This window comes from Minwuia sp., assembly GCF_048007105.1.
Lineage (GTDB): Bacteria > Pseudomonadota > Alphaproteobacteria > Minwuiales > Minwuiaceae > Minwuia.
In genome coordinates this window covers 1,855,120-2,083,368 of the sequence record NZ_CP180352.1, presented here as the reverse complement: position 1 = coordinate 2,083,368, position 228,249 = coordinate 1,855,120, and the positions used below count along the sequence as shown (strand labels likewise).

The window sequence follows — 228,249 nt, the reverse complement described above, 5'->3', positions numbered from 1 at the left end:
AGGCGCGGAAATGAACACGCTCCCGCCGCCGAAAGCGGTCAGGCCAGTTCCACCAGCAGATCCTTGGCGTCCACCTGTGTCCCCGCACCAGCGACGACCCGTGCGACCTCGCCATCCGATTCCGCCCGGATCGCAGTTTCCATCTTCATCGCCTCGATGGTGAGCAGCAGATCGCCCGACTTGACCTTCTGACCCGCCTCCACGGCGACGGTCGCGACCAGGCCCGGCATGGGCGCGGCGACGTGCTTCGGGTTGCCCGGTTCGGCCTTGGGATGACGGTCGACCGCGCTGTCGACGCTGCGGTTGCGGATCCGCGCCCGCCGTGGCTGGCCGTTGAGCTCGAAGAAGATACGGACGATGCCTTCCTCGTCCGGATCCGAGATCGCATTGCAGCGGATCACCAGCGCCTTGCCGCGCTCGATCTCGACCGTGATCTCGTCGCCCGGTGCCATGCCGTAGAAGAAATTCATGGTCGGCAGCTTGTCGACCGGGCCGAAGTCGGCCTGGAAGGCGGCGAAGTCCTTGAACACCTTCGGATACATCAGCCAGGACTGGAACTCCTCGTCCGTGACCGCGCGGCCGGCGTCCTTCTCGGCCTCCTTGCGCTTCTCGGCCAGATCCGCCGGCGGCAGCGAGGCGCCCGGCCGGTCGGTCAGCGGCTTCGTCTCGCCCAGCACCTTCTTCTGCAGCTTCTCGGGGAAGCCGTTGGGCGGCTGACCCAGATCGCCGTGGAAGAAGGAGACGACGGAGTCGGGGAAGCTGAAGGGCTTGTCCGGATCCTCGATGTCCTCCGGCGTCAGGCCGGCCGAGACCATGGCCAGCGCCATGTCGCCTACCACCTTCGATGACGGCGTTACCTTGACGATGTCGCCAAACATCCGGTTGACGTCGGCATAGGCCTTGGCGACCTCGTGCCAGCGGTCTTCCAGACCCAGCGAGCGGGCCTGTTCGCGCAGGTTTGTGAACTGCCCGCCGGGCATCTCGTGGAGATAGACCTCGGAGGCGCCGAAGCGGAGATCGCTCTCGAAGGCCCGATACTCGCGGCGCACGGCTTCCCAGTAGTCGGAGAACTGCCGGATGGTCGCCGGATCGAGCCCCGTCTCCCGGTCGCCGTGACGCAGCGCCTCGACGATCGAGCCGAGATTGGGCTGGCTGGTCAGGCCGGAGAAACTGTCCATCGCCGCATCGGCGGCATCGACGCCCGCATCGGCCGCCGACAGCACGCTGGCCGCCGAGATGCCCGAGGTGTCATGGGTGTGGAAGTGGACCGGCAGGCCGGTCTCCTCCTTCAGCGCCTTGACGAGGATCTTCGCCTGGGCAGGCTTCAGCAGGCCGGCCATGTCCTTGATGCCCAGGATGTTGGTGCCGGCCGCCTTCAGGTCGCGCGCCATCTCGACATAGTATTTCAGGTCGTAGCGCGGCCGGGCCGGATCGAAGATGTCGCCGGTGTAGCAGACCACCGCCTCGCAGAGCTTGCCGGTCTCGCGGACCGCATCGATGGCGACCCGCATGTTCTCGACCCAGTTCAGGCTGTCGAAGACGCGGAAGACGTCGACGCCGCTCTCGGCCGCCTGGTGCACGAAGGCCTTCACGACATTGTCCGGATAGACCGTGTAACCGACGCCGTTGGCGCCGCGCAGCAGCATCTGGAACAGGATGTTGGGAATCTTCTCCCGCAGGTCGCCGAGCCGGTCCCAGGGGCATTCCTTCAGGAAGCGCATGGAAACGTCGAAGGTCGCGCCGCCCCAGCATTCCAGACTGAACAGCCCCGACATGTTGCGGGCATAGGCGTCGGCCACCTGAACCATGTCGAAGGAACGCATCCGGGTCGCGAGCAGTGACTGGTGCGCATCGCGCATGGTCGTGTCGGTGACCAGCAGGCGCTTCTGGTCCAGCATCCAGTCGGCGAACTTCTCCGCGCCCAGCTCGTCGAGCAGGTTGCGCGTGCCCTTCGGCGGTTCCTTGTTCTGCCAGGCGGGGATCTTTGGATCCGGCCCTTCCGGCGCGCGGATGCGGCCCTCGACCTCCGGATTGCCGTTGACCATCACCTCGCCGATGAAGTTCAGCAGCTTCGTCGCCCGGTCCTTGCGGACGGGGAATTCGAACAGCTCAGGCGTCTCGTCGATGAACTTGGTGGTGTAGTTGTTCGAGACGAATTTCGGATGGTTGATCAGGTTCTCGACGAAAGCGAGATTGGTCGCGACGCCGCGGATGCGGAATTCGCGCAGCGCCCGGTCGAGACGGCGGATCGCTTCCTCGGGCGTCGGCGCCCAGGCGGTCACCTTCTCCAGCAGGCTGTCATAGTAGCGGGTGATGACCGCGCCGGTGTAGGCCGTGCCGCCGTCGAGACGGATGCCGAAGCCGGTCGCGCCGCGATAGGCGAGGATGCGGCCATAGTCGGGGATGAAGTTCGCTTCCGGGTCCTCGGTGGTGATCCGGCACTGCAGGGCGTGGCCGTGCAGCACGATCTCGTCCTGCGGCGGGACGCCGGTCTCCTCGACCTTGCCGACATGACCGCCTTCGGCAATGCGGATCTGCGCCTTCACGATGTCGATGCCGGTGACCTCTTCGGACACCGTGTGCTCGACCTGGATACGCGGATTGACCTCGATGAAGTAGTAGTCGCCGGTGTCGAAATCCATCAGGAACTCGGCGGTGCCGGCGTTCACGTAGCCGGCGGAACGGGCGAGCTTCAGAGCGCTTTCGCATAGCCCGGTACGCTCTGCATCGTTGAGATACGGCGCGGGCGCGCGTTCGACGACCTTCTGGTTGCGCCGCTGGACCGAGCAGTCGCGCTCCCAGAGGTGCACGACATTCCCATGGTGGTCGCCGAGCAACTGCACTTCCACGTGCCGGGCGCGGCGGACCAGCTTCTCCAGATAGACCTCGTCATTGCCGAAGGCGTTGCCGGCCTCGCGTCGGCCCGCATTGACCTCTTCCTCAAGCTGATCCGGCCCCTCGATCACCCGCATGCCGCGGCCGCCGCCGCCCCAGGAGGCCTTCAGCATCAGCGGATAGCCGACTTCCTCGGCCATCTTCGCGACTTCCGCGATGTCGGTCGGCAGCGGCCCGGTGGCCGGAACCACCGGCGTGCCGGCGGCAATGGCTGCCTCGCGGGCGGCCACCTTGTTCCCCAGCGCGCGCATGATGTCGGGCGGCGGGCCGATGAAGGTGATGCCGTTCTCGGCGCAGGCTTCGGCGAAGTCCGGATTTTCGGAGAGCAGGCCATAGCCGGGATGCACGGCGTCGGCGCCGGACAGCTTCGCAACCCGGATCATTTCATCTATCGAGAGGTAGGCCGCGACCGGCCCCATGCCTTCGCCAATCAGATAGCTCTCGTCGGCCTTGAAGCGGTGCAGCGCCAGCTTGTCCTCGGCGGCGTAGACCGCGACGGTGCCGATGCCCAGTTCGTTCGCCGCACGCATGACGCGAATGGCGATCTCCGAGCGGTTGGCGATCAGGATCTTTGTGATCTTCCGGAACTCGGGCATCGCGGATCCCCCCTGCTTTGCATATGACCCCGGCAGCATGTTCCGTGATTGGACCGGGCTTGGCAAAGCCAACCTTGGCGCGAATGCCCGAAAACGCGGCAGCCATCACGCCGTGACCGGCCGCCATCCTCTGTTAACCGCGAATTTACCCTGTCCGGTCAGGCTCCCGCATGACGGACAAGAGACCTGGAGCGCACGAAATGCCGGCCATCGACAAGATCGACTTCTTCATCATGGGATCCGAGCGCAGCGGTACCACGGTGACCGGTGCGACGATGGACTCGATGCCGGACGTCTGCGCGGTGCAGGCCACCATGGTCATGACCCGGCTCTTCAACCTGTTCTCGTTGGTCCAGCGGGTGCTGGCACAGGGCGGCGAGTTCGAAGGTGTGGACAAGCGCCATTGCGACGACTTCGAGACCTTCCTCGCGAAGGTTCCGGTCACGCCCTTCCTACACAAGTCGTTCTATCAGTTCTGCTTCTACGAGAACCTGGTGTTCTCCTCGCGTTCGGATGTCACCAAGGACGTCCTGTCCCAGAAGACCTACGTCGAGGCGTTCGACTACGATCGCTACATGGCCGCTTACGACCCGGCCAATCCGACCTGGGCCCGGACGGTGGCGGCGATGTATGCCGAGTTCGCGGCCTTCGTGGGCGCCGACGCCACCGTGTTCGGCGAACAGACGCCGGACAACGCGCTGCGGGCCAGGGCCATCATGACGATCTTCCCGGACGCGAAATTCATCTTCATGGTGCGTCATCCGGTGACGGCCATCGCCTCGCTGATGGACCGCTACAGCAACATGGACTACGCGACCAAGCTGTACCGGAACCCGTTCGCGCATTTCCCCTTCGACGATCAGGAGATCATGGACGCCACGCTGTTCGTGAAATTCGAGGACATGCTGCTGAACCGCGACCTGATCCTGAAGCAGGTCCGGGATCATCTCGGTCTGCCGGAGATCGACCTCGCTGGCGAGGGAGAAGGCCACGAGTCCAAGGTCTTCTCGAAATATGTCGGCAGCTCTCTCTCGATGGATCGATATTATCGGTCGGTGTCCAAATATCCGATCGCGCTGCGCGCCGAGATTCTGCAGAAGAACCAGGACATCGCGAAGGTGTTCTACACCGAAGACGACAACCGCATCATCGTCGGCCACCAGGCCGCCGCCTGACCCTCACGCCTCGACGGATTTGACAGGACGGACGCCTTCGGATCAATTCCGGGGGCGTCCGTTTCCGTTCCGCGAGGTCCGTCCATGAAAGTCGCCATCTGCCCCGTCACGCCGTTCCGTCAGAACGCCTGCGTCATCTGGAATCCGGAGACGATGGTCGGCGCGCTGACCGATCCGGGCGGCGACAAGGAACAGTTGCTGGCTGTCGCGGAGAAGCACGGGGTCAAGCTGGAGAAGATCCTGGTCACCCATGGCCACATGGATCATGCCGGCGCCGTCGCCGAACTGTCTGAGGAACTCGGCATTCCGGTCGAGGGACCGCAGAAGGAAGAGACCTTCTGGATCGACCGGCTGGACGAGCAGGGGTCGCGCTACGGCATCACCGCCCGCTCCTTCACCCCCGACCGCTGGCTGGAGGACGGCGACACCGTGACGGTCGGCGGCATGACGCTGGACGTCCGCCACTGCCCCGGCCACACGCCGGGCCACGTCATCTTCTTCCACGAGCCCTCGAAGATCGCCATCGTCGGCGACGTGCTGTTCCGCGGCTCCGTCGGCCGGCACGGATTTTCCGAAGGGCAACCACAAGCAGCTGATCACCTCGATCCGCGAGAAGCTCTGGCCGCTGGGCGACCACGTGACCTTCGTGCCGGGTCACGGCGACACCTCGACCTTCGGAAACGAGCGCAAGATGAACCCGTACTGCTCGGATTTCGTCGAGATCTGACGCACCAACTGGGGGAGGAAACGTCATGGCCGAAGGACTGCTTCTGGTCGGATGCGGCAAGATGGGCGGCGCCATGCTGCAGGGCTGGATCGCCGAGGGCACCGACCCCGAAAGCGTCGTGGTCATCGAGCCGGAAGAGACGCTGCGCGGCAAGCTGAACGAGACCGGCGTCTGCGCAGTCAACACGGCCGACGGCATCCCCGAGGATTTCGCGCCCGATTGCGTGATCTTCGCCGTCAAGCCGCAGCAGATGGCCAAGGTCATACCCGCCTACAAGCGCTTCAAGTCGCCCGAGACCCAGTTCCTGTCGATCGCCGCCGGCACTACCATCGATTTCTTCGAGGACGAACTGGGCCACGATGCGGCCATTGTCCGGACCATGCCCAACACGCCCGCAGCGGTGGCGAAGGGCATGGTGGTGGCCTGCCCGAACGGCAATGTCACGGACGCCATGCGGGAGCGCGCCACGGCGCTGCTGTCGGCGGTCGGCGAGGTCGCCTGGATCGAGGACGAGGCGCTGATGGATGCGGTGACCGCCGTCTCCGGCTCCGGTCCGGCCTATGTCTTCCACCTGATCGAGACGCTGGGCAAGGCCGGCGTCGAGGCCGGCCTGCCCGAAGAGCTGGCGAAACAGCTGGCGCTGCAGACGGTCTACGGCGCTGGAGCGCTGGCGCGCGACGCCGACGACGATCCGGCGCAGCTGCGCGTCAATGTCACCAGCCCCGGCGGCACGACCGCCGCCGCGCTGGAGGTGCTGATGGGCGCCGACGGTCTGCAGCAACTGATGACGCGCGCCGTCGCCGCCGCTGCGGAACGCGGTCGCGAACTCGGCAAATCCTAGAAGGGGACGGCACATGGGTGCACTGGACGGCCTGAAGGTCATCGATCTGACGCGGGTGCTGGGCGGCCCCTACTGCGCACAGATCCTCGCCGACCACGGCGCCGACGTGGTCAAGCTGGAACCGCCGCAGGGCGACGAGACCCGCGACTGGGGTCCGCCCTTCAAGGACGGCCTGTCGGCCTACTTCTCGGGCGTGAACCGCAACAAGCGCTCCCTCGGCCTGGATCTCGGCGTCCAGGAGGGCCGCGAGGTCCTGATGACCCTGCTGGAAGGCGCCGACGTTCTGATGGAGAACTTCAAGCCGGGCAGCCTCGAGAAATGGGGCATCGGCTATCACGACGTGCTGTCGAAGCGGTTCCCGAAGCTGGTCCACTGCCAGATCTCCGGCTTCGGTGGCAACGGCCCCTTCGGCGGCCAGCCCGGCTACGACGCCGCAATCCAGGCCTGGAACGGCCTGCTGTCGGTCAACGGCTCAGATGAGTCGGGCGCCATCCGGCTCGGCATTCCGCTGGTCGATCTCGGCACCGGCCTCTACGCGGCCATCGGCATCCTCGCCGCACTCCACGAACGGCAGCGTTCCGGCCTGGGCCAGTTCATCGAGGCGACGCTGTTCGACTGCGGCTGGGCGCTGCAGCATCCGCACGCCCCGAACTTCTTCCAGTCCGGCAATGCGCCCAAGCTGACCGGCAACAAGCACCCGAACGTCTATCCCTACGACCTGTTTCCGACGAAGGGCCGGGAGGTGTTTCTGGCCATCGGCAACGACCGGCAGTTCCGGCGCCTGATGGAAATTCTCGGCAAGCCCGAGGTCGCCGACGATCCACGCTTCACCCACAATGCCGACCGCTCGGTGAACCGCAACGAGCTGGGCGACATCCTGGGTCCGCTCTGCGCCGAATGGGACGGCATGGAACTGGCCACGAAGCTGCTGAAATCGGGCGTGCCCGCAGGCGCGGCGCTGACCGTGCCCGATGTGGCGAAGCATCCGCACACGATCGCCCGCGAGATGGTCGTGGAGAAGGACGGCTATACCGGTACCGGCATCCCCGTGAAGCTGTCGCGGACGCCGGGCGAGGTCCGTTCCATCCCGCCGGGCTTCGGCGCACAGGGCCGCCAGATCCTGAAGGAAGCGGGGCTGGACGACGACGCCATCGAGAAGCTCTACGCCGCAGGGATCGCACTGGAGCAGCGCCGGGGCTGAACCGCGGGCTCAGCCCCTGGCGTCGCGGGCCCGCTGGATCAGGTCGCGGAACTGCTGCGCGCTGATCGCGCCCGGCACAAGCTCGTCGCCGATGACGAAGCCCGGCGTGCCGCGGATGTTCAGGATCTGCGCCAGTTCGTAGTTGCGGGCGAGTTCTTCCTCGACTTCCGGCGCACGCATGTCGTCCTTCAGCTTCGCCGTGTCGAGTCCCAGATCGCCGGCGATCGACATGATCTTCTGCTCCGAGAGATCGCCGCGCGTCTGCATCAGGGCCAGGTGCATGTCGTAGTAGCGGTCCTGACGCGCCGCGGCGATGGCCGCGCGGGCGGCACGCACCGAATCCTCGCCCAGAACGGGGAACTCCTTGAACACCAGCTTCACGCCGCCATCCTTCGCCACCTCGTCGAACAGGGACGGCATCACGCGCTTGCAGTAGCCACAGCGGTAGTCGAAGAACTCGACGATGGTGACGTCGCCGTCCGGATTGCCGGCGGTGAAGCGGCCGGTGGGATCGTCCAGGCGGTCGCGGTGCGCCGCCAGCATGGCCTTTGCGCGCTCGGCCTCTGCCATGTCCTGGCGCTCCTGAAAGCGCTGCAGCGACTCGACGATAACCTCAGGGTGCTTCATCAGGTACTCATGCACGATCTTCTCGACTTCGGCCGGGGTGAGCCCCTTGGCGGCGGCCGTGTCGTCGGCAAGAACGCCGCGCGCCAGACCGGCGGCCAGTACTGCCGTCAGCAGAAGGCGGAAAATCAGCTGCATGAGATCGGTTCTCCTGAATGACTTCCGGTTCAATGCCTTGCGCAACGGACCGGTGCAACCCACGACGGCGTGAAACCGTCAGTCGGCCCTGCGTTCCAGATCGTCCAGGGCGAACTCGATGTCCTGTGCGCGGAAATAGTCCGGCGAGCCGGGATCGAGAAGCCCCTTTGCCCGCACCACCTGTTCGCGCGCGAACTTGACCTGGCCGGACCGGTAGTAGAGTTCCGCGCTGGCGAGAGCCGACTTGCCGAGATTGCCGTTCCGGCCGTAGCCGACCGCAAGCTGCTGCCACGCGGCGGGCATGTCCGGATCGGTGCGGACCGCCTGCTCCAGTATCCCGACGGCTTCCCTGTTGGCCTCGTCGGTCTGCAGCCCGATCAGCGCCTGCGCCAGCAACACCGCGATGGTTTCATGTCGTGAGATCTCCAGCGCCCGGCGGAGCGGCGGCAGGCTGTCCTGCACCCGCCCCCCTTCAAGCAGGATCTGACCCTCGAGTTCGTGGAAATAGGGGTTCTCCGGTTCCTTCTCGATCAGCGGACGCAGTTCCGCCAGCGCCTGGTCGGTGCGCGCCTGCTGCATGTAGGCCACCGACCGCGCATAGAGTGCGGCATCCGATCTGTCGCTCTCCGGCCATTTCTGGAACGTCGCTGACGGCGACCGCGTGAAGCCGAACAGCTTCGCCTGCATCATCTCGTGCGCACGGACCAGTTCCGGCGGGACCGGCGTATCGCGCATCGGCGACTGGTCGATCAGATGCTCCAGCGCCTGTATGCGCTCATAGCCGACAGGGTGGCTGCGCAGGTAGGGGTTGCCGCGCTGCCCCAACATCAGCTCCTGGGCATCCAGCACGCGCAGGAAATCGACCATGCCCCGGGGTGACCAGCCGGTCCGCTCCATCAGCTTGATCGCCGCCTGGTCCGCAGCCGACTCCTGGGTCCGCGAGTATTCGAGGAAGAACTGCGTGCCGAAGGCCGATCCACCCAGCACGCCGGCGCCGGCGGCGTCGCCACGGCCGCTTGCCGCCGCCGCGAGGCCGCCGAGCAGGGCCGCGACGATCGAGATAGCCTGGGCATTGGAGATGGCGTCGCGGGTCCGCGACAGATGGCCGCCGCGGATGTGGCCGGTCTCGTGCGCGAGTACGCCGACGAGCTCGCCGGGCGAGCGTGTCGCGAGGATCAGACCGGTGAAAACGAAGATGCGCTGCCCCCCGGCAACGAAGGCATTCAGCGTGTCATCCTGGACCAGATAGACCTTCACTGCGCCGGGATGGAGCCCGGCCGCTTCGAACAGCGGCTTGGCGTAGACGGACAGAATATGCTCTATTTCTGCATCTCGAACGATGGACAGATCCTTCTGCTGGGCGCGCGACGCAGTTGCGCCCACCCCCATCAGCACGATCAGGATCAGTGGCAGGATACGGTGTTTGATACGCAAGGCTTGCTACTCTCCAGCTGGGCCCTGGTCCGGGCTCGTCACAGACTATGGAAGCTGATCAAGGCATGAAAGTGTCAAGGCGCGGCGCGATTTCGCCGTTCTACGTGATGGAAGTGATGAAGGCCGCGGCTGCGCGTGAGGCGTCGGGGCAGGATATCGTGCATCTGGAAGTCGGCCAGCCCTCGACGGGCGCGCCCGGCGCCGTCCGGGAGGCGGCGGCGCATGCGATCGGCATCGATCATCTGGGCTATACGGATTCCTGCGGCATCCCGGAACTCCGGACCGCCATTGCACGGCATTACCGGGACTATTACGGCGTCCGCATTCCGGCGGAACGGATCGTCGTGACCACAGGGTCTTCCGGGGCCTTTCTGCTCTCCTTCCTCGCCTGCATGGATGCCGGAGACCGAATTGCGATCGCCGAACCCGGCTATCCGGCCTACCGGAACATCCTCGCATCCCTGGATATCGAGGCGGTGGGCGTCCCGACCGGTGAGGAGACGGCCTTTCAGCCCACTCCGGAACTGCTCGAGAAGGTCGAAGGGCCGCTCGCAGCGCTGCTTGTCGCGACACCGGCAAACCCGACAGGCACGATGATCGACACCGAAGCGATGCGGGACCTGATCAGCTACTGCGACGGTCGGAACATGCGGCTGATCGTCGACGAGATCTATCACGGCATCACCTACAATGGCCCGGCGGTCACCGCGGCGTCGCTGTCGGACCGCGTCATCGTCATCAACAGCTTCTCGAAATACTTCTGCATGACCGGCTGGCGGCTGGGATGGATGGTCGTTCCCGAGGATCTGCACAACTCCATCGAATGCCTGGCCCAGAACCACTTCATTTCCGCGCCGACGCATTCGCAGTTGGGGGCCATCGCCGCCTTCGACTGCATCGACGAACTGGAAGAAAATGTGGAGCGCTACCGGAAAAACCGGGAGATCCTTCTCCGGGAGTTGCCGAAGGCCGGGCTCGACCGGATGGCGCCGGCGGACGGGGCCTTCTACATCTACGCTGACGTCAGCCGGCTGACGAACGACTCCATCGAGTTCTGCAAGCGGATGCTGGCGGAAACCGGGATCGCCGCGACCCCAGGCACCGATTTCGACCCTGTCCGCGGCCACCAGCATGTCCGCTTCTCCTTTGCCGGGATGCCGGAGGAGATGGAAGAAGCCGCCCGCCGCCTGAAGGAGTGGCTGGCCTAGGGAGGCCTACTCGGCCGCCAGATCGAGATCCGGCGCCTCGCTGCCCGCGAAATAAAGGGTAAAGGTCGAGCCGGAGTTTTCCTGGCTGACGACCGTGACACGGCCGCCCTGCTGCTCGATCATGGTCCGGACCAGCGCCAGCCCCAGCCCGGAGCCGGTCTTCCGGCGCGTCAGGGAGTTGTCGACCTGGCTGAAGGGCTCGAAAATGCTGTCGAGATCGGACTCAGGGATGCCGATGCCCGTGTCGGCGACGCGGACATAGGCGTTTCCGTCCTTGACGCCCGCAGTGATGCGGACCTCGCCCCCCTCCGGCGTGAACTTCACGGCATTCGAGACCAGGTTCAGCAGCATCTGGCGCAGCGCCCGGTCGTCGGTCATCGCCGTCAGGGACCCGGCCTCGTCGTCGGTCAGAAGCCGGACTCCGGCCTCGTCGGCCTGGGTCCGCATGATGCGGACGACCTCCTCGATCTTCTCCGGCAGGGATACGGCTTCCGTGGTGAACTCCCGGCTGCCGCGTTCGATGCGGGCCAGTTCCAGCAGGTCGTTGACCAGCGCCAGCAGATGCCGTCCGCTGATGTTGATGTCGGCAGCGTACTGGTGAAGCTGCTCCCGGCTCAGCCGGTCGACATTGTCGCCCTGGAAGATATCCGAGAACCCGATGATGGCGTTCAGCGGCGTCCTCAGTTCGTGGCTCATGTTCGCCAGCAACGACGACTTGGCCCGGCTCGCCGTCTCCGCCGCTTCCTTCTGGCGCTCTGCCTCGGTGGCGAGTTCCGCGAGCCGGCGGCGCTGGATCTCGTTCACCGCCTCACGCTCGATCACCCCTGCCGCGAGGCGATGAATGATGTAGGTCGTCGGAAAGGCGGTGAGGATCGGCAGCACGATCGGCATGACGATGGCCACCGGGTGGTTCACATAATCCAGGCCGATGATCTCGTAGACCACCAGACTGACCGCAAACGAGACGACGGTGATGACGGCGGTCGTGAATACCGAGGCGCGCATCTCGCCGTAGCGTTCGACCAGTCCGCGCTTGAAGCGGATGATGGCCGGATCCGGCCGGAGGCGGGATCGCGCCTCGTCGAGTTCCCTGTCCCGGATGTCCAACCGTCAGGCCGTCAGCATGTCGACCGCGTCCCCCAGCGGCACCGGATTGTCGGAAAGCAGCGCGGCGGCTGCCCGTCGGTCGAAGCTCGTATCCTCGATATCGAGCGGATCGCGCGGCGTGAGCCGGTGATCGAGCACCATCCGGGCCAGCAACAGGCGGCGGGCATCGCCGCCCCGCGCACCCAGCGTCGCCCCTTCCCAGGCCATCAGGGCCGCCGTCGTCGCGTGATAGAGCGCGGTCGAGACCTTGCGGGCCTGGGTCTCGTCGCCGCGCCGCGCGACCTCGTCCGCCAGCGCGACCGCGCGGCCGACCGCAGCGCCCACGCAGTCGCGCAACGACGCCGGAAGCGCGTTGGTGGACTGCAGCCGTTCATCGAGATCCGCCTTCAGCGCCTCATGCGCGCCGACCTTGGCGACGGCGCGGTTCAGCACGTCCAGCCCGTTGATGTTGCTGGTGCCTTCCCAGAGCAGTCCGATCTGTGCGTCGCGGATCAGGCGTGGTCCGATGAAGTCCTCGATGTACCCGTTGCCGCCACGCATCTCCATCGAGCCGGTGGCGACCGGCGGGTTGTCGCGGCAGGCGCGGAACTTGAAGAGGCCCGTCGCGAGGCGGACGCGGGTGCGGGCCTCGGCGTCGCCAGCCTGCGCATCGCCGAGATTGCGCGCGACATAGGCATACATCGACAGCGCCTGTTCGGTGGGCACCAGCAGCTTCATCAGTTGCCGCTGAGCCAGCGGCATGTCGGCGACGGCCTGCCCGAAGGCCTGCCGCTCCCGCGAGGCGACAAGCGCCTCGTTGTAGCAGCGCCGCATCATCGCCGCGGCGCGCACGCCGTGGGACAGGCGGGAGAGATTCACCTGCTCCATCATCTGCTTGATGCCGTTGTTCACGTCACCCAGGACAAACGCGGTGGCCCCGTCCAGCAGGATCTCGCCCGACGCCATCGACTTGGTGCCCAGCTTGTCCTTCAGCCGCGCGATCCGGTAGCGGTTGCGGCTGCCGTCGGGCAGGATCTTCGGCATCACGAACATGCCGAGACCCTTTGTGCCCCGCGCAGCTCCTTCCGGTCGCGCCAGCAGCAGCGCCACATCGGCATGCGGGTTCGAACAGAACCACTTCTCGCCCGACAGCTCCCAGTGATCGCCGCAATCCCGCGCCACCGTCTCCACGCGTCCGACGTCGGATCCGCCCGGTTTCTCGGTCATGAACTGCGCCGCCCGGAACAGGCCGCTCAGATCTGTCGTCAGCATCCGGTTGACGTAGTTCTGCTGGATGAAGTCGTCGCCGAAGCGCTTCATCATGGCCAGACCCGTATCCGACAGGCTGATCGGGCACATCAGCCCGAACTCGGCCTGCACATAGAGATAGGTGAAGGCATACTTGGCGATCGGCGGCACCGGCGCCGGCCAGTCGAGGACACCGGGCATGTGGCTCATCGCATGCAGGCCGAACTGGCCGAGCGCGATCTCCTCCATCTCGGCATAGGCCGGATGATGTTCGATCCAGCCCTCGTCGCGGCCGAAGCGGTCCCGCGGATGCAGCACCGGCGGATGCTTGTCCGCTGTCATCGCGAGGTCGTTCAGCCGGTTGCCCGCGATCTCGCCGAGCCGCTGCCAGTGCGGCCACATGTGCTCACGCAGATCATCCGGGCAGTAGAGGGTGAGCAGGTCCCTCAGGCTGTGATCGAACTCGAAGAAATTCCGCCCGTGCATGTCGCCTGCGACATTGCCCGGATTGGCCGCGCCGGAACCCGTCGGCGCAGCTTTCATGTCTGACTGGATGTTCATGACCGGAAGAATGGCCCCGCCTCGGTCCCGGATCAAGAAACTCGGCGGATGCAGCGGCTCCGCCGGATGTTTATATTGACGTGGCCCATGCGGACGGATTCGACATGACAGACACCGCCGGTCGCGCCGCGCCGGAGCAACGCACGTCCACGAGAGACCGCCTTCTTCGGGTCGAGTTCGGCCGCGGCGGCATTTTCGCGCTTGCCGCCATGGCGCTGCTTGCCGGCGCCCTGACCTACGGCGCTCTGTTCGGATCCGAAACGCCGCCCAAGTCCATTTCCGACATCCCGTCCGGGATCATCCTGTTCGACCTCGCCGTGCTGGCGCTTCTGGCGGTGGCGATCACTCGGCGTGTTTGGTCGATCTGGACAGCGCACCGCGATGGCCGCGCCGGCGCCGGGCTGCACATGCGGCTGGCGTCGCTGTTCGCGGGCGCGGCGATCATCCCCGCCGTGCTGGTGGCCGGCTTCTCGATGCTGTTCTTCGATCTGCGAATCGAGGGCTTCTTCTCCGACCGGGCGCAGAAGGCCGTCTCGGAATCCGTCGCCATCGCCGAAAAGCTGATCCAGGAGCACCGCGCAACCGTGCGGGCGGACGTGCTGGCGATGGCCCAGGACCTGAACCGCGTCGCCTCGCAGGTCCAGGGCGATCCGGCGCTGCTGACGCGCCTGATCACCACCCAGGCCGGCGCGCGCGGCCTCAGCGAGGCCATGGTCTTCGACCGCACCGGCACCGTGCTGGCCCGGACCAGCCTGACCTTCGACACGCTGGCAGAACAGCTACCCATTTCGGCCATCGAGGAAGCGGACGAGGGCAACGTGGTCTCATTCCCGAGGGTCGAGGACACGCTCTCGGCCGGCGGCGAACTGACCTCGACCGGCAAGTCCGGGGCGCTGGTGCAGCTGGACGGCTTCCTGGGCGCCTATCGGGTCTATCTCTACATCGCCCGTTTCGTGGAGCCGAGCGTCGCCGCCCAGGTCGAGCGCGCCCAGCAGGCTGCCGGTGAGTACGAACGCCTGGCCGCACAGCGGTTCAGCTACGAGTTCACCTTCGTCGTCCTGTTCATCGTCGTCGCAGTCCTGCTGATGCTCGCGGCCGTCTGGCTGGCGCTCAACTTCTCGACCCGGATTTCTGTGCGTCTCGGCGGCGTCGTCGAGGCGGCTGAAACGATCCGGGACGGCGACCTCCGCGCACGGGTGATCACATCCGGCGAGGACGACGAGATCGACATGCTGGGGCGCACCTTCAACCGCATGGCCCGGCAGCTGGAAAGCCAGCAGGGCGAACTGGTCCGCGCCAACCGGGCGCTGGAGGAACGGCGCCGGTTCATGGAAACGGTGCTCTCCGGCGTCAGCGCCGGGGTCATCGGCACGGACGAGGCGGGCATCGTCGACGTGCCGAACCGCTCGGCCAGCCGCTTGCTCGGGCTGCAGATCACCGATCTCGTCGGCCGCCCGCTGGTGGAGGCCGTGCCGGAAATGGCCGATCTGGTCCGTCAGGCCGAGGCGCGCCCCCACCGGGTCGCCGAAGGCGAGATCACGATCCAGGTCGAGGACGAACGGCGGATCTTCTTCACGCGCGTCAGCACGGAACGGCGCGACAAGGAGGTTCTGGGCTTCGTCGTCACCTTCGACGACATATCCGCGCTGGTCGCGGCGCAGCGCACAGCCGTCTGGGCAGATGTGGCCCGGCGCATCGCGCACGAGATCCGGAACCCGCTGACCCCGATCCAGCTGTCGGCAGAGCGCCTGAAGCGGCGATATCTGAAGCGGATCGAGGAGGAAGAGGACCGCGAGATCTTCCAGCAATGCACGGACACCATCGTCCGGCAGGTCGGCGATATCGGGCGGATGATCGAGGAGTTCTCAGCCTTCGCCCGGATGCCGGCGCCCAGCATGAAGCTGGAAAACCTGTCGGAACTGATCAAGCAGAGCGTTTTCCCGGTCCAGGTCGCCCATGCGGAGGTCGAGATCGCCACCGACCTGCCGCCGGAACCGGCCATGCTGACCTGCGACGCCCGGCAGTTCGGACAGGTCATGACCAATGTGCTCAACAACGCCTGCGAGTCCATCGAACGGCGGCCCGACGATGCCGCGCCGGGCCGGATCGAGGTGAAACTGATATGCAACACCGATGCTGCGGTGATCACAGTCACGGACAATGGTGTTGGCCTGCCGGCCGAAGAACGCGACCGCTTGACCGAACCCTACGTCACCACCAGAGATAAGGGGACAGGTCTGGGCCTGGCGATCGTCCGCAAGATTGTCGAGGATCATGCGGGAACGTTGCATCTGGGAGACAGGCGCGAAGGCGCCGGCGCCCGGGTAACCCTGACCTTCCCGTTCGCCGAGACCCGGACGGGAGAAGCCGCGGCGGAATGATTACGGGATCCTGGGCAGCAAATGGCGCTTGACGTACTCATCGTCGATGACGAAGCCGACATCCGGACGATGGTTTCCGGCATTCTCTCGGACGAGGGCTACGAGACACGCACGGCCGGCGATTCAGACAGTGCCCTGGCCGCCGTCGCGGACCGCGCACCGGCGCTGCTGATCCTCGACATCTGGCTGCAGGGCAGCCGCCTTGACGGCCTCGAACTGCTCGACGTGATGAGCGAGCGCCTGCCGGATATCCCGATTGTCATGATCAGCGGCCATGGCACCATCGAGACCGCCGTCGCGGCCATCCAGCGCGGCGCCTACGATTTCATCGAGAAGCCCTTCCAGACCGACCGGCTGGTGTTGATCGTCCAGCGGGCGCTGGAGACCGCGAGGCTGCGCCGGGAGAACGCCGAGCTGCGCCTGCGCGCCGGCGGCGAAGCGGCGCTGATCGGTGCCTCCAATGCCATCGGCAATCTGCGCTCCCAGATCGAGAAGGTGGCCCCGACCAACAGCCGCGTACTGATCTCCGGCCCGCCTGGCTCCGGCAAGGAGGTCGTCGCCCGCCGCATCCATGCGCTGTCCAAACGCTCTGGCGGCCCTTTCGTCGTGGTCAACTCGGCGACCATCGAACCGGCGCGCATGGAACTGGAGCTATTCGGCGAGGAGCCGCCCTCGGAGGGCCATATCCAGTCCCGCAAGATCGGGCTGCTGGAACAGGCCCATGGCGGCACGCTCTATCTGGACGAGGTTGCCGACATGCCCGTCCAGACTCAGAACAAGATCCTGCGCGTGCTGCTCGACCAGACCTTCGAGCGCGTCGGCGGCGCCCGGCCGGTCCATGTCGATGTGCGGGTACTGTCCTCGAGCAGCAGCGAACTCCAGACCGAGGTGGCGGAGGGGCGGTTCCGCAGCGACCTCTATCACCGGCTGAACGTCGTGCCGATCGAGACGCCGCCGCTCAGGGCGATGCGCGAGGACATTCCGGCGCTGGTCCGCTACTTCATCCAGCGGTCTGCCGACGCCGCCGGTCTGCCGGCCCGCATCATCGACGAGGCTGCGCTGACCACGCTGCAGACCCATGACTGGCCCGGCAATGCGCGGCAGCTCAAGAACGTGATCGAGCAGCTGCTGATCATGGCGCCCGGCGATTCGAAGACGCCGATCTCCATCGAGATGCTGCCGTCCGAACTGACGGGCGCGGGCCCGGCCTCGCTGCGTCCGGAAACCGGTCAGGAGATCATGTCGCTGCCGCTCCGCGAGGCGCGCGAAATTTTCGAGCGTGAGTACCTGCTGTCGCAGATCGAGCGTTTCGGCGGCAACGTCACAAAGACTGCGGCATTCGTGGGGATGGAGCGCTCTGCGCTGCACCGGAAGCTCAAGCTGCTGGGCGTGGGCCCCGAACGCTCCCGCTGAGTCCCGCCTCGACGCAGGTTCCCCGCCCCGCGAAATCGCTGTAGTTTCGCCGCCATGAAAGTCATCGTCTGCGGCGCAGGTCAGGTCGGTTCGAACATCGCCCGCCATCTGGCGGAAGAACAGAACGACGTGACGATCATCGACCAGTCCCCCGAGCTGATCCGGCGGATCAGCGAGGCCTACGACGTACAGGGCCTGGTCGGCTTCGCCTCCCATCCCGACATGCTGGACCGCGCCGGCGCGCCCGACGCGGACATGCTGATCGCCGTGACCTTCGCCGACGAGGTGAACATGGTCGCCTGCCAGGTCGCGCATTCGATCTTCAACGTGCCGACCAAGATCGCGCGCATCCGGGCCCAGAACTATCTGCGACCCTCCTTCTCGCATCTGTTCACCCGCGACCACATGCCGATCGACGCAATCATCTCGCCGGAAGTCGAGGTCGCACACGCCGTGAACCGCGCGCTGCACATGCCAGGCGCCTTCGACATGCTGCCCTTCGCCGACGACAAGGTCCGCATGATCGGCGTCCGCATCGAGGACGACTGCCCGATCGCGCACCAGCCGCTGCGGCAGCTGACCGAGCTGTTTCCGAACCTCAACATCATCGTCACCGGGATCGTGCGTGCGGGAAAGCTGTTCGTGCCTGCGCCCGACGACCAGATGTTCCCGGGCGACGACGTCTATTTCGTGGTCGATACGCGCCATGCCCGCCGCGCCATGCCCCTGTTCGGTCACGAGGAGGAGGACGCCCACCGCATCGTCATCATCGGCGGCGGCAATGTCGGGCTGGTCCTCGGCCGCGACCTGGAACAGGAGAAGGACAGGGTCAATCTGAAGGTCATCGAGACCGACCGCCGGCGCGCCGAGTTCGTCGCAGACCGCCTGTCGAGCGCGGTCGTGCTCTGCGGCAGTGCGCTGGACAACGAGATCCTGGAAGAGGCGAACATCGCCAGCGCACACGCCGTGGTGGCCCTGACCAATGACGACGAGACCAACATCCTTGCCTCGCTGATGGCCAAGCAGCACGGCTGCGAGAAGGCGATCACCCTGGTCAACAACCGGGCCTACGAGCCGCTGATCGGATCGCTGGGCATCGACGTCGCCGTGAACCCGCGCGCAACGACGGTCTCGTCCATTCTGCAGCATGTGCGCCGCGGCCGGATCCGGCGGATCTATTCCCTGCGCGACGGCGCCGCCGAGATCATGGAGGCGGAAGCGCTGGAGACCTCGGGACTGATCGGCAAGCCGCTTGGCGAGATCGAGTTCCCGCCGGACGTCATCGTCGGGGCCGTGGTCCGCGGCAACGAGGTGCTGAAGCCGCGCGGGTCGCTGCTGATCCAGCGCAAGGACCGGGTGATCATCTTCGCCCTGCGCGACAGCGTGAAGAAGCTCGAGTCCATGCTGTCGGTCGGCCTCCGCTTCTTCTGATGCATCCCGGGCCCTGAGATGGCGGTCACGGCAGTCCTGAGGGTACTGGGCTGGGCATGCATCATGTTCGCCTTCTGCATGCTGGTTCCCGCCGGCATCGCCATCATCTTCGGCGAGGAAGACACGCCGGCGATCTTCCTGATCTCGTCGCTGCTCGTGCTGACTGTCGGCGGTGCGCTGACACTGGCGCGGATCGGCAACCACAACATGTCGCCCGGCCGCCGGGAGGCGTTCCTGCTCGCCGTCCTGCTCTGGACCCTGATGCCGGTCTTCGCCGCCATCCCGTTCGAGGCGTCCGTCGGCCCGCTGGACGCCTATTTCGAGGCGATGTCCGGACTGACGACGACCGGCTACTCGGTCTTCGCGACGCCTGAAGACCTGCCCCGCTCGATCCTGTTCTGGCGGGCCGAACTGCAGTGGATCGGCGGCCTGGCGACCATCATGCTGGCCGTCGTCCTGCTTGGCCTGTTCGGCCTCGGTGGCCTCGCCGTCTACCGCAGCGCCATACCGTCCGGCGATTCGTCGGCACTGATCTCGCGGCTCAAGGACACGCTCTCGGCGGTCTGGTGGGTCTATCTGATCCTGACCATGGTCTGCGCGGTGATGCTCTGGCTGACGGGTGTCAAACCCTTCCACGCCGTCTGCTACGCCATGAGCACCATCTCGACCGGCGGCTTCGTGACCAGCACCAACGGCATCGCCGAGATGCCATCCGCCGCGCGCTGGGTCCTGGTCGTCTTCATGCTGGGCAGCGCGCTGAACTTCACCCTGCACTGGGCCGCCTTCCACGGACGCTTCGCGGTCTACCGCCACGATCCCGAGATCAGGGCCTTCGGCCGCATGTGCGGGATCTCGGCCCTGCTCGCGGTCCTCATCGTCTGGAGCGCGACCGATCTCGGCCTGGGCGAAGGAATGGAGCGGGCGATCTTCGCCGTGGCCTCCGTGGCCTCGACCACCGGCTATCTGGGGCTGCCCACCGAAGGCGGCATCATTGTCGGTATGTGGCCGACGGGCATCTCGGTGCTGTTGCTGACGCTGATGATGATCGGCGGCGCGGCCGGATCGACCGCGGGCGGCTTCAAGCTGATGCGGTTCGCTCTGCTGATCCGGCAGGGCGGCGCGGAACTGACCCGCCTCGCCTTTCCCAACGCCATCACGACGGTGACCTATGGCGGCTACCGCGTCGAACCGTCGGTGCTGCGCTCCGCCTGGAACTTCCTGATGCTCTTCATGCTGTCGGTCGCGATCCTTGCGGTCGTCATCGATCTCGCCGGATACGACCTGCAGACGGCGCTGGCGCTGGCGACCGGCGCGCTGTCCAACGCCGGAGCAGCGGCCTACTACGTCACCGTCGAGTCGATCGCCATTGCCGATCTCGCACCTGCGCCCAAAATCGGTATCATCATCGGCATGCTGGCGGGCCGGCTGGAACTGCTGGCCCTGCTCGGCCTGTTTTCCCCGTCCTTCTGGGGCCGCTGAACGGAGACAGCTTCACGTGAACCGCATTGCCTACGTCAACGGTCAGTACACCGCGCATCATGCCGCCGCCGTGCATGTGGAGGACCGCGGCTATCAGTTCTCCGACGGCGTCTACGAGGTTATCCCCGTCGTCGCCGGCAAGCAGATCGACAGCGTCGGCCACATGGAACGGCTGGCGCGCAGCCTCTCGGAACTGCGGATTCCCGCGCCGATGAGCGAGCGCGCGATGAACCTGGTGATCAACGAAGTGATCCGCCGCAACCGAGTCCGGAATGGCTACGTCTATCTGCAGGTCACGCGAGGGGTGGCCCCGCGGGACCATGCGTTCCCGACCGATCCGGACTCCGCGCTGGTCATCTACGCGCGCCCGAAATCATCGGCGGCGCGGAAATCCAACGCCGAAACCGGGGTCGCTGTCATCACGGTGCCCGACCAGCGCTGGGCGCGGCGCGACATCAAGACGGTCTCGCTGCTGCCGAACTGCCTGGCCAAGCAGGCGGCAAAGGAAGCCGGCGCCTACGAGGCATTCATGTACGACCGCGAAGGCATGATCACAGAAGGCAGCTCCACGAATGCCTGGATCGTCGATCAGGAGGGGCGGCTGATCACCCGGCCGGCCAGCAACGATATCCTTAACGGGGTGACCCGGCTTGCCCTGATGGCGCTGGTCGAGGAGGCCGGGCTGGAGATCGTCGAACGCCCCTTCTCGGTCGAGGAACTGCGATCGGCTCGCGAGGTGTTCCTTACGAGTTCGAGCGGCATGGCGACGCCGGTGGTGAAGGTGGACGACCGCGTGATCGGCAATGGCCGGCCGGGCAGCGTCACCTGTGGTATCATGGAACGCTTCGAAAGCTATGTGTCTGGCGACGAAACGGAAATCGCTGCCGGCCGCATCAGCGCGTGATCGAAGTATTTCCGCGAGGAAGCATCACGGACGCCTTGCGATTTGCCTCCGCTGCACCATCTTGGCTACATAGATAACCCGCGACCAACGATCACCCGGCGTAAGATGCAGCGGATCCACAACGGACAACCGCCCGTATATGCATCAGGGTGCAATAACAATAGGAACGACGCAGATGGCAAGCGAACGTCCACAAAACGTGCAAGACGTTTTCCTGAACCACGTCCGCAAGAACAAGGTTCCGCTGACCATTTTCCTGGTCAACGGGGTCAAGCTGCAGGGCATCATCACCTGGTTCGACAATTTCTGCGTGCTGCTGCGGCGCGACGCGCATGTCCAGCTGGTCTACAAGCACGCGATTTCGACCGTCATGCCGGCTCACCCGATCGACCTGTTCGAGGGCGGAGAGGCGGATTGAGGCCTGACTGCGGTCAGGGTACCGAATGAGTATGGATCATCGGGCGCGGCGCGTCCGAACCGCATTGCTTGCGCCTTACTTCCCCGAGACCGCACGCCGCTCGCCGGCGGCCATGCTGAGCGAAGCCGAGGGGCTGTGCCTCGCCATCGATCTGGAGATCGTGGTCAGCGAACAGGTGCGCATGAACGCACCGCGTCCGGCGACCCTGATCGGCGCAGGCAAGATCGACGAGATCGCCACGGCTGCGGAAGAGCTCGAGCTCGAACTGCTGGTCGTGGACGCCGCGCTGTCGCCGACCCAGCAGCGCAACCTGGAACGGGCGACGAAGCTGAAGGTCATCGACCGCACCGGCCTGATCCTGGAGATCTTCGGCGAGCGGGCGCGCACGCGTGAGGGCCGCCTGCAGGTGGAACTGGCCCACCTGACCTACCAGCGCAGCCGCCTGGTGCGGTCCTGGACCCACCTGGAACGGCAGCGCGGCGGCGCCGGCTTCATGGGCGGTCCGGGCGAATCCCAGATCGAGATCGACCGCCGCCTGATCGACGACCGCATCGTGCAACTGGAGAAGGCGCTGGAGAAGGTGCGCCGGACCCGCGAACTGCACCGCAAGCCGCGCCGGGACGTGCCCTACCCCATCGTCGCGCTGGTCGGCTACACCAACGCCGGCAAGTCAACGCTGTTCAACCGCCTCAGCGGCGCAGACGTCTTCGCCAAGGACCTGCTGTTCGCGACCCTGGACCCGACCATGCGGGCCGTCGAGCTGGCCGACGGGCGGCCGGTGATCATGTCGGACACGGTGGGCTTCGTCGCCGACCTGCCCACGCAGCTGGTCGCCGCCTTCCGCGCCACGCTGGAGGAGGTGATGGAAGCGGACATCATCCTGCATGTCCGCGACGCCTCGGACCCGGAAATGGCGGCGCAGGCGGACGACGTCTACGCCATCCTGTCCGACATGGGCATCGAGACCGAGGACAACCCGCATCTGGTCGAGGTGTTCAACAAGGCGGACCTGCTGCCGCCGCCCTTTCTGGAAATTCGCCGTCAGGAAGCAGCCGGCCTGCCGTATCCCGGCGTGCTGATCTCGGCGCTGACCGGCGAGGGTCTGGACCGGCTGGCGGCCGAGGTTGCGGATCGTCTGGCACGCGACCGCGTCGAGCTCTGCGCCATCGTCGATCCCGGCGACGGGGCCTCCATCGCCTGGCTGCACCGCAATGGCGAGGTGCTGGAACGGACGGACCTGGAGGACGGCGTGCACATGAAGGTCCGCCTCTCCCAGGCCGATGCCGGACGCTGGGAGAAGCGTCTGGTCTGATCGCCGGCCCCGCCCGTATGACCTGCCGTCAACGTGACTAGGCATTGTCATGCGCGCGCGGCATGATAGTGCGCCTGTGGCTTATTGATGGAGGGTCGATCATGATCTCGAAACTGTTGAAATTCGCGGCGGTGATGTCCACCACCGCATTGCTGGCCACCGCTGCGGCGGCCGAGGGCGCGATGGTGCACTGGTACGGCCAGGCCGCGTTCAAGATCACGACGCCGGGCGGCAAGGTGATCCTGATCGATCCGTTCATCTCCAAGAACCCGAAGACCCCGGACGACCAGAAGGATCTCGCCAAGATCGGCAATGTCGATCTGATCCTGGTCACCCACGGCCACGGCGACCATGTCGGCGACACCTTCGAGATCGCCAAGATGACCGGCGCCAAGGTGGCGATGAACGCCGATATGGGCTCGACCTACGAGTTGCTGGGCGTGATGGACAACAAGAACCTGATCCGGTTCAACAAGTCCGGCCCGATCCGCCCCATCGGCAACGACATCACCATCACCATGGTCCGCGCCGAGCATTCGTCGTCGGTCAAGGCGAAGGATCCGATCTCCGGCAAGGACGTCATCCTGCCCGGCGGCGAGCCGGCCGGCTACATCATCCGGCTGGAGAATGGCTACAAGATCTATCATGCCGGCGACACGGGCGTGTTCCGCGACATGCTGTTCATCAACAACTACTACAAGCCCAAGCTGGCCCTGCTGCCGATCGGCGGCCACTTCACCATGGGCCCGGCCCACGCGGCCTACGCCATCCGCAACTTCCTGAAGGATGTGGAAACCGTGATGCCGATGCATTACGGCACGTTCCCGCCGCTGAAAGGCACGCCGGAGGCGCTGATCACGCAGCTGAAGGATCACAAGGTCGACGTCGTCGTCATGCAGCCGGGTGAGACCCGCGAGTTCTGATCGGCAGACACTTTTTCGAGTTCACCGGACGCCGGTCCCTTTTCAGGGGCCGGCGTTCGCCGTTTCAGGCCTTGCCGGAATCCGTGCCATCGGCGCGGGCGGGCGGCGCGCCCGACGAGCGCATGCTGGCGACGCGCCTGAGAATGTCGAACCAGAAGGGTGCGCCCAGCGAGACAGCGAGCGCCGTCATCAGCAGCCCGGCGATCCGCGTGATCCAGCTTTTCCCCTCCTCCGCCGACGCCGCTGGCTCCGTGTCCCAGCCGAGCGGGAACGCGCTGAGCTGCGCACGGAGCCCTGAAAGCGCCTTCGAGGTTTCCGCGTCCGGATCGGCCGTCACCGACAGGTCGGCGATCTGGGCTCTCAGCGCCTCGTCGGCCCACAGCGCCTCCCCGATCCGGATGCTGTCGGCGTTCAGCGCCAGGGTCACGGCCAGCGCGACGCCAAGCGACCAGTATTTCATCCATCGTTTGTAGACACCGCCGGCGCGCTCCATCATGTCGTCAAACCAGCCCGCCACGTTCTCGCGGAAGGCCTGGATGTCCTCCCCGGCGTCGGCGGCGAGTTCGCCCAGCGCGCTCTTGAACTTGCTGTCAGGCAGGGCTTCGATCGCGCCGCGCACCTTTTTCAGCTTCTCGTCGATGACGGTTTCCGTGTCCGGGTCGAGCGCGCCGACAATGCTGAGCGCCATGGTTCGGGATGGGATGTAGGACGGCCCGATACGCCCGCCCGACGCCTTCGCCAGACCGGCGATCAACCCGGATCCCTCGATGCGTTTCCTGAGATCGGGATCGTCGATGATCTCCTCGAGGCGGCTGCGCAGGTTCCGCGCCCTGAGCTTCCAGAACGAGGCGATGGCCTCGTTGATGACGGTGCAGACCAGCCCGAGCAGCAGGTAAAGCAGCACGAGCCCGAGCACGATGTCGATGAGAGCGCCGAAGTTCACCGTCCGATCCCCCAATCCACGGTCCACGCCCGACGCAAAGCCTGAGTTGATCGGCCACGTCAGTCAAGCCGGGGCACGGATGGAACCGCAACGGTCCCGAGCAGAAAGGGGCGTCCGAGGACGAAATGGCCTCAGACGACGCTCGCGTCGATCTTCTGCGGCGCCGGCCGCGTGTCCCTGAACGACGGGCGCTCCAGAAGGCGTTCGAGGCGGTCGGCAAGGCCCGGGTGACGGCAACGCCAGTCGAGATCCGGCATGCGTGTGGTGAGATAGTCGAGCAGGGTCCCCACGGCGATATCGCCGAGCCCGAACCGCCCACCGGCACACCATTCCCTGTCAGCTGGCAGCAACCGGTCGATTTCGGCTAGGCCACCGGTGATCTTGCGATGTTGCCGTTCCATCCAGGCCGCGCTTCGGTGATCTTCGGGGCGGAAGGTCTCGAAGAACCAGAGCACAAAGGCATCGCACACGCCGTCCGCCAGCACTTCCAGCTTGCGCGCGAAAAGCCGCTCCAGTGGATCGGCGGGCAGCATGGAAGGCTCGGGATGATGAAACTCCAGCCATTCCAGAATGTAGTCGGACTCGTAGACGGTCTCGCCGCTGTCCAGGATCAGCACCGGCAGCTTGCCAAGCGGATTGTAGTCGGGTGTCCGGGCATCGGCGTTCCACGGCACTTCCGTCACCAGTTCGAAGGGAATGTCCTTCTCGGCCAGCGCGATCCGGACCTTCCGGGCGTAGGGGCTGGGCGTGGCGCTGATCAAACGCATCATGTCCGGACCTCCACTCTCAGAGGTGCATGCCGCCGTCGATCACCATGGGCTGGCCGGTGATGTAGCGGCTCTCGTCGCAGGCCAGATAGAGCGCCAGGTCGGCGATCTCCTCGGCCGTCGCCAGCCGCCCCATCTTCTGGCGCGCGATGAAGTCCTTGCGGGCCTGCACCGGATCGTCGAAGGCGTTGATACGGCCGTCCAGCGAAGGCGTCTGCACCGTTGCGGGGCAGATCGCGTTGCAGCGGATGCCCTGGCCGATGTAGTCCGCGGCAACCGATTTGGTGAAACCGATGACCGCGCCCTTGCTGGCGCCGTAGGCGCAGCGGTTCACCACACCCATCTCCGAGCTCACCACCGACGCCACATTGACGACCGAGCCGCCGCCGTTCTTCAGCATGGCCGGCAGGAAGGCCTTCGTGACCACGAACAGCGAGCGGCAGTTCAGCTCGAAGCTGAAGTCCCACTTGTCCAGTTCGGTCTCCAGCAGCGCGCCGTGATCCACATAGCCAGCGCAATTGAACAGGACGTCCACGGCGCCGACCTCGGCCGCCATGGCGCGGACCGCGTCATGATCCATCACGTCCAGCCGGTGTGTCGTGATGTTGCCCTTGCCCTGGAGCTCGGCGACCAGATCGCCGTTCAGATCGGTGGCGATGACCTCCGCGCCCTCCTCGGCAAACCGCAGCGCCGTCGCCCGGCCGATGCCTTGCGCCGCCGCCGTCAGGAAGCACTTCTTCCCCTCGAGCCGTCCCGCCATGTCGTTTCCTCCCTCAGAAAATGCCCTGCATCTGGTTGTCCAGATCGTCTTCGATGAAATGCCGCACGATCTCGTCGATCGAGGCGTCGGTGCCGATGCCCAACGCCTCGGCCCGTGCGCCGCGGGCGCCGCCGGGCCAGCCATTGACGATCTTCTGGATCGCCGGATCGGGCTGGAAGCGGATCGCCCCGACCTTCCTGTTGCCCCGGTTGCGCTCGACCGCTTCGGCGATCTCGCCGGCCGAAACCGTGATCCCGGACAGCAGCAGGGAGCGCCAGTCGCCGACCTTGTCCGCCGGCGCCTCATGGGCGGCGATGAAGGCCTCGACGACCCGTCGCGGGCTGAGCACCGACATCTTCGATTCCGGCGAGACCGGCACCACCATGTCCTCACCGCAGAGCGGTTCCCGGATCATCGAACTGACCCAGGTCGAAGCGGCCCGGTTCGGCTTGCCCGTACGTACGCAGATGGTCGGAAGCCGCAGCGAGCGGCCGTCGATGAACCCCTTGCGCGACATGTCGCTGACCAGCTGCTCGCCGCAGGCCTTGGCCGCGCCGTAGCTTGTCAGCGGCGTGACCGGCGTTCCGTCGGTCACCGTCTCCGGCAGGTCGCCGCCGCCATAGACGGCGATGGAACTGGCAAAGACGAGACGGGGCGTGTGCGCCATGGCCCGCGCGGCTTCGAGCACGTGGCGCGTCCCGTCCAGATTGATCCGCATGCCGAGGTCATAGTCCTCCTCGGCCTGGGCGGAAACGATGGCGGCGAGATGAAAGATGCTGCCGGTGTCGTGCCCGATCAGCCCATCGATCTGCGTCCAGTCGGCGACATCGCCGGCCACGGCCTCGACGCGCGGATCGTCGAACCCTTCCGCCTCGACGATGTCGAACAGTACCAGCTTCGACACGTCCTGCTGCGCGCCGTCCGGCCCCGCCAGCGTCCCCTTCTCCAGAATCCGCCGCGCCAGCCGCCGTCCGATGAATCCGGCGCCGCCGGTGATCACCACCTTCATCTCAGACCTCCCTGAACGGCCCCTCGTTCACGACGTTGCGCCGAACGCCATCGACGAACAGGGCTCTTATGTTCTCCGCCGCTTCCCGGCGGATATCGTTGAATGTTTCCGGCGAGTACCACGTCGCGTGCGGAATGACGATCATCCGCCCGTCCAGCCAGTCCTCCCGCCCGTTATAGGCCTTCAGCAGCGGGTGCGCCGGATCCGGCGGCTCCAGCGTGAAGGCGTCGATGCCGCAGCCGGCGATCCGGCCCGACTTCAGTCCCTCGTGCAGGGCGTCGGTGTCGACAAGCCCGCCGCGCGCGGCGTTGACCAGGATCATGCCGGGCTTCATCGCGGCAACGGCGCCGCTGTCGATCAGGCCCCAGGTTTCCTCGTTCAGCGGCGTATGCAGCGTCACCACATCGGCCCAGCCGAGCAGCGCCTCCAGGCTGGGGAACCGCTGCATCTCCATGGTGATGTCGTGGCCGACGGGCAGGTAGGGATCGAAGTAGCCGACCTCCATCCCGAAGGCGCGGGCGCGGAGCGCGGCCATGGTCCCGATCCGCCCGCAGCCGACGATCCCGAACTTCTGCCCGCGGACGCGGCGCAGGATCGGCGGCCCGTCCCACGACCAGCCGCCGGTGATGTCGGTCCGGACCCGGTCATTGTAGGTCACCACGCCGCGCAGCAGGTTCAGCGCCAGCGTCACCGCCGTCGTGGCCACGTCGGACATGTCATAGGCCGGCACGTTGGAAACCTGGATACCCGCGGCGCCGCAGGCCGGCGCATCGATGCGGTCGTAGCCGATGCCGATGCGGCTGATGATGCGGCAGTTCTCAAGCTTCGCCGCCTCCGCCGCACCGAGATCCATCACATGCCAGAGCATCACCGCGTCGGCGGCGGCCCACGCCTCGTCGGGCACCTCCGCCGGTGTCCGCGCATAGTGCAGATCGAAGTTGGCCAGATCGCCGAGCGCCTCGCGCTCGGCCGGCCGGTTCGCCCTCGAACTGGGTGTCAGGAACGAGGACGCGCATCAGGCCTTCGCCGCGACGCACTCGATCTCCACCTTCATCGCCGGGTGCACCAGCGCCGAGATCATCACCAGCGTCGAGGCCGTCAGCACGCCATCCATGATCTCGTCGCGGATCGCGCGGAAGACGCCGACATCATTGGCATCCGTCAGATAGGTGTTCAGGCGCACGACGTCGGACAACGTCATGTCGGCGGCCTGCAGGACAGCCTGCACATTGTCGAAGGCGTTGCGGATCTGGGTCTCGATGTCATCGCCCAGCTTGCCATGCGCATCGACGCCGACCTGACCGGAAACGAAGACCTGCCGGGCGCCCGGAGGAACCTCGATGGCATGGGCGAACTTGCTGAGCGGTTCGGGAATGGTCCCGGGCCGGATGACCTTGTTCATGATCGCGTCTCCTCCAGAAATCGCGTGACGATGCGGCCGACCGGCTGGTCGATGTCCAGGCGCACCACATCGGATTCATCCTCGCCGGGCATCTCGAGCGTGGCAAGCTGGCTGGGCAGCAGCGTCACCGGCATGAAGTGTCCGCGTCGGCCTTCCATCCGCCGCCGCAGCAACGCTTCCGGACCGTGCAGGAACAGGAAGCGGACGGAGGGCGCATGGCTGCGAAGGCGTTCGCGGTAGGCCCGTTTCAACGCGGAACAGGTGACGATCAGGGCTTCGCCGCGCGAGGCGCTGCCCGCCAGTTCGCCGCCAATCAGGTCCAGCCAGGGCCAGCGGTCGTCGTCCGAAAGCGGTGTGCCCGCCGCCATCTTCTCCCTGTTGGATGGCGGGTGCAGGCTGTCGCCTTCCAGAAAGCGCCACCCGGTCCGTTGTTTCAGGGCGCGGGCGATGCGGGACTTGCCTGCCGACGACACGCCCATCACGACGACGATCATGCGCCGTCGAGCCGCCAGGGCCCGTGATGGACGCCGTCCCGGTCCGTCCGGCCGAAACCGTGATCGCCGAACCGGTCCCGCTGCGCCTGCACCATCCGCGTCGGCAGCGGGCTCAGACGGCGCGTGTCGACCCACGTCACCGACGACGCGAGCACGGCGACGGGTTGCGCGGCCAGCATCGACGCCGCCGTGAAGGACCGTAGCGACCCGAGATTCCGCTGGATGGCTCGGTCCACCGCCTCGCCGTCTCCGCCAGCAAGTTCGTCCAGCAGCGGCATGCGGAGGATGCTGCCCGCCTGCCAGGCGCGCGCCAGCCCATCCGGGGTAATCGCCCAGCCATGCACCGCGGCGGCCGCCTTCGCGAGCTCCAGGCCCTGCGCGACGGCAATGGCGGCCGTCGCGTCGGCCGCCCCCGATGCCAGCGCCAGCGCCGCCGGGTCGAGGCCACCCCGCTTCGGGGCCGCTGTCCGGGCGCCGGGACCGGACGACAGCTGCCGCTGGGCCACCGCCTCGGAAATCGAAGGTATGGCGACGCCAAGGTCCAGCGACGCCTCGACGCACCAGGCGCCGGTTCCCTTCTGCCCCGCGCGGTCGTCGATCACGTCCAGCAGTGGCCCGTCACCCAGCGGATCCCGCGTCGTCAGGATTTCCCGTGTGATGCCGACCAGATAGCCCGGGCGGGCCTCACCAAGCTGTTCGGCGATGCGGGATACCGGCATGTTCGCGCCGACCTGCAGGGCGTGGCAGATCTCCGCCAGCGCCTGCATGGCGGCATACTCGATGCCATTGTGGACCATCTTCACGAAGTGCCCGGCGCCGCCTGTGCCGAAACGCTCCAGGCAGGGCCGGTCGCCGGCCCGCGCCGCCACCGCCGAAAGCAGCGGCTCGACCGCCGGCCAGATACCGGCCTCGCAGCCGGCCATCATGGCAGGGCCGTGGCGGGCCCCTTCCGCCCCGCCGGATACACCCAAGCCGACATGGTGCAAACCGGCCTCGGCCAGCGCCGAAGCGCGGCGTTCGGTGTCCTGGTAACGCGAATTGCCGGCATCGATCAGGATCTCGCCGGCACTGAGAACCGGCTGCAGCACGGCGATGGCATCGTCGACGGGCGCGCCGGCCTTCACCAGCATCAGCAACACCCGTGGCCCCTGCAGCGCGCCGGCGAGTTCCGCCGGCGTCTCGACGACCCGCAAGGCGCCGGCCGCCGACGCTCGCGCTTCCGCCCAGGGATCCCAGACGACAGGCTCGATACCCCTGTCACGGAAATTCAGCGCCAGATTGCGCCCCATGACCCCCAGTCCGACCAGCCCGATCTGCACCCTCACCTCCTCGGATATGAGGGCGATGCTAGACCTGCGCGCCGCGCCTGTCAGCGCTTGACCGGGGCTTCGGGCGCCGCTAAACAGCGCCTCTCTCGTGGCGGGTGTAGCTCAGTCGGTTAGAGCGCCAGATTGTGGCTCTGGAGGTCGTCGGTTCAATTCCGATCACTCGCCCCATTTTCCCGCTCCGGCACAAGGGCCGGCAGCGCCGGGAGACTCTCTCTCAGTTTGCGAAGATCGGGGGCCGGGGGCGGGTCTGCACGCGTTTGGGGTCGGGGGCTTTCCCTGGGGTCGGGTAAACTCAGGAGGCCGCAGAGTACTTGCGGCCGAATTGACGGTTGAGGATCTGCTCGAAGATCCGGACCGAGGCGTCGCCGGCCTGTTCCGCGAAGCGGAGACCGATTTCGGTCGCCGACCGCCAGACAATCTCGGCAACCACTTTCACGCCCTCGATCAGGACCTCGACATTGCCGCGCTGTCCGTAGATGCCGCTGTCGACACGGACGCGGGCGCCGCCGAGGCTGATATCCAGAATCTGACCGCACACCGAGAGATTGTCGCCGCGTTCGCTGATTGCCGCCTGCGGCAGACCAAACATTTCGATGCGGCTGTGCCGCCTGCGATCTGCGAAACTCACCTCTGCGTAGGTCATCGCTCAATCCCCCTTGGCCCGGGAAATACCGGAAACCGAAACTTGGAAACTGTTCAAGCAACTGGCGTGCCACTCTCGCGGGTTCGAAATTGAAGCAATTCCTCGCGCAACATTGAGCCGTAGGGGGACAGGTGTGACCGCCCTCACGTTCGCCGAATGCAGCTTGCATCTTTCCGGCGCCGTTTTGAAAGGCGCCCACCGATCTGCAACAACCTGAAATGCCGTCAGGACCGCGCCGGCCGATCGAATGTGGCAAGAAATGCCGGGTGGATCAGGCCTCCAGTCCCGGGCGCACAAGCCGCTGGGGACGGCGGTCCCGGTCGTACCGCGCGGCCGGGGTATTCACCACATCGGCGAGCGGCGCTGCCCCGAAGGACTTCCTGACCTGCTCAGCCGGCGCATCGTCATAGGTTGTCGTCCGCTGGCGGGGGGTGCGGCTCGCGGCAAGGATCAGCGCCTCCATTGCCTCCGGCGGCATCTCCTCGCCATAGGAAGCGCCGGCGGCGCGGGTGATGGTCTCGTTCATCAGCGTGCCGCCGAGATCGTTGGCACCCGCGTTCAGGCAGGACTTCACGCCTTCCGGCCCCATCTTCACCCAGCTCGTCTGGATGTTGGAGATCAGGCCGTGGAACACCAGCCGCGGGATGCTGTGCATCAGCACCGCCTCGCGGAAGGTCGGCCCGCGGCGGGCGCGGCCCTTGAGGTAGATCGGCGCTTCCATGTGAACGAAGGGCAGCGGCACGAACTCGGTGAACCCGCCCGTTTCCGACTGAAGCTCCCGCAGACGCAGCAGATGCCGCGCCCAGTTCGGGTAGCGGTCGACATGGCCGAACATCACCGTCGCCGTGGTGCGGAACCCCGCCCCGTGCGCGGCCTGCATCACCTCGATCCACTGTTCGGTGCGCAACTTGTCCGGGCAGAGCACCTCGCGGACCTCGTCGTCCAGCACCTCGGCCGCCGTTCCCGGCAGCGTTCCCAGACCGGCCTCGCGGAGCTGGCGGACGAACTCGGACACCGGCATACCGCTGGTCGCGGCGCCCTGATGCACTTCCAGCGGCGAGAAGGCGTGGACATGCATGTCCGGCGCAGCCGCCTTCACCCGCCGGGCGATGTCCAGATAGGTCGCGCCGGTGTAGTCCGGATGGATGCCGCCCTGCATGCAGACCTCGGTCGCCCCGCGCGCCCAGGCTTCCTCGACCCGGCGGCCGATCTCGTCGAGGCCGATGTCATAGGGCCGCCCGCGCAGGTTCTCCGACAGCTTGCCCTTCGAGAAGGCGCAGAACTGGCATTTGAAGTAGCAGACATTGGTGTAGTTGATGTTCCGGGTCACGACGTAGGAAACCGTGTCGCCATTGACCTCCCGGCGCAGCGCGTCGGCGGCCTCGGCCACGGCCCGGAAGTCGTCGCCGCGGGCCTGGAACAGCCGCACGATCTCGGCTTCCGTCAGTGCATGCCCCGCCGCCGCCCGCTCAAGGATCGGCGACAACCGGTCGGAGGCAGCAATTTCGGGCAGGCCCGGCACCATGTCGTGATCGCCCGGCGACCAGACATTGTCGCGGACCAGCCCCTGCCCGTCGATCCGGTCGAGGACCGGCTTGACGAAACGCCGGTCGAGCCAGCGGTCCGGCTTCAGCGCGTATTCCTGATAGAGCGGCAGACGCTGGACCAGTTGCTTGCCGGCCTTGCGGGTCTCGCCGGCCAGCTTTTCCAGATGCGGCCAGGGCGCTTCCGGATTGACGAAGTCCGGCGTGACCGGGCTGACCCCGCCCCAGTCATCGATCCCGGCGCCGACCAGCTGCGGCAGCACGCCCGGCGAAAGGTTCGGCGGGGCCTGGATATGCATCTCCGGCCCGAAGATCAGCCGCGCCGCTGCGATGGTCCAGAGCAGGTCGTCGAGCGAAGGCTCCGGCGCATCCTTCATCTTCGTGTCCGGCTTGGCGCGGAAGTTCTGGACGATGATTTCCTGGATGTGGCCGTGCCGGTCATCCAGATCGCGCAGCCGCAGCAGCGAGGAAAGCCGGTCCGCGCGTGTCTCGCCGATGCCGATCAGGATGCCCGAGGTGAAGGGCACCGCGGCCTCGCCGGCCGCATCCATGCAATCGATGCGAAGCTGCGGCTCCTTGTCGGGCGAGCCGAAATGCGGCCCGCCGCGCGCCAGCAGCTGCTCGGAGTCGCTCTCCAGCATGATGCCCATGGAAACCGAGACGGCGCGCAACCGCTTCAGGTCGTCGAGGTCCATCAGTCCCGGATTGAGGTGCGGCAGCAGGCCGGTCTCGGTGAAGGCCAGATCCGCCATCGCGGCGAGATAGTCGAGCGTCGTTTCGTAGCCCAGCTTCTCCAGCGCCTCGCGGGCGGCGCGGTAGCGGAGTTCGGGCTTGTCGCCCAGCGTGAACAGCGCCTCGTTGCAGCCGGCCTCGGCGCCGGCCCGGGCGATCTCGAGCACCTGTTCCGGCGAGAGAAACGCTGCCTCGCCCTTCTTCGGCGGCTCCGCGAAGGTGCAGTAGTGGCAGACGTCGCGGCAGAGATGCGTCAGCGGGATGAAGACCTTGCGGGAATAGGTGACCGTGTCGCCATGACCCCGGTCCCGCAGTTCCGCCGCCCCCTCCAGCATCCCTGCGAGCGGCGCATCGACGAGCGACATCGCCGCCGCCCGCGACAGCCGTTCGCCGGCCAGTGCGCTGCGGATCGCGTCGCTCATGCGGAGTGGCTTTCCGGCCCGCGTTCGGCCAGACGGGCGGCAATCCCGGACTCGACCAGATAGCGGTGGGTCGCCGTCGGAGTCTCCATCTCCAGGAACTTCTGCACATCTTCCGGCGTGTCGATATCGAGTCCCAGACCGGGCAACTGCCGGATGACCGGCGTCACCCCGGCCTTCTCGGCCTCACCGAGATGCGGCTGGAAGCTGTGATGGCCGAAATGGAAGCGAATCAGGTCGGGCGGGGTGGCCAGGATGCAGTTCGTGCCGCGGCCGTCATGCGACGGCACCAGCGTCACCGCGGGTCCGCTCTTGTCGTGCAGGTTGACCAGCCCGTCGATCTCCTTCGCGGTCAGCGCCGGGCAGTCGCCGGGCACGGTGACGACGCCGTCGCCCACGCGCGCCTTGACCCAGTCCACACCGCGCTGAACCGCGGCCGACTGGCCGATATTGTCCGGCTCGACCAGCAGTTCGGCCCCGAAACGGCCGGCGAGCGCCGGCGCGGTTGCCTCACGCGACACGATGAGAACCCCGTCCACCGTCGAGCACCGGCTGACCGACGAAAGCACGTCGCCCAACATGGTCTCGAACAGGGTCCGCCGCTCCTCGTCCGTCAAGGCGCCGGACAGCCGCTGCTTGGCCTGACCAAGATTCTTGATCGGCAATATGATCCACATGACGCTCCGCGCCCTGGCCGTTGTTCCATCCCCAACTGGGGCGATAGCATATAACCGGCAAGCGGGGAAATGCACGCAGCGCAACGGGATCGGAGCACAGGGGAGGATGCGATGAAGATCTACTACACCATGCCGCGAATGACGTTCCGCCAGACGGCGGACGCGGCGAAGCAGGCGGAGAGCCTCGGCTATGACGGCATCACCACGACCGAGACCAACCGGGACCCGTTCCTGCCGCTGGCCGTCGCAGCGAGCGTGACGGAGAAGATCGAACTCGCCACCGGCGTCGCCATCGCCTTCCCACGTAGCCCCATGGTCGTCGCCGAGATGGGCTGGGACATCCAGGAAAGCTCCAAGGGACGGTTCATTCTCGGTATCGGCAGCCAGGTGAAGGGCCACAACGAGCGGCGGTTCTCGGTGCCCTGGTCGGCGCCGGCCCCGCGCATGAAGGAATATGTGCAGTCGCTGCGCGCCATCTGGCAGGCCTGGGCCGACGGCTCCACCGATCTCGGCTATATCGGCAAGCACTACTCCTTCACCCTGATGACGCCGAATTTCATGCCGCCGAAGATGGGCATGGTCGGCGCGCCAATCACCATCGCCTCGGTCGGCCCAGCCATGCTGCGCGTCGCGGGCGAGGTCTGCGACGGCGCGCGTCTGCACGGCTTCTGCACCCGGAAGTACTTCGAGAACGTGATCTCGAAGGAACTGCAGACCGGCTACGAACGCGGCGGCCGGAAGCGGGAGAACATGGAGATCTCCGGCGGCGGCTTCATTGCCACGGGCCCGGACGAGGAAACCACGCAGAAGATGTACGAGTGGATCCGCTACCGCGTCGCCTTCTACGGCTCGACCCGGACCTACTGGCCCGTCTTCGAACAGCACGATCTGCTGGATCTGGGCGAGGAACTGCACCGCATGTCGGTCGCTCAGCGCTGGGACGAGATGGCGCAGGTCGTGCCCGACGACGTGGTCGACCTGTTCTGCGCCCGCGGCACCTGGGAAAACATCGCCGGCGAAATCGAGAAGCGCTTCGGCGGCATGGCCGACATCGTCTCGATCCAGTCCGAACTGGGCGACGACTCGCCGATGTTCGATCCCGGCCTGATCCAGGACATCCAGAAGATCCCGACGGTGTTCGAGGGCTTCGACCTGCCGAAGGCCGCATAGCCATGCGCGCGCGGTAACAATTCCTCACATGCAATCTGATCGTGGCCTACTGCGTAGTATGTTAGAATGACTCGCAACGGGTTCCACGAGGTTCCGGAGTGAACAGAAAAACAGCGCTGGCCCTTCAGGCCGCAGTCTGCATCGCCCTGATTGCAGGCGGCGCATGGATCGTATCCGAACGGGAAATGGCCTACGCCTATCTCGGACTCGCGCCGGACGCACCGGCCGCGGGCGCGACGCGTCGGCCGGACGCGCTGCCCGTGCTTGTCGCCGAGGTCGTGGGCCGGTCCGACGACGTGCGGCTGCAGGCCGTGGGCAGCGGCAATGCGCGCCGGTCGGTGACGCTGCGCGCCGATGCAGCGGGTCAGGTGCAGGAGGTCCTGTTCGAGGCCGGTACCCGCGTGAAGGCCGGACAGCCTCTGATCAGGCTGGACGACGCGCAGGAACGGCTCAGCCTCGATCTCGCCCGGGTCCGGCTGCAGGAAGCGACGCGCAATCTGGAGCGGTTCCAGCGCCTGAAGAATCGCGGCTCCGCCACCGCCGTGACGCTGGAAGAGGCCGAGACCGCCGCCGAAATCGCCCGCATCGAGCGCGACCGCGCCGCCACGGCGCTGTCAAAGCGCACGGTCAAGGCGGCCTTCGACGGCGTCACCGGCATTCCGCTTGTCACCGTGGGCACCCGCGTCGACGAGCAGACCGAGGTCACCACGCTGGACGACCGCTCCACCATCCGCGTCGAGTTCGACCTGCCAGAGGAAATGCTGGCCCGGCTGCAGGAAGGCGACAGCGCCGAGGCCGATACGCCGGCCTTCCCCGATCAGAGCTTCCCCGGCCGGATCGTCGAGATCGACAGCCGGGTCGATACCCTGTCCAGAACCGCCCGCATCCGCGCCGAGATCGACAATCCGCGCGACCTGCTGCGGCCGGGCATGTCCTTCATCGTCAAGGTGTTCCTGCCCGGCGAACTAAGGGCCGCCGTGCCGCAACTCTCCGTGCAGTGGGGACGCAATGGCGCCTATGTCTGGCGCGTCGTCGATGGCGAGGCGCAGCAGGCCAATGTCCGCCTGCTGGGCCGCCGCGACGGCCTGGCGCTGCTTGAGGGCGACATCGTCCCCGGCGACATTGTGGTCGTCGAGGGCGTGCAACGGCTGAGGCCGGGCCGCGCCGTCAGGCTTCTCAGCACCCCGGCTGCCGCGTCGGAGGGGCGGTCATGAACGGCCAAGGCGGGCTAGCGGGTCTCAGCGTCCGCCGGCCGCTGCTGGCCATCGTCCTCAACCTGCTGATCATCATCGCCGGTATCGGCGCCCTGCTGGGCGTCGAGGTGCGCGAACTGCCCAACATCGACCGGCCCATCGTCTCCGTCCGCGCCGACTTTCCGGGCGGTTCGCCAGAGACCATCGACGCCGAGGTAACCAGCATCGTCGAGGGCGCCGTCGCACGGGTGAACGGCGTCACCAGCGTCCGCTCCTCGTCGGAAGAGGACAATTTCCGCATCCGCATCGAGTTCAATCCGGACATCGACCTTATCGATGCGGCCAATGACGTGCGCGAGGCGGTCAGCCGGGTGACGAACCGCCTGCCCGAAGGCGTGCAGGACCTGTTCGTGGTCAAGGCCGACGCCGACGCCTCGCCGGTGCTCAACATCGCGATATCCAGCTCCACGCTGCCGGTCGAGGACCTGACGGAAGTCGTCGAGAACGAACTCGCGCCGGCCTTCACCTCCATCGACGGCGTCGCCGACCTGACCTTCTTCGGCGACCGGGAGAAGGTGATCCGCGTCGCGGTCGATCCCGCCCTGCTGGCCGCGCACCGCCTCTCCATCGCCGATGTCTCGGCGGCGCTGAACAGCGCCCAGCTGGACGTGCCCGCCGGCAGCTTCTCCTCTGACGAGCAGGACGTGATCGTCCGCGCCGATGCCTCGGTGCAGGACGTCACCGGGCTGGAGGCGCTGATGCTCCGTCCTCCGGTCCGGCTCGGCGACGTGGCCGAGGTCTTCTTCTCGCCGGCCGATGCGCTGTCGGTCGTCCGCCTCGACGGGCGGGAGATCGTCAATGTCGGCATCATCCGGCAGGCCCGGGCCAACACGGTCGCCATCGCCCAGGATGTACGGCGAACGGTCGAGCAACTGAACCTCCGCTATCCGGACCTCGAGATCCAGGTGGTCTCCGACGACGCAGTCTTCATCGAGGGTGCGATCGAGGAAGTTCTGATCAGCCTCGGTTTCGCCGTCCTGATCGTCGTGATCGTCGTGGCGCTGTTCATCCGGAATCTGGGTGCGACGCTGATCCCGGCGACGACCATCCCGGTCGCCCTGATCGGCGCCGTGGCCGCGATCTGGCTGATGGGCTTCTCGATCAACCTGATCACCCTGCTGGCGCTGGTGATCGCCACGGGACTGGTAGTCGACGACTCCATCGTCGTGCTGGAGAATATCCAGCGCCGCCGGGCCGAAGGGATGAAGCCCCGCGCCGCCGCCGTGGTCGGTGCCCGGCAGGTCTTCTTCGCCGTCATCGCGACCACGGCGGTGCTGGTATCGGTCTTCGTGCCGATCTCCTTCCTGCCCTCCACCGCGGGGCGGCTGTTCGGCGAGTTCGGTTTCGTGCTGGCGATCACCGTGATGCTGTCCTCCTTCGTTGCGCTTTCGCTGTGCCCCATGATCGCCTCCCGCATTCCCGGCCTGGAGCGGGTCTCGAAACCCGGCCTGTTCGGGCTGATCGGCAACGGCATGTCGGCGCTCTATGCCCGCGCGCTCAATGCCGCCCTGGCGCTGCCCCTGGTGACCGTGACGGTCTTCGGGCTGCTGGCGGCGTCGGCGCTGCTGGTCTTCGGCCAGCTCGGCGAGGAACTCTCCCCGCCGGAGGACCGGGGCGAGGTCTCGGTCCGCCTGCAGGGTCCGGACGGCACCGGACTGGACTACACCGACCGGCAGGTCGAGCAGGTCGAGGCCATCCTTCAGCCCTGGGTCGAAGACGGATCCGTCCGGCACATCTTCTCGGTCACCGGCTGGTACGACCTGAACCGCGGCAACATCACCGCCCGGCTGGCGCCCTGGGACCAGCGCGACACCGCCCAGGCCGAGATCGAGGACGCGATCAATCCGGAGGTCCGCAAGATCCCCGGTGCCAATGCGGGCGTCCGGCGCGGCAACAGCCTGGGCCTGCGGGGCTCGGAGAGCGGTATCAATTTCGCGATCACCGGCAACAGCTATCCGAAGATCGCCGTGGTCGCCGACCAGTTCGCCGAGGATCTCAAGGCGGCCGTGCCGCAGCTGGAGAATGTCCGCATCGAATACCAGGCGACGCAGCCGCAGCTGACCGTGCTGATCAACCGCCGCCGCGCCGAGGATCTGGGCGTGGCGATGGCGGACCTGTCGGCCACGGTCCGCGCGCTGGTCGACGGCGACGAAGTGGCCGAACTGACCATCGACGACCGCGCGATCCCGATCATCCTGCAGTCCAAGAACGGCGTGGTGAACGATCCGGCGGATCTTATGAACCTCTACGTCCCGGCGGCCGACGGCCGGCTGACGCCTCTGTCGCAGCTTGTGGTGTTCAAGGAAGAAGGCGTCGCCGCCGAGCTCGACCGCCACGGCCAGCGCCGCGCCATCGAGATCCGCTCCGACCTGCCCTCGACCCTCACCCAGCGCGAGGCGGTCGATGCGGTGCGCGACCTGGCCGCCGAGAAGCTGCCCGCCGATTACGGCCTGCTCTTCCTGGGCGAGGCGGCGACGCTGGAGGAGACTTCGTCGGACGTTCAGGTCACCTACATCATCGCCCTGGTGGTCATCTTCCTGGTGCTGGTGGCGCAGTTCGAGAGCCTGACCAGCGCCGTGATCGTCATGGCCACGGTCCCGTTCGGCGTCGGCGCGGCGATCTACGCGCTCTGGCTGACGGGCACGACCATCAATATCTACAGCCAGATCGGCGTGCTGCTCCTTGTGGGCGTGATGGCGAAGAACGGCATCCTGATGGTGGAATTCGCCGATCAGTTGCGCGACCGCGGCGCCAGCGTGCTGGAAGCCGCGCGCGAAGCCGCCCAGGTCCGCCTCCGCGCCATCGCCATGACCATGGTTTCCACCGTGCTGGCCGGCCTCCCGCTCATTCTCGGCACCGGCCCCGGCGCCGAGGCCCGCGCCTCGATCGGCTGGGTGGTCTTCGGCGGGCTGGGCCTCGCCGCCGTGTTCACCCTGCTGCTGACCCCGGCGGTCTATGTGCTGGTCGCCTGGATGGCGAAGCCGCGCGGCGATCAGGCCGCAGCCCTGGACCGCGAATTCGCGGAACTGGAGAAGGCGCAGTCCGCACCGGCGCCCGCCGGCGGCGACTGACCACAGGATTGCCCCGGCCTGCCCGCTTGCGGCCCTGTCGGCGATCTGAAAGGCTTGCGGAGTTCCCGGACACTGGATTCGACATGGTTCTCCCGTTCGAGCATCACATCGAGGCATGCGTGCAGGGCGAGGTCGGCAATGGCGGGCTGAGCCCCGATGCCTTCGCCCGCCTGATGGCGCAGGGCAGCACGGCCGTCCGGCACATCCGCGACCAGCTCGCCGCCGGCGCGGCGCCGCATTTCGGCCAGGCCTCGCGCCGCGACGACCTCAATCAGCTCGCCGATCTGGCCGGCGAAATCCGCAACCGGTTCCAGCGCGTCGTCGTGCTCGGCACGGGCGGCTCCAGCCTGGGCGGCCAGTCCGTCGTGGCTCTCGCCCCGCGCGCCGAACGCGAACGGCTGGTCTTCGCCGAGAATCTGGACGGCCGAACCTTCGCGGAACTGCTGGAGACCAGTGATCCCGAGTCCACGCTGTTCCTGTCGATCTCGAAATCCGGCTCGACGACGGAGACCATCGCCCAGACGCTGGCCGTCATCGGCTGGTACGAATCGCAGGGCCGGCCGGGCATGCTGCGGACCAATCTGATCGCCGTCTGCGAGCCAACCGATAACGTGCTCCGCCGCATCGCCGACCGGGTCGGCTGCCGCACGCTGGAGCACGACCCGGGTATCGGCGGCCGGTTTTCAGTGCTCTCGGTCACCGGTGTGCTGCCTGCGCTGATTGCCGGACTGGACGCTCAGGCATTACGGACGGGGGCCTCGCAGGTCTTCGAATCCGCCATTGCCGATCCCGATCCCGCGCCGCTGGCCGGCGCCGCGCTCAGCGTCGGTCTGGCGGCGGAACAGGGCAAGCAGATACAGGTCATCCTGCCCTATGTCGCCTCGCTGGAGCGGACGGCGCAGTGGCACCGGCAACTCTGGGCGGAGAGTTCTGGGCAAGGACGGGCGCGGTCTGACCCCCTTTGCCGCGCTCGGACCCGTCGACCAGCACAGCCAGATGCAGCTCTGGCTCGACGGGCCGCCGGACAAGTTCTTCACCACCATCACCGCGGCGCGCACCATCGCAGGGCCGGTGCTCGACACCGCGTCGATCGGCGATCCGGCGCTGGACTACCTCAACGGCCAGTCCATCGGCGCCATCGTCCAGACCCAGGCCCGCGCGACCATCGAGACCCTGGTCGACGGCGGGCACCCGGTCCGCATGATCCGTCTGCCCAAGGTCGACGAGCGGGCGCTTGGCGGGCTGTTCATGCACTTCATGCTGGAAACGGTCTTCGCGGCCTGGCTGCTGGAGGTCGATCCCTACGGTCAGCCGGCAGTCGAGACCGGCAAGGTGCTGACCAAGCGCTATCTCGCGGCCCGCGGCGCCTGACATGGCCATTCGCCGTCTTCCCGAAACCACCGTCAACCGTATCGCCGCCGGCGAGGTCATCGAACGTCCGGCCAGCGCGGTGAAGGAACTTGTCGAGAACAGTATCGACGCCGGCGCCCGGCGGATTGACGTCCTGATGCGCGACGGCGGCCGGACCCTGATCGCCGTGGACGACGACGGCGAAGGCATGAGCCAGAACGATCTGGCGCTGGCGGTGGAACGGCACGCCACGTCCAAGCTGCCAGACGATGATCTGCTGGCCATCGCGCAGTTCGGCTTCCGGGGCGAAGCGCTGCCCTCCATCGGCGCGGTGTCCCGCCTGTCGCTGGAAAGCCGCGCGGCCGGGGGTGACACGGCCTGGCGCCTTTCGGTCGAGGGCGGCCGGACGAGCGCGCCGGAGCCCTCCGCCCGCAGTGCCGGCACGCGTGTCGAGGTCCGGGACCTGTTCTTCGCGACACCCGCCCGGCTGAAGTTCCTGAAGACGGACCGCGCCGAGTTCGGTGCTGCGCTGGATACGATCAAGCGTCTGGCGATGGCGCATCCTGAGGTCGGCTTCACGCTGAAGGATGGCGACAGGACCGCCTTCCAGAGCCAGGGCGAACAAGGTGAGCTGCTGGACCGGCGTGCGGCGCGGCTGTCCCGGATCATGGGCCGCGACTTCATCGACAACGCCCTGGCCGTCGAGGCAGAGCGCGACGGCGTTCGCCTGACGGGCTTCGCCGCCGTGCCGACCTACAACCGCGGCAATGCCATGCAGCAGTACATGTTCGTGAATGGCCGCCCGGTCCGCGACAAGCTGTTCACCGGCGCGGTGCGCGGCGCCTATCACGACTTCCTGTCGGGCGGCCGGCATCCGGTGGTGGCGCTGTTCCTCGAGATCGGCGAGAGCGAGGTCGACGTCAACGTGCACCCGGCCAAGGCCGAAGTCCGGTTCCGCCAGCCCGGCGTGGTCCGCGGCCTGATCGTCGGCGCGCTCCGGGCGGTGCTGCAGGCAGCCGGCCATCGGGCCTCGACGACGGTGGCCGGGGCGGCGCTGGGCGCCATGCGGGCGCCGGAACTGAACCGCCAGCCGGTACTCTCGTCGGCGGCACGCTGGCAGGGCGGCCCGGCCCGGCCTTCAGCCGGCGCAATGGAAGCTGCGGCCCGGTACCAGGCGCCGGCGTCATCCCTCTCGCCGTTCGCCCAGCCGAGCGCCGCGGCGGTCGCCGAGGCAGAACCGGTTGCGGAAGACCAGGACTTCCCGCTCGGTGTCGCGCGGGCGCAGATGCACGAGACCTACATCGTCGCGCAGACCGCCGACGGCGTGGTCATCGTCGATCAGCATGCCGCCCACGAGCGGCTGGTCTACGAGCGCATGAAGAAGGCGATGGCCGAGAACGGCGTCGCACGGCAGGGCCTGCTGCTGCCGGAAGTGGTCGAACTGGACGAGACCTCCGCCGACCGCCTGGAGGCCCGCGCGGACGAACTGGCGGAACTCGGGCTGACGCTGGAGCGGTTCGGGCCGGGCGCGGTCGTCGTCCGCGAGACACCGGCCATGCTGGGCCGCTGCGATGTCACCGGGCTGATCAACGATCTGGCGGACGAACTGGCGGAGCTGTCGAGCGCGACGGGGCTGAGAGACCGGCTCGACGACATCTGCTCGACCATGGCCTGCCATGGCTCGGTGCGGGCCGGCCGCCGGCTCAGCCCGGACGAGATGAACGCCCTTCTGCGCGAGATGGAGCGCACGCCGCATTCGGGCCAGTGCAACCATGGCCGCCCGACCTATGTCGAACTGAAGCTGGCGGATATCGAAAGGCTGTTCGGAAGGCGCTAGAGTCTGCAGGCGACAGGGGAGGACGACTATGGCGGCCATGATCACCGCACGGACCATTGTGGATCCGTCCGACTGCGATTTCCTCGGTCACATGAATGTCTCGCGCTATTTCGCGGCCTGCTCGGACGGCGTGCTGGCGATCCAGTCGGAGATGGGCCTGACCGCGCGTGACATGCGAAGCGGCCGCCGGCTCTCCTTCGCGGTGGTCAACGCAAACAGCGATTTCCGCGCCGAACTCGCCGCCGGCGACGCCATCCGGCTGGAGACGGAAATCCTCGAACTGGGCGAGAAGACCATCACCTTCCGCCACCGTCTCTACCGCTGCGAGGACAACGCACTCGCCTTCGAGACCCGGTTCAAATGCGTGATGTTCGACCTGGCGGCACGCCGCTCGGCGGTAGTCCCCGACGACGTGCGAGCCGCCGCCGCGCCGTTCATGGCCGACTAGACCAAAACGACCGTTCAGGCGGCGTTGACAAGCCGCGAAAAACGACGACATGTCAGCATCACTGGCCTTCCGCTGCCGGAAGGTTTTCGAGAGATCCGACAGTGAAGAACCATCATGCCGCCCATCCGGCGGATTTCGGCACCGTACTGGGCGAGGCCCCGGGCGGCGTCGCCGTTCGTTCGTCCAACTATGACAGCATCGCCGACGAAGACATGCCGGCGCGAGACTGGTTCCACAGCACCATCGACGGCGTCTACATGGGCTACAAGTGGCAATGCGTGGAGCTGGCGCGGCGCTGGATGTACGCCAACCACGGCTATGTCTTCGAGGACGTCGCCATGGCCTACGACATCTTCCGCATCCGCGAGGTGGTGAGGCCGGCGACCGGCGAACGGCTGCCGCTGCATTCCTTCCGCAACGGCGCGAAACGCCCGCCCGAACCCGGTGCGCTGATGATCTGGAACGAGGGCGGCGAGTTCGAGGTGACCGGCCATGTCGCCGTCGTCACCGAAGTGGGCGCCGATCATGTCCGCGTGGTCGAGCAGAATGTCGAGGATGCTGTCTGGCCCGACGGCCGGCCCTGGTCGCGCGAACTGCCGATGCGGAAGCGGGACGGCGGCTACACGGTCGACTGCACCTATGACGACGGCGAGATCATCGGCTGGGTCATCCAGACCGGCGACCCCACCCATGCCGAGGTGGAACTGGACGACAATCCGGCGCTGTTCGAGATACACCGGCACGCGCTGGCCCCTGCGCCGGCGGCGAAAGCGTCGTGGCTGGACCCGGAGGACCCGATCCAGGCGAACTACATCGAGCTGATGAAGGGCGAGAACCTCTCGAAGGACCCGGCAGACATGAGCGCCTACTACACGGTCAGCGCCACTGCCCTCCGCGAGATCCGCCGCGCGACCAACGAATTGCACCGCATGTTCATGCACGCCACCAATCAGGTGATGAAGGACGATGCGCTGCTGGCGCGTTTCAACCTGCCGCCCGCGCTCTGGCCTCGTATCCGCAGGTCATGGAACAACCGGCGCAACGAGATGATCACCGGGCGGATGGACTTCTCGATGCGGCCCGACGGGCTGAAGCTCTACGAATACAACGCCGATTCCGCGTCCTGCTACATGGAGGCGGGATTTCTGCTGGGCCGCTGGGCCGAAGCGTTCGGCTGCAATGCCGGCCGCGATCCGGCCGCGGGCCTGCACGATGCGCTGGTCGATGCCTGGACCGAGACCGAGATCGACGGCGTGCTCCACATCATGCTCGACGACGATCTGGAGGAGACCTACCACGCCCTCTACATGCGCGAGGCCATCGAGAAGGCCGGCATCCGGACGCACATGATCCAGGGTCTGGACGGGCTGCAATGGGGTGAGGACGGCGAGGTTCTCGACGCCGAAGGTACGCCGATCCGCTGGGTCTGGAAGACCTGGGCCTGGGAGACCGCGCTGGACGAGATCCGCGAGGATCTGGCCGAGGACGAGGAGAACCTGCGCCTGCACCGGACCATCGACCGCGCGACCCAGCCGCCGCGTCTGGTCGACGTGCTGTTGCGCGAGGACGTGATGGTCTTCGAGCCGCTCTGGGCGCTGGTGACCAGCAACAAGGCCATCCTGCCCATTGTCCGAGAGATGTTCCCGAGCAGCCGCTTCCTGCTCAACACAGGTTATGAACTGACCGACGAACTGCGCGCCAGCGGCTATGCGGCAAAGCCGATCGTCGGCCGCTGCGGCGCCAACGTCTCGCTCTACAACCGCAAGGAAGATCTGGTCGCGGCGACGGATGGCCGCTTCGAGGAACGCGACACGATCTATCAGGAACTGTTCCGCCTGCCCCAGGTCGAGGGCCGCAACGCCCAGCTTCAGGCCTTCACAGTTGACGGCGCCTTCGCCGGCGTCGGCATCCGGGTCGATCCGAGCCTGATCATCACCACCGACAGCGACCTGCTACCGTTGCGGGTCGTGACCGATGGCGAATTCCTGCGGCGCTGACGCCGGGCGGACTCAGTCGCCGGGCGCGGCCAGCACGGTGATGGCGCAGGTGGCTTCCTCGAAGCGGTAGACGCCGCCGCCGTTCTCGGCCACGGCGTGGCGCGCGCCCTCGACCTGCCGTGCGCCGGCCTCGCCGCGGAGCTGGGTCACCAGTTCGTAGATCTGCCCCAGACCCGTCGCTCCGATGGGATGGCCCTTGGATTCGAGGCCGCCGGACGGATTGACCGGCACCCGGCCGCCCAGCCGGGTCTCGCCGCGCATCGCCGCCGGACCGCTCTCGCCGAAGGGCACCAGCCCCAGATTCTCCACCTGCTGGATCTCGCCCATCGCCGTGGCGTCGTGCACCTCGGCGACATCCACCGCGTCCGGGCCGAAGCCGGCCATGTCGTAGGCCTTCTTCGCCGCGCGGCGGGTGATGTGGTTCTCGACATCGTCCGGTTCGCGGTTGACCGAGGTGCCCATCACCGAGGCGGCGACGCGCACGGCGCGGTCGAGGCCGAGTTCGCGGGCCTTCTTCTCCGAGACGAGGATCGCCGCCGCGGCGCCGTCCGAGATCGGCGAGCACATGGGCAGCGTCAGCGGCCAGGAAATCAGCCGCGCGCCGAGCACCTGCTCGACGCTTATGTCGTCGCGGTATTGCGACTTCGGGTTCAGGGTCGAGTGGAAGTGGTTTTTCGAGGCGACATGGGCCAGGTGCTCCTGGGTGGTGCCGAAGGTCTTCATGTGGAACTTCGCCCAGCTGGCGTAGACATCCATGAAGGGGCTGCGCTGGCTGTTCGGAATCACGGCGTCCGCAGGAGTTCTCCACGCCCTCGCCCAGCGCGTTCAACCGGGCAAAGGTGGCTTCCCGGTCATGGACGTCGACCGCGCCATCGAAGATCTCGAAGCTGCGCGCCTTGTCGGCGTGGTACATCTTGTCCGCGCCGACCGCGAGGGCGATGTCGCACATGCCGGCCTTGATCGCCGTGAAGGCGGCGTTGAAGGCGGTCGAGGCGCTGGCGCAGGCATTCTCGACATTGGCCATAGGGATTCCCTCGAAGCCCATGTCGCGCAGTGCAAACTCGCCGGGCACCAGATACTGCCCTTCCAGCACACCCTGGGTGGTGTTGGAAAACCAGGCGGCTTCCACGTCCGGGACCGCCAGACCCGCATCCGAAAGCGCATCGGTTACTGCCTCGCGCGTCAGGTCCTTGACCGACTTCTCCAGAAACCGGCCGAAATCGGTCATCCCCGCGCCCAGCACATAGACGTCCGTCATTGCATCCTCCCCAGGAACTTGTACGCGTGCGTACCATATCGCATCCTGCACCCGGGGAGGAACCGGCCATGCCATTCGCAGCCGAATCCGTGGATTTTGCCGATCCGGAGGTGATCGCGCTGCCGCAGCCCGTGCTCGATGCGCTAAGGGACCGGCAGCCGTTTCACTGGAATCCGTCGCTGAAGGGCTGGTTCGCGACCCGGTTCGAGGACGTCCGGCAGGTGCTGGGCAGCCCGGATTTCTCGGTCGAGAAGTTCGGGCCGGCGCTGGACAGGACCTCCGGCGAGGGCCGCGCGCGCCTGGAAGCGCTGGCGAAGGTGCTGGGCGACTGGATCGTCTTCATGGACCCGCCGGGCCACACCCGCCTCCGCCGCGCCATGCGTACCGGCTTCATGCCGCGTGACATGGACGCGCTGACGCCGAAGGTGCATGCCCGCGTCGACCAGCTGCTCGCCCCCCTTGAGGGCACGTCCCGCGTGGAACTCAAGGACGCCTTCGCCAACCCGTTGCCGGCCATGGTGATCAGCGACCTGTTCGGCATACCGGAGGACGACATTCCGGAGCTGAAGATCTGGGCCGACCAGCTTGGCAAGTTCGTGCTGGGCGGCCGCCAGACGCCCGACCGCAAGCGCCGCGCCTTCGAGGCCGTACAGGACTTCACGGCCTATCTGGACGGGCTGGTCGAAAGCCATCGCTCAAATCCGAGACCCGACCTGACACAGCACCTGATCGACCATGACGAGGACGGCGACAGGCTGAGCCATGAGGAGATCGTGCATTCGATCCTGCTGTGCGTCTGGGCCGGCTACGAGACCACGGCCAACCTGATCGCCAACGGCGTCATGGCCCTGGCCCGCAACCCGGTGCAGGCGGAGGCGCTGGCCCGCGACCCGTCCGGCATTCCCGACGCGGTGGAGGAGTTCCTGCGCTTCGAGGGCGCGGCGCAGACGCTGGTCCGCATCGCCAAGACAGACACCGAAGTGGCCGGCCAGCCTGTCGCGAAGAACGAGAAGGTCTTCGTCAGCCTGTTCGCGGCCAATCACGATCCCGATCGCTTCGAACTGCCCGGCCGGCTGGACACCATGCGCCAGCGCAACCGGCACATGGGTTTCGGTCACGGCATTCATCTCTGCCTCGGCGCGCCGCTGGCCCGGCTGGAGGGCCGGGCCGCCTTCGAAGGACTGCTGAAGCGATTCGAGGGTTTCCGCATCGTCGAGGAACCGGCCTGGCGGGACGAACTGATGACCCGCACCGCCGCCGCACTGCATCTGGAATGGAGACCGCGCCGATGAGCAAGGCACTGATTACCGGCGTCGCCGCGACGCCCTGCGGCAAGCTGCCGGAGGAAACCTGCCTGTCGCTGCACGCGACCGTGGCCCAGGGCGCCGTCGCGGACGCCGGGCTGACACTGCAGGATGTGGACGGGCTGCTCTGCGCCTATTCCTTCACCGAACCCCACCAGATGCTAGCGCATGTGGTCGCCGAGTATCTCGGCATCGCGCCGGCCTATGCCGCCTGCGTCTCGGCGGGGGGCGCCACGGGCGGGCTGCAGGTGATGACCGCCAAGGCGCTGGTCGAGGCCGGCGTCTGCCGCAACGTGCTCTGCCTGACCGGCGACAACCGGCTGACCGGCATGGCGCCCGGCGCGGCGGTCGCGGCGCTCGCCGCCTTCGGACACGGCCAGTACGAGGTGCCCTACGGCATCACCATCCCCGCCGCCTACGGGCTGGTGGCGCAGCGCTACATGCACGAGACCGGGCTGACGCTGGAGCAGATGGCCCACATCGCCGTCACCACCCGCAATCACGCGCGCCGCCATCCCGGGGCGCAGATGAGGAAGCCGCTGACGGTCGAGGACGTCATGGCCAGCCGGCCCATCGCCGAACCGCTCCGGCTGTTCGACTGCGCGCTGATCTCCGACGGTGCGGCCGGAATCCTGGTCTCCGCCGATGCCACCGACAAGGCGCGCGGCATCCGCATTTCCGGCGCCGGCCAGAAGGGCACGCATGAGCACATGATCGGCGCACCGCGCGATCTGCAGAGCTTCGGCTGCAAGCATTCCTCGGCCATGGCCTTCAAGGAGGCCGGGATGACGGTGCGCGATATCGATGTCGCCGAGATCTACGACAGCTTCACCATCACCCTGGCCGTCGAACTGGAATCCATAGGCTTCTTCGAGAAGGGCACGGTCGGCCCGGCCGCGGCGGACGGCGCACTGGATCTGGGCGGGTCCCTGCCCTGCAACACCCATGGCGGCCTGCTGAGCTACGGCCATTCCGGCGCGGCCGGCGGCACCTTCCATATCGTCGAGGGCGTGCAGCAACTGCGGGGCGAGGCCAACGAACGGCAGGTGAAGGACGCCGCCACCTGCTACGTGCATGGCGACGGTGGCACCCTGTCCGCCCATGTCTCGCTGATCCTGGAGAAGGTCTGATGCGGGTGATCCGATCGACGGAGTTCACAGCGCCGGAAGCCTGGGCCGCGCTGGACATCGAACGCATCGACGACGCCACGGTGCGCCTGCACTGGACCGACAAGCCCTATGTCTGGCACGTCAATGACGGTCCCGAGGTCTTCGCCGTGATGGATGGCGAGGTCGACATGCACACGCGCGACGGCGACAACGCCGAAAGCGTGACCCGGCTTGCCGCCGGCGACATCTTCCACGCAGAGGCCGGGGATGCCCATGTCGCCCATCCCAGGGGCGCTGCACGCATTCTCGTGATCGAACGGGCCGGGAGCATCTGACCATGAGCGATACCAAACCAGCACCGCACCCGAACGCCGATTCGGAAGCCTTCTGGGCCGCCTGCGCCCAAGAGCGTCTGACCATCCAGAAATGCGGATCCTGCGGCGCCGTCCAGCACTATCCGCGCAGCCTGTGCATCGCCTGCGGCAGTCACGATCTGGACCTGATCGACGCGTCCGGCCGTGGCGAGGTCTTCACCTTCACCATCAATCACCGCGCGCCGTCCCCGGCCTTCGCCGCCGACGCGCCCTATGTCATCGCGCTGATCGACCTGGAAGAAGGGCCGCGCATGATGATGAACGTCATCGGCTGCGAACCGGCCGATGTCCGGATCGGCATGAAGGTGAAGGTCGTGTTCGAACCCCGCGGGGAGACCAAGCTGCCCCAGGCGACGCCGGCCTGACTTGCGCCGCCGGGCGCACGCGTCTATCTGTCCCGCAATGATGGCGCTTTGTGGGAACGGTTCATGTACGCGATCGCGACGCTGATCGACTATGCGGTCACCTTCTACATCTACATTCTGATCGCGAATGCGATCCTGAGCTGGCTGGTGGCCTTCAACGTGGTCAGCCCGCAGAACAATTTCGTGCGCCAGGTCGGCTATTTCCTCTGGCGGGTGACCGAGCCCGTGCTGGCGCCGATCCGCCGGCTGCTGCCCGATCTGGGCGGCATCGACATCTCGCCGGTGATCCTGATCGTGCTGCTGATCGTGCTGCGCAACCTGATCCTGGTCGACGTGCTCGGCTACGGCAGGATGTGACGGATTTCGTACGCCTCGACCTGAAAGTCGCGCCCGGCGCGCGGCAGGACGCCATCGAAGGCTGGATCGCGGACGCCGACGGCCGGCGCCGCCTGAAGGTGAAGGTCACGGCGGCGCCCGAGAAGGGCAAGGCCAACAAGGCGGTCATCAAGCTGATCGCGAAACGTCTCGGCGTCGCTTCCGGTGCGGTCGAGGTCGTGCAGGGCGAAACCGCCCGTCTCAAGACATTGCAGATTTCCGGCGACCCGGCAGCGCTGAACAGCCTGATTGCCGAAGCCTTCGGAGGGGATGACCGATGAACGACGACAAGCGAATCGATGGCAAGGCCTTCTCGGCCTCCGTGCGGGAGAAGGTGAAGCGCCAGGTCGAGACGCTGCAGCGCGACCACGGCATTACCCCCGGTCTGGCGGTGGTGCTGGTCGGCGAGGACCCGGCGAGCCAGGTCTATGTCCGCAACAAGGCCAAGCAGACCGTCGAGGCGGGCATGCGCTCCGACGAGATCCGCATGGAAGCGACGGCGACCCAGGCCGAGGTGCTGGAGGTCGTCGACCGGCTGAACGCCGATCCCGGCATTCACGGCATTCTGGTGCAGTTGCCCCTGCCCGATCAGATCGACGAGACCGCCGTGCTGGACCGGATCGATCCGGCCAAGGATGTCGACGGATTCCATGTCATCAACACCGGACGGTTGCAGGTCGGCCTGCCAGCGCTGGTGCCCTGCACGCCGCGGGGCTGCCTGATGATGCTGAAGGACCGGCTTGGCGACCTGTCGGGCCTGAATGCCATTGTCATCGGCCGCTCCAACATCGTCGGCAAGCCCATGGCCATGCTGCTGCTGCAGGAAAGCTGCACGGTGACCATCGCCCACAGCCGCACGAAGGACCTGCCCGAACTCTGCCGCCGCCAGGACATCGTCGTCGCGGCGGTCGGGCGGCCGCACTTCGTGAAGGGCGACTGGATTGCGGAAGGCGCGACTGTAATCGATGTCGGCATCAATCGTGTCCCGAAGGATGACGGCAAGACGCGGCTGGTCGGCGATGTCGACTATGACGAGGCGGTCGAACGCGCCGGGGCCATCACGCCGGTGCCGGGCGGCGTCGGGCCTATGACCATCGCCTGCCTGCTGGCCAACACCATCACCGCCTGCTGCATGGCCAACGGCATCGAGGAGCCGGCCTGACCGCTTCAGACATTCGCTCAACCGTCATCCCGGCCCTCGAGCCGGGATCCGGGACGGCGTTCAAAGACGAACGTCGACGTTTTAATTCGAGTCACAACCCGGACCCCGGCTCAAGGCCGGGGTGACGGCCAAGACAATACATCGCCGTCGTACATCACATTGCTCACAGCAGCGACGTCGCCTCGGCGATGAGATCGTCCGCCACTTCGGCGACGAGGTCCTCCATCGCCGCGCCGTAGACCGGCTCCTTGCCGATCTCCAGCATCACCGGCACGGCGAGTGGCGAGACCCGGTCGAGCCGCTTCACCGTGATGTGGCCCGCGACCCGGACCAGCATGTCGGCCAGCCGCCGCACGTCGAGCAGCCCGGTCGCCGCGTCCGCCCAGGTCGCCTGCAGCAGCACGTGATCCGGCTCGTGCTCGCGGAGCACGTCGTAGATCAGGTCCGAGGAAATCGTCATCTGCCGCCCGGACTTCTCCTGTCCCGGAAACCGCCGCTCGATCAGGCCGGCGATGGTGGCGACGTTGCGGAAGGTCCGCTTCATCAGGATCGACTGGTCCAGCCAGTCTTCCAGATCGTCGCCCAGCATGTCGCGGTGGAAGAGCCCGTCGACATCCTTCACAGGACGCAGCGACCAGACCGCCATGGCGTAGTCGGAGGCGACGAAGCCGAGCGGCCGCAAGCCGGCCCGCTCCATCCGCCGGGTCAGCAGCATGCCCAGGGTCTGATGCGCCAGCCGCCCCTCGAAGGGATAGGCGACCATGTAGAATTTCGAACCGCGCGGGAAGATTTCCACCAGCAGCTCATCCGGCTTCGGCAGGATCGACCGCCACTTCTGGATGCGCAGCCATTCGCGGGTCTGATCTGAGAGGCCCGGATGTTTTTCCGGCTCGGCCAGGATGCGGCGCACCTTTGCGGCGAGGAAGGTCGAGAGCGGGAACTTGCCGCCCATGTAGCTCGGCACGCTGGCCTCCTCGCCCGGTGCGCGGACGACATAGGCCGTGGTCTCCTGCACCGACTGGAAGCGCAGCACCTCGCCGGCGAAGATGAAGGTGTCGCCGGGGCTGAGCTGCTCGATGAAGAACTCCTCGACCTCGCCCAGTTGCCGCCCGCCGCGCAGCCGGACCTTCAGCATCGGCGCCTCGACGATGGTGCCGACGTTGAGCCGGTATTGCTGCGCGATCTTCGGATTGGCGACCCGCCAGCGCCCTTCGACGGTGCGCTTCATGCGGTTGTAGCGCTCATAGCGCTTCAGCGCGTAGCCGCCGGTGGCGACGAAATCGACAACGCGGTCGAAGGTTTCCCGGTCCAGATCGCCATAGGGCTCGGTCCGCGCCACCTCCTGATAGACCTCGTCGGCGTCGAAGGGCGCCCCGCAGGCGATGCCCAACACGTGTTGGGCCAGCACGTCCAGGCCGCCGGAGCGCCGTAGCGGACCGTCCACCTCACCCAGATCCAGCGCTTCCAGAGCGGCGAGACACTCCATCTCCTCGAAGCGGTTGGCCGGCGCGAACATGGCCCGGCTGGGGTCGTCGAGGCGGTGATTGGCGCGCCCGATCCGCTGCATGGTTCGCGCCGCGCCCTTCGGCGCGCCGATCTGGACGACAAGGTCCACGTCGCCCCAGTCGATGCCGAGATCCAGCGTCGAGGTGCAGACAACGGCGCGCAGCCCGCCCTTCGCCATCGCGGTCTCGACCTTGCGGCGGCGTTCGACATCCAGGCTGCCGTGATGCAGGGCGATGGGCAGGGCGTCGTCGTTCACGCGCCAGAGTTCCTGGAAGATGATCTCGGCCTGGCTGCGGGTGTTGACGAAGATCAGCACGATCTTCGAACGGCGGATCGTGTCGTAGAGTTCGGGGATCGCGTGCCGCGCCGAATGCCCCGACCAGGGGATGCGGCCTTCGGCGCGCAGGATGTCCACCTGCGGTTTCGGCCCCGGCGCCCCGCGGACGATGGCGGCCTCGGTGCCCGCCAAACCGATGAAGCGCGACAGCCGTTCGGGATCGGCCACCGTCGCCGACAGACCGACGCGCCGGTGATCGGGCGCAATCGCCGCCAGCCGCGCCAGCCCCAGCGCCAGCAGGTCGCCGCGCTTCGAATCCGCGAAGGCATGCAACTCGTCCACGATCAGCGTATGCAGCCGCTCGAAGATCTTCAGCGTGTCCCGCGATGCCAGCATCAGCGCAAGCTGTTCCGGCGTGGTCATCAGGATGTTGGGCGGGGTGTGCCGCTGCCGGGCGCGCTTGGACTGCGGCGTGTCGCCGGTCCGTGTCTCCAGCGTCAGATCCAGCCCCATCTCCGATACCGGCGCTTCCAGATTGCGCGCGATGTCGTAGGTCAGCGCTTTCAGCGGCGAGATGTAGAGCGTGTGCAGCCCGCCGCGCGGGTTCTCCGCCAGATCGACGAGACTGGGCAGGAAGCCGGCCAGCGTCTTGCCGCCGCCGGTCGGCGCGATCAGCAGCGCATTCCGCTTCGCCCGCGCCAGTTCCAGCATCTGCAGCTGATGCGGCCGCGCGCGCCAGCCGCGGCTGTCGAACCAGTCGACGAAGCCCTGCGGCAGGCCTTCGGAACGGACGATGGCGGCGGTCGTGTCCATCGCATCAATGTAGGGGAGTTTCCGGCTTTGTTCACCCCGGCCGGACGGGGTGAGGACAATCAGTCTTCCGAGTAGTTCACGCAGATGCGGCGGCTGTCCTCGGCGCTCAGCGGTTCGCCGGTCACGCCGCAGCGTGCGGTATCGGCGCTGCCGCAGCCCTGGCCGGGCGAAATGTGCTGGCAGCAGGCGGCGCAGACGCCGAACAGCGGCGCGTCCTTGCCGGTCTGCAGTGCGGTGAGCAGACGGCTCAGACCCTGCACCATGGCGGCGCCGGTCGCCGCCTCCATGCCGCCGACGGCCTGTTCGATGCGTTTCACCGGATCGCGGAGGATCAGCGTCTCGCCCTTGGCCGTCAGGTCCAGCAGGCAGACACGCTTGTCGCGGTCGCTGGGCGTGCGGCTGACGAGGCCCTTGTTTTCCAGCGCCGAAATGGTCTGGGAGACGGTGCCCTTGGTCGCGTTCAGGAACTGCGCGACGGCGCCGGGCGTGCGCGAGTACTTGTTGGCGCGGCTGAGGAAACGGAGCGCTTCCCACTGCGCCGGATTGAGCCCGTCAACATACTGAAGTTCGCGCGTCATGCGCCCCAGACGGTCGATCAGTTCGGCCACGCGCGTCGGCGCGCCGGTCATGCCGCCGTCGACCGAGCCTTCAACCAAATTTTCGTATGGTTTCGACTCGAAATTTCTAGCTTGTGGCTCTTTATCCATCTCCATAACGTATCGAGGCGAAACCAAATGTCCAGTCTGCTGCGTAGAGCGTGCATTCGGCAGACAGGGCCCCGCCGGTGCGAGGACCGACCATACTGCCGGTCCGGGCGGGCGAAGAGGCGACGGCTATGATACACGACGACAGCATTCATTCCGCACGCAACGAGCAGCGCTTCATCTCGACCGCCATGTCGATGCCGCTGCTGTCCCAGGAGCACGAGCAGGATCTCGCCTTCCGCTGGCGCGATGACGGCGACGAGCGCGCCCTGCACGAGTTGGTGCAGGCCTACATGCGCCTGGTGGTGTCGACAGCCTCGAAATTCCGCGCCTACGGTCTGGCGCGCGCCGATCTGGTGCAGGAGGGCTGCGTCGGCCTGATGCAGGCGGCCGCCCGGTTCGAGCCGGAACGGGGCGTCCGTTTCTCGACCTACGCGACCTGGTGGATCCGGTCCTCGATGCAGGAATTCGTCCTGCGCAACTGGTCCATCGTGCGCTCGGGCACCAGCGCCTCGCAGAAGGCCCTGTTCTTCAACCTGCGCCGGCTGCGTGCGCAGATCGACGGCGCCGGGGCGACCCAGCTGTCCGACGATGCCCGCGGGCAGATCTCGGAGCGGCTGAAGGTCTCGGAGCGCGAGGTCACCGCCATGTCGGACCGGCTGTCGTCCCGCGACCAGTCGATGAACGCGCCGGCCGGCGAGGACAGCTCCGACGAGTGGGGCGACTTCATGGTCGATGACGGGCCGAGCCCGGAGGAGGTCACCATCTCCTACCGCGACGGCAGTACCCGCGGCCGCTGGCTGAAGGCGGCGCTGGCCGATCTGACCGACCGCGAACGCCTGATCGTCACCGAGCGGAAGCTCAATGACGAGAAAGTGACGCTCGAGGAACTCGGCGAACAGCTGGGCGTCACCAAGGAGCGCGTCCGCCAGATCGAGCACAAGGCCTTGCAGAAGCTGACGGACGGCGTCCTGCGCCGGGCCCGCGACGCGGCAGAGCGTCCGCGGATCGAGGACAGCGGCCTGGCCGCTTGACCGCAGACTGCAGTCATCCACTTCTCAGGGCAGCACCAATGCTGCCCTGAGAAGAGGAGACCCCCATGAGCAACAAGTTCACCCCCGGCGACCGCATGCCCGAGTTCGAACTTCCGAAAGTCGGCGGCGGCACGATCAGGGTCGGCGGCGAAGGCAAGTGGCAGCTTGCCGTCGTCTACCGCGGCAAGCACTGCCCACTCTGCAAGCGCTATCTCACCGGTGTGCCGGATCTGAAGGCGGAACTGGACGAGCTGGGCGTCGAACTGATCGCCATGTCCGCCGACAGCGAGGACCAGGCGGTGGCGACGATGGACGAGATCGGTGTCGACGTCTCGGTCGGCTACGGTCTGGACGAGGCCCGCATGAAGGAACTCGGCCTCTACATCTCCGAGCCGCGCCCCAACGAGACCGACCACCGCTTCCCCGAACCCGGCCTGTTCGTGACCAACCCGAAGGGCGAGGTACAGATCGTCGACATCTCCAACGCGCCCTTCGCCCGCCCGCCGCTGGACGGCATCCTGCGCGGCATCCGCCACATCCAGACCAAGGACTACCCGATCCGCGGCACGGCGAGCTGAGACCATGACGCCCGCAGCGGGACTTGATCCCGCTGCCCAGTGCTGAGGTGGCGCCGCATTCCGGCAATGCCTGATGGGCCTCGGGATCAGGTCCCGGGACGGGGTGGTGTATGGCTGCCTCGCAAGAGAACGCATTTCACCGAACCGGCTGACCGCCTATCCTGCCCGTCTGACTGACGGGGAGGAAAAGTCATGAGCAATCCGATGGCGCTCGACGGGCGCGTGATCCTGGTCACCGGCGCGGCGCAGGGTATCGGCCGAGCAGTGGCGCAGCAGGCGGCGTCGCTCGGCGCGCGGCTGGTCATCAACGACATGAACGCCGAGGGGCTGGAGGAGACCGCGGGCCTGCTCGGCCGCGACGACACCATCATCCATGTCGGCTCTGTCGCCGATGCCGGCTTCGTCGAGCAGATGGTCACCGACAGCGTCAAGCAGGCCGGCGCGATCCATGGCGCGGTCAACAATGCCGGCATCGTCCGCGCGGCGATGATCCACAAGATGTCGCTGCAGACCTGGCAGGAGGTCATCGACGTCAACCTGACCGGCGTCTATCTCTGCCTGCAGGCCGTCGGCCGCCACATCATCGACCGCCGCAAGGACGGCGACACCGAGCCGGGCCGGATCGTCAATGTCAGCTCCATCGCCGGGCGGCGCGGCACCATCGGCCAGATCAACTACGGCGCGGCCAAGTCCGGCGTGCTCGGCCTGACGATGAGCGCGGCGCGCGAATGGGGCCGCCACGACATCAACGTCAACTCGGTCGCCTTCGGCCTGGTCGAGACGCCGATGACCGAGACCATCCGCGGCGAGAAGTTCCGCGACCAGTACATGGCGACGATCCCGCTGCAGCGCTTCTCGACACCCGAGGAGGTCGCCGTGCCCGTCTGCTTCCTTCTCGGCGACGGCGCCAGCTACATCACCGGCCAGCACCTGACCATCGACGGCGGGTCGCATATCGGGTTCTAGGAATCACAGAAGCAGAAACTTTCCAGCGATCGCCAGGAAATCCGAGTGCAATTGCTCACAGGAACACTACGACGCTGGCGGAAACCCGGCAGCTTGGTTCGGGCGTTATTGTTCGGGATCGGCCCGCCGTTGCTGTTGGGATTGTATGTAGTCGTCGTCGAGGAGGCTGAACTCCTCGGGCATTGTTCGCTCAAGGAAGGCCATCCGGGCTTCTTTTGCAGCAGCTCTATTCTCGCCTTGACGGCTTTGCCGCTGATTGGCCCCATCGGGTTTATCTATGCCATACTGCAGTCTTTCGCCATTTCTGGCACTGAGGAGACGAATCGTCTGTCATTGTTGAAAGATGAATGGTTTGTCATCGTTTTCCCGGCCGTATTCACGCTTCTGACAATCGTACCTATGGTCGGCAGTGGAATGGTGCTCGTCATCGCCTATCCCGTTCAAGTCATCTACCTGTTTTTTATCCGATGGGGCATGCAGAGCTCATGGCTTTTTCAGAGGCGTGCGAAGGAACCAACATGACCGCCAAACACATCATCGACATGACCGGCAAGGTCGTCCTGATCACCGGCGGCAGCCGGGGGCTGGGGCGCGAGATGGCGCTGGGCTTCGCCGAGGCCGGCGCCGACCTGATCATCGCCAGCCGCAAGATGCCCAACTGCGAGGCCGTGGCCGCCGAGATCGAGGCCATGGGCCGCCGCGCCCTGCCCGTCGGCGCGCATGTCGCGCAATGGGACCAGTGCGACAAGCTGATCGAGGCCGCCTATCACGCCTTCGGCCGGGTCGACGTGCTGATCAACAATGCCGGCATGTCGCCGATCTACGACAAGCCCACCGACATCGACGAGATGCTCTACGACAAGGTCCTCGACCTGAACCTGAAGGGGCCGTTCCGGCTCTCGACGGTGATCGGTGAGCGGATGATGGAGGGCGACGGCGGCTCGATCATCAACGTCTCGTCGGTCGCCGCGATCCGGCCCCGGAAGAACGTCATCACCTACGCCGCCGCCAAGGCCGGGCTGAACGCCATGACCGAGGCGCTGGCCGACGCCTACGGGCCGAACGTGCGGGTGAACGGCATCATGCCGGGACCCTTCCTGACCGACATCTCCAAGGCCTGGGACATGGACGCCTTCCAGAAGCGCGCCGACGAGGCCATCGCCATGAGACGCGGCGGCGCGCCCGACGAGGTCACTGCCGCGGCGCTCTATCTCGCGTCGGACCATGCCGGCTACACGACCGGCGCGATCCTGAAAATCGACGGCGGGAGCCGGTAGTGTTCGGCAACTCGCTCGAGGAAGGTCTTCTTCTTCAGAAGGACAACCCGGCCCACACCAGCGTGACCTTCCCGGGGATCGCCGCAACAGTCCTGATCTGGCTGATCGCCCTGGCAGTTTTTGCCACCATCGACTATGCGCCCCTGCCGACCGGGGTGGTGGCGCTGGCAAGCCTGCTGGCTGGCGGCCTGACCGGTTTCCTGCTGACGCGCACCTTGCGTCGCCGACGCCGCGAACACAGGGAACGCGCAGCCGCAGATTTCCGGGCCGCTCAGGAGGCCGAGACCCAGAGAAAGCTCAAGGACGCGCGCGAGGCCGGGCTGTTCGACTAACAGGCGAAGTCGCAACCGGATCCCCGAGTGCCGCTTAGCGCCATCGGAGATGACCGTTTCAGCCTGTCACCCCCGCCGAGCATCGCGAGCGCGGGGGTCCGGTCCGGCGCAAAGGTCAGGTCACAGGCCCTCGGGTCAGGCCAGAGGACAGCAGAGGGGATTGGTCCCGGCGAGGTGCCTCCCCTGGCAGGGGGAGGCCGGCGCGCAGCGACGGGTGGGGGTCGGCTGCGTGAATGGAAGAATGATGACCGTCCCAGCGACTCCCACCCCCACCCAACGCTCCCCCCTCGTAGGGGGAGGGCTTTCGCGGTCATCGGTGCGTGAGATATCGGGCCTGGTCCGGAACATGACGGCACTTCCGGACAGGCTAACGCCCCTCACCTTTCCGCGCCCTTTCGCTGACGGACTCGCGCAGTTCATCACCCCAGCCGGTGACCTTGCCGTTGAACAGGAATTCCGGCGGCACGACCTCGGGATTCAGGCCCGGCGGGCTGGGCGGGGTGAAGTAGCCGAGCGCGTACGACCCCATGGAATAGCCGAGCAGGGCACGCAGGTCGGCGTCGAAGTCCTTCGCGATCTGCGGCGGGCAGGAGAGATACTGGTTCTCCTCCTGCCTGAGCCAGCCCAGCGCGTAGGTGATGTTGAGCCCCATCCGGTCGCCGTCGGACGTGTTCGCGCCGCCGCCATGGATCACCGAGCCGGAATAGACCAGCACCGATCCGGCATCCATCTCGGCATTGCGGATCTCGTCCGGTTCCGCCCTGCGCCCGGTTTCCCAGGCGTTCGAGTCCGGCACCACCTGCGTTGCGCCGTTGGCCTGGGTGAAATCGGTCACGGCCCAGATGGTGTTGAACTGCGGCTCGATCTCGGCCGGCAGGAAGCCGCCCCAGGCCAGCCGGTCGCGGTGCAGCGACTGCGCGGTCTGACCGGGCATGATCCGGATGAGCTGGGTCAGGTGCAGCTGCACCCGCTCGCAGAAGGGCTTCAGGAAGGTCTTCGCGCCATCGAGAACCAGCGGGTTCATCACCAGATCGCGGCAGGCGGCCGAGCGCGCCACCAGTGCGCCGGTCCGCGTCGTCTTCCGCCCGACGAAGTCGTCGCGGCCCGGCTGCGTCGCCTCGACAAAGGGCATGATCTCGCCCTTGAGACCTGCCAGCGCCCCGGCGTCCAGCACGCCCTCGACAATGGCGGCGCCGTCTTCCGCGACGATGGCGGCAAGGTCCTCCGCGCCGGTGTCCGCGGCAACCCGGCGAAGGTCGGCCATGGCCCTACTCCGCCGCCACGGTCATGCTGTCGGTCGAAAGCTCGAACTCGACCACCGGCTCGTAGACCGCACGCTCGGAGCCGAGGAAGCTCTCGAACAGGGTAAAGCCCGTGACCTCGAAGGGCGGCAGGCGGAGATGGGCGTTGGTGGCCAGATACTGGTCCAGCCGCCGCCGGTCCGGGTTCTTCATCCGTGCCAGCGTCACATGCGGGCAGAAGCGCCGCCGCTCCGGCTCGAAGCCGCAGCGCTGCGCCACCTGTTCGCATTTCTGGGCCAGATGGCTGAGCGCCGGCTGGGGCGCAATATCGGCATAGAGCTGCCGCTGCCGCCGCTTGTCGCCGAAGATGCCGAGACCGGCGATCTGGACCGGGAAGGCCGGGGCGTGGATGCGCGACAGTTCGCCGATCAGGTCCTCGGCCTGGTGGCCGTCGGCCTCGCCGATGAAACGCAGGGTGAGGTGGAAATTCTCGGGCGCGGTCCAGCGCGCGCCGGGGATGCCGCCGCTGAACAGCTGAAGCTGCTGGACAACGGCATGCGGCATGGGAATGCCGACGAACAGGCGCATGAGGGCCTCCTGGTCCGGGTTCAGAGAATGTCGAGGACGGATTCGGGCGGCCGTCCGATGGCAGCCTTCCCGTTGGCCAGCACGACCGGCCGCTCCATCAGCTTCGGCGTGTCGACCATCGCGTTGATCAGCTTTCCGTCGTCCAGCGAGGGATCGTCCAGCCCCTGTTCCTTGTACTCCGCTTCCTTAGTCCGCATCAGTTCCCGCGGCGTCCGGCCCAGCTTGGCCAGGATGTCGGCGATCTCGGCAGCGCTGGGCGGCGTCTTGAGATACTCGATCACCGTCGGCTCGATCCCCTTGTCCTTCAGCAGGCCGAGCGTCTCGCGGGACTTGGAGCAGCGGGGGTTGTGGTAGATCGTGACATCCATCGCGCGGCTCCCATGACGGTTATCCTGCGGCTATCAGACGCCACTCAGGCGATTCTGTCCAATCGAACTGCGGATCATTCCTGATCGAGCGCGGCAGCGACAGGCCCCGCCAGCCGTTCCGCGATCAGCTTCGCGCCCTCGGCATTGGGGTGCATGCCGTCGTCCTGGTTGAGCGCCGGCTCGGCGGCCACCCCGTCCAGCAGGAAGGGGTAGAGCGGCACGCCCTCGCTTTCGGACAGGTCCGGGTAGATGGCGTTGAAGGCCTTGCCGTAGTCGGCGCCCATGTTGGGCGGCGCCAGCATGCCGGCCAGCATCGCGGGCACATCGCGCTGCTTCAGGCGTTCGAGGATGGCGGCGAGGTTGCGGCGCGTGTCCGCCGGATCGATGCCGCGCAGGCCGTCATTGGCGCCCAGCGCGACGATGACCAGATCCGGCTGTCCTTGCACCGCCCAGTCGAGCCGCGACAGCCCGCCGGCGGTGGTGTCGCCGGAGACGCCGGCATTCTCGACCGTCGCCTCGACGCCTTCCGCCGCAAGCGCCTCTTCCAGCCGCACCGGCAACTCGTCGCCGGCCGCCAGCCCGTAGCCGGCCGTGAGGGAGTCCCCCAGCATCACGATCCGCTTCGTCTCGGCGGCCATGATCGGCCCGGCCGCCAGCAGCGTAACCAAAAGCAACAACATGTTGATCGCAGGCAGCAGCCGTCCATATCGATTGGCAATGCCTGCCGCAAAACCCGGGATAGAAAACATGGGCGACAGCCTCATCCGTCTGAATGATGTCCATCTGACGCTGGACGGGGCCGCAGGGCCGGTGAAGATACTGAATGGCATCGACCTCGATATAGGTGCCGGGGAGACGGTTGCCATCCTCGGCCCGTCTGGATCGGGCAAATCGACCCTGCTGTCGGTGATCGGCGGGCTGGAAGGCGTCAGCGCCGGCCGCTTCACCTTCATGGACCGCGACATGACCGATCTGGACGAGGACGATCTGGCGATGTTCCGCCGCGATCACGTCTCGATCGTGTTCCAGTCCTTTCACCTGCTGCCGACCATGACAGCGCTGGAGAACGTCGCCGCGCCGATGGAACTGGCCGGCAAGGCCAATCCCTTCGCGCGGGCCGAGAAGGAACTCGCCGCGGTCGGGCTTTCCGAACGTGTCGGTCACTACCCCAGTCAGCTTTCGGGCGGCGAACAGCAGCGCGTCGCGCTGGCCCGCGCCCTGGCCATGGACCCCGACCTGATCCTCGCCGACGAGCCCACGGGCAATCTGGACGGCGACACGGGCGGGCGGATCGTGGACCTGATGTTCGCCGCCAACCGCGACCGCGGCGCGACGCTGCTGCTGGTCACCCATGACGAGAAGCTTGCCGGCATGTGCCAGCGCATCGTCCGGCTGAAGGACGGCGAGATCGACGCGGAAGAGATCACCGACGTGGGACGCGCCGCCTGATGCTGACCGCGTACCGGCTCGCGATCCGCGACCTCCGCGGCGGCCTTAAGGGCTTCCGCATCTTCCTGCTGTCGCTGGCGCTCGGCGTCGCCGCCATTGCCGGCGTCGGCTCGCTGACCTCCTCCATCGTCGACGGCCTGAAGGAAAACGGCCGTTACATCCTCGGCGCCGATGTCGACCTGCGCCTGACCCACCGCCCGGCCAGCCCGGCCGAGCGCGCCTGGCTGGAACAGAACGCCGATATCGTCGGCGAAACGCTGGAAATGCGCACCATCGTCCGCGCCGTCGGCAACGACGCGCGCGCCCTGGCCGAACTGAAGGCGGTCGACAACACCTATCCGATCTATGGCGAGGTCGTACTGGAAGGCGGCGGCGCGCTGGAAGACGCCATCGCCACCGGTGGCGGCACGCCCGGCGCTGTCGCGGAACCCCTGTTGGCGGCGCGGCTGGGGCTTGAAGTCGGCGACAGGGTGAAGATCGGCGAGGCCGAGTTCGAACTCCGGGGCCTGATCGAGAAGGAGCCCGACCGCGCGACAGGCGGGGCGGTGACGCTCGGCCCGCGGATCATGGTGCATTCGGATGCGGTGGGCGCGACCGGCCTGATCCAGGTCGGCAGCCTGATCCGCTGGCACTACAAGATCGGCCTGCCCGCCACCGAGCCGGTGGACGGTTTCCGGAATGCCATGGACGAGGCGCTGCCCGATGCGGGCTGGCGCGCCCGCGACCGTGACAACGGCGCACCGGGGATCGAGAGCTTCCTCGAGCGGCTGCGCATCTTCCTGACGCTGGTCGGCCTCACCGCGCTGCTGGTCGGCGGTGTCGGCGTGGGCAACGCGGTCAAGGCGCATCTGGACGCCAAGCGCCGCCAGATCGCGGTGCTGAAGGCGCTCGGCGCGACCGGCAACGACATCACGAAGATCTACCTGATCCAGATCCTGATCCTGTCGCTGGCAGGCATCGCCATCGGTCTGGCGATCGGCGCCAGCGTGCCCTTCGTTGCCGGCGGTCTGCTGGCCGACGCCCTGCCCGCCCCGCCCAGCGCCTCGCTCTACCCGGCGGTGCTGGCCATGGCGGCGCTGTTCGGCGTGCTGGTGACGCTGACCTTCGCGCTCTGGCCGCTGGGCGCGGCGCGCCGGACGCGGGCTGCGGAACTGTTCCGCGCCGCGATGGCCGAAAGTTCGGGGCGGCCGGGTAACGGGTTCATCGCCGGCACCGGGCTGGCGTTGGTCGGGTTGTGCGGCCTGACCCTGTTCAGTTCGGACAAGCCGCTTTTCGCGCTCTGGTTCATTCTCGGCGCGGCCGGCACGTTCATCGTGCTGCGCGCCGCCGCGTCGGGCGTTGCCGCCCTCGCCCGCCGCACCGGCGGCCCGAAGCGGACGGCCTTCCGCATGGCGCTGGCCAACCTGCACCGGCCGGGTGCCCCCACCGCGTCGGTGATGGTCTCGCTGGGCCTGGGCGTGACGCTGCTGGCCGCCATCGCCCAGATCGAGGGCAATGTCACCGGCCAGGTCGATCAGCGCGTGTCGCAGGAAGCGCCGGCCTTCTTCTTCGTCGACATCCAGCCGGACCAGTTGCAACCCTTCATGGCGACCGCCGGCGCCATCGACGGCGTGAGCGATATCAAGACCGTCCCCGCGCTGCGCGGCCGCATCTCGGCGGTCGACGGCGTCCCGAGCAGGGATGTGAAGCCGGACCCGTCCGAAGCCTGGGTGCTGCGCGGCGACCGCGGCCTGACCTATGCCGACGAACCGCCGGCCAACAGCCCGATCGTCGCCGGCGAATGGTGGCCGAAGGACTATGACGGCCCGCCGCTGGTCAGCTTCGAGGACGAGGCGGCGGCGGGGCTTGGCGTCGGCGTCGGCGATACGCTGACCGTGAACGTGCTCGGCCGCGACCTGACCGTCGAGATCGCCAACCTCCGGACGATCGACTGGTCCACATTCCAGATCAACTACCTGATGATCTTCAGTCCGAACGCGTTGAAGGGCGCGCCGCACACCGTGCTGGCCACGGCGGACGCGACCGATGCCGCGGATCCGACGTTGTTCCGGGCGGTGACCGACGAATTCCCGAACGTCACCGTCATCCGTGTGAAGGATGCGATGGAACTGTTCGAGAAGCTGATGGGCCAGATCTCGACCGCCATCCGGTCCGCATCCGCGGTCACGCTGGCCGCTGGCCTGATCGTCCTCGCCGGCGCGATCTCCGCCGGCCACCGGCGGCGCGTCCGCGAGTCCGTCATCCTGAAGGTCATCGGCGCGACCCGCCGCCAGGTGCTGAAGATACAGGCCTTCGAATTCGCGCTGCTTGGCGCCACGACCGGTGTCGTCGCCGCCATCGCCGGTTCGCTGGCCGCCTGGGCGATCATCGAGTTCGTGATGCAGGGCGATTTCAGCGTGCTGCCTGTCCGGCTCGCCGTCGTGGTCATCGGCGCCATTGCGCTGACGACCGGCTTCGGCCTGTACGGCGCGCACCGGGCGCTGAAACGAAAGCCGGCCGCGGAATTGAGGGAAGCGTGAGGCCCTAGAAGGGGATCTCGTCGTCCAGGTCGCCGCCGCCATAGTCGCGGCCACCGCCACCACCACCGCCGCTGCGGCCACCGCCGCCGCCGGAACCGCCACGGTCCCAGTCACCGCCACCACCGCCGGAGCCGCCGCCATAGCCGCCCCCGCCACCGCCGCCGCCATCGCTGCGGCCGTCGAGCATCTGGAGTTCGCCGCGGAAGCGCTGCAGCACGACCTCAGTGGTGAACTTCTCCTGACCGCTGTTGTCGGTCCACTTCCGGGTCTGCAACTGGCCCTCGATGTAAACCTTGGAGCCCTTGCGCAGATACTGCTCGGCGACCTTGGCCAGGTTCTCGTTGAAGATCACGACACGGTGCCATTCGGTGCGCTCGCGGCGCTCGCCGGACTGGCGGTCGCGCCACTGTTCGGAGGTCGCAAGACGCAGGTTCACGACCGGATTGCCGTCGTTCAGGCGGCGCACTTCCGGGTCCGCACCCAGATTGCCCACCAGAATGACCTTGTTGACGCCTCCTGCCATGCTCGCCTCCCGAATCCGCGACTGTCCGTTGCCCAACTCTTAGCGGTTGCGCACCCGCCACGCCACCGCGATTGACCTTTCCCGGGGGAAGGCGTAAGCGCCCGGCCATGAGCATCTTCATGCGCAAGCTCCGGGGCCGCGCGCGCTTCATCAAGCGCGCCGTCTGGTACAGCCGCGGCCAGTACGACCGCGAATGCCCGATCTGCGGCTATTCCGGGCGCTTCCTGCCCTACAGCTGGCCGCCCCGGATCGACGCGATGTGCCCATCCTGCGAATCGGTCGAACGGCACCGGCTGATGGCGCTGGCGCTGAAGGAGCGCGGCGACCTGCTGAAGTCGGGCGACGACGTCATTCATTTCGCGCCGGAGCGCTGGCTGCGTCCGTTCCTGGCCAGCTACGGTCTCGGCAACTACCGCACCGCCGACATCCGGGAGGGCAAGGCGGACGAGGTGCTGAATATCGAGCAGATCGACATGCCCGACGGCTGCGTCGATGTCGCCATCGCCAGCCACGTGCTGGAGCATGTCGACGACGCCAGGGCCCTGCCGGAGCTGTTCCGCGTGCTGAAGCCCGGCGGGCGGTTCCTCTGCATGGTGCCGCTGATCGAGGGCTGGGACACCACCTTCGAGGATGAGAGCATCGCCTCGATGAAGGAGCGGAAGAAGCACTTCGAGGGCAAGCGCCACCTGCGCTATTTCGGCCGCGATCTGCGTGACCGCATGGCCGCTGCCGGTTTCGAGGTGGACGAATACACGGCCGAGGGCACAGACGTGGTCCGCTACGGCCTGATCCGCGGCGAAAAGCTGTTCATCGGGCGCAAGCCGGAGCTCTAGATTCATCCGCGACCGCACCCCGGAAAGCATGGGTGTTGAATGCGCGCACCCGCCATGCCGGGACTCGCAATCGATCCGCCTGCGCCCTAAGTTGTCGCTCTGTTCCCTTTGCCCGCAGGTCCTCCCTTCATGCAGAAATCGATCAGTGTCCGTGGCGCCCGCGAGCACAATCTGAAAGGCATCGACGTCGACATTCCGAGGGACCGGCTGGTGGTGATCACCGGCCTTTCGGGTTCGGGCAAGTCGTCGCTCGCCTTCGACACCATCTATGCCGAGGGCCAGCGCCGCTATGTCGAGAGCCTGTCGGCCTATGCGCGGCAGTTCCTGGAACTGATGCAGAAGCCCGACGTGGACCTGATCGAGGGGCTGAGCCCGGCCATCTCCATCGAGCAGAAGACGACGTCGAAGAACCCGCGCTCGACGGTGGGCACGGTCACCGAGATCCACGACTACATGCGCCTGCTCTGGGCCCGGGTCGGCATCCCCTACTCGCCGGCGACCGGCCTGCCCATCGAGAGCCAGACCGTCAGCCAGATGGTCGACCGGGTTCTGGAGATGGAGGAAGGCACGCGGCTTTACCTGCTGGCCCCCATCGTGCGCGGCCGCAAGGGCGAGTACCGCAAGGAATTCCGCGACCTGCGCAAGCAGGGCTTCCAGCGCGTGAAGGTCGACGGCGAACTCTACGAGATCGAGGACGTGCCCGAACTCGACAAGAAGCTGAAGCACGATATCGAGGTGGTGGTGGACCGGATCGTGGTCCGCGACGACATCGCCACAAGGCTGGCCGACAGCTTCGAGACTGCGCTGGGGCTGGCCGACGGGCTGGCCATCACCGAGAGCGCCGACGGCGGCGAACGGACCATGTTCTCGGCCAAGTTCGCCTGCCCGGTCAGCGGCTTCACCATCGAGGAAATCGAGCCGCGCCTCTTCAGCTTCAACAATCCCGTTCGGCGCCTGCCCGGCCTGCGACGGTCTGGGCACGGAGATGTATGTCGATGCGGACCTGGTCGTGCCGGACCACGATCTCTCGATCCGCGCCGGCGCCATCGCGCCCTGGTCGAAGACGACCTCGCCCTACTACCTGCAGACGCTGCAGTCGATCCTGCGCCACTTCAAGGAAAGCATGACCACACCGTGGCGCGATCTGGCCGAGCCGGTGCGGGATGCGATCCTCTACGGCTCGGGCGAGGAGGCCATCGAGTTCAGCTACGATGACGGGCTTCGCAGCTACAAGACGAAGAAGAGCTTCGAGGGCGTCGTCCGCAATCTGGAGCGGCGCTGGCGCGAGACCGACTCGTCGCGGATGCGCGAGGAGATCGAGACCTATCAGGCGCGCACCGACTGTTCGGCCTGCGGCGGCAACCGGCTGAAGCCGGAGGCGCTGGCGGTGAAGATCAACGGCCTGCATATCGGCGAAGCGTCGAAGTTCTCCATCCGTGACGCAGGCGCATGGTTCCTGGGTCTCGACGATGCGCTGACGGACAAGCAGAAGGAGATCGCGGGCCGGATCCTGAAGGAGATCAACGAACGTCTCGGCTTCCTCAACAATGTCGGGCTGGAATACCTGACGCTCAGCCGCAATTCCGGCACGCTTTCGGGCGGCGAAAGCCAGCGCATCCGGCTGGCCAGCCAGATCGGCTCCGGTTTGACCGGCGTGCTCTATGTGCTCGACGAGCCGTCCATCGGCCTGCACCAGCGCGACAATGGCCGCCTGCTGGAGACGCTGAAGAACCTGCGCGACCTCGGGAACACCGTCATCGTCGTCGAGCATGACGAGGAAGCCATCCTGACCGCCGACCACGTCATCGATATCGGTCCCAAGGCCGGGCTGCATGGCGGCGAACTGGTGGCCGAAGGCACGCCCGAACGCATCATGCAGACGCCGAAGTCCATCACCGGGCAGTACCTCTCCGGTATCGCCCAGGTGCCGGTGCCGCAGAAACGCCGCGACGGCCACAAGGGCCGATTTCTCCGGATTGTCGGGGCGAAGGGCAACAATCTGAACAACATCACCGCAACCCTGCCGCTGGGCGCCTTCGTCTGCATCACCGGCGTCTCCGGCTCGGGCAAGTCCACGCTGACCATCGAGACGCTCTACAAGGCGCTCGCCCGGCGCCTGCATCAGGCCAAGGCCGCGCCGGCGCCGCACGACCGGATCGACGGTCTGGAATGGCTGGACAAGATCATCGACATCGACCAGTCGCCCATCGGCCGCACGCCGCGGTCGAACCCGGCCACCTATACCGGCGCCTTCTCCCCGATCCGGGACTGGTTCACCGAACTGCCCGAGGCCAAGGCCCGCGGCTACAAGCCGGGCCGCTTCAGTTTCAACGTGAAGGGCGGGCGTTGCGAGGCCTGCCAGGGCGACGGGCTGATCAAGATCGAGATGCACTTCCTGCCCGACATCTACGTCCAGTGCGACGTCTGCAAGGGCAAGCGCTACAACCGCGAAACGCTGGAGATCAAGTTCAAGGACAAGTCGATCTCCGACGTGCTGGAGATGACCGTCGAGGAAGGGCTGGACTTCTTCAGGGCCGTCCCGTCCGTGCGCGAGAAGATGGAGACCCTGATGCGGGTCGGTCTCGGCTACATCAAGATCGGCCAGCAGGCGACGACGCTGTCGGGCGGCGAGGCGCAGCGCGTGAAGCTCGCCAAGGAACTGTCGAAGCGGGCCACGGGACGAACGCTCTACATCCTCGACGAACCCACCACCGGCCTGCATTTCGAAGATGTGCGGAAGCTGCTCGAAGTGCTGCATGAACTGGTCGACAGCGGCAACACGGTCGTGGTGATCGAGCACAATCTCGAGGTCATCAAGACCGCCGACTGGATCGTCGATATCGGCCCCGAAGGCGGCACCGGCGGCGGCGAGATCGTCGCATGCGGCACGCCCGAGGAAGTGGCGCAGGTCGGCGAAAGCTACACGGGGCAGTATCTTGCCGAGGTGCTGAAGCGGCGGGCTTCCAAGGCGCTGCCGGCGCCGGGAAAGAAGAAGGCGAAGGCGAGCGGACGCAAACGGAAGGACGCCGCCTGACACCAAGGCGTGCCTGGGGAGGAGACGCGGCTGTGACTGAAACCGAAAGCTTCGGACTGGAGCGCAAGGTCGCCCTGATCGCCGGCGGCGGCGCGGCGGGCGACGGCATCGGCAATGGCCGCGCGGCGGCAATGCTGCTGGCGCGTGCCGGTGCGAAGGTGATGGTCGCCGACCGCGATCCTGCCCTCGCCCTGCGCACGGTCGAGATGATCCGCGCCGAGGGCGGCATCGCCGAAGCCCATGCGTCCGACATCGCGCAGGAGGATCAGTGCCGGGATCTGGTGGCGGCGACGGTCGCCGCCTTCGGCCGGCTCGACTGCCTCGACAACAATGTCGGTATCGGCAGCCGCGGCAGCGTCGTCGAGATGAGCCAGTCCGACTGGCAGCGTGTCATGCGCATCAATGTCGAGACCATGATGCTGCTGTCCAAGCACGCCATTCCGGCGATGATGGAAAGCGGCGACGGCGGCGCGATCGTCAACGTCTCCTCGATCTCGGCGCTCCGGCCGCGCGGACTGACGGCCTATACGGCATCCAAGGGGGCGGTGATCGCCCTGACGCGCGCCATGGCAGTCGATCACGGGCCGGACGGCATCCGGGTCAACTGCGTCGCGCCCGGCCCGGTCTACACGCCGATGGTCTACCAGCGCGGCATGAGCGACGCCGCGCGGGCCGCGCGCTCGAAGGCGTCGGTGCTGGGCGTCGAGGGCACCGGATGGGATGTCGGCATGGCCGTCCGGTTCCTGCTCTCGGCGCAGTCGCGCTACGTCACCGGCCAGACGCTGGTGGTCGACGGCGGCGTGACGCTGCAGGGACCGGAACGGGATTCACAGGGCTGAGGGAGGAAAGCCGATGGCGCGGGTGACGTATTTGACGAAGGACGATCTGGACGAGGCCGACAAGCCGCTGCTGGAGCGCTCGGGTATCAATCTGTTCAAGGCACTGGCCAACAACCCCAGAGCCGCGAGGGCGTTCGCCCACCTGGGCAACCACATCCGCCACAAGAGCGATCTGGACGGCCGGATCCGGGAACTGGCGATACTCACCGTGGGTTACCTGGCCCGCTCGCCCTACGAATGGTCGCACCACATCAAGATCGGCTATGACTTCGGTGTCAGTGATGCCGATATCGCGGGCCTCATCGCCGAAGCCGAGGGACGGGACAGCGACCTCGACGCCCTGGCCAGACTGGCCTGCCGGGCCGCACGGGAGATGACCTTGGCCGGCGCGGTCTCGGACGCCACCTTCAAGGCCCTGGAAGATCATCTGGGCCACGACCTGATCATCGAACTCGTGCTGGCCATTGCCACCTACAACGCGGTCGTCAGAATCCTGGGCAGCCTGCAGATCGACGTCGAGGACAGTTACATGTCCTATCTGGACAAGTACCCCCTTCCGGAGAACTGACCTCCGAGAAAATCCCGCTTCTCCAGCAATCGCGCCGGCGCAACACTTGCTGTTGCGCTCGAAGCGTCGGGGTATCGGCTGCTGTCCGAACCCCGCGTCCGGGTGCTTCAAAACCTGGAGATAAACAGAAAATGTTGAGGGAATTCAAGGAATTCGCCATGCGCGGCAATGTCGTCGACATGGCGGTTGGCATCATCATCGGCGCGGCGTTCGGAAAGATCGTCTCGTCCATGGTCAACGACGTGGTCATGCCGGTCGTCGGCATGTTCACGGGCGGCGTCGACTTCACCGAGTACTACATCAACCTGTCGGGCGGTGAGTACGCCAGCCTGGCGGCGGCGAAGGAGGCCGGCGCGGCGACCGTCAATGTCGGCGTCTTCATCAACACGGTGATAGACTTCGTCATCGTCGCCTTCGTCATCTTCATCCTGATCAAGCAGATGAACCGGCTGGAGCGGAAGAAGATCGAGGAGCCGGCCAAGGCCCCGCCGCCGCCGCGCCAGGAACTGCTGCTTGAGGAAATCCGCGACCTGCTGAAGACCCGCTAGATCTCCGACATCTAGCCGAGAGTCAGCTTGAGCCCGTCCCTGAAGGCCATCTCCGCCGGCACGCCGAAGGCGGCGGTGGCCTTCGACGGGTTGCCGATCGAGGTGCGGATGTCGCCGGCGCGGGCTTCGGCATGGGTGATGCCGGCCTTCGTGCCGCAGATCTCGGCGACCGTGTGCGCGAGCTCCAGCACGGAGGTCTGCTTGCCGGTGCAGACATTGTAGACATCGCCCCTGCCGCCGCCGGCATCCATCGCCGCGATCAGATGGCGGACGACATCGCCGACATAGACGAAGTCGCGAACCTGCCCGCCATCGCCGAAGATGGTGATCCCCTGTCCCGCGCGGATGCGGTCGGTGAAGATGGCGATGACGCCGGAATAGGGCGACTTCGGATCCTGACGCGGCCCGAACACGTTGAAGAAGCGGAAGCCGGTGTTGGGCACGCCATGGACGCCGTGCGCGACCCGGCCGTGTAGCTCGCAGCCCAGCTTGTCGGCGCCATAGGCCGACAGCGGCTTCGTCTCGGCATCCTCGGTGAGCGGCACGTTCGGGTTGTCCCCATAGACTGCGGCGGACGACGCATAGACGACGGGCTTCCGCCCTGCCTTCTTCGCGGCATCGAAGACGTTGATCGTGCCGGTCAGGTTCACCTTGTGGCTGTCGGCCCATTCCTCGGTGCATTTCTGCACGGAGGCGACGGCGGCAAGATGGAAACAGCCGTCCTTGCCTTCCATCAACCGCTCCATCAGATCGGCGTCCCGGATGTCGCCGACCACGATCTCGGCTTCGGCCGGCGGGTTGTCGCGGTTGCCGGTCGAGAGGTCGTCGACGATGGTGACGGCGTCGCCGCGCGCCACCAGCGCATCGGACAGATGGGAGCCGATGAAGCCGCATCCCCCGGTGACCAGCCAGTGCGCCATGCCCCTCAGCCCTCCAGGATCTTGCGAACCGAAGCGATGAATTCGTCGACCTGGATCGGTTTCGGCAGGTAGGCGTCGGCGCCCGCCGCCTTGATCTTTGCCTGATCGCCGGCCATCGCCATGGTCGTCACCACGATGATCGGGACGTCCTTCAGCGACGGGTCCTTCTTCATGGTCTGCACCAGGTCGAGGCCGGACACCCCGGGCAGCATGATGTCCATGATGATCAGGTCCGGCTCTTCCTCGTGCGCCAGTTCCATCGCCTCATGACCGTCATCGGCCGTGATCACGTCGCAGCCGAGCGTCTGCAGCGCAGAGGCATAGACCTCCTGCACCAGCATGTTGTCCTCGACGATCAGGATGCGCTTGTCCATCGGGTCTCGCTTTCGGACGTCTTAGGGAATGTTCGGGCATTCGGCCCGGATCGCGGCCTCGGTCTCCGGCGCCATGGCGACGATCTCGCGGGCGAATTCCAGGGCCTTGTCCTCCTCGCCATCCTTGACGGCGAACTCGCAGGCGCTGGCCTTGTCCCGGATCGCGCCGAGACCGACCGACCCCGACGAGGAGGTCAGATCGTGGGCCTGCTGGCGGACCACGCCCATGTCGCGCGCGTCGATGCCGGACTGCAGGACGGCGACCTTCTCTTTCATCTGGGCCAGATACTTCGTCAGAAGCATCTCGACCATCTGGTCGCCCAGGGCCTGTTTCAGGGCCCCGAAGGACGCCTGATCGAACTGGTCGGCCATCCCCTCCTCCCGAATCGGATGTCGCATGGTTGCGGCGGAAGCTACAGCAACTCGTCTGCCATGGCGAGTACCGCGCCCCGGACATGGCTCGGTCGCCGGGCCTCAGGCTTGATCGTACCCGCCGGTAGCCCTAGTTTGCCGGTCGCACGCCGACAGGCACCTTTCGAAAAAGGCGGACGGGGAGAAAACATGCGCTTCGAAGGCACCAGCACCTATGTCGCGACCGACGATCTGATGGTCGCGGTCAACGCCGCAGCTACCCTTGAGCGTCCGCTGCTGATCAAGGGCGAGCCCGGCACGGGCAAGACCGTTCTGGCGCACGAGGTCGCGAAGGCCTTCGACACCCAGCTGATCGAGTGGCACATCAAGTCGACCACCAAGGCGCAGCAGGGCCTCTACGAATACGACGCCGTCAGCCGCCTGCGCGACTCGCAGCTTGGCGACGAGCGGGTCAACGACATCCGCAACTACATCAAGCGCGGCAAGCTCTGGGACGCCTTCACCGTCGAGAAGCGCCCGGTCCTGCTGATCGACGAGGTCGACAAGGCCGACATCGAGTTCCCGAACGACCTGCTGCTGGAACTCGACCGCATGCAGTTCCACGTCTACGAGACCGGCGAGACCGTGGTCGCGAAGCAGCGTCCGCTGATCATCATCACCTCGAACAACGAGAAGGAACTGCCGGACGCCTTCCTGCGCCGCTGCTTCTTCCACTACATCCGCTTCCCCGACGACGACACCATGCGGGAGATCGTCGAGGTGCACTATCCGGGTATCCAGCGCGAACTGGTTTCGGAGGCGATGCGCATCTTCTACGAGATCCGCGACGTGCCGGGCCTGAAGAAGAAGCCGTCGACGTCGGAACTGCTGGACTGGCTGAAGCTGCTGATGGCCGAGGATCTGCCGGCGGAGACGCTGAAGTCGCGCGATCCGAAGAAGCTGATTCCGCCGCTGCACGGCGCCCTGCTGAAAAACGAGCAGGATGTGCACCTGTTCGAGCGGCTCGCGTTCCTGGCGAAACGGGAACAGAATAAGTAGGCCTGTCCTGTATCCCTCGGGCGTGACCCGAGGGTGTGTGCACGGGACCGGCCGCTTCGACACAGGCCCTCGGGTCAGGCCCGGGGGCGGCAGAGCTGGGAGGCACGTTTGTTCATCAACTTCTTCCTCGAGCTGAGGAACAACAAGGTTCCCGCCACGCTGCGCGAGTACCTGACCCTGCTCGAAGCGCTGCAGAAGCACGTCACCGCCTACAAGGTGGAGGAGTTCTACTATCTCGCCCGCGCCACGCTGGTGAAGGACGAGAAGAACATCGACAAGTTCGACCAGGTCTTCGGCAAATGCTTCAACGGCCTGGAGTTCATGTCGGAGGAAGAGACCCACGACATCCCCGAGGAGTGGCTGCAGAAGCTCGCGGAGAAGGTGCTGACGCCCGAGGAGATGGCCGAGATCGAGGCCATGGGCGGCTTCGAGAAGCTGATGGAAGAGCTGAAGAAGCGCCTTGAGGAGCAGAAGGGCCGCCACCAGGGCGGCAACAAGTGGATCGGCACCGCCGGCACCTCGCCCTTCGGCGCCCATGGCTACAACCCCGAAGGCGTGCGCATCGGCCAGAAGGAGAGCCGCCACCGCCGCGCGGTGAAGGTCTGGGACAAGCGCGAATTCAAGAACCTCGACGACGAGCTCGAGCTCGGCACCCGCAACATCAAGGTCGCGCTCCGGCGCCTGCGCCGCTTCGCCCGCGAGGGCGCGGACATGGAACTGGACCTGCCGGACACCATCAAGTCCACCGCCGACAATGCCGGTTATCTCGACATCAAGATGGTCCCGGAACGCCGCAACACGGTGAAGGTTCTGCTGCTGCTCGACATCGGCGGGTCGATGGACGACCACATCCGGACGCTGGAAGAGCTGTTCTCGGCCGCGAAGACCGAGTTCAAGCACATGGAATACTACTACTTCCACAACTGCCTCTACGAGAAGCTGTGGAAGGACAACCGCCGCCGCCACACCGAGTATGTGGACAGCTGGCAGGTGCTCCACACCTTCCCGTCGGACTACAAGCTGATCTTCGTCGGCGACGCCACCATGAGTCCCTACGAGATCGTCTATCCGGGCGGCTCCGTGGAGCACTGGAACGAGGAATCCGGCGAGACCTGGATGCGGCGCTTCCTGAACGTCTACCAGAAGTCGATCTGGCTGAACCCGGTACCGCAGAAATACTGGGACTACACGCCGTCGATCAAGCTGGTCCAGGAAATGATGGGCAACCGCATGCACCCGCTGACCCTCGAGGGCCTCGAGGCGGGCATGAAGGAACTGTCGAAGTAGGCCGCCCGGCCGCACCGGCTGCAACGGAGCCGGACAGATGCGCAGCGTAATCCCGATTCTCTGCGGCCTTGTTCTGTACGCATGGCCGGCCACTGCCGCCGAAACCGGCAAGGCGACCGCCGAGTTCGCTTGCGGGCCGCATCACGTCGTGCTGACGCTCCGGCATGGCTATCCGTCTCTCACCCTCTCCGGCCGCAAGCGGCAGATCGAGCGGCAGCCCGCGGCGTCGGGCGTGCGCTACCGCAGCGTCGACGGTGGCGCGGCGGTCCGGTTCTGGGAGAAGGGACCGGAGGCGCTGCTGGAGATCGGCGGCGCGGAGCCGGTCGCCTGCACCCGGATCGAGCCCGGCGAGGCGGCGATGCTGCCCTTCAAGGCCCGCGGGAACGAGCCGCCCTGGCTGCTGGGGATCAGCGCTTCGGGCGTCACCCTGCTGCTCGACTACGGCCAGACCACGGTCGAGGCCATCAAACCGCCGGCAATCGAGGGGGATGACGGTCTGGCCTACTCCACCGAGGCTGAGGGCCGTCCGCTGAATATCCGCATTTCGGGCGACATCTGTCATGACAGCATGGCCGGCACGCCCTTCCCGAAGACGGTCGAAGTGGCCTTCGGCGACCGCACGCTGCGCGGCTGCGGCGGCGAGATCTGGGAGCTGCTGAACGAAAGCCACTGGATCGTCTCCACGCTGAACGGCCATGCGGTCCCGGGCGATCGTCCGCCGACCCTGACCTTCGGGGCCGAGGGGAAGCTGACCGGCCTGGGCGGCTGCAACAGCTTCTTCACCATCGCGACGACCGACGGCCCGCGCTTCCTGACTGGCCCTGTCGCCGCCACCAAGCGCGCCTGTCCGACGGCGCTGATGGCGGTCGAGGACGCGTTTCTGGGCATTCTGGACGGCGCAGAGAGCTTCGACCTCCGCGACGGCGGCGGCAAGCTGGTGATCCGGGACCGCGCAGGCTCCGAGCTGGTTGCCCACCGCGGCAAGCGCTAGGGACGGCCGGCCGCCGGGTTCAACAGATACACCCATGCGGACCGGTCGCTGTCCGCCAGACGCACAACCTCGCGGATGTAGGGCCCGGCCAGCGGATCCGCCGGGTCGTAATCCTCCCAGTCGTCGAAGACCGCCAGCGCCCTGTCGCTGATGAGGCGGTACAGGTCGGCCTCGACCAGGCCGTCCCCTCCCGGCACCAGCGCGGGGTACTGCCCCGGCCAGACGATGCGCCCGCGCAACCGGCAGGCGCCGGCATACTCGGCCAGCCCGTCCTTCGCCGGGGCTTCCCGGTCACCGGCGTCCCTGCGCAGGGAACCGTAGAAGGCAATCAGGTCCGTCATCGACGCAACACCCCATTCCCGGACGGTTTGTCCGCTTGTCGTGATCACGGCAACTGCTACAAATGCGGCGATACGAATTCAATGCGGGAAACACCGGACAGCGACATGGGGTCGGGGGGTCCGTGATTTTGCGCTCGCGCGACATGGAAGGAGAAGATCTTGGGTCAGGACACGCTTAAGACGCGCCGCAGCCTGGAAGCCGGCGGCCATTCCTACGACTACTACAGCCTGAAGGCCGCAGAGGCCGAACTGGGCGATCTCTCGCGCCTGCCGAAGTCGCTGAAGGTGCTGATGGAGAACCTGCTGCGCTACGAGGACGGGCGCACGGTCACCGTCGAAGACGTGAAGGCTGCCGCAGCCTGGCTGAACGACCGCGCCTCCGACCGCGAGATCGCCTACCGCCCGGCGCGCGTGCTGATGCAGGACTTCACCGGCGTGCCCGCCGTGGTCGATCTGGCCGCCATGCGCGCGGCCATCGAATCGATGGGCGGCGACCCGAAGAAGATCAATCCGCTGAGCCCGGTCGATCTGGTCATCGACCACTCGGTCATGGTCGACGCCTTCGGCGACGGCACCGCCTTCCAGACCAATGTCGATCTGGAATACGCCCGCAACAAGGAGCGCTACGAATTCCTGCGCTGGGGCTCCACCGCGTTCGACAACTTCCGCGTCGTGCCGCCGGGAACCGGCATCTGCCACCAGGTGAACCTGGAATACCTGGCCAAGGTGGTCTGGACGAAGGAAGAAGACGGCAAGACCATCGCCTATCCGGACACGCTGGTTGGCACGGACAGCCACACCACCATGGTCAACGGCTTGGCGGTGCTGGGCTGGGGCGTCGGCGGAATCGAGGCCGAGGCGGCCATGCTGGGCCAGCCGATCTCCATGCTGATCCCGGAAGTCGTCGGCTTCAAGCTGACCGGAAAGCTGAAGGAAGGCACCACGGCGACCGACCTGGTGCTGACCGTCACCCAGATGCTGCGCAAGAAGGGCGTGGTCGGCAAGTTCGTCGAGTTCTTCGGCGACGGCGTCCGGCAGATGAGCCTGGCCGACCGCGCCACCATCGCCAACATGGCGCCCGAATACGGCGCGACCTGCGGCTTCTTCCCGGTCGACGACGAGACCCTCGCCTACATGCGCTCCTCTGCGCGCTCGGAGGCGCAGATCGCGCTGACCGAGGCCTATGCCAAGGAGCAGGGCCTGTGGCTGGACGACATCGACCCGGTCTTCACCGACACGCTCGAGCTCGACATCTCGACCGTCGAGCCGTCGCTGGCCGGTCCGAAGCGCCCGCAGGACCGCGTGCCGCTGTCCGAAGCCGCCGGCGCCTTCGACAAGGCCCTGACCGAGGTCTTCAAGGTGACCGACAAGTCGGCCAGCGCCCACGTCAAGGAGATCGACGCCGATGTCGGCCATGGCGACGTGGTCATCGCCGCCATCACCTCGTGCACCAACACCTCGAACCCCGGCGTGATGCTGGGCGCGGGTCTGGTGGCGCGAAACGCGGCGGCGAAGGGCCTGACCGTGAAGCCCTGGGTGAAGACCTCGCTGGCGCCGGGCAGCCAGGTGGTGTCGGACTATCTGGACGCCGCCGGCCTGACCGACGACCTGAACAAGCTGGGCTTCAACCTGGTCGGCTATGGCTGCACCACCTGCATCGGCAACTCCGGCCCGCTGCCGGAGCCGATCGCCAACGCGATCACCGAGAAGGATCTGGTCGCCTGCTCCGTGCTGTCGGGCAACCGCAACTTCGAAGGCCGCGTGAACCCGCATGTGCAGGCGAACTACCTCGCCTCGCCGATGCTGGTCGTCGCCTACGCCATTGCCGGCTCGATGAAGATCAACATCCTGGAAGACGCGATCGGCCAGGATCAGGACGGCAATGACGTGTTCCTGAAGGACATCTGGCCGTCCAATCAGGAAGTCGTCGACACGGTGCGCGAATGCGTCCGCGCCGACATGTTCGAGAAGCGCTACGGCAACGTCTTCGACGGCGACGAGAACTGGAAGAAGATCGACGTCACCGGCGGCCTGACCTACGCGTGGGACTCGACCTCGACCTACGTCCAGCACCCGCCCTATTTCGAGGGCATGAAGGCAGAGCCGGGCGAGCTCAGCGATGTCTCGGACGCCCGCGTTCTGGCGCTGATGGGCGACTCGGTCACGACCGACCACATCTCGCCCGCCGGTTCCTTCAAGGAAGAGCACCCGGCCGGCAAGTACCTGTCCGGTCATCAGGTGCCGCCGCGTGAGTTCAACTCCTACGGCTCGCGGCGCGGCAATCACGAGGTGATGATGCGCGGCACCTTCGCCAACATCCGCATCCGCAACGAGATGGCGCCGGGCACGGAAGGCGGTTTCACCAAGCATCAGCCGTCGGGCGACGACATGACCATCTACGACGCCGCCATGCGCTACCAGGAAGAAGGCACCCCGCTGGTCGTCATCGCCGGCAAGGAATACGGCACCGGCTCGTCGCGCGACTGGGCGGCCAAGGGCACCAGCCTGCTGGGCGTGAAGGCGGTGATCGCCGAGAGCTTCGAGCGTATCCACCGTTCCAATCTGGTGTTTATGGGCGTGCTGCCGCTGGTCTTCAAGGACGGCCAGAACCGCAAGTCCCTCAACCTGGACGGCACGGAGACGATCTCGCTCAGCGGCATCTCCGATGGCATCAGGCCGCGCCAGGACGTGTCCTGCACCATCACCCGCGCGGATGGCAGCAGCGAGACGATCAGCCTGCTCTGCCGTATCGATACCGCCGACGAAGTCGACTACTACAAGCACGGCGGCATCCTGCACTACGTGCTGCGGCGTCTGGCGGCCTGAGCGGTTAACATCCGGTTTCGGGCGGGTCACCCCCATGTGACTCGCCCGGAGCCTACCGCCGATCTAGGTTCGGCCCATGCTGAAGACGACGACATGGATGGCCGCCTTCGCGGCGGCGGCGCTCTGGCTGTCCCAGCCTGCAGCGGCCGGCGACAAGCCGCTGACGGTCGTCGAACTGTTCACCAGCCAGGGCTGCAATTCCTGTCCGCCGGCCGACCGGCTGATGGGCGATCTGGTCAAGCGTGACGACGTTCTCGGCCTCAGCTTCCACGTCGACTACTGGGACTATATCGGCTGGCGCGACACCTTCGCGATGCCCGAGTCCTCGACGCGCCAGCGCAGCTATGTCGGCCAGCGCCGGCGGTCGCTACGCCTACACGCCCCAGATTGTCGTGGGCGGTCAGGATCAGGTCGTCGGCAGCCGCAAGGCCGCCGTCGAACACGCGATCAGCGCACGGCAGACAGATCCGATGGTCGAGATCGAGCTCAAGCCCATGGGCAAAGGCCATTTCCACGTTGTGCTGGCGCCGCGCAAGCTGAAGGAAACCGCCTGGGTCTGGGTCGTCATGTTCGACAACCGCCACGATGTCGACATCAAGCGCGGCGAGAACTCCGGCAAGACGCTTTCCTACTTCAATGTCGTCCGCCATATCGAGCGGATTGCCGTGTGGGATGGCGAAGCGCCGCTGACGGTGCCGGTCGACGTCAACAACGCCTGGGACAACGGGCGCGACGGCTGCGCGGTCATCGTTCAGGCCGGCGGCTACGGCCCGATCCTCGGCGCTGCCCGGCTCGTCAGATCCGGCAGTTGACCGCAGCCGTCTCCGGTCACACCAAGTCGCGAATCCGCGCCGACAGTCACAACTTCGCCCGTTAACCAAGTTTTCCGGTTGCAGGGCGCGCCGGCACACTGAAAATAGGCCTCATGATCATACCCAGCGCGATTTCCTGCAGGGTGCCCCTTGGTGTCGTTTTGGGCAGCGCCCTCCTTGTTTCCGCCGGCACAGCGCTGGCGGATGATGCTCCTCAGCCGACCCGGATCGCAGCGATCGAGAGCGAGACCAAATCGCCCGCATCGCCGCTGGCCCGCGTCTCCGGCGAAGGCATAGGCGCCTTTCTTGCCGGCCGTCAGGCCCGCAAGGACGGCGATACGTCCGCCGCGTCGTCCTACTACGCCCGGGCGCTGGCCGCCGATCCCGGCAATGACTGGCTCGCCCACCGTTCCTTCCTGCTGGATGTCAGCGACGGCCGCATCGAGCGCGCCCTGCCGCTGGCCGAACGGGTGCTGAAGACGAACAAGGCGGCGCCGGTGGCCAATCTGGTCAAGGTCGTCGACCACATGAAGAACGCGCGCTACGGCAAGGCCGATGCGCTTGTGGAAAAGGCCGACCGCCGCGGGACCATGCAGCTGCTCGGACCGCTGGTGAAGGCCTGGGCCGCCTTCGGCGCGGGCGATATCGAGCTGGCGCTGGCGCGGCTCGAACCGCTGGAGGGGAAGCGCTCCTTCGCGCCGTTCCTGATCTATCACAAGGCCATGATCCAGGCCGCGTCCGGCGATCCGGCGGCGGCCATCGAGACCTTCGACTCCCTGCCCGACAACATGTCGCTGGATCTGCGGTCCCGGCTGATCTACGCGGCGCTGCTGGGCCGCCGTGACGGTCCGGGTGCCGTGGACGCCTATCTGAAGGGTCTGGCCGCCCGCTACGGCGAGGATCCTGTTCTCCGGGCCTATCTGAATCACGGACGTCCCATCGAAAGCGCCTTTCCGGTGAGTTCCGCACAGGACGGCGTCGCCGAAGCGTTCTATGGCGCGGCTTCCGCACTCTCCAGCGAGTCGGCCAGCGACGTTTCCCTCATCTACCTGCGGCTGGCGCTGTACATCCGCCCCGGTCTGGATGTCGGCCACGCGCTGCTCGGCGACATGCTCGAGGAAAGCGGCCATATGGAAGAGGCGATGGATGCCTTCAAGGCAATCGCCGCGGATTCGCCCTATCACTGGTCCGCCCGCATCCGCATCGCCTGGGTGCTGGACAGCCTCGGCCAGACCGAGGAGGCCGAACGCATCCTGCGCCAGATGGCCGAGGAGCGGCCGGACAACCTGACCACGCTGGCGACGCTGGCGGACATGATGCGCGGCCACAAGCGCTTCCGGGAAGCGGCCGAAGTCTATCGTGAGACGGTGGCCCGGATCGAGACGCCTGGGCCGCGCCACTGGTCGATCTTCTACGCCTACGGCATCGCCCTGGAGCGGTCCCTGCGCTGGGACGAGGCCGAAGCGAACCTGAAAAAGGCCCTGGAACTCAGCCCGGACCAGCCGCTGGTCATGAACTATCTCGGCTATTCCTGGGCCGATCAGGGCGTGAAGCTGGAAGAGGCCGTGGCCATGATCGAAAAGGCCGTGGACCTTCGGCCAGGCCGACGGCTACGTCGTCGACAGCCTTGGCTGGGCCTATTTCCAGAAGGGCGACTTCGACACCGCGGTCAAGCATCTGGAACGCGCCGCCAGCCTGCGCCCGCAGGATTCGACGATCAACGATCACCTGGGCGATGCCTACTGGCATGTCGGCCGCCGCCGCGAGAGCTGCTTCCAGTGGCGCCACGCGCTGCAGCTCGATCCCGACCCCGACCTGATCCCCGCGATCCGGGCCAAGCTGGCCGATGGTCTGGGTAACGCGAAGGAATTCGGTGGCTGCCGTTTCTGAGGATCTGCAGGTCCAGAGCTTCGACGCCCCGGCCAAGATCAACCTTTTCCTGCACGTCGTCGGACGCCGCGACGACGGTTACCACCTTCTGGAAAGCCTTGTCGCCTTTGCCAGCATCGGCGACCGGATCACGGTATCGCCGTCCGGGACCGCCGGCGTCAACCTGACTGTCGCCGGCCGCTTCGCCGGGCTGATCGACGGACCGGCCGGTGAAAATCTCGTGCTACGTGCTGCAGAAGCGTTGCGGGCGCGTGGCGGCGACCGCCTCGGCGCCTCGATCCGGCTGGACAAGAACCTGCCCGTCGCGGCCGGCATCGGCGGCGGATCCGCCGACGCGGCAGCGACGCTGCTGGCGCTGAACCGGTTCTGGAACCTCGGCCTGTCCCAGGAAGAACTGGCCGCAATCGGCCTCGGGCTCGGCGCCGACGTGCCTGCCTGTCTGCAGCGCTCGGCCATCCTGATGCGGGGCATCGGCGAGCAGATATCCCCGGCCGCGGTACCGGCGGGTCTGGGCGTCATCCTGATCAACCCCATGAAGCCGCTGCCGACCCCTGCGGTCTTCGCCGACTTCCGGAACGGCGAGCCCTTCGCCGATCTCGGACGGCAGGACTGGACGGCCGCAGGCAACCGGGAGCTCTGGCTCGATCGGCTGCGGGCCACCGGCAACAGTCTCGAACCTCCGGCGCGGCGCCTGTTGCCCGCGATCGGGAAAATCGTCGAAACGCTTCAGGACGTGGAAGGCTGCCGGATCGCCCGCATGTCGGGGTCCGGCGCGACCTGTTTCGGCCTGTTCGACGACTGGCAGACGGCGGCACGGCGCGCCGACAATATCGCCTCCGCACACCCGGACTGGTGGGTGGCGCCGGGCCGGCTGCTGACGTGACCACGTCCAGATGGCGGACACTGGCGCCGATCCTGATCTCGGCCGCGGTGCTGCTGGCCGGAAACGGCATGCTGGTCACCATGATTGCACTCAGGGGGCCGGCCGAGGGCTTTGACGGCACCTGGATCGGCATCTTCGGCGCGGCCTACTATCTCGGCTTTCTGCTGGCGTCGTGGCTGTCGATCCACCTGATCCGCCAGGCCGGCCACATCCGGGTCTTCGCCGGGCTGGCCGCAGCCGCTGCTGCAACCACCCTCGGGATGCTGCTCTGGATCGAGGCGGAAGTCTGGACCGCAGCCCGCTTCGTCCAGGGACTCGCCTTCTCGGGCATCTCGACCGTGATCGAGAGCTGGCTCAACGGGCTGATCGAGAACCGCAACCGCGGCCGCATCCTGAGCATGTACCGGGTCGTCGATCTGGGCGCGGTCACCGGCGGGCAGTTCCTGTTGCCGGTCGTCGGCATCGAGGACTTCCACATCTTCGTCGTCTGCGCGATCTTCTTCTGCGTGGCCCTGATGCCGGTGACGCTGTCCAATCATTCCAGTCCCAGCGTACCGGATTCCGTGCGCTTCGACCTGAAAGCCGTCTGGCGAATGTCGCCCGTCGCCTGCGCCGGCTGCGTTGCCGTAGGCATGGCCAATGGCGCTTTCCGCACCCTGAGTCCGACCTACGCGACCGCGGCGGGGCTTGATGTGGCCGAAGTCGCCACGTTTCTGTCGCTGTTCATCGCCGCCGGTGCGGTCAGCCAGTTTCCGATCGGCTGGCTGTCGGACCGGTTCGACCGCCGAACGATCATCATGGGCGTGACCGTCGGCGCATCGGCAGCGAGCCTGTTCATCGTCATCGCCGCAGGCATGAGTCCGATGACGATCTTCATCGGCTCGGCCCTGTTCGGCGGCTTCGCCCTGCCGCTCTATTCGCTCTCCTCGGCGCATGCCAACGATCACTGCCCGCCCGGACGCTTCGTGACCCTGGCGGCCGGGCTGCTGCTCTGTTTCGCGGCAGGCGCGTTCATCGGGTCTCCGGTCGCAGCGGTGATGATGGACCAGTTCGGCCCGCCGGCGCTGTTCTGGTTCATCTGCGGGGTCCACGCCCTGTTCCTGGGCTTCGTCATCTACCGCCGCAGCCGCCGGCCTTCGGTGCCCCGCGAACGCCAGAGCGCCTTCGTCAGCCTGCTCAGGACGTCGCCGGCCATGTTTGCCTTGACGCAGCATGGCGAGGGCAAGCATCAGGACGACATAGACTGAGCCCCGGGGAGGCCGCATGAAGAACGTGATTGCCGTCGACGGCCCGACAGCTTCGGGCAAGGGGACGCTGGCGCGGCGGCTTGCGGCGCATTTCGGCTACGACTGGCTGGATACGGGGGCGCTCTACCGCGCGACAGCCCTGGGGCTGCGCCGTGAGGGCATCACCGGTCCGGACGAGGCGACAGCTGTCCGCGCCGCTGAAGGCATCGAGCCGGACGATCTTTCGGACCCGGCGCTGCGCGAAGAGGCCACCGGCAATCTGGCGTCGACGGTCGCGGCGATCCAGCCGGTGCGCGACGCCCTGTTCCGCTATCAGCGCGACTTCGCGGCGAACCCGCCGGGCGGCCGGGGTGCGGTTCTGGACGGCCGCGACATCGGCACGGTCATCTGTCCGGACGCGCCAGCGAAGTTGTTCGTCACCGCATCCGACGAGGTGCGCGCCGGCCGCCGTTTCCGCGAGTTGACGGACAAGGGCGTGACCGTGAAATACGAAGATGTCCTTGAAGACTTGCGAAATCGAGACGCGCGGGACCAGAAACGAAGCAACGCGCCATTGTCAAAAGCCGACGATGCGGTGTTGATCGATACTACGGAATTGGATATAGAGGCCGCGTTTTCCGCCTGCCTGAAGGCGTGTCTGTCCCGATTGGACGGGAAGAACGCTGGCTGACGGAAAGGCTCCACGGTGCCGACGATCCGACGGGACGCGGCAAATTCAGACCGGGAGCCGCTGAAAGGAGAAAACTCTCGCATGAGCGATGTATCGATCGGAGCTGATTCCCAGCTCCCGACCAAGGAGGATTTTGCCGCCCTCCTGGACGAGACCTACGGCTCCGAAGACAATCTGGAAGGTTCCGTCGTCAAGGGAACCGTCCTTTCCGTCGAGCATGACTTCGTTGTCGTCGACGTCGGCCTGAAGACCGAAGGCCGCATTCCGATGCGGGAGTTCGGCGGCAATTCCGCCGAGATCAAGACCGGCGACGCCGTCGAGGTCTATCTCGAGCGGATCGAGAACGGCCAGCACGAGGCCGTCATCAGCCGCGAGAAGGCCCGCCGCGAAGAGGCCTGGGCCAAGCTGGAGAAGTCCTACGCCGCCAACGAGCGCGTCGAGGGCCAGATCATCGGACGCGTGAAGGGCGGCTTCACCGTCGACCTTTCGGGCGCCGTGGCCTTCCTGCCGGGCAGCCAGGTCGACATCCGGCCGATCCGCGACGTCGGACCGCTGATGAACACCCCGCAGCCGTTCCAGATCCTGAAGATGGACCGCCGCCGCGGGAACATCGTCGTCAGCCGCCGTGCGGTTCTGGAAGAGACCCGCGCCGAGGCGCGCCAGGAGCTGATCCAGCGCCTGGAAGAGGGCATGGTCACCGATGGCGTGGTCAAGAACATCACCGATTACGGTGCGTTCGTCGACCTGGGCGGCATCGACGGCCTGCTGCATGTCACCGACATGTCCTGGCGCCGCGTGAACCATCCTTCGGAAGTCCTGAACATCGGCGAGACCGTCAAGGTCCAGGTGATCAAGATCAATAAGGAAACCCAGCGCATAAGTCTTGGCATGAAGCAGCTGCAGGCCGACCCGTGGGACGGCGTGGCGCTGAAGTACCCGGTGGGCGCACGCCTGGCCGGCCGCGTCACCAACATCACTGACTACGGCGCGTTCGTCGAGCTGGAGGCCGGTGTCGAGGGTCTGATCCACGTTTCCGAGATGTCGTGGACCAAGAAGAACGTGCATCCGGGCAAGATCGTCTCGACCAGCCAGGAAGTCACCGTTCAGGTGCTGGAGGTCGATCCCGACAAGCGCCGCATCAGCCTGGGCCTGAAGCAGACCATGGACAATCCGTGGGACAGCTTCGCGGACCAGCACCCGGTCGGCTCCACCGTCGAGGGCGAGGTCAAGAACAAGACCGAATTCGGTCTGTTCGTTGGCCTGGACGGCGAAATCGACGGCATGGTCCACATGTCCGACCTCAGCTGGGAGATGTCCAGCGAGCAGGCCATGGACCAGTACAACAAGGGCGACATGGTGCAGGCGATCGTTCTCGATGTGGACACCGAGAAGGAACGCATCAGCCTGGGTATCAAGCAGCTGGAGAACGACCCGTTCGCCGGCGCCAAGTCGCTGAAGCGCGGCAACACGGTGACCTGCTCGGTCACCCGCGTGCTGGATGCCGGCCTGGAGGTCGAGACCTCCGACGGTCTGGCGGGCTTCATCCGCAAGGGCGACCTGAGCCGCGACCGTTCCGAGCAGCGGCCTGACCGCTTCGCCGTGGGCGACAAGATCGACGCCAACGTCATCAGCGTCGATAACAAGACCCGCAAGGTGAACCTGTCGGTCAAGGCGCTGGAAGTGGCCGAGGAGAAGGAAGCCGTGGCCAACTACGGTTCCTCCGACTCGGGTGCCAGCCTCGGCGACATCCTGGGCGCCGCCCTGAAGGCCCGCATGGAGGCCAACGAGGGCGACGACGAGGACGACAAGTAAGACCCGCGCCCCGGTTCCGGCCGCCGCGCCGGAACCGAAGCGGTTATCCAACCCGGAGCGGGGGACGGCGGCGCCGTTCCCCGCTTTCCGTTTCGGAGACGACGATTGGACCCTGACGCCGCGCCCGACTGCTGGGTGATGTCCGACGGCAAGGCGGGCATGGAAAACCAGTGCCTGGGACTTGCCGAGGCGCTTGGCCTCGCCCCCGTCGTCAAACGGGTCGATATCCGCCAGCCCTGGCGCAGCCTGCCGCCCCAGCTCTGGTTCAGCCCCTTGTCCGCCCTGTCGCCGGCTTCCGACCGGCTCGACCCGCCCTGGCCCGACCTGCTGATCGCGACGGGCCGGCAGACGGTGGCGCTGTCGGTCGCCATCCGCCGCGCCAGCCAGGGGCGCACCTTCACCGTCCAGATCCAGAACCCGACGATCGCGCCCGACAGGTTCGATCTGATCGCCGTGCCGCAGCACGACCGTCTGACCGGCGCCAACGTCGTGCAGACCTTCGGCGCCCTGAACCGCATCCGCCAGGAAGCCATCGAGACGGCGGCGGCAGCATTCGCGCCGACGGTCGAAGCCCTGCCGCGTCCGCTGATCGTCGTGCTGCTGGGCGGCGCCAACAAGGTCTTCCACATGACCGACGCCAATGTCCGCGATCTCGGCCAGAAGCTGAAGGCCTTGGCCGGCGAATCCGGTGGGGGTCTCGCGATCACGCCGTCGCGACGGACCGAGGCTGGGCATGTCGAACTGCTGAAGGCCGAGCTGGAAGGCGTTCCGGCGGTCTGGCACACCGAGGACAGGCCCAATCCCTATCTCGGCTGGATGGGGCTCGGCGACGCCTTCGTCGTGACTTCGGATTCGGTGAACATGGTCTCCGAGGCTTGCGGCACCGGCAAGCCGGTCTATGTCCACCATCTCGAGGGCGGCAACGCTAAGTTCGCGCGGTTCCACGAAGCGATGCGGGAAAGCGGCCGCACCCGCGTTCTCGACGGACACTTGGCGGACTGGACCTACGGCCCCCTCGATGATACCGCGACGGTTGCCGCACTCGTGCAGCGCCAATTCTTGATCCATCTCAAGGAACGGGGACAGGACCCGGTGTCCTTTCACGCACCGGACGGAACGGGAGAACCAGGCAGATGATCTCCGTTGACATCGAACGGCTCAGGGCGACGCCGCTGAAGACGGATCCCTACGACTATGTCGTGGTGCCCGGCTTCGTGCCCGTCGACAGCCTGCAGGAGATCGGAGAGGATTTTCCGGACATTCGTCAGCCCGGCTCGTTCCCGCTGGCGGAACTTTCCTACGGCCACAATTTCGGCACCCTGATCGACCGTCTGCATCAGGACGACTTCCGCCAGGCGGTGGAGGAGAAGTTCGGCATCGACCTGACCGGCCGCGATGACCTGCACCGTGCGCGGCGCGACGCAGTTGAAGGACGGCCAGATCCACACGGATTCGCTCAGCAAGCTGATCACCGTGCTGATCTACCTGAACCCGCCCTGGAAGGACGAGGGCGGCCGGCTGCGTGTGCTCCGGTGCGGGGACGACCTGAACGACTATGCCGAGGAGATCGAGCCGTCCTCCGGCAATCTGATGATCTTCCGCCGGTCGGACAGATCATGGCATGGCCACGAGCCTTTCCAGGGCCGGCGGCGCACCATCCAGATCAACTGGGTCACCAGCCAGGCGGTGGCCGACCGCGAACGCAAGCGCCACCGGGTCTCGGCGACGCTCAAGCGTCTGAACCCCTTTGCGGCAAGGACAGCATGAACAAGCTCGACATCAACACCTTCAGCAATGCCGACCATTCACGCGGCTGGCGGCCGGGCAACAATGCCGGCGGCAGCACGCTGTTCAAGGCGCTGGGCCATCCGGCCATCGCCGGCAAGGGCCGAGCCTGGCGCCAGTCGCTGGAGGAGATGGGCCGGATCGGCATCTACGATCCGCTTGGTGACGTGCAGACGGTCAACGCGCTCTACAATCTGCAGGCGCTCAAGCCCGCCGCCTATTTCGTCCAGCAGGTCGAGCACCTCGGGCGCGAGTTCGCCGGGCTGGATGCGAACCTGATCAACGGCATCGGCGACGGGATCGACACGCTGGTCCTGACCGCCTTCGACGATGACGGCAAGCTGGCCGCCCACCTTCAATACGTGCTGCCCGACAGCGTCCGGGTTGAAACGCTGGATGCGATCCGGCTGCCCGACGACCGCATCACCCACAAGCGCGTCTATCTGGACCCGAAGAACTTCGCCACCAACTTCGCCCTGCTGCGCGACATGGACGGCCAGCACACGCGAGTCATGACCGCGAACTACTGGACCGCGGGCCCGACGAAGCCCGTGCTCTGGTGCATCCTGATGGGCGAGGACGGAACCATCCTGGCCGAGTGGGACCATGATCTCGGCCCCGCCGGCGCCTCGGTGGTGATCGACAGCCAGGAGGTGCGGCAGCGCTTCGGCCTCGGCGATTTCTGCGGATCGCTGTTCCTGCATGCGGTCGGCGCACCGTTCCACGAGATCGTCAAATACGCGCTCGACACCTATGGCGACCGGCCCGACGAAATGTCCTGCACCCACGACGCCAACGCCTGGCCGGCCGAGTTCTACGCCGGCATGCCCGCGCCCGACGACGACGAGCAGCTGATCCTGTGGGTTCAGAACAGCCACCCGATCGAGATTCCGGCCGGCGCCATCGGCTTCAACCTGATGGGCGGGCAGGACGTCAGCGCCTATCCGGAAGCCATTCCGCCCTTCGGCACGCGGTTGGTCGACGTCGGCGAACTGCTGCCCGATGCGCGCTTCCCCGACCAGATCGAGGTCCGGGCCGGCGAGTATTTCGTGCGCCCGCGCTACGAGGTCGTCCGCCGGCCAACGGCCGCCGCCGCATCGCGCACGCCAATGTCGAGCGCACGGACCTGAAGCCGAACCCCGAGATCGAGACGAATGCCGCCCATCTCGGCCGCGGCTACATCATGCCGCTGCCGCTGCTGCCGCTGGACGAGTTCCACACCGTTTGCCTGCCCACGCCGATGGCGACGGGGCAGAGCGAACTGCCGATCCGGATCGAGGTCTTTGACGCCGACGGCAGCCTGCAGGCGGAGAAGTTCCTGGGCCGCATCGGGCGGCGCGAGTCGGTCGCCATCGACATCGACGAATTCCTGGCGGAGGCCGGCGCGTCGCTGCCCTCGGGCGCGGGTCATGTCGAGTTTCTCTACGACTTCCGCGACGGCGGCGGCGCCGATGGCTGGCTGCATGCGCTGGCCCGCATCGAGCAGCGCGAGACCGGCCACCGGGCGGAGACCATCTTCGGCGCGCACATGTTCAACATGCCGATCGTCTTCCGCGACGAGCCGCAATCCTATGTCGGACGGCCGCCGGGCCTGACGACGCGGCTGTTCCTGCGCCTTGGCGACAATGGCGCGGACACCATGTGCCACCTGCTTTATCCGGCTTCGATGAAGTGGGCCGAGACGTCGACCACGGATCTCAACCTGTTCACCGGAAAGGGCGAGGAGATTGCATCCGAGCGCATCCGGATCCCGCGCGGCGGCTCGCACCACATCCGCTATTCGGAGGTCTTCGATGCCGCGACCCGGGCGAAGGCCGGCGACGGCGCCTATGTCCAGATCCGCGACGCGACCTGCCGCCTGTTCGGCTTCCACGGCCTGGTGCGGCCCGGCGCGGCATTCTGCCTGGACCACATGTTCGGATACTGAGCGTCCCCTACTCCGCCGCTTCGGTGACCTTTACCGGCGGTTCGTTCTCGCTCATCTCCAGCATCTTCTCGTCCGAGGTACGCAGGATCGCCTTGTAGAGCGCTTCCGGGTAGATCATGTGCGGTCCCGGCGCGTCCGGCCCCGGCTGCGGGACGGCACCGCCCTGATCGTCGAAATCCGAGGACTGCTTGTAGCGCGCCAGCTCGTCGGCGCTGATGCCGCACAGTTCGACGACTTCCGGATCGATCCAGGCGCGGGCGTCGATGGGCTGCGTCGAGTAGCTGAGTTCCAGCGACAGGTTCTCCGGCCCGGCGAAGTAGATCGACATGCAGAAGCCGTGATCCTTCGGCCCGACCACCGGAACGCCCTTCGACCGCAGCCGGTCGCGCAGCGCCAGCAGTTCCTCGTGACCGGAGACCTTCAGCGCCAGATGCTGCATCACCCCCGGCGCGCAGTTGGCGCCCGGATTGCCTGAATGGGTCACGCCGATCTCGCGCGGGATCTTCGCGATCTCCGGATTGTGGACCAGCGCGATCGAGCTTTCGTCGTTCAGCCGAAGGAACCCGTGGAAGGTGTTTTCGACGCCGTGCATCCAGTAGAGCGCGACCAGTTCCATGCCGAGCCGGTCGGTAAAGAACTCGATCTGTCCCTTCATGTCGCCGGTTGTGATCGCGATGTGGTGCAGGCCTTCGACCCTGTTCATGGCTTCCTCCCGTGCTGCCGTCCCCTGAATCATGCGCGCCGTCACACAAAAGATCGAGTATTGGACGCGGCCTGAATCAACCGTCACACCCCTACGTTGACGGTTCTGTAACTCCGCCGCGCTATGATACTGTGGTATCCCGGAACGACGAAGGGGCGTGGGCCTTCATGTCCGACTATATCCATGCGCGTGAGCTCAAGCCTGGCGAGGTCGTCTTCTATGAAGGCGACGTAGGGGATGATGCCTACATCATCGAAGAAGGTCTGATCGAGATTTCGGTCAGGGCCGGCGATGGCGAGAAGGTGATCGCGGCCCTGGGTCCGGGCGAGATCATCGGCGAGATGGCGCTGATCGCCAACGCGCCGCGCTCGGCCACGGCGCGGGCGCTGAAGGGCACGACGCTGCTGGTGCTCCGCCGCAACCGGCTGATGAAGCCGATCGAGAAGGCCGATCCCCTCACCCGTCTGATGCTGCAGATGATGACCGAGCGCCTGAACGAGGCCTCGCGCGGCATGGCCGGCCACAATGAAGGGCCGGGCCAGACCGAGGCGGGCCGCAAGGCGCTGGAGGAAGTCCGCGACATCGCGTTGCGCCGGGTCAGCACCGAGCGTCAGCTCCGCCGCGCCACAGAAGCGGGCGAATTCTCGCTCCACTATCAGCCCATCGTCGGCCTCGCTGACGGCAGGCTGGCCGGCTACGAGGCGCTGATGCGCTGGTACCACACGGAGAACGGCTTCGTGTCGCCGGGCGAGTTCATCCCGCTGGCGGAAGACACCGGCATGATCGTCGAGATGGGCCGCTGGGCGCTGGAACAGGGCCTCGCGGATCACCACGACTTCGCCGGCGCGCTGCCGGCCGGTGCGCCGCAGCCCTTCGTCTCGATCAACGTCTCCGCGGCGCAGCTGTTCGACCCGAAGGAGACCGGCGCGCTGGCGGCGATCATCTCCGGTTCCGGCGTCGCGCCAGAGCAGATCAAGCTGGAACTGACCGAGAGCTTGCTGGTGGAGGGCCCGGACCACGCCGCGGCGGCCTTGTCGCGGCTGAAGGACACCGGCGTGAAGCTCGCCATCGACGATTTCGGCACCGGCTTCTCCAGCCTCAGCTACCTGCACCGCTTCCCGTTCGACACGCTGAAGATCGACCGCGCCTTCGTCTGCCGCATGGCGGGCGATGCGGGCTCCCGGCAACTGGTGCAGTCCATCGTCGACATGGCAGGCGGCCTGGGTATGGACACCGTGGCCGAGGGCATCGAGGACATCGGCGAGATCGAGATGCTGCGCGGCTTTGGCAGCACCTATGGCCAGGGCTTCCTGATCGCGAAGCCGATGACAGCGGCGGACATGTCCCGGAGGATCGGGCAGACCCCCGGCCCTTTCGTCCGGACGACCCAGCGGCCGCGGTCTGAAAGGCCGGCAGCCCGGCTCGCCGTCTAGGACGCGAACTCATAAGCGCGCAGCCATATTCGGGTTGAAGCGATGAGGACGGCTGCGAGGTAGTTTCGGGCGGATTTCTCGTAGCGTGTTGCGATCTTCCGGAAGTGTTTGAGTTTGTTGAAGAAGCGCTCGACGACATTGCGCCGGCGGTAGAGCGCCGGATCGACGCTGCGCTGGACCTTGCGGTCGCGCTGGGTGGGAATGTGGCCGCGACCGCCCTGCGCCGCGATCAGGTCCAGCACGGCCCGGGCGTCATAGCCCCGGTCGGCCACCACGTCGCCCGTCGCCGGATGGGCGGCAAGGAGTTCCGCAACAGCCGCCTTGTCGGAGGCCTGGCCCGGGCTGAGCACCAGCGCGACCGGCAGGCCGCGCTCGTCGACCATGGCGTTGATCTTGGTGCTCAGTCCTCCACGAGAACGGCCAATGGCGTGATCCGCGCCCCCTTTTTGCCGGAGGCGGCGTGCTGGTGGGCGCGGATGATGGAGCTGTCGATGAACTGCATCGAATCCGGCGATTTCCTGGCCAGCGCTTCGAAGACCCGCACCCAGACGCCCGCCTTCGCCCAGCGGTTGAAGCGGTTGTAGACCGTGGTGTGCGGGCCATAGCGCTCCGGCAGGTCGCGCCAGGGCGAGCCGGTGCGCAGCACCCAGAAAATGCCGTTGAGAACCCTGCGGTCATCCACCCGGGGAACGCCCCGCGGCTTGTTCGGGAGCAGCGGCTCGATCAGCTCCCATTCGAAATCGGTCAGATCAAAGCGCGCCATTCCGGACCTCCTGCAATTCACCCACCAGAGTAAATCACCCAAAGAACCGAAACAGAATCCCCTTTATGGGTTCAGAACCTAGCCCGCCCGGTCCGGCAGCACCGCCCCCGTCAGATCCGTTCGCACGGCACCTGGATCATGTCCTCCGGCGTGAGGACCGGCCGCGTCGCGTCGGCGCTTTCGATCCGGTAGAGGCTGAGACCGAGCATGAAGACCGCCTCCCCCTCATCGTCGGTCATCGGCATCAGCAACCGTTCGGCGCGGCGCGCACTCAGCCCCGACAGTCGCTCGCTGTCGGCGCCGTAATGGATCAGCGGCGTCGAGACGATGCGCCGCCAGCGCCCGATCATCACCGGATAGTCCGCCTCGCCCACGATCCGGCGCAGGGTGAGGCCTCGGATGCTGCCGCCCCAGGCATCGTTCACAGCCTCGCCGGCCAGCCGGCAGATGAAGTCTCCGGCCTCGCCGTCGTAACGGTAGAGCCAGACGCAGCCCAGAAGGTCGGCGACATCCAGCGGTTCGAAGTCCCGCTTCCGCGGCAGCAGCCGGCCATGCCGCGCCCCGCGCCACGCGTCGAGAAACCGGAAGATGCGCGGATCCGCGCTCTCCGGAATGCTGTCGGCGACGATGATCCTGAACTCGGCCGCGGCGTCGATTGGCACGTGCGATTTCCCCCGGCCCGAAGGCTACCGCAGCGGCACCGCGTCCGGAACAACAAACGGAAACGTCAGGCCTTGTGGTCCGGGCGGCCGGACTTGAACCGGCACGGGCTGCTGCCCCTCAGATTTTAAGTCTGGTGCGTCTACCAATTCCGCCACGCCCGGGAGTTGCCAACGCGGTCGGCTCCCGTCTTACACTGCCGGCATGAAAATCACGAGCATACGCGCGCACCCGCTCGCCGCGCCGATCGACCGGCCCTTCGCCTTCAGCCAGGCTTGGGTCGACACGCGCGTCGGGCTGGTGGTCGAGATCGAGACCGACAGCGGTCTCACGGGCTGGGGCGACGGCTACGGCCCACCGAAGCCGCTCGCCAGCGTGATCGACAACATCTACGCCCCGCGGCTGACAGGCCGCAGCCCGCTGCCCGGCGACGCGATCTGGGAAGAGCTCTATAACGCGCTGCGCGATCACGGGCAGCGGGGCATCGCGGTCCAGGCGCTATCGGCCATCGACATCGCGCTCTGGGACCTCCGCGGCAAGCATTTCGGCGCGCCGGTGCACGAGCTGATGGGCGGTCCCGTCCGGCGCGAGGTCCGCGCCTACGCCACCGGCCTCTACCGCCGCTCCGACGACACCGCCGAAAATCACGCCATGCTGCGCGAAGAGGCCCAAGGCTATCTGGACGCCGGATTCACAGCGATGAAGACCAAGGTCGGATTCGGGTTCCAGGACGACATCGCACTGGTCGGGATGCTGCGGGACGTCATCGGCGACCGGGCCGAACTGTTCGTGGACGCCAATCACGGCTGCGACCGCGTCCAGGCGGCGAGACTGGCCCGGGCGATGGAGCCCCTGGACATCGGCTGGTTCGAGGAGCCCGTGGCGCCGGAAGACCTGGAAGGCTACGCCGAACTTCGCCGCTCGACCTCGATCCCCATCGCGGGCGGCGAATGCAGCTTCACCCGGCACGATTTCCGCCGGATTCTCGAGGCTGGCGCGATGGACATCATCCAGCCCGACACGGCCTCCTGCGGCGGCCTGACCGAGGCGAAGCGCATCGCCGACATGGCCTGGACCCACGGTTTGCGCCACAACCCCCATGTGTGGGGCACCGGGATCGGGCTCGCCGCGGCGATGCAGTTGCTGGCGGTCCTGCCCACGACCGCCCCGGCCTTCGGCGCGCATCAGCCACTGCTGGAATACGATTCCACGCCGCATCCATTCCGCCAGGACCTGCTGGTCGAACCCATCCCCGTGGCCAACGGCGTGGCGCAGGTGCCGACCGGTCCGGGCCTCGGGATCAAGGTACGCCGCGAGGTGCTGGAACGCTGGCGGATGCGGTAGGCCTGTCCCGTACCCCGCCCGTCTCGACAAGCCCCGGAGCCGGGGCTATAAGCCGGGCGCATGTGGACGACTGCCGCCATAATACGGACGCTGCCGCGAATTACCGGCCCGGCCCTGTGACGCCGGGGCCGGGTGACCGCCTGTCCGACCATTCCACGCACTCCAGAGCCCAGAGGCTCCGATCATGACCCGAGATTATCGAGAAACCGTCTTCCTGCCGAAGACCGACTTTCCCATGCGCGCCGGCCTGCCACAGAAGGAGCCGGAGATCCTCGCCCGCTGGGAGGAGATAAATCTCTACCGGCGCCTGCGCGAGGTCTCGAAAGGCCGCGAGCTGTTCGTGCTGCACGACGGCCCGCCCTACGCCAATGGCGAGATTCACATGGGCCACGCGCTCAACAAGGTGCTGAAGGACGTCATCAACCGCTCGCGGCAGATGATGGGCTATGACGCCAACTACGTTCCCGGCTGGGACTGCCACGGCCTGCCGATCGAATGGAAGATCGAGGAGAAGTACCGCAAGGCCGGCAAGAACAAGGACGAGGTGCCGGTCAACGAGTTCCGCCGCGAATGCCGCGAGTTCGCCGAGCACTGGATCGGCGTGCAGATGGACGGCTTCAAGCGCCTGGGCGTCATCGGCGACTTCGAGGATCCGTACCAGACCATGGCCTATGAGAGCGAGGCCCACACCGTGAAGGAACTGCTGAAGTTCCTGATGGACGGCTCGCTCTACAAGGGCTCCAAGGCCGTCATGTGGTCGCCCGTCGAGAAGACCAGCCTGGCCGAGGCGGAGATCGAGTATCACGACCATGTCTCGACCACGATCTGGGTGCGCTTCCCCGTCGTGAAGACCGATGATCCGGCGCTGGAAGGCGCGTCGATCCTGATCTGGACGACGACGCCATGGACCATCCCCGGCAACCGCGCGCTCGCCTATGGCGAGGAGATCAGATACGGCGTCTACCGCGTCGATGCCGCCGCCGAGGGCTCGCTTGCCGTGGTCGGCGAAAAGCTGGCGCTGGCCGACGATCTGGCCGAGGGCGTGCGCGAGGCCGCGGGCATCGAGAGCTGGACCCGCGTCGCCGAGGTCACGAAGCCGGAAGGCACGGTCTGCCACCATCCGCTGCGCGCGCTGGGCTACGACTACGAGGACCGGCTGCTGCCGGCCGACTATGTCACCACCGACCAGGGCACGGGCTTCGTCCACATCGCCCCGGGCCACGGCGCGGAGGACTTCGATCTGGGCGTCGCCAACGGCGTCGAAATTCCGGACACCGTCGATCCGGCCGGCCTCTACTACGACCACGTGCCCCACTTCGCCGGGCATCATGTCTACAAGGCCGACAAGCCGGTCATCGAGACCCTGACCGAGCATGGCGGCCTGCTGGCGCATTCGAAGATCACCCACTCCTACCCGCATTCGTGGCGGTCCAAGGCGCCGCTGATCTTCCGAAACGCGCCGCAGTGGTTCATCTCGATGGAGACCACCGGCATCCGCGACAAGGCGCTGAAGGCCATTTCGGAGACGGCGTTCTACCCGAAGTCGGGCAAGAACCGGCTGCACAGCATGATCGCCAACCGGCCCGACTGGCTGCTGTCCCGCCAGCGCGTCTGGGGCGTGCCGATCACCGTCTTCGTCGAGACCGCGACCGGCCAGCCGCTGCGCGACGAGACCGTCAACAAGCGCATCGTCGACGCCATCGAGGCCGAGGGCTGCGACGCCTGGTTCGACAATGACGCGGCCTACTTCCTGGGCAACGACTACAACCCGAACGACTACGAGAAGGCGTCGGACATTCTCGACGTCTGGTTCGATTCCGGCACCACCCACGCCTTCTGCCTGGAGCCGCGCGAGGACCTGAAATGGCCCGCCGACCTCTATCTGGAGGGCACCGACCAGCATCGCGGCTGGTTCCATTCCTCGCTGCTGGAAAGCTGCGGCACCCGCGGCCGTGCGCCCTATGACGCCATCCTCACCCACGGCTTCATCCTGGACGAGAAGGCGGAGAAGATGTCGAAGTCCACGGGCAACACCATCTCGCCCCAGGACATCTTCAAGGACTACGGCGCCGACATCCTTCGGCTCTGGGTGGCCTCGGCCGACTACACCGACGACATCCGCTTCGGGAAGAACATCCTGAAGGCGCAGGCCGACAGCTACCGCCGCATCCGCAACACCTTCCGCTTCCTGCTGGGCAGCCTGGGCGGCTACACCGCCGCGGAGGAAATCGCGCCTGCCGAGATGCCGGAGCTGGAGCGCTACATGCTGCACCGGATCGCGGTGATGGACCGGACGGTGCGCGAGTCGCTGCTGGAATACGATTTCCACCGGCTCTACGTGGCGCTGTTCAACTTCTGCGCGGTCGAGCTCTCGTCGTTCTACTTCGACGTCCGCAAGGACGCGCTCTACTGCGACCGGCCGGACAGCACCCGCCGCCGCGCCGCGCGGACGGTGATGGACAAGCTGTTCCACTGTCTGACGACCTGGTTCGCGCCGATCACCTGCTTCACCGCGGAAGAGGTCTGGCTGACCCGCTTCCCGGACGACCGGGACGGCGTGCACGTCCGCACCTTCCCCGACATTCCGGGCGACTGGTTCGACGAGAAGCTGGGCGAGAAGTGGGGCCGCATCGCCCGCATCCGCCGCGTCGTCACCGGCGCGCTGGAAGTGGAGCGGCGCGAGAAGCGCATCGGCGCCAGCTTGCAGGCCTCGCCGGTGGTGTTTGTCGGCGCCGACGATGCGGCGCTGCTGCAGGGCGTCGACATGGCCGAGCTCTGCATCACCTCCGGCCTGAAGATCTCGACCGATGCGCCGCCGGCCGACGCCTTCACCTGGGAGGAAGTCGAGGGCGTCGCCGTGGTCTCGGAGATGTCCAGCGGCCACAAGTGCAACCGCTGCTGGATGGTCCTGGACGAGGTCGAGACCGAAGACAGTATCTGCAACCGCTGCGCGGACGCGGTCGAGGCCTACGACGCCGCGGCCTGATCCGGCGATTAAGCCCCCCGGCGTGTCCTGACGCGCCGGTCGGGCGTCTCGACCCCGTTCCGCTGGGCCGCGGCCCGGACGATCAGTTCCAGAAGTTCCGCATAGCGCAGCCCCTCGAGGCCGGCGGCGTGGTTCATCTTGCCGTCCCAGCACCAGCCCGGATTCGGATTGGCTTCGAGCAGCTTGATCTGACCGTCTGCCCCGGCGCGGAAATCGAAGCGGGCATAGTCGCGGCAGCCGAGCCTTTCGAACAGCCGCTCGGCATGGCCGATCAGTTCCTGGCGCGCCTCCGGTTCCAGATCCGCCTCGACATAGGCGATGTCGTTCCAGTAGGGCGACTCAGGCTCGAACTTCGCCTCGTAGCCCAGAATGCGCGGTAACCCTTCCGGCAGGCGGCCGTAGTCGACCTCGAGGACCGGCAGCACGTGGAAGCCCTGCGCCGGGTTCCCGATCAGGCCGACCGTGTACTCCGTCCCGGTCAGGAACTCCTGGATCAGGATCGGGGTCTGGCCGAACTCGCGCCGAAGCGTCTCGATCCGCTGGATCAGTTCCGCCGTGTTCCTGACCACGGCATCGCGGCCGATGCCAACGCTGTTGTCGCCGAAATTGGGCTTCAGCAGCGCCGGGAAGATGCCGGGCAGCGTCGCCGCCTGATCGCCGGCCCTGAGGAAGGTCTCGGCCGGCACCGGAATATCCATCGATGCCGCCACCGCCCGCACGAGCGCCTTGTCATAGCAGGCGGCAAGGCAGGCCGGACCGGCGCCGCTGTAGGGCAGCCCGAGCAGGTCGAGGCGGGCCGGGACATGAAGCTCGAACCGCGCATTGTTGTTCCAGCCCTCGTCGCAGAGATTCAGCACCATCCCGGCGGCGCTTCGCTCCAGACTGGCGTCCAGATTGGTGTGGTTATCGAGATAGGTGAAGTTGTAGCCGTCCAGTTCGGACAGCGCGTCCTTCAGCTTCGCCACGGTCGCCAGATCCTCGGCGTTGAAGCGGCCATTGCGCTTCACCTCATCGGGCAGCGCCGGATCGCCCATCAGCACAAGCACCTCCAGCGTCCGGCCTGCACTGCGGCGTTTCGGCGTGCGGCGGGGCGCGACGGCGGTGACGATCTCCCGGTGCGCCATCATCCCGAGATCCTGATTGCGCGACGAGTCGACGGAAAGCCGGCCGTGGTAGCGGATGTCGCGGAACCCGGCCTGCTCCAGCAGCTTGCCGATGGAGGCCCGGTTGTAGAGCCGTTCGGCGTAGAACTGGTCCGCAATCACGCCGCGCTCGTCGTGGACGAAGACCTCGCGGCTGATGAGCCGGGAGCCGTCAGCCGACAGGCTGCGTTCGCGGCAGACGAAGTGGTGCTGGTCGATCCATTCCCAGGACCGCCGCTCGAAGTTCTCGCGCATCCAGTCGCCGTCGGTGAGATCGAGATAGATCCGGCCGCCCGGCGCCAGCGCGCGCAGCGTCCGCTTCAGCACCTTCAGATCGTCGTCCTCGCTGGCGAAATAGCCGAACGAGTTGCCCATCAGCATGACAAGGTCGTGGGCCATCTCGGGCACCCGCAGCACGCGGGCGTCACCCTCGTTGAACTCTACCGGCATCTTCGCCGCCTCCGAACGCTGGCGGGCCAGCCGGATCAGATATCGGGACCGGTCGATACCACGGACCTGGCGGAAGCCACGCCGCGCCAGCTCCAGCGAGTGACGCCCCTGACCGCAGCAGACGTCGAGGACACGATCCTTCGGCGTGACCGCCGTCGCCTCGATCAGCCGGTCGATCTCGACCCGCGTCAGTTCGGCATTCTCGACCACATCGCCGTCGGACTTCAGGTAGAGTTCATCGAAGAGATCGCGCCACCATTCGGCCGGCAGGTGGCTTTCAAGATCGGCGATGGGGCCGAGGAACGCCCGGGCATTCTGCCGGGCGCGCCGCTGCGTCTGGGCGGGAGGAACGGGCAAAATCTCTGTCACGGGACATGTCTCCGGAGCGCTCGAGGAACGGCTGCCGTGAGCGATGAGGTCCGTGCAGCTTCACAATCGCCTATACGCCCATTTGCGGCGCGCGCAAGCGGGATGTCGCGGCCTGCGGCCACCTCGTCAGGGGCGCCCGGTTGACAGCCCGGTCGGGGCCCTTAGGTTTACGGGATCACAGGGGTGGCGCACGCCTGAGCCATATCGCTTGGCTCCTCGGGATGGACCCGACCGGCGCAGCGCATGACGCATGACCCGGCGCGCGGCCGGGAACCCCGGGAAAAAATCGCCGAAAGGACATGAGATGACACAGGCCTCCAAGGGCGACACCGTTCTTGTGCATTACGAGGGCCGTCTGGACGACGGTTCGCAGTTCGATTCCTCCCAAGGCCGCGAGCCGCTGGAGATCACGCTGGGCGAAGGCCGCGTGATCCCGGGCTTCGAGACCGCGGTCGAAGGCATGGAAGTCGGCGAGAAGAAGACCGTGACGCTGCCGGCCGATGAGGCCTATGGCGCACACAATCCGGAACTGATCCACAAGGTCGCCCGCGAGCAGGTGCCGGAGAGCATCGACCTGCAGGTCGGCATGGAGCTTCAGGCGATGGACCAGAACCAGAACCCGATCCGGTTCTCGGTGATGGAATTCGACGACAACGTCGTCGTGCTCGACGCCAACCATCCGCTGGCCGGCAAGGAACTCACCTTCGATCTGGAACTGGTCGAACTGAAGGCGGCCTGATCTATTCCTGACGCCCCCGGGCTCGACCCGGGGGCCTTGGCCGTCCACCGCCGGGGCGGTTCATCCGTGAGGTCCCCGGGTCAAGCCCGGGGACAGCACAGTCCTCAGCCGCCCATGCCCTTCAGCAGTTCGCCGGCGATGATCATCTTGCGCACCTCGGTGGTGCCGGCGCCGATCTCGAGCAGCTTGATCGAGCGGTAGAGCCGGTTCATCTCGGATTCCCAGATGTAGCCGGCGCCGCCATGCACCTGGATGCCGCGGTCGAGCACGTCGTGGCAGGCGTTGGCGCAGTACATCACCGAAGCCGCGGTCATCGCGTGGATGTTGCCGCGCCCGCCGGCGCCGACTTCCATCTCCGCCGCCTCAGCCAGGACCTTCAGGTTGAAGGCGCGCATGCTTTCGACCGAGACATACATCTCGGCCAGCATCGACTGCACCATCTGGAACGAGCCGATCGGCTTGCCGAACTGCTGGCGCGTCTGCGCGTATTCCAGCGAGATCTCCAGCGCCCGCTCCGCGACGCCGAGACAGATCGGCGAGATCATGGCGCGCTCCAGGTCGAGGCCGCTCATGACCACGGCGACGCCCCTGTTCTCCTCGCCAACCAGATTCTCGGCCGGCACGCGGCAGTCCTCGAAGACCAGCTCGGCGGTCTGGCTGCCGCGATAGCCCATCTTGGTCAGCTTCTGCGCGACCTTGAAGCCGGGAAAGTCCTTCTCGACGATGAAGGCCGAGATGCCCTTGGCGCCGGCGTCCGGGTTGGTCTTGGCATAGACCAGCAGCGTGTCCGCCACTGCCCCGTTCGTGATGTAGATCTTCGAGCCGTTGAGAACGTAATGGTCGCCGTCGCGCTTCGCCGTCGTCCGCATCGAACCCAGCGCGTCCGAGCCCGCGCCCGGCTCGGTCAGCCCCAGCGCGCCGACCTTCTTGCCCGAGCAGAGATCCGGCAGGTACTTCCGCCGCAGATGGTCGTTGGCGTTGCGGTAGATGTTGTTCATGCAGAGGTTGTCATGGGCGACGACGCTGAGCGCCAGCGCATGGTTCCAGCGGCTGAAGGCCTGCAGCACGATGCCCGCCGTGACCAGGTCCTGACCCAGGCCGCCATACTCCTCGGCGACGGTAATGCCGAAGAAGCCCTGTGCGCCGATCTTCGGGAAGGCCTCTTCCGGCCACCATTCCTCGTTGTCCATGCGCTCGGCCAGCGGATAGAGCTCATTGCGGCCGAAACGGTCCGCCTGGTCGAGGATCTCCCGCTGTTCGGGCGAAAGATCGAAGGGGCGCGCCGCGTCGTTGCGCAGCATCTGGTCGGTATCGGGCATCGCAGGTCCTCCCCATGCGCGCGGCTTCCGGCCGCCTGCCGCAGCCTAGCCGAATTTCCGGCTGCATTCCCGCCGAAGAGTAGTGAGCATCGCTCACATTGTCCACTCGCTCGAACGAAAGACGCCGCCTTGTCTCCTGCAATGCAGGTTGACATTTGAAGTGAGTATCGCTCACTTTGGGTTGATGGGGGCACATGCCCCGGCGGAGGAACGGCGATGGCCGCGTCGGCGGCAGAGAAGAGAAGCTATGTGCGGATGCCGCGCGAGGCGCGCATGCGGGAGATCGAGTCCGCCGCGCGGACCGTCTTCGCGCAGCACGGCTTCAACGATGCGCCGATCAGCGAGATCGCGCGGCGGGCCGGCGTGTCCGAGGGCGCGATCTACAAGTTCTACGCCAACAAGCGCGAACTGCTGCACACCATCCTGGCGGCCTGGTACCGCGGCATGATCGACGACTTCATCGCCAAGCTGGAGGGCGTCGAGGGCACGCGCGCCCGGCTGCATGTCGTCATCTGGCAGCATCTCAAGTCGATCCGGGAGAATCCCGATCTCTGCCGCCTGTTCTATTCCGAGGTGCGCAGCGCACCTGACTACTACGCCACCGAGCTCTACCGCATCAACCGCGACTACACCCGCGTCCTGCTGGAGATCCTGCAGACCGGGATGGCGCTGGGCGACATACGCGCCGACATCTCGCCGCCGCTCGTCCGCGACGTGATCTTCGGCGGCATCGAGCACCGGGTGACCGGCTATCTGGCCGAGCGCGGCAGCTTCGATCACGAGGCGGTCGCGGCGCAGCTGTCGGAGATGGTCTTCGCCGGCATCGCGGCCCGGCCGCCCGCAACGTCCGGACTGGCCGCCGTGGTCAGCCGGCTGGAAACCGTGGCCGACAGGCTGGATACTGCAGCACGGGGAGACACTGCATGACCGGGGAGGGTTCATGTTCACGAAGGTCCTGATCGCCAATCGCGGCGAGATCGCCTGCCGCGTCGCCAAGACGCTCGACCGCATGGGGATCGAGAGCGTCGGCATCTATCACCACGCCGACCGCCTGTCGGCCCATGTCGGCGCAGTCGACCATGCCGTGGAGATCACCGGCGCGACGCCCGTCGCCGCGCATCTCGATGCGGAGCAGATCATCCGTATCGCGAAAGAGACCGGCGCCGAGGCGGTCCATCCGGGCTATGGCTTCCTGTCGGAGAACGCGAAGTTCGCCGAGGCGGTCGCGGCGGCGGGGCTCGCCTTCGTCGGGCCGAACACCGAAGCCATCCGCCTGATGGGCGACAAGATCGAGAGCCGCAACTTCGCGGAGCAGCACGGCGTGCCCGTCGCGCCGTCGGTGCTGCCGACCGGCGATATCGACGCCTTCGTCGCCGAGGCCGCGAAGATCGGCTTCCCGCTGCTGGTGAAGGCCAGCGCGGGCGGCGGCGGCAAGGGCATGTCCATTGTCCGCGAAGCCGCCGAACTGGCGGAGAAGGCGAAGACGGCGTCGTCCGAGGCCGAACGCTATTTCGCCGACGGCCGGGTCTATGCCGAACGCTATGTCGAGCAGCCCCGCCATATCGAGGTGCAGGTTCTGGGCGATGGCGCGGGCAACGTCATCCACCTCTACGAGCGCGAATGCTCGATCCAGCGCCGCTTCCAGAAGATCGTCGAGGAGGCCCCGGCAGCGAACCTGCCCCCTGCCCTGCGCGACGAGATCTGCGCCGCGGCGGTGCGGCTGGCGGCGGCGGCGAACTACGCCAATGCCGGCACGGTCGAGTTCATTCTCGCCCCCGACGGCGCCTTCTACTTCCTGGAGATGAATACCCGCCTGCAGGTGGAGCATCCGGTCACCGAGATGATCACCGGCGTCGATCTGGTCGAACAGCAGCTGCGCATCGCCGCCGGCGAGGGGCTGCCGCTGAACCAGGACGACATCGCCATCAGCGGTCACGCCATCGAGTGCCGCATCTGCGCCGAGGATCCCGAGAACGACTTCCTGCCCGAGACGGGCCGGATCCTTCTTCTGGCCGCGCCCGAAGGCGACGGCATCCGCTTCGAGAACGGCCTGACCGAGGGCCAGGACGTCACCACCGACTTCGACCCGATGCTGGCCAAGCTGGTCGTGCACGGCGCCGGCCGCGACGAGGCCGCCGAGCGCATGGTCGCCGCGCTGGAGGCGCTGACACTGCTGGGCGTCGGCACCAACACCGACTACCTCGCCCGCGTCATCGCGCACACGGCCTTCGTCGGCGGTCGGCTGCACACCGGCTTCGTCGCCGAGCACGCCGAGGCCCTGAAGCGGCCCGGCATCGATCCGGCCGTACTGGAGGGCGCAGTCGTCGCCGCGCTGTTCTCGAACCACGGCTTCCTGGAGGAGCTCAACGGCTGCCCGACGCCCTACGGCTTCATGGGCGGGTGGAGGAACTGACATGCCGCATACCGTGATCATCGACGGCGAGCGCTACGAGACGCGCATCGTCGAACGCCACCGCGACCATGTCATCGTCTCCATCAACGGGGCGAGAAGGAAGGTCGAGCTGTTCTCCGAGGAAGGCGACGAAGTCTTCAGCGCCGAGATCGACGGCGAGGCGGTCGATTTCGCCCGCGCCTCCGGCTTCGAGCAAGTCTTCCTGCGCGGGCACGGCGCAACGCTCACCGCCGCGGTGGAGGACCCGATCGCCGCCGCCCAGGACAGCGGCGCCGCAGCCGACGAGATCCGCGCGCCCATGCCCGGCTCGGTCATCGAGATCGTGAAGGGGCCGGGCGAGGCCGTGAAGCGCGGCGACACCGTGCTGACCATCGAGAGCATGAAGCTGCAGACCAACCTCGCCGCGCCGCGCGACGGCGTGGTGGCCGAGCTGCTGGTCGGCCCCGGCGACACCTTCGGCAAGGACGCCGCCGTCGCCCGCCTGGAGCCGGTAGAAGAGGAGATCCGCTGATGCGCCGCATCCAGTCCGCGCTGTCGACCAGCGACCCGACCTTCCGCGCCAACGAGGCGCACAACCGCGCCTTGGCCGCAGAACTCCGCGAGAAGCAGGACAAGGCCCGCCACGTCCGCCCGGAGCGCGACGTGCAGCGGCTGGAAAAGCAGGGCAAGCAGATGCCACGCGCCCGCGTCGAGAAGCTGCTCGACCCCGGCACGCCCTTCCTGGAGCTCTCTTCGCTCGCCGGCAACATGGCCTATGGCGGCGAGAGCCCCGGCGCATCGATCATCACCGGCATCGGCATCGTCTCGGGCCGCGAGGTGATCATCCATGCCGACGACAGCTCCATCAAGGGCGGGGCCTGGTACCCGCTGTCGGTGAAGAAGATCGTCCGTTGCCTGGAGATCGCCATCGAGAACCGCCTGCCCGTCGTGCATCTCTGCGACTCGGCCGGCGGCTTCCTGCCCATGCAGTCGGAGGTCTTCCCCGACAAGCACATGGCCGGCCGCATCTTCCGCAACCAGTGCCAGCTTTCGAAGATGGGTGTGAAGCAACTCAGCCTGGTCTTCGGCCAGTGCACGGCGGGCGGCGCCTACATCCCGGCGCTCAGCGACTACAACGTCATCACCCGCGGCACCGGCGCGGTCTTCCTGGGCGGCCCGCCGCTGGTGAAGGCCGCCACCGGCGAGGAGGTCGGCGTCGAGGAACTGGGCGGCGCGGACATGCACACCACCGTCAGCGGCGTCTGCGACTACCCCGCCTCCAGCGAGGACGAGGCCATCGCCATCGGCCGCGAGATCGTCGGCCAGTGGGACCGCCCGAAGAAGTGGGACTGCCAGCGCGACGAGCCGGAAGCCCCCTACTACGACCCGGAAGAGCTCTATGGCGTGCTGCCCGACGACATCAAGAAGGGCTTCGACATGCGGGAGGTCATCGCCCGCATCGCCGACGGCAGCCGCTTCCACGAATACCAGCCGAACTACGGCACCACGCTGGTCTGCGGCTACGCCAACATCTGGGGCTGGAAGGTCGGGATCCTCGCCAACAACGGCGTGCTGTTCAACGACAGCGCGCTGAAGGGCGCCCACTTCATCGAACTCTGCAACCAGAACAACACGCCGCTGGTCTTCCTGCAGAACATCACCGGCTACATGATCGGCCGCGACTACGAACAGAAGGGCATCACCAAGGACGGGGCCAAGATGATCATGGCCCAGGCCTGCAGCCGGGTGCCGAAATTCACCGTCATGTGCCACGGCTCCTTCGGCGCCGGCAATTACGGCATGTGCGGCCGCGCCTTCGATTCACGCTTCCTGTTTTCCTGGCCCAACCACCAGATCGGCGTGATGGGCGGCGAGCAGGCGGTGAACACCCTCGCCGACGTGAAGGCCGCCCAGATGCGCCGCAATGGCGAGGAAGTCGACGAGGCCGTGGTGCAGAAGCTGCGCGAGGAAACCGGCTCGGCCTATCTGGAACAGCTCTCGGCCTACTACGCGACCTCCGAGATCTGGGACGACGGCATCATCGACCCCGCCGACACAAGAAACGCGCTGGGTATGGCCATCACAGCGAGCCTCAACGCCCCGCTCGGCGATCCGGGGTATGGGGTGTTCCGGTTCTAAGAGGGGCTTTTGACAATTTTGAGTTGAATCATGCATCTCAAATGAGCCCATAATGGTAGCTCGTTGGTGGCCCGGTGGTGAACGAGATGCCCAACAAGAGCTTCACATTGTATCTGACTACTCCGGAGACAGCTTTATTATCCGATGTACTTTCTGAGACCGCACTAAATCAACTCGAAAGCGGAATTGGGAATCGTCATGAGATACAGGACTTTGGCGACAGGTCGGAACTGTTCATCTTCACGGGGCCGCCGAAAATTCCGGACTGGCTGAAGAATGTTCACAATACTTTTGGTATCCGCGTCGACTTGACCACACGCTCTGCGGCTGGATTGCTTGCCTTTGAAGCATCAGGTCGAATTTTTGTATCTTCGTTTTCCTACGGCTGGATGTACCTGAACGATGACGTTGTTGTTGGCGACTTTGGGTTAAGAGTAGCGATAAATACGCTGGATGACACGAAACTCAAAGAGCTTGACCGCTCAAATCTTGGCAGTGCAATGCAAGATAGCGCCAAGTCTCCTTTCCGGCGCTCTTTTGACAATTTTGGATTTGATGAGGCTCTCGACCACATCAAGCGTGTTTCCGGAAAAGCCCAAGAAAATTTGGAAGAAGATGCGGTAAGTGGAGCCAAATCGCTAAAATTCTCTGGTGACTTTGCACTGACTGATTTACCAGAAATCGCCGAACGAGCTTTGACCGCCTTTGGATCTCATCGTTATCGTAGCACAAGTTTCCAGGTGATTGACCTCGTACAGCCAGTTCCTGATCCCTTGATTCAAAAAAATCTCGATGAGATTTTGGTGGATCATGTGATTGGAGGGACTGAAAATTTCGAACTTGGATTGCCTGCCGAGTATCTTGACGACAGCGTATCATACAAATTCTCCGGAATCGGGGAGCGAGGCGCCTTTCCAGATTTGGTAATTGAAAATTACAGACGTGGGCTTGGCGATCGCCTAACGGATTTAAATCTTCAAGATTTAAAAAAACACCGAATTCATTCGGTTTCTTTTGAAGGAAATCGCCCCATACAAGCGTGGTCTATATATAAATCAATTGTCGGCTCTGTGTCCTTTCTTGGTGGACTTTATTCCATAAACGAAGGTCAATGGTTTAGGGTTGACGCTCAATTTAGGCAAAGTGTCGATTCCCACTTTGAAGATATTGTCGATGAAGAGTGGACTCCATACCCAGGGCCATTTGTCAGATTTTATGAAACCGGCAGGGCTAAGGGCACCTATGAGCGCGAGGAAGAATTCAATCAGAGAGTATCCGCGCAGCTGGGCTATATTTGCATGGATCGAATTCTGGTGCCGGTTCCGGAGGCGGTTAACTCAAGATTTGAACTGTGTGATATTTTAGATATTGCGAACAAGAGGCTGATTCATGTCAAAAAAAGCTCAAGGAAATCGACAATACTAAGTCATTTTTTCAAACAAGGATCTAATTCTGCACAGTTTTGCCGCACATCACCGGCAATCTGGGAGCATGTCACAAACTCGATCAGAGAAAGAAATGGACTGGATGCCGCGGCTCAGATGGAAGATGCGGTTCGGAGCACCGAAAATCGCTGGACTATAGAATTCTGGATTGCCGACACTCCAAGAGAGAACGGCTCATTCAATATTCCCTTTTTTTCGAAGGTATCATTGCGCGAAGAAGCCAGAAGAATGAGAGCAATGGATTACAATGTGAGGCTTAGATTCATTACGCTTCCGGCTCCAGCATAGCTATGAGCCAAGCCTTCTCCACAGGATGAACGGCGCGATCAGGATGTACATGGTCAGCGCATAGACCCCGGCGGGCAGGGCGTAGAGGGCGTAGCCATCGACGCTGTCCACCGCGATGTAGCCGGCCAGCGCCGCGGCGACGGTCAGGCCGAGCAGCACGTTCTGCAGTCCCGTCTCGACGGCGATGGTGGCGGCGACCTGCGCATCGAAGCCGAGCAGCCTTGCGCTGAACCAGCCAAGCGCCAGCAGCACCACCGTCAGCACGGCGAGGCCCGGGCCGAGGCTGGCAAGCTGCGCCTCGACCGTGGACCAGTTGGCGATGAAGGCCTGCACCACGACGATGGCGAACAGCACATTGGCGATGCGGCTGATCCAGGGCTCGGCGCGGACCGACCAGCCCGGCGCCAGCCGCCGCACGGCGAGCCCGATCAGCACCGGCACCGTGGTCAGCAGGAAGATCTTCACCGCCAGATCGGCGACGGGGATCTCGGCGGCGACGGTCTCGCCCTGAAAGTGCCCGACGGCCCAGGCGACCAGCAGCGGCACGGTGACGATCACCACCAGGCTGATCACGGCGGTCAGCGTCACCGACAGCGCCACGTCGCCCTTGGCATACTTCGCCAGCACGTTGGAGGTGATGCCGCCGGGCAGGAAGCTCAGCAGCATGAAGCCGACCGCGATCGGCCCCTCGAAGCCGAAGATCAGGACGATCGCATAGGCGACGACGGGCAGCAGGATCAGCTGGTTCACCGCGCCCAGCGCGAAGGCCTTCGGCTGCACCAGCACGCGGGCGAAATCGGCGAAGGTCAGCCCGATACCCAGGCTGAACATGATGAAGGCCAGCGACAGCGGCAGCACCACATCGACCAGGATCTGTCCCATTCCTCTCCCCCTCGCCTGCGAACGATTCGCGCCTGCCCATAGTGTCACGGGCAGGGGGCCGGGGCATCCGCTCAGGCCGCGGTGGAGATGAAGAGGCTGCGGCCACGACGCCCGGCTACGCCGTCATGCCGGGCCTGACCCGGCATCCGGGCTGCAGGTTCGTCGCAGACACCGCGGCTGGCGGCACCGCCCATCCGGACCCCGGCTCAATGCTTGTCCCCGACTTGATCGGGGGGCCGCGGTGACGATGGTGGAGAGGCGGGCGCCGCGGCTGCCTGCCGTTCACTGGCGCGTCCTGGATTCAATCCAGGACCCATTCCCGAGCCTTGCCGCAGCCGCGGTGTGGCCATGTCCGCTCAGGCATGGGTCCCGCAGGTCAAGCCCGGGACGCGGTCAATCCTGCCGTCCCCTGATGGCCTTCCCCCTCCGAGGGGGAAGGTTGGGTGGGGGTGGGAGCAGCTCAGGCACTCGCCATTCTTCCACCGGAGCAGCCGACCCCCACCCGCCGCTGCGCGCCGGCCTCCCCCTGCCAGGGGGAGGCTCTGGAATCAGCCCGTCTCATACCTGCTGTCCCCGGGCTTGACCCGGGGACCTGACCTTGCAACCACCGCGGCGGTTGAACCGTGAGGCCCCCGGGTCAGGCCCGGGGGCGGCAGGGAGGGGCAACGGTTTCCCTACCCCCCGATCAGCTCCAGCCATTCCTGTTCGGTGAGCGTTGCGATACCGAGGTCGGCGGCCTTCTTCGCCTTCGATCCGGCGCCGGGGCCGGCGACGACGTAGTCGGTCTTCTTCGACACCGAGCCGGAGACCTTCGCACCCAGCGCCTCGGCGCGGGCCTTGGCCTCGTCGCGGGTCATGGCCTCCAGCGTGCCGGTGAAGACCACGGTCTTGCCGGCGACGGGGGAATCCTGCGCCGGGGCGTCGAAGTCCTGCACCTCGACCTCGGCCAGCAGCCGTTCCAGCACGTCGGCATTGTGCGGCTCTGCCAGAAACTCCGTCAGCGCAGAGACCGCCGTGTTGCCGATGCCGTCGATGTTGGTCAGTTCCGCCCAGGCCTCGCTCTCCGGCCCCTCTTCGGCGGCCTTGCGCGCGACGGACAGCAGGGCGTCGAGGGAGAGGTAGTTCGCCGCCAGCACGCGCGCGGTCTGCTGGCCGATATTGCGGATGCCGAGCGCGTTCAGGAACCGGTCCATGCCGATCTTCCGGCGCTCGTCGATGGCGTCGAACAGGTTCTTCACCGACAGCTCGCCGAAGCCCTCGCGCTCCTCCAGCTTCAGGCGGTCGTTGCGGGCCTTCAGCGTGAAGATGTCGGCGGGCGCCATCACCTCGCCGGTCTCGTAAAACATCTCGATCTGCTTCGCGCCGAGCCCCTCGATGTCGAAGCCGTTGCGGGAAACAAAGTGCTTCAGCCGCTCCACCGCCTGTGCCGGACAGATCAGGCCGCCGGTGCAGCGCCGGCGGACATCCATCTCGCCCGATTCGCGGACATCGCGGACGGCATGGCTGCCGCAGGCCGGGCATACTTCGGGGAATTCGAACGGCTTCGAATCCGGCGGGCGCTTCTCGGGCAGGAAGCCGAGGATCTGGGGGATCACGTCTCCGGCGCGCTGCACGATCACCGTGTCGCCGATGCGGATGTCCTTCCGCGCGATCTCGTCCTCGTTGTGCAGGGTCGCGTTGGAGACGACGACGCCGCCGACCGTGACCGGCTCCAGCCGCGCGACAGGCGTCAGCGAGCCGGTGCGCCCGACCTGGATGTCGATGCCGTTCAGCACAGTCATCGCCTTCTCAGCGGGGAACTTGTGAGCGATGGCGAAGCGCGGGCTGCGGCTGACGTAACCGAGCCGGTCCTGCCAGTCGAGGCGGTCGACCTTGTAGACGACGCCGTCGATGTCGTAGTCCAGTTCGCCCCGCTCGGCCTCGATCTCTCGGTAGAGCGACATGATCTCATCGACGCTGCGGCAGAGCCGGGTCAGCGGATTGACGGTGAAGCCCCAGTCCTCGAACGCCTTCAGCACGCCGGACTGCGTCTCGGCCGGCAGGGCCGAGACCTCGCCCCAGCTGTAGGCGAAGAAGCTCAGCTTCCGGGTCGCGGTTATGGAAGCGTCGAGCTGGCGCAGCGAGCCGGCAGCGGCGTTGCGGGGATTGGCGTAGATCTGCTTTTCCGCCGCCGCCTGCGCCTCGTTCAGCGCGCGGAAGGCGGTCTTGGACATGTAGACCTCGCCGCGCACCTCGAAGACCTCCGGCACGCCCTCGGGCAGCGTCTCGGGGATGTCGCCGACGGTCTTCAGGTTCGCGGTGACGTTCTCGCCCTCGCGCCCGTCGCCGCGCGTCGCGCCAAGCACGAACTTCCCCTTCTCGTAGCGGAGCGAGGCCGAGAGCCCGTCGATCTTGGGCTCGGCATTGATGGCGATCTCCTCGTCCTCGCCCAGATTGAGGAAACGCCGGATACGGCCGGTGAAATCGGCCACGTCCTCTTCCGAGAAGGCATTGCCGAGCGAGAGCATGGGCCGGGCGTGCAGCACCTTGCCGAAGCCGGAAGCGGGCGCGGCGCCGACGGTCTGGCTCGGGCTGTCCTCGGTCACCAGTTCCGGATGCTCGGCTTCCAGCGCCAGAAGCTTCCTGCGCAGCGCGTCGTAGTCGGCATCCGAGATGGTCGGCGCGTCCTCCCCGTGATAGCGGCGGTCATGCTCGCGGATTTCCGCGACCAGCTTCGCGTGCTCGTCCCGCGCCGCCTCGGGCGTGTCGCTCATGCCATCTGTCCTTCCAGCAGCCGGTCGGCGGCGGCGCGCGCCTCGCCGGTGATTTCCGCGCCCGAGAGCATGCGGGCGATCTCTTCTCGGCGGGCATCCTCCACCAGTTCCGTGACAGTCGTGGTGGCGCTCTCGCCGATCTGCTTGGCGATCAGCCACTGGTGACCGGCGCGGGCCGCGACCTGTGGCGAGTGGGTGACGACGAGCACCTGGAACTGCCGGGCAAGGCCCTGCAGCCGCTCGCCCACCGCATCGGCCGTCGCGCCGCCGACGCCGCGGTCGACCTCGTCGAAGACCAGCACCGGCGTCTCCCCGACCTCGGCCAACACCACCTTCAGCGCCAGCATGAAGCGCGAGAGCTCGCCGCCCGAGGCGATCTTCGCGATCGGGCCGGGCGTGGCGCCGGGATTGGTCGCGACCTCGAAGGCGATACGGTCGGCACCGTTCTCGCCCCACTGGGTCTCCGGCTGGGCCGTGACGCGGGTGATGAAGCGCGCGCCGCCCATGCGCAGCGGCTCCAGCTCGCCGCGGACTTCGGCGTCCAGACGTTCCGCCGCCGCCTGCCGCGCCTCGGTCAGCTTCCGCGCGGCGGCCTCGTAGGCTCCGCGCTTCTCCGCCGCCTCGGCCTCCAGCCGCTTCAGATCCTGTTCGCCCCCGTCGATGGCGGCCAGACGCTGGCGCATCTCTTCGGCCAGACGCGGCAGATCGTGGGATTTCGACACGGTGCTTTCGGGCCATGCCCTTCAGCGCGAACAGCCGCTCGTCGACCTCGGCAAGTTCGCCGGGCGTCACGTCCAGATCGGAACTGACGGCATTGATGGCATTGGCGGCCTCGTCCGCCTCGACCGCGGCCCGCTCCAGCGCCTCCAGCGCCGCATTCAACCGTTCCCCCGCATGGGCGCGGACACGGTCCAGGGCCCGCCCCGCACTGCGCAAACGGGATGCGACGCCGCCGTCGCCCTCCAGCGCATCCACGGCGTCCGAGACCGCTTCGGCGATCTTCTCCACCTGCATCAGGAAGCCCCGGCGTTCACCGAGCGACTCCTCTTCGCCCTCCTGCGCGTCCAGTTCGTCCAGTTCGCCGACGGCATGCCGCAGGAAGTCCTCCTCCCGGCGCGCGGTCTCGATGGCGTCGCGCCGCTCGCCCAGAATCCGCGCGGCCGCCTGCCAGTCCGCGTGCGCCCGAGCGACCGCCTTCAGGAGCGCAGCATTGCCGGCGAACTGGTCCAGAATGGCGCGGTGATTGGCCGGGTTCAGCAGCCCGACCTCGGCCGCCTGCCCGTGCACCTCGACGAGCGACTGACCGACCTCGGCCAGGAAGCCGACGCTGACCGGCTGGTCGTTGACGAAGGCGCGGCTGCGGCCATCGGCGTTCAGCGTGCGGCGGATGATGATCTCGCCATGGGCATCGATGTCCTGGTCCTTCAGCAGGGTCCAGACGGGATGGTCGGCCGGCGCATTGAAATCGGCGATGACCTGCCCCTTCTCCGCCCCCTGCCGCACGAGACGGCCTTCGGCGCGCTGACCCGTCGCCAGGCCGAGACAATCGAGCAGGATGGACTTGCCCGCGCCGGTCTCGCCGGTCAGCGCGCAGAGGCCGCCGGCCAGATCGAGGTCCAGCCGGTCGAAGACAACGATATCTCGAATCGAGAGCGCTCGGAGCATCGCCCCTTTATCTCAGAAAACGGGGCGCTCAGAAAATGCTGTTCCAGACCCGCGAGATCCACGAGCCTTCCCGGGCCTCGGGCTCCAGGTCCTGCCCCTGCAGCAGGGCATAGCTGTCGCGGTACCACGGGCTGCGCGCATAGTTGTGGCCCAGCACCGCAGCAACCGCCTGGGCCTCGTCCGTGACGCCCAGCGAGAGATAGGATTCCACCAGCCGATGCAGCGCCTCCGGCGTGTGGCTGGTGGTCTGGTATTCCTCGACGACGTTCTGGAAGCGGTTGATGGCGGCGACATAGTGGCCGCGCTCCAGATAGTAGCGGCCAACCGCCATCTGCTTGCCGGCAAGATGATCCTGGGTCAGGGCCAGCTTGGCCTGCGCATCCTGGGCGTAGGACGAGCGCGGATAGCGGCGGATGACCTCTTCCAGCTTGGCCAGCGCCTCGCGCGTCCGGCCCTGATCGCGGTTCACGTCGGCGATCTGTTCGTAGTGCGAGATCGCGATCATGTAGTGCGCATAGGGCGCTTCCTTGCTGCCCGGATGCAGGCGGATGAAACGTTCCGCGGCGCCGATGGCCAGGTCGTACTCGTTGGTCATGTAGTAGGCGAAGATCGCCATCAGCTGCGCCTTCGTGGCCCAGACCGAATAGGGATACTGGCGCTCCACTGTGTCGAAGCCCGCCGCCGCGACCTCGTAGTCCTGCGCCACCAGATCGTCGAGGGCGGAATTGTAGAGAACCTCGACCGGCGGTTCCGATCCGGGCTGAGCCTGGACGACCGGCTCGTCCTCGCCGCAGGCAACAAGCGCCAGCGCCAGAATTGCCGCCAACGCGGGGACGCGCAGAGCGCGCAACAGATACCGGACCGATGTCATGGCGGATAACTCTCACGGCGTCCGTGGGAAATCAAGCGGCGGGCGGCACGTGCCTTGAAGTTCCTGTCAACTTGTGAGGCCAGCCGGGCGTGCTTGGCAATCGGTGTCACGATTTGAGGTCCAAACCGAGACGGAGTCACCAAATGCGAGATGACCGAAGCATTGACCGGCATGTGGGTGAACGTATACGCCGCCGCCGCGCCGAACTGGGCATGACCCAGCACGACCTGGCTCAGATGCTCGATATTTCCTATCAGCAGGTGCAGAAATACGAAACGGGCGCCAACCGCGTCAGCGCCGGAAGATTGTTCGCCATGTCGCAGCGCCTGGGCTGCAACATCGCCTACTTCTTCGATGGGCTCGAGACCGCGCCGCCCGCCGACGTGATCGAGCACGGCGCCGCGAACCGGACCACCATCGAACTGGCCCGCAACTTCAGCCGGCTGCCCAGCGGCAACGTGAAGGGGGCGATCAGCACCCTGGTGCGCGCACTGGCCGATGGCGATGAACTGGCCATGGAAGAAGCCCGCCGCGAAATGGTGGGCTGACGGCCCGGAAGGGCCGCGTCAGTTTGCCGTAAAGGGTGACACGGCGTTCCAATCCCAGGGCTTCGGGTCCGAGTTGAGTTCGGCTACGATCTCGGCGCCCGCAGGAAAGATCGGCTCGCGGCTGGCCGTGATCAGTTCGTTGTAGGTCTGCGTCCCGGGTATTAGGTCTTCCGCATTGTAGTAGATGTCCCATCCCGCGAGTTCCGACGCTTCCTTGAACCGCAGGAAGACCTTGAGTGCGCCGCCCGAAGGCGGTTCCGGCGCCGGATCGCCATCTATCATCGCGATCAGGGACTCGGCGAATGCCGCCCGCGAATCCTGCGCCCGCCCGGCCTGAACCAGCGCGTAACCATAGGTTTCGAATGCCCTGGCCCTCATCTCCCTTGATTCCGCCAGCTGCACGGCCCAGCCCGCCGCGGCCGTCGCCCGGATCCGAAGTCCCTCCCCGCCCAGTCCCGGATCCAGATCGGTCAGCTGCAAGGCGACATCCGAATATTCCTTCAACAGCGAGGCAAAGACATCGCTTCGGCCCGGCGCGACCTGCGGCGTCCAGTTGTCGACGCCATAGGCCCGCGCCACGCTGCTCGCCACCGGTTTCCAGTCCGGTGCTTGCTCATCGGGAGCCGCCGCCGGCTTCCAATATTGTGGTTGATCGGTGGGAAATGCTCCCTGTATTGCGCTGACCCAATGCGGGCCGTTCTCGGTCTTCAGGTAGGACGAGATGGACGCCTGGTAGAGATCGACCGCCCGCAAGGACTCATAGATGGCTTCCGAGAACCTCTTGTCAGTGCGCGCTGACGCCGCGCGACGGGCCGCCGCCTGGGCCCGTGTGCGATAGAAAACCCTTTCCGTCACCCCAGCTGTCTGGGTCCTGTCATAGTCGTCCGCCCGCCGCGCCAGTTCCGAGGACAGCGGTGTGTAGAGCTTGCGGTCCTTGGCCACGCCTGCCATCGGACAGGCGAAATCCGCCTCGCTCAGTCCGAACTTGTCCGGGTCCTCGAGAAAGGCGCCGAAGGCCGTGGTCAATTCGAGATTGGAAACGACACCCGGGTCACGCAGGAGCCGGCGGAGGTCCGGGTTCCTCACCAGGTCTGCGATCTCCGCGATCCGGGCTTCGCTGACCTGCACCCGGGTGAGCAGGAAGTCATGGATCAGCGACATCGGCAGCGCCCAGCCGCTGTCGTCGCCCTGGTCGATACTGCGGAATATCATGCCGTAGACAGCGCTGCCACGACCGATGAGCGGCGAACCGCTGTAGCCTCCGACGATGCGCTCGCCCGCATCGAAGTTGAGGCAATAGACCGAGCAACAGACGTGGTCGCTGCGGCCACGGCACATCGGTCCCTGCGCATCCGACTTCAGATAATTGTGTCGGTCTGTTGTCTCCGGAACCGCCTTCCGCGGCGACACATCCCTGCGGAAGCCGACGGTCCAGAGCGGCGGCGGCTGGTCGGCCCGCTGGAACGCCAGATCGATCGGCGGTTTCCGGTCCAGATTGAGTAGGTTCAGCGACTCCTGCGACAGTTTCAGCAGTCCGACATCGGCGCACCCATCCCAGGCCTGCTTGACCGTCGTCAGTTGGAAGGCTGTCGGGAGGTCGCTGCCCCACGCCTCGATGCGTTCGATCCGATCCTCCCGGATGCCGCGGTCGCCGCAGGCGATGTTTCGCATGGACTGTTCCTGCAGGGTATGAAGCGCGGTCAGGACAAATCCTTCCGTACGGTCAATGACGAAGCCCGTGCCAATCTCCTTCGGCACCAGATTGCCGTCATCATCGTCCCGGAAATGCACCTCCACCCGCAGGACGTTGCTGATCACGTCGTCGGAATCGTATTCGGGCGAATAGTCCGGGCACCGGTCCTGCCAGTGCGCGCCATCGCCCGGAACCGCCATCGCCGGCCCCGTGGCCAAAAGCGCGGCAACCACTGCCGCAGCTTTGCGGTTGTGTCGCCTCATTTGGAAAAGACCAGTGTCATGGCGTTGCCGGTCGTTCCGGCAGCGCGGGTCGAGGCGGCAATGCCGATATCGTCGGCCTTCAGTTCCGTACCGGACTTGTAGGACTCGCTGAGCACCAGTTTCCACGTGGCCTCCAGCCTTGACAGTTCGAAGTCTCCGGCTGCAGCAGTGACGGTGCGCCGCGCCGACTCGACGATCCTGTCCGAAAGCCTGTCCGCGATCTCGCTGACGGGGGCGCCCGCCGGCTTCAGCCGCAACACGATGCGCGTCGATGTGGATTGGGTGAATTCGGCGCCGCCAGAAAAGACGACGAGCGAGCCGCTCGCCTCGGACTGCGTCGTATCCTCTACAAGAAGCTCCAGATCCGCATGTCTGAAATTGGGAAAGGACGGATCCCCGGCGGTCTTCTTTTCAACGCCGTTGACGGTGTCGCCGAGCATCCGGACCAGTTGTTCAAGGTCTACGGACTGTTGCCGCTGTTCGTGCCTGTTGATGGCGACGAAAACCACGAGCGCCAAGACAACCAGCAGTCCAGTCAACGTCAGTGTGTAGCGCGACATCCCCCGGCCCCCGCGCAGAACTTGTACGAAATTCGTACCACAAATGCACCGGTCTCTCAATCAGACCGCGGATCGGAGAAAGTTTGTTCGACCGTGAAGTGCAGTGTCAGTCCGCGGCGTCGACCAGTCGGAGGTCGTCCGCGTCGGCGGTCTCCGGTTCGATCACGTAGTTCGCCGGATCGGCGAACAGCGCCCGGAGCAGCTGGTTGTTCAGCGCATGTCCGGCGCGCTCGCCGTGATAGGCGCCAACGATCTGGAAGCCCGACGTGTAGAGATCACCGATGGCGTCCAGCGCCTTGTGGCGCGCGCTCTCGTTGTCGTAGCGCAGGCCCTCGGGGTTCAGCACCTTGTCGCCCTGCACCACCACCGCATTCTCCAGCGAACCGCCCTTGGCGAGACCGGCAGCCCACATGCCCTCGATTTCCTCGTAAAGGCAGAAGGTCCGCGCCCTGGCGATCTCGGACTCGAAGGACTGGAAGCCCGGATGGAAATGGATCGATTGTTCGGCCAGCAGCGGATTGTCGTAGGAAATGTTGAAGCTGAGGCGGAACTCGTCCGACGGCGACAGACGGGCCCAGGCCTTGTCATTGCCGGCGCCGACCTCGCGGACGACGCGCAGCACGCGGCGCGGCGCATCCTGTTCGCGGATGCCGGCCTTGAGCAGCATCGCGACGAAGGGCGAGGCGCTGCCGTCCATCACCGGGGTCTCCGGTGCCGAAACCTCGACGACGGCGTTGTCGATCTTCAGGCCCGCCAGCGCGGACATGATATGCTCGATGGTCGCGACCGACTGGCCATGACGATTGGCGATCACGGTGCAGAGCCGGGTGTCGGCGACATGGTCGTAGCGGGCCGGGATGATCGCCGCGTCACCGTCCTGATCGGTACGGCGGAAGACGATTCCGGTATCGGCGGGAGCGGGGCAGAAGGCGAAATCGACATCGACGCCGGAATGCAGTCCGACGCCCTTGCCCACGATGCGCTTTGCGATGGTTCTCTGAAGGCTCACAGGCCCCTCCATTCCGCAACGACCGTTGTCCGGCCTCTTCTTGTACCTGCGGCGGCGCCTGCGGCGCTGCCCTGAAACGGCCCCTCTCCGGCCCGGTTCACGCCCTGTTCAAGTGTATGAATCACTTAAAGAAAGGCGCTGTCAGGGTTATATGAATCGCCCTGACAGCGCTCAAGTCACTCTTTGTTACCCACTGTTACCCCTTTCCAGGTCGGAAAGGCGCGGTCTCAGTTGGCCTGGCGGCGCAGGAATGCGGGGATGTCGAGGTCGTCCTCGACCGCATTTCCGGCCGGCTGGCGCGGTTCGCCAAGGTCGAGCCTGGGCGAGGTCATCTGCGGCTCGTTCCGGGCCGGTTCGGGCGCCTCGGTCTCACGGTTTCCGAACAGGCTGCGGCGCTGCGGCTCCTGACGCGGCGCGTCCTCGGCCTTCGCCACACGCTTGGCCAGACGCTCCAGCAGGGAACGGCCCTTCTTCGGCTCCTCGGCGACGACCGCCGGTTCGGCGACATGCGCGGATTCCCGCGGCGCAGCCGGCTTCACGATCGGCTTGGCCGGCGGCGGACCGTTGCGGTTGGTCGGGAAGGTCGGGAACTGGTAGTCGCTCTTCGGCGCCTCCTCAGTCTTCTCCGGCGCGGCCTCCTCGGCCGGCGCGGCAGCGACGTCGTCGATGGTCAGCTGCGCAGGCTGGGCCTCGCCGACTTCCATTTCGGTTTCCTCGACCTCGTCCAGCTTCATCGCCGTGGCACCAGACGTGGCCCCGAAGGACGGCATGCGCGGCGCGACAGGCGGGGCCATGGCCGGCGTCTCCGCAGCCGGGGCCTCGGCGGCCGGACGCGAACTCGCCGCCGCTGACGACGCGCGGCGTGAACCCGCCGAGCGGCTTGGCAGCCTGGCTCTCGACCACCTCGATGCCGGTCGCGACAACGGAAACCCGCATGCGGCCGTCCAGCTCCGGATCCAGGATCGAACCGATGATGATGTGGGCGTCCTCGTCGACCTCCTCGCGGATCAGGCTCGCGGCCTCGTCGACCTCGTGCAGGGTCAGGTCCATGCCGCCGGTGACATTGATCAGGACGCCGCGGGCAGACTTCAGGCTGAGGTCTTCCAGCAGCGGGTTGGCGATGGCGTCGCCCGCGGCCAGACGGGCGCGTTCTTCGCCCTCGGCCTCGCCGGTGCCCATCATCGCCTTGCCCATCTCGTTCATGACGGTGCGGACGTCGGCGAAGTCGAGGTTGATCAGGCCGGGCTCGACCATCAGGTCGGTGATCGAGCGGACGCCCGAATGCAGCACTTCGTCGGCGATCTTGAATGCGTCGGCGAAGGTGGTCTTCTCGTTGGCGACCCGGAACAGGTTCTGGTTCGGGATCACGATCAGCGTGTCGACGTTCTCCTGCAGACGCAGCACGCCGTCATCGGCGATGGCCATGCGGCGCTTGCCCTCGAACTGGAACGGCTTGGTGACGACGCCGACGGTCAGCACGCCGGCCTCGCGGGCCGCGCGGGCGATCACGGGAGCCGCGCCGGTGCCGGTGCCGCCGCCCATGCCGGCGGTGATGAAGCACATGTGCGCGCCTTCGAGGTGTTCCATCAGCTGCGGCAGCGCCTCTTCGGCCGCCTGACGGCCGATCTCGGGCTGTGCGCCGGCGCCGAGGCCCTGCGTCAGGCCGGCGCCGAGCTGGATCTGCCGGGGCGCGCGCGACTTGGTGAGCGCCTGCGCGTCCGTGTTCGCAGCGACGAATTCGACGCCCTGAAGCTCGGATTCGATCATGTTGTTGACGGCGTTGCCGCCGGCGCCGCCGACGCCGAAGACGACGATCCGGGGCAGCGTTTCGCTGAGCTCCGGTGTGGTGAGATTGATCGGCATGTCGAGACCTCCTTCTTGTCTACTCGACAGTGGGTACCAGGGGGATGACCCGGTTCGCCGGGCTTTGGCGCGCTTGCCGGAGGCGCCTTTCCGTTCGGGCTCTCTTGCGGAGCCGCTCGTTGCGCTTACCCATCAGAAATTCTCCCGCAGCCAACGGCCGATGCGGGCGAAACCGCCACGGCGTCCGCTGTCGACCGGGGCATCCAGCCTCGCCCGGGCTTCCAGGCGGCGGTCGGCGAAGCAGAGGCTGCCGGTCAGCGCGGTGTGCGCCGGCCCGGACATGGCCTCAGGCAGACCAGTGATGTTCTGCGGCCGGCCGACGCGGACCGGCTTGTCGAGGATGTCGTGCGCCAGCCGGTCGATCCCGCTGAGCAGGCTCCCGCCACCGGTGATCACGATCTTGCGGCCGGCCATCGCAGCGTGACCGCTGGATTCGATGCGCTCCCGGACGGTCTCGAAAATTTCTTCCGCGCGCGGCCGGATCACACCGATCAGCAGCGACAGCGGCATCTGGTTGGCCGCTTCGGTCCAGCCGTCGCCGATGGCCGGCACGGGAATGGTCGTGTCGTCGTCCTGCGGGCCGACGAAGACGCCGCCGCGGGTGGTCTTCAACCGTTCGGCCGCATCGATCGAGGTCGCGAGGATGCGGGCGACGTCGTTGGTGATGTGCGCACCGCCGATGGGCACGGAATCGACATGCACGAGATTGCCGTCCCGGAACATGCCGATCTTTGTGACGCCGGCGCCCAGATCGACCACCGCGGTCCCGAGATTGCGTTCGTCGTCGGTCAGCGCGCCAAGGCCGGCGGCATAGGCGCCCGCGATCAGATCGGCCGGACGCAGATGAGCCCGGCTGACGCAGGCTTCCAGGTTCCGCTGGGCGAAGCTGGCCGCCGTGGCGATGTGCACGTCCAGACCCAGACGGCGGCCGACCATGCCGCGCGGATCGGCGATGCCGCTCTCGCCATCCAGCGAGAAACCGACCGGGATGGCGTGCAGGACCGAGCGCTCGCCGGGCTCGGAACGGGCGCCGGCCTGGCGCAGCAGTCGGCGGACGTCGTGATCGTCGATGGGCCGGTCGGGTGCGGTGACTTCGACCCCGACCGTGTGCGAGGCGGGCGAGCCGCCGGAGAGGGTCACGAAGACCTCGTCGACCTGCGTGCCGGCCATGCGCTCGGCGATGTCGACAGCGGCCCGGATCGCGGCTTCGGCGGCCTCCATGTCGGTGACCACACCCTTGCGCAGCCCGTAGGCCTTCTTCATGGCCGCGCCGAGAACGCGGTGCCCCTCGCCGTGCGGCGCGGCAATGGCGCAGGAGACCTTGGACGAACCGACGTCGAGGGCCGCGACGATGCTGGAACGGACAGACGCCATCGGTTCAGGTCTCCCTCTCGGCTTCGGCAGTTTCGGATTCGGGCTTCGATTTCAGACGCACGATCACGCGGCCGGGGACGCGCAGATCGATCAGCTTCAGCCGCTGGGCCAGCAGGCCGTCGCGCCGGTCGACCTCGTTGAAGCGGTTCCAGGCCTCGCCCGGCTCTTCCTCCGGCAGTCGAATGGTGATGCCGTTGGCCATGCCGATGTCCCATCGGCGCTCGCGGATCAGGTTCGCCGTGTGGACCTGTGCGGCCAGCCGCGGCGCGCTCTGGAGCATGTCGAACAGCTCGGCCGCGCGAAGGTTCGCATCGGCGCCGACGATGCGGGGCAGGCCGCGGTAGCGAGCGCCGACATCCGCCAGGATCACCGCCCCGTCGCGGTCGACGAGCGAGGTCTGGCCGTCCAGCTGCCAGCGCGCGAAAGGCACACGCTCCACGATGCGGATATGCAGCCGGCCGGGCAGTTCTCGTGACACCGCAGCGGTTCGCACCCAGCCGATGGTCTCGATACGGGCGCGGATCTCGTCGAGGTCCAGACGCAGGATGGGGTCGCCGACCTGAACGCCAAGTGCGGCGCGGAGGGCATCAGGCCCCGCGCGATGGCGGCCTTCGATGGTGACTTCGGCCACGGCGAGCCCGAACCCGCGATGGACGTCGCTGTAGGCGCGGTCGACCGCCTCGGCGGCCTGCCCGTGCCAGTTCTCCATGTAGCCGACAGCGGCAACTGCGGCGATAACCAGCGCCAGCGCACTGCCGCCGAGCCAGGCCATGCGGCGGCGGCGCTTGCGCCGCGGCAAGGCGCGCTCCGTGCTGGCGGCCGCCTTCTTCGGCCGCTTGCCGCCTTCGTTCAGCACCCGATCCGCCTTGTCTGCCTTCAGCGCTGACATGACGCGTCCTCCACAAGCTGCCTGCAGAGGTCCTCGAACGACATGCCGAGATGCGCGGCGATTTCCGGCGCCAGCGAGGTCGGGGTCATGCCCGGCTGCGTGTTGACTTCCAGCAGGTAAAGCGACGCCGGCCCCTCGCCGGTGTCGTCGTAGCGCAGGTCGCTGCGGGACAGGCCGCGGCAGCCCAGCGCCTGATGCGCGCGCAGCGAATAGTCGAGCGCGAGCGCATAGTCCTTCTCCGGCATCGGCGCCGGCATGAGATGCTTCGATCCGCCCGGCGCGTACTTGGCCTCATAGTCATAGAAGCGGCCGGGCGAGACGATCTCGATGGCGCCAAGCGCGCGATCGCCCATCACCGCGACCTGGATCTCGCGGCCCGGGATGTAGCGCTCGACCAGCACCAACTGATCTTCCGGACCGCCATCCAGCGGGCTCATGTTGTCGCCGTCGAGGATGATCTCGACGCCGACCGAAGACCCCTCGTTCACCGGCTTGATCACGATGGGCGGACGGAAATCCTTCCGGCCGGCAAGCACCTTGCGGGTCATGACCTCGCCATCCGGCGTCGGGATGCCCTGCTCGCGGAAGATCGCCTTCGCCGCCGGCTTGTTCATCGCCATGGCCGAGGCCAGCACACCCGAATGGGTGTAGGGGATGCCCATGGTCTCCAGCAGGCCCTGGACGCAGCCGTCCTCGCCAACCGTGCCATGCAGCGCATTGAAGACAATGTCCGGCCGGCTCTGATGCAGCTGGCCGGCCAGATCCCGGGTCATGTCGATCCGGTCGACCTGATAGCCGAGCGTCTCGAGCGCCCTGGCGCAGGCCGCGCCGGTGACCAGCGAGACTTCCCGTTCGGCGGACCAGCCGCCCATGACAACAGCGATACGGGTCATGCCGTCACCTCCGGCCCGACACCGATGCGGCGGATTTCCCAGTGCAGTTCGATCCCGGAGGTCTTCAGCACGCGCTGACGCACGGTCTCGCCGAGCGTCTCCAGATCGTGCGCGGTCGCGTTGCCCCGATTGATCAGGAAATTGGTGTGCTGCTCGGAGACCTGCGCATCCCCGATGGTCAGTCCACGGCAGCCGGCCTCGTCGACCAATTGCCAGGCCTTCCGGCCCGGCGGGTTGGCGAAGGTGGAACCGCCGGTCGAGGATTTGACCGGCTGGCTGGTCGTGCGCTCGGCGCTGATCCGGTCCATCCGGTCGCGGATCGCCGCGGCATCGCCGGGCCGGGCCGCCAGCAGGGCCTCTAGGAAGATGTGGCCTTCCGGCAAACCGCAATGGCGATAGCCGTAGTCGAGTTCGCGCACGTCGTACCAGCGGGCTTCGCCGCTGCGGTCCACGGCGCGGGCGGCAAGCACGATGTCCTTCATCTCCTGATCGTAGGCGCCGGCATTCATGCGCAGCGCACCGCCGATGGAGCCTGGCACCCCGCGCAGGAACTCGTAGCCCGCCAGTGCCCGGTCACGGGCGCGCATGGCCACGGAGACGTTGGAGCAGCCTGCGCCGACACGCAGACCGCGGTCGCTGTCCTCGATGAAGTTGAAGCCCTTGCCCAGCCGGACGACAACACCGGGGACGCCACCATCGCGTACGAGCAGATTGGCCCCTGCGCCAATGACCGTCACCGGCACCTCGGCGGATGTTGCGGCAAGGAAGCCGATCAGATCGTCGGCGTCCGCGGGACGGAAAAGCACTTCAGCCGGACCACCGACGCGGAACCAGGTCATCTCGCTCAGCAGGGCGTCGTCGGTGTAGCTGCCGCGCACGGCGGGCAGCCGCGCGATCAGCGGCGTGGATGCGGTATGGGGCGCCATAACGTTCATGCCCCCTTCCGCTTCTTCGACAGAACCGTCTCGATCGCGTCCGGCAGGGCGTTGGCCCACTGGGTGATGGATCCGGCGCCGAGACAGACGACCATGTCGCCGTCTCCGGCATGCTCCAGCACCGTTGCAGCGAGTTGATCGGGACCGTCGAGCGCGACGGCGCTGCGGTGACCGTGCGCCTGCAGACCCTCGACCAGGCTGAAACGGTTCACGCCCTCGATCGGGTCCTCGCCCGCGGCATGCACCTCGGCGACGATCACGGCATCGGCGTTGTTGAAGCAGGCGCAGAATTCGTTGAACAGCGCCGCCAGCCGCGAATAGCGGTGCGGCTGAACGACGGCGATCACCCGGCCCTTCGTGGCCTCGCGTGCGGCTGCAAGCACCGCCTCGATCTCGACCGGATGGTGGCCGTAATCGTCGATCACGGTAATTCCGCCAGCAACGCCGGTACGGGTAAAGCGGCGCTTGACGCCGCTGAAACCGGCAAGACCCTCGCGGATCGTGTCATCGGCAATGCCGATCTCGCGGGCCATGGCGATGGCGGCGAGGCTGTTCTGGACATTGTGGCGGCCCGGCATCGGCAGCGTCATGTTGTCGAGACGGCTGACCTCGCCGGTGCGGCGGTCATGGAACTCGACCGAGAAGGTCGCGACACCGGCATCGAAGGCGACATCCAGGCCGCGGACGTCGGCCTGACGGCTGAAGCCATAGGAGATGACGCGCCGATCCGTGACCTGACCGATCAGCGACTGAACCTCCGGATGGTCGATGCACATGATCGCCACGCCGTAAAAGGGCAGGTTCTCGACAAAGGTGATGAAGGCGTCGCGGATCTCGTCGAAGCCGCCGTAGAAGTCCAGATGCTCGGGATCCATGTTGGTCACGATGGCCGCTGTGGCCGGGAGCTTGATGAAGCTGCCGTCGCTCTCGTCGGCCTCGACCACCATCCAGTCGCCCTCGCCCAGCCGGGCGTTGGTGCCATAGGCGTTGATGATGCCGCCATTGATCACGGTCGGATCGATGCCCGCATGATCGAGAATCTGGGCCACCATCGACGTCGTCGTGGTCTTGCCGTGGGTGCCGCCGACGGCAATAGCCCATTTCAGGCGCATCAGTTCCGCCAGCATCTCCGCACGGCGGACGACCGGCACCAGACGCTGCCGTGCGGCGCGCACTTCCGGGTTGTCGCCCTTTACCGCGGTCGAGGTAACCAGCACCCGGGCCTCGTCGATGTTTTCGGCCCGATGGCCAATCTCGACATGAATGCCGAGCGCGCGCAGACGCTCGACATTGGCGCTGGCGGCGATGTCGCTGCCCTGCACCCGATAACCCAGATTGTGCATCACCTCGGCGATGCCGCTCATGCCGATGCCGCCGATACCCACGAAGTGGATCGGTCCGATGTCCAGCGGCATCTGTCGGATACTCACGCTACGGCTCCTCTCCGTTCCACGAAATCGGCCAGCCGGTCGGCGGCATCCGGACGTCCGAGCGCGAAGGATTCCGCGGCCATCCGCTTCAGCGCTTCCGGGTCTTCCAGCAGCGCTTCCAGCGTCCGGCGGCAGGTGGCGGCGTCGAACTTCGCGTTCGGGATCAGCCAGGCCGCGCCGGCGGCAACCAGCGCCTCGGCATTGGCGGTCTGGTGGTCGTCGGCGGCGTGCGGATAGGGCACCAGCACGGCTGGGCGACCCGCGACGGTCAGTTCGGCGACGGTCGAGGCGCCGGCCCGTGCCACCACCAGATGCGCCCGCGACAGCAGCGCCTGCATGTCGTCGAAGAACGGCGCCAGTTCGGCCTCGATACCAGCCTCGTCATAGGTGGCCCGGACAGCATCCATCTGCTCGGACCGGACCTGCTGCGTAACGCTCACACGGTCGCGGAGGCGCTCGGGCAGACCGGCGATGGCCTCCGGCACCGTGTCGGCGAAGACCGAAGCGCCCTGACTGCCGCCGATGATCAGCACGCGCAGCGGCCCGTCATGGCCCGGCGCGTCGTAGGGCTGCTGCCGGACCGCCAGAATGGCTTCGCGAACCGGGTTGCCGGTGACCGCGGAGGGCGCGCCTGACGCGGCGTCCATGGCGCGGGTCTGTTCGAAGGACAGCGCAAGACCCGCGGCCCGGCGGCCGAACAGGCGGTTGGCGCGGCCCAGATGGGCGTTCTGCTCGTGCAGCAGGATCGGCCGATGCTGACGTCCGGCGGCCCAGAGCGCCGGGAAACTGGCATAGCCCCCGAAGCCGACGACCGCGGCCGGATCGAGCAGCCGCAAGGTCTTCGACGCCTTCATGGCGCCGCGGCCGAGCAGCAGGGCGGCGCGGAACTTCGCGCCGAGGCCGCCGCTGGGCGAGGCCGACGGCACCGCGATGATCTCTGCGTCGGGAAATCGGCTGGCGTATGCCGTGCCGCGTTCGTCGGTCATCAGGGCCAGACGGTGGCCGCGCGCGGCCAGACGTTCCGCGAGAGCCTGCGCCGGGAACAGATGCCCGCCCGTGCCGCCGGCGGTCAGTACATATGTCGCCTGTGCAGCCATCAGCGTGTCGCCCCCGGCGTCTGTCGGCGCATCAGGGCCAGCAGGAATCCGGCGGAGATCGACAACGCCAGCAGCGACGAACCGCCATAGCTGATGAAGGGCAGGGTCATGCCCTTGGTCGGCAGCAGGTTCAGATTGACGCCGATATTGACCGCCGCCTGGAGACCGAACAGGGCCAGGAAGCCCGTGCAGCACAGCACGACGAACAGGTCTTCCTCGCGGCGCAGGCGCAGCAGCCCGCGCACGACGATCACCGCGAAGATCATGATGCCGGCGACGCAGGCCAGCGCACCGAATTCCTCGGCGGCGACCGCGAAGATGAAATCGGTATGGCCGTCGGGCAGCAGGTACTTCACCTCGCCTTGGCCCGGTCCTGCGCCGGTCAGACCGCCCGCTTCGAAAGCCTCCAGCGCGCGGTCGACTTGATAATTCTCCGCGCCGGGGTCGAGGAAGCGGTCGAAGCGTTCCCGCACATGATCGAACAGGTTGTAGGCGGCGAACAGCGCGCCCGCGCCCAGCGCGGCCATCCCGGCGACGAGGGCCAGCGGCATGCCGGCGACGAAGTACTGCGCGGCCCAGACGCAGGTGACGACCAGCGACATGCCGATATCGGGCTGCATCGCCAGAATGCCGACGATCGCGACGCATACCGCGCCGGAGGCGACAATGCCGGTCAGCGACGCGTCCTCGCGGCGGCCCGAGGCGATCAGCCAGGCGGTGACGACGATGAAGGTGGGCTTGAGGAATTCCGACGGCTGCAGCGACAGGCCGGCGAAGCGGATCCAGCGGGAAGCGCCGTTGACATCGACGCCGACGACCAGCGTGGCCGCAGTCGCGCCGAAGGCCAGGACGAAACCGACAATCGCAACGCGGCGGACCTGCGCCACGCTCAGGATCGACAGCCCGATAAGGGCGAAGATCGCCGGAGCGAGGAAGACCAGCTGGCGCTGCACGAAGAAGAAGCTCTCCAGCCCCTTGCGGTGCGCCGTGGCCGGCCCGGCCGCGAGGGTCAGGGTGATGCCGATACCGATCAGGACGATGAAGGCGAAGAGCGCGAACCGGTCCACGGTCCACCACCAGTGGCCCAGCGTCGAACGGTCGGTGCGGCCGAACCCGATCATGCGCCGCCTCCCTCGCGCTCACGGCCGATGATGTGCTCGGCGACCGCGCGGAACGCGTTGCCGCGGGCCTCGAAATTCGGGAACTGGTCGAAACTGGCGCAGGCCGGCGAGAGCAGCACGACGCCGCCGCCTGCCGCCTTCGCGTCGGCATAGGCATCCTCGGTCGCGGTGGCGAGCGTCCCGCTCATCCGCGTCTCGACCTCGCCTGCGAGTTCGCTGGCGAATAGCGCCATAGCCTCGCCGATCAGATAGGCGCGGCGGACGCAGCCCATGAACGGCAGGACGGGCCCCAGACCGCCTTCCTTGGGCTTGCCGCCGGCGATCCAGTAGATGTTCTCGAACGCGCCCAGCGCCCGGGAAGCGGCGTCGGCATTGGTCGCCTTGGAGTCGTTGTAGAAGCTGACGGCCCGGACCTCGCCGATCCGCTCGATCCGGTGCGCCAGACCCGGAAAGCTGGCCAGACCGCCGACGATGTCGCCTGTCCGGCAGCCAAGGGCGCGGCAGGCCGCGACGGCGGCGGCGGCGTTCTGATGGTTGTGCCGGCCGGGCAGTGTCGCCGCACCGGCAAGCGAGGCGATCGGCTCACCGTCGACGGTCATCTGCCCGTCGACGACCGCGATGCCCTTCGCCAGCGGTCCGAGGACCGAGATACGGACAACGCTCAGGCCACGTTCCTTGAGGTTGTCGGCAAGCGCCCGGCCCCAGTCGTCATCGATGCCGACGACCGCCGTGTCGCCTTCCCCCATGTTGGCGAACAGGCGCGCCTTGGCGGCCATGTAGCCGTCCATGCCGCCATGCCGGTCCAGATGATCGGGCGTCAGATTCAGGAAGACGCCGACCTTCGGCCGGAAGGCCTGGGTGAGATCGAGTTGATAGGACGACAGTTCGAGGACCTGTACCGAACCCGGTGCCGGCGGATCGAGGTCCAGCACCGCCTGGCCGATATTGCCCGCCGCGGTCGCCGCGACACCGCAATGGTTCAGCAGATGCGCGATCAACGCGGTCGTGGTGGATTTGCCGTTCGTGCCGGTGACCCCGACCATCACCGCTGCCGGACAGGCCTTGGCGAACAGTTCGATGTCGCCGGCGACGGTCGCGCCGGCGGCCAGCGCGGCGGCGATGACCGGATGCGGCGCGGGATGTGTGAGCGGAATGCCGGGTGCCGGAGAGAGGATATCGCCGGCCTGCCAGTCAAGCCCGGCCGGATCCCGCATGGCGATGCCGCCAAGCGCGGCACGGCGGTCGGCATTGTCGTCCCAGGCAAGCACGTCCGCCCCGCCCGCTTCGGCCGCGCGGGCGGTCGCGACGCCGCTCTTGCCCAAGCCGAGCACGACGATCCGCCGGTCCCTGAACGCGTCGAGTGGCACCATCGCGCTCACCGCAGCTTCAGCGTGGCCAGACCGACCAGCGCCAGGATGAAGGCAATGATCCAGAAGCGGATCACGATGGTCGGTTCCTGCCACCCCTTCTGTTCGAAGTGGTGATGCAGCGGGGCCATGCGGAAGACCCGCTTGCCGGTCAGCTTGAAGCTGGCGACCTGCACGATCACCGACACGGCCTCCAGCACGAACAGACCGCCGATGATGGCCAGTACCAGCTCGTGCTTGATGACCACGGCGACGGTTCCCAGCGCGCCACCCAGGGCGAGGCTGCCCGTGTCGCCCATGAAGACCATGGCCGGCGGGGCGTTGAACCAGAGGAAGCCCAGCGCGGCGCCAACCAGCGCACCAGTGAGTACGGCCAGTTCGCCGGCGCCCGGGACATGCTGGATCTGCAGATAGTCGGCGAAGATCGCGTTGCCGGTCAGATAGGCGATCAGGGCGAAGGAGCCCGAAGCGATCATCACCGGCACGATGGCCAGCCCGTCCAGCCCGTCAGTGAGGTTCACCGCATTGGCGCAGCCGACGACCACGAACATGGCGAAGGGCAGGAACAGCAGGCCGAGATCGAGGACGTAGTTCTTCACGAACGGGAAGGCGAGCTTGTTCGACAGCGAGTCGGGCGCGACCTGGGAGATCCAGTAGGTGGCGACCAGGCAGATGCCGAACTCGATGACCAGCCGGGTCCGCCCCGGCAGCCCCTTGGCCGTGCCGCCTGAGATCTTGGCATAGTCGTCGACGAAGCCGATCGCGCCGAAGCCGATGGTCACCATCAGCACGATCCAGACATACTGGTTGGTCAGGTCGGCCCAGAGCAGCGTGGCGATCGTGACCGCGAACAGGATCAGGAAGCCGCCCATGGTCGGCGTCCCCTGCTTGGTCAGCAGATGACTGGCCGGACCGTCGTCCCGGATCGGCTGCGCGTAGCGGGGCTTGGACTTGAGCCAGGCGATGAAGCGCGGCCCGACGATGAAACAGACAACAAGCGCCGTCATGACAGCGCCGCCGGTCCGGAACGTCAGATACCGGAACAGGTTGAAGAGCTGGAAATCGTCGGCCAGCGGGAAAAGGAAGTTGTAAAGCATCCGTCCGCCCCCTCAGACCACAGCGCTTCGGCCGCGATCGGCAACACCCAGCGACCGCAGCGCCTCGACGATCACCGCCATGCGGCTGCCGAGCGACCCCTTCACCAGCACCACGTCGCCGCTGCGGACGGCGCGCATCACGTGCGGCGCCAGTTCCTTCGACGTCGGCGCATGGTGAACTTCGACCTCGCCCATCAGGCGCTTGCCCAGCCCGGCCATGTCGGGGCCGCAGAGAAAGACCATGCGCGCGCCGGATTCGATCACGGCATCCGCCAGGCCGGCATGCATCTCGGCGCTCTCGTCGCCCAGTTCCAGCATGTCGCCCAGGACCGCGATGCGGCGCCCGCGGGCCGTCGTCTCGCTGGTGCCAAGAACAGAGAGGGCCGCGCGCATGCTCGCCGGATTGGCGTTGTAGCTGTCGTCCAGCATCACCATGACACCGTCTTCCAGCGGGATTTCGACACGGGCGCCGCGACCGTCGACCGGCTGCAGCCGCGTCAGCGCCGGCGCCGCACGGCCCAGGTCGCCGCCGGCAGCCTGCACCGTCGCCAGCACGCCCAGCGCGTTGAGGACCCAGTGCTCGCCCGGCAGGCCGACCGTGAACGTGGCGTCCATGTCCAGGATGCTGGCGCGAACGCAGGAAAGCTCAGGCTTCACCCGGGCGCAGACAAGCCGCACCGAAGCCAGATCGTCGGCGCCGAAGGTCACCAGCCGGCCGACGCCGGCATTGCGCGCCGCCGCCGCCAGTCGTTTGGTCTGCGGCAGGTCGGCAGGCAGCACGGCGACGCCGTCGGCGTCCATCGACTGGAAGATCTCGGCCTTGGCGTCGGCGATCTCGTCCAGCGAGTTGAACGCCGCCATGTGCGCCGGGGCGATGGTGGTGATCAGCGCCACGTGCGGACGGACCATGTCGGTCAGATGCGCAATCTCGCCCGCATGGTTCATGCCCATCTCGAGGACGGCGAAGTCGAGCTGCCGCGGCATCCGCGCCAGCGTCAGCGGCACGCCCCAGTGGTTGTTGTAGCTGCGCTCGGAGGCATGGACCCGGGCGCCGGTCTCGGCGAGGCAGTGACGGATGGCTTCCTTGCAGCCGGTCTTGCCGGCGGACCCGGTGACGCCAATGACCCTCGCCGGCGTCCGGTCCCGCGCGGCGCGGCCCAGCGCCTCGAGCGCCTTCATCGTATCGTCCACGATCAGCAACCGCGCCGGATCGGCGCCATCGATCCCGCGATGCACGACGGCGGCCGCCGCACCTTTCTTCAGGGCATCGACCACCCAGTCGTGGCCGTCGGAATTTTCGCCGATGACGGCGATGAACAGGTCGCCCTGCTCGATGGTCCGGGTGTCGATCGACACGCCGGCCGCCATCCAGTCGCCGGCCGTCCGGCCTCCCGTCGCCTCGGCCGCTTCCGATGCCGTCCAGATATCGTTCACTTCCGCGCCTCCATTGCTTCGCCCGTCACCGACAGGTCGTCAAAAGGAAGCGTTTCGTTGCCGACAATCTGGCCGGATTCGTGGCCTTTTCCGGCCACAAGCGCGACATCGCCGGGCTGCAGCAGCCCGGCGGCGTGGAAGATCGCCTCTCGGCGGTCGCCAATCTCGATACCGCCCTCGCAGGCCGACATGATCTCGGAGCGGATGAACGCCGGATCCTCGGTGCGGGGATTGTCGTCGGTAACGATGGCGACGTCCGACAGTTCCGCGGCGATGCGTCCCATCACCGCGCGCTTGGCCCGGTCGCGGTCGCCGCCGCAGCCGAACACGGTCACGATCCGGCCCTTCGTGTGCGGACGAAGCGCGGAAATCGCAGCGCGCAGGGCATCCGGCGTGTGCGCATAGTCCACGAAGGCCGCGGTCCCGGCGTCCCCTCCCGCCGGCTGAAGCCGGCCGGGTGCACCCTTGAGCTGGCTCGCGGCCCGGGTGGCGGGTGCCAGCTCGGCGCCCAGGGAGACCGCCAGCGCCATCGCGGCGACGGCGTTCTCGGCCTGGAAGTCGCCGATCAGCGGCAGATCGAAGGCCGCCGCGCCGGCTGGCGTCTCGAGGGCGACATGCTGACCCGAGAAATCCTCGGCGCGGGCGCTGAAGCGGAAATCGGCATCGCTCCGGCCATAGCTGACAACATGCAGTCCGGCAGCGCGCGCGGCGTCCGCCGCCTTCCGGCCGAATTCGGTATCGATATCGATCACCGCCGGCGCACCCTGCGCCAACAGGTCCCGGAACAGCCGCATCTTGGCGTCGAAATAGTCCTCGACCGTCGGGTGATAGTCGAGGTGGTCGTGGCTGAGATTGGTAAAGCAGCCTGCCGCGATCTTCAGGCCATCGAGGCGACGCTGCACAAGGCCGTGGCTGGACGCTTCCAGCGCCAGATGGGTGACGCCGTCATTGGACAGCGCGGCGATCTGGCGATGCAGCACGACCGGGTCCGGGGTGGTCAGCCCGCCCGAATAGTGGCCGTTGCGCGTGGTCACACCCAGCGTGCCGACGCAGGCCGCGTTGCGGCCAAGTGACTGCCAGATCTGACGGAGGAACCAGACAATGGACGACTTGCCGTTGGTGCCAGTCACGGCGACCACCGTTTCCGGCTGCGAGCGATAGTAGAGCGCCGCCATCTGCGCGAGGCAGCGGCGCGGATCCTCGCCCCGGATCACCGGAACGGCTGCCGTCAGCGCCTGTCCGGCCAGCACGGCGACGGCGCCGCGTTCGACCGCCTGCGCAACGAATGCTGCACCATCCTGCTTCACGCCTGGCAGGGCCGCGAACAGAAAGCCGGGCTGCACTTCCCGGCTGTCCGCCGTCAGCCCCGCGATCTCGATATCGCCTGCCTGTCCCGCCTTTTCGCCAACCAGCCTAGAGAGTTTCATTCTTGCTGACCTTGATCTGGACATTGTCGGGCAGCGAGAGCGCCTCCTGGACATCGGGGCTTTCGGGCGAAACGGGCTGGATGCCCAGGATGGGTGCAATCCCGGGCACGATGCGGCCAACCGTCGGCGCGGCGGTCCAGCCGGCGGTGGCGTAGCCGAAGGTCTCCTTGGTGCCCTTCGGCTCGTCCAGGACGGCCAGCACCACATAACGCGGGTCCTGCATCGGGAAGGCGCCGGCGAAGGAGGTGATCATCCGCTTCCGGGAATAGCCGCGGCCGATGGCCTTTTCCGCGGTACCGGTCTTGCCGCCGACGATGTAGCCCGGCGCATCCGCCTTGCGGCCGGTGCCCTCGGCGACGACCAGACGAAGCAGCTTCCGCAGCTTCTCCGACGTTGCCGCGGACATGACCTCGCGCTCGGACACCGGATTGCCGGGGCCGCGCTTCAGAAGGGTCGGCGCAACGTAGCGCCCGCCATTGACCATCGCCGCCATGGCGGCGGCGAGCTGGACCGGGGTGACCGCCAGGCCGTGCCCGAAGGCGATGGTCATGGTCTCCAGTTCGCGCCAGTTGGCCGGCGCCTGCGGATCGATCACTTCCGGCAGCTCGATGGGCGACGGATCAAGCAGGCCGAGCGCGCCGAGAAAGCGCTGCTGGGCATCCGTGCCGATATCCACCGCCATCTTCGCGGCGCCGATATTGGAGGAGTACTTGAAGATCTCGGCCACGGTCATCCAGCGCGCCTTGGCGTGGTGATCGCGGATCGTGAAGCGGCCGAAGCGGATTGGGTGCGTGGCGTCATAGCCGTCGGAGAGCCGCAGCTGACCGACTTCAAGCGCCATCGCGGTGGTGAATGCCTTGAAGGTCGAGCCCATCTCGTAGCGGCCGTAGGTCGCCCGGTTGAAGAAGGCGTCCTCGCGCACCGGTTCGCGGCGGTTGGCGTCGAAGTCGGGCAGCGAGACCAGCGAGACGATCTCGCCGGTGTTCACGTCCAGCACCACCGCCGAACCGCCGATGGCGGAGAACTCGTCGATGGATGCCTGCAGTTCCCGGCGGACGACATGCTGCACGCCGAGATCGATGGAAAGTTCCAGCGGCTTCGCGGACGGATCGGTCAGCCGCTCTTCGAGGCCGCGCTCGATGCCCGCACGGCCGCGGTGTTCGATATCCAGGAAGCCGACCACATGCGCGGTTTCCGCGCCCGCGGGATAGCTGCGCGTGACGGTCGGCAGCAGTTCCAGCGCCGGATCACCGACCTGATAGAGCGCCGCGACCTGCTGAGGGGTCAGGCGGCGGTTCAGGAAGACGCTCGAACGGCCGGATGTCAGCCGCTCCTCGATGCCCGCCGGATCGTCCGACCCGAGCGCGCGAGCCAGCCGGACCGACAGGCCTGCAGGGTCCTTCACCTTTCGCCGGTGGACCATCAGTGCGCGGGTCGGCAGATCGATAGCCAGCAGGTTGCCGCTGCGGTCGACGATGGCGGCGCGCCGGCGCCAGACCTTCTCGTCGGCTTCGGGCTCGGCGGCTTCGGCGCGGGCGACGGCAGGCGGCGTGTCCCAGGGCTTCGCCAGCTGGACGGTGCGCGCCGACAGCGTGCCGAAGCCGACGGCGAAGACCAGAGCCAGCAGGCCCAAACGGCGGCGGACGCGGGTGGCGTCGCCGGTCGGCATGCGCCGCTTCAGATCGCGGCCGGTCAGTTCGGCCGAGGGCTGGAAGTCGTTCGCGGACTGGCTCATTTGACCACCTCCGTCGCCTTCGCCTCGACAATGCCGTCGAGGCGGTCGATCAGGATCGGCAGGGCCGCCGGATCGGCGATGATCCGCTCGGGGTCGGCCGGCCCCAGGGCGAGGACCTTGCTGTAGCGCGCGGCCAGATCCTCGATCCGGGTCGGCCGCACCTGATAGCTCCACTCGGCGCGCAGCATGTGGATGTCGCGCTCGGCGGCCTCGATCTCCATCTCCAGCGCCGCGGCGCGGTCGGCAGCCGCGTCGTAGCGGCGCTCGATCTCGTAGACCGCACCGATGGCCACGAGGCCGACCAGGGCCGAGACGATCGTGAGACTGCGCTTCATGCCGCCCACCCCATGGCTTCCGGCGCCTCCGGCCAGGGTTCGGAGGCCAGCCGCTCGGCGACCCGGAGACGGGCCGACCGCGCACGCGGATTGGTGTCGGTCTCTGCCTTCGACGGCTTGATTGCGCCGCGCTTGATCAGCCGGAAGGAGGGCGCCCGCACCGCTTCGGTTTCCGGACGGTGGCGCGACCCGCGCGGCTCGGCGCCTGAACGCTCGGCCATGAACTGCTTGACGATGCGGTCTTCGAGGCTGTGGAAGCTGACGACGGCCAGACGCCCGCCCGGCGCAAGCGCCCGCTCCGCGCCATGCAGCCCCCGGCGCAATTCGCCCAGCTCGTCATTGACCGCGATGCGCAGGGCCTGGAAGACCCGCGTCGCCGGATGGATCTTCGCCCCGCCCTGCGGCGCGGCTGCGGCGACCGTCTCGGCCAGCTTCAAGGTGTTCTCGAAGGGGCCCGCCCGCCGCGCCTCGACGATGGCGCGGGCAATCCGCCGGCTGCGGCGCTCGTCGCCATAGTGGAAGAAGAGGTCCGCCAGCCGCGCCTCGTCCCAGTCATTGACGATATCTGCGGCGGTCAGGCCGTCGCCGCCCATCCGCATGTCCAGCGGCCCGCTGCGCATGAAGCTGAATCCGCGATGCGCCTCGTCGAGTTGCGGCGAGGAGACGCCGAGATCCATGGCCACACCGTCCAGCGCCGGCGCTCCGGCATCGGCGAGCAGGTCGGCCAGATCGCCGAAGCGCCCCTCGACCGGAATCGGCCGGCCGCCGAAGGTTTCGGCGAGGACGCGGGCGGCGGCGATGGCGTCGGGATCGCGGTCGATGGCGTAGACGCTGCAGGCCGCGCGCTCGAGCCAGATGCGGGTGTAGCCGCCGCGTCCAAAGGTGCAGTCGGCGTAGGTTCCGCCGGCCCGCAGGTCAAGGGCGTCCGCGACTTCTCCGCCCATGACCGGATGGTGCACGCTCATTCAACCCGTCCTCCGTCCGGAAGGGCGAGCAGACCCTCGTGCGCCTCCTTGGAGCGCTCGCGGGAGCGGGCCTTCTTGTCGCCGACCCGGTCGGGCCGCATCAGCGAGAACTGGTCGCCGCGGCCGACGAAGGCGACTTCCTTGTCGATACCCATCTTGTCGCGCAGATGCGGCGGCAGAACGATGCGGCCGTCCCCGTCGATGGAGAAGGTCTCGACATCGGCGAAGACCGAGTAGGTCACGTCTTCATAGGTCTCGCTGGTCGGGTCCTGCCGCTCGAGGCGGTCATAGAGCTTCGAGAGATAGTTCTCGCCGCAGCCCACCAGCACGTCGGCGTCGTGTTTCGACGGAAAGACGTGAACCTCGGGGCCGCCCTCGGATTCCAGCAACGCACGGAACTTCGACGGAATGGAAACGCGTCCATTCCGGTCGATCTTCCGAACGTGCGTGCCGAGGAAAATTCTCATGCCCGGCTTCAGTCTCCGTTCTCTGGTTCAGGCGTCGCCGCCGCTTCGCGCTCCCCTCCACAGACGTCGCGAGATTTCCGGAGATCATCGGAAATTTCTGGAGCATTCATGGATATAAATGGAAAAAAATGGGTAGTCAATGGAATGAGCCGGAATGAACCGGGGGAAAACCGCCGTATTCCGGGGCTCGCCGGAAGTTTTTGGTAAATGAATGGCAAACAAGAACACAAAAGGAACATTCTGTTCTTTGCAGGCGTGACCTGTCCGTGCCTGCGGCGTAGGCTGGCGCCGGTTTCACTGGGGAGGCGCAGGATGGACGACCGGATCAGCTACGAGATCGAGGCCTTCAACACGGCGACGGCGAGCGAGAACCGCATTCATGACGACGGCATCGCCAAGCGCTTCGGCTTCCAGGGCGGCCTGGTGCCGGGCGTCGATGTCTATGCCTACATGACGCGGGCGGCGCTGATCGGTCTCGGACGGGACTTCCTGAGCCGTGGCGAGATGACATGCCGCTTCGGGCAGCCTGTCTATGACGGCGAAACGGTCACGGTGACCGGCGATCCCGACGGCGAAGGCGGCCTGACCATCCAGGTTGCCGGCCGCGGCCAGACCCTGGCGACTGGCACGGCGCGCCTGCTCGACAATGGCGGCGTCCCGGTGCCCGACAGCTATGCTGTGGCGGAACTGCCATCGCCGGAAGACAGGCCGCCCGCAGGCCCTGCCTCGCTGCCCGAAGGATCGGCGCTTGGCGTGATCCGCGAGACCGCAGACAAGGACGGACAGACCGCGTATCGGGCCGACATCCGGGAGACCCATGGCCTCTATGGCGATGCGGGCCTGGTGCATCCCGGCTTTCTGCTCCGGCGGGCGAACAGCGCGCTGAAGGACAATGTCAGGCTGGGGCCGTGGATCCATGTCGGCTCGACTGTCCGGCACTTTGCCGCCCTGCCCGCCGGCAGCGAACTGGAGACCCGCTCAAGTGTCCGGAAGCTCTATGACCACAAGGGACACGGCTTCGTCGAACTCGATGTCGCACTCTTCTCCGGCGGCCGCGCCATTGCACAGATCGACCACGTCGCCATCTATGAGCCAAGACAAGTCAGAACGAGGGCCTAAGCCCCCCCATGCGAGCCAGTCTGTTTTCAGTAGCGTTTGCGATGGCTGCGCTCGCCACACCGGCGTTCGCCCAGAGCAATGACGATCGCGAGCGCGGCGGCTATATCGACGCCGTCACCGATGCCGGTCCGCCCGTCCATGAGGAAGAGGCGGATGTCGGCACCCTCTCGATCATCGTCGAGAACGACTATTTCGCCCAGACCGACCAGAACTACACCAACGGCCTGCGCGTGCAGTATCTGCGCCCAAAAGGACATGTCAGCGACCTGACCGAATGGGTCGCCGACATCCTGACCGGCGTCGAGGACGAAGGGCGCATCTATGAAGGCGTATCCGTCGGCCAGAGCATCTTCACCCCGACCGATATCACCGACCCCAATCCCCGGCCCGGCGAGCAACCCTATGCAGGCTGGCTCTATCTCGAACTGGCGGGCGTCGTCGACAATGTCAGCCATGTCGATACGACCTCGGTAACTGCCGGCATCGTCGGCCCGCTCGCAGGCGGCGAGATCGTGCAGAACACCTTCCACCGCATCATCAACAGCGAGCGCGCCGAGGGCTGGGACAACCAGCTGGATACCGAGCCCGGCCTGATGTTGAGCTGGGACCGCACCTGGCGCGTAGGCCGCTCGCTCCGGGAATACTGGTTCGATGCGCTGCCGACGGCCGGCGTCACCGTGGGCAATGTGCTGACCGAAGGCCGCGTCGGGTTCATGTTCCGCTTCGGCCCGGACCTGCAGGACGATCTGGGCCCGCCGCGCATCCGGCCCAGCCTCGCCGGCGCCGGCTTTCTCGGCGGCTCGCCCGACTTCAACTGGTATCTGTTTGCGGGGCTTCAGGGGCGCGGGGTGCTGCGCAACATCTTTCTGGACGGCAACACCTTCTCCGACAGCCTGTCCGTACGGAAGCGCAACTTTGTCCACGACGCCCAGGCCGGCATCGCACTGCATTACCGTGGTCTGCGTTTCAGCTACACGCTGGTCCGCAGAAGCCGCGAATTCGAAACGCAGGACGATCCACATTATTTCGCGGCGTTCGCGCTTACCATGCGCTACTGACCTTGTGAGTCCCGCGGCCACGAATGAGTTCTGTTGCAGACTGTCCGGATACAGAGTTCTCCCCGCCAGGGAACGCTGTTTGTGACAGATATATTACATTTTGTCGGGTGTCTGGATTGGTCTAGCCTCCATCGCTTGCGTTGAGCGACCGTCCGGCCTTTCGGACCGGCCAGCGCTTCGAACTCGCGGGGGATTGCAGCCATGAATGCCAGACCCGGGCATTGCCGGCAGGTGCATCGATAAGCGATGGCTGGCGCGAACAATCCGGCTGCGCCGGTCGAGATCGAGATCAAGCTGACGGGAGCACCGGCGAGCCTCAAGAAGGCCTTCACGGCGCTGGGCGGCGGGAAACCGAAGTCCGCCCAGGTCGTCAGCGTCTACTACGACACGCGGGACGACCGGCTCTGGCGCAAGGGCTACACGCTCCGGCTGCGCCAGAAGGGCGCCGGCCACGAACTTACCCTGAAATCCGAAGGCGGCGGCAATCTGGAGCGCGGCGAATGGTCGTCGATGCTGGACGCGCCGATCCCCGATCCGGGCCTGCTGCCGGCAACCGCGCCGCGCGGTGAACTGGGTCTGATCCTGCCCGAGGAGCTTGGCGAGCGGCACCGGACCGAGGTCCGCCGCACCAAGAAGCTGGTCGAACTGGACGACGCGGTCGTCGAAGTCTCGCTGGACGAAGGCGCCATCCGCGCGGGCGAAGAGCGCATGCCGGTCGCCGAGCTGGAACTGGAACTGGTGAAGGGCGACCCCGCGGCCATTCTGAGATCGGCCGAACGGATGCTGCAGCGCTTCCCGCTGGCGCTGGATTCGCGTTCCAAGGCCGCCCGCGGCATGGCGCTCGCGCAGAACGCACCGCCAGCCTGGGAGAAGGCGAGCAAACCGGCGCTGAACCCGAAGGACAGCGTCGATACCGCCATCGCCCGGATTCTTCAGATCACGGCGGCGCAGGTCCTCGCGAACATCGCCGCCGCGGCGGACGGCCAGGATTCGGAAGGCGTCCATCAGCTTCGCGTGGCGCTGCGCCGCATGCGGTCGGCCTTCTCCATTTTCGGCGGCCTGATCGGCGACGATCTCGAGGGGCTCAATGAACAGGCCAGGCACATCCTGAAATCCCTTGGCGATGCACGCGATCTCGATGTCTTCATCGAGGAGACCATGCCGCCCGTGCTTGAGGAGCATGACGGCGCAAAGGGTTTGACACAGCTTGGCGAGCGCGCCGACGAGGCACGCAACGAAGCCTATGGTCATGTTCGCTCGATGCTGGCCGAGCCCGTATTGGGCCAGTTCGTGCTGCGTGTCTTGCTGACGGCAGAACACATCGCCGGGCGGCGGGAGAACACCGGACCAATACGCGACCTGGCGCAGAAGGAACTGAAGCGCCGCCGCAAGAAGGTGCTGAAGAAGGGCGAAGGCTTCGAGACCATGCCCACGCCCGAGCGGCACATGGTCCGTATCGCGCTCAAGAAGCTGCGTTACGCCGTCGACTTCTTCCAGTCGCTCTATCCCGAGGACGCCGTCGCCCCCTATCAGACCCTGATCAAGGATCTGCAGGACGACTTCGGCACGATGAACGACGCCGCGGTGGCCGAGGAGCTCGCCGAACGGTTGGCCGGCGGCTATGTCGAGGCCATGATGGGCGCGGCCCTTCTGAAGGGCTGGTACGCGCACCGGCTGAAGGCGGTCGAACCGCACATGATCGGGGCCTGGCAGCAGTTCTGCGACGCCCGTCCCTTCTGGAAGACGTGAGGACCTGGAATGGCTCAGATCTCCGTACTGGTCGCCAATGCCAAGGGCGGCTGCGGCAAGACCACACTGGCCACCAACCTGGCGACGGCCTTCGCGAATGCCGGTCTCAAGACAGGGCTGGCAGAAGGCGACAAGCAGCGCTCCAGCCTGCAGTGGCTGAAGCGCCGGCCCGGCGACGCCGCGCCGATCGAGGCCTTCGACTGGCGCAGCGGGCCGGACACCAAGCTGCCGAAGAAGCTGGAGCGGCTGGTGATCGACGCGCCGGCCGGCGTCACGTCGAAGAGCGTGCTCGCCTTTCTGGACTATGCCGATCTGGTGGTGATGCCGGTGCTGCCCTCAATCTTCGACGAGGGCGCGACCCGGCGCTTCCTGAAGAAGGTCGACGAACTGAAGCCGATCCGGAAAGGCCGCAAGCCGCTCGCCGTCGTCGCCAACCGCGTGCGCGTGAATACCCGCGCCGCCCGCGAACTGGACGAGTTCCTCGAAGATCTGGGTCACGAGGTCGTCACACGGTTCTCCGACCGCGCGCTCTATCAGGATGTGGCGCGGCAGGGGCTCGGCATCTTCGACCTGACGCCGTCGCGCCGCGCCGGCGCCATCGACGACTGGCTGCCGCTTGTGCGCCTGATCGAGGATCAGGCCTGACCGCCTGATCGGGCCGCCGGCCGACATTGCCGCTGGTCATCACGGGAATGCGCTGGCAGACCGATCTGCGCACGCCCGAACGGACCTGTTGTCATGACGACCGCCCCGACCATCGAGACCCCTCGTCTTCTCCTGCGGGAGCCTGTACTCGCAGACTGGCCCGGTTTCGCCGAGGTGATGACCTCGGATCGCGCCTTGCACATGGGCGGACCGCATTCCGTCGCCTATGCGTGGGGCGCCTTCTGCCACGGTATCGCCCTGTGGCGGCTCTACGGCCTCGGCAATCTCTCGATCGAGCTTCGAGGGACCCGAGAGTGTATCGGGCAGATCGAAATCAATCAGGGCCCGCGGTTCCCCGAGCCGGAACTCGGCTGGCAACTGAACATCGAGGCCGAGGGCAAGGGGTACGCTTTCGAAGCCGCGGTCGCGATGCGCGACTGGGTCTTCAGGGAGCGCGGTCTGAAGACATTGGTGAGTTACATCGGACAGGAAAATACCCGCTCGATCCGGCTTGCCCAGCGCCTCGGCGCGTCGCTTGACGCACAGGCGCAACCACAGGACCCGGGGGATCTGGTCTTTCGGCATGTACCGGGCCGGCCATAGCCCGGAATTGCAGGCGGCGAAGATCGCGCTCCAACGACCCGCCCGGTCCGCTAGGAAGCGGCGGACAGTCCCTTCAGGATCGGGCAGTCGGGCCGCGCATCGCCGGAACAGGCTTCGGCCAGATGCGATAGCTCGTCGCGGAGCGTCTGCAGCTCCGCCATCTTCGCGTCGATCTCGTCCAGCCGCTCCAGCGCGATCGCCTTGACGTCGGCGCTGGCCCGGTCGCGATCCTCGTAGAGCGCCAGCAGTTCGCGGCAATCCTCGATGGAGAAGCCGAAGCCCCGCGCCCGCTGGACGAAGCGGAGTTTCTGGACCTCGGTCGATGAATAGTCGCGGTAGCCATTGTCGCGCCGCGCCGACGGGCTCACCAGCCCGATGTCGGCGTAGTAGCGCACGGTCTTGGTCGGCAGACCGCTCGCGCGCGCCGCATCTCCGATGTTCATGGTGCCGCACCTCCTGCCCGGCAATTTACTTTCGGCATGATCGCATATATCTACCCGGACCATGATTGCGATGACGACCAAGAAGCCGACCACCAAAACGACCCGCTCGCGCGGGGCGTTTCAGGTCGTGCGCCCGGTCTGACAGGCGGCGATCGGAAACTGGCCCCGCGGAAGCGCGGGGCTGAGCCAGACGGCATATCCGGTCCCGCGTCTCCGCACAGATACCCTGGAGACTGACCCATGACTGCCTCGAACGAGATCGATTATCTGCCCAATGTCGGCATTGTCGGCGCCACCGGCCTGGTCGGCGAGATGATGCGCCACCTGCTGGACGAGCGCGATTTCCCGCTGGGCCAGCTGCGCCTGTTCGCCTCCGCGCGGTCGGCCGGCAAGACCATGCGCTGGCGCGACCGCGACATCACCGTCGAGGACGCCACCGAAGCCGACTATGCCGGCCTGGACATCGTCTTCTTCTCGGCCGGCGGCGCCACCAGCAAGGCGCTGGCGCCGAAGGTCGCCGCGGCCGGCGCGGTGGTGATCGACAACTCCTCCGCCTACCGCTCGGACCCCGAGGTGCCGCTGGTGGTCGCGGAAGTGAACGCCGACCGACTGACCGACCTGCCGAAGGGGATCATCGCCAACCCGAACTGCACCACCATGGCCGCCATGCCGGCGCTGAAGCCGCTGCATGACGCCGCCGGTCTGAAGCGTCTGGTCGCCAGCACCTATCAGGCGGCCTCGGGCGCCGGCGTGGCCGGCATCGACGAACTGGAAGCCCAGTTGCAGGCCGCCGCCGGACAGACCCGCGGTCTCGCCACCCATGGCGATGCCGTCGACTTCCCCGAGCCCGCCAAGTGGGCCGTGCCGCTGGCGCACAACATCGTCGCCTTCGACTACAAGCTGGTCGAGGACGGCTATACCGAGGAAGAGGTCAAGCTGCGCGACGAGACGCGGAAGATCCTCGAGATCCCGGACCTGCCGGTCTCCGGCACCTGCGTGCGCGTGCCCGTCTTCACCGGTCACTGCCTGTCGATCAACGCCGAATTCGAGCGCGAGATCACGCCGGAGAGGGCGCTGGAACTGCTTGCCGAAGCGCCCGGCGTGGAACTGGCCGACGTGCCGAATCCGCTGGACGCCACCGGCCGCGATCCGGTCTTCGTGGGCCGCGTCCGCAAGGATCCGACGGTCGAGCACGGCCTGGTGCTGTTCGTGACCGGCGACAACCTGCGCAAGGGCGCGGCGCTGAACGCGATCCAGATCGGCGAGGCGATGCTGCCGCTGCTGGCGTCGCAGCGGAACGCGGAAGCCGCGGAGTAGTACAAGGCCTGTCTGAGGCGCAGGCCGGGAACCTGCGCCTCAGATGGCCAGTTCGGCCCGCCGTTCGGCGAGCGTGGCCCGGATCATGTCCTTCAGCCAGACCAGCCCCGGATCCGCATCGTTGCGGTGATGCCAGGTCATCTGGAAGTTCTGCGCGGTGACCGGCACCGGCGGGGTCAGCACCTGCAGCCGGTCGCGGTAGGGCGACGCCTCGATATGCATCCGGCTGGCGTAGCCGACCAGATCGGTCTGGGCGACCATCTCGATGATGGATGACGGCCGGTTGACCAGCACCACATCGTGGCGCTCCGGCCGGTTCACCAGCCGGAAGAAGCGTCCGTTGGCCAGCGCGCCGGGCGCCATGTCCATCGAGACCTGACCGGTCTGTTCCAGCTGGGCCTTGGTGACCGAGCCCCTGATCGCCGGATGGCCGCGCCGCGCGATCACCTGCAGATCCATTGGCATCAGTTCTTCCCAGCGAAGGTCGGGATGGTGCGCGGGGGCGACGTTCATCGCCAGATCCGCCTGACCGCTCTCCAGCGCGTCGACGATCGGCACCTTGGCCGTGACCAGCAGCCGGAAGGTCACGCCGGTATGGTCCTGGACCTTGCGGATCAGCGACGGCATCAGGATGGTCTCGAACACGTCCAGCATGTGCAGCCGGAACTCCCTGACGTCCTTCGCCGGATCGAAGGACGCGTCGGGGCGGACGATGACCTCGATCTCCTGCAGCGCCCGTCGGACGCGCCCGATCAGTTCGTCCGCCCGCGCGCTTGGCTGCACGCCCCGCGGCTGGCGGATGAACAGCGGATCGTTCAGCACCGAACGCAGGTGAGCCAGCAGGTTCGACATGGTCGGCTGCGAGAATCCGAGCGACTGCCCGGCCCGCGAAATGTTCCGCGTCGAATAGATCGCCTCGAAGGCCATCAGGTGTTTGATCTCGAGCTGCCGCAGGGGGTTGCCACCCGGCGTGTCGGGCATGTCGCGTTCGTTCATAAGCAATCCTGATATCTAGATATCGGAATTTAGGCGCTACTGAACATTCCAATTCCTTAGTAGGTATCACTCACCAACAAAAAGAGAAAGACAGCAATTTCAGTAACCGTTTTCGCGGCACCGCACCCCGGTCGGGAGGGGGTGGCAGATGCCGGTGGAGTGTGGGAGATCACGATGCAACAGGTGTCTGCGACCAGTCCGCTTGGCAAATACCGGCCGCCCGCCACAGGCTTCGCCTGGGCCGGCCCGAAACTCGAAACGGCCATGAACCGCGCAACGATCCGCTCGCCCTTTCTCAGGCGGATCCTCTCGGTGCTGTTCCTCCCGATCGTCTGGCGGCTCGGACTGCGCATCAACTACGCGATGGACGACTTCTTCGTCGAAGTGCCGCACAGCCGGATGAACCGGAACTCCTACGGCACCATCGGCGGCGCCGCGCTGCTGGCCAATCTGGAACTCGCCGCCGGATGCTACCTGTTCATGCGTACCGACGGCGGCCACCGCATCGTCTGCCGCAATGTGAACTACCGCTTCATGCTGCCTTCGACCAACGGTCTGCGCCTGGAGGTCGAGCCGCTGGACGAGGATCTTGAAGCCGCCATCCAGTCGGGCAAGCCGTTCAACGCCAACGTCAAGGTAAACGTCTTCTCCCGCGGCGACAGCAAGGGCCAGCGCGGTCGGCGCATCGGCCGCGGCGAGATGAAGTTCCATCTCTGGCCGAACACGACGGGCGCGTGATGCGCGGACTGCCCGCGGCGTTCTTCCTCGCCTGCTCCTGGTTCTGGTGCATCGGGGGGTTCTTCCCGGTTCTGCTGGAACGGGAGTTCGGCGCCGTCGCCCTGCCCTTCTTCATCGTCTTCAACGTGGCGGGGGCGACGCTGTTCGGCCTCGTCTGGACCGGCGCGGGCCGCCAGAGCTTCCTGGCCCGCCACAGGCTGCCGGCCGAAGCCTTCTCGCTGCTGATCGCCGGCTATCACCTGGTCTTCATGGCCTGGATCTCGACGCTGCTCGGCAGTCCTGTGCCGCTGATCGGCTTCGTCGCGGCGGCGGCCGCGTTCACGGTGCTGAGGCGGCAACTGACGGAACTCGCACCCGCGGTCTTCGGGATCACGCTGATCCTGTTCTCGGTCATCCTGACGACCGGCGAACCCGCGCCCGCACCGGCGGCGGCGCTGCAGCCCTTCGCCCATCAAATCCTGCCGCTCGCGCTCGGCTTCCTGCTCGCCCCGTATTTCGACCTCACCTTCCATCGGGCTTTCGCCGAGAGTCCGAGGCCACGTGTCAGCTTCCTGCTGGGCTTCGGGGTGCTGTTTCTCGCGCTGCTGGGCGGGATGTATCTGGCGGCCCCGTTCTTCGCCCCTTTGCTGACATCGGCTTCGTTCTCGGGAACGGCCGTCTACGCGATCGTCTCCCTGCTCGTGCTGCAGACGGGTTTCACGACAGCGGCGCACCTGCGCGAACTGGCCGGGTCACGATGGGCGGACCGGCGCCTCGCGGCGCCCATTGCCGGATCGGTCGTCGTCCTGGCCGTCCTGCACCCGCTCGCCGGGCTGGCCGTTCCCGAGATCGCGCAGATGGCCGGCGAACTGGTCTATCGAGGCTTCGTCTTCCTGATCGGCGTCCTGTTTCCGGTGATCCTGCTTTTCGGCGGTCTCAACCGCCGGGCGCTCACTGCCATGGCGTTCCTGACGCCCTGCTACACGCTCGGCTTCCTGATCGGCGGCGACTTCTCCCCGTTCCTGTCCGTCGCCATGGCCGGGCTCGCCGTCCTGTACTGGCTCAGGCCGCGCCTGGCCGCAACGCAACCGAACTGAAGCCATGGCGGGCAAGGTCACCACATTCGATCACGATCCGCGCCGGCCGTACTGGCCGATCGGGTTCATGGCCCCCGCTGTCGCACCGCTGCTGCTCGGCATGCACCTGCTTGGCGCGAACCAGTGGATCGTCGCGGCGCTGCCCATCGTGCTGCTGTTCGGCATCGCGCCATTCGCCGACCATCTGATCGGCCGGGACTACCGCAATGTGACCCGGGAGACGGCACGAAAACTCGCTGCCGACCCCTATTACCGCCGCCTGATGCGGGCCACCGTGCCTGCCTACGCCGTCGGCATCCTTGCGGCCGCCGTCCTCGTCTCGATGGCGCCGTTCACGGTACTGCAGTGGCTGGTCTTCACGGTCGGCATCGCCTTCGTCCATTCCCTGATGGTGCTGGTGGCGCACGAACTCGGTCACGCCCGCTCGGCCCGCGACCGCTCCATTGCGAGGTTCGCGCTGTCGCTGATCGCCTACGGGCATTTCGGTGTCGAGCACAACGTCAACCACCACCTCAAGGTGGCGACTCCCGACGATCCGGCGAGCGCCCGCTACAACGAAAGCATCTACCGCTTTGCACTGCGTGAGATGCCGGGTGTCTTCCTCGGCGCCGTCGAATGCGAGCGGAAGCGGCTCGCGCGGCGCGGCAAGGGGTTCTGGACCATCGAGAACGAACTGGTCGGCAACTGGGCCATGTCCCTGCTGATCGCCGGACTGCTGACGATTCTGCTCGGTCCCGCAGTCCTCGCCTTCTTCGCGCTGCACAGCCTGGTGACCTGGTTCTCCATCACCATGGCCAACTACACGGCGCATTACGGTCTGCTCCGGCGGATGGTCGACGGGCGGCGCGAGCCCTGCCGGCCCGAGCATTCCTGGAGCTCGGGCTTTCTCTTCTCCAACCTGCTGTTCCTCAACCTGCAACGGCATTCGGACCATCACGCCAATGCGCAGCGTCCCTATCAGGTGCTGTCCTACCTGCCCGGCACGCCGGAACTGCCGGCCGGCATCCCCGGCCTGTTCTGCATGATGCTGGTGCCGCCGCTCTGGTTCAGGGTGATGAACCCGAGGCTTCTGGACGCCGTCGGCCATGATCCGTCCAGGATCAACTTCAGTTCCGCGGCGGATGCCCGGCGCATGGGCGCGCCTTCATTCAGCCTACCCGGCCGTCCAGCTTCAGGGTCCGAAGCCTGAGCGCATTGCCGATCACCGACAACGAGGACAGGCTCATCGCCGCAGCCGCGATCATCGGCGAGAGCAGCGTGCCGGTCAGCGGGTAGAGGATGCCCGCCGCGATGGGCACCCCTGCCGCGTTGTAGCAGAAGGCGAAAAACAGGTTCTGACGGATGTTCCGCATCGCCGCCTGCGAGAGCGTGCGACCCTTCAGGATGCCGGTCAGGTCGCCCTTGAGCAGGGTGAGTCCGGCGCTCTCGACGGCCACGTCCGCCCCGGTGCCCATGGCAATGCCGACATCGGCGGCGGCGAGCGCCGGGGCGTCGTTGACCCCGTCGCCGGCCATCGCGACGCTGTGGCCCTGCGCCTTCAGTTCGTCGACCAGGGTCTTTTTCTCCTCGGGCAGCACCTCGGCCCGCACGTCGTCGATGCCTAGCGCTTCTGCGACCGCCTTCGCCGTACGGGCGTTGTCGCCGGTCGCCATGACGACCTTCAGGCCGGCATGGCGCAGCTTGTTCAAGGTATCGGCCGCGTTCTCCTTCACCGGATCGGCGACCGCCACCAGTCCCGCGACCGCGCCATCGGCGGCAATGAACATCACTGTCCTGCCAGCGTCGCGGAGCGCGTCGGCGCGCGCGTGCCAGTCGCCTGTGTCGATGTCCGCGTCATCCATCATGCGGCGGTTGCCGAGCATGACGCTTCGCCCGTCAACATCGCCGCGGACGCCCTTGCCGGTAACGGCGTCAAAACCCGACACATCGGCCAGGTCGAGGCCGCGATCCCCGGCTTCCCGGACGATCGCCTCGGCCAGCGGATGTTCCGAGCCACGTTCCAGCGACGCTGCCAGACGGAGCAGGGCGGCATCGTCGCCATCGGCGGCAATCATTTCGGTCACTGCCGGGCGGCCTTCGGTCAGCGTGCCGGTCTTGTCCACGACCAGCGTGTCGACGCGGGCGAAGCGCTCCAGCGCCTCGGCGTCGCGGATCAGCACGCCTGCCTGCGCGCCGCGCCCTGTGGCGGTCATGATCGACATCGGGGTCGCAAGACCGAGCGCACAGGGGCAGGCAATGATCAGCACCGACACGGCGGCGACCAGCGCATGCACCATCGCCGGCTGGGGGCCGACGAGCGCCCATATCACGAAGGCAATCGCGGCAATGGCGACAACGGTCGGCACGAACCAGGCCGCGACCCGGTCGGCAAGACCCTGAATCGGCGCGCGCGAGCGCTGCGCCGAGGCAACCATGTCGACGATCCGCGACAGCATCGTGTCTGCGCCGACGCGCTCGACCTGGATGACCAATGTGCCGTTGGCGTTCAACGTACCGCCGGTGACGGCATCGCCCTCGGTCTTCTCCACGGGTACGGACTCGCCGCTGATCATGCTCTCGTCGACCGAGGAGCGGCCCTCCAGCACCGTGCCGTCGACCGGCACGCTCTCGCCCGGCCGAATCCGCAGCCGGTCGCCCTCCAGGATGTTCTCCAGCGGGACCTCGCGCTCGGTGCCGTTGTCGTTGATGCGCCGCGCGGTCTTCGGCGCCAGATCCATCAGCGCGCGGATGGCGCTGCCGGTCCGTTCGCGGGCGCGCAATTCCAGCACCTGCCCCAGGAACACCAGCGCGATGATCACCGCCGCCGCCTCGAAATAGACCGGGACCGTGCCATGGTCGCCGATGAAGGTCGGCGGGAACATGCCAGGTGCCAGCGTGGCCGCCACGCTGTAGAGATACGCCGCGCCGGTGCCTATGGCGATCAGCGTCCACATGTTCGGACTGCGGTTCAGGATGGACGACCAGCCCCGCCTGAAGAACGGCAGGGCCGCCCAGAGGACGACCGGCGTTGCGAGCACAAGCTCCGCCCAGACAGCCGTCCGCTCCCCGATCCAGTGCCGGATCGGCAATCCCAGCATCGGCCCCATCGCCAGAATGAAGATCGGCAGGGCGAGCGCCGCGCTGACGATCAGCCGGCGGCGGAAGTCGATCAGTTCGGGGTTCGGACCGGCATCGGCGCCGCCCATCGGTTCCAGCGCCATCCCGCATTTCGGACAGTCGCCCGGCTTGTCCCGCACGATCTCCGGGTCCATCGGACAGGTGTACTGGACACCCTTCTGCGCCGTCTTCGGCCGCCGCCTGTGGGCGCCGGTGAGATAGAATTCCGGATCGGCCTCGAAGCGGTCGTGACAACGCTGGCCGCAGAAATGATAGGTCTCGCCCTCATGTTCGAAGGACGGCTTGCCGGCTGCGGGATCGACAGACATGCCACATACGGGATCGGTCGCCGGATGCGCCTCCTCGTCGTGATCATGCAGTGCAGCAGCGTGATCGTGCGGTGACATTGACAGCTCCCACAGAAAGGTCGAGCGTGAGATAGGGTCTCCAGCAACTGGAAGGTCAAGTCATGCGCCGGGTGTGCTGCGGTCCCTGGCCAGCCCGCGCAGCCGCTTCATTTCCTCAAAGGCCGCGGTGCCGTCCCGCATTATCGCCGCAACGCCTGCGATCACGCCAGATGCGTCCATGACCGGGGCGACCGTGAACCGAACCGACAGCGTGCGGCCCTGGCTGTGCAGGGCGGGCACAGACAGCACCTCGTCCGCCGCATGGGTCGAGCGTCCGGCAGCGATCATCGCGAAATAGCCATCCCAGTGGCGCCGGCGGAGCCGCTCGGGAATGATGATGTCGAGGGATTGGCCAAGCGCCTCGTCAGCAGCGAATCCGAACACCCGTTCCGCGCCGGCATTCCAGAAGCGGATGATGCCCTCACGGTCGGAAATCACCACCGCATCGGGGATGTCCCGCAGGACTTCCGCTGCCGACTGCGCGAAATCCGGCCCGGTGACGTTCATGACGGCATCACCGTCGCGCATTCGGTGACCACGGCATGCATCGGCATGTCGTGCGGCTGCGGGTAGATGGTTGCGATCTGCAGACAGGCGTAGCCTGCGCCAAGCACCACAGGCCCGTGACGCCAGACGGCAAGTGTCCGGTCGAAATACCCGCCCCCGTTGCCGAGCCGATAGCAGCGCGGATCGAATCCGACCACCGGCGCGACAGCTATGTCCGGCAGCACGGCATCCCGGTCCCTGGATGGGCAGGGTATGCGCCAGACACCGGGTTCGAGCGGATCGCCCGGCGTCCACGCTCTGTAGACCAGCGGACTGTTGCATGTCTCGACCGCGGGCAATGCGCAGCGACCGCCGGCATCCAGGATCCGGCGCGCGAGACCGGCCACCGCCGGTTCGCCCCGGATCGGCACATAAAGGCCGACGACGCGTCCATCGAGTCTGCCCATCGCCCGGCACAACCCTTCGGCGATGGCACGATCCGCACCGACCCGTTCGCTGCCGCTGACGGCCTGCCTGAGGCCCAGCAGGCGCTGCCTTTCGGAACGCCGCCAGCGCGACACGTCGGTTGCGGTCCGGCTGTCGGACCAGCCTCCCCGGAACGCGGTATCGAGTTCGTGCATGAAACAGGGTGGCGAGGCGTACTCACCGGACATGCGGTCATCATCGCTAGACAAAGCCGTCTCCTCCCAACGCCATTGTGTCGAATGTAGAGCGGCTTGACGCAGGGTTGCGCACGGGGGCCATGCCATCCCTGCGCTGCAGACATGCAATGCGCAGCCGTTGCCCTATATGGTCGGACGAAACGGCACGATCGGGAAAGGCGCTCGGCATGGGACTTCTGGAAGACGGCATCTGGCGAGATACGGCGCGCAAGCCCGGTTCGAAAGGCGAATTCGTTCGTGTCGCGGCGCAGCTGCGCAACTGGATCACGCCGGACGGCAAGGGCGATGGCGAGTTTCCCGCCGAGCTCGGCCGCTACCATCTCTATGTCTCCTACGCCTGTCCCTGGGCCCACCGGACCCTGATCTTCCGGCAGTTGAAGGGGCTGGCCGACCACATCGGCTTTTCCGTTGTCAGCCCGCTGATGCTGAACAATGGATGGGAGTTCACCGAATGGGACGGCGCCACGGGCGACCGGGCCAACGGGCTGAACTACATGCACCAGATCTACACCAAGAACATCGCCGACTATTCGGGCCGCTGCAGCGTGCCGGTGCTGTGGGACACGAAGACGGACAGCATTGTCTCCAACGAGAGTTCCGAGATCATCCGCATGCTGAACTCGGCCTTCGACGGGCTGACCGGCAACAATGAGGACTTCTACCCCGAGGACCTTCGCAACGAGATCGACCTGGTGAACGAGCGCGTTTACGAGACCGTCAACAACGGCGTCTACCGATCAGGGTTCGCGCAGTCGCAGGACAGCTACGAAGAGGCGGTCACGGCGCTTTTCGACACCATTGACTGGCTGGAGGAGCGCCTGTCGCAGCAACGCTATCTCTGCGGCGACCGGATCACCGAGGCGGACTGGCGGCTGTTCCCGACCATGATCCGCTTCGATCACGTCTATCACGGCCACTTCAAGTGCAATATCCGCCGCCTGATCGACTACCCGAACCTGTTCGGGCACACCCGCGAGCTCTACCAGTGGCCGGGCGTGAAGGAGACGGTGAACATGGATCACATCCGCTGGCACTACTACTACAGCCACCCTTGGGTGAACCCGACCCGGGTGGTCTCCGTCGGCCCCGACATCGATTTCGACGCACCGCATGGCCGCGGCTGAACCGCCGCCCCCGCCGGATTTCGATCTGCCCGATGGCGACCTCTGGATCTTCGGCTACGGGTCGCTGATCTGGCGGCCGGGCTTCGAACATCTGGAGCGGCATCGGGCAGTGCTGGCCGCCGGCACCGCCGGCTCTGCGTCTGGTCCTGGTATCACCGGGGCCTCGAGCACGCGCCCGGCCTCGTCATGGGGCTGGACCGCGGTGGATCGTGCATCGGCGCGGCCTACCGCGTTGCCCAGCCAAAGGCGATGGACGCGTTTCTCTATCTGGTCGCCCGGGAGATGGTGACGCCGGTCTACCAGCCAGCCCATGTCCGCCTGCGCCTGGACGACGGCCGCACGGTCGGCGGCGTCACCTTCGTCGTCGACCGCCAGAACCCGCAATACGCCGGCAAGTTGTCGCTCGAGACAGCACTGGATACGGTGAGGCATTCGCGCGGGCACAGCGGCCACAATACCGACTACGTCCGCGAGACCGTCGCGCACATGCGCGAACTCGGGATCCGGGACCGCTATCTGGAAGGCCTCGCCGCCGCGCTCGACGGCCACCCTACCTGAGCAGCCAGACCAGACCGACCCCGACGGCGCAGACCGCGACGCCCATCAGGCGCACGCGGTCCGCGGGCTGGGCCAGCATCACCGCAATGGCCCGGCGCATGCTGTCGGGGAACAGGGCGTAGGCGGCGCCTTCGATCGCCATGGCCAGCGCCAGCGCGATCAGCAGGTCCTCCACGACACCGCGTCTATTCGTTCGGCGTCGCCTCGCCCGACGATGCACCGGACGGCACGGCAAGCGGACTGCTCGGCATCGTCGAACCGCCCGGGCCGACCGGGGAGATATCGCTGAAGAACTTGAAGAAGTCGGACCGGGGGTTGAGCACCAGGGTCGTGTCTTCGCTGTTCAGCGATTCGCGATAGGCCTGCAGCGAGCGGTAGAACGAGTAGAACTCCGGGTTCTTGGCGGCGACCCTGTTGAAGATCGCGGCGCGCGCGCCATCGCCTTCACCGCGCAGGATTTCAGACTGCTTCCGCGCTTCCGCCAGCAGGACCGTGCGGTCCTTGTCGGCCTTGGCGCGGATCCGCTTGCCTTCCTCGTCACCAAGCGCGCGCTCTTCCTTCGCCTCACGCTCGCGCTCGGTGCGCATGCGCTGGAAGATCGCGTCCTTGTTCTGCTCGGGCAGATCGGCCCGCTTGATGCGGACGTCGACGACTTCGATGCCGTTGCGGGCCATCCGCTGGCCGACCTGATTTGAAAGGCGCTGCATAAGTTCCGAACGCTCACCTGTCAGAAGGGCCGTGAACTGCTCCTTCGCCAGTTCGCGTCGCAGTGTCGACGCCACTTCCGTATCCAGCCGGTTCGCCGCCGCGGCCATGGTCTGGTAGGCCTTGTAGAACTCCAGCGGCTCGGTGATGCGGAAGCGGGTGAAGACGTCCACCACCAGACGCTTCTGGTCGGCGGTGATGATCTCTTCGGGCTCGGCGTCGAGCGAGAGAATGCGCTTCTCCAGATAAACCACGTCCTGGATGAAGGGCACCTTGAAGTTGAGGCCGGGCTCGCTGACGATATTCACCGGGTTACCGAACTGCAGCACGATGGCCTGCTGGGTCTGGTGCACGGTGTAGATGGCGCTGTAGCCGACGATGCCGACGATCAGGATCAGAACGCCAAGCGCTATGCCTACGATCCTCATTGGGCGGCCCTCCCGCTGCGTCCCTTGCCCAGTTCGTTGAGCGGCAGGTAGGGGACCACGCCGCTGCCGCCATTGTCGTCGATGATGACCTTGTCCATGCCGCGCAGCACTTCTTCCATGGTCTCGAGATAGAGCCGCCGGCTGGTGACTTCGGGGTTGCCGACATACTCGGTGGCGATGGCGGCGAAACGGCTCGCCTCACCTTCGGCCTCGGCGATCTTCTGCTGCTTGTAGGCCTCTGCCTCCTCGATCATCTTCGCCGCGTCGCCTCGGGCGACCGGAACGATGGAGTTGGCGTAGGCGTCGGCCTCGTTCTTCTTGCGCTCGCGGTCGGCCTTGGCGCGCTGCACGTCGCGGAACGCGTCGATGACATTGCTCGGCGGGTCCACCTGCTGCAGCTTCACGCCCTGAACGTCGACGCCGGCGTTGTAGCCATCCAGCGTGGCCTGAACCAGTTCCTCGACCTCCTGCTCGATCAGCCCCTTGTCGGTGGTCAGCATGGCCTGGATGGGGGTCCGGCCGATCACTTCGCGCATGGCGCTCTCGGCAACGACCTTGAGGGTCTGCGGCGCGTTTTCGATCTCGAAGAGATACTTGCCCGCGTCAGAGATGATCCACTGCACCGAGAAGTCGATGTCGACGATGTTCTCGTCGCCGGTCAGCATCAGGCTCTCGTCCTTGATGTCGTTCTTGCGGTCCGGTCCGACGCGTCGGAATCCGATGTCGGTCTGCTGGACGCGCGTGACCTCGGGCAGCAGCACGGTCTCGATTGGCGCCGGCAGCTTGAAGTGGAGACCCTCGCCGGTCGTGCGGACATATTCGCCGAAACGCAGCACGACGCCCTGCTGGGAGGGCTGCACCCGGTAGGCCATCTGCCACACGGCAACCAGACCGACCACGATGATCACGACGATAGCGATGATGGTGCGGTTGCCGCCACCGCCGGGCGAGAACTGGCGAAGCCTGTCCTGGCCGCGGCGGATCATCTCCTCGATGTCAGGCTTCTGAGGGCCGCCGCCGCCACCGCCGCCGCCCGAGGGACCCTGTCCCCACGGCCCGCGGTTGCCGCCGCCGCCACCTTGCCATCCGCCACCTTGACTGTTCCAGGGCATTGAGTGTCCTTCGGTTGTCCTGAGAAAAGCGCTCGCCGACCGGTTTCGGCTCGTAGACGCGCGCGTTATATGCTGTTGGCTCCGGCTGGGCAAACCCTGCCGGCAACGCTACTCACCCTAGTGTCACATATCGGGACGGCAATGGAGTTTTCAACGATGGCTGACGTGACCGAAGACGACGTTATGACGGCGCTGCGCCGGGTCACGGATTCCGACCACGGGAAAGACGTGGTAACGGCCGGAATGATCTCCGGCCTTGTGATCAAGGGGAGCAATGTCGGCTTCGCCATCGAGGTCGATCCGGCAAAGGGCAAGGAGAAGGAACCGCTGCGGCAGGCCTGCGAGAAGGCGGTCATGATGGTGGCCGGCGTCACCAGCGTCACGGCCGTGCTGACGGCTCACCGCGAGGCGCCCTCCGGCGGCGGCCAGCAGCGCCCGCCGCAACAACCGCCCGGGCAGGCGAAGGCCAACCAGCGCGCCGACATTCCGGGTGTGAAATCGATCATCGCAGTGGCCTCCGCCAAGGGCGGGGTCGGCAAGTCCACCACCGCCATCAACCTTGCCGTTGCGCTGCAGCGCCAGGGCCGGAAGGTCGGCCTGCTGGATGCAGATATCTACGGACCGTCCGTGCCCCGGTTGATGGGGCTGTCCGGCAAGCCACATTCGCCGGACGGGCAGTCCATCGATCCGATGGCGGCTCACGGCATCGTCTGCATGTCAATCGGCTTCCTGATCGAGGGCGACACACCGATGATCTGGCGCGGCCCGATGGTGATGAGCGCGCTGGAGCAGCTGATGCGCGACGTGAACTGGGGCGAACTGGACGTGCTGGTCGTCGACATGCCGCCGGGCACGGGCGACGCCCAGCTGACCATGGCGCAGCGCGTGCCGCTGACCGGGGCGGTTATCGTCTCGACGCCGCAGGACATTGCCCTGATCGACGCGCGCAAGGGACTCGCCATGTTCCGCAAGGTCGACGTGCCGGTCATGGGCATCATCGAGAACATGAGCTACTTCCTTTGCCCCAGCTGCGGCGAGCGTTCCGAGATCTTCGGCCATGGCGGCGCGCGGGAGACAGCCGCCGAACTGAATTGCGACTTCCTCGGCGAGGTGCCGCTGCACATGGCGATCCGCGAGACCTCTGACGGCGGCGCGCCCATCGTCTCGAGCGATCCGGAAAGCGAGCACGCGAAGATCTATATGGATCTGGCTGCAAAGGTTGCGGCAAAGATCGACGAGGCGACCGGGGCAACGAAGAGCGGCCCCCGCATCGTCATCAGCTAGGCGGCGCTTCGGCACCCTCGGGCCGCAGCATCAGTTCGCTGACCGCTGCGGTCAGCGGGCGGCCCCGGTTCAGCACCGCGTCGACGGCGGCTGCGATGGGCATATCCACGCCAGCCGCCGCCGCACGTTGAAGCAACGGTGCGACCGTATGCGCCCCTTCCGCCAGCGCGGACGGTGGTGGCTCGCCACGTCCGAGCGCCAGTCCGAGGCTGTAGTTCCGTGACTTCGGATCCGTGCAGCTCAGCACGATGTCGCCCAGCCCCGACAGTCCTGCCATGGTGGACGGACTCGCGCCCAGCGCAGCGCCCAGCCGGCTGAGTTCGGCGACGCCACGGGAGATCACCGCCGCCCGTGCGTTGGCGCCAAGCTCGGCGCCCATGACCGCCCCCGCGGCGATGGCGAGTACGTTCTTGGCTGCACCGCCAAGGGCGACGCCGATCAGGTCCGGACTGGCATAGACACGGAAGGCCCGTCCCCGGAACAGCGCGGCACAGTCTTCCGCCAGTCCCGGATCCCGCGCTGCCATCACCGCCGCGGCCGGCAGGCCCGCGGCGAGTTCGACGGCGAATGTCGGACCCGAGAGCATGGCGATATCCGCATACGGACAGGCATCGCCTGCGACCTCGGTCATCAGCAACCCGGTTCCCTGTTCCAGTCCCTTGGCCGCCACGATGAGCACCTGCCCATTGGCTCCCGCAAGTCCGTGGTCGGACAACACGGACCGCAATGTCTGCGCCGGAACGGCGAGAACCACTGTCCCGGCCTTCTGCAGCACTGCCGGATCGGACACCGGAGAGACACCGTCCGGAAAGACGGACCCGGGCAGCGACGGATGCCGCCGTGAGCCGGCCATGCGGTCAATTGCGCCGGCGTCGCGCCCCCAGAGGGCGACACGCCGCCCACCGAGGGCGATCTGGGTGGCCAGGGCAGCGCCCCACGCGCCTGCGCCGGCCACGACAATCCGGAATTCGGGATCGTGCGACATCGCTTGAATATCGGGGCAGACCGCTCATTTGGCAAAGCGCAGGATTTCTGCGTCATAGGGACGCAAAATTCCGGGGACAATTGGGATAAGCCGCCGGGAACGCTAGCTTCATTCCAAGTAAAATAATGTCGGCGCCAGACTCCCCGATACGGCGCCGTACGACAATGGAGGCCCTGGCGGATGAAGATCACTGGCAGCTATGACATCGACGCGGACCGGCAGAAGGTCTGGGAAGCCCTGAACGACCCCGAGATCCTGAAGGCCTGCATTCCCGGCTGCGAGTCCCTGGAAAAGAGCGGCGAGAACGAGCTGACTGCCGAAGTGACGGCCAAGGTCGGACCGGTGAAGGCCAAGTTCAGCGGCGTGGTCGAACTGAAGGACCTCAACCCGCCGACGTCCTACCGCATCGAAGGCTCGGGCAAGGGCGGCGCGGCCGGGTTCGCCAAGGGCGGCGCGGACGTGCGCCTGAGCGATATCGACGGCGGCGGCACCAATCTGGAATACGAGGCCGACGCCCAGGTCGGCGGCAAGCTGGCCCAGATCGGCGGCCGGCTGATCGACGGCACGGCCAAGAAGATGGCCGATCAGTTCTTCGAGAATTTCCGCAACCAGCTCGCATCGGGTGTCGATCCCGAACCTGTGCTGGCCGAGCCCGAGGGGACCGCGGGCAACGAAGCCGCCGAGACGGCTGACGATGCCCCGGTGCGCATCGAGGTCGAGGGCGAGTCCGACCCCATGGATGCGCCCGAAGCCGCAAGGCCGGAGCCCGGCGCCGAAGACAAAACGCCTGCCGGAAGCGTCGAGGAAGAGAAGGCCCGCGCCGAGGCCGCCCGCAAGGCCGAGGCGGCGGCCGCTGCCGGCGCCGGCGCGATCGGCGCCGCGCCCGCCGCGGAGAAGCCCGCGTCGGGCACCGGAATACCGGCCTGGGTATGGTTCATCGGCGCCGTGGCGCTGATTATCGTGCTGGTCGCGCTGGTGACTTGAGATTGATCCGATCCCGGCGCAGGATGCGGCGAGTTACGGATGTCCAACAGGGAGGATTGGGGGGACATGCCTTCAGTTTCGATGACGATCAACGGCAAGAGCGTAAGCGGCGAAGTCGAAGGCCGGACGCTTCTGGTCGAGTTCCTGCGTGAGGGTCAGCGCCTGACCGGCACCCATGTCGGCTGCGACACCAGCCAGTGCGGCGCCTGCGTGGTTCATGTGAACGGCGTTTCCGCCAAGGCCTGCACCATGCTGGCGCTTCAGGCCGATGGCGCCGAGGTGACCACCATCGAGGGCCTGGCGAAGGGCGACGACCTGCACCCGATGCAGGAAGCCTTCCGCGAGAACCATGGCCTGCAGTGCGGCTTCTGCACGCCGGGCATGATCATGAGCGCTGTCGATCTGGCGAAGAACAATCCGGATCCGTCGGAAGCCGAGATCCGCGACTGGCTGGAAGGCAACATCTGCCGCTGCACCGGCTATCACAACATCGTCAAGTCGATCAAAGCCGGCGCCGCCGCGATGCGCGGCTGAAGACCGGCACGCGACAGGGCTGACATTCTCAGGGAGGGAATGGGATGACCGAACAGGGGATCGGCGCCGCCGTAAGGCGCAAGGAAGATTTCCGTTTCATCAAGGGGCGCGGCAAGTACACCGACGACATCGTGCTGCCGAACCAGAGCTACGCCGCCATCGTGCGCTCGCCGCACGCCCACGCGGCGATCAACGGCATCGACGCCAGCGCGGCCCTTGCGGCGCCCGGCGTGATCGCCGTGCTGACGGCCGAGGATTTCGCGGCCTTCGGCGGTCTGCCCTGCGGTTGGCAGGTCATCGGCAAGAATGAAGAGCCGATGATCGAGCCCAAGCATCCCATTCTCGCCGAAGGCAAGGTGCGCCACGTCGGCGATCCGGTCGCCGTCGTGGTCGCCGCCAGCAAGTCGGAAGCGCGCGCCGCCGCCGAACTGGTGGATGTCGACTATTCGGAACTGCCGGCGGTCGTCAACATGCGCGAGGCGCTGGAGAACCCGCCCTCGTCGGTACATGACGAAGCCGGCAACAACCAGTGCTACGACTGGGAGATCGGCGACCGCGCGACCGTGGACGCGGCCTTCGAGAAGGCCCACCACATCACGAAACTGGAACTGGTCAACAACAGGCTGGTGCCGAACGCCATCGAGCCGCGTTGCGCCATCGGCGACTTCGACCAGGCGACGGGCGAGCACACGCTCTATTCGACCAGCCAGAACCCGCACGTGATCCGTCTGCTGATGGGCGCCTTCGTGCTGCAGATCCCCGAGCACAAGCTGCGCGTCTACGCCCCCGATGTGGGTGGCGGGTTCGGCTCCAAGATCTATCACTACGCCGAGGAAGCCATCGTCACGGTGGCGGCAAAGGTGCTGGGTCAGCCGGTGAAGTGGACCTCCGACCGTTCGGAAGCCTTCCTGTCCGACGCCCATGCCCGCGACCACATCACGTCGGTCGAACTGGCGCTGGACGCGAACGGCAAGTTCCTGGCGCTCCGCGAATTCACGCTGGCCAACATGGGCGCGTATCTGTCGACCTTCGCGCCGTCGATCCCGACCTATCTGCATGCGACGCTGCTGGCGGGCCAGTACACAACGCCGCTGATCTACGCAGAGGTGAAGGCGGTGTTCACGAACACCGTCCCCGTCGACGCGTATCGCGGGGCCAGCCGCCGGAAGCCACCTTCCTGCTGGAGCGGGTCGTGGACAAGGCGGCAGACGAGATGGGGATCGACCCGATCGAGCTGCGCCGCCGGAACTTCATCCAGCCGGACCAGTTCCCGTATGACACGCCGGTGGCGCTGACCTACGACACCGGCGATTTCGAGAAGACCCTTTCGGCAGCGCTGAGCGCCAGCGGCTGGGGCAGCTTCGAGGACCGGCGCAAGGAAGCCGCAGGCCGCGGCAAGCTCCGCGGTATCGGCATCAGCTGCTACATTGAGGCCTGCGGTATCGCACCGTCGAATGTCGCAGGTGCACTGGGCGCCCGTGCCGGCCTCTACGAAAGCGCCACGGTCCGGGTCAACCCGACCGGTTCGATCCAGGTGCTCACCGGCAGCCACAGCCATGGCCAGGGCCACGAAACGGTCTTCGCGCAGCTGGTGGCGGAGAAGCTGGGCGTCGATATCGGCTCGGTCGATATCGTCCACGGCGACACCAACAAGATCCCTTTCGGCATGGGGACCTACGGGTCCCGCTCGATCGCGGTCGGCGGCGTCGCCCTGTCCAACGCGATCGACAAGGTCGTGAACAAGGCGACCAAGATCGCGGCGCATCTGATGGAAGCGTCCGCGGACGACGTCGTCTTCGAGAACGGCATGTTCAAGGTCGCCGGCACGGACAAGGAGGTCGCCTTCGGCGATGTCGCACTGACGGCCTATGTCCCGCACAACTATCCGCTGGAAGAGCTGGAGCCGGGCCTCGAGGAGACCGCGTTCTACGATCCGAAGAACTTCACCTTCCCGTCCGGCACGCATGTCTGTGAGGTCGAGATCGATCCGGACACCGGCGAGGTGAAGATCATCGCCTTCCACGCCACCGACGATTTCGGCAACGTCATCAACCCGATGATCGTCGAGGGCCAGGTGCATGGCGGGCTGGTGCAGGGCATCGGCCAGGCGCTCTACGAGAACACGTCGTATGACGCCGGCGGCCAGTTGGTCAGCGGTTCCTACATGGACTACTGCATGCCGCGCGCCGACAATGTGCCGTCCTTCACCGTCGGCCACGAGGTCACCCCCTGCACCCACAACGTGCTGGGCGTGAAGGGTTGCGGCGAGGCCGGCGCCATCGGGTCGCCGCCGGCGGTGATCAACGCCATCGTCGACGCCCTGAAGGATTACGGCGTCAGCCACATCGACATGCCGGCCACCCCGCTGAGGGTCTGGCAGGCCATTCACGGCGCCAGGCAGGCTGCCGAGTAGGGACAAGGGGGAGCTACGGACCATGTACAACTTCAACTACAGCAAGGCTGGCAGCGCCGATGCGGCGTCGCAGGCGCTGGCGTCGGCCGAGGACGGCAAGGTGATGGCCGGCGGCATGACGCTGATCCCGACGCTGAAGCAGCGTCTGGCAGCGCCGTCGGACGTGATCGACCTGGCCGGCGCCAACCTTTCGGGCATCCGCAAGGACGGCAACGCCATCGTCATCGGCGCGATGACCACGCATGCGACCGTGGCCGGCTCGGCTGACGTGAAGTCGGCGATCCCGGCGCTGGCCGATCTGGCCGACGGCATCGGCGATCCGGCGGTCCGCAACCGCGGCACCATCGGCGGCTCGATCGCGAACAACGATCCGGCGGCGGATTATCCGTCGGCGCTGGTCGCGCTGGGCGCCACCGTGAAGACCACGAAGCGGGAGATCGCGGCGGACGACTTCTTCACCGGCATGTTCGAGACCGCGCTGGATGAGGACGAGATCATCACCGAGGTCTCCTTCCCGGTGCCCGAGAAGGCCGGCTACGCGAAGTTCCCGAACCCGGCCTCGCGCTACGCCATCGTCGGTTCCTTCGTGGCCAAGACGGCTGGCGGCGTGCGCGTCGCCATCACAGGCGCAGCGCCCTGCGTGTTCCGCGTGCAGGCCTGGGAGGACGCGCTGTCGTCGAACTTCTCCGCCGACGCCATCTCCGACGGCGCCGTCGATGCGGGCAGCATGAACGCCGACATCCATGCCGGCGCCGACTACCGCGCGCATCTCTGCGGCGTCATGACCAAGCGGGCGGTGGCCAAGGCCGGCTGACGCCGCCCGACACCGCCAGGCAACAGAACAGGGCCGGTTCCGGAAACGGATCCGGCCCTTTGCTTTGCGGACCGGTATCCCGCAAGCGACAACCGCCGGTGCAGACAGGCTTGCGCGCCGGCCGCCATTGGTGTTCCTGCGGACCATGTCGGATATCGGGGAAGCCTTCTGGATCGCCCTGCAGCTGATCGCCGGTCTGGACGGTCAGCTTGCCGATATTGTCGGGCGCTCCCTGACTGTCAGTCTGAGCGCCGTGGCGCTGGCGAGCCTGATCGGCCTGCCGCTGGGCGCCGCCGTCGCGGTCTATCGCTTTCCCGGCCGCCGGGCCATCGTGATCCTGCTGAACGCCTTGATGGGGCTGCCGCCGGTCTTCGTCGGCCTGATCATCTATCTGCTGCTGAGCCGTTCCGGGCCCCTCGGCGCGCTGGGCTTGCTGTTCACGCCGGGGGCGATGATCATCGCCCAGACCGCGCTGATCACTCCGATCATCGCCGCGCTCGCCCGCCAGACGGTCCGGACGATGTTCGAGGAGTACCGCGAACAGCTCTGTTCCCTGGGCGCCAGCCCGCGGCAGATGCTCGCCACCCTTCTCTGGGACGGACAGCTGATGCTGGCCACCGCCGTGATGGCGGGATTCGGCCGGGCGATCGCCGAGGTCGGCGCCGTCTTCATCGTCGGCGGCAACATTGCCTACGCCACCCGCGTGATGACCACGGCCATCGCGCTGGAGACCTCCAAGGGCAATCTAGCGCTTGCGCTGGCGCTGGGCCTGATCCTGGTGCTGCTGGCGCTGAGCGTGAATGCCGGGGTGGCGCTGCTGACCGGCGCGGGACGCACACGGGGCCGACTGGGATGAGCATCCTGCCCCTCGAGCTCGAAGACGTGACGCTGTCGGCCGGCGGACGGCGGCTGCTGGACGGCGTGTCCATGACTGTCCCTGCCGGCAAGCGCACGGTCATCCTGGGGCCCAACGGCGCGGGCAAGAGCCTTCTGCTGCGAATCTGTCACGGGTTGCTGCATCCCGATGGCGGACGGGTCCAATGGACCGGCCCGGACGCGGCGGATGCGCGACGGCGGCAGGCCATGGTCTTTCAGCGGCCGGTAATGCTGCGCCGTTCCGTCCGCGCCAACATCGCCTATGGCCTGAAACTGAGAAGCATCGGGGGCGCTGACGCCGACGCACTGATCGACGGGGCGCTCGAGATGACCGGCCTCGCCGACAGGGCCGGTCAGGCCGCCCGGACCCTTTCCATCGGCGAACAGCAGCGGCTGGCGCTGGCGCGGGCCCAGGCCCTGCGGCCGGAAGTGCTGTTCATGGACGAGCCCACCGCCAGCCTCGACCCGGGCGCGACCGGCCGGATAGAGACGCTCGTCGGCCGCATCCATGCGCTCGGCACGGCCATCGTGATGACCACACATGACCTCGGCCAGGCCCGACGCCTTGCCGATGAGGTCGTGTTCCTGCACAACGAAGTCGTGATCGAACAGTCTCCGGTGGAGCGCTTCTTCGACGATCCGGTCCACGAGACGACCAAGGCATTCCTGAAGGGAGAACTTCTGTGGTGAAAGCGGTCCCCGCCGCCGCGCTGGCGGCGCTTTTCTTCTTCGTACAGACGGCGCTCGCCGATCAGATCACACTGTCGTCGACGACATCGACCGAGAACTCGGGACTTTTCGGTTTCATCCTGCCGAAGTTCACCGCCGCGACGGGCACCGAAGTGCGGGTCATCGCCGTCGGCACGGGCCAGGCGATCCGCATCGCCCGCAACGGGGACGCGGACGCCCTGCTGGTGCATCACCGGCCGAGCGAGGAGGCTTTCGTCGCGGACGGCTTCGGCGTCGAGCGGCGCATCGTCATGTACAATGACTTCGTCGTGCTCGGCCCCGGCGACGATCCGGCAGCGGCAAGGGGCGCCGAAAGTGTCGTCGAGGCCTTCAGGGCCATTGCCGGTTCCGGCATCCCCTTCGCGTCCCGTGGCGACGACAGCGGCACGCACAAGGCAGAGAAGGGTATCTGGTCAGCCGCCGGACTGTCTCCGGAAGCGCGGGACAACTGGTACCGCGAAATGGGCGCCGGCATGGGCGCCACCCTGAATGCGGCGGTGGCCATGGGCGCCTATACACTCTCCGACCGCGCAACGTGGCTCAGCTTCGCGAACAAACAGAGCCACGAGATCGTTTTCCAGGGCGATCCGGCCCTGTTCAACCAGTACGCAGTCATTGCCGTAAATCCGGTCAAGCACCCACACGTCAACATCAGGGGGGCCCAGGCCTTCGTGGACTGGCTCACGGGCCCCAATGGCCAGGCGGCGATCGCCGAGTACCGGCGCGACGGGGAGCAACTGTTCTTTCCGAACGCGGAATAGGCCCGCATTCCCTTCTTGCTACCGCTACGTCACTCCATTACATTTTGGGTGCACACGAATTCATCAACCAATCAAGAAGGGAGGTGGTCACATGGCCTGGACGACACCTGTGATCGAAGAAATCTGCATCGGCATGGAAATCAACGGGTATTTCCCCGCCGAGTTCTGATCGGCCGATCACACGAAATCGGAAGAGGCCGCCGGTGCGAACCGCCGGCCTTTTTCTTGCCCCGGATTCGCGGCGAGGAGACGCGGACATGAGCGACCGGATCCTGTCGCCGGACGAACTGGAGCATGCGCTGCGCGACATCGGCGCGCGCCGCTATCACAACCTGCACCCCTTCCACCGCATGCTACATGGCGGCAAGCTGTCGAAGCCGCAGGTGCAGGCCTGGGCGTTGAACCGCTACTGTTATCAGGCCCATATCCCGGCCAAGGACGCATCGCTGATGGCGCGCCTGCCCACGGCCGCGCTGCGCCGCGAATGGCGCCGGCGCATCGTCGATCATGATGGCGAGACCGAAGGCGATGGCGGCATCGAACGCTGGCTCGGACTCTGCGAGGGCCTCGGCCTGGACCGCGACTATGTCGAGAGCATGGAAGGCATCCTGCCGGCGACGAAGTTCGCCGTGGAAGCCTATGTCCGGTTCGTTCGCGAGATGCCGCTGCTCGACGCCATCGCCAGTTCGCTGACCGAGCTGTTCTCCCCCACCATCATCTCCGAGCGTGTCTCGGGCATGCTGGCGAACTACGATTTCGTCGACGAGAAGACGTTGGCCTATTTCGGCAAGCGGCTGACCCAGGCGCCGCGCGATTCCGACTTCGCGCTGGACTATGTGAAGACGCACGCGGTCCGGCCCGACCAGCAGAAGGCGGCGCTCGACGCGCTGACCTTCAAGTGCACCGTGCTCTGGTCGCAGCTGGATGCGCTCTACTTCGCCTATGTCGAACCGGGTTTGATCCCGCCCGACGCCTTCGTGCCGGAACAGGGCTGATGGCGCTGGCCGAGGACAGCGTCCCGAAGCTGCCCCGCGGTGTGAAGCTGCGGGAAGACAAGGCGCGCGGCGGCTGGACGCTGATGGCGCCGGAGCGGATCATCAAGCTGGACCCGATCGCGCTGGAGGTGCTGAAGCGCGTGGATGGCGAACGCGACGTCGCCGCCATCGTCGACGACCTGGTGGCGAGCTTCAACGCGCCGCGCGACCGCATCGCGACCGACGTGAAAGCGCTGCTCGGCCAGCTCGCGGACAAGCGCCTGCTGGACCATTGACCGCTTCGCCGGACATCGACCCGCCGATCGGGATGCTGGCGGAACTGACGCACCGCTGTCCCCTGCATTGCCCCTACTGCTCGAACCCGGTCGAGCTGGAGCGCCGCTCAGCCGAACTTTCCACCGATGACTGGAAGCGCGTCTTCACCCAGGCGGCCGATCTCGGCGTGCTTCAGGTGCACCTCTCCGGCGGAGAACCGACCGCCCGGCGCGACATCGTCGAGATCGTGGCCCACTGCAACTCGGTCGGTCTCTACACCAACCTGATCACGGCCGCTGTCGGCGTGAAACCCGAGACCATGGACGCACTCGCAGATGCCGGACTGGACCACGTGCAGATTTCCTTCGAAGGGGTCAAGGACGGACCGGCCGACCGGATCGCCGGGCTGGACGGCGCCCATGCGGCGAAGCGGAAGCTGGCCGCACAGGTCATCGCGCTCGATATCCCGCTGACGGTCAACGCCGTCATCCACCGCGCCAATATCCATCTCGTAGAAGACATGGTCCGCGCCGCCCTCGGCATGGGCGCGCGCCGGGTCGAGGTCGCCCACACGCAGTATTACGGCTGGGCGCTCCGCAACCGGGAAGCTCTCATGCCGGCCTGGGACCAGGTCGAGACCGCGTTGCAGACGGTCGAGACGCTGCGTCGGGAACTGGCCGGACAGATCGTCATCGACGCGGTCGTGCCCGACTACTACGCCCGCCTGCCGAAGCCCTGCGTCGGCGGCTGGGGACGCCGCTCGCTGAACGTCACCCCATCGGGCAAGGTCCTGCCCTGCCATGCCGCGGAGAGCATTCCGGGGCTGGTCTTCGACAACGTCGCCGAGAAGCCGCTGGCCGAGATCTGGCAGGCGGGTCAGGCCTTCAACGCCTTCCGCGGCACCGACTGGATGCCCGATCTCTGCCGGACCTGCGAACGGCGCGACATCGATTTCGGCGGCTGCCGCTGCCAGGCCATGGCCATCGCCGGCGATGCGACCGCGACCGATCCGGCCTGCGCGAAGTCGCCGCTGCACCAGCGGCTGGTGGACATGGCGCAGGACGCGGCCGGCTCGGACGTCACCGACTACGATTACCGCCGGTTCCTCTGATCACTCCCCGACCGCATGCCCCAGCTTCGGCACCAGCACGGTGCGGCGGTAGCTGATGACCAGCGTGCCGTCCTGCTTGTAGCCGCGGGTCTCGACGGTGACGATGCCCTGGGTCGGACGTGACGAACTCTCCCGCTTGTCGAGCACTTCGGACTCGGCGGTCAGCGTGTCGCCGTGAAAGACCGGGGCCGGCATCCTGATGTCGGTCCAGCCCAGATTGGCGATGGCCTTCTGGCTGACATCCGAGACCGACATGCCCGTCACGATGGAAAGCGTCAGGCAGGAATTGACGACCGGACGCCCGAACTCCGACTTGCTGGCGAAATCGTGATCGAAATGCAGGGGGTGCTGATTCATGGTCATGAGCGTGAACCATGTGTTGTCCGCCTCCGAGACCGTGCGCCCCGGACGGTGCTCATAGACCGCACCGATCTCGAATTCCTCGAAACAGCGGCCGAAATTCTCCCGGTAGCGGCCTTTGGCGACTTCATCGGAACGGACTGACATGTCGTGACTCTCCCCTACTTTCGACAGCGTCTAAATCTTGATCTGACGGTCAATTCCGCCAATATATGCGACACATGGTAACCCTCATCAAAGGAGCTTCGGCCCCATGGCACTGAATGCGGATACCCGCTATTCCAACACTGCGACGCGCGTCGACGCCGCGGAGATCGATGCCGGTCTCCGCAAATACATGCTGGGCGTCTACAACTACATGGCGTCCGGCCTGCTGGTCAGCGCCATCGTTGCCCTGCTGGTTTCCAGCTCGCCGGCTGCGATGCAGACCATCTTCGGCTCGGGTCTCGCCTATGTCGTGATGTTCGCCCCGCTCGGCATCATCCTGATCATGAGCTTCGCGCAGTCGAAGCTGAGCACCGGCGCCGTACAGGGCCTGTACTGGCTACTGGTGGCGACGATGGGCGTCAGCTTCTCGACGATCTTCCTGGTCTACGGGCTGGGCGACATCGTCCGCGTCTTCTTCATCACGGCGGCGGCCTTCGCCGGCCTCAGCCTCTACGGCTACACCACCAAGCGGAACCTGTCCGGCATGGGCAGCTTCCTGGTGATGGGTCTGATCGGCCTGATCATCGCCTCGATCGTGAACATCTTCCTGGTCTCGTCCATGATGCAGTTCGTGATCTCGGTGCTGGGCGTGCTGATCTTCGCCGGCCTGACCGCCTTCGACACGCAGCGGATCAAGTCGACCTACATCGCCTACCGCATGGAAGGCGACATCGCGACCCGCTCGGCGGTGATGGACGCGATGGGCCTCTACCTGAACTTCGTGAACATGTTCATGTTCATGCTGCACCTGTTCGGCGGCGGCGACGACTAGTAAGTCCCTGACAGACCGGGCTCCGGCCCGGAAGGAGAAGCCCGGTGGTCCGCCACCGGGCTTTTTCTTTATGCTGTGTCCGCAATCAGGGGAGTGAACCGCATGCGCGTCCTCATCGCGATGATGAAACACGAGACCAACACCTTCTCGCCGGTGGTGACCGACTGGGCGCGCTTTACCGGCTGGGGCAGCTTTCTGGGCGACGAGGCGCGGGCCAACTACGAGGGCACGGCGATGCCCTTCGGCGCCTATCTCGAGCTGGCCGAGGCGCGCGGCTGCGAGATCGTCACCCCCGTGGCCGCCGAGGCGATGCCGTCCGGCAAGGTCGAGGAGGAAGCCTACGAGATCATGGCCGGCGCCATTCTGGACGCGGTCCGGGAAGGCTGCGATGCGGCGCTGCTGGACCTGCACGGCGCCATGGTGGCCGAGCACGATTTCGACGGCGAGGGTCTGCTGCTGGAACGCATCCGCCAGATCGATCCGGATCTGCCCATCGCGGTGACCTGCGACCTGCACTGCAATCTGACGGCCCGCATGGTCGAGAACTGCACCGCCCTGATCGGCTACAAGACCTATCCCCATGTCGACATGTACGAGGTCGGCAAGCAGATCGGGCAGGTCCTGTTCGACGCGCTGGACGGCAAGGTCACCCCGGTGCAGCGCTGGGCCAACCTGCCCCTGCTCAGCCAGACCCTGCGCCAGGGTACCGACGACGAACCGATGAAGACCCTGATCGCCATGTGCCGGGAGGCCGAGAAACGCCCCGGCGTGCTGGCTGCTACGGTCTTCGGCGGCTTCGCGCTGGCCGACATGCCCGACAGCGGCACCTCGGTCATCATCGTCACCGACAACGACCCGGCGCTGGCCGAGGAAATCCGCAACGAGATCCTGGAGGCCGCCTGGAAGGCGAAGGACGAGTTCATCTACCGGCACCACCCGCTGGAGGAGGCCGTCGCCGAAGCGAAGGAGATGGAACAGGACAGCCCCATCATCCTGCTCGACCACGCCGACAATGTGGGCTCCGGCGCGACGCAGGACGTCATGACCGTGATCGCCGAGGTCCTGCGCCAGGGTCTGGAGGATGTCGCCGTCGCCGCGGTCTACGATCCGGAAGCGGTCCAGGCAATGCAGAAGGCCGGGATCGGCAACACCGTCACGCTGAAGCTCGGCGGGAAGTCGGACATGCCGTCGATCGACCGCGAGGGCGCACCGCTGGAAATCACCGGCAAGGTGAAGACGCTCACCGACGGCGAATGGATCTGCCGCGGCCCGATGTATACCGGCGTTACCGTGCGCATGGGGCCGACGGCGGTCCTCGACACCGGCAAGATGCAGATCGTCATTGTCAGCCAGCATCACGAACCCTGGGACACGGGCGTCTTCACCTCGGTCGGCATCCAGCCCGAGTACAAGAAGTACCTGCTGCTGAAATCCCGCATCCACTACCGCGCTGGCTTCGCGCCCATCGCCAGGGGCCGCCACATCACCCTGGACGGCGTTGGCGTCACGACGTCGGACAACACCCTGCTCGACTATCAGAATGTCCGGCGGCCGATCTATCCGCTGGACCTGATCAACGAGCGGTGACCGAGGGCGCGTTCGAGGGCCGGATCGTCATCCTGCGGCACCCCGCCTGGCAGCGACTGGCGGAGCGGGCGGCCCGGATCGTGACGCAGCATCTGCCGGGCGAGCCGATGACAGCGCATCAGCGCATGGGCCGGGGCGTCTATCTGGAGGCGGTCGCCAGGATCCGCGACGACGTGAAGGCCGACCGCCATATCCGGGCGCATTTCCGGGAGGGGCTCACCGCCGCTGGACTCGACCCGACGGGCACATTCCGCGACCGCCTCATCCTGCGCGCCCAGCCGCCATCCGGCGTGCATGCGGCCCGCGAGACGGCGCATCTGCCCGCGCACCGCGACAACTGGGGATCGGGCATCGCGCAGCAGCTGAACTGGTGGATGCCGGTCTTTCCCGTGGAACAGGACCGGACGCTCTGGCTCTTCCCGGCCCTGTTCCGGGAGCCCGTGGCCAATGACAGCCGGGCGTGGAATTTCGACGAGGTGCTGGCGCAGACGAAGGCAGGACTGGTCGAACTGACCACGCCCAAGGCCGATGCGGCGCCCGATCCGGAACTGGCGGAACCGCTGCTGCTGGAGCCCGGCGAGATGGCCGTCTTCTCCGGATCGCAGCTGCACCAGAGCGCCCCGAACGCCGGCCCCCTCGCCCGCTTCAACTTCGAGACCCGGACGGTGTCGCTGGATCACATCGACCGCCGTCTCGGTGCGCCCAATGTGGACGGCGCGCCACAAGGGCCGCACTGGCGCTGGTTCCGGCACGTCGACACCAGCGAACGCATGGACCGGGTGATGTCCGGCAGCGGACTCGGCCTGTAGCGCTGAAGGGGTTGCATGCCGGCCCGGCGCGCCGAAAATCCGGATGCCCGGCCTGCCCGGGCATGACAAGGTGGCGCAGCATTCGACGGGGAGAGGCAGATGATCGACACGGGACTGAAACAGAAGATCTTCGACGAGGTGGACAGGGGCTTCGACGATCAGGTCGCCTTCACCCAGGACCTCGTCCGCTTCCCCTCCCAGCGCGGGCAGGAGCACACCGCGCAGGACTTCCTCTACAAGGCCTTCGCCGACCGCGGTCTCGCCATGGACCGCTGGTCCATCGATGTCGGCGAGATCGAGGATCATCCGGGATTCTCGCCGGTCACTGTGAACTACGACAACGCGGTCAACGTGGTCGGCACCCACCGACCGAAGGCCGAGAAGGGCCGCAGCCTGATCCTGAACGGCCATGTCGATGTCGTGCCCGTCGGCCCGCTCGACATGTGGACCACCCCGCCTTACGAGCCGCGCGTCGAGGGCGACTGGCTCTATGGCCGCGGCTCGGGCGACATGAAGGCCGGCATCGCCGCCAACCTGTACGCGATGGACGCGCTGCGCCGCGCCGGCGTGCAGCCGGCCTCCAGCGTCTACATGCAGTCGGTGACCGAGGAGGAATGCACCGGCAATGGCGCACTCTCCTGCCTGGTTCGCGGTTACCACGCCGACGCCGTGCTGATCACCGAGCCGACGCATGACTGCCTCGTCCGCGCCAATGTGGGCGTGCTGTGGTTCCAGGTCGAACTGCGCGGCCGGCCTGCCCATGTGCTGGAGAGCTCCATCGGCTCCAACGCCATCGAGGCCGCCTACAAGCTGATCATGGGGCTGAAGGCGCTCGAGGCGGAGATGAATGCCGAGAAGGGCGAGCACCCGCATTTCGGCCACATGGAGAAGCCCATCACCATCAATGTCGGCAAGATCGCCGGCGGCGACTGGGCCTCTTCCGTGCCGGCATGGTGCCGCTTCGATGTCCGCGCCGGCATCTATCCCGGCACCTCTGTCGAGGAAGCCAAGCGCCGGGTCGAGAACGCCATCCGCGGCGCGGCGCTGGACGATCCGTATCTGTCGAACCATCCGCCGACCGCGACCTACAACGGCTTTACCGCCGAGGGTTACACGCTGCCGCCGGGCACCGACGCCGAGAAGTGCCTCGCCGAGGCGCATGGCGAAGTGGCGAAGGCCGAACTGCAGGACACAACGACACCGGCCTATCTCGATGCCCGCGTGGCCATGCTCTATGACGATACGCCCGCGCTGGTCTACGGCCCGGTCTCCGAGCACATTCACGGTTTCGACGAGCGCGTGAGCCTCAAATCGACGCGTCAGGTCACCAAGACCGTGGCGCTGTTCATGGCCGAGTGGTGCGGCGTGGAGCCGGTCTGACACACCCTGTCATGCCCGCCTTGTGCGGGCATCCGGTCGAATCATCAATTCGCGGCTCAGCCGCACCGGACCCCCGCATGAAGCGGGGGTGACACGCTTGGGCGGGTCGGACAGTCTTCAGCGATCAGATCCTTGGGGAGGGAACAGAGATGTCAGGAAAACTCGACGGAAAGGTCGCGCTGGTCACCGGCGCGGGCCGCGGTATCGGACGGTCGGTCGCGCTGAAGCTGGCGGCGGAGGGCGCGGCGGTGTTCGTCAACGATCTCGACGCCGAGCCGATGGAGGAAGCCATCGCGGCAATCTCGGCAGCGGGCGGCAAGGCCGCCGGTCTCGCCGGCTCGGTGACCGCGAAGGGTGTCGCAGACGATCTGGTGCACGGCGCCATCGACGGCCTGGGCGGCCTCGACATCATCGTCAACAATGCCGGCTACATCTGGAACACCACGGTCCAGAACCAGACGGACGAGCAGATCGACGCCATGCTGGATGTCCACGCCGCCGCGCCGATCAAGATCCTGCGCGCCGCGGCGCCCCACTTCCGGGCGCGCCACAGGGAAGAAGGCGGCGCGGTCTGCCGCAAGGTCGTGAACATCTCGTCCATGGCGTCCGTCTTCGGCATGTCCGGCGGCGTCTCCTATGCGGCCGGCAAGGGCGCGCAGCAGGGCATCACCACCGCCATGGCGCGCGAATGGGGCCGCTACAACATCACTGTGAACGCCATCGCCTTCGGCTACATCGACACCCGCCTTACGCAGCGCTTCGACGAAGGCGGTCACGCGACCATCCATGTCGACGGCAAGGACCACAAGGTCGGCTTTCCGGACGGCATGCAGCAGGACCTGCTGAAGCTGATCCCGCTCGGCCGCATGGGCAGTCCCGACGACGCGGCCAACGGCGTCTATCTCTTCTGCGCGCCCGAGAGCGACTACATCACCGGCCAGATCATGGTGGTCGGCGGCGGCCTGACGACCGGCTGATCCGCCAGAAACTCCGGGACGGAAGCGGAATGATTCCGCTTGACGGTCAGTGACTTCAAATCTAGAAGTCACTTTATTCAGAAATTGAAGTGACCCGATGGCCAAGTCCGACCTGTCCCGACGCACCTGCACCGTCGCCCGCACCGCCGAGATCATCGGAGACAGCTGGTCCCAGATGATCATCCACGAGATGTTCCTGGGCACCCGGCGCTTCGACGGCATGCAGCGGCTCACCGGCGCCTCGCCGCACCTGATCAGCGTCCGGCTGAAGCGGCTGGAGGCCGAGGGGATTGTCCGGAAGGAGGCCTACTCCACCCGCCCGCTCCGCCATGAATACCGCCTCACCGAGAAGGGACGCGATCTCTGGCCGGTGATCATCGCCATGAAGAACTGGGGTGACCGCTGGATGGAGACGCCCGACGCGACGCCGATAACGCTGACCCACACCGAATGCGGCCACGAGACCCGGCCCTATCTGGTCTGCTCGGCGTGTGAAGCGCCCATCGGCGCGGTGACCACCCGCGCCACCATTTCCGACGAGATGCAGGCCGAGCGCCGCTCGGTCCTGAACGACTGACAACCGGGCCCAAGGCCCGACCGCGCACAAGGGGGAAACGACCATGAAGACGCGCATCACCGAACTGTTCGGCATCGAACACCCGATCATCCAGGGCGGCATGCATTATGTCGGCTTCGCCGAACTGGCTGCCGCCGTATCGAATGCCGGCGGCCTCGGCATCATCACCGGTCTGACCCAGAAGACGCCGAAGGACCTCGCAAACGAGATCGCCAAGTGCCGGTCGATGACCGACAAGCCCTTCGGCGTGAACCTGACCTTCCTGCCGACGGTCACCGCCCCGGATTATCCGGGCTATATCGACGCCATCATCCAGGGCGGCGTGAAGATCGTCGAGACCGCGGGCCGCAACCCGCAGGAGCACCTGCCGCGCCTGAAGGAAGCCGGGGTCAAGATCATCCACAAGTGCACCTCGGTCCGGCACTCGCTGAAGGCCGAGGCCATCGGCTGCGACGCGGTCTCGGTCGACGGCTTCGAATGCGGCGGCCATCCGGGCGAGGACGATGTGCCGAACATGATCCTGCTACCGCGCGCGGCCGAGGAGTTGAAGATCCCCTTTGTCGCTTCCGGCGGCATGGCCGATGCCCGCAGTCTCGTCGCCGCGCTGGCGATGGGCGCCGAGGGCATGAACATGGGCACCCGCTTCATCGCCACGAAGGAAGCGCCGGTGCATGAGAATGTGAAGAAGGCCATCGTCGCGGCTTCGGAACTCGACACGCGTCTGGTCATGCGGCCGCTGCGCAATACCGAGCGGGTGCTGAACAACGCCGCCACCGAGAAGGTACTCGCGACCGAGCGCGAAAAGGGCGCGGACCTGCAGTTCCAGGACATCCTGCAGGAGGTTGCCGGTGTCTATCCGAAGATCATGCTGGAAGGCCAGATGGATGTCGGCGTCTGGTCCTGCGGCATGGTCGCCGGCCTGATCCACGACATTCCGACCTGCAAGGAACTGATCGACCGCATCATGTCGGAAGCCGACGCCATCATCGCCAGGCGCCTGGAAGGCATGCGCGCGGCCTGATCCCCGCCTGCCGCCCTCGGGTCGCCGCCGCCCGGGCGGTTGAACCCGCAGGTCGCCGGGTCAGCCCCGGGACCGGCAGGAATGAGCAGTCGAGAACTCCCGACTGGCAACCTTTCAATCCCGTCACCCCGGCCTTGAGCCGGGGTCCGGAGCGGCTTCGCCGCAAGTTGATGATTCTCCGGATGCCGGATCAGGTCCGGCATGACGTAAGTACACTATGCCGTCGTCGCCAACCGCTCCGCCCTGAGGTTCTTGCGGCGGACCTTCCCGGCGTCGTCGCGGAGCGGGCCGTCGGCGGTGAACTCGAAGCTGCGCGGGATCTTGTAGCGGACCAGCCGTTCGGCGAGGAAGGCCTTCAGTTCCTCCTCGTCGATCCCGCCCGGCGCATCGACGATGGCATGGACGCGGTTGCCGAGATCGTCGTCCGGCAGACCGATGACGACGCAGGAGCGGACCCCCGGGAACAGCTCGATCGCGGCCTCGACCTCGGCGGGGTAGATGTTCGCGCCGCCGGCAAGGATCATGTCGGCCAGCCGGTCGGTGAGGTAGAGATAGCCCTCCTCATCGACATAACCCAGATCGCCGAGGCTCTCCCAGCCGCCTTCGATCGCCTTCGATTCCGCCCCGAGATAGCGGTAGGTCGAACCGGGCCCGTTGTCGGGCAGGAAGAAGACCTCGCCGACCTCGCCCGGCGCCGCCTCGGTGCCGTCGTCGCGCACGATCTTCATCGAGGAGCCCGGCATCAGCCGCCCGACGGAGCCCTTGTGGGCCATCCATTCCTCGCCGGTGATCCAGGTGACGCCGGTGCCCTCGGTGCCGCCCATCAGTTCGTAGATCCGGTTCGGTCCGAGCCAGTTGATCCACTCCTCCTTCAGCCAGGGCGGGCACGGCGCGGCGAGATGAAGCATCACCCGCAGGCTGGAGAGGTCATAGCTGTTCCGAACCGCCTCGGGCAGCCGCCAGATCCGGTGCATCATGGTCGGCACCATCATCATCCAGTCGATCCTGTGATCCTGGATCAGGCGCAGGCAATCCTCTGCGTCGAAGCGGTCGGCGACCACGACATGGTTGCGCTTCAGCATGGCCTGGATGGCGAAGATGAAGGGGCCGTTGTGATAAAGCGGACCGACCACGAGGTGGTTCCGGTCGTTCTCCATCAGCAGCCACGAATTGTCGGAGACGCCGAGGATCGACGTCTCGAAATCGTAGACCGGCGGGCTGGCGGCGACGATCAGCTTGGGCCGGCCGGTGGAGCCGCCGGAGGTCGGCGCCTTCCAGCTGTCGGCCACTATATCGTCCAGATCGCTGTCGTCAGCCGATTCCGGTTCGTAGCCCGCGGGCAGGACAGGGCAGCCATTGGGCGACGGATCCTTCGACCCCACAACAAGCTGGGATTCCGCGACCTCCACGATGGCGTCGCGTTCGAACTTCGGCAGACGCGCCGAGACAGGCTGCGGGATTCCGCCCGCCTTCCAGGCCGCCCAGGTCGCGGCGAAGAACTCCCACCCGTTGGGGAGCGCGATCGTGACCATGCCGTTGCGCCTGACGCCAAGTTTCCGGTAGTCGCGCGCCAGCCGGTTGGTGAAGCGGTGGAAGTCGGCGACGGTCCAGGTGCGGTCGTTGTGGGTGATCATCACCCGGTCGGGCTGAACCCTTGCCCAGAGCGCGAGATTCCGCGCGAACGAAAGCTCAGTCATCCGTCTCCTCCCCCCTCAGCAGCTCTTCGAGACGCAGGACCGGAAGATCCTGATCCGACGGCGCGCCCATGCCGATATCGACGTAGGCGTAGTAGTCGGGCAGCTGCGTCTGGAGCTGATTATGAGGAGGGTCATAGGGGCGCAGACGGTCCTGACGCCAGAAAAATGTGAACAGCTGAACCGGTTGGCTGTCCTGCTTTGCGCGCACGGGAAGCGTCAGTCCCTCGAAGGGCAGTTCCGCCCCGGACGGATAGACATGCAGGAAGCGGAAATAGCAGCCGCAGGGAACGGAGGCGCAGGACCAGAGACGGAGAGCGCGGATGGGACGGACCTCGGGCGACGTCAGATCCAGTGGACTGAGGCCCGTCGGCCGCTCGTTCGCGGCCGCCTCCAGATCGGTACCGGTCACCCGAAAGATCATGCTCTCCGGGCCGGCGACGTCGATCACGGTTATCTGCGGCAGCAGCTTGGAGATCTCCTCGATCCGCAACTCGTGCCGTGACGGCATGTCGTTCTGGCCCGAGGCGACCCGCCACGCCAGCCAGCGGCGGGCGAAACGGCTGGCCCTGCGCGAGAGGGTGGGGAGTTCGGAGGACGTTCTGTCGTCCTTGATATTCTTCATGTGCCTGATTTCCGGTTTACCCAAGGTAAGCTGATGCTACCGAACGGGAAGCGCAAGCCCTCGAAATCACATGGTTCCACTTTTCGATGAACCCGTGACGGCGGCGCGCCCGGACGACGGGTGCGCGCGATAGAACAGGCAGAGATCGTTGACGGGACAGGTGCCGCAGCCGGGCGACCGCGACCGGCAGACGGTCTTCCCGAAGTTCAGCAGCCAGAAATGCCCGTCGCGCAGGGACCAGTCCGGCGCCCGGTCCTCCAGCGATCTGGCCGTCTGCGCTTCCGTCTTGCCGCGCGCCAGACCTGTACGGTTGCAGACCCGATGGATGTGGGTGTCCACGGCGATGACATCGTGGCCGTAGGCGAAACTCATGACGATATCCGCGCATTTCCGCCCCACGCCGGGCAGGCTCATCAGCTCCTCGCGTGTCTCCGGCACCTTGCCGTCATGCTCGTCGAGCAGCGCCCGGCACATCTTCTTCAGGTTACGGGTCTTCACATTGTAGAGGCCGCAGGGCCGGATGGCCGTGGCGATGACGACGTCGTCCAGCGCCAGGATGGTCCGCGGCGTCCGCGCGAGGCGGAACAGCGCCTGCGTCGCCCTGGCGGTGTTACGGTCGAGGCTCTGTGCCGACAGCATGCAACTCACGACGGAGCGGAAGGGGTTCGGCTGTCGCTTGGCACCCTTGGCGCGGTCGGAACGGCCGGGAAAGCGGGTGGAAAGCCTGCGGAACAGGTCTTCGGTCTCGGAGGCGTCGAGCAGGGCATCGGTCATGCCGGACCTTACGCCCGAAATCTGCAATCGGTGCATGTCTCACGCCAAATCTTCTCATGCGAGCCGATTTCATTAGCGCGCTAATAATATGCGCATGAGCGCGAAAAGTGCCGACCTTCGGGAGGAATTCACGGTTTCGCTTGTCCAGCTGGCGCGGCGTTGGCGCTGGCGTCTGGACAAGCGCCTGGAAACGCTTGGCCTGACCCAGGCCAGATGGGCCGTGCTGCTGCAGATCAGCCGGATCGGCGAAGCGCCATCCCAACGTCAGCTGGCGGAATTCGTCGGCATCGAAGGGGCGACGCTTGTCCATATCCTCAACTCGCTGCAGCACCAGAAGCTGATCGAACGGCGGCCCGACCCGTCCGACCGGCGGGCCAAGACCGTGCATCTGACCGCCAGGGCCCACGATCTGATCGCCGACATCCAGACCATCGCCCATGGCCTGCGCATCGAACTCACCGAGGGGCTGAGCGAACAGCAGCTCCAGGACAGCATCGCCGTTTTCCATCATATCGACAGCCGGTTGAGCCGGATGGCCGAAACGGAGGCCGTGCGATGACCGACGCACCCACGGAAGAGAAGAAGCTGCCACCCCGGAGATCGCGAAGCCGGCGTCTGGCGCGCTACGTCGTGCCGCTGATCGCGCTCGTCATCATCGGCTACTTCGTGCAGGACTGGGTGATCCGCCGCCAGACCCACGTCTACATCATCGATTCCCGCATCGCCTCCGACATGATCACCGTTGGTGCACAGGAAGGCGGGCTGATCGTCGATCTCACTGTCGGCACGGGCGATGCCGTGCAGCGCGGCAACATCATGGTGCGGATGGACCGGCGGGCGCTGGCGCAGGAGGTCCGCGAGACCGAGGCCGAGATTACCCGGGTCACGGCGGAGAAATCGCGCGTCGGCGCCGAGATCCGTCTGGAGGAAGCGAAGACCGGTACCGCCGAGAACTCGGCTCGCGCCCGTATCTCGGTCGCCGACGCCGCGCGAAAGTCCGTCGAGGCCCTGCTGACCCAGGCGCGTCAGGACCGCAAGCGGGCCGAGGACCTGTTCCGGCGGAAGGTGATCTCCTCCCAGTCGCTCGAGGATGCGCGTGCCAGGGAAGCCGATCTGGAGGCCCGGTCGCTGCAGGCCCGCGCCGGGATCGTGGAAGCCTCCGCCGAACTGGACGAGGCGAAGGCCGCGCGTGACAGCGCGACGGTTCTGCGCGAACAGCTGACCGTGCTGGACGCCGAGCGCGAGGCGCTGGAGGCGCGGCTGGAGCAATTGAAGACGCGGCTGTCGGACCGCGACGTGCCAAGCCTGATCGACGGCGTCATCGACCAGACCTTCATCGAGATCGGTGAATATGTCCGGCCCGGGCAGCGCCTGCTGATGATGCACGACCCCGGCAATGTCTGGGTCGCCGCCAACGTCAAGGAAACCGAACTGCACCGCTTCGACGTCGGCAGCGTCGCGAAGATCAAGGTCGATGCCTTTCCGGGCCGCGACATGACAGGCACCGTTACATGGATCGCCCCGGCCGCGACCAGCCAGTTCGCCCTGCTGCCCAATCCCAACCCATCGGGCAACTTCACCAAGGTGACCCAGCGCGTGCCCGTGCGGATCGATCTCGACGGCGACCTGACCGGGCTGCGCCCCGGCATGATGGTGGAAGTCGCCATCGACGTGTTCGACTGGTAGCGGCGAATGGCGGACAGCGTCGAGGTCCTGTTCCGCCGCTACGGTCCCGGATACCGGTGGCTGGCGCTGGTGGCGGCGATGATCGCGACCATGTCCGCGGTGCTCTCGGCCACCATCGTCAACGTCGCCATTCCCGACATCATGGGCGCCTTCGGCATCGACCAGATCACGGCGCAGTGGCTGTCCAGCGGCTTCCTCGCCGCGATGACCGCAACCATGCTGCTGATCGACTGGGCGACGAAGACCATCGGCCAGCGCGCGACCATGAACATCGCGCTGGGGCTGTTCCTGGCCGGCGGCCTGCTGGGCGGCCTCGCGGAAAACTCGGACGCCGTGATCCTGTCGCGGCTGATGCAGGGCGCCTCGGCCGGCGTCATCCAGCCGCTCGCCATGATCGTGGTCTTCCAGGTCTTCCCGCCCGAACGCCGCGGCTTCGCCATGGGCATCTACGGCCTCGGCGTGGTCATGGCGCCCGGCACCTCCCCCTTCCTGGGCGGCCTGCTGGTGGACGGGTTCGGCTGGCGCTACACCTTCTACATCGCCGTACCGATGGGCGTGCTGGGCCTGATCCTGAGCCAGCTCTTCGTCCCGTCGGGCGCGCTGAGCCGGGAGCGGCCGAGGTTCGACTGGTTCGGCTACGGCATGCTTCTGATCTTCCTGGTCAGCCTGATGACCGCCTTCGCCGACGGCCAGGAACTCGGGTGGAGCAGCCTTTCGGTTACCGGCAGGTTCCTCATCGCAGCCAGCGCCTTCGCACTTTTCATCTTCTGGGAGCGTCGATGTCCGGCGCCTCTGATGGATCTGACCGTGTTCCTGAAGCCAGGATTTCCGGGCGCGGTGGTGGTCAGCATCATCCTAGGCGCAGGTCTGTTCGGCTCCACTTACCTGATCCCGCTGTTCGCCCAGACCGTGCAGAACCTGACGCCCACGCTGTCCGGCCTGCTGCTGCTGCCGGCCGGCCTCTCGATGATGTTCATCACCACCTTTTCGGGCCGGATGGCCGACCGCTTCGAACCCGGCATGGTCGTCGGATTCGGGCTGGTGATGTTCGCCGTCTCCTTCTTCCTGATGTCTTTCGCCGACCCGGACACCGCCTTCATCACCCTGGCGTTCTACATCCTGATCAGCCGCGCCGGCATGGGCTTCATCTTCCCTTCGCTCAGCGCGGGATCGGTCCGCCTGTTGCCGATGACCCATCTGGCCCAGGGCTCGTCGATCATGAACTTCACCCGCCAGCTCGGCGGCGCATTCGGCGTGAACATCCTCGCGGTACTTCTGGACAGGCAGATCACCAACAACACCGATCATGTTGCCGCAACGCAGACGGCGGCGAACCACACCAGCGAGGCCTATGTCCGCATCATCGCCGAGATGGCCGAACGGGGCGGACTGACCGACATCCAGGCCGAGGCCGTGGCCTACTCGCACCTCGCCAAAGCGCTGCAGACCGAGGCCGCCAGCTTCGGTTTCCAGACCTCGTTCTTCTATGGCTCCATCGCCTTCCTTGTCTCCGTCGTCGGTGCCGTCATGATGGTCCGGGGCGCGCGCAAGCGGAAACGGCTGGAGGCCATGGCGTGAAGGAACTGACATTCGGCGTTGAACCGGTGGACGGCGCGCCATCGACCATCGAAGCACAGCTCAACGGGCTGGTCATGGCCGGCTGGACCGGTCGTGACGAGGCGGCCCTTTGGCACCACATCGAGGAACTGAAGGAACTCGGCGTGAAGCCGCCCGCGTCGGTGCCTGTCTTCTATCCGCTCTCTCCGGACCGCGTGACGCTGGGCGACCTGATCCATGTCTCGGGTGAAGGCAACAGCGGCGAGGTCGAGTATTTCCTGCTGAAGCATCGGGGCGAGACCTTCGTCGGCTGCGGTTCCGACCACACGGACCGTGACCTCGAATCCGTTTCGGTGACGCTGTCGAAGCAGATCTGCGACAAGCCCGTCGCCGGCACGCTGTGGCGCTACGAGGACGTGGCCCCGCACTGGGACCGGCTGCAGCTATCAGCCTGGTGCGATTTCGGCAATGGCGAGGAGCTCTACCAGCAATCGACGCTGGACCAGATGCGCGAGCCGGCAGACCTGCTCGCCCGTGGCTACGCGAACGGGGAGCTAACTGAAGGCGGCGTCATGTTCGGGGGCGCGCCGGGCGCCATCGGCGGCATCCGCCCCGCGGCAAGCTTCCGGATGGAACTGCACGATCCGGTGCTGGGCCGCAGCCTCGGTCACGCCTACCGGATCGAGACCCTGGCAATGCCGGGATAGTCTGGAAGATCAGTCGGCGGCTTCCCGCGGCGGCTCGGCGAAGGGCTCCAGATTGACCCGGTTCCGGCCGTCTGTCTTGGCCTGATAGAGCGCGGCATCGGCGCGGCCGACGAGCGAGGCAGGCAATTCGCCGGTACGGTACTGGGAGACGCCGAAGGACATGGTCACCCGGGCAATCTCCTCGCCCGTGCTCTTGCGCACGATCCGCTTCGACGAGATTGCCTGACGCACGTTCTCGGCGACCCGGCGGCCGCCTTCCAGATCGGTCTCGGGCAGGATAAGCGCAAACTCCTCGCCGCCGTAACGGCAGGGCACGTCACGCCCCTTCAGCCCGTCATGCAGCACGCCGCCGACGAGCCGCAGCACCTGGTCGCCCAGCTGGTGGCCATAGGTGTCGTTGAAGCGCTTGAAGTGGTCGATATCGCACATGACCAGGGTCAGACTGTCGCCGCTGGCAGCCGCGTTCTCGCAATGGCGCTGCAACGAGCGGTCGAAGCCGGCCCGATTGGTCAGGCCGGTCAGAACGTCAGTCAGCGCTTCCTTGCGGGATTCGGCCAGCTTGTCCTGCAGGTTCGAAATCTCGTTTGCCGACTGCTTCAGATCCTGCTCCAGTTGCTCGGACTTGACCCGCATCTGGCGCGTGGCGACGAGCATCTGGGCGACCAGCGTCTTGATGGCGACACCGCCCTCGATCGAGCCCAGCCCATTCTCCAGCCCGTCCAGCGCGCTGCCGAACTGCCCGACATCGTCGCCGGCATTCGCGACCTGCTGGCAGACCTGCATGATCTCGTCCTGCATCGCCTCCCCGGTCTCGGTCAGCATGCGGAACTGCCGGTCCTCACCGTAGTGGCTGAACAGCAGATCCTCGGCGGTGCGGCGAAAAACCTCGGGCGTTTCGTCGGAAACTTCACGCAACGTGCTGCAGACAACGGGGTCGCGTTCCGAGGCGTAGTCATAGAACAGGCGGAAGAAGTCTGGCGTGGAGTTGATGTCGTAGCTCTCGATGAGCTGGATCGCGGTGTCGGCGTAGCGGCGTGCGTCGTTCTTGTTGTCGAGTTCGTAGAGCATCAACGGGTTTCCGGTGCAGCCGCGGGGCCGGGACACGCGCATGGGTCCCATGCACAGCTTGCGCTGCGATGTGTTGCCATTCGGTAAAGGAAACCTGAACGGTGCTTCGACCGGGCCGTCAGACGCCCAGATAGCGGTGCGCGATCTCCGGGTCGGCGGCAAGCTCGGCGGACGTGCCGCTCCAGACCACTCGGCCCTTCTCGATCATGGTGTGGCGGTCTGCGAGCCGGGTCAGCGCGGCGATGTTCTTGTCGACCACAAGAATCGCCTGACCCTCGGCCTTCAGCTTGTCGAGAATCGACCAGATCTCGGCCCGGATCAGCGGCGCCAGACCTTCGGTCGCCTCGTCCAGTAGCAGCAGTTTCGGGTTCGTCATCAGCGCCCGCGCGATGGCCAGCATCTGCTGTTCGCCGCCGGAGAGCTGGTTGCCCATGTTGCGCGCGCGCTCGCTCAGCCGTGGAAAGGCCTCCAGGACGTTATCGAGGTTCCAGCGTGGCGGGCCGTCGGAGCGATTGCCAGCGGTGGCCACCAGGTTCTCGCGCACCGACAGGTTCGGAAAGATCTGGCGGCCTTCCGGCACCAGACCGAGGCCGAGCTTGGCGATGGCGTAGGACGGCAGGCCGGCGATCTCCCTGCCTTCGAAGCGCACGGAGCCGCTGCGGGGCTTGGTCAGGCCCATGATGGAACGGATGGTCGTCGTCTTGCCCATGCCGTTTCGGCCCATCAGAGTGACAACCTCGCCGGCGCCGACCTTCAGCGCCATGCCGAAGAGCACCTGACTCTGGCCATAGGCCGTATCGAGGCCCTCGACCTCAAGCATCCTGATCGTCTCCCAGATAGGCCGCCCGGACCTGGGGATCGTTGCGGATATCGTCGGGGGCGCCGGTGGCGATGGCGCCGCCATAGACCAGCACGGTGATCCGGTCGGCCAGCGCGAAGACGGCATCCATGTCGTGTTCGACCAGCAGGATGGTGAGGTCGCCCTTCAGCCCCTGAAGGATGCCGACCATGCGCTGGCTGTCCTCCGGCCCCATGCCGGCCATCGGTTCGTCGAGCAGCAGGACCGACGGGCCCGTCGCCAGAGCCATCGCGATCTCCAGCTGCCGCTGCTCGCCATGCGACAGGCTGGCCGCCACGACATCCACGCGGTCGGACAGTCCGACCTTGTCCAGCACCTCGCGCGCCGGCTCCGTCAGTTCCCTCTCCTTCGCCGCCGGACGCCAGAAACGGAAGCTGTGGCCGGCATGCGCCTGGACCGCCAGCGCCACGTTCTCCAGCGCCGTGAAGTCCTGCAGGATGTTGGTGATCTGGAACGAGCGCGCCAGTCCAATGGCCGAGCGCCGGTGCACCGCCATGGCGGTGATGTCGCGGCCGCCGAACAGGATGCGTCCCTCGTCGGGCTTGATCTCTCCGGTGAGTTGCCCGATCAGCGTCGTCTTTCCGGCGCCGTTCGGACCGATGATCGCGTGGATCTCGCCGGTATGGACATCCATCGTCAGGTGGTCGGTCGCCACAAGGCCACCGAAACGCTTGACCAGGTTCTCGATCTTCAGCGCTGCCTCAGCCACGGCCGCCGATCCTCCCCGTGATCAGACCGGCGATCCCGCCGCGCGCGAACAGCACGACCAGGATCAGCAGCGGGCCGAACCAGAGACGCCAGAGCTGGAAGAAGGCCGAGAGCAGTTCCTCGATCAGCAGGAACGCCAGCGCCCCATAGACCGGTCCGAACAGGGTGCCCATGCCGCCGAGGACGACCATGATGATCAGGTCGCCCGAACGGGTCCAGTGCATCATGTCGGGGCTGACGAACTCGGTCAGGTTGGCCATCAGGAAGCCGGACAGGCCGCAGATCATCCCGGACACGGCGAAGGCCGTGAGGCGGTAGCGGTAGGTCGGAAAGCCGATGGCCTTCATGCGGCGGTCGTTCGACTTCGCCCCCCGGATAACCATGCCGAAACGCGCGTTCACGAACCGCCAGGTCAGCAGCACGCAGCCCGCCAGCGCCACCCAGGCCACATAGTAGAGGTCGGTGTCGTCGCCCAGCGTCGCGCCCCCGCCGAAGGTCGGCATCTCGTAGAGCGAGAGCCCGTCATCGCCGCCATAGACGTCCAGCCCGACGAAGACGAAATAGACCATCTGCGCGAAGGCCAGCGTGATCATGATGAAGTAGACGCCGCGCGTCCTGAGGCAGATCGCGCCGATCACGGTGGCGGCGACGCCCGAGATCACGATGGCGGCCGCGAGGTGGATCCAGCCATTGTTCATCCATTCGACGCCATCGTCGAAATAGTGGTGAAAGCCGATGCCGACGACATAGGCGCCGATGCCGACATAGGCCGCGTGGCCGAAGCTCACCATGCCGCCATAGCCGAGCACCAGGTTCAGGCCCACCGCGCCGACGCCCACGACCAGCGTCCGCGCGACCAGGGTCACCCAGAAGGGTTCGTCCGCCATCTCGGCGACGGTCGGCAGCGCCAGCAGGACCGCGAAGACCAGCGCGCCGACGATCCATTCGATCCGCTGCATCAGCCTGACCTCGGCGGGAACAGGCCCTCGGGCCGGAAGGCGAGGATCACCGCCATCAGCAGGTAGCTCATCATCGAGGAGATCGAGGGCGCAGCGGTATCGGCGGTGAGCTGATCAAGGAACAGCGACAGGATCTCCGGCAGGAAGGCGCGGCCGACCGTGTCGATCAGGCCGACGATCAGCGCCGCGACGAAGGCGCCGCGGATCGAGCCGATGCCGCCGATGACGATGACAACGAAGGCCAGGATCAGGATCTCGTTGCCCATGCCGATCTGCACGGTGAGGATCGGGCCGGCCATCAGACCGGCCAGCCCGGCCATCGCGGCGCCGAGCCCGAAGATGAGCGTGAACAGCATGCGGATGTTCACGCCCAGCGCGCCGATCATCTCCCGGTTGGAGGCGCCGGCGCGGATCAGCATGCCGATCCTCGTTTTTGCGACCAGCACATAGAGAAAGGCAGCGACCGACAGACCGACGATGATGATGGCGAGTCGGTAGGTCGGGTAGATCACGCCTGGCAGGATCTCGAAGCTGGTGCGCAGAAAGTCCGGCAGCGAAATGGTCATGCCGGCCGGACCCCACGCCAGCTGCACGAAATCGTCGGCGAACAGGATCAGGCCGAATGTCGCCAGCACCTGATCGAGGTGATCCCGGTCGTAGAGCGTTCGAAGCGCGATCATCTCGACCGCCATGCCGACGATCATGGTCGCCGGCAGGGTGAGCAGGGCCGCCACCACGAAGGAGCCGGTCAGCTCCGTCAGGGACGCCGCGATGAAGGCGCCGATCATGTAGAGCGAACCGTGCGCCAGGTTCACCAGATCCATGATGCCGAAGACCAGCGTCAGTCCGGCAGCGAGCAGGAACAGCAGCAGACCCAGCTGCACGCCGTTCAGCATCTGCTCGATGAGGAGGATCCAGTTCATCGGGGCCCGTCTGTCAGGAAGAAAGACGGCCCCGGGCCGGAACCCGGAGCCGTCCGGTCAGGATCGCGATGCGATCACTTCATCGGGCATTCGGCGGCGTACGGATCCTGATGGTTCTCGAACACCGTCTGCACGGTCTTGACCGTGTATTCGCCCGCGTCGTTCTTGTAGGTCTCGCGCAGGTAGAAGTTCTGGATCGGGAAGTTGTTGTTCCCGTAGGTGTACTTGCCACGGACCGACGCGTAGTCGGCCTTCTTCATCGCCGCGCGGATGCCGTCCTTGTTCGACAGATCGCCGTTGACGGCCTCGACCGCCGACTTGATCAGCATGATCGTGTCGTAGGACTGAGCAGCGTAGAAGGACGGGAAGCGGCCGAACTTCGCCTTGTAGTCGGCGACGAACTTCTTGTTGGCCTCGTTGTCCAGGTCCGGATTCCACTGCTGCGTCGCCAGGCTGCCAACCGCCAGGTCACCCAGCAGCGGCATGGAGATGGCGTCCACGGCAAACACCGAATAGAGCGGGATGACGCCCTTCAGGCCGGCCTGCTCGTACTGGGTGAAGAACTGCACGCCCGCCTTGCCCGGATAGAAGATGAACACGGCTTCGGCGCCCGACGCGCGGGCCTTTGCCAGTTCGGCGGAGAAGTCCAGCTGGCCCGGCCACTTGGTCAGGTCCTTGCCGACGATCTCGCCCTTGTAGGTGCGTTCGACGCCCGCGACCATGTTCTTACCGGCAGCGTAGTTCGGCGCCATGATGTAGAGCGACTTCACGCCGCGCTGGTTCAGCACCTCGCCCATCGCCATCGGGGTCTGGTCGTTCTGCCAGGAGGTCGAGAAGAAGTCCTCGTGGCAGAGCTTGCCGGCGATCTGCGACGGCCCGGCATTCGACGAGATGAGGAACGGACCCTTGCCGACGACCGACTTGTAGGAAGCCAGCAGCACGTTCGACCAGATGAAGCCGCCGACAAAGTCGACATTGTCGGAATTGACCAGCTTCTCGGTCTTCTGCTTGCCGATCTCCGGCTTGAAGCCGTCATCCTCGTAGATCACGTTGACGGCCTTGCCGGCCATCTTGCCGCCGATGTGCTCGACCGCCAGATCGACCGCATCCGTCATGTCGCGGCCGATGACGGCCGGACCGACGGTCAGCGTGGTCACGAAGCCGATGTCCACCGTGTTCTCGTCCGCCTGTACGGCGGTGCCGAGCATGGCCACGCCCGCGGCCATGGTAAGTGCGCGTTTCAGCATGTTTGCGAAGCCTCCCTTTGTTCGCTTTCGCCTCAAACCTGTCTCGCAGGAGGTTATATCCTCCTTCGGCGCCGATGACGACGCCGCTTCATCCGGCATTCCAGCCGTTTCCTCTCGGTCGTACCAGAGCGCCGATGAACATGCAATATCATGCATCTTTCATGGGCGATCCGGATACCACGTGCATGATAATACTGATGCCAACAATCAGAGCCGGGGGTCGTCGGCAGTGGAATGATCGGTTGGTCCGGGCGTCGCCGCCATCACGGTAACGCCGACCGGCGTCTCGAAGCGGTGCCAGACGCCGGCGGGCACGACGATGAACTGTCCGGCAGTGAGCGTGTGGCGCTCGCCATCGCCCTCGGTCAGCAGCGTCATCGTGGTCTCGCCTTCCAGAACCTGCACCAGTTCGTCGCCGTTCGGGTGCCGCTCCCACGAGGAATGGCCCTGCCAGCGGCCGGCGAAGATCTCCGCGTTATTGATCCGGCCCAGCCGGGCGAATGCCTCGCCGGCCTCGTCCTCGTTATCAGGCGTCCGGCCCTTGAAGAAGACCCTGTCCCGGATCGCCTCGGCGACGTCGACCTTGTTGAGCATCAGACTGCCGCTCCCTCTCTTAGCGCCCTGACCGGCTCCGGCAGGGGCATGTCCAGTTCAACCGCGTTCGAGGGCGGCCCGGCATTGCCGTGCGCGTCGAAGGCGCGGACAAAGTAGGTATAGCGGCAGCCGCCCAGGACCACCCGGTCGGCGTGCTTGTTCGACTTCACCGCCTCGGCGACGGTCGCGGGCCCACCATCCTCGGAGCGGTAGACGTCATAGCCGACGACGCCAGGCACGGCGGTCCAGGTGAGGCGGACCTGGCCGCCATCGGCTTCCGCGGTCAGCCCGGCGCCATCCGCCGGCCACTGCGGCGCTTCACGGTCCGGGTCGTCGGCCGGCGCCTGCCGCGCGCCCTTGGGCCAGAGGAAGCAGTGCACTTCCCGGAAATTCTCGTCGAGCTGCTTGCAGACATTGCAGTAGATGCAGCGGACGATCTGGTCCGGCCGGTTCTCGCGCACCTTCTTCGGCCAGTCCGGATCGGCCAGCAGTTGCCGCGCCATGCCGATCAGGTCCGCCTTGCCCTCCTGCAGGAGGCGCTCTGCGTCCGCCGGGTCGGCGATCTTGCCGACCGACATGACCGGAACGGCGTAGCCCTTCTCGTTGATGAACTGCTTGATGCCCGCCGCCAGGTGGACATGCGGCAGCGGCGGATACCAGTTGCCGGGCATGCAGCGGTCGCCGGAGTAGCCTGTATATGGATAGAGCGGATGCCCCTCCCGGTGCACGGCATCCTCGAACTTGCCGCCGACCGAGAGCGAGATGTAGTCGACGCCGGCCTGCGCCATGCGCAGCGCGATCCGCTTGGCCTCGTCCAGCGTGTAGCCGTCCTTGATGGCTTCCTCGGCCAGGAAGCGGATGCCGACCGGCCAGTCATGGCCGACGCGCTTGCGGACTTCGGCCATAACCCGTCCGAACATCGCCAACCGCCCCTCCAGCGTGCGCCCCGAATAGGCGTCCTTGCGGGCATTGCGGCGGCTGAGAAAGGACGCGAGCGTGTAGGCATGCGCCGAGTGGAGCTCGACACCGTCATAGCCGGCCTCCCGCGCCCGGAGCGCCGCCATCCCGAAATCGTGGATGATGCTCTCGATGTCCTTCTCCGACAGATCCTCGATCCGCTGCCGCCAGCCCGAGCGGGCTACCTTCATGAAATGAATGATCTGCGGCACGACCCGACTGTCCGAGGTCGCGTGGATGGTCTCCGCGAGACGGCGGTGGCCGGGCAGGAATTCGTCGTCGCCGATCCGCAGCAAAGGGCCGGACTTGGCGCTGTGGACCGCCGTCGCCTCGACGACGATGAGCCCGACCTCGCCCTCGGCATAGCGGCGGTAGCGGTCGACGATGTCGTCATTGATGAAGCCGTCCTCGCCTGAAAGCCGCGTCACCATCGCCGGCACCGCCACCCGGTTGGGCAGCACCATCCCGTTGATGTCGAGCGGCTCGAGGAGTTTCACCTATGCGCTCTCCCCGCCGTCGATGGCGATGACCTGGCCGTTGACCGATCGCGCCGCGTCGCTGGCGAGCCAGAGAGCGCAGTCGGCGATCTCGTCCACCTCGATAAGGCGCTTCTGCGGGTTGAACTTCACCAGTTCGGCCCGCGCCTCCTCTTCCGAGCGGCCGGTCTTCTCGACGATGTTGCGGATGGTCTCGACGGTCATCGGCGTCTCGATGAAGCCCGGGCAAATGGCGTTCACCGTGATTGCCTTCCCCGCCAGCTCCAGCGCCAGCGCGCGGGTGAGCCCGACGACGGCATGCTTGGAGGCGACATAGCCCGCGACATAGGCGTAGCCCTTCAGACCCGCGGTCGAGGCGATGTTGATGATCCGGCCGCCGCCATTCTTGCCCATCGGCCCCGCGGCCTCCCGGCTGCAGAGGAAGGGCCCGCGCGCATTCACCGCCAGCATCTGGTCGAAATGATCCGTGGTCATGCGGCCCAGCGGCGCGGAGCCGGAAATTCCGGCATTGTTGACCAGTACGGTGACCGGTCCGCGCGCCGCCGTCGCTGCATCGAAGAGCGCCTTCACCGCGTCCTCGTCGGCAACGTCGCCGGCGAACTGCCCGGCATCGTCGCTCTCGCCCAGCTCGGCCATCGCTTCGGCCAGCCGCGCCTTGTTGCGCCCCGTGATGGTGACCCGCGCTCCCTGAGCCAGGAAGCGGCGGGCGATCTCCAGGCCGACGCCCTGGGCGCCGCCGGTGATCAGAACATGCTGCGTATCCATTGCTTCAAGCTTAAAGCATCTCCGGCGCCGGCTCAATGACAATGGACGGCTGACCGGCGGTCAGTTACTGATTCCGGCAAAAGACCTTGCGGGAGGATCAGATGGCTTCATTCGACTACGTCATCGTCGGCGGCGGTTCGGCGGGCTGCGTGCTGGCCAGCCGGCTGAGCGAGAATGACAAGCTGAGCGTCTGTCTGCTGGAGGCGGGGCCGGCGAAGCAGGACTGGTCGGTGAACGTGCCGGCCGGGATCATCAAGACGATGAAGGACCCGAACAGCAACTGGCTGTTCCGGACCGCGCCGCAGAAAAACCTCGAGAACCGAGAGATGTTCTGGCCGCGCGGGCGCGTCATGGGCGGCTCCAGCGCGATCAACGGCATGGTCTATATCCGCGGCCACCGCGCCGACTACGACCGCTGGTCGGCCGAGGAAGGCTGCACCGGCTGGGCCTGGGACGACGTGCTGCCCTATTTCCGACGTTCCGAGAACAACGAGCGGCTGACCGACGACCTGCACGGAACCGGGGGGCCGCTGAACGTCTGCGACCCGCGCTCGCCGAACCCGATGTCGGAGATGTATGTCCGGGCCTGCGAGGCAAACCAGATCGCGGAGAACCCGGACTTCAACGGCGACCGGCAGGAGGGCGCCGGCCTCTACCAGCTGACCCAGAAGGACGGCCGCCGCTGCAGCGCCTATCACGCCTATCTGGAGGGCGTCTCGCGGCCGAACCTTGAAGTGATCGACATGGCCCGCGCGACCCGGGTGCTGTTCGCCGACGGGCGCGCAACGGGCGTCGAATACCGCCGAGGCGATCAGACGCTGACCGTCGAGGCGAAGGCCGAGGTCATCCTCGCCGGCGGCGCGGTGAACAGTCCGCAACTGCTGATGCTCTCCGGCGTCGGCCCGGCGGCGGAACTCGGCCAGTTCGGCATCGACATCGTCGCCGACCGGCCGGAAGTGGGGCAGAACCTGCAGGACCATCTGGACGTGTCGGTGGTCTCGAAGACCACGACGGCGCTGGGCTTCGCCTTCACCATGAAGGGCCTGATGATGGGTCTGGGCGCCGTCCGGGCCTATCGGAAGAACCGCACCGGCATGCTGACCAGCAACTTTGCCGAGGCCGGCGCCTTCGTCCGCTCGACACCGGAGAAACCCCTGCCCGACCTGCAGTATCACTTCCTGCCCGTCGTCAGCGACCAGCACGGCCAGAACCGCATCAAGGCGCATGGCGTGACGCTGCATTGCTGCGATCTTAGGCCGAAGAGTCGCGGCCGCATCGGGCTGGTCTCGGCGGACCCGATGGCCGACCCGCTGATCGATCCGAACTATCTCGACCATCCCGACGACATGGCCGCCCTGAAGCGCGGCACCGCCATCGGCCGGAACATGCTGTCGGCAGCGCCGCTCGGCAGCCAAATGGGGGAAGAGATCTATCCCGGCGCGGCCATCGACGACGATGACAAGCTGGACGGCTTCATCCGGCGCAAGGCCGAGACGATCTATCACCCGGTCGGCACCTGCAGGATGGGCTCGGACGACGCCGCTGTGGTCGATACCGAATGCCGGGTGCGCGGCGTCGAGGGGCTGCGGGTCGTGGACGCCTCGGTGATGCCCAGCCTGATCGGCGGCAACACCAACGCCCCGACCATCATGATCGCCGAGAAGATCTCCGACGCGATCCGCGGGACGGCCTGAGCGGGGCTACAGCCGGTTGTGCCGTCCGCCCCCGGTGGGGAAGGCCTGCGAATAGCCCACGCCGAGGATCAGTGCGAAGACGGCGGCCACGGCCGGTATCTGGACGCTGAAGTCCACCAGTGCGTGCAGGCCGACCAGTCCCGCCGCGGCGAGCGCCATGCCCGGATAGCCGGCGTCCTGTCTTCGCGCCCGGATGCCGGCGAAGCAGGAGAGCAGCACGAAGGCGTAGAGCGCGAGCAGCAGGACCAGCGCCGGCAGGCCGGCGTCCGCGGCGAATTCCAGATAGCTGTTGTGGGCCTTGCTGATCGAATAGACGCCGCCGAACTCGGCATTCTTGTAACCCTGGAAATAGCTCTCGAAGGCGCCCCCGCCATGACCGATCACCGGACGGTCGGCGACGGCGCTCAGGGTGCGCTGGAACAGCCAGGGCCGGCCGGACAGCGAGGCGCCGTCCTCTTCGCTCTTTCGTTCGAAGGTGCCGCCGCCGGCCGCGAACAGCATCACGGCGGTTGCGATGGCCGCGCCGCCCAGCAGCACCGGCAGGCCCGGCAGCCGGCGCCGCCGATAGAACCAGGCCCAGAGCACGACGGCCAGACCCGCGCCCGTCGAGACCAGCCCGGCCCTCGACTTGGTCAGCACCAGCGCGGCGCCGAGAATGACCAGAGCAACGAGGCAGAGCACGCCGCCGATGTTCAGCCGCGACGGCGGCCGGATCACCGGGTGCGGCCAGGGCGTCCTCCGGCTCGTAGCGCGATGACGGCAGGGAGCGCAGCAACATGCCCAGGGCGATGACCATGCACAGCCCCGCAAAGGTGGCGAAGCTGTTCCGGTTCACGAAGGTCGAGGTCAGCGAGTCCTGGTAGGCCCACTTGTCGAGGCCGACGATGGTGCGGTGGCCCGAGATCTCGGCGGCCAGCCCGTAGAGCGCGTAGGCGGTGCCGACGGCGATCACGGCGTGCATGTAGATCGCCGCGTTCTCCGGTTCGCGCCCGGTCTGCGCGGCCAGCCAGAAGATCGCGCCGTAGCAGAGCAGGCGCATGGCCGCCGTCGATGAGTCCGATGGCGACACCGAGATCGCGCCGGTGAGGTCCGGCTCGTTCAGCGCTACCGTGGCGACCGACCAGAGCGGGTGCCAGAGGCCGGCGGGACCGTTCGCCTGGAACAGCATCCAGCCGATGATCAGCATCCAGCCCGCGACGGGAATGATGGCGGGCGCGCCGGAGAGCCGGAACAGCGTCGGGCGGAACGCCGCGCTCAGCGACCAGATGCACAGCAGGCCGGCGATCGCGAAGGACAGCAGCGACCAGCTGACCGGCCGGTTGCTGCCGAGCGGCAGCGGCGCCAGCGCGACGCAGACGATCAGGAAGATCACGAACAGCCGTTCGACGTAGTTCAGCATGTTGCCGTCCTAGCAGCGGCCGGAATGCGCGGATAGCGGCTCAATAGGCGTTCTCGTTCACGAATCCGACCATCAGCGTGCGCAGAAGGATCCTGAAATCAAGCCAGAGCGACCAGTTGTCGATGTAGTAGAGGTCGTATTGCACGCGCATTTCCATCTTCTCGCGCGTATCCGTCTCGCCCCTCAGCCCATGGATCTGCGCCCAGCCGGTGATGCCGGGCTTCACCTTGTGGCGGCTGAGATACTCGTCGATGACCTCGGCATATTCCTCGTTGTGGGCGACGGCGTGCGGCCGCGGCCCGACCAGCGACATGTCCCCCTTCAGCACGTTGAACAGCTGTGGCAACTCATCGAGGCTGGTCTTCCTGATGAAGGCGCCGATGCGGGTAATGCGCGGATCGCCCTTCGTCGCCTGCGCCCCGCCTCTGGCGTCGCCGGCATCGTTCCGCATGGAGCGGAACTTGTAGACAGTGAAGACGTTGTTGTTGAAGCCGTATCGCTGCTGGCGGAAGATCGCCGGGCCCGGGCTGTCGAGCCGGATAAGCACGGCGATCGCAAGCAGCAGCGGCGAGATCGCAAGGATGATCAGGGCCGACAGGATACGGTCCTCCAGCCCCTTCAGGATGTAGTTCCAGCCAGACAGCGGTTCTTCCTGGACCACGGTCATCGGCAGGTCGCCCAGGTGCCGCACCCGGCGTTCCATCAGCCGGTAGCCCAGCGGCTCCGGCGCCAGCGAGACATCGATCGGCGCCTCGCGCAGCTGCTTCAGGACGTCGGCGATCTGGTCCTCCCGGTCCCAGGGCAGCGCGACCATGATCTCCTCGACGTGATTGTTGCGGACGTAGAGCAGCAGGTCGCGCAGGCCGCCCTTCACGGGCACGCCGAGCACGTCGGAGCGTCCCGCCCCCTGCCGCAGCGTGAACACCGCGAGGACGTTGACGCCGAGTTCGGCCTTGTGATCCTGGATATGCCGGATCAGCCGCTCGCCCTGCAGCCCTGCACCGACGACGACGACGTTCCGGCTGAGCACGCCCGATTGCCGCCAGGACTGGATGGCGATGGCGGTCGCGATCCTGAACGTGGCAAGTCCGAAGAAGCTGAAGACCAGCCACAGGCCGACCCAGATGCGCGAATAGTCGGCCGAGGTCTTGGAGAAGAAGCTGATCGCAAGCAACGCCAGGGACACACCGGTCCAGGCGACGGCAAGCCTTCCGATCTGTCCGCCGATCTGGTCCAGGCGCTCGAACCTGTAGAGGCCGGCTATCTGGAAGGCGTTGGCCGCGACCGCCATGGCGACGACGATGGCCACCACATAGGTGCCGGGCAGGATCAGGCTGTCATGACGGAAGGTATAGGCCAGCCAGCCGCAGAACGTGATCAGCGCCAGGTCCGCCACACGCGCCAGCCCGACCAGAACCGCCGGCGAGGCGATCTTGCGAACTCGGCGGCTGCGGTTCGATTCGGCGGTGCTCATGGCGATTCCAGAACGACGATCTGCGGGCGCGGCGCACTATAGGAGTGCCGGTTCAGTCCCGGAAGCCACAAGACCTGTCCGGCCCCTTCAGTTGGTGATCTCGCGAAGCCACTTGTTGCCTTCCCGCTCCATGCTGAGGCGAACCGGCTCGCTGATCTTGTCCTTTGTGGCAAGCGCACCGACAATTCCGGAAACCTCTCCGGATTCCCGGGCGATGTAGTACCACTTGTAGGCGTGCGCGGGATCGGGGTCGCCGAACAGGCCAGACTCATAGGCCTTGGCGAGTTGGACCGCGGAACGGCGGTTCTTCGCCGCGGCCTTCGAATACCATTCCAGAGCGAGATCGTAGTTCTGCGGGACGTCCGTACCTTCGACATAGGCCAGGGCGAGGTCGATCATGGCTCCCGCGTGTCCCTTGTCCGCGGCAAGCTTCAGATACCTGATCCCCTTCTCGGTATCCGAGAAGCCTTCGAGTTCCGGATCGCGGTAGATCTTGGACGCGTTGAAGTAGGCCAGTGCAAAGTCCTGCTCTGCCGAGAGCTCGAACCATTCCAGCGCCTTCGCGAAATCCTGCGGTACGCCGACGCCGTCCCTGTACAGTTCGCCCATGAGGTTCTGACCGCGGTCGATGCCCGCGTCGGCGGCAATCAGCGCCCAGCGCACGGCCTCGGTATGGTTCTCGCGGACACGGCCCTGCCCGCCCTCCTCGACAGGCGTACCTTCGCCCGACCGGTAGATGGCGGCCAGCGGGACCGAGGAACCGACCACGCCAAGCGTATAGGCCTTCTTGTAGAGCTCCTCCGACTGCGGAAGATTCTGGATGACGCCGACGCCGTTCCGGTAGTGCCAGGCCAGCCGGCTGATCGCCTGCTTGTGCCCCTGGTCGGCGGCCTTCTGCAGCCAGAAGGCGCTCTCGATCTTGTCCGACTTCGAGACACCGCGCCCGGTGTAGTAGGCGACCGCGACCTTGTACTGCGCCGCGGCGTCACCCTCCTTGGCGTCGGCCAGAAAGACGGCGAAGATCTCTGCTTCCTGCTCCTTCGTCAGCTCGGCTTCCTGCGCGGCGGCAGGACCCGCCACCAGCAGCATCAGCGAGAAAGACATCAAGATCAGTTGGCGCAACATGACTTGCCTCCTTACCCTTGCCCGTGGGAGCTTCTTTCGCTTTGCCGGGGGGCGGCGCCGGCCCCCGGGGCGGGGCCTTGCCGTGCGAAAGAATTTTCATATCGCGTCGCCAACCGGTATGAATCCGTGTCGGAATTTCCGGTCGAGCGGGCGACAGAGGCGATCACGCAAGTTTCATGCTACCCTGGATGAACAGGAAGGCGCGCGAGGCTGAGGGGCCGAGGCGCGCCGCCCCCCGGGCCCCGCAGGGCGAACGGATCTACGCCATCGGCGACATTCACGGCCGCGACGACCTGTTGCAGGAATTGCAGGAAATGATCCAGGACGACATGCGGGAGGGCGACGCCGAGCGCCATACCGTCGTCTTCCTGGGCGACTATGTCGATCGCGGGACTGCGAACTACGACGTGCTGGAGTGGCTGTCCCAGGGCGGCATCCCCGGCGCCGAGAACATCTTCCTGATCGGCAATCATGAAGCGGTGATGCTGCAGTTCCTGCAGGACGCCGAGATCGGCCGGGACTGGGTCCGTTTCGGCGGCGATACCACGCTGGCGTCCTATGGGGTCCGTATCCGCCGCGAGAACCCTTCCATCGGCGAGTTGCTGGGCGCCCAGGCCGAGCTGCAGGCCCGGCTGCCGAAGACGCACGAACACTTCCTGAAGAACCTGAAGCTGACCTACCGGGCCGGCGACTACCTGTTCGTTCATGCCGGCATCCGGCCGGGCGTGCCACTGGAACAGCAGGACGGCAACGATCTGATCTGGATCCGCAACCGCTTCATCGACTCGGACGCGGATTTCGGCTGCGTCGTGGTCCACGGGCACACGCCCAATCCCGAGATCCAGAGCCGCCACAACCGCATCGGGATCGACACTGGCGCCTATTTCTCCGGTCGCCTCACCGCTGTAGTATTGGAGAATGACATCCGGCGCTTCCTTTCGACCTGAAGACGGTATGTCTCTTGCTGGACCCGAAAGGTTCGTGAAGCTGAACCCGGATCGGAACAGACATGGCGACGCGTGAGGCCTACGGGCCGTCCGCAGGAAGCAGCGGCCAGGGAATCCCGTTCTTCGAACTGGCGCTGCCGGTATTCGTGGTTCTCAACTATTTCTACGGCGCGTTCTACAACGCCCTGCCGGAAGGCCTGCTGACGCCGCTGGCCGGGCTTCTGTTCGCGGGTCAGGCCGGCCTCGCCATCGTCAGCGTCGCCGCACGCCCCAGCGCGTTCCGGCTGCGCATCTTCTTCCTGACCAGCGCGCTGCCGGTGATCTGGCTGGTCTCTCATCTTATCCTTCAGCACCGGATCGATTTCCCGCAGATGCTGAGATATCTGGGGCCGATCTATCTCGGGATTCTGGTGTTCGGCCACTTCGACAAGTTCCCGCCGCGGCTGATGGCCTGGGGCGCTTGCGCCGCTGTTTTCTGGGTCATGATCTGGTCGGCGACGCAACCTTTCTACCTGCATTCCAACGACGCGGTCTTCGACGATCCGGTGCCGGGCTGGTGGGCGGCGCTGGTCGGCAATGGCCGTCTCGCCCCCTATCACGGCGGGCCGGAGAACCCGCATTCATCCGGCTACATGACGCTGGCCTTCATGCTGGTGATCCACCAGGCCTGGGTGTGGGGCGTGCTCGGTTTCAGGATCGCCATGTCCTTCATCGGCATGTCGATGCTCTACATCATCGGCTGCTTCTCGACCCAGGTCCTGTTCGCCGCCGTCGCCTATTACGGCGTCTACGGCATGTACTGGCCCCAGATCCCGAAGGTGCTGAAGGTATCCGCCGGCGTCGTCGGCCTCGGCCTGCTGGTGCTGATCGCCATCGAGAACGAGGAACGCAAGGCCGCCGTCCGCAACGATACCGACGTGAAGCTGGAGGAACTCGGATCGGGCCGGCTGGGCACCTGGATCGAACGCGTCGACATCATTTCCTACCGCTCGCCGGCGGAGGTCTGGTTGGGCACCGGTATCGGTTCCGACAACATGTCGTCGGTCATCTGGCGGCTGAAGGAGACGACCTCCCACAACACCTACCTGACCATGATCATCGAGAACGGCGTCATCGGCTTCCTGATCTATTTCGGCGTATTGTTGATGATGATGCTGCGGATCGGGCGGCACGGCACGGCCCTGTTCACGACGGTCTTCGTCACCGCACTGATCGGAAACGGTCTTTCCCTCAGACCGATGCCATTCATGGTATTCTTCCTGGCGGTGGCAATGTGCGTGTGGGGGATGAACCGCCAGTATCAGGCCAGGCGAGCGCAGGAAGAACGCCGGCGCATGGCGGCGCGGCTTCGGGACGACGGCTGGTAGCGGGAGAACGGGGATGAGTGGACAGAACGCCGACCAGATCGAATTCTGGAACAGCGAGAGCGCCGACAAGTGGGTGCGCAACCAGGCGCGGATGGACGTCTCGCTGCAGCCCTACAGCGACCATGTGATGGACGCGACCGGCGTCGGCGAGGGCGAGGTCGTCCTGGATGTCGGCTGCGGCTGCGGCGGCACCTCGATCCGTATGGCCGAACGCGGCGCGCTGGTCACCGGCGTCGACGTCTCCCAGCCCATGCTGGCGCATGCCGGCACCCTGCCCGGCGCCGGGAAGGTCCGGTTCGTCCTGGCCGACGCCTCGGCGCACGACTTCGGCGAGGACGCCTTCGACCTGGTGTTCTCGCGCTTCGGCGTCATGTTCTTTTCCGACCCGGACTCGGCCTTCGCCAATCTGGGCCGCATGACCCGCCCCGGCGGCCGTGTCGCCTTCGCCTGCTGGCGGCCGCTGTCGGAAAACCCCTGGATGCTGAAGCCGGTGCTGGTCGCCAAGGAGTTCATCCAGTTGCCGCCCCGCCCGGGTCGCGAGGAGCCCGGTCCGTTTTCCTTCTCCGACCCGGACCGTGTGACCCGGATCCTGAAGGCCGGCGGTTTCGGCGACATCTCGATCGAGCCGTTCAGCCATCCCATGTTCATGGGCAACTCGGTCGATGAAGCCCTGACCACGGCCATGGAGGTCGGCCCGGTCGGCGGCGCCGCGCGCGAGTCGGGCGACGAGGCGGCGGTGGAAAGGCTGAAGGCGGCGCTGGCCGACATGCTGAAGGCCGAGCTTCGCGATGACGGCGTCAGGCTCGGCGCCTCGATCTGGTGCGTGACCGCCCGGAAGCCCTGACCGTCAGCGCTTCTTCTGGAAGAACCGTCTGAGCAGTTCGGCGGCCCGCTCCTCGTCGATGCCCGGATAGACCTCGGGCGCGTGATGGCAGGTCGGCTGCTGGAAGAACCGCACTCCGCTCTCGACCGCGCCGCCCTTCGGATCGGACGCACCGTAGTAGAGCCGCCGGATGCGGGCGTGGCTGATGGCGCCCGCGCACATGGTGCAGGGTTCCAGCGTCACGTACATGTCGCATTCGCTGAGCCGCGACGACCCCACAGCCAGCCCGGCCTGGCGGATGGCGAGAATCTCGGCATGGCTGGTCGGATCGTTGCGGGAATTGGTCATGTTCCCGGCCCGGGCGACGATCCGGTCCGTGGGATGATGCACGATCACCGCGCCAACCGGCACCTCGTCGCGGTTCAGGGCCGCGCCGGCCGCGTCGAGCGCATGCGTCATGAAGCTGGGTTTCTCGAAATCCATGGCCGGTATTCAATGCCGGAGCGGGCTGCGGCGCAAGCGGTCAGGGCCGGGTCAGCGACGCCCGCTCCTCTTCCACCGCATGCCGGAAGGCGCAGCCGTCGATGTGGTCGTTGACCAGCCCCATCGCCTGCATGAAGGCATAGGCGGTCGTCGGCCCGACGAAGCTCCAGCCGCGCTTCTTCAGTTCCTTCGAAAGCCGCGTCGACGCGGCTGTCGTCGGATTGGCGGTCAGCGCCGTCCAGGTCACCGGGTCCGGCCGCTCGGCGACTTCCGGCTCGAAAGACCAGAAGAACCGGGCCAGCGATCCGGCTTCCTGTTCCAGTTCGACCGCCCGGCGCGCATTGTTGATCGTGCTCTCGATCTTCCTGCGGTGCCGCACGATTCCGGCGTCGGCGAGCAGCCGCTCCACATCCACCTCGGAATATTCCGCTACACGGTGGTAATCGAAGCCGTCGAAGCCCGTCCGGAAGGCCTCGCGCTTGCGCAGGATGGTCAGCCAGGACAGCCCCGACTGGAAACCCTCCAGGCAGATCTTCTCGAACAGGCGGATGTCGTCGGTCTCGGGCCGTCCCCATTCGCCGTCGTGATAGGCCTGATAGTCGTCCTTGCCGCCATGCCAGGCGCAGCGGACCACACCGTCCTCGCCGCGGATCAGGCCTTCGCCGCTCACCTGTTCGCGCCCGGCGTCCAGAGCACGTCGGCCTTGCCCTCGTCATTGAGAATGCGGCCGAGCACGAAGAGGTGGTCGGACAGGCGGTTGACGTATTTCAGCGCCGCAGCGCTGATCTCGGCATCCTCCGCAGCGCGCCACATCAGCCGCTCGGCCCGCCGGCACAGCGTGCGGGCAAGATGCAGATGCGCCGCCGCCGGCGTGCCGCCCGGCAGGATGAAGCTCTTCAGTGGTTCCAGCCGCTCGTTCATGCCGTCGATCTCGTTCTCCAGGCGAACGACTTGGGCATCGACGATCCTGAGCGGCTCCCACTTGTAGCTCTCGGCGTGCGGTGTCGCGAGATCGGCGCCGAGATCGAACAGGTCGTTCTGGATGCGGCCGAGCATCTCGTCGGCATCGCCATCCGTGTGCAGCCGCACCAGACCGAGCGCGGCATTTGTCTCGTCGACCGCGCCATACGCCTCGATCAGCGGATCGGTCTTCGGCCGGCGCGAACCGTCGGAGAGCGAGGTCTCGCCCTTGTCGCCGCCGCGCGTGTAGATCTTCGACAACGTGACCATGGCGACCTCAGTTGCCGTCGAACAGGAAGGCGAGGAAGAGCAGCAACACCGCGACGGCCTGCGCGAGGACGCGCATCTGCATCAGCTTGTTGCCGTATTTCTCGTTGAACTCGCCGCCGCGGACCATGCCGATGATGCCGGTGAAAAGGACGCCGAGCACGAGCAGCAGCGCCAGCGCGATCAGAACCGTGAACATGGCCCACCTATAGAAGAATTCCGCCGCCTTCGGAATGGCGATAGGCTGCGGCAAATGGGGAGAGACACATGAGCGAACCGGTCATCGAGTACTTCTACGCCGCCCACTCGGCCTTCGCCTATCTGGGCTCGCGGCGCTTCATGGAGATCGCGAAGGCGGCAGGGCGGCGGATCGTCCACCGGCCCTACGATCTACGCCGCGCCTTGCCGGCCATCGGCTCACCCGACTTCAAGGCGCGAACGAAGGCGCACTACGAGTACTATTTCGGCCGGGAGATCCAGCGCTGGTCGGAATGGCGCGACGCCCCGGTGCTGGGCTACACGCCAACATACCACCAGAACGATATCGGCCTGCCCAACTGCGTGCTGATCGCCGGGACCGAGGCCGGGCTGAACATCGACGATCTGGCGCACCGGATGCTGGAAAGCCACTGGAAGGAAGACAGCGACCTGGCAGACCGGGAGACCCTGATGCGGCTCTGCGACCAGGTCGGCATCGGCGGCGCGCCGCTGCTGGAATCAGCCGACAGCCCTGAAATCCGGGCGATCTATGAGAGCTATACCGAAGACGCCATCGCGCGCTCGGTGTTCGGTTCGCCGACCTACTTCGTCGATGGAGACATGTTCTACGGCCAGGACCGGCTGGAAATGGTCGAACGCGCGCTGACGAAGCCCTTTGCCTGAAGGAGGGACCGATGACAGTCCTGCTGGATCACGTGAATGTCCGTTGTTCGGACCTGGAGGCGACAAAGGCCTTCTTCGAAACGGTCGTCGGTCTGGAGGAGGGCCAGCGGCCGAATTTCCCGTTTCCGGGCTATTGGCTCTACAGCGGCGGCCAGGCTGTGGTGCATCTCGTCGAGATGAAGCTGTCCGGCGCGCCAGCCGGCAGGGGGACGGTCGATCACTTCGCCTTCAGGGGCGGCGACTACGAGACCCAGATGGCCGCCATTTCGGCCGCAGGTCTCAAGACCCGCGAGAACCGTGTAGCGGAACTCGACATGCGCCAGGTCTTCGTCAGCGGCCCTGACGACGTCGTCGTCGAGTTGCAGTTCGTCGGCTGAAACGGCAGGACTCAGCCCAGCTGCAGCACCGGCGAATAGACCTGACGGCGCAGGATCGTTTCCAGGATCTGGCAGGCGGCTTCCATCGTCAGGCCGATGAAGCGGAGACCGACCTCGTCGGCCCTGCGCCAGCAGATTTCGGCCTCGGCCTGTTCATCATGCACCCGCAGCCTGACGGGTTCCCCGGCCTCGGGCTCGAAGGCGCCGTAACGCACCCGGGCGCCACCGAGGCTGATATCGACGATCTCGCCGGGGAAAGCTGCTCCCCTGGCGGATTCGATGGTCACCGGCGCCGTAGTCTCTCTCAGTTCAATCCGCGTGTGGGAGCGCCGTTCGTCTTTCCTCATCTGGTAAGTCATTGCCACCTCCTCAATGCGTTCAGGAGGTGCAGGAGCAAGAGGCGATCCAGAATCCGTTAACCATGAACCCGGGAAATCCGTGGCAATGCCGGAATTCCAGAATGCAAGGGATGCTCGCCCGAATACGGCAGGATTTTACCACTGAGACCCGAGCAGTCCCGATATGAAACAGAATCAAGGTTGATGATCGCCATCACAGCCCCAGAATGAAGCCAAGACCTCTCCATGCTCACCGAGGTTGCGAAATACCCCCTGGGCAAGAGTTGTCACAAATCGTGATCTATCGGAAGGCGACCCCGCAGAACCGGACACATTCTGTGACGCCGGGCCGGTTCCCTTGAATGCCGCATCGGCGAGGCGTATGTAGCCGCCTTCCCTCTGACACCATACGAGGTCCGATCATGGGTTATCGCGTCGCCGTCGTGGGCGCCACCGGCAATGTGGGCCACGAGATGCTCAACATCCTGGACGAGCGCATGTTCCCCGCCGACGAGGTCTTCGCGGTGGCGAGCCGCAAGTCCAAGGGCAGGGAAGTCTCCTTCGGCGACCGCACTCTGAAATGCGAGGCGCTGGAGGAGTTCGACTTCGCGAAGGCCGACATGGCGCTGTTCTCCGCCGGCGGTTCGGTAGCGAAGGAATGGGCGCCGAAGGCGGCGGCCAAGGGCTGCATCGTCATCGACAACTCGTCGGCCTTCCGCATGGACCCGGACGTGCCGCTGATCGTGCCCGAGGTGAATGCGGACGCGCTCGCCGGTTACAAGAAGAAGAACATCATCGCCAATCCCAACTGCTCGACGGCGCAGCTGGTGGTGGCGCTGAAGCCGATCCACGACCGCGCGAAGATCCGCCGCGTCGTGGTCTCGACCTACCAGTCGACCTCCGGCGCCGGCCGCGCGGCGATGGACGAGCTCTTCAACCAGACCAAGGCGATCTATGTGAACCAGGCGCCCGAGCCGCAGGAGTTCACCAAGCAGATCGCCTTCAACGTCATCCCGCATATCGACATCTTCCTGGAAGACGGCTCGACCAAGGAAGAGTGGAAGATGGTCGTGGAGACCAAGAAGATCCTCGACACAAAGGTGAAGCTGACCGCCACCTGCGTGCGCGTACCGACCTTCGTCGGCCATGCCGAGGCGATCAATCTGGAGCTGGAAGAGCCGCTGTCGGCCGAGGAATGCCGCGAAATGCTGCGCGAGGCGCCGGGCTGCATGGTCGTCGACAACCCCGAGGACGACCAGTACATCACGCCGGTCGACTGCGTCGGCGACTACGCCACCTTCATCAGCCGCATCCGAGAGGACTCGACGGTCGAGAACGGTCTCAACATCTGGGTCGTTTCCGACAATCTCCGGAAGGGCGCGGCGCTCAACACGGTGCAGATCGCAGAGACCCTGGGCAGCCGGTTCCTGCAGAAGGCCGCCTGACCGAATCTGCCATCGTGTCGCACCCCCACGTCGCACATTGACCGATTTCCGTCGCACTCTATCTTCCGCCGCGGGTCACCTCCCCCCAACGGGAGGCTAGGTACTGGAAGGTATCCATGCAGAAACCGGAAAGGCGTCCGGCGGCGCCTGAATTCTCGTCCGGTCCGTGCGCCAAGCGCCCGGGCTGGTCCGCCGAAGCCCTCAGCGCAGCCGCTCTGGGCCGTTCCCATCGCGCTGCGATCGGAAAAGCGAAACTCAAGGATGTCATCGACCGCTCCCGCAAGCTGCTCGGCATGCCCGAGGGCTGGGTGCTCGGCATCGTCCCCGGCTCCGACACCGGCGCCGTGGAAATGGCGATGTGGTCGCTGCTGGGCCAGCGCCCGGTTGACGTTCTGGCCTGGGAAAGCTTCGGCTCCGGCTGGGTCACCGACATCACCAAGCAGCTGAAGCTGAAGGACGTCCGCGTCATCGAGGCCGGTTACGGCGAACTGCCCGACCTGTCGAAGGTCGATCCCGCCCATGACGTGGTCTTCACCTGGAACGGCACGACGTCCGGCGTTTGCGTTCCGAATGGCGACTGGATCGCCGGGGACCGCGAGGGCCTGACCATCTGCGACGCCACCTCGGCGGCCTTCGCGATGGATCTGGACTGGGACAAGCTGGATGCCGTCACCTGGTCCTGGCAGAAGGTGCTGGGCGGCGAGGCCGCACACGGCATGCTCGCCCTCGGCCCGCGCGCCATCGAGCGTCTCGAGAGCTATACCCCGCCCTGGCCGATGCCGAAGCTCTTCCGCATGACCAAGTCCGGCAAGCTGAACGAAGGTATCTTCAAGGGCGAGACCATCAACACGCCGTCCATGCTGGCGGTCGAGGACGCTATTGACGCCCTGGGCTGGGCCGAAAGCGTTGGCGGCCTGAAGGGTCTGATCACCCGCTGCCGCGGTAACCTGGCGGCGCTGGAAAGCTGGGTCGCGGACTCCGACTGGGCCAGCTTCCTGGCGCAGGATCCGGCCATCCGCTCCCATACCTCGGTCTGCCTGGCGATCTCCGATCCCTGGTTCGCGGGCCTCTCCGCCGACCAGCAGAAGGACGTGCCGAAGAAGCTGTCCAAGCTGCTGGAGGACGAGGGCGTCGCCTACGACATCAACGGCTACCGCGATGCGCCTCCGGGTCTCCGGATCTGGTGCGGCGCCACCGTGGCGACATCCGACGTCGAGGCGCTGACGCCCTGGCTCGACTGGGCCTACGCGACCGTGAAGGCCGACTTCCAGAAGGCCGCTGCCTGAACCTCCCCTCCTGTCGCCCCCGGGCCCGCCCCGGGGGCCTCATACCCCTTTGCCACGAATGCCCCGGATCATGTCCGGAGACGGCAAACCGTTCGAGGAACATCCCATGCCCAAAGTTCTCATTTCCGACAAGATGAGCCCGCTGGCCGCCGAGACCTTCCGCGCACGCGGCGTCGAGGTCGACGAGAAGGTCGGCCTGTCCAAGGAAGAGCTGATCGCCATCATCGGCGAATATGACGGCCTGGCCGTCCGCTCCGCGACCAAGGTCACCGCCGACGTGCTGAACGCGGCGACAAACCTGAAGGTCATCGGCCGCGCCGGCATCGGTGTCGACAATGTCGACGTCAACGCCGCTACCGCCGCCGGCGTCTGCGTCATGAACACGCCCTTCGGCAATTCCATCACCACCGCCGAGCACGCCATCGCCATGATGATGGCGCTGGCCCGCCAGATCCCGCAGGCCGATGCCTCCACCCAGGCCGGCAAGTGGGAGAAGTCGAAGTTCATGGGCGTCGAGGTCACCGGCAAGACCCTCGGCGTCATCGGCTGCGGCAATATCGGCGCGATCGTGGTCAGCCGCGCCCAGGGCCTGAAGATGAAGGTGATCGCTGCCGACCCGTTCCTGTCGGAAGCCCGTGCCACGGAACTCGGCGTCGACAAGGTCGAACTGCCCGAGCTTTACGCCCGCGCCGATTTCATCACCCTCCATACGCCGATGACCGATCAGACCCGCAACCTGATCAACGCCGAGGCGCTGGCGCAGATGAAGGACGGCGTCCGCATCGTCAACTGCGCGCGCGGCGGCCTGATCGTCGAAGACGACCTCAAGGCGGCGCTGGATTCCGGCAAGGTTGCGGGCGCAGCCCTCGACGTTTTCTCGACCGAGCCGGCGAAGGAGAACGTCCTGTTCGGCCACCCGGAAGTGATCACCACGCCGCATCTCGGCGCCTCGACCAACGAGGCCCAGGTGAACGTGGCGCTGCAGGTCGCCGAGCAGATGGCGGACTTCCTGATCGACGGCGCCGTCTCCAACGCGCTCAACATGGCCTCGGTCACCGCCGAGGAAGCGCCGCGGCTGAAGCCCTACCAGAAGCTGGCCGACCAGCTCGGTGCGTTCATGGGCCAGACCGTCAAGAGCGGCCTGAAGTCGGTGCGCGTCTCCTACCAGGGCCGCGTGGCGCATCTGAACGTCAAGCCGCTGACCGCGATCGTGCTGCAGGGGCTGCTGAAGCCGATGATGGACTCGATCAACATGGTCAACGCGCCGGTGATGGCCAGTGAGCGCGGTATCCAGATCGTCGAGGAGCGCGACGAGCGGCCCGGCGACTACCAGACCGCCATCCGCGTCTTCGTCGAGACCGAGAACGGCACCCGCTGCATCGGCGGCACGCTGTTCGCCGGCGACCTGCCGCGCGTGATCGAGATCGACACCATCAACATGGAAGCCGAGATCGGGGAGCACATGCTGTTCGTGCGCAACCACGACAAGCCGGGCTTCATCGGCAAACTGGGGACGATCCTGGGCGATGCCGGGGTCAACATCGGCACCTTCCACCTCGGCCGCGCCAACGGCAACGCCGTGGCCTTCATCCAGGTCGACGAAGCGGTCTCGCCCAAGGTGCTGAAACAGGTGACCGGCCTGACGGAATACGTCCAGCGGGCCGACGCGCTGAGCTTCTGATATCCGGCCCCGCCGCGTCCCGGACAATCCGGGATGCGGCGGCGGCGGTCCCTACCGTGCGACCGTCGGCGCGAAGCCGAGATGATAGCCGCCGTCGACCAGCAGGGTCTCGCCGGTGATCAGGTCCGAGCCGGTGATGAACATCAGGATGGCGCGAGCATTGTCCTCGGGCGTCGAGACCTTCTGCAGCGGGTTGGTCTTCAACTGGTGCTGCAGGTAGGTGTCATAACGCTCCTCGCCCATGCCCTCGCGCAGCCACTTGCCCTGGATCATGCCGGGGCAGATCGCATTGACCCGGATCCCCGGGCCGAGCGCACGGGCCAGCGACAGCGTCATGGTATTCAGCGCGCCCTTGGAGGCAGCGTAGGCGACGCATGAGCCGAGACCGGTGACGCCGGCGATGGATGACACGTTGGTCACCGACCCGCCGCCGTCCTTCCTGAGATGCGGCGCGGCGTGCTTGATCATCTGGTACGGCCCGACGACGTTGACCGAGTAGATCCACTGGAAATCCTCGGCAGACAGCCCTTCCAGGTCCGGATGGGCGACGAACTTGGTCGTGCCCGCATTGTTGACCAGATGGTCGAGACGGCCGAATTCGGCGATGGCAGCGTCCACCAGCTTCTTGCAGTCCTCGTCCTGCGCGACATTGGCCTGCACCGTGATCGCGTTGACGCCGTGGTTGCGGCACTGCTTGGCCGTGTCTTCGGCCTCGGCCTTCGACTTGGTGTAGTTGACCACGACATTGCAGCCGTGCTCGGCCAGCAGGATGGCGGTGGCCGCGCCGACGCCCGTCGCCGAGCCGGTGACGATGGCGGCCTTCCCCTTCAGATCAGCCATTCTTCTTCTCCCCTCCAGGAACCAGGAACCATATGAAGGCGGCGAACTCCGCCGCGATGATGACGAGCAGTCCCGTCTCGTAGCCTTCCGGCGCATACCCGCCCGCCGCCGATGCCGGATACTGCTTGATGATCCAGCCGATCAGCGAGGCGACAACGAAGACGCCCAGGAACACGAACACGTTGAGCGCGGAATTCACCCGTCCCGCAAGATTGAGCGGAAACTGGCCGCAGAGCCACGGGAAGGCCAGCGCCGACATGTTCGACGACAGGCCCAGCAGGATCCAGGGCCAGTGCCCGGACGGGTCCCAGCCCAGCGCGATCGAGAGCTGCGAGAAGATCAGGACCGAGACGCCGCCCGCCATGATCGCGTGCAGCGGCACGCCGTAGCGGGTCAGCACGTCGGCCACGACGCCGCCCATCACGAACCCGGCGGTCAGCGCGATGCCGAGCGTCTGCAGATAGAAGGCGACGGTGGCCTGATCGAACAGCGCCACATCCTTCAGCCACAGGCCGGCCCACTGATTGTGGATGGCCATACCGGTGGCCATGGTCATCACCGCCATAGGCGCGATCCGCCAGTAGGCGCGGCTTGAATAGACCTGCTTCAGGCTGCCGAACAGTTCGGATGCCGGTATCGGATTGGTGCTGCCAGGCTTCTCGGGCACGACCGAGAAGATCAGCAGCGACGATGCGGCGGACGCGCCGGCAATCCAGAAGAACAGCTCGTGCCAGGAGATGATACCCAGCAGCATCTCGACCGGCGTCGTCGCCATCAGCGCGCCCAGCCCGCCCATGCCGAGCAGGCATCCGTTGACCAGCGGCCAGCGCCGTTGCGGAAACCAGAGCGTGATGGCCTTGAACGAGCCCATCAGACCGGCGGCGCAGCCGAGACCGATCAGGGCGCGGCCGAGGATCAGCGTCTCGGCATTGGTGCCCAGGCCGAAGATCACGGCGCCGAGGCCCGCGATCAGCAGCAGAACCGTCTGCACGCGGCGGGGTCCGAAACGGTCGAGCGCCATGCCGACCGGCAGCTGCGCCAGACCGAAGGCGAGGAAATAGGCCGCGCCGACCAGCCCCAGCACGCCGGCATCGAGCACCAGCTCGTCGCGGATGCGGTCGCCGATCAGCGACGGCAGGGCGCGGTAGAGATAGGAAAGGAAATAGCCGCTGGCGAAAGGCAGGAAGACGACGGCAACGATGCGGAGCCAACCGCCCGAGCCGCCGGACACGCCGGCGGACGTAGCGCTGTTTTCGGTCAAGCTTTCCTCCCCTGGACACGGGGACGAGGTCAGGCGGCTTCTTGCGGCCGCGTACGCCCGTCTCCTCCATCGGCACTATCTGGATTACGCCTTCCGGCGGCCACCCGTCCAGTACGGTCTCTCCGCCGAGGAGATAGCGCTCATGCGTCCGGCACATGCCGGCAGCGTATCGCGAAGGATCGGAACTCGTCCGGCGGGCCTGCTACTGCGTCTTCACAACCAGGCAGTCGAGTTGCTTCGAACGCAGCGTCTGACAGGTCTCCCGCGCCTCGGCCAGGCTGAGATCGAGCACGCGGGCGCGGTAGATGGCCCGCTGCTTGTTCGGGATCGGATCGATGGCCACCGGCCGGTTGTGAAGAAAGCCCGGCGCCGCGGTCACCGCCATGCGGGCGCCGAAGCGGGCCCGCCTCTCGGTGCTGAACGCCCCGACCTGAACGCCGTAGTCGGCCGGCGTCAGCCGCAGCGGCGGCTCCGGCGGCGGCGCCGCCGCGTTCGCGGAACTTATGACGTTGATGCGGCTCAGCAGTGTACCGGGCTTGATGCTGTCGTCGAGCGGACGACCGGGCGGCATCGGCCGCTGTGCCAGCTGGATCTTCGTATTGTCGCGGGCGCGCTGGAAGCCGATGCCCATGATGCGGCGGACTTCCTGGTTGCGGCGCGCGCCCGTGCGGCCGCCGACCACGACAGCGACCAACCTGCGGCCGTTCCGCTTGGCGGAAGCCGCGAGATTGTAGCCGGAATCGTTGATGTAGCCGGTCTTCAACCCGTCCATGCCCGAATAGCTGCGCAACAGCTTGTTCGTCGTGGTCATACGACGGCCGTTGTAGGTGAAGTTCTCGGCGCTGAACCAGACATAGTATTTAGGAAAGTCCCGGATCAGCGCGAGCGCCAGGGTCGACATGTCCCGCACCGTGGTCCACTGCGCGCGGTCGGGCAGGCCGTTGGCGTTGCGGAACTGGGTGTTGATCATGCCCAGTTCCCGGGCCTTCTCGGTCATCCGCCGCGCGAAAGCGCTTTCGGTGCGGCTGATGGCTTCGGCCACGACGACGGCGCTGTCATTGGACGAGCGGACGATCATCGACATCAGCGCGTCCTGAAGCTCGATGGTGCTGCCGGCGCTCAGGCCCAGCTTGACCCGCGGCTGACGCGCGGCGTTGCGCGACACCGGCAGGCGCTGCTTCATCGACAGACGGCCGTCCTCCACCGCCTCGAAGGCAAGGTAGAGGGTCATCATCTTCGTCAGGGAGGCGGGATAAACCCGCGCATCCGCATTGTGCTGATAGAGGACCGCACCCGAACCCGCATCGACGACGATGCCGGCCTTCTGCCGCTTGTTGGCTGCATCGGCGGACCCAGCGGCCGAAACGACGAGGACTGCCGTCAGCAGTCCTGCAATGATGTGCGATCCGGAAATTCTACCGAGGCCCAGCAAGCGCAAGGGACACCTCCGAAGGGCAGAGCGATAAGGATCGATTCGTCAACAATTTAGCGGGAATGCGATTCGCGGTCCAACTCATCGTTGAAACCGGGTGTAACGTTCTGTCACCGTACCTTCAAAATCGACCCTCGAAACACCAATTGAGCCATGTCAGGATTCCATTAATCTTTCCTTCCAGGCTTGCTGCTACCATCAGGGAACCATGACGGACAAGCGAACCGATTCCGATAACGAAACCGGCGTAATCACCAAGACCCGCCCGCGGACCAAGAAGCCTTCGCTCTGGCGGGTTCTGATGCTGAACGACGACTACACGCCAATGGAGTTTGTCGTCTACGTCCTGCAGCGCTACTTCAACAAGGATCAGGAAGCCGCGACCCAGATCATGCTGCACGTCCATCAGAAGGGCGTCGGAGTCTGCGGCATCTACCCATACGAAGTCGCCGAGACCAAGGTGACGCAGGTCATCAACCTTGCGCGGGAGAACCAGCACCCGCTTCAATGCACCCTGGAAAAGGCGGAATAGGAGACATCGTGCCCTCGCTTTCCAAGCACCTCGAAGAGACCCTGCGGCGCGCCCTCGGCTATGCGGGCGAACGCCAGCACGAATATGCAACGCTGGAGCACCTGCTGCTCAGCCTGCTGGACGATCCGGACGCCGTGGCGGTGCTGCGCGCCTGCGACGTCAATCTGGAAGCGCTGGCCAAGGACCTGACCGAGTTCGTCGACAACGAGCTCGGCGATCTGGTGCAGGGTCATGACGAGGACGCCAAGCCGACGCTGAGCTTCCAGCGCGTCGTCCAGCGCGCCCTGATCCACGTCCAGTCCTCGGGCCGCGAGGAAGTCACGGGCGCCAACATCCTGGTCGCCATCTTCGCCGAACGCGAGAGCCACGCCGCCTACTTCCTGCAGCGGCAGGACATGACCCGCCTCGACGCAGTCAGCTATATCAGCCATGGCATCGCCAAGGCTCCGGGCCTGGGCGAGAACCGGTCCGTGCGCGGCGCCGACGACGAGGGCGAGGAAGAGAGCGAGCCCGCCGGCGAGGAAGCCGCGGCGGAAGAGGAGCGTCAGGCGGAGAACGAGGCGCTGGCGCAGTACTGCGTCGATCTGAACGAGAAGGCGCGGTCGGGCAAGATCGACCCTCTGATCGGCCGTGCGATGGAGATCGAGCGGACAATCCAGATTCTCTGCCGCCGCTCGAAGAACAACCCGCTCTACGTCGGCGAACCCGGCGTGGGCAAGACCGCCATCGCCGAAGGCCTCGCCCGCCGCATCGTCGAACGCGACGTGCCCGACGTGCTGCTGGACGCCACCATCTTCGCCCTCGACATGGGCGCGCTGCTGGCTGGCACCCGCTACCGCGGCGATTTCGAGGAGCGGCTGAAGGCCGTCATCCGCGAGGTCGAGGGCCATGACGGCGCGATCCTGTTCATCGACGAGATCCACACCATCATCGGCGCCGGCGCGACCTCCGGCGGCGCCATGGACGCCTCGAACCTGCTGAAGCCGGCGCTGGCGTCCGGCTCGATCCGCTGCATCGGCTCCACCACCTACAAGGAGTACCGCGGCTATTTCGAGAAGGACCGCGCGCTGCTGCGCCGGTTCCAGAAGATCGACGTCAACGAGCCGACCATCGAGGACGCGGTGAAGATCCTGACGGGCCTGAAGCCCTACTACGAGGAGCATCACCAGGTCCGCTACACCAATGATGCGGTGAAGACCGCGGTGGAGCTGTCGGCCCGCTACATCAACGACCGCAAGCTGCCCGACAAGGCAATCGACGTGATCGACGAGGTCGGCGCCGCCGAGATGCTGAAGCCCAACCACCGCCGCAAGAAGGTGCTGGGCGTGAAGGACGTCGAGGCCGTCGTGGCCAAGATCGCCCGGATCCCGCCGAAGTCCGTGACCAAGAAGGACGAGTTGGCGCTGGCCAATCTGGAAAGCGATCTGAAGACCGCGGTTTTCGGTCAGGACCAGGCGCTGGAAGCCCTCTCGTCGGCGGTGAAGCTGGCCCGCGCCGGCCTGCGCGAGCCCGAGAAGCCCATCGGCAGCTACCTCTTCTCCGGCCCGACCGGCGTCGGCAAGACCGAGGCCGCGCGCCAGCTGGCCGACACGATGGGTCTGGAACTGCACCGCTTCGACATGTCGGAATACATGGAGCGCCACACGGTCAGCCGCCTGATCGGTGCGCCCCCGGGGTATGTCGGCTTCGACCAGGGCGGTCTGCTGACCGATGCGGTCGACCAACACCCGCATTCGATCCTGCTCCTCGACGAAATCGAGAAGGCCCATCCGGACGTCTTCAACCTGCTGCTGCAGGTGATGGACCACGGCAAGCTGACCGATCACAACGGCAAGAAGATCGATTTCCGGAACGTCATCCTGATCATGACCACCAATGCCGGCGCCGCCGAGATGCAGAAGCACTCGATCGGTTTCGGCCGTGGCATGAAGGAAGACGAGGATCAGGAAGCGATCAAGAAGCTGTTCACGCCGGAGTTCCGGAACCGCCTCGACGCCGTGATTCCCTTCTCGCCGCTGGGCCCGGAAGTCGTCGCCCGTGTCGTCGACAAGTTCGTGCTGCAACTGGAAGGCCAGCTGATCGATCGCAACGTCACCATCTCGCTGACGGACGCGGCCCGCTCCTGGCTCGCCGACCGCGGCTACACACCGGAATTCGGCGCCCGGCCGCTGGCCCGCGTGATCCAGGAAAAGATCAAGCAGCCGCTGGCGGAAGAACTGCTGTTCGGCAAGCTGAAGAAGGGCGGCCATGTGAAGGTCCGCCTCGCCGACGGCGCGCTGGCCTTCGATCTGGAATCCGCGCCGGAAAGCAGTTCGAAGAAGCCCAAGCGCGGCGGCAAGGGCAAGAAGAAGGCCCTGCCCGAGCCGACGAAGTAGCCGCCGCTTGACCTTCCAGCTGCTGGAATGAACATCCTCGCGGACGCTTACCGGTCCGCGAGGTTTCCATGCGCATCACCGCCGTTCTCATCCTGATCGCCGTGCTGGCCGCCGTTGTCGGCGGGATTGTTCTGCTCGAACGCTCGGATGGTGCCGGCAGCGGCCTCGCGCATCAGGTTGCGGTCACCGTGCCGGAACTCACCCCGGCGGCGCAGCGCGGCGCGGCGGTGTTCTCGGCCAACTGCGTCACGTGCCACGGCCAGAATGCGGCCGGCGGTCCGGGCGGCCCGCCGCTGGTCCACAAGATCTACGAACCCGGTCATCACGGCGACGGCAGTTTCGTGCTCGCGGTGAAACAGGGCGTCCGGCAGCACCACTGGGAGTTCGGCAACATGCCGCCCGTCCCCGGTGTGGCCGATGCCGACATCGCCGCGATCATTGCCTATATCCGCGAACTGCAGCGGGCCAATGGAATCAACTGATCGCGAGGCAATTGACGTTCTCCTGACTGGAAAGTCCAAATTCTGCTCATGACACGGCATTGGACATGGCGGCCCCGGATTGCGGCCCTGTTGCTGGTGATGCTTTTCGCACCGGCGCTGCCGTCGTTCCTGTCGGCCACGCCTGTCCACCATGATCATTCGAGCCATGGCGTCGTCGAGACCCACGCCGACGAACAGGTCAACGTCACCCATGACCGTTTGTCCTGCTCGATCGTGATCCCCTGCGACCATGGCTTCTGAGCCGGCCTCGCAATGCTGCCCGAGGCGCCCGTCGGCTGGCCCATGCGGGGTGAGGCTGTGGCGCACGCGCCGCGGACGGCCACACCGGCCATGCCGGAGACCACGTCTCCCCCACCCAGACCGCTCTCCTGAACCCGAAACCGCCGGCGACATCGTCGGCGACAGCATTCGCGCGCACCGTGCCGACTGCCGGAGCGCGTCCAGGAGCACAGTCCGATGAAATCCATACGAATGATGCGCAGCCTTCTGAACGCCGCGATCACTGCCGGGGCGTTGACCGCTGTTGCGGCGCCGGCGCTGGCGGGCACCTACAATCTGACCGTCGATCCGGTCACCATCGACACCGGCGGCTTCACCCGCTCCGGTGTCGGCTACAACGGCGCCTCGCCGGGGCCGGCGCTGCGTTTCAGGGAGGGTGAGACGGTCACGATCAATGTGACCAACAATCTCTCGGAGCCGACCTCGATCCACTGGCACGGCCTGATCCTGCCGACCAGCATGGACGGCGTGCCCGGCTTCGGGGGCTATCCCGGGATCGAACCGGGCGAGACCTTCACCTACAGCTTCCCGATCGTGCAGAGCGGGACCTACTGGTTCCACAGCCATACCGACTTCCAGGAGCCCGACGGCGCCTATGGGGCGATCATCATCGAACCGAAGAACGGCGATCCCTACAGCTATGACCGCGACTACGTGGTGCAGCTGACCGACGCCCATCCGCACAGGGGGCACCGGATCATCCGGAACCTGAAGATGATGCCGGACTACTACAACCGCAAGCAGCGGACCCTGCTCGACTTCTTCTCCGACGCCGAGGAGAAGGGTGTCGACAAGGCGCTGTCCGACCGGGGCGACTGGGGCGACATGCGGATGATGCCGACCGACATCGAGGATCTGCAGGGCTTCACGCCGCTGATCAACGGCAGGAGCCCGGACCAGAACTGGACCGGTCTGTTCAGGGCCGGCGAGAAGGTCCGCCTGCGGTTCATCAACTCGTCGGCGATGACCTATTTCGACATCCGGATTCCGGGTCTGAAGATGACCGTGGTCCAGAATGACGGCAACAACGTGCAGCCGGTCGAGGTGGACGAGTTCCGCCTCGCCGTCGCAGAGACCTTCGATGTCATCGTGCAGCCGACAGAGGACCGCGCCTACACGATCTTCGGCGAATCCATGGGCCGGACGGCGTTCGCCCGCGGCACGCTGGCGCCGCGCGAAGGCATGACGGCCGAGGTGCCGGGCCTGCGCGAGGACCCGCTGCTGACCATGGCCGACATGGGCATGGCGCATGGGGAGCATGGCGGCCACGGTGGCGGCCATGAGGGTCACGGTTCGGGCGGTCACGACACGCTCGCGGCGATCACCGGCGGCGGCATGGATCATTCGAAGATGGGTCATTCGAAGATGAACCACGGCGAGATGGACCACTCGAAGATGGATCATTCGAAGATGAACCACGGCGAGATGGACCACTCGAAGATGGGACACGGCATGACAGCAGGCGCAGACCCGTTCTATGCACCGGGCAGCGGCCTCACGCCGGAAGCGGCGAATGGCGGCAAGTTCCTGTCCTACGCCGATCTGCGCGCGCAGAAGCCGCTCTACGAACACCGCGCCGCAACCCGTGAAATCGAGCTGAAGCTGACCGGCAACATGGAGCGCTATGTCTGGTCCATCAACGGCGTGAAATACGCCGACGCCGAGCCCATCCGGCTGCAATACGGCGAACGCGTGCGCTTCAAGTTCGTCAACACGACCATGATGACCCATCCCATGCATCTGCACGGCATGTGGTCGATCCTGGATGTGGGCGCGGGCCAGTGGAACCCGATCAAGCACGTCGTCAGCGTGGCGCCGGGCACGACGGTCTACATGGAGACGGAAGTGGATGCGCCGGGCGAGTGGGCCTTCCACTGTCACCTGTCCTACCACGCGGACTCCGGCATGTTCCGCAAGGTGATCGTCGAGGGCGGGCCGAAGGGCAAATCCGCCGACGTCGAGACCCGGGGGTAGGCCATGCGCAATTCGGGATTTTTCTGCGCCGCGGCCGCCGCGGCGATGCTCTGGGCCGCGTTTGCAGCCGGATCGGAACCCGTCATCTGGGGAATCCAGGTCGAGCAGGCCGAATACCGCATCGATGAAGGATCAGACCAGTTCGCCTGGGATCTGGATGCGCAGATCGGCAAGGACGAACTCAAGGTCGTATGGCGCAGCGAGGCTGATTACGCGACCGCCGAGGACGCCTTCGAGGTTCTGGAGAACCAGCTGCGGCTGCAGACGCCGGTGTCGGATTTCTTCGATGCCGTGGCCGGCGTCCGCATCGATACGCCGGAGGGCGCAAACCGCGTCCACGGCGTCATCGGACTGCACGGGCTGACCAAACAGTGGTTCGAGGTGGATGCCGACCTGTTCCTGTCGGACCATCCGTCAGCGCGGTTCGAGGTCGAGTACGAAGGCCTGATCACAAACCGGATCATCTTCATGCCCAGCATCGAGTTCGACCTGCCGTTCAACGACGATCCGGCAAGCGGGATCGGCGCATTCGGCCCGACGCTGGAAGTCGGCGGGCGGCTCAGCTACGACGTCGTTGACCGGCTGTTCTCACCCTATGTCGGCGTCCACTACGAGCGGAAGTTCGGCGAAACGGCCGACCGGGCCCGTGCGGACGGAGAAGAGCCGGGTACGGTGTTCTTCGTCATCGGAACCCGCATCATGTTCTGATCGGGACGGTCAGACAGCAGGGGGCCGGGCTGCAGTTGTCAGCCCGGCCCCGTTGTTCCGCCGCTGAACCCGCCTGACGTCAGCCGACGTGCTTCGCGAAGTGCTCCAGCGTTCGCCCCCTGGCGAGCGCGGCATTCTCGGGATGGAAGTCCGCCCGGTGGTCGCAGTTGAAGCCGTGACCGGCGCCGTCATAGATGTAGATCTTCACGTCCGGCTTGGCCTCGCGGATCTTTTCCACATCCGACAGCGGGATGCCGCCATCCTTCTCGCCGAAATGCAGCATCAGCGGGGCCTTCACCTCCTCGCCGAGATGCGGGACGATCTGGCCGCCGTAATAGCCCGAGCCCGCCGCAAGCTTGTCGCCCAGACGGCAGCAGGACACGAAGACGATCGAGCCGCCCCAGCAATAGCCGACCATGCCGACCTTGCCCGCCTTCGACGCCTCGTCGACCGCGGCCTCGACGTCCATGATCACCTTGTCCAGATCGCAGGCCCCGCGCCATTCGCGCGCCTTGGCTATCTCGTCCGGCGAGTAGCCGCATTCCAGCCGAGGCTCGATACGGTCATAGATCGCGGGCGCGATGGCCAGATAGCCGTCACGGGCATAGCCGTTGGCGACGTCCCGGATGTGCTCGTTGACGCCGAAGATTTCCATGATGACGACGACGGCGCCCTTGGGCTTGCCGTCAGGCTGCGCCTGCCAGGCGTCGAACTCGTGCCCGTCGGCGGCCTTCAGCTTGATCCATTCGCCCATCGTGATGTCCTCCTTCAGCCGTTCAGCGCCGACCAGACCTTCATCGGCGTCAGCGGCATTTCCAGTCCGTCGAGCGGCTTGCCGGCGCTCATCACGGCATTGTGGACCGCGTGGACAAAGGCCGGCGGCGCACCAATTGCGCCGGCCTCGCCCGCGCCCTTCACGCCCAGCGGATTGGTCGTGCAACGGACGTTGCGGGTGCGGAAGCGGATTTCCGGCATCTCGTCGGCGCGCGGCATCTGGTAGTCCATGAAGCTGCCCGAGAGCAGCTGGCCGCTGTCCTCGTCATAGACCGTGTGTTCGGTCCAGGCCTGCCCCAGACCCTGCACGATGCCGCCATGCACCTGGCCGGCCAGCATCAGCGGGTTCAGCGTCACGCCGAAATCGTCGACGGCGACATAGTCCAGGATCTCCACCATGCCGGTCGCCGGATCGACCTCGACCTCGCAGATGTGGCAGCCGTTCGGGAAGGTCGGCTTCTCGTTGTTGTGGTCCTTCTGCGCATCCAGACCCGGTTCCGCGCCCTCGGGAAGGTTCGCCGGGTCCTTCGCCGCCTCGGCGACCTCGAAGATCGACATGGAGCGGTCGGTGCCGGCCACGGTGAAGCGGCCGTCGGCGAACTCGATATCGACATCGGCGGTCTCCATCACCTTCGCGGCGACCTTCTTGCCCTTCTCGATAGATTCCTCGGCCGCGGTCAGCACCGAGGCGCCGCCTACGGGAATCGACTTGGATCCGCCGGTGAAGCCCGGCGGCACACGGTCGGTGTCGCCCTGGATCATCTCGATTTCCTCGATCTCGATACCGAACTTCTCCGACAGGATTTGGGCGTAGGAGATGGCGTGACCCTGGCCGGAATCCAGCGCGCCGGAATAGAGCCGGAGCTTGCCCGGCTCCTCGAAGGACAGCCGCGCCGGCACGCCCGCGCCGCCGCCACAGCGCTCGACATAGGTCGACATGCCGATGCCGCGCAGCTTGCCCGCGGCCTCCGACTGCTTGCGCCGGCTTTCGAAGCCGGTCCAGTCGATGTCGGACATGGCGTCGTCCATCATGCCGTTGAAGTCGCCGGAATCGATGACGTCGCCCAGCCCCATCGTGTGCGGCATCTCCTCGACGGTCGGGAAGTTGCGCCGCCGGATCTCGTCCGGGCTGACACCCATGTCCCGCGCGGCCTGCTCGACCAGCCGTTCGATCATGTAGGCCGCCTCCGGCCGGCCCGCACCGCGATAGGCGTCGGTCGGCACGGTGTTGGTCATGACGCCCTTCACGTTCAGATGCATCACCGGGATCTTGTAGAGACCCGTATACATGCCCGCGCAGGCGTCTGTCGGGATGAAGGGCGCGAAGTTGGCGAGATAGGCGCCCATCGCCGCCCAGGTCGTGGCCCGGAGGGCCTGGAACCGGCCGTCCGCGTCCATCGCCACCTCGACCTCGGTGACATGGTCGCGGCCCTGGCTGTCGGAGACGAACATCTCGCCGCGGTCGCCGGTCCAGCGCACGGAGCGGTTCAGCCGCTTCGCCGCCCAGAGGGTCATTACCGCTTCCGGATAGAGGAACGCCTTGGTGCCGAAACCGCCGCCGACATTGCCGGTGATCAGCCGCAGCTTCGGCATCTCGATGCCCAGGATCCCGGCGAGCTGCTGTATTTGCAGGCCCGGCCCCTGGCTGGGTACGTAGAGCGTGATCCGGTCGCTGTCGGACTTCACCTCGGCGACCGCCGCACGCGGCTCCATCGCGTTGCAGACGAGGCGGTTGTTGACGATGCGGACCTTCGAGACCTTCGCGGCCTGACCGAAGATGCCGTCGACCTTCTCCCTGTCGCCCTTCTCGTAATTCAGGACGACGTTGTTGGGTGCCTCGTCCCAGATCTGCGGCGCGCCGTCCAGCGTCGCCTCGTAGGTGCCGGTGGCGACGGGCAGTTCGTCGAAGTCGAACTCGATCAGATCGGCGGCGTCCTGCGCCTGCGCCATCGTTTCGGCGATGATGAAGGCAACCGGCTCGCCGACATAGCGCACCCGGCCCTTGGCCAGGATGTGGCGCGCCGGCTTGAAATGAGCGGAGCCATCGGCGTTGCGGATATCGGTCAGGCAGGGGATCGGCTTGACCCCGTCCTCGTCCAGTTCGGCCCCGGTCAGCACGGCCACGACACCGGGCGCCTCGCGCGCCGCGCTGACGTCCAGCCCCTTGATGTCGGCGTGAGAGACGGGTGAGCGGAAGACATAGCCGCGCAGGGCGCCGTCGACATGGACATCGTCCGTGTAGCGTCCTTGTCCCCGGACCAGAACCGGGTCCTCGATGCGCCGCGCGCTGTCTCCGATGCCGAATTTCATTCCCGCCTCCCCTTGCGTCGTCAATCCGTGCCGGGAGTATGGGCGATAGAATCCGGGCCGAACAGGGATTGACACCGGATGACCGGGATTTTTTGAGGCGGAGCGCTCCCCCCGGGGGCCTCAGGGTTCGGCGTTTTTGGTCCGGGTCGGGACAATCCCGACCAGCAGGCGGCGGACCTCGCCCGACTCGCCCAGCGGCAGCAGCAGGCGATGCCACCAGCTGATGGTGATGTGGTCGGGCGCCTTGTGCACGGTCAGCAGGGGAACCCGGTGGGTCACCAGCGTCATGTAGCCGGCGCGGAAGAAGGTCACGATTTCCGGCGTGGTCGGGATCTCGCTGAGATGCTTGTGCGTCATGTCAAAGCCGCTGACATTCGCGGTCTTGCTGCCGTAGAGGCTGTAGTAGAAGTCCCGGCCGCCATCGATCACGTCCAGAAGAGCGACATAACCCAGGGCCGGTGTGATGCTCGACGGATCGACCTTCATCACGTCCGCAACACCCTCGACCTTGGGCAGGCCCGTCCAGTAATCATGCAGGGATTGCAGCGCGTGGTAGTGGAGATCCTCGCGCCGGGGCGACGGCGTGATGCGCGCGCCATGCATCGGCCCGTCGAGCCAACGCCTCGTCTCGGCGTTCAGATTGCCGGTCGCGAATTCGCTGGCGATGCGCTCTTCTATGCTCGTTCTCCATCCCAGGACGGCCGCCGCACGAGGACACGCCCGCGCCATAATGCGTCGCTGGATACCCCAGAAGGATTACCGGACCGGAAACTTCACGCCGCAGCTTGACTCGAAATGGACGGGGTCTGCCCTGATCGACCAACCAGCAGCTGATCAGAAGGTTCCAGCAGTATCAGGGTAATTCATGCACGGCAATCGTGCATAAGTCAATTTTGGAAGAATCGTGTCGGGTGACCGCATTCCGCAGAATTCTGCGGGTATTCGCGATCACCCAATACAATAATGATTAGAAATAGTCGAAATGGGCGATCAACGCCCCTTGTACGCTGGCGCCCGCTTCTCGCTGAAAGCGGAAAGCCCTTCGACCACGTCATGGGATTGCCCGTAGGCTTCCCAGACATGCATCTCCGTCTGCAGGGCGCGGTCCAGCGGCATGTCCAGCCCCTGGTCGATCATGTGCTTCATCAGACGCATGGCGAGCGGGCTCTTGGAAGTCAGACGCTTCACCAGGTCCTCGGTGCGCGCGATCAGCTGATCGTCGGGCACGATCTCGTTGACCAGCCCCCAGTCGGCGATGTCCTTCACCGGCAGCAGTTCGCCCGTCAGCAGCAGATAGCGCGCACGCGTTTCGCCGATCTTGCGCGGCAGGCGGATCGAGCTGCCACCGCCGGGCAGCATGCCGAAGTTGATGTGGCCGTCGCCGATCTTCACCGACTCGGCGGCAATCACCAGATCGCAGGCCAGCAGCAGTTCCATGCCGCCCGCCGCGGTAATCCCGTTCACTGCCGCGATCGTCGGCTTCTCGCACTCGCCGACCCGCGCGAATGCGGCATAGGCCCGCTTCATGAAGGTGCGGATCTTCACCGGATCGCCCTCGCCCATGAAACTGAGCACGTATTTCAGGTCGGCGCCGGCCGAGAAGGCCCGTCCGGTGCCGGTGAACACCACCGCCTTGACCTCGTCATCGGCCTCGGCCTGGTCCATCACCCGGAAATAGCCGTCCAGGATGTTCTGGTTCATGGAGTTCAGCGCTTCCGGCCGGTTCAGCGTGACCCAGGCCGCACCATCGCGCACTTCGTATTTGAGATCTTCCGACATGTTCCCGCCTCCCCGCGAGCTTGATGACTGCCGTCATCTTGCCCGCGGCGCGTGGCCGGGATCAATGCGCTCCGGCGCAGGGCTGATCCTACAGGAAGACCAGTTCGCCGCCGTCGCCGGAAACCACGTCGTAGCTGCCGGACTGGTTGCTGTAATTCAGCACCGTGCCCGGATCGCCGAGACCGTCCATCAGGTTGATCTCGGTGACCACGCTGGGATCGAAGGTGATGGTGCCGCCGCCGTCGGGGAAATTTGCGGTCCAGGTGCCGTCGCCATTGTCGCGGAAAGCGACCTCGTCCAGCGACAGCCCGTCTTCCTGTCCGGTGTCGAACAGATCCAGCGAATTGCCGCTGCCGCTGTCGAAGATGACGTCGTCATTGTCGTCGCCGTCATTGGCGTCGAAGACGTAGGTGTCGCGCCCGCCGCCGCCGATCAGCGTGTCGTCGCCGCCGCGCCCGATCAGCGTGTCGTCGCCATGGCCGGCCTCGATGCGGTCATTGCCGCCACCGGCATTCAGCAGGTCGGCCGCGTTGCCGGTCTGCAGGAAATCGTCGCCCAGGCCGCCGAACAGCGAGTTCTGGCCTTCGCCGCCCAGCAGGGTGTCGTTGCCCTCACCGCCATCCAGCAGATCCGCCGCATTTCCGGCCTCGATCAGGTCGTCGCCGGCGCCACCCGCAATCTGGTTCTGGCCTTCCTTGCCGTCGATCTCGTCGTCGCCGGCTCCGCCATAGATGCTGTCGTCGGCATTGCCGCCGTCGATCTCGTCGTCGCCGTCACCGCCGAACAGCAGGTTCTGGCCTTCCTTGCCGTCGATGTCGTCATTGCCGGCGCCGCCGGAGATGGTGTCGGTGCTGTTGCCACCCTTGAGCTTGTCATTGCCGTCGCCGCCGTCGAGCAGACCGGAACCTTCCTTGCCGTCGATATCGTCGTCGCCGGTGCCGCCATAGAGCTCATCAGCGCTGTTGCCGCCTTCCAGCTTGTCGTCGCCCGCGCCGCCGAACAGGGTGTTGGCGCCCTCTTCGCCGTCGAGGTCGTCGTCGCCGTCGCCACCGACCAGAAGGTCCTCGCCATTGCCGCCTTCAAGTTCGTCGTCGTCGTCGCCGCCGAACAGCGAGTCGTTGCCGTTGCGACCGTCGAGTTCATCATCGCCGCCATGGCCGACCAGGATGTCGTCACGGCTGTTGGAGCCTCTGATCCTGTCCTTCCCGTTGTCGCCTTCGTCGGCGTCGCGGTCGTCCTCGATGTCGGAGAAGTCCTCCGACGGCGCCGTCGGCGCCTCGATCGCGGCAATGCCGGAGGCATCCTCGCCCCGCGGCGTGCGCGGCGCCGGTTCGTCGCCGACTTCTTCGCGTTCCTCTTCCGGAGCAGCCTCGCGGCCCTGTTTCGCCGCCGGAGCTTCCCCCGCCTCGGCGAAGATCAGCGCGCCGTCCGAAATTTCGTCCAGATCGACGTCCTTCAGCTTGATGCTGCCGCCAGCCGTCTGGATGTAGGTGTCGCCCTTCGACTCCGTGAAGGTGACATCGTCGATGGTAATGCCGGCCGCGGTAAAATCGATCGAGTCGCCGTTGCGGAAGTCCTTGATCTCGTCATCGCCGAAATTCGCATCGTCGATGATGTAGACGTCGTTGCCGTTGCCGCCGGTGTATTCGTCGTCGCCCGCGCCGCCGGTGAAGGTGTCCGCCGCGTTGCCGCCGAACATCTCGTCATCGCCGTCGCCGCCGATGAATGTGTTCTGGCCTTCCTTGCCGTAGAGCTTGTCGTTGCCGGCGCCGCCGTCGAGGGTCTCGGCGGCATTGCCACCGGTCAGCTCGTCATTGCCGTCGCCGCCGAACATGACGTTCTGGCCTTCCTGGCCGAACAGCGTGTCGTCGCCGACGCCACCGTCCAGGGTATCGGCCGCATTGCCGCCGGAGAGGTAGTCGTCACCCTCGCCGCCGGTCAGCTGGTTCTCGCCTTCGCGGCCGAACAGCGTGTCGTTGCCCGCGCCGCCCATGATGGTGTCGGCCGAGTTGCCGCCCGAGATCTCGTCCCGACCCTCGCCGCCGAAGAGCTGGTTCTCGCCTTCGCCGCCGGAAATCTCGTCGTCGCCTTCGCCGCCGTAGATGGTGTCCTGGCTGTTGCCGCCCCGTATGTCGTCGTCGTCGTCGCCACCGTGGATGACGTTGACGCCCTCGCCGCCGTAGATGTCGTCCTTGCCTTCGCCGCCGGCGATCAGGTCGTCGCCGTTGCCGCCATAGATATCATCGTCCTTGTCGCCGCCGAAGAGCGAGTCGTTGCCTTCGCCGCCGTAGAGCGAGTCCTTGTTGCCGAGGCCGACGAGGATGTCGTCGCCATCGCCGCCAAACATGCGGTCCTTGCCGCCATCGCCGACCTGCGCGCCGTCGCTCTGCTCGATCTCGGAGAAGTCGTCGGAGGGCGTCTCGATGACTTCGGGCTCTTCCTCCTCCTCGGGCGGCAGATCCTCGTCGCCATTGAAGTAGACGTCGCTGCGGGAGAGCGAGTCCAGGCTGACGCCCAGCAGCGTGACCGTGTTGCTGCCCGCGGTGATCACGGTGTTCTCACCGACCTGCTCGAAAGTCACATCGGCGCGCGCGAAGCTGGTGCCGGAGAAATCGACCAGGTCGCCGGAGGCGAAGTCGGTCACCACCTCGTGGCCGAAATCGTCGCCGCTCAGATAGAACCAGTCGTCGCCGCCGCCGCCGGTCATGGTGTCGTTGCCGGTGCCGCCGATGATCACGTCGGCGCCGTCGCCGCCGTCGATCTCGTCATTGCCCGCGCCGGCGTGAATGCTGTCATTGTCGGCGCCGCCGAAGATGGTGTCGGCATTGCCGCCGCCGGTGATGCTGTCGGTGCCCGCGCCGCCGCGAATCAGGTCGAAGCCGACGCCGCCATTCATCGTATCGGCGCCGTCGTCGCCATCCATGGTGTCGTCGCCGGTGCCGCCGCCGACGAAATCATCGCCGTCGCCGCCGGAGAGCGAGTCGTTGCCCGCGCCGCCGGCGACAGTATCGCCTTCCGCGCCGCCAACGGCCGTGTCATTGCCGGAACCGCCGAAAATGCGGTCGACGCCCTCGCCGCCAACGATGTCGTCGTCGCCGCCTTCGCCGTGAATGGTGTCGTCGCCTGTGCCGCCATCGACCTGGTCGTTGCCGACGCCGGCCTGGACGCTGTCGCCATCAGCGCCGGCATCGATCGTGTCGTCGCCGGAGCCGCCGCGCAGGTCGTCGCCGCCGTCGCCGCCGTCCAGACTGTCATCGCCGGAATTGCCGACCAGCTTGTCAACGCCGTTGCCGCCGACCAGCGTGTCATTGCCGGCGTCGCCGGTCAGGAAGTCGTCGCCCTCGGCGCCCTCGACCAGGTCGTCATCCTCGCCGCCGCGCACAGTGTCGTCGCCATCGCCGCCGTAGATCAGGTCGTTGGCCAGGCCGCCGCGCACGATGTCGTTGCCGGTGCCGCCGATCAGGCTGTCGATGTCGTCAAAGCCGTAGAGGGTATCGTCGTCGTCGCCGCCCTCGATGGTATCGTTGCCGCCGTCGCCGCGCAGCGTGTCGCGACCGGCGCCGCCCCAGATGGCGTCGTCGTCTTCCTCGCCGCGAACACGGTCGTCGCCGTCGCCGCCCCAGAGGCTGTCGAGGCCCAGACCGCCGCGGACATCGTCATTGTCCTCGCCGCCGAAGATGGAATCATTGCCCAGCTTGCCGATCAGCTTGTCGACGCCCAGGCCGCCGGAGATGGAATCGTCGCCGTCCTCGCCCAGCAGGATGTCGTCGCCCTCGTCACCCTCCAGGGTGTCGTCACCGGCGCCGCCGCGGCCGAAATCATTGCCGTCACCGAATCCGAACCACTCGGACTCGTCACCGCCGAAGAGCTTGTCCCGGAGGTTCCCGCCGACATACCGCTCGGGCTCGTCGGAAAGCAGCCGCAACTGCGCGCCCTCGATCGCTTCGTCGACCGGATCTTCTGCTTCTCCGGATTCGCCGGCGACCGTGTCCTCACCGCCGCCATTTTCGCCGCCGCCATCTTCCTCGGCGAACAGGGAGTCTTCGCCGGAGGTCTCTTCGCTCTCTTCAAACAGTTGCTGCCCGCCGGTCAGGGTGTCCTGATCGTCGTCATTGCCGATCCGTTCAAAGAGCTCCCGGAAGAAGCTGCCAAAGTCCAGCGCCATAACATGTCCCAATCTGGGTCAAACTCGGTTCCGAATACGGTCATCTGTGCCGATACCGCACGCCTGGCACATATAACCGCGGATTTGCTGAAGGTTTCGCAAATCTCCGGCCTTTTCGGGCCGGTCGGGACAACCATCACGTTATGATGGTCACAATTACCACATTTCCGCTGCGGAATGGATTCAACAGAACGTCAGCCCGGTCCGTTCATCTGCCGGTGAATGATGGCCTCCGCTTCTCCCGGAAGGCATTCACCGCCTCCTGATGATCGTCGGAGAGATTGGACATCAGCTCGTAGGAAATCGAGGCGTCCATGATGGCGTGAGCGAGCTGTTTCAGGCCGATGTTGACCGACACCTTGGTCCAGCGGATCGCCTTTCCCGCACCGTTGGCGAGCCGCTCGGCGAACTTGCGCGTCTCGGAATCCAGCGCCGCGCCTTCGTAGGCGTGGTTGATCAGTCCCATCGCCACCGCGTCGCGCGCCGTCATCAGCTTGCCGGTCATCAGGTATTCCTTGGCCCGGGCATAGCCGATCAGCTGCGGCCAGATGATGGCGCCGCCGTCGCCTGCGACGAGTCCGACCGACACGTGCGGGTCCCCGATGCGGGCGTCGTCATGGGCGATTATTACATCGCAGAACAGCGCGATGGTCGCCCCGAGGCCGACGGCGTCGCCGTTCATGCGGCAGATGATCGGCTTCTCCAGATCCAGCAGGCCGAAGACGATCTGCTTGGCCTCGGTCGCGGTGCGCTCGAAGCTCGCCGGATCGTCGATCCCCTCCTGCATCCAGTCGATGTCGCCGCCGGCGCAGAAGGCCTTGCCCGCGCCGGTCAGGACGATGACCTCGGCTTCGTCGTCGGCCAGATCGGTGAAGAGACTCGCCAGTTCGGCATGCAGCCGCTTGTTCACCGCGTTCAGGACGTCTGGCCGGTTCAGCGTGACCGTCAGGATTTTACCTGTCCGCTCGAAGGCGATACATTCGTAGAAAACTTCTTTCATGGTCCTCCCCCCGGTTCGTGCGCCAATTATCCGGGGCAGTACAAGAAGCGTCAAACAAGGAGACCCCATGGCTGACAACGTCTGGAATCCGCATCAATACCTCAAGGGCGGCATGGCAGGGCTCCGCACCCGGCCTGCGCTGGACCTCCTGCAACGCATCCCCCTGAACGATCCGAAGCGCGTCGTCGATCTGGGCTGCGGTCCCGGAAACTCGACCGCACCGCTGAAACAGCGGTGGCCCGACGCCGAGATCATCGGGATCGACAACAGCCCGGCGATGCTGCAGCGGGCGCGGGAGACCCACCCCGACATCGCCTTCGTCGAGGGCGACATTGCCGACTGGACGCCGGACGGCCCGGTGGACGTGATCTTCTCGAACGCCGCGATCCACTGGGTTGCGAACCACGGACTGCTGCTGCCACGTCTCTACGCTGCCCTGGCGCCCGGCGGTTGCCTGGCCGTGCAGCAGCCGAACAACTTCGACGCCGACTCCCACGCCCTGATCCGGGAGGTCGCCGGAGAACCGCGCTTCCGAACCGCATTGCAGGGCAAGCTGCTGGGCGAGCACACGA

The 228,249-nt window shown here is 66.3% G+C and carries 206 protein-coding genes, 2 tRNA genes and 10 pseudogenes (1 of these 218 only partly in view); 118 read left to right on the top strand and 100 right to left on the bottom strand.

Annotated features, from left to right (window positions below):
• Window positions 1-38 precede the first annotated feature (38 nt).
• Entirely contained in the window at window positions 39-3,491 is a 3,453-nt protein-coding gene (locus tag ACMVY4_RS10060) for a pyruvate carboxylase (protein WP_416900013.1), read from the bottom strand.
• A 200-nt stretch (window positions 3,492-3,691) separates the two neighbouring features.
• On the opposite strand from ACMVY4_RS10060, the gene ACMVY4_RS10055 reads away from it, so the two are divergent.
• The 4 genes and pseudogenes from ACMVY4_RS10055 (at window position 3,692) to ACMVY4_RS10040 (ending at window position 7,435) form a co-directional block, all read left to right on the top strand.
• Window positions 3,692-4,666 carry a sulfotransferase family protein gene (locus ACMVY4_RS10055; RefSeq protein WP_416900012.1) on the top strand — a complete coding sequence of 325 codons (975 nt, stop codon included), beginning with the start codon at window positions 3,692-3,694 and terminating at the stop codon, window positions 4,664-4,666.
• An 84-nt stretch (window positions 4,667-4,750) separates the two neighbouring features.
• Window positions 4,751-5,393 (top strand): annotated as a pseudogene (locus ACMVY4_RS10050) (MBL fold metallo-hydrolase).
• Window positions 5,394-5,418: 25 nt separating this feature from the next.
• On the top strand, window positions 5,419-6,234 hold the full coding sequence (gene proC, locus ACMVY4_RS10045) for a pyrroline-5-carboxylate reductase (RefSeq protein WP_416900011.1): 816 nt from the start codon (window positions 5,419-5,421) through the stop codon (window positions 6,232-6,234).
• Window positions 6,235-6,247: 13 nt separating this feature from the next.
• A complete protein-coding gene (locus tag ACMVY4_RS10040; RefSeq protein ID WP_416900010.1) occupies window positions 6,248-7,435 on the top strand; it encodes a CaiB/BaiF CoA transferase family protein in 1,188 nt (395 codons plus the stop codon).
• 9 nt (window positions 7,436-7,444) lie between these two features.
• Here ACMVY4_RS10040 and ACMVY4_RS10035 read toward each other — a convergent pair whose 3' ends face one another.
• Both ACMVY4_RS10035 and ACMVY4_RS10030 read right to left on the bottom strand, forming a co-directional pair.
• A complete protein-coding gene (locus tag ACMVY4_RS10035; RefSeq protein ID WP_416900009.1) occupies window positions 7,445-8,197 on the bottom strand; it encodes a DsbA family protein in 753 nt (250 codons plus the stop codon).
• Between the two features lie 78 nt (window positions 8,198-8,275).
• On the bottom strand, window positions 8,276-9,631 hold the full coding sequence (locus tag ACMVY4_RS10030) for a M48 family metalloprotease (protein ID WP_416900008.1): 1,356 nt from the start codon (window positions 9,629-9,631) through the stop codon (window positions 8,276-8,278).
• Window positions 9,632-9,696: 65 nt separating this feature from the next.
• On the opposite strand from ACMVY4_RS10030, the gene ACMVY4_RS10025 reads away from it, so the two are divergent.
• Window positions 9,697-10,839, top strand: coding sequence for a pyridoxal phosphate-dependent aminotransferase (locus ACMVY4_RS10025; protein WP_416900007.1), 1,143 nt, complete (start codon window positions 9,697-9,699; stop codon window positions 10,837-10,839).
• 6 nt (window positions 10,840-10,845) lie between these two features.
• On the opposite strand, the gene ACMVY4_RS10020 is transcribed toward ACMVY4_RS10025, so the two are convergent.
• Window positions 10,846-11,946, bottom strand: a complete 1,101-nt coding sequence (locus ACMVY4_RS10020; RefSeq protein WP_416900006.1) for a sensor histidine kinase — start codon at window positions 11,944-11,946, stop codon at window positions 10,846-10,848.
• A 3-nt stretch (window positions 11,947-11,949) separates the two neighbouring features.
• The gene (locus tag ACMVY4_RS10015; RefSeq protein WP_416900005.1) at window positions 11,950-13,734 is read right to left on the bottom strand and encodes an acyl-CoA dehydrogenase family protein; all 1,785 of its coding nucleotides are present in this window, start codon (window positions 13,732-13,734) and stop codon (window positions 11,950-11,952) included.
• A 104-nt stretch (window positions 13,735-13,838) separates the two neighbouring features.
• Here ACMVY4_RS10015 and ACMVY4_RS10010 point away from each other — a divergent pair, with 104 nt between their 5' ends.
• The 8 genes from ACMVY4_RS10010 to ACMVY4_RS09975 all read left to right on the top strand — a co-directional run bounded on the left by ACMVY4_RS10010 (window position 13,839) and on the right by ACMVY4_RS09975 (window position 23,995).
• Window positions 13,839-16,115: an ATP-binding protein gene (locus ACMVY4_RS10010; protein WP_416900004.1), complete on the top strand. Its 2,277-nt coding sequence runs from the start codon at window positions 13,839-13,841 to the stop codon at window positions 16,113-16,115.
• Window positions 16,116-16,136: 21 nt separating this feature from the next.
• Window positions 16,137-17,528, top strand: coding sequence for a sigma-54-dependent transcriptional regulator (locus ACMVY4_RS10005; protein ID WP_416900003.1), 1,392 nt, complete (start codon window positions 16,137-16,139; stop codon window positions 17,526-17,528).
• Window positions 17,529-17,582: 54 nt separating this feature from the next.
• Window positions 17,583-18,959 (top strand): Trk system potassium transporter TrkA, encoded by a 1,377-nt coding sequence (gene trkA / locus ACMVY4_RS10000; protein WP_416900002.1) that lies wholly within the window; start codon window positions 17,583-17,585, stop codon window positions 18,957-18,959.
• An 18-nt stretch (window positions 18,960-18,977) separates the two neighbouring features.
• A complete protein-coding gene (locus tag ACMVY4_RS09995) occupies window positions 18,978-20,438 on the top strand; it encodes a TrkH family potassium uptake protein (protein ID WP_416900001.1) in 1,461 nt (486 codons plus the stop codon).
• Between the two features lie 16 nt (window positions 20,439-20,454).
• On the top strand, window positions 20,455-21,342 hold the full coding sequence (locus ACMVY4_RS09990) for a D-amino-acid transaminase (protein WP_416900000.1): 888 nt from the start codon (window positions 20,455-20,457) through the stop codon (window positions 21,340-21,342).
• Between the two features lie 175 nt (window positions 21,343-21,517).
• On the top strand, window positions 21,518-21,760 hold the full coding sequence (gene hfq, locus ACMVY4_RS09985) for an RNA chaperone Hfq (RefSeq protein ID WP_416899999.1): 243 nt from the start codon (window positions 21,518-21,520) through the stop codon (window positions 21,758-21,760).
• 31 nt (window positions 21,761-21,791) lie between these two features.
• Window positions 21,792-23,072, top strand: coding sequence for a GTPase HflX (hflX, locus tag ACMVY4_RS09980; protein ID WP_416900294.1), 1,281 nt, complete (start codon window positions 21,792-21,794; stop codon window positions 23,070-23,072).
• 101 nt (window positions 23,073-23,173) lie between these two features.
• Window positions 23,174-23,995 carry a metal-dependent hydrolase gene (locus ACMVY4_RS09975; RefSeq protein WP_416899998.1) on the top strand — a complete coding sequence of 274 codons (822 nt, stop codon included), beginning with the start codon at window positions 23,174-23,176 and terminating at the stop codon, window positions 23,993-23,995.
• Window positions 23,996-24,059: 64 nt separating this feature from the next.
• Here the strand turns inward: ACMVY4_RS09975 and ACMVY4_RS09970 are convergent, their stop codons facing one another.
• From ACMVY4_RS09970 to ACMVY4_RS09935, 8 genes are all read right to left on the bottom strand, one after another.
• Window positions 24,060-24,938, bottom strand: coding sequence for a hypothetical protein (locus ACMVY4_RS09970; RefSeq protein WP_416899997.1), 879 nt, complete (start codon window positions 24,936-24,938; stop codon window positions 24,060-24,062).
• A gap of 131 nt (window positions 24,939-25,069) precedes the next feature.
• A complete protein-coding gene (locus ACMVY4_RS09965) occupies window positions 25,070-25,708 on the bottom strand; it encodes a glutathione S-transferase N-terminal domain-containing protein (protein WP_416899996.1) in 639 nt (212 codons plus the stop codon).
• Between the two features lie 16 nt (window positions 25,709-25,724).
• A complete protein-coding gene (locus ACMVY4_RS09960; RefSeq protein WP_416899995.1) occupies window positions 25,725-26,465 on the bottom strand; it encodes an SDR family oxidoreductase in 741 nt (246 codons plus the stop codon).
• Between the two features lie 13 nt (window positions 26,466-26,478).
• The gene (denD, locus tag ACMVY4_RS09955) at window positions 26,479-27,474 is read right to left on the bottom strand and encodes a D-erythronate dehydrogenase (RefSeq protein WP_416899994.1); all 996 of its coding nucleotides are present in this window, start codon (window positions 27,472-27,474) and stop codon (window positions 26,479-26,481) included.
• Window position 27,475: 1 nt separating this feature from the next.
• Window positions 27,476-28,474 carry a C-terminal binding protein gene (locus tag ACMVY4_RS09950; protein ID WP_416900293.1) on the bottom strand — a complete coding sequence of 333 codons (999 nt, stop codon included), beginning with the start codon at window positions 28,472-28,474 and terminating at the stop codon, window positions 27,476-27,478.
• A gap of 15 nt (window positions 28,475-28,489) precedes the next feature.
• Window positions 28,490-28,876, bottom strand: a complete 387-nt coding sequence (locus ACMVY4_RS09945; protein ID WP_416899993.1) for a RidA family protein — start codon at window positions 28,874-28,876, stop codon at window positions 28,490-28,492.
• Entirely contained in the window at window positions 28,873-29,370 is a 498-nt protein-coding gene (locus ACMVY4_RS09940) for a gluconokinase (RefSeq protein WP_416899992.1), read from the bottom strand. The genes ACMVY4_RS09945 and ACMVY4_RS09940 overlap by 4 nt, the downstream gene beginning before the upstream one ends.
• Entirely contained in the window at window positions 29,367-30,689 is a 1,323-nt protein-coding gene (locus ACMVY4_RS09935; RefSeq protein ID WP_416899991.1) for an NAD(P)-binding domain-containing protein, read from the bottom strand. Before ACMVY4_RS09935 ends, ACMVY4_RS09940 begins: the two co-directional genes overlap by 4 nt.
• A gap of 100 nt (window positions 30,690-30,789) precedes the next feature.
• Between ACMVY4_RS09935 and ACMVY4_RS09930 the strand changes: the two genes are divergently transcribed.
• Window positions 30,790-30,866, top strand: a tRNA-His gene (locus ACMVY4_RS09930).
• A gap of 124 nt (window positions 30,867-30,990) precedes the next feature.
• Here the strand turns inward: ACMVY4_RS09930 and ACMVY4_RS09925 are convergent.
• The 3 genes from ACMVY4_RS09925 to cofC all read right to left on the bottom strand — a co-directional run bounded on the left by ACMVY4_RS09925 (window position 30,991) and on the right by cofC (window position 34,713).
• Window positions 30,991-31,341 carry a PilZ domain-containing protein gene (locus ACMVY4_RS09925; protein WP_416899990.1) on the bottom strand — a complete coding sequence of 117 codons (351 nt, stop codon included), beginning with the start codon at window positions 31,339-31,341 and terminating at the stop codon, window positions 30,991-30,993.
• Window positions 31,342-31,612: 271 nt separating this feature from the next.
• Window positions 31,613-34,039, bottom strand: a complete 2,427-nt coding sequence (gene cofH, locus ACMVY4_RS09920; RefSeq protein ID WP_416899989.1) for a 5-amino-6-(D-ribitylamino)uracil--L-tyrosine 4-hydroxyphenyl transferase CofH — start codon at window positions 34,037-34,039, stop codon at window positions 31,613-31,615.
• Window positions 34,036-34,713, bottom strand: a complete 678-nt coding sequence (gene cofC, locus ACMVY4_RS09915) for a 2-phospho-L-lactate guanylyltransferase (RefSeq protein ID WP_416899988.1) — start codon at window positions 34,711-34,713, stop codon at window positions 34,036-34,038. The genes cofH and cofC overlap by 4 nt, the downstream gene beginning before the upstream one ends.
• 111 nt (window positions 34,714-34,824) lie before the next feature.
• On the opposite strand from cofC, the gene ACMVY4_RS09910 reads away from it, so the two are divergent.
• The 7 genes from ACMVY4_RS09910 to ACMVY4_RS09880 all read left to right on the top strand — a co-directional run bounded on the left by ACMVY4_RS09910 (window position 34,825) and on the right by ACMVY4_RS09880 (window position 45,839).
• The gene (locus tag ACMVY4_RS09910; protein WP_416899987.1) at window positions 34,825-35,883 is read left to right on the top strand and encodes a TIGR03617 family F420-dependent LLM class oxidoreductase; all 1,059 of its coding nucleotides are present in this window, start codon (window positions 34,825-34,827) and stop codon (window positions 35,881-35,883) included.
• Between the two features lie 98 nt (window positions 35,884-35,981).
• Window positions 35,982-37,097, top strand: coding sequence for an efflux RND transporter periplasmic adaptor subunit (locus ACMVY4_RS09905; protein ID WP_416899986.1), 1,116 nt, complete (start codon window positions 35,982-35,984; stop codon window positions 37,095-37,097).
• Window positions 37,094-40,207 (top strand): efflux RND transporter permease subunit, encoded by a 3,114-nt coding sequence (locus ACMVY4_RS09900; RefSeq protein WP_416899985.1) that lies wholly within the window; start codon window positions 37,094-37,096, stop codon window positions 40,205-40,207. The genes ACMVY4_RS09905 and ACMVY4_RS09900 overlap by 4 nt, the downstream gene beginning before the upstream one ends.
• 83 nt (window positions 40,208-40,290) lie before the next feature.
• Window positions 40,291-41,661: a hypothetical protein gene (locus ACMVY4_RS09895; protein WP_416899984.1), complete on the top strand. Its 1,371-nt coding sequence runs from the start codon at window positions 40,291-40,293 to the stop codon at window positions 41,659-41,661.
• Window positions 41,580-43,394 carry a DNA mismatch repair endonuclease MutL gene (mutL, locus tag ACMVY4_RS09890; RefSeq protein WP_416899983.1) on the top strand — a complete coding sequence of 605 codons (1,815 nt, stop codon included), beginning with the start codon at window positions 41,580-41,582 and terminating at the stop codon, window positions 43,392-43,394. The genes ACMVY4_RS09895 and mutL overlap by 82 nt, the downstream gene beginning before the upstream one ends.
• 28 nt (window positions 43,395-43,422) lie before the next feature.
• Complete coding sequence (locus ACMVY4_RS09885) at window positions 43,423-43,842, top strand: acyl-CoA thioesterase (protein WP_416899982.1); 420 nt, start codon at window positions 43,423-43,425, stop codon at window positions 43,840-43,842.
• Window positions 43,843-43,943: 101 nt separating this feature from the next.
• Window positions 43,944-45,839, top strand: coding sequence for a glutathionylspermidine synthase family protein (locus ACMVY4_RS09880; protein ID WP_416899981.1), 1,896 nt, complete (start codon window positions 43,944-43,946; stop codon window positions 45,837-45,839).
• A 12-nt stretch (window positions 45,840-45,851) separates the two neighbouring features.
• On the opposite strand, the gene ACMVY4_RS09875 is transcribed toward ACMVY4_RS09880, so the two are convergent.
• Window positions 45,852-46,595 (bottom strand): thiolase family protein, encoded by a 744-nt coding sequence (locus tag ACMVY4_RS09875; RefSeq protein WP_416899980.1) that lies wholly within the window; start codon window positions 46,593-46,595, stop codon window positions 45,852-45,854.
• Between the two features lie 139 nt (window positions 46,596-46,734).
• Window positions 46,735-47,067 (bottom strand): annotated as a pseudogene (locus ACMVY4_RS09870) (beta-ketoacyl synthase N-terminal-like domain-containing protein); the annotation flags it as partial.
• 98 nt (window positions 47,068-47,165) lie between these two features.
• Between ACMVY4_RS09870 and ACMVY4_RS09865 the strand changes: the two are divergent.
• From ACMVY4_RS09865 to folD, 7 genes are all read left to right on the top strand, one after another.
• Window positions 47,166-48,389 carry a cytochrome P450 gene (locus ACMVY4_RS09865; RefSeq protein ID WP_416899979.1) on the top strand — a complete coding sequence of 408 codons (1,224 nt, stop codon included), beginning with the start codon at window positions 47,166-47,168 and terminating at the stop codon, window positions 48,387-48,389.
• Entirely contained in the window at window positions 48,386-49,531 is a 1,146-nt protein-coding gene (locus tag ACMVY4_RS09860; RefSeq protein ID WP_416899978.1) for a thiolase family protein, read from the top strand. Before ACMVY4_RS09865 ends, ACMVY4_RS09860 begins: the two co-directional genes overlap by 4 nt.
• Window positions 49,531-49,845 carry a cupin domain-containing protein gene (locus ACMVY4_RS09855; protein ID WP_416899977.1) on the top strand — a complete coding sequence of 105 codons (315 nt, stop codon included), beginning with the start codon at window positions 49,531-49,533 and terminating at the stop codon, window positions 49,843-49,845. The genes ACMVY4_RS09860 and ACMVY4_RS09855 overlap by 1 nt, the downstream gene beginning before the upstream one ends.
• Before the next feature lie 2 nt (window positions 49,846-49,847).
• Complete coding sequence (locus ACMVY4_RS09850) at window positions 49,848-50,249, top strand: Zn-ribbon domain-containing OB-fold protein (protein ID WP_416899976.1); 402 nt, start codon at window positions 49,848-49,850, stop codon at window positions 50,247-50,249.
• 63 nt (window positions 50,250-50,312) lie between these two features.
• Window positions 50,313-50,606 (top strand): YggT family protein, encoded by a 294-nt coding sequence (locus ACMVY4_RS09845; protein ID WP_416899975.1) that lies wholly within the window; start codon window positions 50,313-50,315, stop codon window positions 50,604-50,606.
• Window positions 50,603-50,905 carry a DUF167 domain-containing protein gene (locus tag ACMVY4_RS09840; protein WP_416899974.1) on the top strand — a complete coding sequence of 101 codons (303 nt, stop codon included), beginning with the start codon at window positions 50,603-50,605 and terminating at the stop codon, window positions 50,903-50,905. The genes ACMVY4_RS09845 and ACMVY4_RS09840 overlap by 4 nt, the downstream gene beginning before the upstream one ends.
• The gene (folD, locus tag ACMVY4_RS09835) at window positions 50,902-51,786 is read left to right on the top strand and encodes a bifunctional methylenetetrahydrofolate dehydrogenase/methenyltetrahydrofolate cyclohydrolase FolD (RefSeq protein WP_416899973.1); all 885 of its coding nucleotides are present in this window, start codon (window positions 50,902-50,904) and stop codon (window positions 51,784-51,786) included. Before ACMVY4_RS09840 ends, folD begins: the two co-directional genes overlap by 4 nt.
• Before the next feature lie 163 nt (window positions 51,787-51,949).
• On the opposite strand, the gene ACMVY4_RS09830 is transcribed toward folD, so the two are convergent.
• Both ACMVY4_RS09830 and ACMVY4_RS09825 read right to left on the bottom strand, forming a co-directional pair.
• The gene (locus ACMVY4_RS09830; protein WP_416899972.1) at window positions 51,950-54,382 is read right to left on the bottom strand and encodes a ligase-associated DNA damage response DEXH box helicase; all 2,433 of its coding nucleotides are present in this window, start codon (window positions 54,380-54,382) and stop codon (window positions 51,950-51,952) included.
• Window positions 54,383-54,441: 59 nt separating this feature from the next.
• Entirely contained in the window at window positions 54,442-55,011 is a 570-nt protein-coding gene (locus ACMVY4_RS09825; RefSeq protein WP_416899971.1) for a MarR family winged helix-turn-helix transcriptional regulator, read from the bottom strand.
• A 206-nt stretch (window positions 55,012-55,217) separates the two neighbouring features.
• Here ACMVY4_RS09825 and ACMVY4_RS09820 point away from each other — a divergent pair, with 206 nt between their 5' ends.
• The 6 genes from ACMVY4_RS09820 to ACMVY4_RS09795 all read left to right on the top strand — a co-directional run bounded on the left by ACMVY4_RS09820 (window position 55,218) and on the right by ACMVY4_RS09795 (window position 59,273).
• A complete protein-coding gene (locus ACMVY4_RS09820) occupies window positions 55,218-56,120 on the top strand; it encodes an RNA polymerase factor sigma-32 (RefSeq protein ID WP_416899970.1) in 903 nt (300 codons plus the stop codon).
• 65 nt (window positions 56,121-56,185) lie between these two features.
• The gene (locus tag ACMVY4_RS09815; protein ID WP_416899969.1) at window positions 56,186-56,698 is read left to right on the top strand and encodes a peroxiredoxin-like family protein; all 513 of its coding nucleotides are present in this window, start codon (window positions 56,186-56,188) and stop codon (window positions 56,696-56,698) included.
• A gap of 192 nt (window positions 56,699-56,890) precedes the next feature.
• On the top strand, window positions 56,891-57,664 hold the full coding sequence (locus tag ACMVY4_RS09810; protein WP_416899968.1) for an SDR family NAD(P)-dependent oxidoreductase: 774 nt from the start codon (window positions 56,891-56,893) through the stop codon (window positions 57,662-57,664).
• Window positions 57,665-57,709: 45 nt separating this feature from the next.
• On the top strand, window positions 57,710-58,186 hold the full coding sequence (locus ACMVY4_RS09805; protein WP_416899967.1) for a hypothetical protein: 477 nt from the start codon (window positions 57,710-57,712) through the stop codon (window positions 58,184-58,186).
• Window positions 58,183-58,941, top strand: coding sequence for an SDR family NAD(P)-dependent oxidoreductase (locus tag ACMVY4_RS09800; protein WP_416899966.1), 759 nt, complete (start codon window positions 58,183-58,185; stop codon window positions 58,939-58,941). The genes ACMVY4_RS09805 and ACMVY4_RS09800 overlap by 4 nt, the downstream gene beginning before the upstream one ends.
• Window positions 58,941-59,273, top strand: a complete 333-nt coding sequence (locus ACMVY4_RS09795; RefSeq protein WP_416899965.1) for a hypothetical protein — start codon at window positions 58,941-58,943, stop codon at window positions 59,271-59,273. The genes ACMVY4_RS09800 and ACMVY4_RS09795 overlap by 1 nt, the downstream gene beginning before the upstream one ends.
• A gap of 367 nt (window positions 59,274-59,640) precedes the next feature.
• Here ACMVY4_RS09795 and ACMVY4_RS09790 read toward each other — a convergent pair whose 3' ends face one another.
• From ACMVY4_RS09790 to ACMVY4_RS09775, 4 genes are all read right to left on the bottom strand, one after another.
• Complete coding sequence (locus tag ACMVY4_RS09790) at window positions 59,641-60,537, bottom strand: phytanoyl-CoA dioxygenase family protein (protein ID WP_416899964.1); 897 nt, start codon at window positions 60,535-60,537, stop codon at window positions 59,641-59,643.
• A gap of 4 nt (window positions 60,538-60,541) precedes the next feature.
• Entirely contained in the window at window positions 60,542-61,102 is a 561-nt protein-coding gene (gene thpR / locus ACMVY4_RS09785; RefSeq protein ID WP_416899963.1) for an RNA 2',3'-cyclic phosphodiesterase, read from the bottom strand.
• Between the two features lie 20 nt (window positions 61,103-61,122).
• Window positions 61,123-61,470 (bottom strand): arsenate reductase (glutaredoxin), encoded by a 348-nt coding sequence (gene arsC, locus ACMVY4_RS09780; RefSeq protein WP_416899962.1) that lies wholly within the window; start codon window positions 61,468-61,470, stop codon window positions 61,123-61,125.
• A gap of 74 nt (window positions 61,471-61,544) precedes the next feature.
• On the bottom strand, window positions 61,545-62,150 hold the full coding sequence (locus ACMVY4_RS09775; RefSeq protein WP_416899961.1) for an arylesterase: 606 nt from the start codon (window positions 62,148-62,150) through the stop codon (window positions 61,545-61,547).
• Window positions 62,151-62,217: 67 nt separating this feature from the next.
• Between ACMVY4_RS09775 and ACMVY4_RS09770 the strand changes: the two genes are divergently transcribed.
• Complete coding sequence (locus ACMVY4_RS09770) at window positions 62,218-62,919, top strand: ABC transporter ATP-binding protein (protein WP_416899960.1); 702 nt, start codon at window positions 62,218-62,220, stop codon at window positions 62,917-62,919.
• Complete coding sequence (locus ACMVY4_RS09765) at window positions 62,919-65,438, top strand: ABC transporter permease (RefSeq protein ID WP_416899959.1); 2,520 nt, start codon at window positions 62,919-62,921, stop codon at window positions 65,436-65,438. Before ACMVY4_RS09770 ends, ACMVY4_RS09765 begins: the two co-directional genes overlap by 1 nt.
• A gap of 4 nt (window positions 65,439-65,442) precedes the next feature.
• Here the strand turns inward: ACMVY4_RS09765 and ssb are convergent, their stop codons facing one another.
• Entirely contained in the window at window positions 65,443-65,961 is a 519-nt protein-coding gene (ssb, locus tag ACMVY4_RS09760; RefSeq protein WP_416899958.1) for a single-stranded DNA-binding protein, read from the bottom strand.
• 107 nt (window positions 65,962-66,068) lie between these two features.
• Here ssb and ACMVY4_RS09755 point away from each other — a divergent pair, with 107 nt between their 5' ends.
• The 5 genes and pseudogenes from ACMVY4_RS09755 (at window position 66,069) to mscL (ending at window position 71,783) form a co-directional block, all read left to right on the top strand.
• Entirely contained in the window at window positions 66,069-66,794 is a 726-nt protein-coding gene (locus tag ACMVY4_RS09755) for a class I SAM-dependent methyltransferase (protein WP_416899957.1), read from the top strand.
• A gap of 129 nt (window positions 66,795-66,923) precedes the next feature.
• Window positions 66,924-69,828: pseudogene (gene uvrA, locus ACMVY4_RS09750) on the top strand (excinuclease ABC subunit UvrA).
• 32 nt (window positions 69,829-69,860) lie between these two features.
• Window positions 69,861-70,667 carry an SDR family NAD(P)-dependent oxidoreductase gene (locus ACMVY4_RS09745; RefSeq protein ID WP_416899956.1) on the top strand — a complete coding sequence of 269 codons (807 nt, stop codon included), beginning with the start codon at window positions 69,861-69,863 and terminating at the stop codon, window positions 70,665-70,667.
• Window positions 70,668-70,680: 13 nt separating this feature from the next.
• Complete coding sequence (locus tag ACMVY4_RS09740) at window positions 70,681-71,235, top strand: carboxymuconolactone decarboxylase family protein (RefSeq protein WP_416899955.1); 555 nt, start codon at window positions 70,681-70,683, stop codon at window positions 71,233-71,235.
• A gap of 131 nt (window positions 71,236-71,366) precedes the next feature.
• Entirely contained in the window at window positions 71,367-71,783 is a 417-nt protein-coding gene (gene mscL, locus ACMVY4_RS09735) for a large conductance mechanosensitive channel protein MscL (RefSeq protein ID WP_416899954.1), read from the top strand.
• Window positions 71,784-71,794: 11 nt separating this feature from the next.
• On the opposite strand, the gene ACMVY4_RS09730 is transcribed toward mscL, so the two are convergent.
• From ACMVY4_RS09730 to ACMVY4_RS09720, 3 genes are read right to left on the bottom strand one after another with little or no spacing between them, the layout of a single operon-like run.
• A complete protein-coding gene (locus tag ACMVY4_RS09730) occupies window positions 71,795-72,703 on the bottom strand; it encodes an NAD-dependent epimerase/dehydratase family protein (protein ID WP_416899953.1) in 909 nt (302 codons plus the stop codon).
• A 5-nt stretch (window positions 72,704-72,708) separates the two neighbouring features.
• Window positions 72,709-73,077 carry a response regulator gene (locus ACMVY4_RS09725; protein ID WP_416899952.1) on the bottom strand — a complete coding sequence of 123 codons (369 nt, stop codon included), beginning with the start codon at window positions 73,075-73,077 and terminating at the stop codon, window positions 72,709-72,711.
• Between the two features lie 21 nt (window positions 73,078-73,098).
• The gene (locus tag ACMVY4_RS09720) at window positions 73,099-73,449 is read right to left on the bottom strand and encodes an Hpt domain-containing protein (protein WP_416899951.1); all 351 of its coding nucleotides are present in this window, start codon (window positions 73,447-73,449) and stop codon (window positions 73,099-73,101) included.
• A 189-nt stretch (window positions 73,450-73,638) separates the two neighbouring features.
• Between ACMVY4_RS09720 and ACMVY4_RS09715 the strand changes: the two genes are divergently transcribed.
• From ACMVY4_RS09715 to ACMVY4_RS09705, 3 genes are all read left to right on the top strand, one after another.
• On the top strand, window positions 73,639-74,487 hold the full coding sequence (locus ACMVY4_RS09715) for an AAA family ATPase (RefSeq protein ID WP_416899950.1): 849 nt from the start codon (window positions 73,639-73,641) through the stop codon (window positions 74,485-74,487).
• 108 nt (window positions 74,488-74,595) lie between these two features.
• The gene (locus ACMVY4_RS09710) at window positions 74,596-75,774 is read left to right on the top strand and encodes a vWA domain-containing protein (protein WP_416899949.1); all 1,179 of its coding nucleotides are present in this window, start codon (window positions 74,596-74,598) and stop codon (window positions 75,772-75,774) included.
• Between the two features lie 37 nt (window positions 75,775-75,811).
• Window positions 75,812-76,765, top strand: coding sequence for an META domain-containing protein (locus ACMVY4_RS09705; protein WP_416899948.1), 954 nt, complete (start codon window positions 75,812-75,814; stop codon window positions 76,763-76,765).
• Here ACMVY4_RS09705 and ACMVY4_RS09700 read toward each other — a convergent pair.
• Window positions 76,762-77,106 carry a gamma-glutamylcyclotransferase family protein gene (locus tag ACMVY4_RS09700; protein WP_416899947.1) on the bottom strand — a complete coding sequence of 115 codons (345 nt, stop codon included), beginning with the start codon at window positions 77,104-77,106 and terminating at the stop codon, window positions 76,762-76,764. The genes ACMVY4_RS09705 and ACMVY4_RS09700 overlap by 4 nt on opposite strands.
• Window positions 77,107-77,262: 156 nt before the next feature.
• Between ACMVY4_RS09700 and acnA the strand changes: the two genes are divergently transcribed.
• On the top strand, window positions 77,263-79,932 hold the full coding sequence (gene acnA / locus ACMVY4_RS09695; protein WP_416900292.1) for an aconitate hydratase AcnA: 2,670 nt from the start codon (window positions 77,263-77,265) through the stop codon (window positions 79,930-79,932).
• A gap of 63 nt (window positions 79,933-79,995) precedes the next feature.
• On the opposite strand, the gene ACMVY4_RS09690 is transcribed toward acnA, so the two are convergent.
• A complete protein-coding gene (locus ACMVY4_RS09690; RefSeq protein WP_416899946.1) occupies window positions 79,996-80,172 on the bottom strand; it encodes a hypothetical protein in 177 nt (58 codons plus the stop codon).
• Between ACMVY4_RS09690 and ACMVY4_RS09685 the strand changes: the two are divergent.
• The 9 genes and pseudogenes from ACMVY4_RS09685 to ACMVY4_RS09645 all read left to right on the top strand — a co-directional run.
• Window positions 80,156-80,239: pseudogene (locus tag ACMVY4_RS09685) on the top strand (DUF1223 domain-containing protein); the annotation flags it as partial. The gene ACMVY4_RS09690 and the pseudogene ACMVY4_RS09685 sit on opposite strands and share 17 nt — an antisense overlap.
• 37 nt (window positions 80,240-80,276) lie before the next feature.
• Complete coding sequence (locus ACMVY4_RS09680) at window positions 80,277-80,744, top strand: DUF1223 domain-containing protein (protein WP_416899945.1); 468 nt, start codon at window positions 80,277-80,279, stop codon at window positions 80,742-80,744.
• 113 nt (window positions 80,745-80,857) lie between these two features.
• Window positions 80,858-82,336, top strand: a pseudogene (locus tag ACMVY4_RS09675) (tetratricopeptide repeat protein); the annotation flags it as partial.
• 85 nt (window positions 82,337-82,421) lie between these two features.
• Window positions 82,422-82,634 carry a hypothetical protein gene (locus ACMVY4_RS09670; RefSeq protein WP_416900291.1) on the top strand — a complete coding sequence of 71 codons (213 nt, stop codon included), beginning with the start codon at window positions 82,422-82,424 and terminating at the stop codon, window positions 82,632-82,634.
• Window positions 82,618-83,517 (top strand): 4-(cytidine 5'-diphospho)-2-C-methyl-D-erythritol kinase, encoded by a 900-nt coding sequence (locus ACMVY4_RS09665; protein WP_416899944.1) that lies wholly within the window; start codon window positions 82,618-82,620, stop codon window positions 83,515-83,517. Before ACMVY4_RS09670 ends, ACMVY4_RS09665 begins: the two co-directional genes overlap by 17 nt.
• Complete coding sequence (locus tag ACMVY4_RS09660) at window positions 83,514-84,764, top strand: MFS transporter (RefSeq protein ID WP_416899943.1); 1,251 nt, start codon at window positions 83,514-83,516, stop codon at window positions 84,762-84,764. The genes ACMVY4_RS09665 and ACMVY4_RS09660 overlap by 4 nt, the downstream gene beginning before the upstream one ends.
• Before the next feature lie 16 nt (window positions 84,765-84,780).
• Window positions 84,781-85,434, top strand: a complete 654-nt coding sequence (gene cmk / locus ACMVY4_RS09655) for a (d)CMP kinase (RefSeq protein WP_416899942.1) — start codon at window positions 84,781-84,783, stop codon at window positions 85,432-85,434.
• A gap of 81 nt (window positions 85,435-85,515) precedes the next feature.
• Window positions 85,516-87,246, top strand: coding sequence for a 30S ribosomal protein S1 (gene rpsA, locus ACMVY4_RS09650; RefSeq protein WP_416899941.1), 1,731 nt, complete (start codon window positions 85,516-85,518; stop codon window positions 87,244-87,246).
• Between the two features lie 105 nt (window positions 87,247-87,351).
• Window positions 87,352-88,383 carry a mitochondrial fission ELM1 family protein gene (locus ACMVY4_RS09645; RefSeq protein WP_416899940.1) on the top strand — a complete coding sequence of 344 codons (1,032 nt, stop codon included), beginning with the start codon at window positions 87,352-87,354 and terminating at the stop codon, window positions 88,381-88,383.
• Here the strand turns inward: ACMVY4_RS09645 and ACMVY4_RS09640 are convergent.
• Window positions 88,347-88,652 (bottom strand): hypothetical protein, encoded by a 306-nt coding sequence (locus ACMVY4_RS09640; protein ID WP_416899939.1) that lies wholly within the window; start codon window positions 88,650-88,652, stop codon window positions 88,347-88,349. The two genes, ACMVY4_RS09645 and ACMVY4_RS09640, sit on opposite strands and share 37 nt — an antisense overlap.
• Here ACMVY4_RS09640 and ACMVY4_RS09635 point away from each other — a divergent pair.
• Genes ACMVY4_RS09635 through ACMVY4_RS09625 form a run of 3 tightly spaced genes read left to right on the top strand, consistent with a single transcriptional unit; the run spans window position 88,642 to window position 90,958 of the window.
• Entirely contained in the window at window positions 88,642-89,013 is a 372-nt protein-coding gene (locus ACMVY4_RS09635) for a 2OG-Fe(II) oxygenase (protein ID WP_416899938.1), read from the top strand. The two genes, ACMVY4_RS09640 and ACMVY4_RS09635, sit on opposite strands and share 11 nt — an antisense overlap.
• Window positions 89,010-90,161, top strand: a complete 1,152-nt coding sequence (locus ACMVY4_RS09630; protein WP_416899937.1) for a hypothetical protein — start codon at window positions 89,010-89,012, stop codon at window positions 90,159-90,161. The genes ACMVY4_RS09635 and ACMVY4_RS09630 overlap by 4 nt, the downstream gene beginning before the upstream one ends.
• A 53-nt stretch (window positions 90,162-90,214) precedes the next feature.
• Window positions 90,215-90,958, top strand: coding sequence for a hypothetical protein (locus tag ACMVY4_RS09625; protein ID WP_416899936.1), 744 nt, complete (start codon window positions 90,215-90,217; stop codon window positions 90,956-90,958).
• Window positions 90,959-90,965: 7 nt separating this feature from the next.
• Here ACMVY4_RS09625 and ACMVY4_RS09620 read toward each other — a convergent pair whose 3' ends face one another.
• Window positions 90,966-91,661 carry a VOC family protein gene (locus tag ACMVY4_RS09620; RefSeq protein ID WP_416899935.1) on the bottom strand — a complete coding sequence of 232 codons (696 nt, stop codon included), beginning with the start codon at window positions 91,659-91,661 and terminating at the stop codon, window positions 90,966-90,968.
• Between the two features lie 167 nt (window positions 91,662-91,828).
• On the opposite strand from ACMVY4_RS09620, the gene ACMVY4_RS09615 reads away from it, so the two are divergent.
• Window positions 91,829-93,094 carry an EAL domain-containing protein gene (locus ACMVY4_RS09615; RefSeq protein ID WP_416899934.1) on the top strand — a complete coding sequence of 422 codons (1,266 nt, stop codon included), beginning with the start codon at window positions 91,829-91,831 and terminating at the stop codon, window positions 93,092-93,094.
• Here the strand turns inward: ACMVY4_RS09615 and ACMVY4_RS09610 are convergent.
• The 3 genes from ACMVY4_RS09610 to ACMVY4_RS09600 form a co-directional block, all read right to left on the bottom strand.
• Window positions 93,091-93,857 (bottom strand): IS5 family transposase gene (locus ACMVY4_RS09610; protein WP_416899933.1). Its coding sequence is split into 2 segments (ribosomal slippage): window positions 93,091-93,533 and window positions 93,533-93,857, totalling 768 coding nucleotides; the frame shifts between segments, so codons are not numbered across the junction. The two genes, ACMVY4_RS09615 and ACMVY4_RS09610, sit on opposite strands and share 4 nt — an antisense overlap.
• Before the next feature lie 110 nt (window positions 93,858-93,967).
• Complete coding sequence (locus ACMVY4_RS09605; protein ID WP_416899932.1) at window positions 93,968-94,519, bottom strand: PAS domain-containing protein; 552 nt, start codon at window positions 94,517-94,519, stop codon at window positions 93,968-93,970.
• A 75-nt stretch (window positions 94,520-94,594) separates the two neighbouring features.
• A tRNA-Leu gene (locus tag ACMVY4_RS09600) sits at window positions 94,595-94,681 on the bottom strand.
• Window positions 94,682-94,721: 40 nt separating this feature from the next.
• On the opposite strand from ACMVY4_RS09600, the gene ACMVY4_RS09595 reads away from it, so the two are divergent.
• Window positions 94,722-95,861: a mandelate racemase/muconate lactonizing enzyme family protein gene (locus ACMVY4_RS09595; RefSeq protein ID WP_416899931.1), complete on the top strand. Its 1,140-nt coding sequence runs from the start codon at window positions 94,722-94,724 to the stop codon at window positions 95,859-95,861.
• Between the two features lie 184 nt (window positions 95,862-96,045).
• Window positions 96,046-98,847, top strand: a complete 2,802-nt coding sequence (ileS, locus tag ACMVY4_RS09590) for an isoleucine--tRNA ligase (protein ID WP_416899930.1) — start codon at window positions 96,046-96,048, stop codon at window positions 98,845-98,847.
• 8 nt (window positions 98,848-98,855) lie between these two features.
• Here the strand turns inward: ileS and ACMVY4_RS09585 are convergent, their stop codons facing one another.
• Window positions 98,856-100,808, bottom strand: a complete 1,953-nt coding sequence (locus tag ACMVY4_RS09585; RefSeq protein ID WP_416899929.1) for a methyltransferase domain-containing protein — start codon at window positions 100,806-100,808, stop codon at window positions 98,856-98,858.
• A gap of 304 nt (window positions 100,809-101,112) precedes the next feature.
• Between ACMVY4_RS09585 and ACMVY4_RS09580 the strand changes: the two genes are divergently transcribed.
• A complete protein-coding gene (locus tag ACMVY4_RS09580; RefSeq protein WP_416899928.1) occupies window positions 101,113-101,547 on the top strand; it encodes an FKBP-type peptidyl-prolyl cis-trans isomerase in 435 nt (144 codons plus the stop codon).
• A 104-nt stretch (window positions 101,548-101,651) separates the two neighbouring features.
• On the opposite strand, the gene ACMVY4_RS09575 is transcribed toward ACMVY4_RS09580, so the two are convergent.
• A complete protein-coding gene (locus ACMVY4_RS09575; protein WP_416899927.1) occupies window positions 101,652-102,866 on the bottom strand; it encodes an acyl-CoA dehydrogenase family protein in 1,215 nt (404 codons plus the stop codon).
• Between the two features lie 216 nt (window positions 102,867-103,082).
• Between ACMVY4_RS09575 and ACMVY4_RS09570 the strand changes: the two genes are divergently transcribed.
• The 5 genes from ACMVY4_RS09570 to ACMVY4_RS09550 all read left to right on the top strand — a co-directional run bounded on the left by ACMVY4_RS09570 (window position 103,083) and on the right by ACMVY4_RS09550 (window position 109,130).
• Window positions 103,083-103,793: a TetR/AcrR family transcriptional regulator gene (locus tag ACMVY4_RS09570; protein WP_416899926.1), complete on the top strand. Its 711-nt coding sequence runs from the start codon at window positions 103,083-103,085 to the stop codon at window positions 103,791-103,793.
• A 13-nt stretch (window positions 103,794-103,806) separates the two neighbouring features.
• The gene (locus ACMVY4_RS09565) at window positions 103,807-105,279 is read left to right on the top strand and encodes an acetyl-CoA carboxylase biotin carboxylase subunit (RefSeq protein WP_416899925.1); all 1,473 of its coding nucleotides are present in this window, start codon (window positions 103,807-103,809) and stop codon (window positions 105,277-105,279) included.
• Between the two features lies 1 nt (window position 105,280).
• Entirely contained in the window at window positions 105,281-105,790 is a 510-nt protein-coding gene (locus ACMVY4_RS09560) for an acetyl-CoA carboxylase biotin carboxyl carrier protein subunit (protein ID WP_416899924.1), read from the top strand.
• A complete protein-coding gene (locus ACMVY4_RS09555) occupies window positions 105,790-107,397 on the top strand; it encodes an acyl-CoA carboxylase subunit beta (RefSeq protein WP_416899923.1) in 1,608 nt (535 codons plus the stop codon). The genes ACMVY4_RS09560 and ACMVY4_RS09555 overlap by 1 nt, the downstream gene beginning before the upstream one ends.
• An 86-nt stretch (window positions 107,398-107,483) precedes the next feature.
• Window positions 107,484-109,130, top strand: coding sequence for a DUF6119 family protein (locus ACMVY4_RS09550; protein ID WP_416899922.1), 1,647 nt, complete (start codon window positions 107,484-107,486; stop codon window positions 109,128-109,130).
• Here ACMVY4_RS09550 and ACMVY4_RS09545 read toward each other — a convergent pair whose 3' ends face one another.
• The 5 genes and pseudogenes from ACMVY4_RS09545 to ACMVY4_RS09525 form a co-directional block, all read right to left on the bottom strand.
• Complete coding sequence (locus ACMVY4_RS09545; protein WP_416899921.1) at window positions 109,131-110,060, bottom strand: bile acid:sodium symporter family protein; 930 nt, start codon at window positions 110,058-110,060, stop codon at window positions 109,131-109,133. It abuts the gene before it with no gap.
• 626 nt (window positions 110,061-110,686) lie between these two features.
• The gene (gene ligA / locus ACMVY4_RS09540) at window positions 110,687-112,765 is read right to left on the bottom strand and encodes an NAD-dependent DNA ligase LigA (protein WP_416900290.1); all 2,079 of its coding nucleotides are present in this window, start codon (window positions 112,763-112,765) and stop codon (window positions 110,687-110,689) included.
• Window positions 112,762-113,487: a hypothetical protein gene (locus ACMVY4_RS09535; protein ID WP_416900393.1), complete on the bottom strand. Its 726-nt coding sequence runs from the start codon at window positions 113,485-113,487 to the stop codon at window positions 112,762-112,764. Before ACMVY4_RS09535 ends, ligA begins: the two co-directional genes overlap by 4 nt.
• Window positions 113,488-114,283: 796 nt before the next feature.
• Window positions 114,284-114,430: pseudogene (locus ACMVY4_RS09530) on the bottom strand (AAA family ATPase); the annotation flags it as partial.
• Window positions 114,431-114,458: 28 nt separating this feature from the next.
• Window positions 114,459-115,301 (bottom strand): outer membrane protein assembly factor BamD, encoded by an 843-nt coding sequence (locus ACMVY4_RS09525; RefSeq protein WP_416899920.1) that lies wholly within the window; start codon window positions 115,299-115,301, stop codon window positions 114,459-114,461.
• Window positions 115,302-115,474: 173 nt separating this feature from the next.
• Here ACMVY4_RS09525 and ACMVY4_RS09520 point away from each other — a divergent pair, with 173 nt between their 5' ends.
• Entirely contained in the window at window positions 115,475-115,849 is a 375-nt protein-coding gene (locus tag ACMVY4_RS09520) for a helix-turn-helix domain-containing protein (RefSeq protein ID WP_416899919.1), read from the top strand.
• A gap of 18 nt (window positions 115,850-115,867) precedes the next feature.
• On the opposite strand, the gene ACMVY4_RS09515 is transcribed toward ACMVY4_RS09520, so the two are convergent.
• The 19 genes and pseudogenes from ACMVY4_RS09515 to ACMVY4_RS09425 form a co-directional block, all read right to left on the bottom strand.
• On the bottom strand, window positions 115,868-117,742 hold the full coding sequence (locus ACMVY4_RS09515) for a hypothetical protein (RefSeq protein ID WP_416899918.1): 1,875 nt from the start codon (window positions 117,740-117,742) through the stop codon (window positions 115,868-115,870).
• Between the two features lie 59 nt (window positions 117,743-117,801).
• Window positions 117,802-118,365 (bottom strand): hypothetical protein, encoded by a 564-nt coding sequence (locus ACMVY4_RS09510; RefSeq protein ID WP_416899917.1) that lies wholly within the window; start codon window positions 118,363-118,365, stop codon window positions 117,802-117,804.
• Between the two features lie 106 nt (window positions 118,366-118,471).
• Window positions 118,472-119,374, bottom strand: coding sequence for a UDP-3-O-acyl-N-acetylglucosamine deacetylase (lpxC, locus tag ACMVY4_RS09505; protein ID WP_416899916.1), 903 nt, complete (start codon window positions 119,372-119,374; stop codon window positions 118,472-118,474).
• Window positions 119,375-119,601: 227 nt separating this feature from the next.
• Window positions 119,602-121,237 (bottom strand): annotated as a pseudogene (gene ftsZ / locus ACMVY4_RS09500) (cell division protein FtsZ).
• Window positions 121,238-121,369: 132 nt separating this feature from the next.
• Window positions 121,370-122,611: a cell division protein FtsA gene (ftsA, locus tag ACMVY4_RS09495; RefSeq protein WP_416899915.1), complete on the bottom strand. Its 1,242-nt coding sequence runs from the start codon at window positions 122,609-122,611 to the stop codon at window positions 121,370-121,372.
• Window positions 122,612-122,615: 4 nt separating this feature from the next.
• Window positions 122,616-123,500: a cell division protein FtsQ/DivIB gene (locus ACMVY4_RS09490; protein WP_416899914.1), complete on the bottom strand. Its 885-nt coding sequence runs from the start codon at window positions 123,498-123,500 to the stop codon at window positions 122,616-122,618.
• Window positions 123,488-124,393, bottom strand: a complete 906-nt coding sequence (locus ACMVY4_RS09485) for a D-alanine--D-alanine ligase (protein WP_416899913.1) — start codon at window positions 124,391-124,393, stop codon at window positions 123,488-123,490. Before ACMVY4_RS09485 ends, ACMVY4_RS09490 begins: the two co-directional genes overlap by 13 nt.
• Window positions 124,390-125,319, bottom strand: coding sequence for a UDP-N-acetylmuramate dehydrogenase (gene murB / locus ACMVY4_RS09480; protein WP_416900289.1), 930 nt, complete (start codon window positions 125,317-125,319; stop codon window positions 124,390-124,392). Before murB ends, ACMVY4_RS09485 begins: the two co-directional genes overlap by 4 nt.
• Window positions 125,320-125,324: 5 nt before the next feature.
• Window positions 125,325-126,752 carry a UDP-N-acetylmuramate--L-alanine ligase gene (murC, locus tag ACMVY4_RS09475; protein ID WP_416900288.1) on the bottom strand — a complete coding sequence of 476 codons (1,428 nt, stop codon included), beginning with the start codon at window positions 126,750-126,752 and terminating at the stop codon, window positions 125,325-125,327.
• 2 nt (window positions 126,753-126,754) lie between these two features.
• On the bottom strand, window positions 126,755-127,855 hold the full coding sequence (gene murG, locus ACMVY4_RS09470; protein ID WP_416899912.1) for an undecaprenyldiphospho-muramoylpentapeptide beta-N-acetylglucosaminyltransferase: 1,101 nt from the start codon (window positions 127,853-127,855) through the stop codon (window positions 126,755-126,757).
• Window positions 127,855-128,976 carry an FtsW/RodA/SpoVE family cell cycle protein gene (locus ACMVY4_RS09465; protein WP_416899911.1) on the bottom strand — a complete coding sequence of 374 codons (1,122 nt, stop codon included), beginning with the start codon at window positions 128,974-128,976 and terminating at the stop codon, window positions 127,855-127,857. Before ACMVY4_RS09465 ends, murG begins: the two co-directional genes overlap by 1 nt.
• Complete coding sequence (gene murD, locus ACMVY4_RS09460; RefSeq protein WP_416899910.1) at window positions 128,973-130,346, bottom strand: UDP-N-acetylmuramoyl-L-alanine--D-glutamate ligase; 1,374 nt, start codon at window positions 130,344-130,346, stop codon at window positions 128,973-128,975. The genes ACMVY4_RS09465 and murD overlap by 4 nt, the downstream gene beginning before the upstream one ends.
• A gap of 5 nt (window positions 130,347-130,351) precedes the next feature.
• On the bottom strand, window positions 130,352-131,440 hold the full coding sequence (gene mraY / locus ACMVY4_RS09455) for a phospho-N-acetylmuramoyl-pentapeptide-transferase (protein ID WP_416899909.1): 1,089 nt from the start codon (window positions 131,438-131,440) through the stop codon (window positions 130,352-130,354).
• Between the two features lie 12 nt (window positions 131,441-131,452).
• Window positions 131,453-132,874 carry a UDP-N-acetylmuramoylalanyl-D-glutamyl-2,6-diaminopimelate--D-alanyl-D-alanine ligase gene (locus ACMVY4_RS09450; RefSeq protein WP_416899908.1) on the bottom strand — a complete coding sequence of 474 codons (1,422 nt, stop codon included), beginning with the start codon at window positions 132,872-132,874 and terminating at the stop codon, window positions 131,453-131,455.
• Window positions 132,871-134,301 (bottom strand): UDP-N-acetylmuramoyl-L-alanyl-D-glutamate--2,6-diaminopimelate ligase, encoded by a 1,431-nt coding sequence (locus tag ACMVY4_RS09445; RefSeq protein ID WP_416899907.1) that lies wholly within the window; start codon window positions 134,299-134,301, stop codon window positions 132,871-132,873. Before ACMVY4_RS09445 ends, ACMVY4_RS09450 begins: the two co-directional genes overlap by 4 nt.
• Entirely contained in the window at window positions 134,288-136,036 is a 1,749-nt protein-coding gene (locus ACMVY4_RS09440) for a peptidoglycan D,D-transpeptidase FtsI family protein (RefSeq protein WP_416899906.1), read from the bottom strand. Before ACMVY4_RS09440 ends, ACMVY4_RS09445 begins: the two co-directional genes overlap by 14 nt.
• A complete protein-coding gene (ftsL, locus tag ACMVY4_RS09435) occupies window positions 136,033-136,371 on the bottom strand; it encodes a cell division protein FtsL (RefSeq protein WP_416899905.1) in 339 nt (112 codons plus the stop codon). Before ftsL ends, ACMVY4_RS09440 begins: the two co-directional genes overlap by 4 nt.
• A complete protein-coding gene (gene rsmH, locus ACMVY4_RS09430) occupies window positions 136,368-137,336 on the bottom strand; it encodes a 16S rRNA (cytosine(1402)-N(4))-methyltransferase RsmH (protein WP_416899904.1) in 969 nt (322 codons plus the stop codon). The genes ftsL and rsmH overlap by 4 nt, the downstream gene beginning before the upstream one ends.
• A complete protein-coding gene (locus tag ACMVY4_RS09425) occupies window positions 137,333-137,803 on the bottom strand; it encodes a division/cell wall cluster transcriptional repressor MraZ (protein ID WP_416899903.1) in 471 nt (156 codons plus the stop codon). Before ACMVY4_RS09425 ends, rsmH begins: the two co-directional genes overlap by 4 nt.
• A gap of 312 nt (window positions 137,804-138,115) precedes the next feature.
• Here ACMVY4_RS09425 and ACMVY4_RS09420 point away from each other — a divergent pair, with 312 nt between their 5' ends.
• The 5 genes from ACMVY4_RS09420 (at window position 138,116) to ACMVY4_RS09400 (ending at window position 142,977) form a co-directional block, all read left to right on the top strand.
• Window positions 138,116-138,922, top strand: coding sequence for a hypothetical protein (locus ACMVY4_RS09420; RefSeq protein ID WP_416899902.1), 807 nt, complete (start codon window positions 138,116-138,118; stop codon window positions 138,920-138,922).
• A 41-nt stretch (window positions 138,923-138,963) separates the two neighbouring features.
• Window positions 138,964-139,980: a lipid A deacylase LpxR family protein gene (locus ACMVY4_RS09415; protein WP_416899901.1), complete on the top strand. Its 1,017-nt coding sequence runs from the start codon at window positions 138,964-138,966 to the stop codon at window positions 139,978-139,980.
• A gap of 246 nt (window positions 139,981-140,226) precedes the next feature.
• The gene (locus ACMVY4_RS09410) at window positions 140,227-141,729 is read left to right on the top strand and encodes a CHAD domain-containing protein (protein WP_416899900.1); all 1,503 of its coding nucleotides are present in this window, start codon (window positions 140,227-140,229) and stop codon (window positions 141,727-141,729) included.
• Between the two features lie 9 nt (window positions 141,730-141,738).
• Complete coding sequence (locus tag ACMVY4_RS09405; protein WP_416899899.1) at window positions 141,739-142,374, top strand: division plane positioning ATPase MipZ; 636 nt, start codon at window positions 141,739-141,741, stop codon at window positions 142,372-142,374.
• Window positions 142,375-142,467: 93 nt separating this feature from the next.
• The gene (locus tag ACMVY4_RS09400; protein WP_416899898.1) at window positions 142,468-142,977 is read left to right on the top strand and encodes a GNAT family N-acetyltransferase; all 510 of its coding nucleotides are present in this window, start codon (window positions 142,468-142,470) and stop codon (window positions 142,975-142,977) included.
• A 50-nt stretch (window positions 142,978-143,027) separates the two neighbouring features.
• Here ACMVY4_RS09400 and cueR read toward each other — a convergent pair whose 3' ends face one another.
• Window positions 143,028-143,420 carry a Cu(I)-responsive transcriptional regulator gene (gene cueR, locus ACMVY4_RS09395; RefSeq protein WP_416899897.1) on the bottom strand — a complete coding sequence of 131 codons (393 nt, stop codon included), beginning with the start codon at window positions 143,418-143,420 and terminating at the stop codon, window positions 143,028-143,030.
• A 240-nt stretch (window positions 143,421-143,660) separates the two neighbouring features.
• Between cueR and ACMVY4_RS09390 the strand changes: the two genes are divergently transcribed.
• Window positions 143,661-144,737, top strand: coding sequence for an aspartate-semialdehyde dehydrogenase (locus tag ACMVY4_RS09390; protein WP_416899896.1), 1,077 nt, complete (start codon window positions 143,661-143,663; stop codon window positions 144,735-144,737).
• A 39-nt stretch (window positions 144,738-144,776) separates the two neighbouring features.
• On the opposite strand, the gene ACMVY4_RS09385 is transcribed toward ACMVY4_RS09390, so the two are convergent.
• A complete protein-coding gene (locus tag ACMVY4_RS09385; protein WP_416899895.1) occupies window positions 144,777-145,733 on the bottom strand; it encodes a LysR family transcriptional regulator in 957 nt (318 codons plus the stop codon).
• Window positions 145,734-145,907: 174 nt separating this feature from the next.
• Between ACMVY4_RS09385 and ACMVY4_RS09380 the strand changes: the two genes are divergently transcribed.
• The 3 genes from ACMVY4_RS09380 to ACMVY4_RS09370 are packed head-to-tail and all read left to right on the top strand — an operon-like array spanning window position 145,908 to window position 148,736.
• A complete protein-coding gene (locus ACMVY4_RS09380; protein WP_416899894.1) occupies window positions 145,908-146,471 on the top strand; it encodes a DUF4442 domain-containing protein in 564 nt (187 codons plus the stop codon).
• On the top strand, window positions 146,471-147,547 hold the full coding sequence (locus tag ACMVY4_RS09375) for a hypothetical protein (protein ID WP_416899893.1): 1,077 nt from the start codon (window positions 146,471-146,473) through the stop codon (window positions 147,545-147,547). Before ACMVY4_RS09380 ends, ACMVY4_RS09375 begins: the two co-directional genes overlap by 1 nt.
• Before the next feature lie 4 nt (window positions 147,548-147,551).
• Window positions 147,552-148,736, top strand: coding sequence for an alkane 1-monooxygenase (locus ACMVY4_RS09370; protein WP_416899892.1), 1,185 nt, complete (start codon window positions 147,552-147,554; stop codon window positions 148,734-148,736).
• On the opposite strand, the gene ACMVY4_RS09365 is transcribed toward ACMVY4_RS09370, so the two are convergent.
• Genes ACMVY4_RS09365 through ACMVY4_RS09355 form a run of 3 tightly spaced genes read right to left on the bottom strand, consistent with a single transcriptional unit; the run spans window position 148,696 to window position 152,210 of the window.
• Window positions 148,696-151,050 carry a heavy metal translocating P-type ATPase gene (locus ACMVY4_RS09365; protein ID WP_416899891.1) on the bottom strand — a complete coding sequence of 785 codons (2,355 nt, stop codon included), beginning with the start codon at window positions 151,048-151,050 and terminating at the stop codon, window positions 148,696-148,698. The two genes, ACMVY4_RS09370 and ACMVY4_RS09365, sit on opposite strands and share 41 nt — an antisense overlap.
• 60 nt (window positions 151,051-151,110) lie before the next feature.
• Window positions 151,111-151,557, bottom strand: a complete 447-nt coding sequence (locus tag ACMVY4_RS09360) for a PAS domain-containing protein (RefSeq protein ID WP_416899890.1) — start codon at window positions 151,555-151,557, stop codon at window positions 151,111-151,113.
• The gene (locus tag ACMVY4_RS09355) at window positions 151,554-152,210 is read right to left on the bottom strand and encodes a 5-formyltetrahydrofolate cyclo-ligase (RefSeq protein WP_416900287.1); all 657 of its coding nucleotides are present in this window, start codon (window positions 152,208-152,210) and stop codon (window positions 151,554-151,556) included. Before ACMVY4_RS09355 ends, ACMVY4_RS09360 begins: the two co-directional genes overlap by 4 nt.
• Window positions 152,211-152,386: 176 nt before the next feature.
• Here ACMVY4_RS09355 and ACMVY4_RS09350 point away from each other — a divergent pair, with 176 nt between their 5' ends.
• The 3 genes and pseudogenes from ACMVY4_RS09350 to ACMVY4_RS09340 all read left to right on the top strand — a co-directional run bounded on the left by ACMVY4_RS09350 (window position 152,387) and on the right by ACMVY4_RS09340 (window position 153,901).
• Entirely contained in the window at window positions 152,387-153,343 is a 957-nt protein-coding gene (locus tag ACMVY4_RS09350) for a glutathione S-transferase family protein (protein WP_416899889.1), read from the top strand.
• Window positions 153,330-153,425 (top strand): annotated as a pseudogene (locus ACMVY4_RS09345) (gamma-glutamylcyclotransferase); the annotation flags it as partial. The gene ACMVY4_RS09350 and the pseudogene ACMVY4_RS09345, both read left to right, overlap by 14 nt.
• On the top strand, window positions 153,386-153,901 hold the full coding sequence (locus ACMVY4_RS09340) for a gamma-glutamylcyclotransferase (RefSeq protein ID WP_416900286.1): 516 nt from the start codon (window positions 153,386-153,388) through the stop codon (window positions 153,899-153,901). The pseudogene ACMVY4_RS09345 and the gene ACMVY4_RS09340, both read left to right, overlap by 40 nt.
• On the opposite strand, the gene ACMVY4_RS09335 is transcribed toward ACMVY4_RS09340, so the two are convergent.
• From ACMVY4_RS09335 to hflK, 3 genes are read right to left on the bottom strand one after another with little or no spacing between them, the layout of a single operon-like run.
• The gene (locus ACMVY4_RS09335) at window positions 153,894-154,076 is read right to left on the bottom strand and encodes a DUF2065 domain-containing protein (protein ID WP_416899888.1); all 183 of its coding nucleotides are present in this window, start codon (window positions 154,074-154,076) and stop codon (window positions 153,894-153,896) included. The genes ACMVY4_RS09340 and ACMVY4_RS09335 overlap by 8 nt on opposite strands.
• Before the next feature lie 10 nt (window positions 154,077-154,086).
• Window positions 154,087-155,034, bottom strand: coding sequence for a protease modulator HflC (gene hflC / locus ACMVY4_RS09330; protein ID WP_416899887.1), 948 nt, complete (start codon window positions 155,032-155,034; stop codon window positions 154,087-154,089).
• A complete protein-coding gene (gene hflK / locus ACMVY4_RS09325; protein ID WP_416899886.1) occupies window positions 155,031-156,146 on the bottom strand; it encodes an FtsH protease activity modulator HflK in 1,116 nt (371 codons plus the stop codon). The genes hflC and hflK overlap by 4 nt, the downstream gene beginning before the upstream one ends.
• Before the next feature lie 156 nt (window positions 156,147-156,302).
• Here hflK and apbC point away from each other — a divergent pair, with 156 nt between their 5' ends.
• Window positions 156,303-157,430, top strand: a complete 1,128-nt coding sequence (apbC, locus tag ACMVY4_RS09320; RefSeq protein WP_416899885.1) for an iron-sulfur cluster carrier protein ApbC — start codon at window positions 156,303-156,305, stop codon at window positions 157,428-157,430.
• Here apbC and ACMVY4_RS09315 read toward each other — a convergent pair.
• A complete protein-coding gene (locus ACMVY4_RS09315) occupies window positions 157,423-158,415 on the bottom strand; it encodes an NAD(P)H-dependent glycerol-3-phosphate dehydrogenase (RefSeq protein ID WP_416899884.1) in 993 nt (330 codons plus the stop codon). The two genes, apbC and ACMVY4_RS09315, sit on opposite strands and share 8 nt — an antisense overlap.
• Window positions 158,416-158,595: 180 nt before the next feature.
• On the opposite strand from ACMVY4_RS09315, the gene ACMVY4_RS09310 reads away from it, so the two are divergent.
• The 10 genes and pseudogenes from ACMVY4_RS09310 (at window position 158,596) to pqqE (ending at window position 167,887) form a co-directional block, all read left to right on the top strand.
• A complete protein-coding gene (locus tag ACMVY4_RS09310; RefSeq protein WP_416899883.1) occupies window positions 158,596-159,399 on the top strand; it encodes an SRPBCC family protein in 804 nt (267 codons plus the stop codon).
• 66 nt (window positions 159,400-159,465) lie between these two features.
• Window positions 159,466-159,933: a (2Fe-2S)-binding protein gene (locus ACMVY4_RS09305; protein WP_416899882.1), complete on the top strand. Its 468-nt coding sequence runs from the start codon at window positions 159,466-159,468 to the stop codon at window positions 159,931-159,933.
• A 44-nt stretch (window positions 159,934-159,977) separates the two neighbouring features.
• Window positions 159,978-162,346 (top strand): annotated as a pseudogene (locus ACMVY4_RS09300) (xanthine dehydrogenase family protein molybdopterin-binding subunit).
• 22 nt (window positions 162,347-162,368) lie between these two features.
• Window positions 162,369-163,160, top strand: coding sequence for an FAD binding domain-containing protein (locus ACMVY4_RS09295; protein ID WP_416899881.1), 792 nt, complete (start codon window positions 162,369-162,371; stop codon window positions 163,158-163,160).
• Window positions 163,161-163,305: 145 nt separating this feature from the next.
• Window positions 163,306-164,016, top strand: coding sequence for an ABC transporter permease (locus ACMVY4_RS09290; RefSeq protein ID WP_416899880.1), 711 nt, complete (start codon window positions 163,306-163,308; stop codon window positions 164,014-164,016).
• Window positions 164,013-164,726, top strand: coding sequence for a phosphate ABC transporter ATP-binding protein (locus tag ACMVY4_RS09285; RefSeq protein ID WP_416899879.1), 714 nt, complete (start codon window positions 164,013-164,015; stop codon window positions 164,724-164,726). The genes ACMVY4_RS09290 and ACMVY4_RS09285 overlap by 4 nt, the downstream gene beginning before the upstream one ends.
• Window positions 164,720-165,526, top strand: coding sequence for a substrate-binding domain-containing protein (locus tag ACMVY4_RS09280; RefSeq protein ID WP_416899878.1), 807 nt, complete (start codon window positions 164,720-164,722; stop codon window positions 165,524-165,526). The genes ACMVY4_RS09285 and ACMVY4_RS09280 overlap by 7 nt, the downstream gene beginning before the upstream one ends.
• Window positions 165,459-165,695, top strand: coding sequence for a pyrroloquinoline quinone precursor peptide PqqA (gene pqqA / locus ACMVY4_RS09275; protein ID WP_416899877.1), 237 nt, complete (start codon window positions 165,459-165,461; stop codon window positions 165,693-165,695). The genes ACMVY4_RS09280 and pqqA overlap by 68 nt, the downstream gene beginning before the upstream one ends.
• Before the next feature lie 88 nt (window positions 165,696-165,783).
• Window positions 165,784-166,796 (top strand): annotated as a pseudogene (gene pqqC, locus ACMVY4_RS09270) (pyrroloquinoline-quinone synthase PqqC).
• Window positions 166,793-167,887, top strand: a complete 1,095-nt coding sequence (gene pqqE / locus ACMVY4_RS09265) for a pyrroloquinoline quinone biosynthesis protein PqqE (protein WP_416899876.1) — start codon at window positions 166,793-166,795, stop codon at window positions 167,885-167,887. Before pqqC ends, pqqE begins: the two are co-directional and overlap by 4 nt.
• Here the strand turns inward: pqqE and ACMVY4_RS09260 are convergent, their stop codons facing one another.
• Complete coding sequence (locus ACMVY4_RS09260; protein ID WP_416899875.1) at window positions 167,888-168,394, bottom strand: MaoC family dehydratase; 507 nt, start codon at window positions 168,392-168,394, stop codon at window positions 167,888-167,890.
• Window positions 168,395-168,500: 106 nt separating this feature from the next.
• On the opposite strand from ACMVY4_RS09260, the gene ACMVY4_RS09255 reads away from it, so the two are divergent.
• The 7 genes from ACMVY4_RS09255 to ACMVY4_RS09225 all read left to right on the top strand — a co-directional run bounded on the left by ACMVY4_RS09255 (window position 168,501) and on the right by ACMVY4_RS09225 (window position 175,577).
• Window positions 168,501-169,226: a Bax inhibitor-1 family protein gene (locus ACMVY4_RS09255; RefSeq protein ID WP_416899874.1), complete on the top strand. Its 726-nt coding sequence runs from the start codon at window positions 168,501-168,503 to the stop codon at window positions 169,224-169,226.
• 102 nt (window positions 169,227-169,328) lie between these two features.
• A complete protein-coding gene (locus tag ACMVY4_RS09250; protein WP_416899873.1) occupies window positions 169,329-170,813 on the top strand; it encodes a M81 family metallopeptidase in 1,485 nt (494 codons plus the stop codon).
• The gene (locus ACMVY4_RS09245; RefSeq protein ID WP_416899872.1) at window positions 170,810-171,622 is read left to right on the top strand and encodes a hypothetical protein; all 813 of its coding nucleotides are present in this window, start codon (window positions 170,810-170,812) and stop codon (window positions 171,620-171,622) included. Before ACMVY4_RS09250 ends, ACMVY4_RS09245 begins: the two co-directional genes overlap by 4 nt.
• Before the next feature lie 99 nt (window positions 171,623-171,721).
• A complete protein-coding gene (locus tag ACMVY4_RS09240) occupies window positions 171,722-173,002 on the top strand; it encodes an ArgE/DapE family deacylase (RefSeq protein ID WP_416899871.1) in 1,281 nt (426 codons plus the stop codon).
• A 149-nt stretch (window positions 173,003-173,151) separates the two neighbouring features.
• Window positions 173,152-173,979 (top strand): SDR family NAD(P)-dependent oxidoreductase, encoded by an 828-nt coding sequence (locus tag ACMVY4_RS09235; protein WP_416899870.1) that lies wholly within the window; start codon window positions 173,152-173,154, stop codon window positions 173,977-173,979.
• Between the two features lie 97 nt (window positions 173,980-174,076).
• A complete protein-coding gene (locus tag ACMVY4_RS09230) occupies window positions 174,077-174,556 on the top strand; it encodes a winged helix-turn-helix transcriptional regulator (RefSeq protein WP_416899869.1) in 480 nt (159 codons plus the stop codon).
• A 43-nt stretch (window positions 174,557-174,599) separates the two neighbouring features.
• The gene (locus tag ACMVY4_RS09225; protein ID WP_416899868.1) at window positions 174,600-175,577 is read left to right on the top strand and encodes an NAD(P)H-dependent flavin oxidoreductase; all 978 of its coding nucleotides are present in this window, start codon (window positions 174,600-174,602) and stop codon (window positions 175,575-175,577) included.
• A gap of 215 nt (window positions 175,578-175,792) precedes the next feature.
• On the opposite strand, the gene ACMVY4_RS09220 is transcribed toward ACMVY4_RS09225, so the two are convergent.
• From ACMVY4_RS09220 to ACMVY4_RS09210, 3 genes are all read right to left on the bottom strand, one after another.
• Window positions 175,793-177,274 (bottom strand): AMP-binding protein, encoded by a 1,482-nt coding sequence (locus ACMVY4_RS09220; protein ID WP_416899867.1) that lies wholly within the window; start codon window positions 177,272-177,274, stop codon window positions 175,793-175,795.
• A complete protein-coding gene (locus ACMVY4_RS09215) occupies window positions 177,267-177,896 on the bottom strand; it encodes a hypothetical protein (protein WP_416899866.1) in 630 nt (209 codons plus the stop codon). Before ACMVY4_RS09215 ends, ACMVY4_RS09220 begins: the two co-directional genes overlap by 8 nt.
• Window positions 177,897-177,962: 66 nt before the next feature.
• Complete coding sequence (locus ACMVY4_RS09210; RefSeq protein ID WP_416899865.1) at window positions 177,963-178,670, bottom strand: endonuclease III domain-containing protein; 708 nt, start codon at window positions 178,668-178,670, stop codon at window positions 177,963-177,965.
• A 94-nt stretch (window positions 178,671-178,764) separates the two neighbouring features.
• Here ACMVY4_RS09210 and ACMVY4_RS09205 point away from each other — a divergent pair, with 94 nt between their 5' ends.
• The 4 genes from ACMVY4_RS09205 to ACMVY4_RS09190 are packed head-to-tail and all read left to right on the top strand — an operon-like array spanning window position 178,765 to window position 182,620.
• Window positions 178,765-179,229 (top strand): MarR family transcriptional regulator, encoded by a 465-nt coding sequence (locus tag ACMVY4_RS09205; RefSeq protein ID WP_416899864.1) that lies wholly within the window; start codon window positions 178,765-178,767, stop codon window positions 179,227-179,229.
• Window positions 179,226-180,356, top strand: coding sequence for an HlyD family secretion protein (locus tag ACMVY4_RS09200; protein WP_416899863.1), 1,131 nt, complete (start codon window positions 179,226-179,228; stop codon window positions 180,354-180,356). Before ACMVY4_RS09205 ends, ACMVY4_RS09200 begins: the two co-directional genes overlap by 4 nt.
• A 6-nt stretch (window positions 180,357-180,362) precedes the next feature.
• A complete protein-coding gene (locus ACMVY4_RS09195; RefSeq protein ID WP_416899862.1) occupies window positions 180,363-181,934 on the top strand; it encodes a DHA2 family efflux MFS transporter permease subunit in 1,572 nt (523 codons plus the stop codon).
• Entirely contained in the window at window positions 181,931-182,620 is a 690-nt protein-coding gene (locus ACMVY4_RS09190) for a DUF2848 domain-containing protein (protein WP_416899861.1), read from the top strand. The genes ACMVY4_RS09195 and ACMVY4_RS09190 overlap by 4 nt, the downstream gene beginning before the upstream one ends.
• A gap of 9 nt (window positions 182,621-182,629) precedes the next feature.
• Here ACMVY4_RS09190 and ACMVY4_RS09185 read toward each other — a convergent pair whose 3' ends face one another.
• The 9 genes from ACMVY4_RS09185 to ACMVY4_RS09145 all read right to left on the bottom strand — a co-directional run bounded on the left by ACMVY4_RS09185 (window position 182,630) and on the right by ACMVY4_RS09145 (window position 191,197).
• Entirely contained in the window at window positions 182,630-183,724 is a 1,095-nt protein-coding gene (locus ACMVY4_RS09185; RefSeq protein WP_416899860.1) for a GGDEF domain-containing protein, read from the bottom strand.
• 82 nt (window positions 183,725-183,806) lie between these two features.
• Window positions 183,807-184,508, bottom strand: coding sequence for an ABC transporter ATP-binding protein (locus tag ACMVY4_RS09180; protein WP_416899859.1), 702 nt, complete (start codon window positions 184,506-184,508; stop codon window positions 183,807-183,809).
• Window positions 184,501-185,256 (bottom strand): ABC transporter ATP-binding protein, encoded by a 756-nt coding sequence (locus tag ACMVY4_RS09175; protein WP_416899858.1) that lies wholly within the window; start codon window positions 185,254-185,256, stop codon window positions 184,501-184,503. Before ACMVY4_RS09175 ends, ACMVY4_RS09180 begins: the two co-directional genes overlap by 8 nt.
• Window positions 185,249-186,214 (bottom strand): branched-chain amino acid ABC transporter permease, encoded by a 966-nt coding sequence (locus ACMVY4_RS09170; protein WP_416899857.1) that lies wholly within the window; start codon window positions 186,212-186,214, stop codon window positions 185,249-185,251. Before ACMVY4_RS09170 ends, ACMVY4_RS09175 begins: the two co-directional genes overlap by 8 nt.
• Entirely contained in the window at window positions 186,214-187,137 is a 924-nt protein-coding gene (locus tag ACMVY4_RS09165) for a branched-chain amino acid ABC transporter permease (protein WP_416899856.1), read from the bottom strand. Before ACMVY4_RS09165 ends, ACMVY4_RS09170 begins: the two co-directional genes overlap by 1 nt.
• A 74-nt stretch (window positions 187,138-187,211) precedes the next feature.
• Window positions 187,212-188,381, bottom strand: a complete 1,170-nt coding sequence (locus ACMVY4_RS09160; protein WP_416900285.1) for an ABC transporter substrate-binding protein — start codon at window positions 188,379-188,381, stop codon at window positions 187,212-187,214.
• Window positions 188,382-188,591: 210 nt separating this feature from the next.
• Window positions 188,592-188,978: a cupin domain-containing protein gene (locus ACMVY4_RS09155; protein ID WP_416899855.1), complete on the bottom strand. Its 387-nt coding sequence runs from the start codon at window positions 188,976-188,978 to the stop codon at window positions 188,592-188,594.
• Complete coding sequence (locus ACMVY4_RS09150) at window positions 188,978-190,432, bottom strand: NADH:flavin oxidoreductase (protein WP_416899854.1); 1,455 nt, start codon at window positions 190,430-190,432, stop codon at window positions 188,978-188,980. Before ACMVY4_RS09150 ends, ACMVY4_RS09155 begins: the two co-directional genes overlap by 1 nt.
• On the bottom strand, window positions 190,433-191,197 hold the full coding sequence (locus ACMVY4_RS09145) for an SDR family NAD(P)-dependent oxidoreductase (RefSeq protein WP_416899853.1): 765 nt from the start codon (window positions 191,195-191,197) through the stop codon (window positions 190,433-190,435). It abuts the gene before it with no gap.
• A gap of 101 nt (window positions 191,198-191,298) precedes the next feature.
• On the opposite strand from ACMVY4_RS09145, the gene ACMVY4_RS09140 reads away from it, so the two are divergent.
• Entirely contained in the window at window positions 191,299-192,891 is a 1,593-nt protein-coding gene (locus tag ACMVY4_RS09140; RefSeq protein ID WP_416899852.1) for a GMC family oxidoreductase, read from the top strand.
• A gap of 6 nt (window positions 192,892-192,897) precedes the next feature.
• On the opposite strand, the gene ACMVY4_RS09135 is transcribed toward ACMVY4_RS09140, so the two are convergent.
• The gene (locus ACMVY4_RS09135; RefSeq protein ID WP_416899851.1) at window positions 192,898-193,608 is read right to left on the bottom strand and encodes an O-antigen ligase family protein; all 711 of its coding nucleotides are present in this window, start codon (window positions 193,606-193,608) and stop codon (window positions 192,898-192,900) included.
• A 320-nt stretch (window positions 193,609-193,928) separates the two neighbouring features.
• Between ACMVY4_RS09135 and ACMVY4_RS09130 the strand changes: the two genes are divergently transcribed.
• Window positions 193,929-194,282, top strand: a complete 354-nt coding sequence (locus ACMVY4_RS09130; protein WP_416899850.1) for a hypothetical protein — start codon at window positions 193,929-193,931, stop codon at window positions 194,280-194,282.
• Between the two features lie 48 nt (window positions 194,283-194,330).
• On the opposite strand, the gene ACMVY4_RS09125 is transcribed toward ACMVY4_RS09130, so the two are convergent.
• Complete coding sequence (locus ACMVY4_RS09125; protein WP_416899849.1) at window positions 194,331-195,764, bottom strand: undecaprenyl-phosphate glucose phosphotransferase; 1,434 nt, start codon at window positions 195,762-195,764, stop codon at window positions 194,331-194,333.
• An 87-nt stretch (window positions 195,765-195,851) separates the two neighbouring features.
• A complete protein-coding gene (locus ACMVY4_RS09120) occupies window positions 195,852-196,889 on the bottom strand; it encodes a tetratricopeptide repeat protein (protein ID WP_416899848.1) in 1,038 nt (345 codons plus the stop codon).
• A gap of 188 nt (window positions 196,890-197,077) precedes the next feature.
• Between ACMVY4_RS09120 and ACMVY4_RS09115 the strand changes: the two genes are divergently transcribed.
• The 3 genes from ACMVY4_RS09115 to ACMVY4_RS09105 all read left to right on the top strand — a co-directional run bounded on the left by ACMVY4_RS09115 (window position 197,078) and on the right by ACMVY4_RS09105 (window position 200,047).
• A complete protein-coding gene (locus tag ACMVY4_RS09115; RefSeq protein ID WP_416899847.1) occupies window positions 197,078-197,836 on the top strand; it encodes a metallophosphoesterase family protein in 759 nt (252 codons plus the stop codon).
• A 62-nt stretch (window positions 197,837-197,898) separates the two neighbouring features.
• Window positions 197,899-199,203: a hypothetical protein gene (locus ACMVY4_RS09110; RefSeq protein ID WP_416899846.1), complete on the top strand. Its 1,305-nt coding sequence runs from the start codon at window positions 197,899-197,901 to the stop codon at window positions 199,201-199,203.
• 13 nt (window positions 199,204-199,216) lie between these two features.
• A complete protein-coding gene (locus tag ACMVY4_RS09105; RefSeq protein ID WP_416899845.1) occupies window positions 199,217-200,047 on the top strand; it encodes a class I SAM-dependent methyltransferase in 831 nt (276 codons plus the stop codon).
• Between the two features lie 3 nt (window positions 200,048-200,050).
• Here the strand turns inward: ACMVY4_RS09105 and ACMVY4_RS09100 are convergent, their stop codons facing one another.
• From ACMVY4_RS09100 to ACMVY4_RS09085, 4 genes are read right to left on the bottom strand one after another with little or no spacing between them, the layout of a single operon-like run.
• Window positions 200,051-200,509, bottom strand: a complete 459-nt coding sequence (locus ACMVY4_RS09100; protein WP_416899844.1) for a nucleoside deaminase — start codon at window positions 200,507-200,509, stop codon at window positions 200,051-200,053.
• A gap of 40 nt (window positions 200,510-200,549) precedes the next feature.
• The gene (locus ACMVY4_RS09095; RefSeq protein ID WP_416899843.1) at window positions 200,550-201,179 is read right to left on the bottom strand and encodes a DNA-3-methyladenine glycosylase I; all 630 of its coding nucleotides are present in this window, start codon (window positions 201,177-201,179) and stop codon (window positions 200,550-200,552) included.
• A complete protein-coding gene (locus ACMVY4_RS09090) occupies window positions 201,176-201,739 on the bottom strand; it encodes a cob(I)yrinic acid a,c-diamide adenosyltransferase (RefSeq protein ID WP_416899842.1) in 564 nt (187 codons plus the stop codon). The genes ACMVY4_RS09095 and ACMVY4_RS09090 overlap by 4 nt, the downstream gene beginning before the upstream one ends.
• Window positions 201,740-201,746: 7 nt before the next feature.
• The gene (locus ACMVY4_RS09085; protein WP_416899841.1) at window positions 201,747-201,935 is read right to left on the bottom strand and encodes a twin transmembrane helix small protein; all 189 of its coding nucleotides are present in this window, start codon (window positions 201,933-201,935) and stop codon (window positions 201,747-201,749) included.
• 68 nt (window positions 201,936-202,003) lie between these two features.
• On the opposite strand from ACMVY4_RS09085, the gene ACMVY4_RS09080 reads away from it, so the two are divergent.
• Window positions 202,004-202,618, top strand: a complete 615-nt coding sequence (locus tag ACMVY4_RS09080; RefSeq protein ID WP_416899840.1) for a 2-hydroxychromene-2-carboxylate isomerase — start codon at window positions 202,004-202,006, stop codon at window positions 202,616-202,618.
• 11 nt (window positions 202,619-202,629) lie between these two features.
• Complete coding sequence (locus ACMVY4_RS09075; protein ID WP_416899839.1) at window positions 202,630-202,995, top strand: VOC family protein; 366 nt, start codon at window positions 202,630-202,632, stop codon at window positions 202,993-202,995.
• Window positions 202,996-203,006: 11 nt separating this feature from the next.
• On the opposite strand, the gene ACMVY4_RS09070 is transcribed toward ACMVY4_RS09075, so the two are convergent.
• A complete protein-coding gene (locus tag ACMVY4_RS09070; protein ID WP_416899838.1) occupies window positions 203,007-203,354 on the bottom strand; it encodes a PilZ domain-containing protein in 348 nt (115 codons plus the stop codon).
• Window positions 203,355-203,755: 401 nt separating this feature from the next.
• Between ACMVY4_RS09070 and ACMVY4_RS09065 the strand changes: the two genes are divergently transcribed.
• The 3 genes from ACMVY4_RS09065 (at window position 203,756) to serA (ending at window position 207,745) form a co-directional block, all read left to right on the top strand.
• Window positions 203,756-204,778, top strand: coding sequence for an aspartate-semialdehyde dehydrogenase (locus ACMVY4_RS09065; protein ID WP_416899837.1), 1,023 nt, complete (start codon window positions 203,756-203,758; stop codon window positions 204,776-204,778).
• Window positions 204,779-204,894: 116 nt separating this feature from the next.
• The gene (locus ACMVY4_RS09060; protein ID WP_416899836.1) at window positions 204,895-206,064 is read left to right on the top strand and encodes a phosphoserine transaminase; all 1,170 of its coding nucleotides are present in this window, start codon (window positions 204,895-204,897) and stop codon (window positions 206,062-206,064) included.
• 106 nt (window positions 206,065-206,170) lie between these two features.
• Window positions 206,171-207,745 carry a phosphoglycerate dehydrogenase gene (gene serA, locus ACMVY4_RS09055; RefSeq protein WP_416899835.1) on the top strand — a complete coding sequence of 525 codons (1,575 nt, stop codon included), beginning with the start codon at window positions 206,171-206,173 and terminating at the stop codon, window positions 207,743-207,745.
• A gap of 51 nt (window positions 207,746-207,796) precedes the next feature.
• Here serA and ACMVY4_RS09050 read toward each other — a convergent pair whose 3' ends face one another.
• From ACMVY4_RS09050 to ACMVY4_RS09040, 3 genes are all read right to left on the bottom strand, one after another.
• On the bottom strand, window positions 207,797-208,585 hold the full coding sequence (locus ACMVY4_RS09050; protein ID WP_416899834.1) for an SDR family NAD(P)-dependent oxidoreductase: 789 nt from the start codon (window positions 208,583-208,585) through the stop codon (window positions 207,797-207,799).
• A complete protein-coding gene (locus ACMVY4_RS09045; protein ID WP_416899833.1) occupies window positions 208,578-209,846 on the bottom strand; it encodes an MFS transporter in 1,269 nt (422 codons plus the stop codon). The genes ACMVY4_RS09050 and ACMVY4_RS09045 overlap by 8 nt, the downstream gene beginning before the upstream one ends.
• 202 nt (window positions 209,847-210,048) lie before the next feature.
• On the bottom strand, window positions 210,049-211,284 hold the full coding sequence (locus tag ACMVY4_RS09040; RefSeq protein WP_416899832.1) for a serine hydrolase: 1,236 nt from the start codon (window positions 211,282-211,284) through the stop codon (window positions 210,049-210,051).
• Window positions 211,285-211,486: 202 nt separating this feature from the next.
• Here ACMVY4_RS09040 and clpS point away from each other — a divergent pair, with 202 nt between their 5' ends.
• The 6 genes from clpS (at window position 211,487) to ACMVY4_RS09010 (ending at window position 217,649) form a co-directional block, all read left to right on the top strand.
• Entirely contained in the window at window positions 211,487-211,810 is a 324-nt protein-coding gene (clpS, locus tag ACMVY4_RS09035; protein ID WP_416899831.1) for an ATP-dependent Clp protease adapter ClpS, read from the top strand.
• Window positions 211,811-211,818: 8 nt separating this feature from the next.
• Entirely contained in the window at window positions 211,819-214,185 is a 2,367-nt protein-coding gene (gene clpA, locus ACMVY4_RS09030; protein WP_416899830.1) for an ATP-dependent Clp protease ATP-binding subunit ClpA, read from the top strand.
• A gap of 68 nt (window positions 214,186-214,253) precedes the next feature.
• On the top strand, window positions 214,254-214,667 hold the full coding sequence (locus ACMVY4_RS09025) for a c-type cytochrome (RefSeq protein WP_416899829.1): 414 nt from the start codon (window positions 214,254-214,256) through the stop codon (window positions 214,665-214,667).
• Window positions 214,668-214,757: 90 nt separating this feature from the next.
• Window positions 214,758-214,928, top strand: coding sequence for a hypothetical protein (locus ACMVY4_RS09020; protein WP_416899828.1), 171 nt, complete (start codon window positions 214,758-214,760; stop codon window positions 214,926-214,928).
• Between the two features lie 234 nt (window positions 214,929-215,162).
• Window positions 215,163-216,941: a copper resistance system multicopper oxidase gene (locus ACMVY4_RS09015; protein WP_416900284.1), complete on the top strand. Its 1,779-nt coding sequence runs from the start codon at window positions 215,163-215,165 to the stop codon at window positions 216,939-216,941.
• Window positions 216,942-216,944: 3 nt separating this feature from the next.
• Window positions 216,945-217,649, top strand: a complete 705-nt coding sequence (locus ACMVY4_RS09010) for a copper resistance protein B (RefSeq protein ID WP_416899827.1) — start codon at window positions 216,945-216,947, stop codon at window positions 217,647-217,649.
• A 79-nt stretch (window positions 217,650-217,728) separates the two neighbouring features.
• Here the strand turns inward: ACMVY4_RS09010 and ACMVY4_RS09005 are convergent, their stop codons facing one another.
• The 6 genes from ACMVY4_RS09005 to ACMVY4_RS08980 form a co-directional block, all read right to left on the bottom strand.
• Window positions 217,729-218,403, bottom strand: coding sequence for a dienelactone hydrolase family protein (locus ACMVY4_RS09005; RefSeq protein ID WP_416899826.1), 675 nt, complete (start codon window positions 218,401-218,403; stop codon window positions 217,729-217,731).
• A 14-nt stretch (window positions 218,404-218,417) separates the two neighbouring features.
• Complete coding sequence (locus ACMVY4_RS09000) at window positions 218,418-220,733, bottom strand: xanthine dehydrogenase family protein molybdopterin-binding subunit (protein WP_416899825.1); 2,316 nt, start codon at window positions 220,731-220,733, stop codon at window positions 218,418-218,420.
• Window positions 220,734-220,853: 120 nt separating this feature from the next.
• On the bottom strand, window positions 220,854-221,336 hold the full coding sequence (locus ACMVY4_RS08995; protein WP_416899824.1) for a PAS domain-containing protein: 483 nt from the start codon (window positions 221,334-221,336) through the stop codon (window positions 220,854-220,856).
• A 387-nt stretch (window positions 221,337-221,723) separates the two neighbouring features.
• Complete coding sequence (locus ACMVY4_RS08990; RefSeq protein WP_416899823.1) at window positions 221,724-222,512, bottom strand: enoyl-CoA hydratase/isomerase family protein; 789 nt, start codon at window positions 222,510-222,512, stop codon at window positions 221,724-221,726.
• An 88-nt stretch (window positions 222,513-222,600) separates the two neighbouring features.
• Window positions 222,601-226,677 (bottom strand): calcium-binding protein, encoded by a 4,077-nt coding sequence (locus tag ACMVY4_RS08985; protein WP_416899822.1) that lies wholly within the window; start codon window positions 226,675-226,677, stop codon window positions 222,601-222,603.
• A gap of 208 nt (window positions 226,678-226,885) precedes the next feature.
• Window positions 226,886-227,677 (bottom strand): enoyl-CoA hydratase/isomerase family protein, encoded by a 792-nt coding sequence (locus ACMVY4_RS08980; RefSeq protein WP_416899821.1) that lies wholly within the window; start codon window positions 227,675-227,677, stop codon window positions 226,886-226,888.
• A gap of 67 nt (window positions 227,678-227,744) precedes the next feature.
• On the opposite strand from ACMVY4_RS08980, the gene ACMVY4_RS08975 reads away from it, so the two are divergent.
• On the top strand, window positions 227,745-228,249 hold the 5' portion of the coding sequence (locus ACMVY4_RS08975) for a methyltransferase domain-containing protein (RefSeq protein ID WP_416899820.1). 278 nt of this gene lie beyond the right edge of the window; only the first 505 of its 783 coding nucleotides appear in the window; its start codon is at window positions 227,745-227,747; its stop codon lies off the right edge, out of view.

Coding starts and splice junctions, on each gene's coding strand:
- ACMVY4_RS09365 (WP_416899891.1), bottom strand. CDS start 151,050: ATGTCACCGCACGATCACGCTGCTGCACTGCATGATCACGACGAGGAG.
- ACMVY4_RS09415 (WP_416899901.1), top strand. CDS start 138,964: ATGGCTGCGCTCGCCACACCGGCGTTCGCCCAGAGCAATGACGATCGC.
- cueR (WP_416899897.1), bottom strand. CDS start 143,420: ATGAACATCGGAGATGCGGCGCGCGCGAGCGGTCTGCCGACCAAGACC.
- ACMVY4_RS09815 (WP_416899969.1), top strand. CDS start 56,186: ATGAGCAACAAGTTCACCCCCGGCGACCGCATGCCCGAGTTCGAACTT.
- denD (WP_416899994.1), bottom strand. CDS start 27,474: ATGAAGGTGGTGATCACCGGCGGCGCCGGATTCATCGGACGGCGGCTG.
- ACMVY4_RS09180 (WP_416899859.1), bottom strand. CDS start 184,508: ATGCTTGAGGTCGAGGGCCTCGATACGGCCTATGGCCAGAGTCAGGTG.
- ACMVY4_RS09485 (WP_416899913.1), bottom strand. CDS start 124,393: ATGACCCGTATCGCTGTTGTCATGGGCGGCTGGTCCGCCGAACGGGAA.
- ACMVY4_RS09440 (WP_416899906.1), bottom strand. CDS start 136,036: ATGAGCCAGTCCGCGAACGACTTCCAGCCCTCGGCCGAACTGACCGGC.
- hflK (WP_416899886.1), bottom strand. CDS start 156,146: ATGCCCTGGAACAGTCAAGGTGGCGGATGGCAAGGTGGCGGCGGCGGC.
- ACMVY4_RS09025 (WP_416899829.1), top strand. CDS start 214,254: ATGCGCATCACCGCCGTTCTCATCCTGATCGCCGTGCTGGCCGCCGTT.
- ACMVY4_RS09910 (WP_416899987.1), top strand. CDS start 34,825: ATGAAGATCTACTACACCATGCCGCGAATGACGTTCCGCCAGACGGCG.
- ACMVY4_RS09625 (WP_416899936.1), top strand. CDS start 90,215: ATGCCGCTGCCGCTGCTGCCGCTGGACGAGTTCCACACCGTTTGCCTG.
- ACMVY4_RS09680 (WP_416899945.1), top strand. CDS start 80,277: ATGTCGGCCAGCGCCGGCGGTCGCTACGCCTACACGCCCCAGATTGTC.
- ACMVY4_RS09895 (WP_416899984.1), top strand. CDS start 40,291: ATGGTTCTCCCGTTCGAGCATCACATCGAGGCATGCGTGCAGGGCGAG.
- ACMVY4_RS09125 (WP_416899849.1), bottom strand. CDS start 195,764: ATGAGCACCGCCGAATCGAACCGCAGCCGCCGAGTTCGCAAGATCGCC.
- ACMVY4_RS09820 (WP_416899970.1), top strand. CDS start 55,218: ATGATACACGACGACAGCATTCATTCCGCACGCAACGAGCAGCGCTTC.
- ACMVY4_RS09580 (WP_416899928.1), top strand. CDS start 101,113: ATGACACAGGCCTCCAAGGGCGACACCGTTCTTGTGCATTACGAGGGC.
- murG (WP_416899912.1), bottom strand. CDS start 127,855: ATGGCTGCACAGGCGACATATGTACTGACCGCCGGCGGCACGGGCGGG.
- folD (WP_416899973.1), top strand. CDS start 50,902: ATGAACGACGACAAGCGAATCGATGGCAAGGCCTTCTCGGCCTCCGTG.
- ACMVY4_RS08990 (WP_416899823.1), bottom strand. CDS start 222,512: ATGTCGGAAGATCTCAAATACGAAGTGCGCGATGGTGCGGCCTGGGTC.
- ACMVY4_RS09000 (WP_416899825.1), bottom strand. CDS start 220,733: ATGAAATTCGGCATCGGAGACAGCGCGCGGCGCATCGAGGACCCGGTT.
- ACMVY4_RS09120 (WP_416899848.1), bottom strand. CDS start 196,889: ATGTTGCGCCAACTGATCTTGATGTCTTTCTCGCTGATGCTGCTGGTG.
- ACMVY4_RS09875 (WP_416899980.1), bottom strand. CDS start 46,595: ATGGATGTCTACGCCAGCTGGGCGAAGTTCCACATGAAGACCTTCGGC.
- ACMVY4_RS09085 (WP_416899841.1), bottom strand. CDS start 201,935: ATGTTCACGGTTCTGATCGCGCTGGCGCTGCTGCTCGTGCTCGGCGTC.
- ACMVY4_RS09635 (WP_416899938.1), top strand. CDS start 88,642: ATGACCTGCACCGTGCGCGGCGCGACGCAGTTGAAGGACGGCCAGATC.
- ACMVY4_RS09070 (WP_416899838.1), bottom strand. CDS start 203,354: ATGACTTACCAGATGAGGAAAGACGAACGGCGCTCCCACACGCGGATT.
- thpR (WP_416899963.1), bottom strand. CDS start 61,102: ATGCGCCTGTTCGTCGGCATTCCCATGCCGCATGCCGTTGTCCAGCAG.
- ACMVY4_RS09065 (WP_416899837.1), top strand. CDS start 203,756: ATGGGTTATCGCGTCGCCGTCGTGGGCGCCACCGGCAATGTGGGCCAC.
- ACMVY4_RS09375 (WP_416899893.1), top strand. CDS start 146,471: ATGCGCGGACTGCCCGCGGCGTTCTTCCTCGCCTGCTCCTGGTTCTGG.
- hflC (WP_416899887.1), bottom strand. CDS start 155,034: ATGAGGATCGTAGGCATAGCGCTTGGCGTTCTGATCCTGATCGTCGGC.
- ACMVY4_RS10025 (WP_416900007.1), top strand. CDS start 9,697: ATGAAAGTGTCAAGGCGCGGCGCGATTTCGCCGTTCTACGTGATGGAA.
- mutL (WP_416899983.1), top strand. CDS start 41,580: ATGGCCATTCGCCGTCTTCCCGAAACCACCGTCAACCGTATCGCCGCC.
- ACMVY4_RS09225 (WP_416899868.1), top strand. CDS start 174,600: ATGAAGACGCGCATCACCGAACTGTTCGGCATCGAACACCCGATCATC.
- ACMVY4_RS09260 (WP_416899875.1), bottom strand. CDS start 168,394: ATGTCAGTCCGTTCCGATGAAGTCGCCAAAGGCCGCTACCGGGAGAAT.
- cmk (WP_416899942.1), top strand. CDS start 84,781: ATGAAGAACGTGATTGCCGTCGACGGCCCGACAGCTTCGGGCAAGGGG.
- ACMVY4_RS09350 (WP_416899889.1), top strand. CDS start 152,387: ATGGGACTTCTGGAAGACGGCATCTGGCGAGATACGGCGCGCAAGCCC.
- ACMVY4_RS09355 (WP_416900287.1), bottom strand. CDS start 152,210: ATGTCCGGTGAGTACGCCTCGCCACCCTGTTTCATGCACGAACTCGAT.
- ACMVY4_RS10010 (WP_416900004.1), top strand. CDS start 13,839: ATGACAGACACCGCCGGTCGCGCCGCGCCGGAGCAACGCACGTCCACG.
- ACMVY4_RS09390 (WP_416899896.1), top strand. CDS start 143,661: ATGACTGCCTCGAACGAGATCGATTATCTGCCCAATGTCGGCATTGTC.
- ACMVY4_RS09490 (WP_416899914.1), bottom strand. CDS start 123,500: ATGTCAGCGCTGAAGGCAGACAAGGCGGATCGGGTGCTGAACGAAGGC.
- ACMVY4_RS09370 (WP_416899892.1), top strand. CDS start 147,552: ATGGCGGGCAAGGTCACCACATTCGATCACGATCCGCGCCGGCCGTAC.
- ACMVY4_RS09975 (WP_416899998.1), top strand. CDS start 23,174: ATGATCTCGAAACTGTTGAAATTCGCGGCGGTGATGTCCACCACCGCA.
- ACMVY4_RS09550 (WP_416899922.1), top strand. CDS start 107,484: ATGCCCAACAAGAGCTTCACATTGTATCTGACTACTCCGGAGACAGCT.
- ACMVY4_RS10035 (WP_416900009.1), bottom strand. CDS start 8,197: ATGCAGCTGATTTTCCGCCTTCTGCTGACGGCAGTACTGGCCGCCGGT.
- ACMVY4_RS08980 (WP_416899821.1), bottom strand. CDS start 227,677: ATGAAAGAAGTTTTCTACGAATGTATCGCCTTCGAGCGGACAGGTAAA.
- ACMVY4_RS09700 (WP_416899947.1), bottom strand. CDS start 77,106: ATGACGGACCTGATTGCCTTCTACGGTTCCCTGCGCAGGGACGCCGGT.
- ACMVY4_RS09865 (WP_416899979.1), top strand. CDS start 47,166: ATGCCATTCGCAGCCGAATCCGTGGATTTTGCCGATCCGGAGGTGATC.
- ACMVY4_RS10060 (WP_416900013.1), bottom strand. CDS start 3,491: ATGCCCGAGTTCCGGAAGATCACAAAGATCCTGATCGCCAACCGCTCG.
- ACMVY4_RS09360 (WP_416899890.1), bottom strand. CDS start 151,557: ATGAACGTCACCGGGCCGGATTTCGCGCAGTCGGCAGCGGAAGTCCTG.
- murD (WP_416899910.1), bottom strand. CDS start 130,346: ATGGTGCCACTCGACGCGTTCAGGGACCGGCGGATCGTCGTGCTCGGC.
- apbC (WP_416899885.1), top strand. CDS start 156,303: ATGGCTGACGTGACCGAAGACGACGTTATGACGGCGCTGCGCCGGGTC.
- ACMVY4_RS09010 (WP_416899827.1), top strand. CDS start 216,945: ATGCGCAATTCGGGATTTTTCTGCGCCGCGGCCGCCGCGGCGATGCTC.
- ACMVY4_RS09715 (WP_416899950.1), top strand. CDS start 73,639: ATGCGCTTCGAAGGCACCAGCACCTATGTCGCGACCGACGATCTGATG.
- ACMVY4_RS09570 (WP_416899926.1), top strand. CDS start 103,083: ATGGCCGCGTCGGCGGCAGAGAAGAGAAGCTATGTGCGGATGCCGCGC.
- ACMVY4_RS09075 (WP_416899839.1), top strand. CDS start 202,630: ATGACAGTCCTGCTGGATCACGTGAATGTCCGTTGTTCGGACCTGGAG.
- ACMVY4_RS09240 (WP_416899871.1), top strand. CDS start 171,722: ATGATCGACACGGGACTGAAACAGAAGATCTTCGACGAGGTGGACAGG.
- ACMVY4_RS09560 (WP_416899924.1), top strand. CDS start 105,281: ATGCCGCATACCGTGATCATCGACGGCGAGCGCTACGAGACGCGCATC.
- ACMVY4_RS09295 (WP_416899881.1), top strand. CDS start 162,369: ATGTACAACTTCAACTACAGCAAGGCTGGCAGCGCCGATGCGGCGTCG.
- ACMVY4_RS09445 (WP_416899907.1), bottom strand. CDS start 134,301: ATGAAACTCTCTAGGCTGGTTGGCGAAAAGGCGGGACAGGCAGGCGAT.
- ACMVY4_RS09615 (WP_416899934.1), top strand. CDS start 91,829: ATGTCCGACTATATCCATGCGCGTGAGCTCAAGCCTGGCGAGGTCGTC.
- murB (WP_416900289.1), bottom strand. CDS start 125,319: ATGGCGCCCCATACCGCATCCACGCCGCTGATCGCGCGGCTGCCCGCC.
- ACMVY4_RS09285 (WP_416899879.1), top strand. CDS start 164,013: ATGAGCATCCTGCCCCTCGAGCTCGAAGACGTGACGCTGTCGGCCGGC.
- serA (WP_416899835.1), top strand. CDS start 206,171: ATGCCCAAAGTTCTCATTTCCGACAAGATGAGCCCGCTGGCCGCCGAG.
- ACMVY4_RS09900 (WP_416899985.1), top strand. CDS start 37,094: ATGAACGGCCAAGGCGGGCTAGCGGGTCTCAGCGTCCGCCGGCCGCTG.
- ACMVY4_RS09620 (WP_416899935.1), bottom strand. CDS start 91,661: ATGAACAGGGTCGAAGGCCTGCACCACATCGCGATCACAACCGGCGAC.
- ACMVY4_RS09230 (WP_416899869.1), top strand. CDS start 174,077: ATGGCCAAGTCCGACCTGTCCCGACGCACCTGCACCGTCGCCCGCACC.
- hflX (WP_416900294.1), top strand. CDS start 21,792: ATGGATCATCGGGCGCGGCGCGTCCGAACCGCATTGCTTGCGCCTTAC.
- ACMVY4_RS09775 (WP_416899961.1), bottom strand. CDS start 62,150: ATGTTGTTGCTTTTGGTTACGCTGCTGGCGGCCGGGCCGATCATGGCC.
- ACMVY4_RS09110 (WP_416899846.1), top strand. CDS start 197,899: ATGGCGACGCGTGAGGCCTACGGGCCGTCCGCAGGAAGCAGCGGCCAG.
- ACMVY4_RS09420 (WP_416899902.1), top strand. CDS start 138,116: ATGGACGACCGGATCAGCTACGAGATCGAGGCCTTCAACACGGCGACG.
- ACMVY4_RS09765 (WP_416899959.1), top strand. CDS start 62,919: ATGCTGACCGCGTACCGGCTCGCGATCCGCGACCTCCGCGGCGGCCTT.
- ACMVY4_RS09995 (WP_416900001.1), top strand. CDS start 18,978: ATGGCGGTCACGGCAGTCCTGAGGGTACTGGGCTGGGCATGCATCATG.
- ACMVY4_RS09510 (WP_416899917.1), bottom strand. CDS start 118,365: ATGTCGCGCTACACACTGACGTTGACTGGACTGCTGGTTGTCTTGGCG.
- ACMVY4_RS09790 (WP_416899964.1), bottom strand. CDS start 60,537: ATGGCCGACCTTCGCCGGGTTGCCGCGGACACCGGCGCGGAGGACCTT.
- ACMVY4_RS09800 (WP_416899966.1), top strand. CDS start 58,183: ATGACCGCCAAACACATCATCGACATGACCGGCAAGGTCGTCCTGATC.
- proC (WP_416900011.1), top strand. CDS start 5,419: ATGGCCGAAGGACTGCTTCTGGTCGGATGCGGCAAGATGGGCGGCGCC.
- ACMVY4_RS09385 (WP_416899895.1), bottom strand. CDS start 145,733: ATGAACGAACGCGACATGCCCGACACGCCGGGTGGCAACCCCCTGCGG.
- ssb (WP_416899958.1), bottom strand. CDS start 65,961: ATGGCAGGAGGCGTCAACAAGGTCATTCTGGTGGGCAATCTGGGTGCG.
- ACMVY4_RS09315 (WP_416899884.1), bottom strand. CDS start 158,415: ATGTCGCACGATCCCGAATTCCGGATTGTCGTGGCCGGCGCAGGCGCG.
- ACMVY4_RS10005 (WP_416900003.1), top strand. CDS start 16,137: ATGGCGCTTGACGTACTCATCGTCGATGACGAAGCCGACATCCGGACG.
- ACMVY4_RS09855 (WP_416899977.1), top strand. CDS start 49,531: ATGCGGGTGATCCGATCGACGGAGTTCACAGCGCCGGAAGCCTGGGCC.
- ACMVY4_RS10040 (WP_416900010.1), top strand. CDS start 6,248: ATGGGTGCACTGGACGGCCTGAAGGTCATCGATCTGACGCGGGTGCTG.
- ACMVY4_RS09310 (WP_416899883.1), top strand. CDS start 158,596: ATGAAGATCACTGGCAGCTATGACATCGACGCGGACCGGCAGAAGGTC.
- pqqA (WP_416899877.1), top strand. CDS start 165,459: ATGGCCAGGCGGCGATCGCCGAGTACCGGCGCGACGGGGAGCAACTGT.
- ACMVY4_RS09425 (WP_416899903.1), bottom strand. CDS start 137,803: ATGAGAATTTTCCTCGGCACGCACGTTCGGAAGATCGACCGGAATGGA.
- ACMVY4_RS09705 (WP_416899948.1), top strand. CDS start 75,812: ATGCGCAGCGTAATCCCGATTCTCTGCGGCCTTGTTCTGTACGCATGG.
- ACMVY4_RS09410 (WP_416899900.1), top strand. CDS start 140,227: ATGGCTGGCGCGAACAATCCGGCTGCGCCGGTCGAGATCGAGATCAAG.
- ACMVY4_RS09215 (WP_416899866.1), bottom strand. CDS start 177,896: ATGAAGAATATCAAGGACGACAGAACGTCCTCCGAACTCCCCACCCTC.
- ACMVY4_RS09105 (WP_416899845.1), top strand. CDS start 199,217: ATGAGTGGACAGAACGCCGACCAGATCGAATTCTGGAACAGCGAGAGC.
- ACMVY4_RS09015 (WP_416900284.1), top strand. CDS start 215,163: ATGCGCAGCCTTCTGAACGCCGCGATCACTGCCGGGGCGTTGACCGCT.
- ACMVY4_RS10015 (WP_416900005.1), bottom strand. CDS start 13,734: ATGAACATCCAGTCAGACATGAAAGCTGCGCCGACGGGTTCCGGCGCG.
- ACMVY4_RS09725 (WP_416899952.1), bottom strand. CDS start 73,077: ATGGACAAGCGCATCCTGATCGTCGAGGACAACATGCTGGTGCAGGAG.
- clpS (WP_416899831.1), top strand. CDS start 211,487: ATGACGGACAAGCGAACCGATTCCGATAACGAAACCGGCGTAATCACC.
- ACMVY4_RS09940 (WP_416899992.1), bottom strand. CDS start 29,370: ATGATCGTCGTCGTGATGGGCGTGTCGTCGGCAGGCAAGTCCCGCATC.
- ACMVY4_RS09965 (WP_416899996.1), bottom strand. CDS start 25,708: ATGATGCGTTTGATCAGCGCCACGCCCAGCCCCTACGCCCGGAAGGTC.
- ACMVY4_RS09115 (WP_416899847.1), top strand. CDS start 197,078: ATGAACAGGAAGGCGCGCGAGGCTGAGGGGCCGAGGCGCGCCGCCCCC.
- cofC (WP_416899988.1), bottom strand. CDS start 34,713: ATGTGGATCATATTGCCGATCAAGAATCTTGGTCAGGCCAAGCAGCGG.
- ACMVY4_RS09200 (WP_416899863.1), top strand. CDS start 179,226: ATGACCGACGCACCCACGGAAGAGAAGAAGCTGCCACCCCGGAGATCG.
- rpsA (WP_416899941.1), top strand. CDS start 85,516: ATGAGCGATGTATCGATCGGAGCTGATTCCCAGCTCCCGACCAAGGAG.
- ACMVY4_RS09050 (WP_416899834.1), bottom strand. CDS start 208,585: ATGGCTGATCTGAAGGGGAAGGCCGCCATCGTCACCGGCTCGGCGACG.
- mraY (WP_416899909.1), bottom strand. CDS start 131,440: ATGCTTTACAACTTCCTTTTCCCGCTGGCCGACGATTTCCAGCTCTTC.
- ACMVY4_RS09830 (WP_416899972.1), bottom strand. CDS start 54,382: ATGGACACGACCGCCGCCATCGTCCGTTCCGAAGGCCTGCCGCAGGGC.
- ACMVY4_RS09145 (WP_416899853.1), bottom strand. CDS start 191,197: ATGGATACGCAGCATGTTCTGATCACCGGCGGCGCCCAGGGCGTCGGC.
- ACMVY4_RS09195 (WP_416899862.1), top strand. CDS start 180,363: ATGGCGGACAGCGTCGAGGTCCTGTTCCGCCGCTACGGTCCCGGATAC.
- cofH (WP_416899989.1), bottom strand. CDS start 34,039: ATGAGCGACGCGATCCGCAGCGCACTGGCCGGCGAACGGCTGTCGCGG.
- ileS (WP_416899930.1), top strand. CDS start 96,046: ATGACCCGAGATTATCGAGAAACCGTCTTCCTGCCGAAGACCGACTTT.
- ACMVY4_RS09155 (WP_416899855.1), bottom strand. CDS start 188,978: ATGCTCAACAAGGTCGACGTCGCCGAGGCGATCCGGGACAGGGTCTTC.
- ACMVY4_RS09885 (WP_416899982.1), top strand. CDS start 43,423: ATGGCGGCCATGATCACCGCACGGACCATTGTGGATCCGTCCGACTGC.
- ACMVY4_RS09770 (WP_416899960.1), top strand. CDS start 62,218: ATGGGCGACAGCCTCATCCGTCTGAATGATGTCCATCTGACGCTGGAC.
- ACMVY4_RS09060 (WP_416899836.1), top strand. CDS start 204,895: ATGCAGAAACCGGAAAGGCGTCCGGCGGCGCCTGAATTCTCGTCCGGT.
- ACMVY4_RS09755 (WP_416899957.1), top strand. CDS start 66,069: ATGAGCATCTTCATGCGCAAGCTCCGGGGCCGCGCGCGCTTCATCAAG.
- trkA (WP_416900002.1), top strand. CDS start 17,583: ATGAAAGTCATCGTCTGCGGCGCAGGTCAGGTCGGTTCGAACATCGCC.
- ACMVY4_RS09720 (WP_416899951.1), bottom strand. CDS start 73,449: ATGGCCGACCAGTTCGATCAGGCGTCCTTCGGGGCCCTGAAACAGGCC.
- ACMVY4_RS09140 (WP_416899852.1), top strand. CDS start 191,299: ATGGCTTCATTCGACTACGTCATCGTCGGCGGCGGTTCGGCGGGCTGC.
- ACMVY4_RS09925 (WP_416899990.1), bottom strand. CDS start 31,341: ATGACCTACGCAGAGGTGAGTTTCGCAGATCGCAGGCGGCACAGCCGC.
- ftsA (WP_416899915.1), bottom strand. CDS start 122,611: ATGGCGTCTGTCCGTTCCAGCATCGTCGCGGCCCTCGACGTCGGTTCG.
- ACMVY4_RS09290 (WP_416899880.1), top strand. CDS start 163,306: ATGTCGGATATCGGGGAAGCCTTCTGGATCGCCCTGCAGCTGATCGCC.
- ACMVY4_RS09090 (WP_416899842.1), bottom strand. CDS start 201,739: ATGGTCACGTTGTCGAAGATCTACACGCGCGGCGGCGACAAGGGCGAG.
- ACMVY4_RS09235 (WP_416899870.1), top strand. CDS start 173,152: ATGTCAGGAAAACTCGACGGAAAGGTCGCGCTGGTCACCGGCGCGGGC.
- ACMVY4_RS09555 (WP_416899923.1), top strand. CDS start 105,790: ATGCGCCGCATCCAGTCCGCGCTGTCGACCAGCGACCCGACCTTCCGC.
- ACMVY4_RS09730 (WP_416899953.1), bottom strand. CDS start 72,703: ATGGCGCACTGGCTGGTCACCGGGGGATGCGGCTTCATCGGCTCCCAT.
- arsC (WP_416899962.1), bottom strand. CDS start 61,470: ATGGATGTCACGATCTACCACAACCCCCGCTGCTCCAAGTCCCGCGAG.
- ACMVY4_RS09595 (WP_416899931.1), top strand. CDS start 94,722: ATGAAAATCACGAGCATACGCGCGCACCCGCTCGCCGCGCCGATCGAC.
- ACMVY4_RS09210 (WP_416899865.1), bottom strand. CDS start 178,670: ATGACCGATGCCCTGCTCGACGCCTCCGAGACCGAAGACCTGTTCCGC.
- ACMVY4_RS09100 (WP_416899844.1), bottom strand. CDS start 200,509: ATGGATTTCGAGAAACCCAGCTTCATGACGCATGCGCTCGACGCGGCC.
- hfq (WP_416899999.1), top strand. CDS start 21,518: ATGGCAAGCGAACGTCCACAAAACGTGCAAGACGTTTTCCTGAACCAC.
- ACMVY4_RS09130 (WP_416899850.1), top strand. CDS start 193,929: ATGGCCGCCGTCGATGAGTCCGATGGCGACACCGAGATCGCGCCGGTG.
- ACMVY4_RS09525 (WP_416899920.1), bottom strand. CDS start 115,301: ATGACATCGGTCCGGTATCTGTTGCGCGCTCTGCGCGTCCCCGCGTTG.
- ACMVY4_RS09565 (WP_416899925.1), top strand. CDS start 103,807: ATGTTCACGAAGGTCCTGATCGCCAATCGCGGCGAGATCGCCTGCCGC.
- ACMVY4_RS09380 (WP_416899894.1), top strand. CDS start 145,908: ATGCAACAGGTGTCTGCGACCAGTCCGCTTGGCAAATACCGGCCGCCC.
- rsmH (WP_416899904.1), bottom strand. CDS start 137,336: ATGAGCGTGCACCATCCGGTCATGGGCGGAGAAGTCGCGGACGCCCTT.
- ftsL (WP_416899905.1), bottom strand. CDS start 136,371: ATGAAGCGCAGTCTCACGATCGTCTCGGCCCTGGTCGGCCTCGTGGCC.
- ACMVY4_RS09305 (WP_416899882.1), top strand. CDS start 159,466: ATGCCTTCAGTTTCGATGACGATCAACGGCAAGAGCGTAAGCGGCGAA.
- ligA (WP_416900290.1), bottom strand. CDS start 112,765: ATGAGCGACACGCCCGAGGCGGCGCGGGACGAGCACGCGAAGCTGGTC.
- ACMVY4_RS10055 (WP_416900012.1), top strand. CDS start 3,692: ATGCCGGCCATCGACAAGATCGACTTCTTCATCATGGGATCCGAGCGC.
- ACMVY4_RS09575 (WP_416899927.1), bottom strand. CDS start 102,866: ATGCCCGATACCGACCAGATGCTGCGCAACGACGCGGCGCGCCCCTTC.
- mscL (WP_416899954.1), top strand. CDS start 71,367: ATGTTGAGGGAATTCAAGGAATTCGCCATGCGCGGCAATGTCGTCGAC.
- ACMVY4_RS08985 (WP_416899822.1), bottom strand. CDS start 226,677: ATGGCGCTGGACTTTGGCAGCTTCTTCCGGGAGCTCTTTGAACGGATC.
- ACMVY4_RS08995 (WP_416899824.1), bottom strand. CDS start 221,336: ATGCATGGCGCGCGCATCACGCCGTCGCCCCGGCGCGAGGATCTCCAC.
- ACMVY4_RS09255 (WP_416899874.1), top strand. CDS start 168,501: ATGGCACTGAATGCGGATACCCGCTATTCCAACACTGCGACGCGCGTC.
- ACMVY4_RS09945 (WP_416899993.1), bottom strand. CDS start 28,876: ATGAACAAGGTCATCCGGCCCGGGACCATTCCCGAACCGCTCAGCAAG.
- ACMVY4_RS09515 (WP_416899918.1), bottom strand. CDS start 117,742: ATGGCGGTTCCGGGCGATGGCGCGCACTGGCAGGACCGGTGCCCGGAC.
- ACMVY4_RS09825 (WP_416899971.1), bottom strand. CDS start 55,011: ATGACCGGCGCGCCGACGCGCGTGGCCGAACTGATCGACCGTCTGGGG.
- ACMVY4_RS09250 (WP_416899873.1), top strand. CDS start 169,329: ATGCGCGTCCTCATCGCGATGATGAAACACGAGACCAACACCTTCTCG.
- ACMVY4_RS09405 (WP_416899899.1), top strand. CDS start 141,739: ATGGCTCAGATCTCCGTACTGGTCGCCAATGCCAAGGGCGGCTGCGGC.
- ACMVY4_RS09400 (WP_416899898.1), top strand. CDS start 142,468: ATGACGACCGCCCCGACCATCGAGACCCCTCGTCTTCTCCTGCGGGAG.
- ACMVY4_RS09170 (WP_416899857.1), bottom strand. CDS start 186,214: ATGCAGCGGATCGAATGGATCGTCGGCGCGCTGGTCTTCGCGGTCCTG.
- ACMVY4_RS09220 (WP_416899867.1), bottom strand. CDS start 177,274: ATGACTGAGCTTTCGTTCGCGCGGAATCTCGCGCTCTGGGCAAGGGTT.
- ACMVY4_RS09005 (WP_416899826.1), bottom strand. CDS start 218,403: ATGGGCGAATGGATCAAGCTGAAGGCCGCCGACGGGCACGAGTTCGAC.
- ACMVY4_RS09080 (WP_416899840.1), top strand. CDS start 202,004: ATGAGCGAACCGGTCATCGAGTACTTCTACGCCGCCCACTCGGCCTTC.
- ACMVY4_RS09465 (WP_416899911.1), bottom strand. CDS start 128,976: ATGATCGGGTTCGGCCGCACCGACCGTTCGACGCTGGGCCACTGGTGG.
- ACMVY4_RS09850 (WP_416899976.1), top strand. CDS start 49,848: ATGAGCGATACCAAACCAGCACCGCACCCGAACGCCGATTCGGAAGCC.
- ACMVY4_RS09845 (WP_416899975.1), top strand. CDS start 50,313: ATGTACGCGATCGCGACGCTGATCGACTATGCGGTCACCTTCTACATC.
- ACMVY4_RS09630 (WP_416899937.1), top strand. CDS start 89,010: ATGAACAAGCTCGACATCAACACCTTCAGCAATGCCGACCATTCACGC.
- ACMVY4_RS09740 (WP_416899955.1), top strand. CDS start 70,681: ATGGCGCGGGTGACGTATTTGACGAAGGACGATCTGGACGAGGCCGAC.
- ACMVY4_RS09165 (WP_416899856.1), bottom strand. CDS start 187,137: ATGAACTGGATCCTCCTCATCGAGCAGATGCTGAACGGCGTGCAGCTG.
- ACMVY4_RS09810 (WP_416899968.1), top strand. CDS start 56,891: ATGAGCAATCCGATGGCGCTCGACGGGCGCGTGATCCTGGTCACCGGC.
- ACMVY4_RS09205 (WP_416899864.1), top strand. CDS start 178,765: ATGAGCGCGAAAAGTGCCGACCTTCGGGAGGAATTCACGGTTTCGCTT.
- ACMVY4_RS09960 (WP_416899995.1), bottom strand. CDS start 26,465: ATGGCGGGACGGCTCGAGGGGAAGAAGTGCTTCCTGACGGCGGCGGCG.
- ACMVY4_RS09860 (WP_416899978.1), top strand. CDS start 48,386: ATGAGCAAGGCACTGATTACCGGCGTCGCCGCGACGCCCTGCGGCAAG.